The sequence below is a fragment of the Pseudomonas canadensis genome, assembly GCF_030980095.1.
Classification (GTDB): Bacteria; Pseudomonadota; Gammaproteobacteria; order Pseudomonadales; family Pseudomonadaceae; genus Aquipseudomonas; species Aquipseudomonas canadensis.
In genome coordinates, this window is the sequence record NZ_CP133298.1 from 2615739 (window position 1) to 2846424 (window position 230686).

Consider the following 230686-nt stretch of genomic DNA (forward strand, 5'->3'; position numbering starts at 1 on the left):
CACCGACCTTCCGTGTTTAAAGCGTGTGTTTTTCTCTTCGCCGCATCGGCTTCCCTCGCAAGCATCGTGCAGGCGGCGGACAGCAAGCTCGATGATGTGCTCAAGCGTGGGCACTTGATCGTGGGTACAGGCAGTACCAATGCGCCGTGGCACTTCCAGGGAGCGGATGGCAAGTTGCAAGGGTTTGATATCGACATCGGCCGCATAGTGGCCAAGGGCTTGTTCAATGACCCAAGCAAGGTCGAGTTCGTGGTGCAGTCGTCTGACGCCCGGATTCCCAACCTGCTGACCGACAAGGTCGACATGAGTTGCCAGTTCATTACCGTCACCGCCAGCCGTGCCCAGCAGGTCGCGTTCACCCTGCCGTACTACCGCGAAGGCGTGGGCCTGCTGCTGCCGAACAACAGCAAGTACAAAGAGATTGAAGACCTGCAGGCTGGCGGCGACGGCGTCACCGTGGCTGTGCTGCAAAACGTGTATGCCGAAGAGCTGGTGCACCAGGCGTTGCCCAAGGCCAAGGTCGACCAATACGACAGCGTCGACCTGATGTATCAGGCCGTGAACTCCGGTCGCGCCGATGCCGCCGCCACCGACCAGTCCTCGGTCAAATACCTGATGGTGCAGAACCCAGGCCGCTACCGCAGCCCGACGTACGCCTGGAGCCCGCAGACCTATGCGTGCGCCGTCAAGCGTGGCGACCAGGACTGGCTGAACTTCGTCAACACCGCGCTGCATGAAGCCATGACCGGCGTGGAGTTCCCGACCTACAAGGCCTCGTTCAAGCAATGGTTCGGTGTCGACCTGCCGGAACCCGCGATCGGCTTCCCGGTTGAGTTCAAGTAAATCGAAAACCTGGGGCGTCGCTGACGGCGCCCCAATCAGGTACTGCTGACCATGAATTATCAGTTGAACTTTGCCGCCGTGTGGCGCGACTTCCCCAGCTTGCTGGCAGGGCTCGGCCTGGGCCTTGAGCTGGCGCTGCTGTCGATCGCCATCGGCTGTGTGATCGGCCTGATGATGGCGTTTGCCATGCTCTCCAAGCACCGTGCGTTGCGGATCTTCGCCTCGGTGTACGTGACGGTGGTGCGCAATACGCCGATCCTTGTGTTGATCCTGTTGATCTACTTTGCGTTGCCCAGTCTCGGGATCCGTCTGGACAAGATCCCGTCGTTCATCATCACCTTGTCGCTGTACGCGGGTGCCTACTTGACCGAAGTGTTCCGCGCCGGGCTGTTGAACATTCCCAAGGGCCTGCGGGAAGCCGGGTTGGCTATCGGCCTGGGCGAATGGCGTATCCGCGCCTACATCACCGTACCGGTGATGCTGCGCAATGTGCTGCCCGCGCTGTCGAACAATTTCATTTCGCTGTTCAAGGACACCTCGCTCGCCGCCGCTATCGCGGTGCCGGAGCTGACCTATTACGCCCGCAAGATCAACGTCGAAAGCTACCGGGTGATTGAAACCTGGATGGTCACGACGGCGCTCTACGTGGCTGCCTGTTACCTCATTGCCATGCTGCTCCGTTACCTGGAACAGCGTCTGGCGATCCGTCGTTAAGCGAGGTTTCCATGTACGAATCCCCCAGCTGGCTGCATGAGTTGTGGATCGCCCGGGATACCCTCTGGGCGGGCTTTCAAGCCAGTGTTTATGTGTCTGCGTTGGCGATTATCTTTGGCACCCTGATCGGCATTGTCGCCGGGTTGATCCTGACCTACGGCAAGTTCTGGATGCGTGCACCGTTTCGTCTGTATGTCGACCTGATCCGTGGCACGCCGGTGTTCGTGCTGGTGCTGGCGTGTTTCTACATGCTGCCGGCGCTCGGTTGGCAGATCACCGCGTTCCAGGCCGGTGCGGTCGGGTTGACGCTGTTCTGCGGTTCTCACGTCTCCGAGATCGTGCGCGGCGCGCTGCAAGCCATTCCCCGTGGGCAACTGGAAGCGGGCAAGGCCATCGGCCTGACGTTCTACCAGTCCCTGGGCTATGTGTTGCTGCCCCAGGCGCTGCGCCAGATTTTGCCAACCTGGGTCAATTCCTCCACGGAAATCGTCAAGGCCTCCACCTTGCTCTCGGTGATCGGCGTGGCCGAGTTGCTGCTCAGTACCCAGCAAGTGATCGCGCGCACCTTCATGACCCTGGAGTTCTACCTGTTCGCAGGCTTTATGTTCTTTGTCATCAACTACGCCATCGAGTTATTCGGGCGCTACATTGAAAAGCGGGTGGCCTTGCCATGAACCAACCTCACACCAACCAACCGCTGCTGAACATCCGTGGCCTGCGTAAGCAATACGGCCAGGTGGAAGTGCTCAAGGGCGTTGACCTGTCCATGCAGCGCGGCAACGTGGTGACCTTGATCGGCTCCAGCGGCTCGGGCAAGACCACACTGTTGCGTTGCGTCAACCTGCTGGAAGAGTTCCAGGGCGGCCAAATCACCTTGGATGGCGAGTCCATCGGTTACAGCGAAATCGCCGGCAAGCGCGTGCGCCACCCTGAGCGCGTCATTGCGCAGCACCGTGCGATGACGGGCATGGCGTTCCAGCAATTCAACCTTTTCCCCCATTTGACTGCGTTGCAGAACGTTACCCTCGGCTTGCTCAAGGTCAAGAAAATGGGCAAGGACGAAGCCGTTGCGCTGGCGGAAAAATGGCTGGACCGCGTAGGACTTCTAGAGCGTCGCAACCACTTCCCCGGCCAACTGTCCGGCGGCCAGCAACAGCGTGTGGCGATTGCCCGCGCCATTGCCATGAACCCCAGCCTGATGCTGTTCGACGAAGTCACCTCGGCCCTCGACCCCGAGTTGGTGGGCGAAGTGCTCAGCGTGATCAAGGGTCTGGCGGAGGAGGGCATGACCATGTTGCTGGTCACCCACGAAATGCGCTTTGCCTATGAAGTCTCGGACAAGATCGTTTTCATGAACCAGGGCCGCATTGAAGAACAGGGCACCTCGAAGGACATCTTCGAACGCCCGCAATCGCCGCGCCTGGCGGAATTTCTCAAGAACATTCGTTTTTAATCAGGAGCCTTTTTTATGAGCATTACTCGTTACGGTGCCGGTAGCACAGCCGGCGGTGGCCAACCTCGTCCGTTCGCCCGTGCGGTGGAAGCCGATGGTTGGTTGTACGTCTCAGGCCAGGTGCCTGCGGTGGACGGCGAAATCATCACTGGGGGCATCATCGAACAGACCCGTCAGACCATGCGCAACGTGGTGGCGATCCTCGAAGAAGCGGGTTACGAGTTGAAGGATGTCGTGCGCGTCGGCGTGTGGCTGGAAGACCCGCGGGACTTCTGGAGCTTCAACAAAGTGTTCGGCGAATACTTCACCCCGGAACACGCTCCGGCGCGGGCCTGCGTGCAGGCCAATATGATGGTCGATTGCAAGGTCGAGATCGATTGCGTGGCGTACAAGAAAAAAGGCTAAATTGCCCGCCGCTTTCTCTCTAGGAGCGAGCTTGCTCGCGAAGATCGTCAACGATGACGCGCGTAGTCTGGATGAATGCGTTGTCCTTGGGTTTTTCGCGAGCAAGCTCGCTCCTACAGGGGCCTCAACCAACTTGGGACAGATGATTGCCATGACCGAAGACACCATCAAACGCCGCGCCAAAGGCCTGGACCGTGCATTCGATATCCTCGATTTCCTCAAGGAAATCGGCCAGCCCCTGCGCCCGAATGATATTGCCAGCGGCATCGGCAGCCCCAAGTCCACTGTCTACGAACTGGTTGCGTCGCTGCTTGAGCGGCGCATCCTGGAAACGGTGGGCAAGGACGGTCACGTCTACCTCGGCCGCCAGCTGTATTTTCTCGGCCAGGCGCACCTGCGCCATTTCGACCTGACCCGCGAGGCCGATCACGCCTTGCAGGAAATCGTCAGCCAGACCCACGAAACCGCGCAGATGTGCCTGCTCAACGGGCGCAAATACACGGTGGCGCTGATGCGTGAAGGCGAGCGGCATTTCCGTATCTCCTCGGACATTGGCGAAAACGCGCCGATCCCGTGGACCGCTTCCGGGCGCCTGTTGCTGGGGCACTTGAGCGACCAGCAGATCATCGACCTGATCGATCACGACGACTTCATCCTGCCGGACGGTCAGCGCCTGCCGCTGGAGACCTTCCTGGCGCAAATCCGTCAGGCCACCCTCGATGGCTTCTTCTCCTTCGACAGCGTGGCCGACACCTTTACCCACTGCTTTGCCGCCCCGGTGCGGGACGCGCAAGGCATCAGCATCGCGACGCTGTGTATCGTCGCCCCACGCGCCGATGCCACAAAAAACTACAACGACTATCGCCGGGTGTTGATCGACAGCGCCAACAACCTGGCCCGGCGTATCAACGAATAGGAGTTTTCCATGTCTGCCATCAATGCCGTTGAAAAGGGCGCCGCCGCCGTCGGGGCCCACCTGGTCCGTGACGTCAGCCTGCCCGCTCTGGTACTGCACCGTGACGCCCTGGAACACAACATCCGCTGGATGCAGGACTTCGTCAGCAAGAGCGGCGCCGAGCTGGCGCCCCATGGCAAGACCAGCATGATGCCGGCGCTGTTTCAGCGCCAGATCGAAGCGGGTGCCTGGGGGATTACACTGGCCAACGCGGTGCAGACTCGCGCCGCTTATGCCGGTGGCGTGCGTCGCGTGCTGATGGCCAACCAACTGGTGGGCGCGCCGAACATGGCGTTGATCGCTGACCTGTTGGCCGACACGGACTTCGACTTCCACTGCATGGTCGATCACCCGGACAACGTTGCTGACTTGGGTCTGTTCTTCGCCGCCCGTGGCCTGCGCCTGAACGTGATGATCGAATATGGCGTGGTCGGCGGCCGTTGCGGATGCCGCAGCGAGCAGGAAGTGCGTGACCTGGCCAAGGCGATCAAGGCCCAGCCGGCCCTGGCCCTCACCGGTATCGAAGGCTACGAAGGCGTGATCCATGGCGAGCATGCGATCAGCGGCATTCGCGCCTTCGCCGCCAGCCTGGTGCGCCTGGCCGTGGACCTGCAGAACAACGGTTCTTTCGACCTGCCCAAGCCCATCGTCACGGCGTCGGGTTCGGCCTGGTACGACCTGATTGCCGAGTCGTTTGAAGAACAGAACGCTGCTGGCCGCTTCCTCAGCGTATTGCGCCCCGGCAGCTACGTGGCCCATGACCACGGTATCTACAAAGAGGCGCAGTGCTGCGTGCTCGACCGTCGCAGCGACCTCAGTGAAGGCCTGCGCCCGGCCCTGGAAGTCTGGGCCCATGTGCAATCGTTGCCCGAGCCGGGTTTTGCGGTGATCGCCCTGGGCAAGCGCGACGTGGCCTACGACGCTGGTTTGCCGGTGCCACTCAAACGCTACAAGGCCGGAATTTTGCCGGCGCAAGGTGATGACGTGGGCGAGTGCAAGGTCACGGCGGTGATGGACCAACATGCGTTCATGAGCGTGGCGCCGGGGGTTGAATTGCGTATTGGCGACATCATTTCCTTTGGCACATCCCACCCTTGTTTGACGTTTGACAAGTGGCAAGTCGGCTGCCTGGTGGATGAGCAGTTGCAGGTGATCGAGAGTTTGCATACCTGCTTCTAGACCGCGTCGCTCCCTTCGCGAGCAAGCCCGCTCCCACACTTGAAATGCATTCCAAATGTGGGAGCGGGCTTGCTCGCGAAGGGGCCATCAGCCCCAACCGAGATAATCGCCATGACCACCCAACCCCGCATCGCCCTCATCGGCGAATGCATGATCGAACTGCAACACCGCGCTGACGGCAGCCTGCACCAGAGCTTCGGTGGCGACACCTTGAACGCGGCGGTGTACCTGCGCCGCGAACTGGGCGCTACCGGCCATGTCGACTACGTCACGGCCCTGGGCGATGACAGCTTCAGCGATGCCATGTGTCAGCAATGGGCGCAGGAAGGCCTGGGCCTGGGCATGGTCCAGCGCTTGCCTGGACGTTTGCCGGGTTTGTACTGCATCCAGACCGACGCCAATGGCGAACGCAAATTTCTCTACTGGCGCAACGAAGCCGCTGTGCGTGACTGTTTCACCACGCCCGCCGCCGAGCCGATCCTGGCCGCTTTGCCGGACTACGACGTGGTGTATTTCAGCGGCATCACCCTGGCGGTGTTGGGTGACATCGGCCGTGAGCGTTTGCTGCAAACCTTGGTCGAGACCCGTCGGCGAGGGGGCAAGGTGGTGTTCGACAACAACTATCGGCCGCGTCTTTGGGCCAGTGTTGAAGCGGCCCGCACGGCGTATCACCGTGTCTTGGCCGAGGTGGATATCGCCTTGTTGACCGAAGATGACGAGCGTGCGTTGTTTGGTTATGCCGACAGTGAACAAGTGTTCGCGGCGTATCCGGGGATTGAAGAGGTGGTGCTTAAGCGTGGGGCGGATGAATGCCTGATTCGTTGCAAGGGCGAGCGCTTTGCCGTGCCGGCGCTGAAGGTGGAAAAGGTGGTGGATACGACAGCGGCGGGGGATTCGTTCAGTGCGGCGTATTTGGCCAGCCGGCTCAAGGGTTGCTCGCCGGAGGAAGCTGCGCTGGCCGGGCATCGGCTGGCCAGTCGGGTCATCCAAGTACCCGGCGCACTTATTCCCCAAGCCTGACACCGCCTCTGTAGCAGCCGGCTTGCCGGCTCCTACAGAGGGGTGTTGATCAATCGCGGTAGAACACCTGCACCAGGTGATACCCGAACTTGCTCTTGATCGGCCCGTGAACCACCTTCACCGGCTTCTTGAAGATCACCGCATCAATCGCCCCCACCATTTGCCCTGGCCGCACTTCACCCAGATCGCCGCCGCGCTTGCCGGACGGGCAAGTGGAGTACTTCTTGGCCAGCACATCAAAGGCTTCGCCCTTGGCGATGCGCTGCTTGAGTTGTTCGGCTTCTTCGCTGGTTTTCACCAGGATATGACGGGCTTGGGCTTTCATTGATCTCTACCAGGTACGTGCAACGGCGCGCGATTATGCCTGAACTCATTCAACCACGCTGATCATGCTGCGGATTTTCGTGGCCAGCAGGTCGATGGAAAACGGCTTGGCCACCATGTCCATGCCGTCCTCCAGAAAGCCCTGGCGCTCAGCGGCTTTTTCCGCGTAACCGGTCATGAACAATACGCGCAGTCCAGGGCGGTGTTGGCGTGCGATCTCTGCCAGTTGCCGGCCGTTCATGCCCGGCAGTCCGACATCGGTGACCAGTAAGTCCACACGCAAATCCGACTCCAGCAGCGGCAGTGCCGCCCGTGCATCCGCCGCCTGGTGGGCGGTGTAGCCCAGTTCATCGAGCACATTGACCACCAGCATGCGCACCGCCGGGTCGTCTTCGACCACCACCACGGCTTCACCGGCCAGGGCCACCGGGGCTTCACCGAGGCTGGCGGGCAAACTGCTTTCCAGTGCAGTGCCATACAGGCGCGGCAGGTACAGACGCACGCAGGTGCCCTGGCCCGGTTCGCTATGAATGGTCACGTGGCCGCCGGACTGTTGGGCAAAGCCATAGATCATCGACAGCCCCAGGCCGGTGCCTTGGCCGATGGGCTTGGTGGTGAAAAAGGGATCGAAAGCCTTGGCCAGAATCTTCGGTGCCATGCCGGTGCCGTTGTCGCACACACCGAGCATCACGTAGTCGCCAGCCTTGACCGGTTCAAGGGTGGCGATGTCGGTGCCGTCCAGGTAGCTATTGGCGGTTTCTATCAGGATTTCACCGCCGTCGGGCATGGCGTCGCGGGCGTTGATCACCAAGTTGAGCAGAGCGTTTTCCAGTTGGCTGGCGTCGGTGTTCACCGGCCAGATGTCGTGGCCCAGTTGTACCTTGAGCGCGATGTGCGCGCCTTTGGTGCGCCGGAACAAGTCTTCCAGCGAGGCGACCAACTGGTTCGGATCCAGCGGGCGCCGGTCCAGCGACTGTCGGCGCGAGAACGCCAGCAAACGGTGGGTGAGGGCGGCGGCGCGATGGGCTGAGGACACCGCCGCGTCAGTAAAACGACCGATCTCGTCACTGCGCCCGGCAGCGATATAACGCTGCATCAGGTCCAGGCTGCCGATGATGCCAGTGAGCATATTGTTGAAGTCGTGGGCAATGCCGCCGGTGAGCTGGCCGACGGCCTCCATCTTCTGCGCATGGCGCAGTGCATCTTCGGCGCGCTCGCGCTCGTACATCTCGTTTTGCAGGCGCTGGTTGGCTTCGGCCAGGGCTTGGGTGCGTTGGGCTACGCGTTCTTCAAGGTTTTCGTTGAGGTGACGCAGGGCTTCTTCGGTGAGTTTGCGTTCAGTCTCATCGATCACAAAAATGTAGAAACCATTCACCGAGCCGTCAGTGCTGAAGCGCGGCAGGTACTTCATCAAGGCGTGGCGTGGGCGGCCGTCGTGGTGCGGAGTAATGGTCATGAAGCTGCACGCCTTGCCCTTGAGCGCGGCGGCGATCTTGTCTTCACGTCCGGCATACACCTCGTCGCCGAGTACTTCGCGGATGGTCTTGCCGTACAGCTCCTGGGGCGTCATGCCGTACCACTCCAGGTACGCGCTGTTGTTCAGGCGAAAGCGCTGTTCATGGTCGACGTAACCGATCAGCACCGGCATGGCGTTGATGATCAGCTGCAACTCGGTCTGGCTCTGGCACAGGGCCTGTTCGGTGTGTTTGCGCTCGGTCAGGTCTAGCGCGGCCCCGAGGAACCGTGTCGGCCGACCTTGATGATCCTTGTAGCAGCGGCCACGGGCGAACACCCAGCGTATCTGGCCATCGGCCTGCAACAGGCGGTATTCCTCGGCGTACTCGGTGCCGAAGGTGATGCAGTGCTTGATACTGCGCGCCACCATGCCACGGTCTTCAGGGTGTACCCCGTGCAGGTAGTCGCTGATCGGCAACAGGCGCGCATCGCTGGGGTTGACGCCGTGCAGGTAGGCGAAATGCGCGTCGGCGATAAAGCGGTCTTCACCGATATCCCAATCCCAGGTGCCTACCGCGTCGGTGGCGGCCAGGGCCAACTGCAAGCGTTGCTCGGTGTTGTGCTGGGCTCTGCGGCGTTCGTTGGTTTCGATGGCGGTGACGAGGATGCCGGCCACTCGGGTGCTTTCATCGCGGATCGGGCTGTAGGTCAGGTCCAGCCAGATTTCCGTGTCGCGATTGTTGCGCTGCAGCACGAAACGCTGCTCGCTGAAGGTGCGCACCTGGCCGCTGAGTACGGCGTCATAGATCGGCGCGGTAAAGCCTTCCAGCTCCGGCCAGGTCTGATGCGTCGGCTGCCCCATTGCTTCAGGATGTTTGTTGCCGGCCAACTGGGCGAAGCCGTCGTTGTAGAGTTGCGTGAGTTGGTCGCCCCACAGCAGGAGCATCGGCATCGGCGAGTGGACGACGATATCCACGGCGGTGCGCAGGCTTTGCGGCCAACCACTGGTCTCACCGAGCGGGCTTTGCGCCCAGTCCAGCCGCGCAATCAATGCGGCGGCTTCGCTACCGGTGGATGTTCCAATCATGAAAAAGCCCTGAGCGTAACGCTTTGAAAGATGACAACACCCATTATCCCGTGACTTGGGAATGGCTGACTACCCCCGAAAAATAGCATGCATTAGGGGTTTGTCTTCAAATGAGTGCGTCAGGGCTGAAGCCTTTCATCCTCGGGCGAGTTCAGGGCGGTCGCGGAACTGCTCCAGCGCCTTCGGGTTGGCCAGGGCGTCGGTATTCTTCACCGGCTCACCGTGCACCACATTGCGCACCGCCAATTCGACAATCTTGCCGCTGATGGTGCGGGGGATATCGGTGACAGCGAGGATCTTCGCCGGCACATGGCGCGGTGTGGTGTTGGCGCGAATCACCTGGCGGATCTGCTGCTCCAGCGCGTCGTCCAATTCCACACCGTCGTTGAGGCGTACGAACAGCACCACGCGCACGTCGTCCTGCCAGCGTTGGCCGATGGCCAAGCTTTCCTGCACTTGTGGGACTTTTTCCACTTGGCGGTAAATCTCGGCCGTGCCAATCCGCACACCGCCGGGGTTGAGCACCGCGTCGGAGCGCCCGTGGATCAGCAGGCTGCCGTTGGGGCGCTGTTCGGCGTAGTCCCCTTGGGCCCAGACGCCGGGAAACTGGCTGAAATACGAAGCGAGCAGTTTCTTGCGCTCCGGATCGTTCCATAGCCCGATGGGCATGGCCGGGAAATGCCGGGTGCACACTAGCTCGCCTTTTTCGCCGACCAGCGGCTGGCCCTGTTCATCCCACACCTCGATGGCCATCGCCAGGCTCTTGCACTGCATTTCACCGCGACGCACCGGCAGCACCGGGTTGCCGATCACAAAGCAGGAGACGATATCGGTGCCACCGGACATGGACGACAGGCACAGCTCGCCCTTGATCTCGCGGTACACGTAGTCGTAACTCTGGGGCGATAGTGGCGAACCGGTCGAAATCAAGCCTTTGAGACTGCTCAACTTGTGGCTCAGGCGCGGTTGCAAGCCGGCCTTTTCCAAGGTGGCGAGAAACTTGGGACTGGTGCCGAACACGCTGATCTTCTCGGCATCAATCAGGTCGATCAGCCGCTCGGGGCCTGGATGAAACGGCGAACCGTCATACAGCACCGCCGTGGCGCCGATGGCCAGGACCGACACCAGCCAGTTCCACATCATCCAGCCGCAGGTGGTGTAGTAGAACAGGCAGTCCTCGCGGGACAGGTCGGCATGCAGGCCGTGTTCCTTGAGGTGGGTGAGCAGCACGCCGCCGGTGCCGTGGATGATGCACTTGGGGACGCCGGTGGTGCCACTGGAATAGAGGATATACAGCGGATGATCGAATGGCACCGCGACGAATTCAGGCTCGCCGCCGGGCTGATAGAAGTCTTGCCACAGCGCGACGCGGGCGTGGGTCTGATAGTCCTCGATCCTTGCTTGGGGGCGTGCGTACGGCACGATGATCAACTGCTCCAGGGACGGCAGGCGTTCGAGGATTTCATTGAGCTTGGCGGTCTGGTCGATATCGTTGCCGGCATAACGATATCCGGCGCAGGTGATCAGCACCTTGGGCTCGATCTGGCCGAACCGGTCTATCACACCCTGGGTGCCGAAGTCCGGCGATGAGCACGACCAGATTGCGCCGAGGCTGGTGGTGGCAAGCATGCCCACCAGGGTCTGCCAGGTATTGGGCATACACGCCGCGACGCGATCACCCTGGACCACGCCGGCCGCCCGTAGGCTGTTTTGCAGGCCGGCGACATGGGCGGCCAGTTCGGCGTAGGTCAATTGCTCGCGCTGGCCGTCTTCACTGAGGGCGACCACGGCGAGGTGATCGTCGCGGCGGCGCAACAGGTGCTCGGCAAAGTTCAGGGTCGCGCCGGGAAACCATTGGGCGCTGGGCATTTCGGTGTCTTCGATCAGCACCGCGGTGGGCGGGCTGCGAAACTGCACGTCGAAGTACGTCACGATCGCCCGCCAGAAATCCGCGCGCTGGTCGATGCTCCACTGGTGAAGCGCCGGGTAGTCGCTGAGCTGCACGCTGTAGCGTTCGTTGATGTAGCGCCGGAACTGGTCTATCCGCGTGTGGGCGATGCGTTCCGGGGAGGGTTGCCAGAGGATCTCGGACATAGTGGGCCTCTTGTTATTGTGCCAGCCAGCCGCCGTCGATATTCCACGCCGCGCCGCGCACCTGGCTGCCGGCTTCGCTGCACAAGAACAGCACCAGCTCGCCCAATTGCGGCGGCGTGACAAACTCCAGGGACGGCTGCTTCTCCGCCAGCAGATCATGCTGCGCCTGCTGCGGGTCCACGCCGGTGGCCGCGCGATCGTCGATCTGTTTTTGCACCAGCGGCGTCAGCACCCAGCCGGGGCAGATGGCGTTGCAGGTGACGTTACTGGTAGCGGTTTCCAGGCCGACGACCTTGGTCAAACCAATCACGCCGTGCTTGGCTGCCACATACGCGGCCTTGCCCACCGAACCGACCTGGCCATGCACCGAGGCGATATTGACGATACGCCCCCAGCCCTTGGCTTTCATGCCCGGCAAGCTCAAGCGTGTGCTGTGGAACACCGACGACAGGTTGATCGCAATGATCGAGTCCCAGCGCTCCGCCGGGAAGTCTTCCACCGCCGCCACATGTTGGATGCCGGCGTTGTTCACCAGGATATCCACGCCGCCGAATTCATGCTCGGCGTAGGCGATCATGTCGGCGATCTGCGCCGGGTCGCTGACGTCGGCCGGATGATGGCCGACCTTGCCGCCGAAAGCCTGAACCTGGGCGATCACCGCGCTGGCGTCGCCGAAGCCGTTGAGGATCAGGTTGGCGCCGGCCTTGGCCAGGCTCAGTGCAATCCCTAAGCCGATGCCGCTGGTGGAGCCGGTGACCAGGGCGGTCTTGCCGTTCAATGTCGTCATGAAAACCTCACACAATGCCGGTGGCGTAGAAAGTACCGATCACCACGAACACCGCGAGGGTCTTGATAATCGTGATGCCGAAAATGTCCTTGTAGGCTTCGCGGTGCGTCAGGCCAGTGACCGCCAGCAGCGTGATCACCGCGCCGTTGTGGGGCAGGGTGTCCATGCCGCCGCTGGCCATGGCCGCGACGCGGTGCAGCACTTCAAGGGGGATATTGGCCGCATGGGCCGCCGAAATAAAGCTCTCGGACATGGCCGCCAGGGCGATGCTCATGCCGCCCGACGCGGAGCCGGTGATGCCGGCCAGCAGGGTCACGGTGATCGCTTCGTTGACCAGCGGGTTGGGGATGCCCTTGAGCCAGTCCGCCAGCACCAGAAAGCCTGGCAGCGAGGCGATCACGGCACCAAAGCCGTATTCGGACGCGGTGTTCATTGCCGCCAGCAACGCGCCGCTGACCGCGCTCTTGCTGCCTTCGGCGAGCTTGCTTTTGATTGCCGAGAAGCCGAACACCAACACCACGATAATCCCCACCAGCAATGCCGCCTGCACCGCCCAGATCGCGGTGAGCTTGGCGATTTCGGTGGTTACCGGGGTAGTCATGCCTGGCAGAGCAAGGCTGTGGGTCTTGCCGTACCACTGCGGGATCCAGTGCGTGAACAACAGGTTCATCACACCCACCAGGATCAGTGGTGACAGCGCGATCCACGGGTTGGGCAGTGTCAGGTTATCGGCGGTTTCCGGCTCGTTGCGCAGTTCGGTACCGTAGCCTTCACCGGCCCGTTGCGCCTTGTTGCGTTGGCGCGCCAGGTACAGCATGCCGGCGCAAAACACGAAGATCGTGCCGATCAGGCCCAGCCACGGCGCCGCCCAGGCGGTGGTATTGAAAAAGGTGCTGGGGATGATGTTCTGGATCTGTGGCGTACCGGGCAGCGCGTCCATGGTGAACGAGAACGCGCCGAGGGCGATGGTTGCCGGGATCAGGCGTTTCGGGATATTGCTCTGGCGGAACATCTCCGCCGCGAACGGGTACACCGCAAACACCACCACGAACAGCGACACGCCGCCGTAGGTGAGCAGGGCGCAGACCAGCACGATCACGAGCATCGCCTGACGCGTGCCGAGCAGACCGATCGCGGCGGCGACAATGGAGCGCGAAAATCCCGACAGCTCGATCAGCTTGCCGAACACCGCTCCGAGCAGGAACACCGGGAAATACAGTTTGATAAAACCGACCATCTTCTCCATGAACACCCCGGTAAAGGCGGGTGCGACGGCGGACGGATCGGTAAGCAATACAGCGCCGAGCGCGGCGATGGGGGCAAACAGGATAACGCTATAGCCACGGTAGGCAGCCAGCATCAGCAACGCGAGCGCTGCCAGGGCAATGATCACACTCATGGTGTGTCTCCATCGGATTGTTATTTTTGTGGGGTGAGGCTTTGGAGGAGGGCTATAGCGAGATATGTGCCAAATTCATAACTTATTGATATTTATAAAATTTCTATAAATTTGTAGCGGCATTCTTGACTGTTGTCTCTATTTTGAGACGGACAGGGATCAAATGTGGGAGCTGGCTTGCCTGCGATAGCGGTGTGTCAGTCAACAATTGTCCAGCTGAACCACCGCTATCGCAGGCAAGCCAGCTCCCACAGCAGATTATCTTCATATTGAGATTGTTGTCTCTTTAGTGAGACTGAGCGAGACCTAACGCCACCATTTTCTTGTACAACGTCGACCTCCCGAGCCCCAACCGTTTGGCCGCTTCCACCACATTCCCCTCACAGGCCCGCAATGCCGTGCCGATCACCTGCCGATCAAACCGCTCCCGCGCTGCGCTGAAGCTTTCTCCCTCAACCGCCGCTACCGCGCTGCCACGCTCCACCGGCGTAAAGGTGCCGATCGCCGCCCGGATCTCCCCGGCATTCAGCACCAGGTCATCACTCAGCAGCGCCGCGCGCTCCAATACGTTGCGCAGCTCACGGATGTTCCCCGGCCACGCATGCTGCGCCAGCAGCGCCAAGGCTTCACGGTCCAGCTCATGCTGGCTGCGCAACTCCTCAAGAATCGCCTCGCTCAACGCCGGAATGTCCTCCAGCCGCTCACGCAATGGCGGCACCTGGATCGGCAGCACGTTCAGCCGGTAATACAGGTCGGCGCGGAACTCGCCCCGTTTGATCGCCGCCTCCAGGTCCATTGACGTGGCCGCGATCACCCGCACATCGCTGTGCAGCATTTCATTGGAGCCGACCGGCTCGAATTCCTTTTCCTGCAACACCCGCAGCAATTTGCTTTGCAACGGCAGGGGCATGTCGCCGATTTCATCGAGGAACAACGTGCCGCCCTGGGCAATCTGGAATTTGCCCGGACGGCCCTTGCGGTCGGCGCCGGTAAACGCACCCGGCGCGGTGCCGAAGAACTCGGCTTCCAGCAGGTCAGCGGGAATCGCTGCACTGTTGATACTGACAAATGCCTTGTGCGCACGGCTTGAGGCGCCGTGAATTGCCTGGGCGAGCAATTCCTTGCCGGTGCCAGTCTCGCCTAGCAGTAACACCGGCGATTCGGCGCTGGCACTGCGTCGCGCACGGCGTTTGACTTCGAGGCTGGCGGCGCTGGTGCCGATAAAGTGCGCGAAGTTGTATTTGCTCTGGCGCGAACGCAGCAAGGAGCGCGTCGAGGCCAGTTCCTGCTGCATGCTCAAGTAACGCTCAATCAACGGGGACAGGTTGCGCAGTTCATCGAACAGCGCAAAACCAATCGCGCCGATCACCGCGCCTGCGTCGTTGTGGATCGGCAAACGCATCACCACCAACGGGCCTTTGGGCGTGTCCTGGATATCCAGCAGGATCGGCTGGTCGTTGCGCACCACCTGGCGTAACAGACTGTTGGAGATTACCTGTTCACACGGCTGGCCGATGGCTTCGTCGGCGCTCTTGAGGCCGAAACGCTTGGCGTAGCGCTCGTTCATCCACACGATATTGGCGTCGCGGTCGACAATCACCGTGCCTTCGCTGGACTGCTCGATGATCTCGAACAGCGACTGGATGGCCAGGCCACGCACCTGCTGATAGTCCTTGAGGTTATCGGTGATGTTCATGTTTAGGCTACCAACACAAATTGGACATGGAGTCGCGATCCTTGTGGGAGCGGGCTTGCTCGCGAAGGCGGCGTGTCAGCAAGCATATCCGGCACTGATACACCGCTTTCGCGAGCAAGCCCGCTCCCACAGAGGGCGTGTTTACAAGGGAATATGCGCCGCTGCCAGCAGCTCTTTGGTGTACGGATGTTGCGGTGCATCGAACACCTCATGGCTGGCGCCGCGCTCCACCACCTGGCCGTCCTTGATCACGATCATGTCATGGGCCATGGCGCGCACCACGGCCAGGTCATGGCTGATAAACAGGTAAGTCAGGCCGTACTTGTCTTGCAGCTCGCGCAGCAACGCCACCACTTGCTTTTGTACCGTGCGGTCGAGCGCCGAGGTCGGTTCGTCGAGCAGCATCAGTGCCGGCTTGAGTACCAAGGCGCGGGCGATGGCGATGCGTTGGCGCTGGCCGCCGGAGAATTCATGGGGGTAACGGTGGCGGCTGGCAGGGTCGAGGCCCACATCCTTGAGCACCTGGATCACCTGCGCATCGCGGTCGGCCAGGCTGCACGGCGCGTGCACTTCCAGGCCTTCGCTGATGATCTGCTCCACGGTCATGCGTGGGCTGAGGCTGCCGTAGGGGTCCTGGAACACCACCTGCATCTGCTTGCGCCATGGGCGCATCTGCTGGTTATTCAGCGGGTCGAGGGCTTCGCCCTGGAAGCGGATGCTGCCGGTGGAGTCCAGCAGCCGCAGGATCGCCTGGCCCAGGGTGGATTTGCCCGAGCCGGACTCGCCGACAATCCCCAGGGTCTTGCCGCGTTGCACGCTGAGGCTGATGCCGTCTACAGCACGCAGGTAGGTCTTGCGCCGGAACAACCCGCCGCCGAGGGGGAACTGCACGGTCAGGTCGTCCACCTGCAAAACGGTTTCGCGTTCGTCACTGCACAGCGCATCACCGTCCGGTTCGGCGTCCAGCAGCAGGCGGCTATACGGGTGTTGCGGCGCATTGAACAGGCTCTGGCAGTCGGCCTGCTCGACAATCTCGCCTGCGCGCATCACGCACACGCGCTGGGCGATGCTGCGCACCAGATTGAGGTCGTGGCTGATCAGCAGCAGCGACATGCCCAAGCGTTGTTGCAGGGACTTGAGCAGCAACAGGATCTTGCGCTGCACGGTCACGTCCAGCGCGGTGGTGGGTTCGTCGGCGATCAGCAGTTCCGGCTCGCAGGCCAGGGCCATGGCGATCATTACGCGCTGGCGTTGCCCGCCGGACAGTTGATGAGGATAGGCCTTGAGCCGCTCCTGGGGTTTCTGGATGCCCACCAGGTCAAGCAATTCCAGGATGCGCGCCTGGGCTGCCTTGCCACCCAGGCCCTTGTGCAACAGCAGGGTTTCGCCGATCTGCTTTTCGATGCTGTGCAACGGGTTCAGGGAGGTCATCGGCTCCTGGAAGATCATCGCAATGCGGTTGCCGCGTAACTTCTGCAGGGTCGCCGCCGATGCGCCGATCAATTCCTGGCCGCGGTACCGGATAGAACCGGTGGTTTCAGTGCCGGCTTCGGGCAGCAGTTGCAGGATCGAGTGGGCAGTCACCGACTTGCCCGAGCCCGACTCGCCCACCAGCGCCAGGCACTCGCCGGGGCGAACGTCCAGGCTCAGGTTGCGCACCACGGTCTGGCCGCTGAAGGCGACGCTGAGGTCGCGGATTTCGATCAGGTTCATAGGCGGTCACTCATGAGCGTGGGTCGAAGGCATCACGCAATGCCTCGCCGATAAACACCAGCAGCGACAGGATCAGCGCCAGTGTGAAGAACGCCGTCAGGCCCAGCCAGGGCGCTTGCAGGTTCTGCTTGCCCTGGGCGATCAACTCGCCCAGGGAGGCGCTGCCTGCCGGCATGCCGAAACCGAGGAAATCCAGGGCGCTCAGGGTAGAAATCGCGCCGGTCAGGATGAACGGCAGGTAACTCAAGGTGGCCGTCATGGCGTTGGGCAGGATATGCCGGCGAATGATCTTGCCGTCACCCAACCCCAAGGCCCGTGCTGCCTTGACGTATTCCAGGTTACGCCCGCGCAGGAACTCGGCGCGCACCACGTCCACCAGGGCCAGCCAGGAAAACAGCGCCATGATCCCCAGCAACCACCAGAAATTCGGTTCGACAAAACCGGACAGGATGATCAGCAGGTACAGCACCGGTAGCCCGGACCACACCTCCAGCACGCGCTGGCCAATCAAATCCACCCAGCCGCCGTAATAGCCCTGCAATGCGCCGGCCGCAATACCGATGGCGGCGCTGATCGCGGTGAGCGCCAGGGCAAACAGGATCGACACCCGCGCACCAAAGATCACCCGCGCCAACACATCCCGCGACTGGTCGTCAGTGCCCAGCCAGTTCACCGCCGAGGGCGGGCTGGGGGCAGGGCGGGTCAGTTCGTAGTTGGGCGTGTCGTCGCTGAACGGGATCGGCGGGAACAGCATCCAGCCGCCGTCCTGCTCAATCAGCTTTTTCACGTAGTCACTGCGATAGTCGGCCTGGAACGGCAGCTGGCCGCCGAACTGTTGCTCGGTGTACCGCTTGAACACCGGGAAATACAGTTCGTTCTTGAAACTCAACACCAGGGGCTTGTCATTGGCGATCAACTCACCGCCGAGGGTCAGGATAAACAGGCCGATAAACAGCCACAGCGACCACCAGCCGCGTCGGTTTTTCTTGAAACGCTCGAAACGGCGGCGCGCCACGGGAGACAGGTTAAGCATCAGGCGTTCCTCGCGGCGAAGTCGATACGCGGGTCCACCAGGGTGTAGCAGAGGTCACCGATGAGTTTTATCAAGAGGCCGAACAACGTGAAGATGAACAACGAACCGAACACCACCGGGTAATCGCGGGAGACGGCGGCTTCGTAGCTCATGCGGCCGAGGCCATCGAGGGAGAAGATCACCTCGATCAGCAGGGAGCCGGCGAAGAACACGGCGATGAACGCCTGGGGAATCCCCGAGATCACCAGCAACATGGCGTTGCGAAATACGTGGCCGTACAACACGCGCCTTTCGCTCAGGCCCTTGGCGCGCGCGGTCACTACGTACTGGCGCGTGATTTCATTGAGGAATGAGTTTTTGGTGAGGATGGTCAGCGTGGCGAACCCACCGATGACCAACGAGGTAACTGGCAACACCAGGTGCCAGAAATAATCGGCAATCTTGCCCACGGTACTCAGCTCTTCGAAGTTCTCCGATACCAGCCCGCGCACAGGGAACCAGTTCAGCGACGTACCGCCGGCAAACACCACGATCAGGAACATCGCAAACAGGAACGCCGGCATCGCATAGCCGATGACGATCGCGGTGCTGCTCCACACATCGAAGCTGCTGCCATGGCGCACCGCCTTGCGAATCCCCAGGGGGATCGACACCAGGTAGGTGATCAGCGTAGCCCAGAGGCCGAGGGAGATGGTGACGGGCATTTTTTCCAGGATCAGATCGATCACCGTCTTGCCGCGAAAGAAACTGTTACCAAAGTCCAACTGCGCGTAGCTCTTGAGCATCAGCCACAGGCGTTCCGGCGCAGGCTTGTCGAAGCCGTACTGTTTTTCGATGTCCGCGATCAACTTCGGGTCCAGCCCACGGCTGGCGCGGGAACCGCCGCTGATGCCTTCGCCGGACGAGCCGCCGACGCCACCGCCGCCAATGCCTTGCAAGTGGGCGATGGCCTGTTCCACCGGGCCGCCGGGGGCCGCTTGTACGATCACGAAATTCACCAGCAGGATGATCACCAGCGTCGGGATGATCAGCAGCAGGCGCCGCACGATATAGGCAAACATCAGCGCGCCCCTCCGCGTTTTTTCAGCTCAGCGTTCATTTGTTCGTTGGTCAGTGGGGTGGGGCTGATTTCCCACCAGGTTTCCAGGGCTTCGTCGTTTTTCGCCTCGATGGCCGGGCGGCCGAAGCGGTTCCACCACGCGGCGGACGTGCCGGGCGGGTAGTAATTGGGGATCCACAGGTAATTCCATTGCAGCACCCGGTCCAGCGCGTGGGCGTAGGTGAGCATCTGCGCTTGGGTGTCGGCCTTGACCAGACCCTTGATCAGGCTGTCGACGGCCGGGTCCTTGAGCACCATGTAGTTGTTGGCGCCGGGGTCAAAGGCGGCGGCCGAGCCGAAGTAGTTGTACAGCTCCATGCCGGGCGACGTGGTGACCGGGAAGCCGGTGACGATCATGTCGTAGTCCCGTGCCATTACCCGGTTCACATACTGGGAGGAGTCGATGCGGCGGATATTCAGAGTGATGCCGATCTGCGCCAGGTTGCGTTTGTACGGCAGCAACAGGCGCTCCAGGCCGCTTTGCGCGTTGAGGAAGGTAAATTCCAGCGGCTCGCCCTCGGCGTTCACCAGTTTGTCGCCGTCCGGTTTCCAGCCGGCTTCCTCCAGCAAGGCCAGGGCCTGCAACTGCTTGTCGCGGATCATGCCGCTGCCGTCGGTGACCGGCGCCTTGAATACCTGGGTGAACACCTCGTCGGGCACCTGGCCGCGCAAGGGCTCAAGAATCGCCAGTTCTTCTGGGGTCGGCGGCTGGCTGGCCGCCAGCGGGCTGTTGGAGAAGAAGCTCTGCTGGCGGATGTACATGTTGCGCATCATCTGCCGGTTGGCCCATTCGAAGTCCCACAGCATCGCCAGGGCCTGGCGCACGCGGCGGTCCTTGAACATCGGTTTTTGCACATTGAACACATAACCCTGCGCCGGTTGCGGCATTTCCTTGGCCAAGTGCGCGCGTTGCAGGCGGCCATCATCCAGGGCCGGGCCGTTGTAGCCGATGGAGTAACCGGTGGCGGAAAACTCGCGGTTGAAATCGTAGGCACCACCGCGCAATACCTGGCGGGCCACTTCGGTGTCGCCGAAATACTCCAGGCTCAGGTGATCAAAGTTGTACAGGCCACGGCTGACGGGCAAGTCCTTGCCCCACCAGTTTGGGTCGCGGGTAAAGGTGATGGTGCTGCCGGAGTCGATCTTGCTGACTTTATAGGGGCCGCTGCCGAGAGGCGCTTCATAGCCGCCGCCGTTGGCGAAGTCGCGGGTCTTCCACCAGTGTTCCGGGAAGACCGGCAGGGTGGCGATGTCCAGGGGCAGGGTGCGGTTTTCATTGCTGGAGAAATCAAAGCGTACCTGACGTTCGCCTTCGACTTCGACGTGCTTGACGTCGGCAAACAGGGTGCGAAAGCGCAGGCTGCCTTGGGTCATCAGCAGGTCGAAGCTGTAGCGCACGTCTTCGGCGGTGATGGGTTTACCGTCCGCAAAACGTGCCTTGGGATTGAGGAAAAAACGCAGCGACAGGCCGTCATCGGCGCGCTCCATTTTTTCGGCCACCAGGCCGTAAACGGTGTAGGGCTCGTCCAGGGAGCGCTGGGCCAGGGGCGCGTACAGCCAGCCGTCGACCTGGGAAACCCCGATGCCTTTGTCGATATAGGGCAACACGTGGTCAAAGCGCCCGATCTCGATGGCCGAACGGCGCAGGCTACCGCCCTTGGGGGCATTCGGGTTGGCGTAGTCGAAATGGGTAAAGCCGGCGGGGTACTTGGCCGGTTCGCCGTACACGGTCAGGTACGGTTGCGGTGCCGCGATCACGGCCGTGCTGGCCAGCAGCAGGGCCAGGGTTGAACTAAAAATGTAGGAAAAAGCCAATCGCATTGTCAGCCTTGAACGCCGTGTGAAGTATAAAAGGGATTTGTACGCTAACGGCATCAGCGTCGCCAGTCATCACATGCACAACGGCCCACCTGAAGGCGGGCCGTTGTTTAGAGCATCAGCGCAGACTGGATCAGTCCTGGCGGCTGGTGACTTCCAGCAGGTGGTAGCCGAACTGGGTTTTTACCGGGCCTTGTACGGTGTTGACCGGGGCGCTGAATACGACAGTGTCGAATTCCTTGACCATCTGGCCTGGACCGAACGAACCCAGGTTGCCGCCGTCGCGGCTGGACGGGCAGCTGGAGTTGGCTTTGGCGATTTCTGCGAAATCGGCGCCGCCTTCGATTTGGGCCTTGAGTTCGTTGCACTTGTCTTCAGTGGAAACGAGGATGTGACGGGCGGTGGCTTTGGCCATGGGGAGTAACTCCTTGAATGAAAAGGGTGAGCCTACCGGATTCAGGCGGTTATTTCTTGGCAAAGTTCCGTTGGGGTGGTTGGTGGTGGTGTACATATCCGTTGCTGCGGTGATGGCTGGTATTGGTTCCGCCCTTACGGCGGGTCACTTTTGAAAAGAGCCCAAAAGTAACCAAAAGGCTCTTGCCCCAACACTCGGCACCTCGCCTAGGCTCGGTGTGCCCTCACTCCGGCTTGAATCCGTGGGCCGCCGCGATGGGCCATCCTTGGCCCAGCGCGGCTAACCCGGCGTCCTGCCGGGTTACCCACGGATTCAAGCCTGCGTTCGGCCAGCGTGTTTGACGGGGCGCCTCAGATCAAGATCAAGAGCGACTCGCTTCGCATCGTGGATACGCAGTCCCATGTAGGAGCCGGGGGGACGCCTAGTTCTTGCCGGCGAAAAACGTGAGAACGCCGCGTTTTGTCTGGTTCCCCGCGTCATCGTTAACGACCATCGCCGGCAAGCCGGCTCCTACAGGACCGCGTTTAGCAGCCATCATCCAACCAACGGATATTCACCCAGCAAAAGCTAAACCCCAGGCACCAAAAACGCCGCCTCCAACAACTGCCGCGTATACCCATGCTGCGGCGCGGCAAAAATCCCCGCCGCATCCCCCTGTTCTACCACCTGGCCATGTTTCACCACCATCAACTGATGGCTCAACGCCTTGACCACCGCCAAATCATGGCTGATAAACAGATAGGTCAAGTTGTACTTGGCCTGCAAACTGCGCAACAACTCCACCACTTGCCGCTGCACCGTGCGATCCAGCGCCGATGTCGGTTCATCCAGCAAAATCAGGCGCGGCTTGAGCACCAACGCCCGGGCAATGGCAATGCGCTGACGCTGCCCACCCGAGAACTCATGGGGGTACCGATGCCGCGACTCCGGATCCAACCCAACTTCCTTGAGCGCCGCAATAATCGCCGCTTCCTGCTCCAATGGCGTCCCCATCTTATGGATACGCAACCCCTCGCCAACGATCTCACTGACACACATCCGCGGGCTCAAGCTGCCAAACGGGTCCTGGAACACCACCTGCATCTCCCGACGCAACGGACGCACCTGTTGCTGGCTGAGCTTATCCAATTGCTGCCCTTCAAAACGAATGCCGCCCTTGCTCGCGATCAACCGCAGAATCGCCAGGCCCAGGGTCGATTTGCCCGAGCCGCTTTCGCCAACGATTCCCAGGGTCTGCCCCTGGGGCAGGCTGAAGTTGATGCCGTCCACCGCCTTGACGTAATCGACGGTATTGCGCAAAAAGCCCTTCTTGATCGGGAACCACACTTTCAAGTCATCGACTTCCAGCAACGGAGGGCCGACTTCGTTGCCGGCCGGTCCGCCGCTGGGCTCCGCCGCCAGCAGTTCCTGGGTATACGGATGCTGGGGCGATTGGAACAGCGTTTCACAGTCGGCCTGCTCGACGATGCAACCCTTTTGCATCACGCACACGCGGTGGGCGATGCGCCGCACCAGGTTCAAGTCATGGCTGATCAGCAGCAGGGCCATGCCCAGCCGCGCCTGCAATTCCTTGAGCAGTTCGAGGATCTTCAACTGCACGGTCACATCGAGGGCCGTGGTCGGCTCATCGGCGATCAGCAACTCCGGCTCATTCGCCAGGGCCATGGCGATCATCACCCGTTGGCGCTGGCCTCCGGACAGCTCATGGGGAAGGGCCTTGAGGCGTTTGTGCGGTTCGGGAATGCCCACCAGGTCCAGCAACTCCAGGGTCCGCTGGGTGGCGACCTTGCCTTGCAAACCCTTGTGCAGGCCGAGTACTTCGTTGATCTGCTTCTCGATGGAGTGCAGCGGGTTCAACGAGGTCATCGGCTCCTGGAAGATCATCGCAATGCGGTTGCCGCGAATGTGGCGGATGGTTTTTTCTTTCAGCGTGAGCAGGTCCTGCCCGGCATAGTTGATGGTGCCGGAGGGGTGCCGCGCCAGTGGGTAGGGCAGCAGGCGCAGGATCGAGTGGGCGGTCACCGATTTGCCTGAGCCGCTTTCACCCACCAGAGCGATGGTCTCGCCACGTTTGATGTCGAAGCTGACGTTGTTCACCACGCGGTGGTGATGGTCGCCCGTGACGAACTCGACGGAGAGGTCGCGGATTTCGATCAGATTGTCCTGATTCATCTCATTTCCTCGGGTCGAAGGCATCGCGAGCGGACTCGCCGATAAACACCAGCAAACTCAACATGATCGCCAGCACGGCAAAGGCACTCATGCCCAGCCACGGCGCTTGCAGGTTGGATTTGCCTTGGGCCACCAGTTCACCCAGCGACGGCGAACCGGCCGGCAAGCCAAAACCGAGGAAGTCCAGGGCGGTGAGGGTGCCGATGGCGCCGGTGAGAATGAACGGCATGAAGGTCATGGTCGACACCATCGCGTTGGGCAGGATATGCCGGAACATGATCGCGCCATTCTGCATGCCCAAGGCCCTGGCGGCGCGCACGTATTCCAGGTTGCGCCCGCGCAGGAACTCGGCGCGCACTACGTCCACCAGGCTCATCCACGAAAACAGCAGCATGATGCCGAGCAGCCACCAGAAGTTGGGCTGCACGAAACTGGCGAGGATGATCAGCAGGTACAGCACCGGCAAGCCGGACCAGATCTCCAGGAAGCGCTGCCCGGCCAAATCCACCCAGCCGCCGTAGAAGCCCTGCAAGGCCCCGGCGATCACGCCGATGATCGAGCTGAGCACTGTCAGCGTCAGGGCAAACAGCACCGACACACGGAAGCCGTAGATGACCCGCGCCAGTACGTCGCGGCCTTGGTCGTCGGTGCCCAGCAGGTTGACGCTGGAAGGCGGCGCGGGCGCCGGCACTTTCAGGTCGTAGTTGATGCTCTGGTAGCTGAACGGAATAGGCGCCCACAACGTCCAGGCATCCTTGGCCTTGAGCAGTTCCTGGATGTAGGGGCTCTTGTAGTTGGCCTCCAGCGGGAATTCACCGCCAAAGGTGGTCTCCGGGTAGCGCTTGAGCGCGGGGAAGTACCAGCCGCCGTCGTAGTGCACGGCCAGCGGTTTGTCATTGGCGATCAGCTCGGCGCCCAGGCTCAGCACGAACAGGATCAGAAACAGCCACAGCGACCACCAGCCACGTTTGTTGGCCTTGAACCGTTCGAACCGGCGGCGATTGAGGGGGGATAGATTCATCTCAATGCTCCCGGCTGGCAAAGTCGATGCGCGGATCGACCAGGGTGTAGGTGAGGTCGCCGATCAGTTTCACGATCAGCCCCAGCAGGGTGAAGATAAACAGCGTGCCAAACACCACCGGGTAGTCGCGGTTGATCGCCGCTTCAAAACTCATCAGGCCCAGGCCGTCGAGGGAGAAGATCACCTCCACCAACAAGGAACCGGTGAAGAAGATCCCGATGAACGCCGAAGGGAAACCGGCGATCACCAGCAACATCGCGTTGCGGAACACATGGCCGTACAGCACGCGGTGGTTGGTCAGGCCCTTGGCTTTGGCGGTGACCACGTACTGCTTGTTGATCTCGTCGAGAAAGCTGTTCTTGGTCAGCAGGGTCATGGTGGCAAAGTTGCCGATCACCAGGGCCGTGATGGGCAGCGCCAGGTGCCAGAAGTAATCGAGGATCTTGCCGCCCCAGCTCAGTTCGTCGAAGTTGTTCGACGTGAGCCCGCGCAAGGGGAACCAGTCCAGGTAACTGCCACCGGCAAACACCACGATCAGCAGGATTGCAAACAGGAACGCCGGGATCGCATAGCCGACGATGATCGCCGAACTGGTCCACACATCAAAATGGCTGCCGTGCCGCGTGGCTTTGGCGATCCCCAGGGGGATCGACACCAGGTACATGATCAGCGTGCTCCATAACCCGAGGGAAATGGACACCGGCATCTTCTCCTTGATCAAGTCGATGACCTTGGCGTCACGGAAGAAGCTGTCGCCAAAGTCCAGCTGGGCGTAGTTCTTGACCATGATCCACAAGCGTTCCGGCGCCGATTTGTCGAAGCCGTACATCTTCTCGATTTCCTTGATCAGCGCCGGGTCCAGGCCCTGGGCGCCGCGGTAGCTGCTGGAGCCGGCCACCGACACTTCGGAACCGCCACCGGCAATGCGGCTGGTGGCGCCCTCGAAGCCTTCAAGCTTGGCGATCATTTGCTCCACCGGACCACCGGGAGCGGCCTGGATGATGACGAAGTTGATCAGTAGGATCCCGAACAACGTGGGGATGATCAGCAATAGGCGGCGAAAGATATAGGCCAGCATTTAATCGCCTCCGCTCGCCGGATCGGCGCTGGTGTCTGGGTCTGAGGTGACGGCGGGTTTTACGTCAGGCTTGGTCCACCAGGTGGCGGTGCCGACGTCGTAGCGCGGCGGGACTTTGGGGTGGCCCAAGTGATCCCAATACGCCACGCGGAACGTCTTGATGTGCCAGTTCGGGATCACGTAGTAGCCGAACTGCAACACGCGGTCCAGGGCTTTGGCATGCGCCACCAGGCTTTTGCGCGAGTCGGCGTCGATCAGCTCTTCCACCAGTTGGTCGATGGCCGGGTCCTTGAGACCCATGTAGTTGCGGCTGCCGGGTTTGTCGGCGCTGGAGGACTTCCAGAACTCGCGCTGCTCATTACCCGGCGAAGTGGACTGCGGAAAGCTGCCCACCAGCATGTCGAAATCCCGCGAGCGAATACGATTGATGAATTGTGAGACGTCGACCCGACGGATCACCAGGTCGATGCCCAGGTCGGCCAGGTTGCGCTTGAACGGCAGCAGGATGCGCTCGAACTCGGTCTGCGCCAGCAGGAACTCGATCTTCACCGGTTTGCCGGTGGTGTCGACCATCTTGTCATCGACGATGCGCCAGCCGGCTTCTTGCAGCAGTTGGTAGGCCTCGCGCTGCTGGGTGCGGATCATGCCGCTGCCGTCGGTCTTGGACGGTTCGAAGGCCTGGGTGAAGACCTCGGGCGGGATTTTGTCGCGCAGCGGTTCGAGGATCGCCAGTTCATCCGGGCCAGGCAGGCCGGTGGCGGCCATCTCCGAGTTTTCAAAGTAGCTGCGGGTGCGGGTATAGGCGCCGTTGAACAGCTGCTTGTTGCTCCACTCGAAATCCAGCAACAGGCTGATGGCCTTGCGCACACGTACGTCCTGGAACATCGGCTTGCGCATGTTGAACACGAAGCCCTGCATGCCGGTGGGGTTGCCGTTGGGGATTTCTTCCTTGATCAGGCGACCCTGGGCCACCGCCGGGATGTTGTAGGCGTTGGCCCAGTTCTTGGCGCTGAATTCCAGCCAGTAGTCGAACTGCCCGGCCTTGAGGGCTTCCAGCGAGACAGTGCTGTCGCGGTAGTAGTCGGTGATGCGGTTATCGAAGTTATAGAAACCCTTGGCGACCGGCAGGTCCTTCGCCCAGTAATCCTTGACCCGCTCGTAGCGGATCATACGCCCGGCCTTGACCTCGGCGACCTTGTACGGCCCGCTGCCCAGCGGGACTTCGAGGTTGCCCTTGGCAAACTCACGGGTCGCCCACCAATGCTTGGGCAATACCGGCAGTTGTCCGAGGATCAGCGGTAATTCGCGGTTGTTGGTGCGCTTGAACTTGAACAGCACCTTCAGCGGGTCTTCGGCGATCACTTCGTCGACGTCGGCGTAGTAGGTGCGGTAGATCGGCGAGCCTTCCTTGATCAGTTCCTGGAAGGTGAACACCACGTCTTCGGCACGGATCGGGTGGCCGTCATGGAAGCGGGCTTCCGGGCGCAGGTAGAAGCGCACCCAACTGTTGTCCGGGGCTTTTTCGATCTTGCCGGCGACCAGGCCGTATTCGGTGATGGGCTCGTCCAGGCTTTGCATGGCCAGGGTGTCGTAGATCAAACCGAGGTTATCGGCCGGCACGCCTTTGCTGATGTAGGGGTTGAGGCTGTCGAAGCCGCCCATGGCCGACTCGCGGAAGGTGCCGCCCTTGGGCGCATCCGGGTTGACGTAGTCGAAGTGCTTGAAGTCGGCGGGGTATTTCGGTGGTTCGTTGTAGAGCGTCAACGCATGTTGCGGGGCGGCTTGGGCCGCGGTGCACAGCAGCAGGCCGCCGAGCAGTGCAGTACGCAAATACATCATTGGGCTTTCTCCGAAGCTTTCAGCCACCACGCGCTCAGGCCCAGGCTATAGGGCGGCGTGGTGACAAAGGCGAACCGGTTGCGGTACGCCAAGCGATGATAGTTGAGGTACCAGTTGGGAATACTGTAGTGCTGCCACAGCAGCACCCGGTCCAGGGCACGGCCGGCGGCCAGTTGCTCCTCGCGGGTCTTGGCGGCCAGCAGTTGTTCCAGCAGGTGATCGACAATCGGGTTGGCAATGCCTGCATAGTTCTTGCTGCCCTTGATCGCGGCCTGGCTGGAGTGGAAGTACTGCCACTGCTCAAGGCCCGGGCTCAAGGTCTGGTTGAGGGTGATCAGGATCATGTCAAAGTCGAATTGATCCAGGCGCTGCTTGTACTGGGCGCGGTCGACGGTGCGCAGGCGCGCGTCGATACCGACGCTGATCAGGTTCTCGACATAGGGCTGCAGGATGCGCTCCAGGTTCGGGTTGACCAGCAGGATCTCGAAGCGTAGCGGTTGGCCGTCCTTGTTGAGCAGGCGTTGGCCGGAGAGTTTCCAGCCGGCGTCCCCGAGCAAGGCCAGGGCGCGGCGCATGGTTTCGCGGGGGATACCGCGCCCGTCGGTCTGGGGCAGGCTGAACGGTTGGGTAAACAGGTTGGCCGGCAATTGCTCGCGGTAGGGCGAGAGCATCAGCCATTCATGGCCGGTGGGTACGCCGGTGGCAGAGAATTCGCTGTTGGGGTAATAGCTCAAGGTGCGTTTGTAGGCGCTGCTGAACAGGGTGCGGTTGGTCCATTCGAAGTCGAACATCAGCCCCAGGGCTTCGCGCACTTTGGTTTGGCTGAAGGTCGGCCGCCGGCTGTTCATGAACAAGCCCTGGCTTTGGGTCGGGATCTGGTGGGCAATCTGCGCCTTGATCACGTCTCCCCGGTTCACCGCCGGGAAGTTGTAGCCATTTGCCCAGTTTTTCGCCTGATGCTCGATATAGATATCGAATTCGCCGGCCTTGAAGGCTTCGAAGGCCACGTCGCTGTCACGATAGAACTCCACTTCGACCTTGTCGTAGTTATAGAAGCCCTGGTTGACCGGCAGGTCCTTGCCCCAATAGTCCTTGACCCGCTCGAACACCAGTTGCCGGCCAGGCGTGACCTTGCTGATGCGGTACGGCCCGCTGCCCAAAGGCGGTTCGAAGGTGGTGGCCTTGAAATCGCGGTTTTTCCAATAGTGCTGGGGCAATACCGGCAATTCGCCCAGGCGCAGGATCAGCAACGGATTGCCGGCGCGCTTGAACACAAAGCGGATGCGGTGCCGGTTGAGGATATCCACCCGCGCCACTTCCTGCAGGTTGGTGCGGTACTGCGGGTGGCCTTCGGTCAGCAGGGTGCGATAGGAAAACGCCACGTCGTAGGCGGTGATCGGCTTGCCATCGTGGAAGCGCGCTTCCGGGTGCAGGTTGAACACCACCCAACTGCGGTCCTCGCTGTACTCCACCGACTGGGCGATCAGCCCATAACTGGAGGTGGGCTCATCGCCGGAGGGTGCGTACAGGCCGGTTCCCACCATCAACGGCTCGTTCAACTCGTTGACGCCGTATTGCAGGAAATTAGGTGTGGAAACCGGGCTGGAGCCCTTGAAGGTATAGGGGTTGAGCGTATCGAAGGTGCCAAAGGCCATGACCCGCAATGTCCCGCCTTTCGGCGCTGCAGGGTTTACCCAATCGAAGTGGGTGAATTTGGCCGGGTACTTGAGGCTGCCGAACTGCGTATAACCGTGACTCTCGGTAATCGCCGCGTTCGCACCAAAGCTCAAGGCCAGACTTATTAGTAGAAGGAGGGGACGCTTCAAGTCAGGGATCCGATCCAGGCGGCTTGCGCTTTATGATCGGTACAGTAACAGCTTGTTCCGGTTGGAAAAAGCCGGTCGGCTGACGGAGATTCCATGTGGCGCTGGCTTGCGTGGTGAGCGGGCTTGCTGTGGTGAGCGGGCTTGCCCCGCGCTGGGTTGCGCAGCAGCCCCGTTGGCTATACGCATTGTTCCAGACAAAACGCATTGCATGGTTTTAGGGCTGCTGCGCAGCCCAGCGCGGGGCAAGCCCGCTCACCACAAAGCCCGCTCACACAAACAAGCTTTGTTTGTTAGTCAGCGTGGCCCGGAAACTACCAGCATCTGCCCCGGCTTCAGCGCCTGGCCAGTGCGCGGGTTCCAACGCTTGAGATGTTGCATCTCAACGTTGAAGCGCTTGGCGACGATGTACAGCGAATCACCCTTCTTGACCTTGTACTGCACCGGCTTCTTGCTGCTGGCCACGATTTTGCGCGTGTCCTGCATCACCAGGGTCTGGCCGACCTTGAGGGCCTGGCCGTTGAGCTTGTTCCAGCGCTGCAGGTCATGCACATCGACTTTGTTGGCCTTGGCGATCAGCGTCAGGTTGTCGCCACTGCGCACCTTGTAGCTGCGGGTACGCCCGGCAACCCGAGCGGTCTCGACTTCGTCGAACACCTGCTTTTTCGGACGCATCGCCAGCAATTCTTCAGGCTTCATCGTCGAAAGGGTGCTGGTGAGCAGTTGCGCCTTGGAGCTCGGCACCAGCAGATGCTGCGGGCCATCCAGGGTGGTGCGCTGCTTCAGCGCGGGGTTGAGCTGGAACAGTTCGTCTTCGTCGATCTCGGCCAGCGCGGCAACCCGTGACAGGTCCATGCTTTGCTTGACTTCAACCACTTCGAAATACGGCGTGTTGGCAATCGGGTTCAGGTTGACGCCATAGGCCTCGGGCGCCAGCACCACTTGGGACAGCGCCAGGAACTTGGGCACGTAGTCCTTGGTTTCCTGGGGCAGGGGCAGGTTCCAGTAGTCGGTCGGCAGGCCGAGCTTCTCGTTGCGCTCGATCGCCCGGCTCACCGTGCCTTCGCCTGCGTTGTAGGCGGCAAGGGCCAGCAGCCAGTCACCGTTGAACATGTCGTGCAAACGGGTCAGGTAGTCAAGGGCGGCGGTGGTGGAGGCGGTGATGTCGCGACGGCCATCATAGGCGCGGGTCTGGCGCAGGTTGAAGTAGCGCCCGGTGGAGGGGATGAACTGCCACAAGCCGACTGCATCGCTGCGCGAATAGGCCATTGGGTTGTAGGCGCTTTCAATCACTGGCAGCAGCGCCAGCTCCAGGGGCATGTTGCGTTCTTCAAGGCGTTCGACGATGTAATGAATGTAGAGGCTGCCGCGTTCGCCGGCGTTCTCAAGGAAGGAAGGGTTGCTGGCGAACCACAGTCGCTGTTGCTCGATACGTGGGTTGACGCCTACACCATCCTGCAATTGAAAGCCCCGTCGCATACGTTCCCAAACATCCTGGGGCACTTCGGGAGCCGGCTTTTCCGAAAGCCAGATGACGGGTTTCTGTTTGATCTTGGCGCTGAGGTTTGGCTTGGGTTGCACGGTGGATTGTGCGGTGAAATTGCTTGATTGGCAGCCCGCCAGCGTAGCGGACACAGCCACCGCCACAGCTTGAGCCAGGCGGGTCAATGCGTCTGAATGGTTGGATTTACGAATAGATGACGACATTGGCTGGAAGTAAGTTCCGGGCAAAAATGTCGGGCGATTCTAGAAACCCGTTTGGTTCCGGTCAACCATTCAGAAATTACGTATCAGATTGCATCCCGTTAGAACTTATCTTTCCAAGCCCTCAAGCTAGCAAACACCTCGGCCCCAGAGCGGTTGTCGCGGCCATTCCGTTCGTCCGCTTTTTGTTTAACGGATGTTTCAGAGGTGCGCAGAAAGGGGTTGGTGCGCTTTTCCAGGGCCAGGTTGGAAGGCAGCGTGATCTCGCCACGTTCGCGCAATTGGCGGACGTTTTCCACCCGTTCGGCGATATCGGCGTTATCCGGTTCGACGGCCTGGGCAAACTTGAGGTTGCTTTGTGTGTATTCGTGGGTGCAGTACACCAAGGTGTCGGCGGGGAGTGCGGCCAAGCGCTCAAGTGAGGTGTGCATCTGTTCCGGCGTGCCTTCGAACAGGCGCCCGCAGCCGGCGGCGAACAGGGTGTCGCCACAGAACAGCACGCCCTGATGATAAAAGGCGATATGGCCCAGGGTGTGGCCAGGCACGGTATAAATGTCGAAGTCCCAGCCGAGCACCGTGATACGGTCGTTATCGTTCAAGGCTACGTCCCGCGCCGGGATCTTTTCGTTGGCCGGGCCGAAGACCTTGGCGTCAGTCACCCGTTTGAGTTGTTCGACGCCGCCGACATGGTCGTGGTGGTGGTGAGTGATCAGGATGTCGCTCAGGACCCACTCAGGGTTTAGCTTGAGCCAGGCCAGCACCGGCGCGGCATCGCCGGGGTCGACCACGGCGCAGCGCTGGGTGCTCGGGTCTTGTAACAACCAGATGTAGTTATCGGTGAAGGCGGGCAGGGCACTGATCTGTATCATTCTTCGATTCGCCAAGCTGAACACATTGGTGCATCTTAGAACGTCTAGGCGAGTTGGAGAATGCAATGACTGATAAAGCGTTCGCCCAGGCCGATCCTGAGTGGCTGGCCCTGATCAGCGCAGCCCGTGAATGGCTGTCCGGTCCGATCGGGCAATTTCTGCTGGACGAAGAACGGCGCATGCTCGACGACGAGTTGGGCCGGTTCTTTGGCGGCTACCTGGTGCATTACGGTCCTTCGGCCGAAACGCCGCCGTGTGCGCCCCAGGTGCAGCGTAATGTGCGCCTGGGTGCTCCGTTGCCGGGGGTGGAGATTGTCTGCGAGGAACAGGCCTGGCCGTTGAGCGAGCACGCCGCCGATGTCGTGGTGTTGCAGCATGGCCTGGATTTCTGCCTGTCGCCCCACGGCTTGCTGCGCGAAGCGGCGAGCAGCGTCCGTCCGGGTGGCCATTTGCTGATTGTCGGGATCAACCCCTGGAGCAGTTGGGGCTTGCGCCATGTGTTCGCCCACGACGCCTTGCGCCAGGCGCGTTGCATCTCGCCGCAACGGGTGGGGGACTGGCTGAACCTGCTGGGCTTCGCGCTGGAGAAACGTCGCTTCGGGTGCTATCGTCCGCCGCTTGCGTCGACCAAGTGGCAAGCCCGTCTGGCCGGCTGGGAGCGCCGCGCAGGTGCCTGGCAATTGTCGGGTGGCGGCTTCTATCTGCTGGTGGCGCGCAAGATCGTGGTCGGGTTGCGGCCAGTGCAACAGGTGCGCCGCGAGCCGATGGGCAAGTTGGTGCCGATGCCGATGGCCAAGGTCAACCGCAAGCAAAGCGACGCATGACCCTCTTTTTGAATGAATACCGAGCAACCGATGACCGATAGCGTAGAACTCTTCACCGATGGCGCCTGCAAGGGCAACCCCGGCCCTGGTGGCTGGGGCGCGTTGCTGGTGTGCAAAGGCGTGGAGAAAGAGTTGTGGGGCGGCGAACCCAATACCACCAACAACCGCATGGAGCTGATGGGCGCCATTCGCGGCCTCGAAGAACTCAAGCGCCGCTGCAACGTGCTGCTGGTGACCGACTCGCAATACGTGATGAAGGGCATCAACGAGTGGATGGTCAATTGGAAGAAGCGCGGCTGGAAGACGGCGGCCAAGGAACCGGTGAAGAATGCCGACCTGTGGCAACTGCTCGATGAGCAATGCAATCGCCATGACATCACCTGGAAGTGGGTGCGCGGTCACATCGGCCACCCAGGCAACGAGCGCGCCGACCAGTTGGCCAACCGTGGCGTGGACGAAGTGCGCGGCTACAAGCAGAGCTGATGCCGACTCACGTGTTAATATCGCGACCCTTGAATCACACTACACCGTTGAGAGCTGAACCCTGATGGCCATCCGATCTGTTGTACTCGATACCGAAACCACCGGCATGCCGGTGACCGACGGCCACCGGATCATTGAAATCGGCTGTGTCGAATTGATGGGTCGCCGCCTCACCGGGCGTCACTTCCACGTCTACCTGCAACCGGACCGCGACAGTGACGAGGGTGCGATTGGCGTCCACGGCATCACCGACGAATTCCTCAAGGGCAAGCCGCGTTTCGCTGAAGTTGCCGATGAGTTCTTCGAATTCATTAACGGTGCGCAGCTGATCATCCATAACGCGGCGTTCGACGTCGGCTTCATCAACAACGAATTTGCCCTGATGGGGCAGACCGATCGTGCAGACATTTCCCAGCACTGCTCGATCCTCGACACCTTGATGATGGCCCGTGAGCGTCACCCCGGCCAACGCAACAGCCTCGATGCGTTGTGCAAGCGTTATGGCGTCGACAACTCCGGCCGTGAACTTCACGGCGCCTTGCTCGACTCCGAGATTCTTGCCGACGTCTACCTGACCATGACTGGCGGGCAGACCAGCCTGTCTCTGGCCGGTAACGCCTCCGATGGCAGCGGTTCGGCGGAAGGCTCGGGCAACCGTCCTTCGGAAATCCGCCGGTTGCCGGCGGATCGCAAACCGACCCCGATTATTCGCGCCAGTGAGCAGGACCTGGCCGAGCACGCGGCGCGGCTGGAAGCGATTGCCAAGTCGGCGGGTGCTCCGGCGTTGTGGACCCAACTGACCCAGCAATAACCCACCCTCCCTGTAGGAGCCGGCTTGCCGGCGATGGGCCCTTGAACCCTGCGATAGTTTCGAGGCCGCCATCGCCGGCAAGCCGGCTCCTACAAGGGGTGTGTTGCCTGTTCGAAATCTTCATTCGCCACATCCGCTTCCAGCTTCTACCCTTGAGTGCATAGCCCTCAGGACTACAAGCGCTGATGTACAAAGACCTGAAGTTCCCTGTCCTTATCGTGCACCGCGACATCAAGGCCGACACCGTTGCCGGTGACCGGGTCCGAGGCATCGCCCGAGAGCTGGAACAAGAGGGTTTCAGTATTTTTTCCGCAATGGATTACGCCGAAGGACGACTGGTGGCTTCTACCCATCATGGCCTGGCGTGCATGCTGATCGCCGCCGAAGGGGCTGGTGAAAATACCCACCTGCTGCAAAATATGGTCGAGCTGATCCGCCTGGCGCGGCTGCGGGCGCCCAATTTGCCGATCTTTGCGTTGGGCGAGCAAGTCACCCTGGAAAACGCACCGGCTGACGCCATGAGTGAACTCAACCAGCTGCGCGGCATTCTCTATCTGTTCGAAGACACCGTGCCGTTTCTCGCGCGGCAAGTCGCGCGTGCGGCGCGCACTTACCTGGATGGCCTGTTGCCGCCATTCTTCAAGGCGCTGGTGCAGCACACCGCTGACTCCAACTACTCCTGGCACACCCCGGGCCACGGCGGTGGCGTGGCCTACCGCAAGAGCCCGGTGGGGCAGGCGTTTCATCAGTTCTTCGGGGAAAACACCCTGCGCTCGGACCTGTCGGTATCAGTGCCTGAACTCGGCTCGTTGCTGGACCACACCGGCCCGTTGGCCGAAGCCGAGGCCCGCGCTGCGCGCAACTTTGGCGCTGACCACACCTTCTTTGTGATCAACGGCACCTCCACCGCGAACAAGATCGTCTGGCATTCCATGGTCGGGCGTGATGACCTGGTGCTGGTGGACCGCAATTGCCACAAGTCGGTGCTGCACTCGATCATCATGACCGGCGCCATCCCGCTGTACCTGTGCCCCGAACGCAACGAACTCGGGATTATCGGCCCGATTCCCTTGAGCGAATTCAGCCCCGAATCCATCCGCGCCAAGATCGACGCCAGCCCGCTCACCCATGGCCGCCCGCCGAAAGTGAAACTGGCCGTGGTCACCAACTCCACCTACGACGGCCTGTGCTACAACGCCGAGCTGATCAAGCAGCAACTGGGCAACAGCGTCGAGGTGTTGCATTTTGACGAGGCTTGGTACGCCTATGCCGCGTTTCATGAGTTCTTCTCCGGGCGCTACGGGATGGGTACTTCGCGTACGCCAGACAGCCCGCTGGTGTTCACCACCCACTCGACCCATAAGCTGCTGGCGGCCTTCAGCCAGGCCTCGATGATCCATGTGCAGGACGGCGGCGCACGCCAGCTGGACCGTGACCGTTTCAACGAAGCCTTCATGATGCACATCTCCACCTCGCCGCAATACAGCATCATTGCCTCGCTGGATGTGGCGTCGGCGATGATGGAAGGTCCGGCCGGGCGTTCGCTGTTGCAGGAAATGTTCGACGAGGCGCTGAGTTTCCGCCGTGCCCTGGCCAACCTGCGCCAGCACATTGCTGAAGAGGATTGGTGGTTTTCGATCTGGCAGCCGCCATCAGTAGCGGGAATCGACCGCGTCGTCACCGCAGATTGGCTGTTGCACCCTGAGGATGATTGGCATGGCTTCGGCGACGTAGCCGAAGACTATGTGTTGCTGGACCCGATCAAAGTCACGCTGGTGATGCCCGGCCTCAATGCCGGCGGAGCCCTCAGCGATTGCGGAATTCCCGCAGCGGTCGTCAGCAAATTCCTCTGGGAGCGTGGCCTGGTGGTGGAAAAAACCGGGCTGTATTCCTTCCTTGTGTTGTTCTCCATGGGCATCACCAAGGGCAAATGGAGTACCTTGCTCACCGAGCTGCTGGAATTCAAGCGCAGTTACGACGCCAATGTCAGCCTGGCCAGTTGCCTGCCTTCGGTGTTTGCACAAGGGCCGGCGCGTTACCAAGGGCTGGGTTTGCGCGACCTGTGCAACCAACTGCACGGCTGTTACCGCAGCAATGCCACGGCCAAACACCTCAAGCGCATGTACACCGTCTTGCCGGAAATCGCGATGAAACCGGCGGACGCCTATGACCAATTGGTGAGGGGCGAAGTGGAGGCGGTTTCCATTGACGCCTTGCAAGGCCGCGTCGCAGCGGTAATGCTGGTGCCTTATCCGCCTGGCATCCCATTGATCATGCCGGGCGAGCGCTTTACCGAGTCGACGCGCTCGATCATCGATTACCTGGCGTTTGCCCGGACGTTCGATAGCAGTTTCCCCGGTTTTGTCGCCGATGTTCATGGGTTGCAACACGAAGATGACGGCAGTGGTCGTTGTTACACCGTCGATTGCATCAAGGGTTAAGGATGGTTATGCAAGCTGTAATGAACCCGAAGTATCCGGGGCTCAGTGTAAGGGTCGCCGACGAAGGCTTTGATGCCTACGTGTGGGGCAATGATTTCAGCTTTGAGGTCAGTGCCTACGGTGAGCCGCAGATGGGCAAGCGGGTCGATCAATGGCCCGTGGAACGCATCTTGCCGTACCGCAAGTGCTATGGCATCGACCCCGAAGAGTTCGCCAGTTTCCGCGATGCGCCCGACAGCGCGATCTTCATGGCCTACCTGGATGATCGCCCGGTGGGGCATATTGTGGTCAGCACCAACTGGAACGGTTTTGCCCATGTCGATGAGCTGGCGGTGGCCTTGCCTGCGCGGCGTCACGGGGTGGCGAAGGCGTTGCTGGATGTGGCGCAGTTCTGGAGTCGCAAAAAGAATCTGCCGGGCATGATGCTGGAAACCCAGAACAACAACCTCGGCGCCTGCCGTTTGTACGAGCGTTGCGGTTACGTGATGGGTGGGGTCGACCACCTGCGCTATCGCGGCATCGACCCGCAGACCCACGAAGTGGCGATATTCTGGTATCGGCTGTTCAAAAGCGAAGTCGACAAGACTTAACCCGCCAGCAGGCCCTCGGCCTTCTGCGTCACGATCTCCAGCAGCGCATTCAGCGCCGGCGAGGACGTGCCGTCCTTGAGGGTCAGCGCGTATAGGCTGACCATGATCGGCGGCGACACGGGGCACGCATCCAGCCCCGCCTCCCGTGCGCCAAAGGCGGTGAAGGGGTCAACCACCGCCAGGCCTTCTCCGGCTTCCACCATGCTGCGCATCATTTGGTAGGTCTGTACGCGCGTCTGTACCACCGGCAGCGGGCGCAGGGCCTGCAGCTTGGCATCCAGCAGGCGGCTGAGCGGGTCCTGGCCTTCCAGGCCGATCATCGATTGCCCGGCCAGGTCCTGTAGCGCGATGTATTTCTGTTTGGGCTTGAGCCAGCCATGGGGGGCGAGCAACTGCAGTTTGCCTTGGGCCAGTACCGTGCTGTGGATTTGCGGGTGTTCCGGGTCATGCAGGCTCAAACCCACATCGGCTTCGTGCAGCAGCAGGCTCCTGACAATTTCTCGGGTCGGTTGGCTCGACAGGTTACACGGTGTGTCCTGAAAGCGTCGGCGCAACGCTGCAATGCTTTGCGGTAGCAGTTGACTGGCCAAGGGCGGCGTGCAGAGGGCGCGCAGAGTGGGGGCCTGATGGTGTTTCAAACGGCTGGCCAGACGTTGCACCGGCTCCAGCGCTTCATAGACGTGGGCGATTTCGGCTTGCAGTTCCAGGGTTTCCCGGGTGGCCTGCAAACGTCCACGCACACTGGCGAACAGCATGAAGCCAAGCTGCTGCTCGGCGTCCTTGAGCGCCGCTTCCACTTCGCCCACGGAAAGTTGCAACCACTCGGCGGCCAAGCCTGGGTGTCCGGTCTGCAAGATGGCCTGAATCACTTCGATATGACGTAAACGCATCGCCGGAGTCTATGTGCAGCGGGCCGGGTATTCAATAGAATGGCTGCGCTGATCATCAACGACCACAGCCGGCTACCGGCATTAACAACAAAAACAGGTCTGGTCTCATATGCCTTTACCCTCGATATGCCTCGGGGTAACGGTCAAGCAACTGCTGGTCCTGGTGACCGTCGGCTGTGTGGCTGCTTATCTCTTCGACACTCAAAGCGAAACTCCGCCGGAAAACCTGGCACTTGAAGCCTTTATCCGTTCCCAGGAGCAGGTAGTGGAGCAGGTGGGCTCGGTGCTGGGCATGGAGTTGGTCAGGCAGGTGGTCGCGCATCCCGGCTACAACTCCGCAGGCTACCAGCGTTCGCTGTATGCCGTTGACGGCGAGAGGGGGCGGCTGATGGTGACGCTGAAGAAGGTGCAGGGAGAGCAGAGCATTGAGGTCACGGAGATCCGTCGTCCGTGATCACCCCAGCCCAGTCAATGCCGTCAATGGCCAGGACTGAGCAGGTGGATAGGGCGAGATCTTATGAAGCGAGGGTGGTTTGCGATTCGCGCACAAGAATGGTGCCCGATTGGATCAATTTGAATTCGTCGCCTTCCAGTTTCTCTACACGGTCGCCAATGGCCAGCTTGTAGGTGGTGGTAGGTGCCGAGCCAGCCAGGTCGCCTTGCGCCGGGTTGGATTCCTGGAACTCATGCACCGAATACACGCGTCCTTCTGCGTCTCTGGCATGAAACTGTCCGACTAATACTGCTGCCATCTGTTTAGAACCTCTGGAGATAAACACTCGATTTGCGGTTCTGTAGACCGTCATGGAGCGGGGTAGTTTACTTACGGAATAAAAATACTATTCGCTGATATTTTCAGATGCTTCCTACGTGTCGCAGTGCCAGGCAAACGCCCGCAGGAATATCAAAACCTTCTGGTGAACACGCCGCGAAGACTCTATAACTACAAGCTCCTTTAGTCAGACGTCGGGAAACCCCAATGAGCAAGGTCTACACCGTCGCCGTCGTGGTCGGCAGCTTGAGAAAAGACTCGATCAACCGCAAGGTCGCACTGGCACTGGCCGAACTGGCCCCTGCCAACCTGAAGTTGAACATTGTGGAAATTGGCGATTTGCCGCTCTACAACGAAGATATTGACGGGGCCACACCGCCGGCAGCCTACAGTACTTTCCGCAAACAAGTGAGCTCATCCGACGCGGTGTTGTTCGTGACCCCGGAATACAACCGCTCCGTGCCCGCCCCGCTGAAGAACGCCATCGACGTCGGTTCGCGCCCTTACGGCCAGAGCGCCTGGAGTGGCAAGCCGGGCGCGATCATCAGTGTGTCGCCGGGTGCGATTGGTGGGTTTGGCGCCAACCATCATCTGCGCCAGTCGCTGGTGTTCCTTGATGTGTGGTGTATGCAGCAGCCAGAAGCTTACCTGGGGGGCGCGGGCAACGTGTTTGACGACGCCGGCAAGGTGTCGGAAAAGACCAAGCCGTTCCTGCAGGCGTTTATCGATGCCTACGGTAAATGGGTGGAAAAACAGCACGCTTGATTTGCAACGAGATCAAATTGTGGGAGCGGGCTTGCTCGCGAAAGCGGAGCGTCAGTCGATGTATTTATCAACTGACAGCTTGCATTCGCGAGCAAGCCCGCTCCCACATTGGGTTCAGCGCAACCAGTTGGTACGCGCCAGTTCGATCACTTCATCGCCACGGCCACTCATCACCGCCTTGAGCATATACAGGCTGAAACCCTTGGCCTGTTCCAGCTTGATGGTCGGCGGCATCACCAACTCCTGGGTCGCGGTGACCACGTCCACCAGCACCGGGCCGTCATGGGCGAGGGCGCGGCGCAGGGCCGGTTCCAGATCTTCGGACTGCTCCACGCGAATGCCGAGGATGCCCATGGCGTTGGACATGGCGGCGAAATCCGGGTTTTTCAGCTCGGTACCGGCATCCAGATAGCCCGCAGCTTTCATTTCCATGGCAACGAATCCCAAGGAAGAGTTATCGAACACGATGACTTTCACCGGCAGTTTCAACTGCGCCAAGGAGATGAAATCCCCCATCAGCATGGCGAAACCACCGTCACCCGACATCGAGATCACCTGCCGATCCGGAAAGGCTGCCTGGGCACCAATGGCTTGGGGCATGGCATTGGCCATCGAGCCGTGGTTGAACGAACCGATCAGCCGGCGCTTGCCATTCATCTTCAAATAGCGCGCAGCCCACACGGTGGGCGAGCCGACATCGGCGGTGAAGATCGCATCGTCATCCGCCAATTCACTGAGCAGGCGTGCGACGTATTGCGGGTGAATCGGTCGATTGGCTTTCGAGGGTTGAGCGAGGTCGTCCAGCCCTTGGCGGGCTTTCTCGTAGTGCTTCAGGGAGGTTTCGAGAAAGCTGCGATCGGTCTTACGCGTCAGGCGCGGCAGCAGGGCGCCGATGGTTTCGCTGACATCCGCGGCAATACCCAGGTCCAGTGTGGCGCGGCGGCCGAGCGCCTGCGGATTGCGGTCGACCTGAATGATCTTGGCGTCAGTGGGGTAGAACTGGCGATAGGGGAAGTCGGTGCCGAGCATGATCAAGGTGTCGCAGTCGAGCATGGCATGGTAGCCGGAGCTGAAGCCGATCAGGCCGGTCATGCCTACGTCGAACGGGTTGTCCCATTCCACATGCTCTTTACCGCGCAGTGCATGCACCACGGGAGCGCCGAGGGCGTCGGCCAAGGCCACCACTTGATCATGGGCGCCGGCACAGCCGCTGCCGCACAGCAGGGTGGTTTTCTGGCTGCTTTCCAGGATCTCGGTGAGGCGTTGCAGGTCCTGTTCCGCCGGCAGCGTACGTGGCGCATGCAAGGCTGGCCAAGGCTTTAGCTTGTCTTCCACTTCCAACAGCGACACATCGCCCGGAATCACCACCACCGCGACGCCCCGATTGAGGATCGCCGAACGCATGGCGCGGTGCAGCACATGGGGCATCTGCTCGGGGTTAGTCACCAGTTCGATAAAGTGGCTGCATTCCTTGAACAGTTCCTGCGGATGGGTTTCCTGAAAGTAGTTCAGGCCGATCTCCGACGACGGGATCTGCGCGGCAATCGCCAGCACCGGCACATGGTTGCGATGACAGTCGAACAGGCCATTGATCAAGTGCAGGTTGCCCGGCCCGCAACTGCCGGCGCATACGGTCAATTCGCCGGTGGCCGCCGCTTCGGCGCCAGCGGCAAAGGCAGCCACTTCCTCGTGGCGCACATGCATCCATTCGATGCTGTCCATGGTGCGCAGGGCGTCGGTGAGGCCGTTCAGGCTGTCGCCGGTCAGGCCCCAGATGCGCTTGATGCCCGCCTGTTCAAGGGTGGTCGCCAATTGCTGGGCCAGGTTGATTTTCGCCATGAAGAACTCCAATCGTCAGTGAGGTTAAAAACTGCTGATCAATAGGGGACAGTTCGATCACGGCGGATGTTCATCCTTTAATGTGAAGATTGCGTCATGGCTGCGCGGTACTGCCGGGTGCGTCGCGCCAGAAACCATTGGTCGCGCACCAACGCCATGCACGGCGCAACATTGGCTTTGGGCAAATGGCCGCGGCTGAGGCGGCGCATCTGGTAGCGCACCACGGCGAGGATGGCGAGGGATGCCAGGGGTTTGCGCTTCCAGTCCATGGGTTTGAGTTGCGGGTTGGGGTCGCGGCCTTCGCGCCAGTGCTGGATCAGTTGCGGCTCCAGCGTCAGGGCCGTGGCGATCCCGGCCATGGCGACGCCGCTGTCCAGCACCTGTTGCACGATGGGCAGGCGGCGAATGCCGCCGGTGACCATCACCGGCATCTTGGCGATGGTCGCCAGTTGGCTGGCGAACTCCAGGAAGTACGCCTCACGTGCCAGGGTGCGACCGTCACGTGCTTCACCTTGCATGGCCGGCGCTTCGTAACTGCCACCGGATAACTCCAGCAGGTCGATGGGCAACGGGTTGAGCATTTCGACCACGGCGCGTGCGTCGGCTTCTGCAAAGCCGCCCCGTTGGAAGTCGGCAGAGTTTAGTTTGACGGCGACACAAAACGACGGGCTGACGTTAGCGCGCACTGCACGAATCACTTCCAGCAACAGCCGCGCGCGGTTCTCCAGGGAACCGCCCCAGCGGTCGGTGCGCTGGTTGCTCAGCGGTGAAAGGAACTGGCTGAGCAAGTAGCCATGGGCACCGTGGATCTGCACGCCGGTAAACCCGACTTGCTCGGCCAGGCGTGCGCTGGTGGCGAAGCGCTGGATCACGTCCTGGATGTCGTCTTCGGTCATGGCCTTGGGCGTGGCAAACATCTTCGAGAAACCGCCCAGGTCGAGCGCCACGGCGGACGGTGCAATGGCCTGCTGGCGCAGGTTGGCCGGCGTCTGGCGACCTGGGTGGCTGAGTTGTACCCAGAAGTGCACGCCGTTGTCGCGCGCCACGTCGGCCCACTCGCGAAAGCTCGCCAGGTGCTGCTCATCCTCAAGCGCCACGCCGCCGGGGCCGGTCATGGCGCGGCGGTCGACCATCACGTTGCCGGTGATCAACAAGCCGGGCACGCCCTGCGCCCAGGCCTTGTACAACTGCTTCAATTCGCGCGACGGCGCCTGATTGCCATCGGCCATATTTTCTTCCATCGCGGCCTTGGCGATGCGGTTGGAGAGGACTTGACCATTGGGCAATTGCAGGGCTTCAAAGGGTGACATGGGTTGACTCCTGAGCGGGGGAGGCCTCAGGCTAAGCTTAAAGTTAACTTTAATGTCAAGCAGGGGCGGTGATGAATATTGGTGAGCTGGCAAAGCAGAGTGGGTTAGCGGCTTCACGGATCCGCTTTTATGAGGCCGAGGGGCTGATCAGCCAGGTGGGGCGCCAGGCCAATGGTTACCGACGATATGCGCCGGAGGCGCTGCAAACCCTGCAACTGATCCAGAGCGCGCAACAGGCAGGCTTTACCTTGCAGGAACTCAAGGCACTGATGCCGGCGCCGGGCGAGCACAAGCGCGAAGAGTTGATCGTGGCATTGGAGCGCAAGGTCGCGCAGATCGAAGAGATGCAAGCGCAACTGGCCCATAGCAAGGCGCAATTGCTGGGAGTGATTGAAGCGGTACGGGCGCAGCCGGAAGGTGTGCCCTGCAGCGTAGGGCAGAAGCAGGTATTAGGATTGATCAGCGAGAACCTGTAGGGGCGAGCTTGCTCGCGAAGACCTCACAGGCAACACGTTCATCCAGGACTCACGCGTTATCGTTGACGATCTTCGCGGGCACGCCCGCTCCTACAGTAGTTTATTGGCGACGACGGAACAGCGGCAGCGGTTCATCCGTGGCGGCCTGGTACGTCACCGAGAAGTCCTTGAGGCTTTCCAGCGCTTCGTACGGGTCTTTGTCGGCGCGCAGGGCGAAGGCATCGAACCCGCAGCGGCGCAGGTAGAACAACTGGTCGCGCAGCACGTCACCAATCGCGCGCAGCTCGCCTTTGTAACCGTAACGGTCACGTAGCAGGCGTGCGTTGGAGTAGTTGCGGCCGTCGGTGAAGGCCGGGAAGTTCAGGGCGATGACCTGGAAGTGCTCCACGTCGTCACCGATCTCTTCGGCTTCTTCATCGGCGTCCAGCCACACGCCCAGGCCGCCGTCGCGGGCCTTGAGGGCGTGGCCGTGTTCGCGCCACAGGGCCAACGGCACGATCAGGTCGTCGCAGTTGGAGATGCCGTCGAAGCTCGCGTCCTTGGGCAGCAGGTGCCAGGTTTCATCGAGGACTTCGTTGTTCTTAATGATTCGCTGCATAGACGCGCTCCTTGAACAGGTCGATGCCGATGCGCTGGTAGGTGTCGATGAAACGCTCATCTTCGGTGCGCTGTTCGATGTAGACGTCGATCAGCTTGCCGATCACCTCAGGCATGGCTTCCTGGGCGAAGGATGGGCCGAGGATCTTGCCCAGGCTCGCATCGCGGCTGGCGCTGCCACCCAGGGACACTTGGTAGAATTCTTCGCCTTTCTTGTCCACGCCCAGGATGCCGATGTGGCCGACGTGGTGGTGACCACAGGCGTTCATGCAACCGGAGATGTTCAAGTCCAGCTCGCCGATGTCGAACAGGTAATCCAGGTCGTCGAAACGGCGCTGGATCGATTCGGCAATCGGGATCGACTTGGCGTTGGCCAGGGAGCAGAAATCGCCGCCCGGGCAGCAGATGATGTCGGTCAGCAGGCCGATGTTCGGCGTGGCGAATCCGCCTTCGCGCAACTCGCCCCACAGGGTGAACAGTTGGCTCTGCTCAACGTCCGCGAGAATGATGTTCTGCTCGTGGGAGGTGCGCAGTTGACCAAAGCTGTAGCGCTCGGCCAGGTCGGCCACGGCGTCCAGTTGCTTGTCGGTGATATCGCCCGGTGCAACCCCGGTAGGTTTCAGCGACAAGGTTACGGCCACGTAGCCCGGCTTTTTGTGCGCCAGGGTGTTGCGGCCACGCCAGCGCGCGAAGCCTGGATGCTCTTGGTCAAGTGCTGCGAGCTCGGCGTCCTGATTGCTCAGGGCCTTGTACTCAGGGTCGACGAAGTGTTTGGCGACGCGGTGCACTTCGGCTTCGGTCAGGGTGGTCTGGCCGCCGCGCAGGTGTTCCATCTCGGCGTCGACTTTCTGGGCGAACACCTCAGGGGTCAGCGCCTTGACCAGGATCTTGATCCGGGCCTTGTACTTGTTATCACGACGGCCATAGCGGTTGTAAACCCGCAGGATCGCGTCGAGGTAGCTCAACAGGTCCTGCCACGGCAGGAACTCGTTGATAAAGGCGCCGACGACCGGGGTACGGCCGAGGCCGCCACCTACCAATACGCGGAAGCCCAGTTCGCCGGCTTCGTTGTGCACCGGTTCCAGGCCGATATCGTGCACTTCGATGGCCGCACGGTCCGAGGTCGAGCCATTGATGGCGATCTTGAACTTGCGTGGCAGGTAGGCGAATTCGGGGTGGAAGGTGGTCCACTGACGGACGATTTCGCACCAGGGGCGTGGGTCGATCAGTTCGTCGGCGGCAACACCGGCGAATTGGTCGGTGGTCACGTTGCGCAGGCAGTTACCGCTGGTCTGAATGGCGTGCATCTGCACGGTTGCCAGTTCAGCCAGGATGTCCGGCACATCTTCCAGCGCCGGCCAGTTGAACTGTACGTTCTGGCGGGTACTGATGTGGGCATAGCCTTTGTCGAAGTCGCGGGCAATCTTGGCCATCATGCGCGTCTGGCGCGACGTCAGTTGGCCATAGGGCACGGCCACTCGCAGCATCGGCGCAAAGCGCTGAACATAAAGGCCATTTTGCAGGCGCAGAGGGCGGAACTCTTCTTCGCTCAGTTCACCTGCTAGGTAGCGTCGGGTCTGATCACGGAACTGCTTGACGCGGTCCTCGATGATGCGCTGATCGTATTCGTCGTATACGTACATATAGGTCCTGTTCTCGGCAAATCTGCGCGCACGGCCGCGCACTCCCAACGGAGCCGGCGCACGATACCAGTTTGCGTTTATGCGCAAAAGTGATGTTTGAGTATATGCAAATAACCAAAATGACTAATGAGAACGGTTATCGCGATACCCACATTTGTCATGCGGGCAATCGTCGACTTTACTGTGATCGTGTCTGAACGTTATCACCTATAAAACCGACAAGAGGCGATGCGATGAGCAATTCGACAAAAGCCCGTAAACCCGACAGTACCGTGGACGCCTGGGCCATTCTGTTCTTGATAATCCTGGTGGTTGGGACTGCCGTGTTCTGGGTCAGCCACCAGTAGTCATCGATACGGACCCCTGTAGGCGCTGGCTTGCCAGCGATTGCCTCACCTCGGTTGTCAGCCACACCGCAGTGATGCAATCGCTGGCAAGCCCGCTCCTACAGTCAGGTTGGGTTTACACGCCAGCCAGGTGCAGCACCAGTTGCACGATGCCAAACAGCGTCAGCGCGAACACCGCTGTAAACAAAACCCCCAGGATCACAAAGTGGCTGGGCTTGCCGTGGGTGAAATCCCGCGCGCGGTTCTTGCCGCTTTGCACGCCAAACGCGGCGGCCATGACGCTGTGGAGCATCTGCCAGAAGGTCGGTGGCTTTTGATCGTCCATGGGTCCCTCGACACCAGGTGTGTGAGGGACAGCATAGACAATCCAGCGACGCTTAGTTGTCGTAACCCAGGTTCGGCGCCAGCCAGCGCTCGGTCACGCTCAGGTCCTGGCCTTTGCGCGCGGTGTAGCTCGCCACCTGGTCCTTGTCGACCTTGCCCACGGCGAAATACTGCGCCTGCGGGTGGGCGAAATACCAGCCGCTGACCGCTGCCGCCGGGAACATCGCGTAGTGTTCGGTGAGGAACACGCCGCTGCGCCCCGCTTCCATCTCGCGTGCCTCGGGGTCGAGCAGTTGGAACAAGGTGCCTTTCTCGGTGTGATCCGGACATGCCGGGTAGCCGGGGGCAGGGCGGATGCCGCTGTACTGCTCCTTGATCAGCGCTTCGTTGTCCAGTTGCTCGTCCTTGGCGTAACCCCAGTAGTCTTTACGCACTTGCTGGTGCAGCCATTCGGCGCAGGCTTCGGCCAGGCGGTCGGCCAGGGCCTTGACCATGATCGAGTTGTAGTCGTCGCCCGCGTCCTGATAGGCCTTGGCGACCTCTTCGGCGCCGATGCCAGCGGTGGTGATGAAACCGCCGATGTAGTCGGTCACGCCGCTGTCCTTGGGCGCCACGAAGTCGGCCAGGGAGAAGTTCGGCTTGCCGTCGGTCTTGATGATCTGCTGGCGCAAGTGGTGCAGTTTGGCGATCGGCTGGCCGTCTTCGCCGTAGACTTCCAGGTCATCGTCCTGCACCTGGTTGGTCGGCCAGAAACCGAACACCGCACGGGCGCTGATGAGTTTTTCGTCGATCAGCTTCTTGAGCATTTCCTGGGCGTCGGCGTACAGCGAAGTCGCCGCTTCACCGACGACTTCATCAGTCAGAATGCGTGGGAATTTGCCCGCCAGGTCCCAGGAAATGAAGAACGGCGTCCAGTCGATGTATTCGGCCAGTACGTTGAGGTCGATATTGTCCAGGACCTTGGCGCCGGTGAAGGTCGGCACTACCGGCGTGTAGGTGCTCCAGTCGAACTGCGGCTTCTTGGCGATGGCCGCCGGGTAGCTCAGGCGTTCGGTGCGGGCGCTGCGGTTTGCGGTGCGCTCACGCACTTCCACGTATTCCTCGCGGGTACGCTGCACGAAGCCGGCTTTCAGCTCCTTGGACAGCAACTGAGTCGCCACACCGACTGCACGCGAGGCGTCGGTGACATACACCACGGCATCGTTGCTGTACTTGGGCTCGATCTTCACCGCCGTATGCGCCTTGGACGTGGTAGCACCGCCGATCATCAGCGGCAGGTGGAAGTCCTGGCGCTGCATCTCGCGAGCCACGTGCACCATCTCATCCAGGGACGGCGTGATCAGGCCGGACAGCCCGATGATGTCGCACTTCTGCTCCTTGGCCACCTGCAGGATCTTCTCCGCCGGCACCATCACGCCGAGGTCGACAATGTCATAGCCGTTGCAACCCAGCACCACGCCGACGATGTTCTTGCCGATGTCGTGCACGTCGCCTTTCACCGTCGCCATCAGGATCTTGCCCTTGGCTTCCGGCTTGTCGCCTTTTTCCAGCTCGATAAACGGGATCAAGTGGGCCACGGCCTGCTTCATGACGCGGGCGGATTTCACCACCTGGGGCAGGAACATTTTGCCCGCGCCGAACAGGTCGCCGACGATGTTCATGCCAGACATCAGCGGGCCTTCGATCACTTCGATCGGGCGTGCAAACGACAGCCGCGATTCTTCGGTATCTTCAACAATATGCGTGGTGATGCCCTTGACCAGAGCGTGTTCCAGGCGCTTGTTCACGTCCCAGCCACGCCATTCCTCGGTTTCGGCCTCTTTTACGCTGCCGTCGCCCTTGTACTTGTCAGCGATGGCGAGGAGGGCGTCGGTGCCGTCCGGCGTGCGGTTGAGTACCACGTCTTCAACGGCGTCGCGCAACTCGGCCGGGATCTGGTCGTAGATCTCCAACTGGCCAGCGTTGACGATGCCCATGGTCAGACCGTTGCGGATCGCATACAGCAGGAACACCGAGTGGATCGCCTCACGCACCGGGTTGTTGCCACGGAACGAGAACGACACGTTGGACACGCCGCCGGAGGTCAGCGCGTACGGCAGTTCGTCACGAATGTAGGCACAGGCGTTGATGAAGTCGACAGCGTAGTTGTTGTGCTCTTCGATACCGGTGGCGACCGCGAAGATGTTCGGGTCGAAGATGATGTCTTCCGGCGGAAAGCCGACTTCATTGACCAGGATGTCGTAGGAGCGTTTGCAGATTTCTTTCTTGCGCGCTTCGGTGTCGGCCTGGCCGGCTTCGTCGAACGCCATCACCACCACGGCGGCGCCATAGCGCTTGCACAGCTTGGCGTGGTGAATGAACTGCTCCACACCTTCCTTCATGCTGATGGAGTTGACGATGCCCTTGCCCTGGATGCACTTGAGGCCAGCTTCGATCACGTCCCACTTGGAGGAGTCGATCATGATCGGCACGCGGGAGATGTCCGGCTCGCCGGCAATCAGATTGAGGAAGGTCACCATGGCCTTCTTCGAATCGAGCATGCCCTCGTCCATATTGATGTCGATCACCTGGGCGCCGGCTTCCACCTGCTGCAAGGCGACTTCCAGGGCCTCGGTGTAGTTGTCCTCGCGGATCAGGCGGGCGAACTTGGCCGAGCCGGTGATGTTGGTGCGCTCACCGACGTTGACGAACAACGAGCTGCGATCGATGGTGAAGGGTTCCAGGCCCGACAGGCGGCAAGCCTTCGGGATATCCGGGATCTGGCGCGGTGCGTAACCGGCCACGGCCTTGGCGATAGCCTCGATGTGGCCCGGCGTGGTGCCGCAGCAACCGCCGACAATGTTGAGGAAGCCGCTCTGGGCAAACTCTTCGATGACCTTGGCGGTTTGTGACGGCAACTCATCGTATTCACCGAATTCGTTGGGCAGGCCGGCGTTCGGGTGCGCAGAAACGTGGGTGTTGGCCTTGTTCGACAACTCTTCCAGGTACGGACGCAGCTCGCTGGCGCCCAGGGCGCAGTTGAGGCCCACGGAAATCGGCTTGGCGTGGGCCACGGAGTTCCAGAACGCTTCGGTGGTCTGGCCCGACAGCGTACGGCCGGAGGCGTCGGTGATGGTGCCGGAGATCATGATCGGCAGTTCGATGTTCAACGCTTCGAACACACCTTGCACGGCAAAGATCGCGGCCTTGGCGTTGAGGGTGTCGAAGATGGTCTCGATCAGGATCAGGTCGGCACCGCCTTCGATCAGGCCTTGGGTGGCCTCGGTGTAGTTTTCCACCAGTTCATCGAAGGTCACGTTGCGGTAGCCGGGGTTGTTCACGTCGGGCGACAGCGAGCAGGTGCGGCTGGTCGGGCCGAGCACGCCGGCGACGAAACGCGGCTTGGCCGGGTTTTCGGCGGTCTTGGCGTCGGCAATCTTGCGCGCCAGGCGTGCGCCTTCTACGTTCAGTTCATAGGCCAGTTCTTCCATGCCGTAGTCGGCCATGGAGATGCGCGTGGCGTTGAAGGTGTTGGTTTCGAGGATGTCGGCGCCAGCATCCAGGTAGGCTTTTTCGATGCCACCGATGACGTCGGGCCGGGTGAGCACCAGCAGGTCGTTGTTACCCTTGACGTCGCTTGGCCAATCGGCGAAGCGTTTGCCACGGTAGTCATTTTCCTCAAGCTTGTAGCTCTGGATCATCGTGCCCATACCGCCGTCGAGGATCAGGATACGTTCCTTGAGGGCTTGATGAAGGGCTTGCAGACGAACGCTACGATCGGACATGGGACTACTCTGGTCAGGCATTTCGGAGGGCGTGAATCATAACAAACCTGTGCCGATTTAGAGCATGCGCAGTTTTTGCATGAATATCGTTCATGTTGGAAGGGGGCGTGGCCCGGTAGAATCACCGGCAAATTTTCAGCGTACGTATTGAATCGGGACCGGATACATGTCACTTCGCCTCATCACCAGTGCTGCCCTGGCACTGGTCGCCTGCATTGCGCAGGCCGACGGACCCGCCCCGGCGATTTCGTACACCCGCGACATTCAACCGATCTTCACCGAGAAATGCGTGGCTTGCCATGCCTGCTATGACTCCGCCTGCCAACTGAACCTGGGCAGTGCCGAAGGCGTAGCGCGAGGTGCGAGCAAAGTACCGGTCTACGATGGCGAGCGCAGCCAGGCGACGCCGACCACTCGGCTGTTCTATGACGCTTTCGGCAAGCAGGCCTGGCAGCAGAAGGGCTTTTACTCAGTATTGGATGCGCAGGGCAGCCAGGCTGCGCTGATGGCGCGCATGCTGGAGTTGGGTCATAACGCACCGCTGCAACCCAACGCCAAGCTGCCCGAAGAGATCGTACTGGGCCTGAACCGACAAAACATGTGCGCCATGCCCGGCGAGTTCACTGCCTACGCGGGTGCCCATCCCAAGGAAGGTATGCCGCTGGCGGTCACCGGCCTGACGGACCAGCAGTATCAGACCTTGCAACGCTGGCTCGCGTCCGGCGCGCCTATCGATGAACAAGGCTTGGCACCCAGCGCCAAGGAAGCACTGCAGGTACAGCAGTGGGAAAACCTGCTCAACCAGCCCGGGGCCAGGGAGAGCCTGGTAGCGCGCTGGTTGTTCGAGCATTTGTTCCTCGCCCATCTCTACTTCGAAAACGGCGAGCCGGGGCATTTCTTCCAGTGGGTGCGCTCGCGTACGCCGAGCGGGCAGCCGATTGACCTGATCGCAACTCGCCGCCCGAACGATGACCCAGGCACCCAGGTTTACTACCGCCTGTGGCCGGTGCAGGGCGTGATCGTGCATAAAACCCACATCACGTACCCGCTCAGCGCCGAGAAAATGGCCCGCATCAAAGCGCTGTTCTACGCCGGCAACTGGCAGGTCAACGCCTTGCCTGGCTACGGACCGGGCCGTCGCGCCAACCCCTTCGAAACCTTCGAGGCGATTCCAGCCAAGGCGCGTTACCAGTTCATGCTGGACAACGCCGAGTATTTCGTACGCACCTTTATTCGTGGGCCCGTGTGCCGTGGGCAGATCGCCACGGACGTGATCCGCGACAATTTCTGGACCCTGTTCCAGGACCCGGACCATGACCTCTACATCACCGATGCCCGTTATCGCGGCCAGGCCACGCCGTTGCTGGCCATGCCGGGGCAGAACGATGACGTAGGCAGTGTGCTGAGCCTGTGGCTCGCTTACCGTGACAAGCGTAATCAATACGAAGCGCTGCGCCGTGACAACTATGCGGACGTTCCCGCGCCAAGCTGGTCGTCGCTGTGGGCCGGGAATGACAACGCCTTGCTGAGCATTTTTCGCCACTTCGACAGTGCCTCGGTGACCAAGGGCTTGATTGGTGAAGTGCCGCAGACGATGTGGCTGTTTGACTATCCGTTGCTGGAGCGCACCTATTATCAGTTGGCGGTGAATTTTGATGTGTTCGGCAATGTGTCGCACCAAGCCCAGACCCGCTTGTACTTCGACCTGATCCGCAACGGCGCCGAGCAGAACTTCCTGCGCCTGATGCCTGCAGACTCCCGCGAAGACTTCCTCGATGACTGGTATCAAAACAGTGGCAAGCTCAAGTTGTGGATGGACTATGAGGCGATTGATGACGACAAGCCCACCGGCTTGCATCTGAGCGAAAACGATCCGAAGCGCGACTTTGCCAACCAGTTGCTCACGCGTTATGGCGATCTGAATGCCAGCCCGGACCCGATCAACCGCTGCACTGGCGCCTATTGCTCCCGTGATGGTATCGACCCGGCGTTGCAGGATGCCGAGCAAGCGCTGAGCCGCCTGACCTCACGCCCGGCCGCCGGGCTCAAGGTTATCGATCTATTGCCTGAAGCGACGATGCTGCGGGTTGAGACTGCCAGCGGTAAGCGTGTGGTCTACAGCATGTTGCGCAATCGTGCTCACAGTAATGTGGCGTTTCTGTTGGGTGAGGCTTATCGCTATCAGCCGGGCCTGGACACAGTGACCATCTATCCGGGTGTGTTGAGCAGCTATCCGAACTTTATGTTCAATATTCCGGCGCAGGACGTGCCGGAGTTTGTGGCTGAAATGGAGCGGGCCAAGGATGCCAAGCGGTTTGAGAAGATTGTGGATCGTTGGGGTGTGCGGCGTAGTCATCCGCTGTTTTGGCAGTATTTCCATGATTTGTCGGAGTACATTCGAGAGACAACGCCGGTTGAGGAGGGGGTGTTGGATATGAATCGGTATGAGAATTTGTGAGGGTTTTTTGGAGTGAATATCCGTTATTTGGGTGATGGCGGCTTATGGTTCCGCTCTTACAGCGGGTCACTTTTTGAAGAGCGCAAAAAGTAACCAAAAACGCTCCGCCCCAACACTCGGCACCTCGCCTAGGCTCGGTGTGCCCTCACTCCGGCTTGAATCCGTGGGTAACCCGGCGTCCCCCCCCGGCTCCTACAGGACCGCGTTTGCCTTTGCTTTACACCACTCAAGCCGGCTGTCAGGCCGCTGTGCTTTTGCTTTTGATTTTGATCTTAGGCGCCCCGTTAAACACGCTGGCCGGAATTCGGCAGGGATTTGGGGGGTAAACCGGCAGGGATGCTGGTTTAGCCGCCCCGCGCCATGGATGGCGCGTGGCGGCGGCCCCCCAAATCACTGTCGGATTACGGGCATACCGAGCCTAGGCGAGGTACCGAGTGTTGGGGCAAGAGCCCTTTGGTTACTTTGGGGCTTTTCCAAAGTGACCCGCCGTAAGGGCGGAACCATACGCGGCCGTTACCCAAATAACGGATATGTACATCCCCCCCCGCAAACAAACCTATCCCGACAAAAACACTAGGACTTTGTACCTGCGTAATAATTTGGCGTAAACTGCCGGCAAGCCTGTGAGGAGTTTCCATGACTGCCATAACCATTACCGACGCCGCCCACGATTACCTGGCTGACCTGCTGTCCAAGCAGAACACCCCGGGTATCGGCATTCGCGTCTTTATCACCCAGCCCGGCACCCAATACGCCGAAACTTGCATCGCCTACTGCAAGCCTGGTGAAGAAAAACCTGAAGACACCGCCCTGGGGCTGAAAAGCTTCACTGCCTACATCGACGCCTTCAGCGAAGCCTTCCTCGACGACGCCGTGGTCGACTACGCCACCGACCGCATGGGCGGCCAGTTGACCATCAAAGCGCCAAACGCCAAGGTGCCCAACGTCAACGCCGACAGCCCGGTGAACGAGCGTATCAACTACTACCTGCAGACCGAAATCAACCCAGGCCTGGCCAGCCACGGCGGCCAGGTCAGCTTGATCGACGTGGTCGATGACGGCATTGCGGTGCTCAAGTTCGGTGGCGGCTGCCAAGGCTGCGGCCAAGCGGACGTGACCCTGCGCGAAGGCATCGAGCGCACCTTGCTGGAGCGAATTCCAGAACTCAAGGGCGTGCGTGACGTGACCGATCACACGCAGAAAGAAAACGCCTACTACTGAGTAAGGCGTTCACTGCGAAAAAAAAACGGCGCCCCGTGAGCGCCGTTTTTTTATTCTTTAAAATCAGTGGTTTGTGATAGCCATCTGTCAAAGAGGATTAACTTTTGAGCCGGGCTTGTCCACTCTCACATGGTTCACCATATTTATTCAGTTAAAACAGTGAGTTATGTTCTTAAGTTAATTTTGTTTGTTATGGGCGATAAAGGTGCGCATGGCCTGCCCGGTACAGCGATGACTCACTGAAACTGTCACTGGCCAGCACCCGGCCCACGACAATCAGCGCCGTGCGTCGAAAGCCCTTGGCCGCCACTTTCTCGGCAATGTCGCTCAGCGTTCCTATCGCCCAATCCTGATCCGGCCAGGTAGCCCGGTGCACCACGGCAATCGGGCAATCCGCGCCGTAGTGTGGCAGCAGTTCAGCGACGATCTTCTCCAGGTGATTGACCCCCAGGTGAATCGCCATGGTGGTGCCATGCCGCGTCAGGCTGTCGAAGTCCTCGCCGGCCGGCATGCTGGTCTTGTCGGCATAGCGGGTCAGGATCACGCTCTGGGCGATGTCAGGCAGGGTCAGCTCCGCCTCCAGCAAGGCTGCGCAGGCAGCCACGGCGGTGACGCCGGGGATGATCTGGAAGGGAATGCCCAACTCCCGTAGGTGGCGGATCTGTTCACCAATGGCGCCATACAGGCTTGGGTCGCCGGAATGGACGCGCGCCACATCCTGGCCCTTCTCGTGGGCGGCTTTGATCAGATCAATGATCTGCTCCAGGTGCAATTCGGCGCTGTTGGCCACAGTTTCCGCTTGATGACCTTCCAGTACCGCGGCCGGCACCAACGAGCCCGCATAAATAATCACCGGGCAACTTCGGATCAGCCGCTGGCCTTTGACGGTGATTAATTCCGGGTCGCCGGGGCCTGCGCCGATGAAGTAGACGGTCATGGGGAAATCCTGATGAAAAACGGGCGAGCATGAAGAATGCTCATGATCGGGAGGGGCGATTATCGGGTTTTCAGCCGGCGCACGCCAATGCAAAGGTGGCCTGGGCGGTTTTTTTGCTGGTGATCAACAGGCGGGCAGGGCCGCCGGCGAGGTGCTCGGCAAGGGCCAAGGCGGCACTTTCCGCGATGCCATAGCAGCCGGTGTGGGCGAAGGCGATCTCGGATTTGTGGCTCAGGCGATCTTCAAAGGTCGTCAGCTGCTCGGCGCTGAAACAGTGCAGCGGCAGGTTCAGCGTTTCGGCCAATGCGAGTATTCCCGGCTCGTCTTTTTTCAAATCAATACTGGCCAGCGCAGTAATCTTATCGCGCTCGATGCTGCCCTCGGCGAGGGCAGTATTAAACAGGCCCAGCAGGGTATGAACGTCACAACCCCGCTGGCACCCCAGGCCGACCACCAGGATCATGCCGAGTATTGATCATCACGGTTGCGGCGGAACAACCAGGCGCTGATCAGCCCCAAGGCCAGCCAGAAGGCGACATTGGTCAACTGTGAAGCGATCTTGAACTGCGCTTCCAGGGCCTCCGGGGCCAGCATCGAATGCACTTCCGGCTGTGGTGCGCCGATCACGTGCGGTACGGCGAGGATCGCTGCACCCAGTACTTTCAGCAGCCAGTTGCGACCAAACACGATCAAGGCGATGCCGGCAGCGGTAGACGCCGCAGTGCCGATCCACCAGGTCTGGCGCAGCGCCAGGTCGGCGGCGGCAGTGCCCGGCAGCTCAGGCGGCAGGCCCATCGTCGGTGCCAGCACGAAAGTTGCGTAACCGGCCAAACCCCACAGCAGCCCTTGGGCGGTGCGGGTTGGCGCACGCAGCGTGTAGAGACCGGCCAGCATCAGCGCAAAACCGACGGCGACCACCAGGTTGCCGCCCGTGGTGGACAGCACGCGCTGCCAGCCGTCTTCCGGCTCCCAAGCTTCGGCGTCATGGGTATGGGCGGCAGCACCTTCGGCGTGTTCGTGGGCCACTTCGGTAGCCGCCGGCGCTTTTTCAAAGGTTTCCGCCTGCAGAATCAGCGGGGCGACCCAAAAGCTTTGCAGCAGAGTCAGCAGCAGGGCGGCCGCCAGGCCGGTGAAACCTGCGGTTTGCGCGATACGCTTGATCATGTCGGCAGGTCTCAGTGGCACGGGAACGCGGCGCTGTGGCGGGTATCGTGGGCGGCGTTGTGTACGGCCTCGATGTGCGAGAAACCGGCGAAATACACCAGGCACGCGCCGAGGATCGACGCGCCGATGGCGGCGGTCAAGCGTTGGCTCAGGGTCGAGGTGCTGCTGGCGGAGTGCGAGGTGCTGCTGATGATCGACATGGCGCGTCCCTTTCAGGTGTCAGGGTGAAACGAGCGCATGAAAACCCCGCGAGCCGGGCACGCAGGGTTTAAACAGCGCCCGCCCACCGCGGGTTTGTTATCTGATTTTTTCGGGCCGGTCTCCGGGCTTGCGAGGGGCATTGCGCCTATTAAGCGTCGCCTTCCCATGCCTTGGAGGCACAGTGGATCTGACACTTCGCTCGCTTACCGTTGCGGGGGCAGCACCGGACTGGTCATATCGCTATGACGCACCGGTTTCCCGTTTCACCCTGTGAGGGGCACCCGAAACAAGATGTGTAGGAGAGCATGGGGGTGGGAGGGGAGTCAATTGGGTTGTTGGGGGCATATCCATTGTTTAGGTAACGGCGGCTTATGGTTCCGCTCTTACAGCGGGTCACTTTTGGAAAGGCCCAAAAGTAACCAAAAGGCCTTCGCCCCAACACTCGGCACCTCGCCTAGGCTCGGTGTGCCCTCACTCCGGCTTGAATCCGTGGGCCGCCGCGATGGGCCATCCTTGGCCCAGCGCGGCTAACCCGGCGTCCTGCCGGGTTACCCACGGATTCAAGCCTGCGTTCGGCCAGCGTGTTTAACGGGGCGCCTCAGATCAAGATCAAGAGCGACTCGCTTCGCATCGTAGATACGCGGTCCCTGTAGGAGCCGGCTTGCCGGCGAAAAACGTGATACCGCCGCGTTTTGTCTGATTCCCCGCGTCATCGTTGAAGACCATCGCCGGCAAGCCGGCTCCTACAGGACCGCGTTTGATTTTGCTTTTGCTTCACACCACTCAAGCCGGCTGTCAGGCCGCTGTGCTCTTGCTTTTGATTTTGATCTTAGGCGCCCCGTCAAACACGCTGGCCGGAATTCGGCAGGGATTTGGGGGGTAAACCGGCAGGGATGCCGGTTTAGCCGCCCCGCGCCATGGATGGCGCGTGGCGGCGGCCCCCCAAATCACTGTCGGATTACGGGCACACCGAGCGTGAGCGAGGTGCCGAGTGTTGGGGCAAGAGCCCTTTGGTTACTTTGGGGCTTTTCCAAAGTGACCCGCCGTAAGGGCGGAACCAATACCCGCCATCACCCAAATAACGGATATGTACACCAACACCAACCCAAACCCCATCATTGACCATCCCCCAAGCACTGCGTAGCCTTGCACCCTCGAGGTTCTTCGGCCCAGGCCGAAGCTAAGAAGGGAACGCGGTCCAAGCCGCGGCTGCCCCCGCAACTGTAAAGGGTTCAGCTGACTGCCACGCCACTGCCGAAAGGCGGGAAGGCGCAGCCAGCGCCGGTCGCAAGACCCGCAAGCCCCAAGCCAGGAGACCTGCCTCGCAACCGATTTTCTACTTCAACCGGGCGGGGTGATCCGGTGACGAAATCCGCTGCTGCGCACCGTCGCAGGGCCTATCGTCCCGTATGCCCGCCCCCAAGGGCATCCGATGAAAACACTGGCCAAACTCCCCGTCACCATCGTTACCGGCTTCCTCGGCTCAGGCAAAACCACCTTGCTGCGCCACATGCTCGACAACGCCCAGGGCCGTCGCATTGCCGTGATCGTCAACGAATTCGGCGAGCTGGGTATCGACGGTGAAATCCTCAAGCAGTGCTCCATCGGCTGCACCGAAGAAGAAGCCAACGGCCGCGTCTACGAGCTGGCCAACGGCTGCCTGTGCTGCACCGTGCAGGAAGAGTTCTTCCCAGTGATGCGCGAATTGGTGGCCCGCCGCGGGGACCTCGACCACATTCTCATCGAAACCTCCGGCCTGGCCCTGCCAAAACCGCTGGTCCAAGCCTTCCAATGGCCGGAAATCCGCAGCGCCTGCACCGTTGACGCGGTGATCACCGTGGTCGACAGCCCGGCTGTGGCCGCCGGCACCTTCGCCGCCTTTCCGGACCAAGTGGATGCGCAGCGCAAGCTCGACCCGAACCTGGACCACGAATCACCCCTGCACGAGCTGTTCGCCGACCAACTGGCCAGCGCTGACCTGGTAATCCTCAACAAGACCGACCTGATCAGCCCTGAAGACCTGGCCCGCGTGCGCCTTGAAGTCGCGGAAGAACTGCCACCTGCGGTGAAGATCATCGAGGCCAGCAGCGGTCGCCTGCCGCTGGACGTGCTGATCGGCCTGGGTGCCGGCTCCGAAGAACACATCGACGGTCGCCACAGCCATCACGATCATCATCACGAAGGTGAAGACGATCACGATCACGACGCCTTCGATTCCATCTCCATCGACCTGCCGCAAGCCGACGAAGCGCTGCTGCTCGACGCCCTGACCCAGTTGGTGGTGCAACACGGCATCCTGCGTGTAAAAGGCTTCGCCGCAATCCCGAACAAGCCGATGCGCCTGCTGATCCAGGGCGTGGGCACGCGTTTCGACAAGCACTTCGACCGTGCCTGGAGCGCTGACGAGCCGCGTATTACGCGCCTGGTGCTGATCGGTCAGGACCTCGATGCGGCCGGCCTTGAAGCGCAACTGCGCGCCGCCCTCAGCGTTTAACCCATGCACCTGCTCAGGACCCAGCCCGGTGGTTTCGTCTCGGACGACAATATTGCCGACCTTGGCCAGACCCCCGCTGACCTGGTGATCCTGTGCAGCGGCGATTCCAGCCTGGCGCTGCTGGCCGAGGCGGCGCAGCAGTTACCCGACGATTACCCCAGCTTTCGCCTGGCCAACCCGATGCAGGTGCAGAACCACGCCTCGGTCGACCTCTACGTCGATGAAGTGCTGCGCCACGCCAAGGTCATCCTGATCTCGCTGCATGGCGGTATCGGTTATTGGCGTTACGGCATCGAGCGCCTGGTGGAGTTGGCCGAAAGGGGCGTGCAGCTGATCCTGGTGCCGGGGGATGATCGCCCGGACCCGGAACTCAGCGGGTTGAGCACCGTCGGCGCCGAAGCGCGTGATCGCCTCTGGCACTTCCTGCGCCAGGGCGGCCTAGGCAATGCGCTGGATTTTTATCGCTGCCTGGCCAGTGCCTACCTGGGCCGTGACTACGCCTGGGCGGAGCCGCAGACCCTGCCGCGCACGGCGATTTATCATCCGCGCCACGCTAACGCCCGCCTGAATGATTGGCAGGCCGACTGGAATGCCGAGTGGCCGGTGGCGGCGGTGCTGTTCTACCGCTCCCATTTGCAGGCGGCCAATACCGGCTTTATCGATGTGTTCTGCCAGCGCTTGCAAGCGGCGGGCCTCAACCCGTTGCCGATGGCGGTGGCCAGTTTAAAAGAGCCCGGCTGCCTGGCGGTGGTCGAGGACCTGCTGGACGAGGTGGGCGCGGCGGTAATCCTCAACACCACCGGCTTCGCCCAATCCAGCCCGGAAGCGCCGCATTTGCGCCCGTTTCGCCGCAATATCCCGGTGATCCAGGCGATCTGCGCCCAGGACAACCAGCCCGGCTGGGAAGCCAGCGAGCAAGGCCTCGGCCCCCGGGACCTGGCGATGCACATTGCCCTGCCAGAGTTGGACGGACGCATCATCAGCCGGCCGATCAGCTTCAAGGACCTGGCCTGGCGCAGCGAACGCAGCCAGTCGGATGTGGTGTGCTATCGAGCGGCGCCGGAACGCATGGATTTTGTCGCAGAATTGGCGCGACGCTGGGTCGAACTGGCGCGGGTGCCGAATGCCGACAAACGCATTGCGCTGATCCTTGCCAACTACCCGACCCGCGATGGGCGTATCGGCAATGGTGTCGGCCTGGATACGCCGGCGGCGGCGCTGAATATCCTGCGTGCGTTGCACGTCGAAGGCTATCCGGTGCCGGATGCACTGCCGGAAAGCGGCACGGCACTGATCCACGATTTGCTCGGCGGCATCACTAACGACCTGGACAGCCTCGACCTTCGCCCCTGTCATCAAAGCCTGGGCCTGGATGACTACGAGGCGATGTTCAGCCGCTTGCCCGAGGCCAATCGCCAGGCGGTGCTGGCGCGCTGGGGCACGCCCCATAACGATCCGATGTTCCGCGATGGCCGCATGATGATCGCCGGGCTGCGCCTGGGCCTGACCTTTGTCGGTATCCAACCGGCGCGGGGTTATCAGGTGGACGCCAGCGCGGTTTACCATGATCCGGACCTGGTGCCGCCCCACGGCTACCTGGCGTTCTATTTCTGGCTGCGCCACACCTATGGCGCCCATGGCGTGATTCATGTGGGCAAGCACGGCAACCTTGAATGGTTGCCGGGCAAGGGTGTCGGCCTGTCGGAAAGCTGCTGGCCCGATGCGCTGTTGGGGCCGCTGCCGAATATCTACCCGTTTATCGTCAACGATCCGGGCGAGGGCGCCCAGGCCAAGCGACGTACCCAGGCGGTGATCATCGATCACCTGATGCCGCCGCTGACCCGTGCTGAAACCTACGGCCCGCTGCGTAACCTTGAACTGCTGGCGGACGAGTATTACGAAGCGCAACTGCTTGATCCGCGCCGGGCCCTGGAGTTGCAGAAAGACATCCTCAAACTGGTGCGCGAAACCCGCATCGACCAAGAACTTGAGCTGGAGAGCGACGCTGACGCTGCCGTGTGGTTGCCGCGCCTGGACACTTACCTGTGCGACTTGAAGGAGTCGCAGATCCGCGATGGCCTGCACATCTTTGGTGAGTCGCCCGCAGGCCGCTTGCGTATCGACACGCTGCTGGCCTTGTTGCGTATCCCGCGTGGCGATGGGCGTGGCCCACAGTCGAGCCTGCTGCGTGTATTGGCCAAGGCTTTCGACTTGGGCTTTGATCCGTTGGACTGTGCCCTGGCCGAACCTTGGACGGGGCGCCGACCTCTGGTATTGCAGAAGATCGACGCGCAATTGTGGCGCACCGCTGGCGATACCCGCGAACGCCTGGAGCTTTATGCCGCACGGCTGATCGAGCAGGCGCTCGAAGGCCCGCTTGAACAGTTGGAAGAGCCCGGTTGGGAAGAGGTGAAGGCGGTTATCGAAAGCCTGCGCATCGTAGTGGCGCCGCGCCTTGACGCCTGTGGTCCCGCGGAAATGCGCGGATTGCTGGATGCCCTCAGCGGCCGGTTTGTACCGGCGGGCCCGAGTGGTGCACCGAGTCGCGGGCGTTTGGATGTGTTGCCAACGGGGCGCAACTTCTTCACCGTCGACGTGCGCAACCTGCCGACCACCACGGCCTGGCGCATCGGCTTCCAATCCGCCAACCTGATTCTTGAGCGGCATTTACAGGACCACGGCGACCACCTGCGCCAGCTCGGCCTGTCGGTGTGGGGCACTGCCACCATGCGCACCGGCGGCGACGATATCGCCCAGGCCATGGCACTGATGGGCGTGCGCCCGGTGTGGGCGACCGGCAGCCAGCGGGTGGACGATTTCGAGATCCTGCCGATCAGCCTGTTGGATCGCCCGCGCGTAGACGTGACCTTGCGTGTGTCGGGTTTTTTCCGCGATGCCTTCGCCAATTTGATCCGCCTGTTCGACGCCGCGGTGCAGGCCGTGGCGGCGCTGGATGAGCCGGACGACATGAACCCGCTGGCCGCCAAGGTGCGTAGTGAGCGTGAGGCGCTGCTCATGTCGGGCCTGGACGAAGAGGCGGCGGCGAAACAAGCCGGTTGGCGCATCTTCGGCGCCAAGCCCGGCGCCTATGGCGCGGGCGTGCAGGGCGCGGTCGACGGTCGCCTGTGGCAAAGTCGTGAAGACCTGGCCGAGGTTTACTTGAACTGGGGCGGCTACGCCTATGGCGGTTCCGACGAAGGCACCGCCGCCCGCGCGCAGTTTGCCCAGCGTTTGAGCCAGGTGCAGGCGGTGTTGCAAAACCAGGACAACCGCGAGCACGACTTGCTTGATTCCAACGATTACTACCAATTCCACGGCGGCATGCTCGCCGCCGTGGAAACCCTGAGCGGCGACAAGGCGGCCAGCTATCATGGCGACCACAGCCAGCCCGACCTGCCTAAGATCCGCACCCTGAAGGAAGAGCTGAACCGGGTGATCCGTTCCCGCGCCGCCAACCCCAAGTGGATCGAAGGCGTGAAGCGCCATGGCTATAAAGGTGCCTTCGAGATGGCGGCAACCGTGGATAACCTGTTCGCCTTCGACGCCACCACGGCGCTGATTGACGATCACCAATATGCCCTGTTGGCCGATGCTTATTTGCTCGACCCCGACACCCGCGCCTTTGTGCAGCAACACAACCCCGATGCGCTGCGTGACATGACCGAGCGCATGCTCGAAGCGCAGCAGCGTGGCATGTGGCAGGAACCGGGGGCGTACCGCGAGGCGTTGGAAAACTTGTTGCTGGATATCGAAGAGGATGGCTGAAGGCAAGCTTGTTGTGGTGAGCGGGCTTGCCCGCGCTGGGCTGCGAAGCGGCCCCAAAACCGGACACCGCATTTTGCCAGGAAGAATCCGCTTAGCTTTATTGGGGCTGCTACACAGCCCAGCGCGGGGCAAGCCCGCTCACTACAGTGAGGTTGCTTGTGCCGCAGAATTTGAAGAGGGATCGTATGACTGATATTCCCCATTTCCCGCTGTCCGCCGTAGTCGGCGCCGATGACCTGAAACTGGCGCTGTGCCTGACCGCCATCGACCCGAAGATCGGCGGTGTGCTGATCGAAGGCCCGCGCGGCATGGCCAAGTCGACTTTGGCGCGTGGTTTGGCGGACCTGCTGGCCAGTGGTCAATTCGTGACTTTGCCCCTGGGCGCGACTGAAGAGCGCCTTGTCGGCACGCTGGACCTGGATGCTGCATTGGGCGAGGGCCGGGCGCAGTTTTCGCCCGGCGTATTGGCCAAGGCGGATGGCGGCGTGCTGTACGTCGATGAAGTCAACCTGCTGCCCGATCATTTGGTGGATTTGCTGCTGGACGTGGCCGCCAGCGGCACCAATCTGATCGAGCGCGACGGCATTTCCCATCGCCATTCGGCGCGGTTTGTGCTGATCGGCACCATGAACCCGGAGGAGGGCGAGTTGCGTCCGCAACTGCTCGACCGTTTCGGTTTCAACGTGGCGTTGAGCGGGCAGACCTTGCCGGCCGAGCGTGGGCAGATTATTCGTCGGCGCCTGGATTTCGACAGCGACCCGGCGGCGTTCTGCGCGCAATGGAAAGCGTCGCAGGCGGCCTTGCGCGAACGCTGCACTCAGGCGCGGGCACAGTTGGATACTATCGCGCTGGACGACGAGGCGCTGGCAAGGATCACTGAACGGTGCTTCGCGGCGGGCGTCGACGGTTTGCGTGCGGACTTGGTCTGGTTGCGCGGCGCTCGGGCCCATGCCGCCTGGCGTGGCGCCAGTGCGATAGCCGAGGAAGATATCGAAGCGGTGGCCGAGTTTGCCCTGCGCCATCGTCGCCAGGAACAAGCCCCATCGTCCAACCCGCCAAGTGAAGGGCAGTCGCCCAAATCTTCCGACGCTTCGCCAGGCCAAGGCCAGTGGGGCGACATGCCCGCTCCGGCCCTGCCCACGGGGGCGCGCCGGGAAGTCCCCACCTGGCCAAAAAAGTCCTAGGCATTCGCCCCCGACCTGACACGGGGGCGGATGCCCGCCCCAAGGCAGGGCGACTGGACAGCGGCAGGTACGGTAAGGCGCGCAGCGCGAAACAAGGCTCGATCAACTGGCCGGGTACCTTGCTCAGTGGTCGCCCGCAAACCCGTGAAGATTTGCGCTTTCACCTGCGCAGCCGTTCGGCCCATGAGCTGTGGCTGGTGATCGTCGATGCGTCGGCATCCACCCGGCGGCACCGTGCGCTTACCGATGCCAAGGGTTTGTTGGCGCAATTGTTTGATGACGCCTACCGCCAGCGGGCGCGGATGGCGTTGTTGACGGCCAGCGGGCACTCGCCTAAATGGCAGGTACAGGGGTTGAAGGCGGCGAAGGGCTTGGCGGACTGGCTGGATCAATTGGGCGCGGGCGGTGGTACGCCGTTGCTCGCGGCGTTGACCGAGGCCGGGGCGTGGTTGACGCTGCGCCGCAAGCGGTATCCGGCTGAACAACAGCGGCTGCTGGTGATCACTGACGGGCGACTCAAGGACATCGCCGGGTTGCCGTTGCTGGAGTGTCCGGGGGTGTTGGTGGATATCGAGCGCGGGCCGATCAGGTTGGGTCGGGCTCGGGAGTTGGCGGTGGGGTTGCAGCTGGACTATCGGCATATTGACGATTAGCCATTGCCCGGCACGTTGGGCCAAAGGTCCGCCACCAGGAACAACCGCTCGGCTTCTTCCCAATCCTGATCGACTTGAACCATCCGCACCAGCAATTGTGCAGGCGCCATGGGATCCAGCTGCGCCAGCCAGCCCCTCATCTGTTCTTCACTCCAGACTTCATCCGCCGGGTAATGCGCCGGCGCCAACCACGCATGCCTGGGCAGGGGCTGCCAGCGGCCGGGCGGACTTTGGCTGACAAACGCTGGCCAATCACGCTGATGCAACCAGCGCCCACGTAAATGCTGTGGATGGGCACCCATGGGGGCTTGGGCCTCGCCAGGCCAGGGGTACAACAGATAGCCGCCCAGCCACAAATGCGCATCGAAATGCTGGATATCCAGCGCCGCCAGCGCCTCTCGGCTTTCCGCCCGCTTAGAAATCGGCAGCTGATGCTGGGCCAGATGCGCCAGCTTGCGGTCCAGCCGGTCGTGGCAGCCCGGCCCCAACCATTGATCCGTGTCCTGGCCATTGCCGTCCTGCGGGCCGAGATAGAGTTTGATCGCCAGTTCCAGGTGATGCACGCCGTCACGGTCGCGCAGCAGCATGTCCAGCTCGCCGAGGGTATGCCCGGCCCGGCGGATTGGCAGATTGGCGGCCAACAATTCCACGCCCGGCGCATGCTGTACGGCGAACTGCCACAGGCGCTCGTAATACAGGCCCAGGCGCCGGGTGCGTGACTGGTTCAGCCACTGCTGCAAGGCGCTGCTGTCCTGATCGAGCTGGCGCAGCCAGTGCTCCAGCAGATGAGGCGCTTGCACCCAATCGCTGCCGGTCAGCGGATGGCGTTGCGGCCACGGCGTTTGCGCCAGCATCGGCGGGGCGAGCATCACCCACGCCAGGTCGCGCACTTCGGGGTGGCGCAGCTGGCGGGGCAGGTTGTGCAGATCCGGGAACACAGTCATGGTCCGAGCATAGCCTTTTAAGTGCCGGGCAGGTGGCTGAGAACCATTGTCATCAAGGCTTCACGGCGACAAAGGATTTTGCCTGGGGCGGCCTTTCGCCCATAATCCTTCTTTTTGCCACACCCCACATCCCGCAGGAGCCCCATGGAGCAATTTCGCAATATCGGCATTATCGGTCGCCTGGGCAGTACCCAGGTGTTGGACACCGTCCGCCGGCTGAAAAAATTCCTGCTGGACCGCCACCTGCATGTGATCCTCGAAGACACCATCGCCGAAATCCTTCCTGGCCACGGCCTGCAGACCTCATCACGCAAGATGCTCGGTGAAGTGTGTGACATGGTGATTGTGGTCGGCGGCGACGGCAGCCTGCTCGGCGCAGCCCGAGCCTTGGCGCGGCATAACGTGCCGGTGCTGGGGATCAACCGTGGCAGCCTGGGTTTTCTCACCGATATCCGCCCGGATGAGCTGGAAGTCGAAGTGGCCAAGGTGCTCGACGGCCATTACCTGGTGGAGAACCGCTTCCTGCTGCAAGCCGAAGTGCGCCGCCACGGCGAAGCCATCGGCCAGGGCGACGCCCTGAATGACGTGGTGCTGCACCCCGGCAAGTCCACGCGTATGATCGAGTTCGAACTCTATATCGACGGCCAGTTCGTGTGCAGCCAGAAGGCTGACGGCCTGATTGTAGCCACGCCCACCGGCTCCACCGCCTATGCGTTGTCGGCGGGTGGCCCGATCATGCATCCCAAGCTGGATGCCATTGTGATCGTGCCGATGTACCCCCATATGTTGTCGAGCAGGCCGATTGTGGTCGACGGCAACAGTGAGCTGAAAATCGTGGTGTCCAAAGACATGCAAATCTACCCGCAGGTGTCGTGTGACGGGCAGAACCATTTCACCTGCGCCCCCGGTGACACTATCACCGTGAGCAAAAAGGCACAGAAGTTGCGGTTGATCCACCCGCTGGACCACAACTACTACGAAGTGTGCCGCACCAAGCTGGGCTGGGGCAGCCGCTTGGGGGGTGGAGGCGACTGATGCTCGATCCCGCGCGTAGCTACGACCTGATTGGTGACGTGCACGGTTGCGCTCATACCCTTGAGCACTTGCTCGACCAGTTGGGCTATCACAAGATCGGCGGTGTTTGGCGGCACCCATCGCGCATGGCGGTGTTCCTCGGCGATATCATCGACCGTGGCCCACGCATCCGCGAGGCGTTGCACATCGTCCACGACATGACCGAAGCCGGCCAGGCGCTGTGCATCATGGGTAACCATGAGTTCAACGCACTGGGCTGGACCACGCCCGCGCCGCCCGGCAGTGGCAAACAGTTTGTGCGCGAGCACAACCCACGGCATGCGCGGTTGATCCACGAGACACTGGCGCAATTCGAACACCACCCGGCCGACTGGCACGACTTCCTCGGCTGGTTCTATGACATGCCGCTGTTTGTCGATGCCGGGCGCTTTCGCGTAGTGCATGCCTGCTGGGATGACGGCTTTATCGATCCGCTGCGCGCCACTTTCCCGGACGGCTGCATCGACCAGCATTTCCTGCAGGCCGCCGCCGTGCCGGGCAGTTTTGCCTGCAACGCCTTCGACCGACTGTTGCGCGGCACTGATATGCGCCTGCCGGATGGCCTCACGCTGACCGGTGGCGATGGCCTGACGCGCTCGTTCTTCCGCACCAAGTTCTGGGAGGACGATCCCAAGACCTACGGCGACATCGTGTTCCAGCCCGACGCCTTGCCGGAGCCAGTGGCGCGTACGCCCTTGTCGTCCACCGAAAAGAATTCCCTGCTGCGCTACGGCATCGACGAACCGTTGTTGTTCGTCGGGCACTACTGGCGCAGCGGCAAACCAGCGCCGATCCGCGAGAACCTGGCGTGCCTGGACTACAGCGCCGTGCTGTACGGCAAGCTGGTGGCTTATCGCCTGGATCAGGAAACCCGCCTGGATCCGAGTAAATTCGTATGGGTCGACGTAGAGCGCCCCGAGGTTATCAAATGAGTGCTGTGGCGGTATTACGCCTGCCCTTGAGCGTCGACCTGGGCGGCTTTGTCCTGTTGCTGCAACGCATGCAAGTGCCCCATCGTGTCAGCGAAGAGGCGGGTGAGCAGGTGTTGTGGGTGCCGGAAACCATCAGTGACGACGTGCGTGTGCTGTATCAACGCTTTCCTGCGGGTGACCCGGACCAGCAACTGGATATTCCCGAGCAGGCGCCGATCAAGCGCCCTGGGTTTCTCCAGCAGCTGCGGCACAGCCCGTTAACCGCGTTGGTGCTGCTGGCAAGTATCATTGTGGGCGCCGTGACCTTGCTCGGTGAAAACCTGCAAGTCATGAGTTGGCTGACGTTCCTGCAGTTCCGCATCGTCGGCGAATACATCCAGTTCACACCGCTGGCCGACAGCCTGGCGGCGGGGCAGTGGTGGCGCCTGGTCACGCCGATGCTGATCCACTTCGGTATCCTGCACTTGGCCATGAACGGCATGTGGTACTGGGAACTGGGCCGGCGCATCGAAGCGCGCCAGGGCAGCATTAACTTGCTGGGCCTGACGCTGTTGTTCAGCCTGGTGTCGAACTACGCTCAATACGTTTTTGGCGGCCCTGGCCTGTTCGGTGGGTTGTCCGGTGTGCTGTACGGCCTGCTCGGGCATTGCTGGATTTTTCAATTACTGTCGCCTAATCCGTCCTATCGCCTGCCCCGTGGGGTGCTGGTGATGATGCTGGTGTGGCTGCTGCTCTGCCTGTCGGGGCTGGTCTCGATGATCGGTTTCGGCGAAATCGCCAATGCTGCCCATGTCGGCGGCCTGGTTATCGGTTGCCTGACGGGTTTGCTGGGTGGGCTGTACAGCCGCCGCAAAGCCTCTCTTTGATAAGGAAGAGCCTTATGTCCTCTTTTGCTGAAATGATCGAAAACATCACCCCGGACATCTACGAGAGCCTCAAGCTTGCCGTGGAAATCGGCAAGTGGTCCGATGGCCGCAAGCTCACTGCCGAACAGCGCGAGCTGTCCCTGCAAGCGGTGATCGCCTGGGAAATCCAGAACCTGCCGGAAGACCAGCGCACCGGTTACATGGGCCCGCAGGAATGCGCATCCAAGTCCGCGCCAGTACCGAATATTCTGTTCAAGTCGGATGCGATCCATTGATTGAAATTGGTCGCGGTGCAGTCAGCAAGATGTCGGCGCAACTCGGTGAGCCGACCGTTCAATACGCGTTTCGACTGGGTGATGTCGAGGTGCCGGTCAACCCGTTGATTGGTACACACGTACGCCTGGAATACCTCGGTGCCATCCATTGCAGCCATTGCGGCCGCAAGACCAAGACCAGCTTCAGCCAGGGTTACTGCTACCCGTGCATGACCAAGCTGGCCCAGTGTGACCTGTGCATCATGAGCCCCGAGCGTTGCCATTACGACGCCGGCACCTGCCGCGATCCGGGCTGGGGTGAAAAGTTCTGTATGACCGACCATGTGGTGTACCTGGCGAATTCGTCGGGGATCAAGGTCGGCATCACCCGCGCCACCCAGTTGCCGACGCGCTGGCTGGACCAGGGCGCGAGTCAGGCGCTGCCGATCATGCGCGTGGCGACCCGCCAGCAATCCGGCTTCGTCGAGGACCTGTTCCGCAGTCAGGTAGCCGATAAAACCAACTGGCGCGCGCTGCTCAAAGGCGACGCCCAAGCCGTCGACCTCAAGCAGGTGCGCGATGAGCTGTTCGCCTCCTGCGCCGAAGGCTTGCTCGGTTTGCAGGAACGCTTTGGCCTGCAGGCCATCCAACCGGTAACCGACATCGAACCGATCGAAATCCGCTACCCGGTCGAGCAGTATCCGACCAAGATCGTCAGCTTCAACCTGGACAAGAATCCGATTGCCGAAGGCACGCTGCTGGGGATCAAAGGCCAATACCTGATCTTCGACACCGGCGTTATCAACATTCGTAAGTACACGGCCTACCAGCTCGCCGTGCATCAGTAGAAGGATGCCACCCATGCGCACCGAACAACCGAAGATGATCTACCTGAAGGACTATCAGGCGCCGGACTACCTGATCGAAGAAACGCACCTGACCTTCGAGTTGTTCGAGGACCACAGTCTGGTCCACGCGCAACTGGTGATGCGCCGCAACCCTGAGCGCGGCGCGGGCTTGCCGCCATTGGTGCTGGACGGCCAGCAACTGGAGCTGCTGAGCGTGAACCTTGCCGATCAGGAATTGACGGCAGATGACTACCAACTGACCGACAGCCACCTGACGGTACAGCCGAAGAGTGCGACCTTTACCTTGGATACCACGGTAAAAATCCACCCGGAAACCAACACCGCCCTGGAAGGCCTGTACAAGTCCGGCAGCATGTTCTGCACCCAGTGCGAAGCTGAAGGCTTCCGCAAGATCACCTATTACCTCGACCGCCCGGACGTGATGAGCACCTTCACCACCACGGTGATCGCCGAGCAGCATCGCTACCCGATCCTGTTGTCCAACGGCAACCCGATTGCCAGCGGCCCCGGTGAAGACGGTCGCCACTGGGCGACCTGGGAAGACCCGTTCAAGAAGCCGGCGTACCTGTTTGCCCTGGTGGCGGGTGACTTGTGGTGTGTCGAAGACACCTTCACCACCATGACCAACCGCGAGGTCGCGCTGCGCATCTACGTCGAGCCGGAAAACATCGACAAGTGCCAGCACGCCATGACCAGCCTGAAAAAATCCATGCGTTGGGACGAAGAAACCTACGGTCGCGAGTACGACCTCGACATCTTCATGATCGTGGCGGTGAACGACTTCAACATGGGCGCCATGGAAAACAAGGGCCTCAACATCTTCAACTCCAGTGCCGTGCTGGCCCGCGCCGAAACCGCTACCGACGCCGCGCACCAGCGGGTTGAGGCGATCGTCGCTCACGAATACTTCCACAACTGGTCGGGCAACCGCGTGACCTGCCGCGACTGGTTCCAGCTGTCGCTCAAGGAAGGCTTCACCGTTTACCGTGACTCGCAATTTTCCGCCGACATGAACTCGGCCACGGTCAAACGCATCCAGGACGTGGCGTACCTGCGTACCCACCAGTTCGCCGAAGATGCCGGCCCGATGGCCCACGCGGTGCGTCCGGACAGCTTTATCGAGATTTCCAACTTCTACACCCTGACCGTGTACGAAAAGGGCTCGGAAGTCGTGGGCATGATTCACACGTTGCTCGGTGCCGAAGGCTTCCGCAAAGGCAGTGACCTGTACTTCGAACGCCACGACGGCCAGGCCGTGACCTGTGATGACTTCATCAAGGCCATGGAAGACGCGAACGGCGCTGATCTGACGCAGTTCAAGCGCTGGTACAGCCAGGCTGGTACGCCCCGTCTGGCGGTGAGCGAGTCCTACGACGCGACGGCAAAAACCTACAGCCTGACCTTCCGCCAGAGCTGCCCGGAAACCCCGGACAAGGTGGAAAAACTGCCGTTCGTGATCCCGGTGGAACTGGGCTTGCTGGACGGGAAGGGCGCCGCTATCGCCTTGCGCCTGGCCGGGGAAGCGGCTGTCGGTGCCACGTCTCGCGTGATCTCGGTGACTGAAGCCGAGCAGACCTTTACCTTCATTGATATCCCCGAGCAGCCACTGCCTTCGCTGCTGCGCGGTTTCTCGGCACCGGTGAAATTGAGCTTCCCGTACAACCGCGATCAACTGATGTTCCTGATGCAGCACGACAGCGATGGTTTCAATCGCTGGGATGCCGGTCAGCAGTTGTCGGTGCAGGTGTTGCAGGAACTCATCGCCCAGCATCAGCAGGGCCAGGCGTTGCACATGGATCAGCGTTTGATCACCGCGCTGCGCAGCGTGTTGAGCGACGAACGCTTGGACCAGGCGATGGTGGCGGAGATGCTGTCGTTGCCGGGTGAAGCCTATCTTACGGAAATCAGCGAGGTTGCGGATGTGGATGCCATCCACGCTGCCCGTGAGTTTGCTCGCAAACAACTGTCGGAGAATCTGCACGAAGCACTGTGGTTGCGCTATCAGGCCAATCGCGAGCTGTCCAAGCAGACGCCTTATGTGGCTGCGGCCGAGCACTTTGCCCGTCGCGCGTTGCAGAACATCGCGCTTTCGTACCTGATGCTCAGTGGCAAGCCGCAAGTGCTGGCGGCGACCATCGAACAGTTCGACACCGCCGACAACATGACCGAGCGCCTGACCGCGCTGGCGGTGCTGGTGAATTCGCCGTTCGACGCCGAAAAGGCCAAGGCCCTGGCGGTATTTGCCGAGAACTTCAAGGACAACCCGCTGGTCATGGACCAGTGGTTCAGCGTACAGGCTGGCAGCACCTTGCCGGGCGGGCTGGAGCGCGTGAAGGCGTTGATGGAGCACCCGGCGTTCACGATGAAGAACCCGAACAAGGTGCGTGCGTTGATTGGCGCCTTTGCCGGGCAGAACTTGATCAACTTCCACGCGGCGGACGGTTCGGGCTATCGCTTCCTGGCGGATCTGGTGATCGAGCTGAATGGCTTCAACCCACAGATCGCTTCGCGCCAATTGGCACCGTTGACCCGCTGGCGCAAATACGACAGCGCGCGCCAGGCACTGATGAAGGCGGAGTTGGAGCGCATTCGGGCGTCGGGTGAGCTGTCGAGCGATGTGTTCGAGGTGGTCAGCAAGAGCCTGGCTTAAGCGGGATCGCTGAATAAAAAACGGCCTGTTCGACAGGCCGTTTTTTTTGCCTCAGATAACCGGCGGGCGAGGGGTGTCCAGGCCGATATCGATGGGGAAACGCTCGGCGATGATGCCGTGCGGCACACCCAGCGGTATAGCGCTGGCGTTGTCGAGACGGGTGACTTGCTCGGTTGACAACTGCACATTCAATGCGCCTAAGGTGCTGTCCAGTTGGGCGCGTGTGCGCGAACCCAGGATCGGGATCAGTGCGGTGGTGGAGCGGCGAGCCTTTTCCCGTAGCCAGGCGATGGCAACGTGGGTTGGGGAGGCATCCACTTCGGCGGCGACCGCCAGCAGAGTGTCCAGCACGGCGGTTTCGCGGGCGCTGTGCTCGGCGTGCACCAGGATACCGAGCTTGTTGGCGCGGTTGTCGTCCTGGGTGTTGCGGTACTTGCCGGTCAGGAAGCCACCGCCGAGGGGCGACCACAGTGTGGCAGCCAGGCCCAGGGCTTCGGCCATCGGCAGCAGTTCACGGTCGGCGGTGCGCTCGACCAGGCTGTATTCCACCTGGATGCCGATGATCGGCGCGAAGTTGCGCACTTCAGCCAGCAGGTCGGCACGGGCGATGCGCCAGGCGGGGAAGTTGGAAAGGCCGGCGTAGTGGATCTTTCCAGCGCGAACCAGGTCATCGAGGCCGCGCAGGATCTCTTCCATGGGCGTGACGTTGTCGCTCATGTGCGCCCAGAGCAGGTCGATGCGGTCGGTATTCAAGCGCTTGAGGCTTTCTTCCACTGAGCGGACCAGATTCTTGCGGTTGTTGCCGAGCCGGATCGTGCCTTCATCGGACGGTTGGCTGCGCAGTGTGTATTTGCTGGCGACCACCAGGTTGTCACGCTCGGAGGCGATGAATTCCCCCAGTAGCTTTTCCGACTGGCCGAACTGGTAGCCGTTGGCGGTATCCAGGAAATTGCCACCGGCTTCGAGGTAACCATCGAAAATCTGTTTGGACTCATCACGCTCGGCACCATGGCCCCAGCCCGTGCCGAAATTGGCAGTACCCAACGCCAGTTCAGATACCTGCAGGCCGCTGCGGCGGCCAAAGACTTTATTGCGCATACAAGGACTCCTGAGGCAGTGATTTTCTTACATGTTTAGCAACATGTATTTAATATGATCGCGATAATTTATTCGGTCAAGGGCCTTTTTTACTGCTGACGTTTTCTGACAGGGGGCTCTGCTAAGCTGCGGCACTTTTCCTTTTTTGGCGGGGCTTCCCGTGTCGCGTACCACTCGTCTATTGACGTTGCTCCAGGCCTTGCGGGGCAAGAAACGCCCGGTGACTGCTGCCGTGCTGGCAGCACAGTTGGAAGTGTCCGAGCGCACGCTTTACCGTGATATTGCGGAATTAACAGCGCTGGGTGCGCCGATTTTCGGCGAGGCAGGGGTTGGGTATGTGTTGCGCAGCGGGTTGTTTCTGCCGCCCTTGATGCTGAACGCCGAGGAAACCGAAGCCATTGTGCTTGGCTTGCGCTACGTGGATCAGCGCGGTGATGACGTGCTCAGCCGCGCCGCCGCCAACGCCCTGGCAAAAATCGCCGACGTGCTCGACCCAGCCGCTCAGGAAGCCCTGCGCAACCCCACGGTGTTGCCCGGTCCGCCGGGTTTCGGTTACCCGGAGAACCGTGTGCCGTTGAACGTGTTTCGCGAGGCCATTCGCAACCAGGCCAAGTTGCATATCGATTACGCGGACGCCAGCCAGACCCAAAGCGAACGCCTGATCTGGCCCCTGGCCCTGGGGTTCCTGAATGAAGTGCGGGTGATCGTCGCTTGGTGTGAGCTGCGTGGCGCGTATCGCACCTTTCGTACCGACCGTGTGGCGAGTGCCGAGGCCCATGGCGAGCGTTATCCGGGGCGGCGCAGTGACTGGCTGCGCGGCTGGCGCAAGCTGATGGAGCAGAATGAGTCCGGGCCATTCACTCCTGACAAAAACTGACACAACCCTGGCTTAGCATGGCGTCATAAATCACCAAGAAAGGAGCTGTGCCATGTCTATTCCTGAGTTGGCGCCGGCCATCGTGGCCTATCTCGAAGCCGCCAATGCCCGTGACACTTCGGCTGTCGCCCACTGTTTTGCCGATGACGCCAATGTGTTCGACGAGGGGCAGCATCAAGTCGGTACCGCCGCCATCGCGCGCTGGATGGAAGACACCGCGCGCCGCTACCAGCCGCGGGTCGAAGTGCTCAAGGTGCAACACCGCACGGGTAAGGTGCTGGTCAGCAATGTGGTGTCCGGCAATTTTCCCGGAAGCCCCTTGGAGTTGCGCTACACCTTTCGCTTGAACGAGCAGGGCAAGATTTCACGGCTGGATATTTCCCTGTAGGTCATACTGGCGAGCATGACTTTCGACTCGCCCCTCGCTGCCTACCAACACGCCATCGCTCAACAAGGCTTCGTGGCCGACGACGCCCAGCGTCGCGCGGTGGAAGCATTGCAAGCCTGCCATGAAGCCTTGCACCACGGTCGTGCGCCCAGCATGGGCGTCTATCTGTGGGGGCCGGTGGGCCGTGGCAAAACCTGGCTGATGGATCAGTTCTATCAAAGCCTGCAGGTGCCTGCGCGCCGCCAGCATTTTCATCACTTCATGGGCTGGGTGCATCAACGCCTGTTTCAACTGACCGGCACGCAGGATCCTTTGCAGGCGCTTGCGCGGGAATTGAGCCGTGAGGTACGGGTGCTGTGCTTTGACGAGCTATTCGTCAATGACATTGGTGACGCAATCATCCTGGGGCGTTTGTTTCAGGTGATGTTCGAGGAAGGCGTGGTGATGGTCTGCACCTCCAACCAACCGCCAGACCAGCTTTATGCCGATGGCTTCAACCGCGAGCGGTTCCTACCGGGGATTGCGGCGATACAACAGCATATGCAAGTGATTGCGGTGGATGGGGGAGAGGACCACCGTCTGCATCCGGGTATCGGTATCCAACGCTATTGGGTCAATCAGCCCTGCGCGTTGGCCGGTGTGTTCAAGCAATTGGCCGAAGGCCAGCCAGTGCGCAGTGGGCCTGTCGCAGTGGGACATCGCTCCATTGTCGCGGTGCAATCCAGTGATACCGTGCTGTGGTGTCGTTATGCGGATCTGTGCGAGCAGCCCTTGGCAGCCATGGATTTCATGCTGATCTGCGATCGCTTCAAGGCGATCCTGCTGGACGAAGTGCCTAACCTCAGCGCACAAAAACGCCCCGGCCGGATTGCCCGGGGCACCGAAGACGGCGCACAGCGCGTGGCGGCGGGTGATCGCGAATTGCCCCAATTGTCGGTGCACGATGACAGCGTGCGGCGGTTTATCGCGCTGGTGGACGAGTGCTACGACCGTAAAGTGCCGCTGTTCATCGAGGCGCAGGTCCCGCTCGATTGCCTCTATACCGAGGGTTACCTGGAGTTCCCCTTCCGTCGTACTTTGAGCCGCCTGCAAGAAATGCAATTGCAGCGTTTTGCCTGAGGCGTGTGCGACGAAACCCCTGGAATGGGCAGTCCCGCCTTTTCTAGCGGCATAATTTCAGCGTTTTCAAACGCCTATTGGCAGTTAATCTCCTTCAGTTGGCGGTGCTTCCACGCTTACAATCATGCCCTTAGAGGGAACCGAATCCCTTGTTGCCGTTATCGAGGAAGGAAATGGACACCCCTGACATCCTGGTGCTGCAAGCCAGCTACACCAATGCCGTGCATGCCGAAGCCATTGCGCTGTTACTCAATCATTACGCCAAGGATCCCATGGGGGGCGGGCACAGCCTGGATCCGGATTTGCTGGCGCAGTTGCCAGCAGAATTGGCCAAGCGTGCGCATGCGTTCAGCGTATTGGCGTTTGTGAGCGGAGAGCCGGCCGGGCTGGTGAATTGTTTTGAAGGATTTTCCACATTTGCCTGCCGTCCGCTGGTCAACGTCCACGACGTGGTGGTAAAGGACACGTTTCGGGGGCTTGGGCTCAGCCAGAAAATGTTGCAGAAAGTCGAGGAGATTGCCCGTCAGCGCGGCTGCTGCAAAATCACCCTGGAGGTGCTGGAAGGCAATGCGGTGGCTCAGTCGGCCTATCGCAAGTTCGGTTTTGATGATTTGATATTTGATCCAACCCACGGACGCATGTTGTTCTGGAGCAAACCGCTTTAATAAATAACAGGCAAAAAAAGGGCGCCATTAATTAAATGGCGCCAAGTTCACCTTAGCCATAGGAGCAGGATGGTAAAGGGCAGTGCGGTTAAATCAGTTGAATCAAGTGTTCGGTTGTTGCTCAGCGGTGGATTGACCGGCCGCCTCTTTCTTCACGTTCTTCCCATCAGCCTGCGCGGTTTGTTCAGCCGTGCCGTGAGTCTTTTGCTGCATGAACGTGAAGTTGTTGTAGAACTCCTTCGAACGCTCGGAACCGCCTTCGGCAAAGGCTGCGGCGGAGGTCAGGGTCATCAGGCTGGCAAGCACCAGAGTGGAGAGTTTCATGGCAATATTCCCATTAAGAGTGATCGGTATCCGCTCTGTCCTTGATCAGATTCATGGGGCGAGTTTGGCGTGAGTTTATTAAGTAGGAATTAACGCGAAAAAACCCCGAAGTTAACAATTTCGTTAACTTCGGGTTAAAAAGCCTTACAGCTTCCAGTCCAATGCCAGCGTGATCGAACGCGGGTCGCCCCAATACACGCCGTTATAGAAACCGACGCGTTCGTAATATTTTTTATCAAATAGATTGTTGACGTTAAGTGATGCCGAAACATGTTCGTCGAACTGGTAGCGCGACATCAGGTTGACCACGGTGTAGGCCTGCTGGGTGATCTTGGTCGCAGTGGTGATGAGGTCACCGTCCTGATTGCGGCCACCCGTTGGACGCCCGGCAAATGCGTAGAAGTCGCTTTGCCAATTGACTGCGCCTCCCACCGTCAACCCGCGCCATTCACCGGGCAAGCGATAGGCTGTCGACATCTTCAGCAGGTTCATCGGCTGATCGGTGTTGTTTCGTTGCTTATCGCCGTTGAGCGAGTGGGTGTAGGTGTAGCCTGCGGTAAGATTCCAGTCGGGCATCACTTCGCCTGACACCTCGACCTCAAAGCCCTGGACCTTGTTGCCTTTGCCACCGGACTTGTAGAACTGCTCGCGGGTGACCGGGTCGGGTGGGGCGGCATTGTCGAGTTCGGCGACGTTATCCTGGGTGCTCCAAAAGTACGCGGCGGCCAAGTTCAATCGCTCGTTCAGCAGGCTGCCCTTGAGGCCGATTTCGTAGTTGCTGCCCACCACCGGTTCCAGGTATTTCTTGCTGGCGTCGCGTTCGTCCTGCGGGTTGAAAATATCGGTGTAGCTGGCATACACCGTGTATTGCGGCGTCAGGTCGTAGAGTAGCCCGGCGTAGGGCGTCCACATGTCGTTGTGGGTCTGGCGGGTTTTGGGTTGGGGGATGCGCTGGTAATTGGCGTCGTAGTCAACAGGGGTACTTTCGATTTCCCAACTGCCATACCGGCTGCCCAATATCGCGTGCAGCTTGTCGGTCAGGCTCAGTCGAGTGGCCAGGTACCCGGCTTTTTGTTGTTTGCTTGAGTGTGGACCCTTGAGCCCGGTGGTCCGGTCCGGGAACTTAACGATACCGCCCATGTGTTGCCAGTCAGGGATGGTTTCGTAGCCTTCGGGTGTGCTGTAACGCTGGTAGGGCGATGAATCCCTCTGCTCCGACTCCCCATACCCGACCATCAATTCATGCTCGCGGCCCAGTAGTGTGTAGGCGCCAGCGAGGTTGAAGTCCACGGCATCCATCTTCGATGTGCCGACCATCTGGTTGGTCCAGGCGGTCATGCCGCTGCCGTCCGGATTCGGGAAACCCGCGCCGCCGTAATAGACCTTGCCATCAGTATCGCTTTGTCGGTGGGTGTAGGCGGCTTTCAGGCGCCAGTCCTCGGACAGTTTGTGATCGAGCGAGGCAAAGGTGGTCTTGTCCTTCAGCGGCCAGGAACTCCAGTCAGTGGCCATATTGGCGGAGCGCGACAAGCGAGCCTTGCCGCCAGCGCTGTTCCAATAGGGCAGTGTGCCCCATGAGGTGCCCTGCACATGTTTGTTCTGATAGTCGAAGCCTACGGCGACCACGGTATCGTCTGTCAGGTCGGCCTCGAGAATGCCGTAGCCGACTTCCCTTTGCAGGGCGTAATTATCGCGAAAGGATTGGCTGTCGCGGTAAGCCATCACCGTGCGTCCGCGCAGGCGTCCGTCAAATGCCAGCGGGCCGCCCACATCCAGATAGCTGTAGTAGTTGTCATGGCTGGCACCGCTCACGCCGGTCTTGGCTTGCCACTGTGACGTCGGGCGCTTGCGGATCATGTTGACCGTGGCCGAGGGATCGCCCGCACCCGTGGTCAGGCCGGTCGCACCGCGCACCACTTCGATACGGTCGTAGATGATGGTGTCGGAGTCGGACTTCATGCGCCCAAAGGTATTGAGCATGCCATCCACCTGGAAATTGTTGATGGAGTAGCCGCGCGACGAGTAGCCGGCGCGGTCCGAATCCAGGTGTTGGACCGTCACCCCGGTGGTCTGGCGCAGAGCATCGGTGAGTGTATTGAGATTGAAATCATCCATCTGCTGGCGAGTGATCACCGAGATCGATTGCGGGGTGTCCTTGACCGACAGGTTCAACCGGGTGGCGGTGCTCATGGAGCTGGTGGTGTAGGCCCCGGTGTGCTCGGTGGTGGCACCCAGGCCTTCAGCGGTGATGCTGGTGGCGCCGAGTTCGAGGGCTTTGTTTTCGGGGTCGGTTTCAGCCAGTAGATCCGGGCTCACGACCACACTGAAGAGGCCGAGGGTGAACGTCATGGAACGGGTGAAGGGCGCGAACATCGCGGAAGACTCCTTGTCGTCTTTGCAGCCTTCTCAGTAAGAGAAGGCCTTGGCTCAAAGACGAAAGGAGGCGAGGAACTTTAGGGCTAAACGAGAATGATTGTTATCTTTCTGTTACAAGGGCTCTTGAAGTACCACTTCGGTGGTGTTCTTTTTCGGTTTGATCAGGCTGAAGTCGATCAGGCCTTTCTGTTGACGCTCGTAGGGGTTGCCGATCATCAAGGGGCGAGGCTTGAAGCTGTCGCTGACCAGGCTCTTGCTACGGTCCCACTCATCAAAACTCAGGCCCGCCAGGTCGGCCCAGGTGTGGATCAGTTGGGAGCTGCTGTACGGGCGCTGCAGGTCGCCGGCAAAACTCCAATCGTGGGTTTCGCGCCATTTGGGGGAGGCATAGGCCATGAACGGGATGGTGTACATCGGCGCCGTCGGCTTGCCTTCGTTGCGTCCCAAGGTGCTGTGGCCGGCGGAGTCGAAGACGTCTTCGCCATGGTCCGACAGGTACAACAGGAAACCATTGGGGTCGGTCTTGGCGTAGTCCTTGATCAGGCTAGACACCACAAAGTCGTTGTACAGCACCGCATTGTCGTAGCTGTTGTAGGTCGGCAACTGCGCATCGCTGACGCCTTCAGGTACGCCTTGGCGATCAGTGAATTTGTCGAAGGTCGGCGGATAGCGGTACTGGTAGCTCATGTGAGTGCCCAAGAGGTGCACCACGATGAACTTGCGTTCGGTGGGATCAGCCAGCGCCTTGGAGAAGGGGGCAAGCACGTCACCGTCGTACTGGCGTGCGTTCTGGTTGCGGTTGTTGTTCAGGTACACCTGCTCGTCGGCCTGTTCGGAAAAGGTCGTGAGCATGGTGTTGCGTTTGGTCATGGTCTGCTGGTTGGTGATCCAGTAGGTCTTGTAGCCGGCCTGCTTCATCACGCTGACAATCGACGGGGTCTTGAGGTACAGATCCGGATTTTCTTCGTCGGCGAAGGTCAGCACCTGTTGCAACGCTTCGATGGTGTAGGGGCGTGGAGTGATGACGTTGTCGAACACAGCCAGTTGGTCGCGCAGCTTGTCCAGTTCGGGCGTGGTGTTGCGCGGGTAGCCGTAGAGGCTCATGCGCTGGCGGTTGGTGGATTCGCCGATCACCAATACCAATGTAGATGGCTGGCCGGCCATGCTGTCCTTGAGGTTTTTCAGGGGCGGGATCTGGCTGGCACTGGTGAGCATGCCTTGCATGTTGTCCAGTTGTTCGGTGTAGCGGCGATAGGCAACAATCATCTGCCATGGCACAGCAGGCTCGATGCGGGTTTCGAAACGATCGATGGCCTGTTCCATGTTGTCGCTGGTGGCGATCTGCTTGACCAGCGGATAACCCACCACAGCCAGCACGATGGCCGCCGCAGCCAGCATCGACTGACCGCGAGGCAGATAGACCGGGCGCAAACGGGTCCAGAGGAATACAGCGAAGGCGGTGTGAGCGATGAACGCCAGCACGATCCACCAGGCAAAATACTGAGTGGCGTATTCACCGGCTTCCGAGATGTTCGACTCGAACATGATGAAGATGACGCTTTGGGAAAATTCCTGCTGGTAGATGAAGAAATAACCCAGGCTGGCCATGGAACACGCCCACAATACGACGCCGATCAGCGCGGCGAGCAGGCGTGTACGGCGCGGGAACAGCAACATGGGCGCCAGCCACAGGGCGCTCATGAAGAAGGCTTGGCGAAAGCCACTGAAACCGGAGGTCCCGGTCAGTTGGATCAGCAGTTGGGTAATACCCGAGAAGTACCAGAAGAACAGAAACAGCCAACCAAGACCGGCCCAATCAAAGCCTTTCGCAGACGTAGTGCTGCGTTTGAACATCGCCATCCAGCGCTCCAACCCGATAATTTTTCAGTTGACGCGCAGAGGTGCACGCAACAGAGGCCGCCCTTGCATGGGGCGGCCCTTCGGGCGGGAGTATCGGGAGGTGCATGTGAAAACTTTGTGAGATTTTCGTAGCCGTTATCTTACAAAGTGATGACCGGGCTTAGCAGAGGGCAGGCTGGGCGCTGGAAGGCTGGTCCAACTGAGCCTGGATGATATGCGAACGCAGGCGCAGGACTTCCTGCTGCAACTGTTCGCGTTCGTCTTTCAACTGGCGCAACTCGTCGCGTCGGATGGAGACGTAGAGGGTCTGTGGAGGACGGGTCATCTGTGCAGTGCTCATTGCTTACCTCGCAAATAGCCGGTGTGTCGCGGTGTGCCAGAACGCTTGAGTCGAGGTTCTCGGCAGCAGTCAGGGTAATTCTGAATTCTTTTTGCGAGCAATGGAACTTTTTTATTTTTGATGGTCGTGTGACTTTTTGTACCGTGATGCTCAATTGATGGCTACTTTTTTGTCATGAAACTACAGGGATCCGCTCTGGACTAACCCTCATTAGCCTCATTGCGCTATAAACTATGCACACATTTTTTTAGTAGTTAGGAGCATCAGCACATGCAACTGGGGATTATCGGACTAGGCCGCATGGGCGGGAATATTGCACGGCGCCTGATGCTCAATGGGCATACCACCGTTGTTTACGACCGTAACGAAGCCTTTGTAAAAGGCCTGAGCGAAGAGGGGGCCACCGGCGTTGCCGACCTCAAGGCCCTGGTGGCCGGGCTGCAAAAGCCGCGCACCGTGTGGGTGATGCTGCCAGCCGGCGCACCGACCGAAGACACCATCAATGAATTGAGCACGCTGCTGGAAGACGGTGACGCAATCATCGACGGCGGCAACACCAACTATAAGGACGACGTCCGCCGGGCCAAGGCCCTGGCGGAAAAAGGCCTGCACTATGTCGATGTCGGCACCTCCGGCGGCGTCTGGGGCTTGGAGCGTGGCTACTGCATGATGATCGGTGGCGACGCCGAGACCGTGCAGCGCCTCGACCCGATCTTCAAGAGCCTGGCCCCGGGTCTGGGCAACATCCCGCGTACCAAGGACCGTTCAGACAGCGCTGACCCGCGCGCCGAGCAGGGCTATATCCATGCCGGTCCTGCGGGTTCCGGGCATTTCGTCAAGATGATCCACAACGGCATCGAGTACGGGATGATGCAGGCGTTTGCCGAAGGTTTTGACATCCTCAAGACCAAGAACTCGGAGAACCTGCCGGAAGACCAGCGCTTCGACCTGAATGTGGCCGATATCGCTGAAGTCTGGCGCCGTGGCAGCGTGGTTTCGTCCTGGCTGCTCGACCTGACCGCGGATGCCCTGGCGACCGATCCGAAACTCGATGGTTACTCGGGTTCCGTGGCCGACAGTGGCGAAGGCCGCTGGACCATCGAAGCCGCCATGGAACAAGCCGTGCCGGTGCCAGTACTGTCTACCTCGCTGTTCGCACGCTTCCGCTCGCGCCAGCAAAGCACCTACGGCGACAAAATGCTCTCAGCCATGCGCTTCGGCTTTGGCGGCCACGTGGAGACTTCCAAAAAATGACCGCCAACGGCAAGAAACCCAAGGCCGAACCTGCTCCGCCCACCACACTGTTTCTGTTTGGTGCCCATGGTGATCTTGTCAAGCGCCTGCTCATGCCGGCGCTGTACAACCTCAGCCGGGATGGCCTTCTGGGCGATGGCCTGCGCATTGTCGGCGTTGATCACAACGCCATCAGTGATGCCGACTTCGCCAAGAAGCTCGAAGACTTCATCCGCACCGAAGCGGCGAGCAAGGTCAAGGGCAATGGCGAAAACGCCCTGGACCCGCAGTTGTGGGCGCAATTGGCCAAAGGCATCAGCTACGTCGAGGGCGACTTCCTCGACGACAGCACCTATGCGGACATCGGCAAGAAAATCGCCGACAGTGGCACCGGCAACGCCGTGTTCTACCTGGCCACTGCGCCGCGCTTCTTCAGTGACGTAGTGCAGCGCCTGGGCAGTGCCGGCCTGCTGACGGAAACCGACGACAGCTTCCGTCGCGTGGTCATCGAGAAGCCCTTCGGCTCAGACCTGGCTACCGCCGAGGCGCTGAATGCCAGCCTGCTCAAGGTGATGAGCGAGAAGCAGATCTATCGCATCGACCATTACCTGGGCAAGGAAACGGTACAGAACATCCTGATCAGCCGTTTCTCCAACGTGCTGTTCGAAGCCTTCTGGAACAATCATTACATCGACCACGTGCAAATCACCGCCGCTGAAACCGTCGGCGTTGAAACCCGTGGCAACTTCTTCGAGAAGACCGGCACCCTGCGCGACATGGTGCCCAATCACCTGTTCCAGTTGCTGGCGATGGTGGCGATGGAGCCGCCCGCTGCCTTTGGCGCCGATGCCGTACGCGGTGAAAAGGCCAAGGTTATTGGTGCGGTGCGCCCCTGGTCCCTCGAAGATGCGCGGGCCAACTCGGTACGCGGGCAGTACACCGCCGGTGAAATCGGCGGCAAGCAACTGCCGGGTTACCGCGAAGAAGCCAACGTAGCGCCCGACAGCAGCACCGAAACCTTCGTCGCCCTCAAGGTGATGATCGACAACTGGCGCTGGGTCGGTGTGCCGTTCTACCTGCGCACCGGCAAGCGTATGAGTGTGCGTGACACCGAGATCGTCATCTGCTTCAAGCCTGCCCCGTACGCGCAATTTCGCGATACCGAAGTGGATGAGCTAAAGCCCACCTACCTGAAAATCCAGATCCAGCCTAATGAAGGCATGTGGTTTGACCTGTTGGCGAAAAAGCCTGGGCCGACCCTGGACATGGCCAATATCCAGTTGGGTTTTGCCTACAAGGACTTCTTCGAAATGCAGCCATCGACGGGGTATGAAACCCTGATCTACGACTGCATGACCGGCGACCAGACCTTGTTCCAGCGTGCGGACAACATCGAGAACGGCTGGCGTGCGGTGCAGCCATTCCTGGATGCATGGAAGGAAGACGACGGAATCCAGGCCTATAAGGCCGGTGAAGATGGTCCGGCTGCCGCCGACGCCTTGCTGGCCCGTGACGGCCGTACCTGGCATAGCCTCGGATGAGTGACGCGGCGATTCATCCCGTCCGTTTTATTCTCAGTGATGTGGACGGCACCTTGCTGCATCCGGATCACAGGCTTAGCCAGCGCACCATCGATGCTGTTCGTGCATTGCGTGAGGCGGGGGTGTTTTTCAGCCTGGCCAGTGGGCGGCCGCCCAAGGCCATGCTGCATCTGATCGAGACATTTGGTATTGATGTCCCGGTGGCAGGCTTTAATGGCGGCACCTTGATCAACCCGGACGGCAGCATTCTGGTTGCCCATCATCTGCCGGCTGAAGCGGCGCTGGTCACGCTGGCGCTGTTTTCAGCAGAGCCGGATGTGGAAGTCTGGGTGTTTGCCGACGGTGACTGGCTGCGCCGCGACCCGCCAGGGCCGATGATGAAGCGCGAAGCCGATGGCTTGGGCTATGGGCCGATTGTGGTAGAGAGTTTCGAACCCTACCTGGACCGTGTGGACAAAATCGTCGCGGCCAGCAACAACACGCAATTGCTGGTGGAGCTGGAAGCGCAGCTGCAGCCTAAGGTGCAGGGGCTGGCTCAGGTATCGCGTTCGCAACCGGTTTACCTGGACGTGACGGCGATGCTGGCCAACAAGGGCGAGGCCTTGAAGACCTTGGCGGCGCACCTTGGCGTTCCCATGGAACAAACGGCAGCTATCGGTGATGGCGGCAATGACCCGGCCATGTTTCATGTCGCCGGGTTGTCGATTGCCATGGGCCAGGCGGAAGAAGCCGTCAAGCGCCAGGCCAGCGTGGTAACGGGCAGTAATGTCGATGACGGCGCGGCAGAAGCAATCGAGCGGTTTATTCTGGCCGCTCAATAAGCTTTACGCGGACTAACACTGAACTTGCGCTTATCTAAACCGATAAGCGCAAGTTACAGTGCCGGATTACTTTGGCATCGCCCAGGATTGCAACTGGTAGCCACTTTTATCGAGTTCGGCGCGGGCCTGCAACAGCAGGTCTTCCAGTTGTGCCGGGTCGGTATAAGCGCTCGAAGACAGTTGTTTGCTGCCGATACGATTGTTGGTGCGGTCGATGACGCTCAGGCTGAGGGCGCCATTGCCGTCATGCCAGGCCACGCACTGAAAGGGCTGGAAGGCACGGTCTGCGATCAAAAGAGCTTCGTTGATGCGGAGCGGGGCGTTCATGTGGGGTTCTCTCTCATTGCCCATTCAAGTGAGTGCCGGCGGTTGGGCTGACCGTGCGGCGGGTTACTTGTACTGATGCACGATGGCGGGGTACGGGTCACATGTTAGAGCAACTATTTTCGATGTTTAGTGATTAATGTCATGTAAGCGGCTGTTTTGAAAGCTGAATGAAAGTTTCGGTGTCGCGTAACTTTTTTGCGTAAACACGCACAGATTGCTTTTTGCCGAGGCTTATAGCGAAACGGTACAAGGTCGGCGTCAAGACCTTGCTAGTGTTAGCGCCGGGCGTCACAAACCGTTGTTTCTAAATAACTTTAACAATTTTGACGCCAAGGAATAGTCATGGTCGTTACACCTGTGCAGCGTCGCTTGCTCGTGGTCGACCCCTGTGACGACTGCCATGGGCTATTGCCTGGTTTGCGCACCGCCGGGTGGGAGGTGGACAGCTGTACGCTGGAGGCCGTGGGCGACCGATCCTGCGATGTCGGGCTGCTGCGCCTGCAGCCCTACCACCTGGAGCGTCCGGAAGCGGTCAAGGAACTGATCGGCCGCAGCGGCACTGAATGGATCGCCGTACTCAGCCAGGACGTGCTCCGCCTGCAGAACGTGGGTGACTTCGTCTGCGAATGGTTTTTCGATTTCCACACCTTGCCCTTCGATGTGGCCCGTGTGCAGGTCACCCTGGGCCGCGCGTTCGGCATGGCACGCCTGCGGGGCAAGGGCCATATGCCGGTGGATGAGCCCGAGCACGAGTTGCTGGGGGACAGTCGACCGATCCGCGAACTGCGCAAGTTATTGTCCAAGCTTGCACCCACTGAATCTCCGGTGTTGATCCGCGGCGACAGCGGTACCGGCAAAGAATTGGTGGCCAAGACCCTGCATCGTCAATCCCAGCGTCACGCCAAGCCGTTTGTGGCGATCAATTGCGGGGCGATTCCTGAACACTTGATCCAATCGGAATTGTTCGGGCATGAAAAGGGCGCATTTACCGGCGCCCATCAGCGTAAGGTCGGGCGTATCGAGGCCGCCAACGGTGGCACGTTGTTCCTCGATGAAATCGGCGATTTACCGATGGAATTGCAGGCCAATCTGCTGCGGTTTCTGCAGGAGAAACAAATTGAACGCGTCGGCGGCAGCCAACCGATTCCCGTGGATGTGCGGGTATTGGCGGCCACTCACGTCGACCTGGAGGCAGCGGTAGAGAAGGGCACCTTTCGCGAAGATCTGTACTACCGCCTCAATGTCCTGCAAGTGGTCACGGCGCCGTTGCGTGATCGCCATGGCGACGTGGCGATGCTGGCCAATCACTTCTCACGTTTCTACAGCCAGGAGACCGGCCGCCGCCCGCGCAGCTTCAGCGCCGATGCGCTGGTGGCAATGGGTGAACACGCCTGGCCGGGTAACGTCCGCGAGCTGGCCAACCGCGTCCGTCGCGGCCTGGTGCTGGCCGAAGGGCGCCAGATAGAAGCCGTTGATCTGGGATTGCACGGCCAACAGGCAATTTCGCCGCCGATGGCTACACTGGAAGACTATAAACACCGCGCCGAGCGCCAGGCGCTGTGCGACGTGCTCAACCGGCACAGCGACAACCTGAGTGTTGCCGCGCGCGTGCTCGGGGTTTCCCGGCCCACGTTCTACCGGTTGCTGCACAAACACCAGATCCGCTAGGGCGGGTAAACCGAAAAGCCCCGCAACGACCCTTATCGTTGCGGGGCTTTTCCTTTTGCTGCCGGCAATTGTGATCTTGAGGCCGCCATCGCCGGCAGGCCGGCGATGGGGCCCTCAATCACACCGCTAGAAGTAGTAAGGGAATTTCAGGCTAAACGTAAAGTCCGGCGCATCATCCGTCATCCCGATCGCCAGGTTCGGCACAATCGTCAGATTATCCGACGCCGCAATCGTCATGCCCACGTTGAAGTAACCGGCGTTGGCATCGCTGGACACCACCGACTGCCAGTCCCCGCCATTGGGCTTGAGCTTGCTTTTACGCTGGATCAGGTCGGAGACCGAAAACGACATACTCATCTTCTCGTTCAGCGCAAAGGCCACGCCGACACCCAGTTGGAAGCTGTCACCCAGGCTGACTTTGCCGCCGACTTTCTGGTTGACGTCACTGCTGATGTCGTCGAACGACTCTTCGAAGTTGTGGGTGTAGGAGAACGAGCCAAACAGCACGGCGGGGTCGAAGGTCTTGACCAGCGAGATCCCCGGCGTGATCGACCAGACTCCATTACCCGTCGGCAGGTTTTCAGGCACGTACAGGTTGTCGTTGGCGGTTGAGCGCACCAGCTTGATGCCGAACGGTTCTTTGCCCGTCGGCGCCTTGACGCGCACCGACACCACAGCATCCGGCAGGGTGGGGGTTTCGTCGAGGAACTTGTAGGCCACACCGAAGTTGACGTCGCCGATGGTCGGGTCGCGGCTCACCGACTCTTCCGAGGTGGCGTTGGCGTTGTTACCCGCACCGCCGGACTGGTAAGTCGATTCGCGGTACACCACCGGCACGTTCACGTCGAACTGCCAGCGGTTGTCGACGTTGTAGCGACCGGTCAGGTCAAGCGTCCAGTTATCCGCCTTGATTCGATCCAGGTTGATATTGCCGAGGAAGATCGAGTCCAGCGCCAGGAAACCGTTGAGCGTGAGCTGGCGTGCATCGTAGCGCGCGTAGGTAATACCGGTTTCAAAGCTGAACTTGCCGTTGCCAAAGAAACCGCTGGCTTCGTTGTAGAGGTTGCTCACGCTCTGCGCCGGCGCCGAATCATCCTTCAGCGACTGGCCGTAAGAACTGCCGCCGCCGCCCGCACCACCGGATGCCGCTGCCGCGCCAGTACCGGCGACGGTGGCGCCGCTGGCTTTCTGGAAGTCCGCTGGGGATTTGGCCAGGCGTTTCGGTGGTGGGGCCGCCGGTTGATCTTCCACCTGACGCACCCGTTGCTCCAATACTGCCAAGGCTTTTTGCTGCACTTCGTAACGCTGCTTGAGTTCCAGAAGCTCCTGTTTGAGAGTCTCGATATCGGCGTCCGGCGCAGCATACAGAACGGATGCGGGCAAGAGCGTACTTAAACAGACCACCGCACGTAGTGATAACGATCGATGCATGAAATAAGCCGTCCTTTTCTAATGCGTAAGTGTCGAGGGTCAGCGTAGTTCAATAACCGAGAGTGCGTAGGCCTTTGAGTTGATCCAGATTGCAATTCAATGCCGGGTTGTTCAGCCCGTTATTCATCACCACATTGAGTTGCGTCATGTTGCTGACGAAGTTTCTGTCACCCGTCAATACGGTGCCTTGCAGCACCTGGCCGCCGCCAATCTGCTGGAGGCTATTGCCTTGGTTGTGGTTGCCCTGGATCGCCATCTGCAAGCCGCCATTGTTGGCCGACACACTCACCCGGCCTGCGGCGCTGTCACCGGTGACGGTGCCGCCGGCAACCAGCACTTTTCCGGATTGCACAGCGTTGGAGGGCGCGAAGCCGTTCTCGGTGACGTTAATGCCGACATTGTTGTAGGCGGTGTTGCCGTCGCCGGCAGCGCGCACGCTTTGGGTCACGCCTGTGCCGGTGCCCAGGCCGTCGCCTCCGCTGACGTTACCGGTGCCAGTGTTCGGAGGGGTGCCCGTACCTGTCGAACCGGTGGTCTGCACGTAAAATTGAGGGGTGATGGTGGAGGAGTCGACTTGCATGCTGGCCTTGCCGGTAATGGTGTCACCCACGGCATTGGTCCAGGTGCTGCTCATGACAATACCGAAGCTGATAATCCGCCCCGGCATCACATAACGACCGCGCAGCTCGGCCATTTCCGAGTCCTTGAGTTCGATCGGCTTGAATGCCGATGAAGCATAAGCGGGCATTGAGGCTGCCAGACACAAGACCGTCAGCCAACGGGAAGTGTTCATCTTTTGCTCCTGGAGCGTCCTGCCCCTTATTGCGCTTCTTAGAAGAAGTCGCTCTGGATGAAACCGAAGTCCATCAGCTCGGCATCGCCTACGGGCCTGAACTCATTCAACTGGTTCTTGGCGGTCAGCGGCATGGGTGGGTCGAGCAGGGCGTTGGCCTTGTCGTAACCTTCACCCAGCACGGCGAAGACGATGCCATTCCAACCTTTAATGAAGTCGTCATGTGAGTAGCGCTTGTGGCCCAGTACCGGGTCGCCGATATAGACCCAATCCTTGTCCGCGCGCTGAAGTACCACGAAATGCTTGTAGCCACGAATCTCCAGCAACACCACCACAGGGATCTTCACGGTAGCCAGCGTGTCTGGCCCGATCTTGTAGCCCCGGGCACGCATGCCGATGCTTTCGAGGTAGCGCTTCATGTCCAGCATGGAGAAGCCCTGGGTACGTACCAGGTCCTGGTCTGCATTGACCAGCATGCCTTTGATCACGTGGTCTTCGTCGACATCCAGCCAATAACCCTGGCGCAGAATGGTGGCGAGTGCCGCAGCACCGCAGCTGAAATCGGTTTTCTGTTCCACCAGGTTCGCGAACCGGCGTTCACGGATACTCTCGACCTTCTTGAAGATGACTGCACCGCCAGGCATGGCGGAGATCGCCATGGTGCCTGCCCAGGTCGGGCCGGTGAGCAGCATCAAGAGGGTGAGGGTCGCGAGGCGCATGATCGTCTGACCTGATGGACACTGAAATAAAAAGGGCCTTGTTGCCAAGGCCCCGTTGGATCAGAAGCGCACGCCGCTGCTGCAGACGCTGCAACCTTGGCCTACCGAGAGGCTGTTGCTGGCTTGGTTGCCTGCACCAGATTGCAGGTTCACACCGATGTTGCCGGAGTTGTTGTTGATCGAGTTGTCAGCACTGGCGTTGTTCGAAACGTATTGAGGTTTGCCGCCATGATGGCCGTACCCGGTGGCAGCGGTGTTGAGGTAGTTGTTGGCGAGCGAGTTTTGCTCGGTGTTGGCAGCCGCTGCGATGTTTTTGCCATCAGCGGTGGTGATTGCCAGGTTGTTTTTGCCTTGGTTGCCTTGACCGGCCTGGCCGTTGTAACCCACGTTGCCGGAGTTACGATTAACGGAGTTATCCAGGGAGGCGTTGTTTTGCGTGCCTTTGTTGACGAAGTTGTTCAGACCGCTGTTTTGATTCACATCGACTACGGCAAACACGGTCAAGAAGTCGCCTTTAGCGCTGGAGATGGCGCCAGAGTTGTCCGCCTGGTTACCACTGCCGGATTGAATGTTTACACCGACGTTACCGCTGTTGCTGTTGACCGAGTTATCAGCTGAGCTGTTATTTTCGGTTTTGGTATCGTCGAATTTGTTGCCGGCGCTGTTTTGCACATCCGTAACCACGGAGGCAACCACACCGGTTGGTTGAGGCGCAGGGTGCCAGCCACCTGCTTGAGCAGCAGCAGCCATGAGTGCGGCGAGAGCGAAAACCATTGGTTTCAGGGCCATTTGAGGTTTCATGGTGTTTCTCCTTGCTTCTAATTAGTTGGTTAAGTGTTGGTACGGTCTAACTAGTGCTACCAAGCGGTTACTTGATAGTGATGCCCAGGGTGTTAGCCACTCGGTTCCCCACCCCGGCACTCTGGTTCACCTGAATCACTCCTCGGCTGCCGGTGAAGGCCTGGTCGCTTGTCACGACCTGGCGGCTGCCAGTGGTGGGGGTGAGCCCTGAGTCGGTTGCCAGCGTCGTCGTGTTCTGTTGCAACAGGACGCTGTCGTCGATGCTTTGCGGGCCAGGGTTGACGCTGATCCGCACGGCATTGACTAATTGGTTGTTGGCCCCGGCGGACTGGTTGATGCCCAACATGCCGTTGCCATTGCTGAAAGAAGTGCCCTCGATCGCCGCGTTGGCGTTCAGGGAAGGGTCGACGTTGCCGTCCATCCTTTGGATATTGCTGGTGGTGGCCTGGCCGCCGAGCGCGACGGCGCGGTTGTTGGCGGTTTGCTGCTGATTGCCCGCGGCCTGGTTGACCATCAGGTTGCCGCGGTAGTCTTTACCGCTGTTGTTGATCACTGCGGTGTTGTCCGCCATTACCGCGGTGCTGCCCAGCAGGGCCAACAGGAGAAGGGGACGGTTCATTATTTGCCCCCCATCATGCTGCCGATGTTGTTGAGGGGCGCAAGGCCACGCTGGATCGAGTCGCTGATCTGACCGCCCATGCTGCCGCTGCCACCCGAGCGGCTGGCGGCTGCGCCAGCGCCCAGGGTGGACATACTGTTTTGTGTGGCACTCAAGCCGGTGAGGTTGCCGTTGGGCTGCATGGCCCGAGTGATGCCCAAGCCGCTATTGATGTTTCCGAAGTCACGGTCACTCAACTCGCCCGACAGGGCGCCAATGATTTCTCGGCTGGGATTGGCATTGGCGGTCTGGGGATAAGGGTCGGGGCCAAAGGAGGCTCGGCCATACATGTGGCCTTGTACGTCTCGGCCCGTCACGATCACGCCGTCACCCGCCAGGGCTGGAACACTGATGCTGGCGCTGAGTACGCAGCTGATCAGCAGTACCTGCATCGAACCTTGAGTGAGTGTCATCACGGCGGCATTCCTTATTCTTCGCGCTGACCCTAAACAGCGCTGTAAGGGATAGAGCAGAAGCCGTGCCGCTTTTTATTTTGTTTTGTTATTCAAGGTGTTGAAGATATTGATGGGCAAAGTGATCGCAACGCTGTTTCAGGCATGAAACAGCACCCCAGCCATTCGCACCTCTCCAGGCACTGCGCAAACGCTTCACTCGGTTGTATCAGCGCTGTAACACCACCGATGACGAAACGATGAATGCGCTACGCATGGGCGCCTCAGGGCAGGGGGGTGTTAAAAAAACGGACACTTCAGGCGTGGCGAAGCCCACAGCTGTGGGCAGCGGCTCAGCCTTTCGGCGTTTTACGCGGGATGGCGTTGAGTACGGGGTTGCCGTCCTGGTTCTGGGTCAGGTAGACCGGCAAAACCTTGGGCAGGGAGGGCACGAGGTTGTTGACCTCGTTGATGTTGTAGATGCCGCCGATGCGAATCGTGCCGGTGTTGGCGTCGGCCAGCATCACCGGTTTGCTCAGGTAGCGGTTGATCAGCGGCAACGCGTCGGCCAGGGCCAGGTTGTCGAGGATCAGCTTGCCTTGGCGCCAGGCCAGCGCGGTGTCGTTCGGCGTGATCGCCCTTACGCGTGGCGTGGCATCGCCTTGTTGGTAGTTGGCCTGCATGCCGGGGGTGAGCGGCACGCTGCCATGCACCTTGTCGCTGGATATCTGCACCGAGCCTTCGAGCAGCATCACGCGCACCTGGTCTTCATACTTCCACACGTTGAACTGAGTGCCCGTCACCCGCACCTGGCCTTCGCCAGCGTGCACGATAAAGGGGTGGGCGCTGTCATGGCTGACTTTGAAGAACGCTTCACCTTTTTTCAGCGTGATACGGCGCTGGTCCTTGTAGTTGCTGTAGACCAGTTCGGTGCCCAGGTTCAGCTCCACCTGGCTGCCATCACCCAAGGTGATCTGGCGCAGACCATTGGCGGCATCGTAGCGTTCATAGGAACTGGGCAGCCAGCCGGCTTCCCACCCGGTAAAGGCTGCCAAGGGTAGGACGGCCAGGCAGATCGCCGCTGCCATGGCGTAGGTGCGTAAGCGGCTGCGGGGTTTGAACGGCACCACGACCGGCGTGGGTTCGTTGCGGGGGAGGTGGTCGGCAACGTCCCAGATCTCCAGCATCGCCGCGTATTCAAAGGCATGCAGCGGGTGGGAGTCGTGCCATTGTGCAAAAGCCTGACGTTCACCCGTGGTGCAATCACCCGCGTGCAGGCGCATGCACCAATGCGCGGCAGCGTCGGTGATGGCGTCGTATTCGGCTTCTGAAAGGGACTTTTCGGTCATTGACTCATCCTGATTTCCCACATTCTAACCTCCGCACGCGGGTGGCGAGAACAGCCGTCATGGCGATTGCACATCAATTGGAACTTATTCTCGTTTGAGAGCACCTAAAAAACTCAGGACATTCCCACGATGGAGAACGAAAATGCTGAAGAAAACCTTAGTCGCGTTGTGTGCAACCACCGCTCTGCTCAGTGCTGGCGCCGCCCTGGCTGATAAACCGGGCGCGGGCTGGATTACCATTGAAAAGGCCATCGAAGTCGCCAAGACCAAGGCGGGCTACGTGGAAGTCTACGCTGCCGAAGCCGACGACAATGGCTATTGGGAAGTCAAAGGGCGCAAGTCCGATGGCACGGTCTATGAAGCGCGCATTGATGGCGCATCGGGCAATATCCTGCGCGATCAGAAAGACTGACGCTGCCTGCCGGGAGCCCGCTCGGGCTCCCTGCTCCCATGCGTTGCCGTGACATTCAAGGTGCGCCCTGTGCAGGGTCGAGTACGCGGCCCATTTCACAAATAAGCCTGGCAATGGAGTCGGCGTTGCGAAGAATCGTGTCGATGCGCTTGTCGGGTGATGCGGCATCCAAAAACGCATCACGGGCCGCGTCGACAGTCGGGCGGGATGTAATTTCCTTGACGGCTTTGAAGGTGCGGTCCTCCGAGCTGTCGGAGTCCATGCTCTCCCATATACCTAGGAAAGAATTCCAGCGTGAGAACAGCCGATGACGTGGCGTACCCAATGACAATGCGTCGCGTTGGACACCCTGCAACCAGTTTTGTGCTGCCCTGCCTTTAGCCGTCAGGGTTTCGATCAGGTCCGCAAACGGCAGCCGGGCTTCTGTGCTCGCGATGTCTTCGGCGCGCCCGTAGATATGGGCGAATTCGTGAATCAGTGTGGCTGCTCGCGCATGGCCGTCAATGTCGAACGCTTCAGTCAACAGGTTCGCATACTCCTCCAGTTGTTGATCAAAGAACAACTCAGTAAAAAACACCTGTTTTGTCCTGTCGCTGGCGATGGTGAACGCAATCACCTTCTGGTTGGGATCACCGCTCGAGCCGACTACGAAACGTGAGGTGTCCCACCCGTCAAGGTCGGGATCTACCAAGGCTTTGCACAGAGGGATGAGGGTGTTTCGCACCTTTTGCAGAATGCCGTCATCCACACTGTTGACGTCAAACATCTGCTTCAGGAACCCCTCCAAGCGAGTGCCGGGAGTCAGGTGTCGCAGTTGCACCAGGTTATGCATCGCACGGAATGCATAAGTTCGCGCGATATCGAGTGCTTCGATAATCTGCCGGGCCTTGGTTGGGTAAAGCTGACGAATCTCGTCCATGCCGGTGGCGTCGATGTTCATTACCGTCTTGGCGGTGTGCCGGGTGACATAATAATTGCCCAGCCGCGAGAGCGCTTTGCCGTACTGCAGCGTGTGGCTCTGTGGGGCCAACACCAGCTGTTTTTGGACAGTACTGGACACCAGGGGGCCGTCGTTGCTGGCAATCCGCAGCTGTTTGGCTTGCTCGATTGGATAGACCTTGCCCTCCACGGCTCCATAAAGCGTCTTGCCGTCGGCAGTGGCGTAGAGGCCTGTGCCTGGTCGCTTTTGCAAGTCTTTCAAAGATACCTGGCTGGCTTCCAGAGATTGCAGGCGAGTGCGTCTGGGGTCGGTTACGTCGATGTCCCAAGCGGTCGGCGCAACGGCGGTGTCGGAGGGGGGCAGGTCGCTTTCGTGCACCTCCTTGTACGCCGGGGGAGAAGGTTTGGGCACGGGTGTGCGAATCAGTCGCTCCAGCCCCGCCATCGTCGCAATACCGAAAATGAACGAACGCAATGCATCCCGCCAATGATGCTGTTGCAGGGCCTGGGCAGAGTCTTTGAACAGTCTATAGCTCTGCCAGATCAGAACCGGTATCCGCAGTTTCCCCGGCAAGAATTGCGCGGCGATCTGCACGCCGCTGCTCAAGAGACTTTTGATCGTGTTCCAGCGGCTCTGCTCGTCGGGGGCTTGCTGAGCTTTAAGCATTTGCCCCATCACCACCTGGTTGTCCTGATAAAACTGCTTGAAGGCGTGGCCTTTGATCGGTTGATTGGCCAAGGTGATTTCGGAGGTGGTACCTGCGGTGCTGGCCAGTAGATTTTTATATTTCGCCTTGTCAGCAACCGGTAGATGGGCAGTGATCCAGTCTTGCAGTTTGCCAGGTACATTCAGATGGCTGAGAAACTGCGCAAGGTTTTCAAACTCTATGAAGCACTGGCCTGGGTAGTAAGGCGCGTAGAGAATCAACGGCCCAGTGGCGCCTGCGCTGATCACGTAAAGCCCAAGCGCCTTGACGATGCTCGCGCCTGGTGTGGCGATCATCTCAAGGGGACGAATGGTCGCATTGGCACCTGCGATCGTGGCCCGTGCGATGGCGTCTGGCATGTCGACGACCTGCCGAATCAGGTTGTAGCCAGTCTCCGATAGCCGCTCTTGCAGTTTCAGTGCATGGGCGTGTTGCAACAGTTGCCAGGGTAATTGCTGGATGAAGCGCAGTTCACGCTCCAGTGCGCCTGGTTGGTTGGGGGCCAGTTTCTCTTTCAGGTAGTCGTGAGCGACCTGGGCGATGTTCAATTTGAGCAAGAGTTGCCGGATCGTCGATTCGGTCAGTCGCGTTGCGCCAGCCTCCACGATAAAGGAACTTACCTGCTCGTTGATGTGAGCCAGGGCGTAGTCGATAAGGTTCTGTCGTGGACCGCCCAAGGCGAGCCGTGGCGTGATAAAGACGTCTTGCGGGTCAACGGAATAACCCACCAGCATGTCGCTCAGCTTGTCGTGAGCCTGCTGGCGTAGCGATAAAAACTCATACAGATAGTCTTTTTCATCCTGGGTATTGAGGCGATATTGCTCAAGTAGCTCAGCATGGTGCTGCTGTTCAGCAGGGCTTGCCATGCCCAGCCAGGCGGGTAGCGAGCGTTGTGCGACAAAATGATGGGCGAGCTGTGCAACCCCTCCAAGGACAGGGCTAGGCATCACCGCCATAAGCTTCAATAGTGCTTTGCCCGTGGGTTTCTGTGCCAGCCAATGGGCCCGTTGGGCGATGTAGTGGTCGATCCAGGACTGCTGGCGGTTTTCGCTGATCGGTTCGGTGATCAGCCAGAATGCCCCCAGGGTGTAGTTGGTATGCGGCTGGCGTAGACGCGGATCAAGATTTTCCAACAGTGCCAAGCATGCGGTGGGGTCTTTCAGGCGCTCCTCAAGTTGCTGTTCTGCCACGGCTGGAGACACGAAGGTTTCCAGGCCCCAGGCCGGCGTCCAGAGAATCGCGTGGCCGGAATGGTGGTGATCCAGTCCGCCGCGCTCGGTGATCATCAAGCAATTGGCCAGGTTGTGACGCTGTTCTTCTTCATCGCGTTGGACGGTGATGCGATAGACATCCGGGATAAACCCTTCCAGGTCCTCCCGTCGACGACGGTCAGGGTTGAAGGGGTCAAACACGGCTTGAATGATGGCGTCGTCCCGGGCGTCCAGTGTCTTGTTGAGGCGTCGCAGGTGGGCCTGGTTGCGCATCGCGCTGGACATCATGGTCCCCATCTGCGGCAGCACGTCCTGGAGGTGTTTGCGGGGGATGTCGTAGATGTCATGCTCTTTGTAATGAGCCAACACTTGATTGACGATCTGATTGAGCGTTTTGACGTCCACGTGAGACAGTTCTTGCCCATAGGCAGTGTGGTCTGGCTTGTAAACGCCGTAATGCCGGGTTTCAGGCACCGGGCCAACCCCTTCGGCCAGACGCTCGAGGAAGTGATCCTCCAGGCTTTGGCTTTCCAGTGGTGCCACGATAGGGTAGGGGGCCGCCTCTTCGGTGTAGCGATTGATGAACACCCGCACCGGGTCGAGTGCCTGTCGTTCGTGACTTGCCAAGGCATCGGCCAGCGGGGTCATGATGGACGGCAATGGTTTGATCAGATTTTCCAGCGCGAGTGGGATATCAATTAGCTGTTTATGCAGTTGCTCCGCTCGTTTAGCGGCGACCGAAATGGGCCGCAGAGGGTCAGCCAACACTGAGTGGGTGGTCCAGCGGTGTGCAGTGTCCAGCGTCAAGAGCTTGTCATCGACCATGAAGCGCACATCCATGGCGTGATCCAGCAGTGCCGAGAGGTTGATATCGCCATGTTCACGGCGGAATTGGCCGAGGACGTAGATCAGGTTCTGTCGTTGTTTGTCGATGATGCCCTCCATCAGGTGTTCAAACACGTTGCCGACAATGAGGTTGCCGCTCACCGACGGTTGGGTAAAACCGATAAACAACAGGCGCTCCTCCAGTGATAGGAAGTTGTAGGCATCCTCTTCGTAGGCGGGCGCCTTGACCACAGCCTTCAAGGCCTTGATCAAGTCATCGTGATCGGCCAGTACCTGCAACCCCTTGGGCGGCGAGTAAAACAAGGTATGCGCATTGGCGATCATCACCGAACTGGTTAGCTCAACGAAATGAGTCGGATGCTCCCAGAACCGCACCGTCTCGAAGCGTAATCCGTCACTGGCTTGAGTGCGCGGCGCGCCGTTTGGTCGATAGAGCGCGGCTAGTTGATCGGCTTGTTCAGGCGTAATGATTTCACTCTGGCGCTTGAGCAATAGATCGACTCGGGCCTTGTGCGCCATGGTTTGCGCCAGGAATGTGCGACGCGAGGCACCGTTTGGTAGCTCGGTGTTCCAGAACGTCTCAAGGGCATTTTGCAAGAACGACGATAATTGTTCTGATGCCTGTTTAAGGCCGTCTTCCCAGCCTGCTGCGTTGTTGGAGGCGGTGGTGGATTGGGGATGGAAGAACTCGCGGGTTTGCCCTACCGGCCAGGCTTGCTGACGGTAAAGCATCAAGAGCGCTTCGCTGATCGACAGCGAATTGACCCATTGCCGTGGTTCCCGTTCGGTGGGCGGCAATTTGAAAAAATTGACTTGGGTCCGGTTGGGGTCAAGCCTGGGGAAGAGTGGGTAAAACACGGATCTAAGCAGCGCTTGTAGCATTGTGTCGAGGTTGGGCAATTTCACCAGCTCGGCGAGCACGGCTTGCAGGTTGAGCGTTTGTTGATGGTTCAGGGATTTTTTCTGTTCGTCGAATACATCGCCCTCAATATCCACGGGTGTCAGCACCAGGGGGGGGCCCAGCTTCAATCCCGAACGTATACCCAGAGCAATGAACTGCAAGAGCTCATCGGCTTTGGCCGGCGTTTTGAGGCGTTCAGTCAGCGCGCTGAGTAATAGTGCTCGACCGTCGAATTTTTCCAGTCCGCCATACGGCGTGTAGAGGAAGGCGCTGGTGTAGGTGCCGGTTGAACTCATCATGAAACTGCCGACCAGCTCCAGGGCCGCCGGGCTGTTTTTATTCAGCCAGAGCGATTGGGCGATCATGGGCGGAGTCTGCTTGCGCCGCACCTCATTGCTGCTCAAAGGCAGATTGCGCAGAAAACTCCTGTCGTTGGCATTGATGCCGAAGTGGCGTTCGCGTTCGCGTTCCTTCCAGCCACTGCGCAGGACTTCAGGAAAAAAATAGGGTGGTTGTACCTGACTCATTGGATAGACCCTCAAGGGCAAGGGGGCGGTGAGAACAGCCCCTCCGGGAAGTAGTGAGCCTAGAGTCGTGATACCAGGGTTCGGCAGTAGATATGTCTGACACGCCGGGCTGCGTGTCGTGGTCGACAGTCACGCGCGAAACACTGTTTAATCGTCACTGCCGATTGTTCGTACGCAGTGCCCCTTCCAATAATTAAACGGGAGCTACCGATGTCTGCATCGCCTTTGGATCACGACGTTTCAACCACGCACCTGAGCTACGAGACATTGACGCTACTGTTACAGCGCATCCTTCTGCGGCACGGCGCGTCTGAATCGGTGGCTCAGGTACTGGCCGAGAACTGCGCCAGCGCCGAGCGTGACGGGGCCCATAGTCACGGGGTGTTTCGCGTGCCTGGCTATGTGTCGACGTTGAACAGTGGTTGGGTCAACGGCAAGGCAGTGCCCATCGTTGAAGACGTTGCCAGCGGCTTTGTTCGGGTAGACGCGGCGAATGGTTTTGCCCAACCGGCGCTGGCTGCAGCCCGCTCACTGCTGGTCGACAAGGCGCGCAGTGCCGGCATTGCGCTGCTGGCGATTCATAACTCCCATCACTTCGCCGCGTTGTGGCCGGACGTCGAGCCCTTTGCCGAAGAAGGCCTGGTGGCATTGAGCGTGGTCAATAGCATGACCTGTGTGGTGCCCCATGGCGCCGACCGGCCGTTGTTCGGCACCAACCCGATCGCGTTCGCTGCGCCACGGGCGGACGGTCCACCCATTGTGTTTGACCTCGCCACCAGCGCCATCGCCCACGGCGACGTGCAGATTGCCGCACGCAAAGGCGAGCGCCTGCCACCGGGCATGGGCGTCGACAGCCTGGGACAGCCGACCCAGGACCCCAAGGCCATTCTTGAAGGCGGGGCGCTATTGCCGTTTGGCGGGCACAAGGGCTCGGCGCTGTCGATGATGGTCGAGTTGCTGGCGGCGGCGTTGACGGGCGGTAACTTTTCGTTCGAGTTCAATTGGTCGGAGCATCCGGGGGCACGTACGCCCTGGACCGGCCAGTTGGTGATTGTGATCGACCCGAGCAAAACCGCCGGGCAAAGCTTTGCCGAGCGCAGCCAGGAACTGGTGCGGCAGATGCATGCAGCGGGGTTGCGGCGGTTGCCGGGGGATCGACGTCATCGCACGCGCGCGAAGTCCCAGCAGACAGGTATTGAAATGGACACGAAAGATCTTAGGCAGTTGCAGGCACTGGCGGAAGGTTAAACGGGGCTGCGCCTGTTGCGCAGCCCCGATTGTTTCAGTTGCGACGGCCGAGCAGCAGGCCTACGACCAGGCCGAAACCGGCAGAAATCGCCACGGTCTGCCATGGGTGGCCACCGATGTAGGTTTCGGTGGCATCGACCACAGGCTTGCTGCGCTCGCGCACATTGGACACCGAGTCCAACGCTTGCTTGAGTTTGATGGCGACCTGCTCGCGCAGGGTTTCACCTTCCTCGCCGACCAGGGAGGCGCTGCTCTTGAGCAGTTTGTCCGATTCTTCGATCAGCGCGGTGAGTTCGCTGAAGGCTTGGTCCTTGATTTGGTCTTCGACGGCTTGGGCAGCAGTTTTGCGGGCCATTGTGTGACTCCTTGCGAGTGAATGTGACAGTGAACAATGGAGTATCGGGCGTTGGCAAAAGTTGCAGTTTTTTTGCCGACCGGCCGTTTCGAGCAAAATCCGGATCAGGAAAATTCGACCTACAGTGTAAGATGTCGCCTATTTGTGCAGCAGGTAAATCAACATGAGCTTCAATCTGGCCAACAAGACCCTCGCCGAACGTGCCGAGCTGGAAGATGAAAAGTCCCGCCTCTATGACCTGTGGCAAACCAACCTGGGCAAGGCCAAGGGCGAAGCGGCCCGCTTGTTCGGTGAGCGCGCCAAGCGCAAGGGCAAGTGGGCCGAGTGGGTGCGCGCCGAACTCGACGGCATGTCGCCGCCGGAGTTTTCCAACATGGTACGCAGTGAGGTCAACAAGTTGATGGCGGCGGCTAAGTAAAGCTCGCCACAATCGCTTCACGCACTTTCAGCAGCAGCGGATCGAGCTGCGCTTGGGTGCGCCAGCCCAACTCCACCGGGTAGCGCGGCAGGGCCAGTGGGCAAGCCAGCACCCGCAACCCGGTCATCGCGCCGATGGCCTCGGCGGCGTGACCGGGAATGGTCGCCACCGCTTGGCTGCCCTTGAGCAGAAAAGGTAGCGCCGCGAAGTGGCTGGTGGACGCACACACTTGTCGGCTCAGCCCTTGCGCCGCTAAACCCTCATCGGTAATCCCTATGAATCCGCCTGACGACACCAGCACGTGCTCGCGAGTGACGAACTCCTCCAGGCTGATGCTGGCCTGATCCGAATCCACCAGGCAGCGGTAATCGCCTTCTCCCAATACTTGGCGACTTAACCGGCCCTGGGCAAAGCCACCGGCTGTGATCGCAAGATCCAAGGTGCGGTCGAGCAGGGCGCCTGCGACGATCTGGCTATGGGTCTGGCGGAAAATCACCCGTAGTTTCGGTGCGCGCCGGGCGATCTCATCCATCAGCCTGCGGCCGTAGGCAATCTCGAAATCATCCGACAGCCCCAGCACTACGGAGCGCCCCTGATACTGCTGATTGAGCGGGTCGACCATGGCCAGGCTCTGCCGACAGCGATCCAGTGCTTCACTGATCAGCGGTTTCAACTGGTTGGCCCTCAAGGTCGGTGCCAGGCCACGCCCGGTGCGCACGAACAATTGATCGCCATACACCTCGCGCAAGCGCCGCAACCCCGCGCTGATGGCCGACTGCGTCACGCCCAGGCGCAAGGCCGCGCGGCTGGCGCTGGATTCGTCGTGCAGGGCTTCAAAGGTTTTCAGCAGGTTCAGATCGACCTGGGCGATATTGATTTGGCTCATATCATTCAGCACTGAGGTGGGCTTTATTCATGATCGAGGCTGGCGGGAGAATGGGCAACCCCCATTACCTGGAGTGAACACGATGCCTGTTTCTACTGTGGCGGCCCTGCAAATCGGTTCCCTGCCTGATGGCAAGGGCGAAACCCTGGCGCAGATCCTCGGTTATGAAGACGAGATCCTGCGCAGCGGAGCGCAACTGGTGGTAATGCCCGAGGCGTTGCTGGGTGGCTATCCCAAAGGTGAGAGGTTTGGTACGCAGTTGGGGTATCGCCTGCCGGAGGGGCGCGAAGCCTTCGCGCGCTACTTTGCCAATGCTATCGATGTGCCGGGCCCTGAAACGCAGGCATTGGCCGGACTGTCGGCGCGCACGGGCGCTAGCCTTGTTCTTGGCGTGATCGAGCGCAGCGGTAGCACGCTGTATTGCACCGTGCTGTATTTCGAGCCGGCGGGTGGGCTGGTGGCCAAGCATCGCAAGCTTATGCCCACTGGTACAGAACGGCTGATCTGGGGCAAGGGCGACGGCTCGACCCTGCCGGTGATCGATACGGCAGTGGGGCGTGTCGGCGGCGCGGTGTGCTGGGAAAACATGATGCCGTTGCTGCGTACGGCAATGTATGGCAAGGGCGTGGAGGTCTGGTGTGCGCCGACGGTAGATGAGCGCGAGATGTGGCAGGTGAGCATGCGCCATGTGGCCCATGAGGGGCGCTGCTTTGTGGTGAGCGCGTGCCAGGTACAGGCGTCGCCGGCAGCGCTGGGGATTGAGGTCGCCAATTGGCCTGCCGAACGCCCGTTGATTGCGGGGGGCAGCGTGATTGTCGGGCCCATGGGCGACATTCTGGCGGGACCGTTGCTGGGAGAAGCCGGGCTGCTGACGGCGCAAATCAATACCGATGAATTGGTGCGCGCGCGGTATGACTATGACGTGGTGGGCCACTACGCCCGGCCGGATGTATTCGAGTTGGTGGTGGATGAGCGCGCCAAGCCAGGCGTGCGCTACATCACCGACTAAAACACGATAGCCCCTGTAGGAGCCGGCTTGCCGGCGATAGCGTCGGTTCAGCCAGCCAATGCAGTGACTGATACACCGTTATCGCCGGCAAGCCGGCTCCTACAGAGGATGTGATGCCAGCCATTCTTCACGGGTCATTTCCCAGATGTCCCGTGGGAAAGTGCCTGCTACAAACGCTCCTTCATCCGTCCTGATCAAGCGCATCCCCGTGCGTTCTGAAATCCGCCGCGACCCCAGGTTGGGCGCAGCCTTGGGCACACGCATCAATGGCCGCTTGAGCACGCCGAACCAGTAATCGGTGACTGCGGCACTGGCTTCGGTCATCAGTCCCTGGCCCTGCCATTGCCGGCCCAGCCAAAACCCACGGTTGTCGTCCTCGGTATCCGTCAGGCAGATATTGCCGATCAGCGCGTCAGGCGCGCTTTTCAAACGGATCGACCAGTGCCATTCCTCGCCCCGTGCCATGGCCGGCAAGGCCACATGTTCAAGGAAGCTGTGCGCACCGTCGGCGGGGTAAGGCCAGGGCACCTCGGCGGTGAGATAGCGCACGACTTCCCAGTGGGGAAAAAGCTGCTGGATGACCTCGGCATCGTCCAGGGTCAGTGGGCGCAAGATCAAGCGTTCGGTGTAAAGCGTCGGTTGCATGGCGTTTACCAGGTGGCCGTATTCGGCAGGTCCAGTGTGCCACGGTCAACAAAGCGCATCGTGCCAAACAGCCCACCCGCCAGTTTGCCCCGCAGCACATAAGGCAGGTTGTTCAAACTCTGTGTTTGGCTCAGGCCCAGGGTTTGACGCAACACCGAAAACGCCGAAACACTTACCGGCACCATCAGCACGGTCTCGGAAAAGCGTGGGATGGAGCCGCGTTGATCACTCACACCTGACGCCAGCGGCCGGCCATTGACCTCCAGGTCCAGGGCCACGCCGTTGTAGTCGATCGCGGTTTCATTGGGGTTCTGCACCCGCAGCTTCACGGCGAAGCGCACTTCCAGGTCCTGACTCTGCAGGGGCTCGATGCCCACCACATTGATGTTCACCGGGTCACGGTTGGGGAACAGCGCGCAGGCGCTCAGGGTCAGCAGCAACAGCGATAGAACCATGAGCTTGCGCATATAAAAGTGCTCCTATTTCGTGACGTCCGGATCCTGCATCACTTTGAGGGTCGAAGACTCTGGATCAAATTCATCTTCTTCCAGCTCTATGAACTCTTCCGGCAGGAAAATGTTCAGCAGGATTGCACAGAAAGCCCCCACGGTGATCGGCGACTCGAAGATGTTGTGCAGCGCCTTGGGCAGGTCGCGCAACACTTCCGGCACGGCGGCCACGCCCAGGCCCATGCCCAGGGAAATCGCCACGATCAGCACATTGCGGCGGTGCAGCCCGGCTTCGGCGAGGATCTTGATGCCCGCCACGGCCACGGTGCCGAACATGATCAGGGTCGCGCCGCCCAGTACCGGCTTGGGCATCAGTTGCAGCACTGCGCCGATCATCGGGAACAGCCCCAGCAGCACCAGCAGACCGGCGATGAAGTACGCCACATAGCGGCTGGCCACGCCGGTCAACTGAATCACCCCGTTGTTTTGGGCGAAAGTCACCATCGGCAGGCTGTTGAAGGTGGCTGCCATCGCCGAGTTGAGGCCGTCGGCCAACAGGCCCGATTTGATGCGCTTGATGTACAGCGGGCCCTTGACCGGCTGCTGGGAAATCATCGAATTGGCGGTCAGGTCACCGGCCGCTTCCAGGGGCGAAATCAGGAAGATCACCGCCACCGGAATAAACGCCACCCAGTCGAACGAGAAACCGTATTTGAACGGCACCGGCACGCTGATCAAGGGCACCTGGGGCAATGCGGCCATGTCCACGCGTCCCATCAGCCAGGCCACGACAAAACCCAGGGTCAGGCCGATCACGATGGAGCCCAGGCGCAGGAACGGGTTGTTGAAGCGGTTGAGCACCACGATGGTCAGCAGTACCAGCGCTGCCAGGCCCATGTTGCTGGCGGCGCCGAGGTCGCTGGCGCCGAAACCGCCGGCCATGTCGGTGACCGCCACTTTGATCAGCGACAAACCCATCAAGGTAATGATGGTGCCCGTGACCACCGGGGTGATCAGTTTGCGCAGCTTGCCGATGAACTGGCTCAGCACCACCTCGATAAACGCGGCGAAAAAGCAAATGCCAAAGATCGTCGAGAGAATCTCATCGGTGCCGCCGCCCCGCGCCTTGACCATGAAGCCCGCGCTGAGAATTACGCTGATAAAGGAAAAGCTGGTGCCCTGAAGGCACAACAGCCCGGAACCGATCGGGCCAAACTTGCGCGCCTGCACAAAGGTGCCGAGCCCCGACACAAACAGCGCCATGCTTACCAGATACGGCACTTCGCTTTCCAGGCCCAGCACGCCACCGACGATCAGCGTGGGGGTGATGATCCCGACGAAACTCGCCAGCACGTGCTGCAACGCGGCAAAAATCGCCGCGGTGAAGTGTGGGCGGTCTTCCAGGCCGTAGATCAGGTCGGATTTATAGCGCGGGCGGGGGGCTTGAGCGTCAGACAAAATACGGGCTCGGGTCAGAAAATGGAGGCGCAGGATGCCAGAAAGCGCCGGTCGTCAGAAGTGTAAAAAAATATTTATGAATGACCTGCGGGAAACCCCAGGCCCTGCCGATACCGAGGATAGGCCCACATACCAACGACAACAGTGGTGACCACAGGTCGGAACGGCGCGTTGACGCCGACTGATCGTTTCGCGGCAGGGACGCTTGCAAACACTACTTCTGAGAGCACTCCCTATGTCCCTGCGCCAGTTGAACATTGCCCCTCGAGCGTTCCTCGGTTTTGCATTCATTGCGTTGTTAGTGGTTTTACTGGGGGTGTTTGCGGTCAACCGCATGGCACAGATTCGCCAATCCTCAGTGGAAATGACCGCGACCCAACTGCCCAGCGTGACCTCGCTGGGCATCATCACCGAGAACGTACTACGCCTGCGCATCCTGTCGTTCCGCGTGCTGGTCAACCGCGAGCCGGCCAGCCTGCAAGAGGCTGAAACCCGCATGGGCGTGCTCGCCGACAAGGTCAAGACGGCCCAAGCCAGCTACACAGCTCTACCTGCCGGCCCGAAAGAAGCCGCGCTGTACAAAACCTTCGTGGTCACGCTGGACAACTACTTCAAGGCACAGGCCGACATGCTCGCGCTGTCCAAGCAGGGCAAAGTGGATGAGATGCGCGCACTGATCAACAGCCGCATCAAGGACGGCACCGACCAGATGGGCGAGCAACTGAACAAGCTCATCGCTATCAACGCGGCCGATGCCAAGACCGCTGACGCTGAAGCCGGGCAGAGTTATGACGGCGCCATCACGGGCGTCATTGCAGTTTCCGTGGCTGCCGCATTGCTCACCGTGCTGCTGGCGTGGTTGTTGACCCGCAGCATTGTCACGCCGCTGCGCAAAGCTGTGGAGGTTGCCGAAACCATCGCCGGTGGCAACCTGAGTAAAGCCATCGAAGATGACGGCAAGGACGAACCGGCGCGCTTGCTCGGCGCCTTGGCGGCCATGCAGGCCAACCTGCGCCAGACCATCCAGCAGATCGCCGGCTCGGCCACTCAGCTTGCCTCGGCAGCGGAAGAGTTGAGCGCGGTCACTGAAGAAGCCTCCAAAGGCTTGCAGCAACAGAACAATGAAATCGATCAGGCGGCCACGGCGGTCAACGAGATGACGGCGGCGGTGGAAGAAGTGGCGCGCAACGCAGTGTCCACCTCCGAAGCGTCCAGCCAGTCCAACCAGGCTGCCCGTGAAGGGCGCGACCGTGTGGTGGAAACTGTCGGCGCGATCCAGACCATGACCCAAGACGTACAAAACACCGCCGCGATGATTGAAGGCCTGGCCACCCAAGGCCGCGACATCGGCAAAGTGCTGGACGTGATCCGCGCGATTGCCGAGCAGACCAACCTGTTGGCGCTGAACGCAGCCATTGAAGCGGCCCGTGCCGGTGAAGCCGGACGTGGCTTTGCCGTGGTGGCAGACGAAGTGCGAGCGCTGGCCCATCGCACCGCGCAGTCGACCCAGGAAATCGAGAAAATGGTCGCCGGCATCCAGAACGGCACCGGTGAAGCCGTGCAATCGATGCAGCAAAGCAACCAGCGCACCCAGGACACCCTGGAAATGGCCCGCGCCGCCGGTGTGGCCCTGGAACAGATCACCCAATCCATCAGCCTGATCAACGAACGCAACCTGGTGATCGCCAGCGCGTCGGAAGAGCAGGCTCAAGTGTCCCGCGAAGTGGACCGCAACCTGGTGAACATCCGTGACCTGGCGACCCAGTCGGCGGCCGGTGCCAACCAGACCAGTGCGGCCAGCCACGAACTGTCGCGCCTGGCGGTGGACTTGAATGGGATGGTGGCGCGTTTCGTTATCTGACCTGAAATGAGGTCAACATGTGGGAGCGGGCTTGCTCGCCAATGCAGTGGATCAGTCAAGAAGTCTACCGACTGACACACCGCATTCGCGAGCAAGCCCGCTCCCACATTGGTTTTGTGGCGTGTAAGGAATCAGCGGTTCCAGGCGTTGGCATTCACCAGGTTTTTTGGTCGCTCGCCTGCCAACGCCTGCAACAGATTATCCACCGCACATTTGGCCATGGCCTCCCGCGTTTCATGGGTGGCCGAGCCGATATGCGGTGTCGCCACCACATTGTTCAAGCGCAACAACGGCGAGCCGTGATCCAGCGGCTCCTTTTCAAACACATCCAAACCCGCCGCCCGAATGGTGCGCTGCTGCAACGCTTCCACCAGCGCCGCTTCATCCACCACCTTGCCCCGCGAAATATTGATGAAGATCGTCTCCGGGCCCATGAGCGCAAATTGTTCTGCGCCAATCAACTTCTCGGTTTCGGCGGTAAGTGGCAAGGTCAGGCAAACAAAGTCGGCCTGTTGCAGCAAGTCATTCAAGCTGCGGTACTGCGCGCCGAAACGTGCCTCCACCGCCGGCTTGGGCGAATGGCTGTGGTAGATCACCGGCATACCAAAACCAAAATGCCCACGCTGGGCCAAGGCTTCACCGATGCGGCCCATGCCGATGATGCCCAGGGTCTTGCCATGCACATCGCTGCCGAAATGCGCTGGGCCGATGTTTTTGTTCCATTGACCGGCGCGCACCATGTCGGCCAATTCGACCACACGCCGGGCGGTGGCGAGGATCAGCGCAAAACCGGTGTCGGCGGTGGTTTCGGTGAGCACGTCGGGGGTGTTGCTGAGCAGGATGCCGCGCCCAGTCAGGTAGTCGATGTCGTAGTTGTCGACGCCGACCGAGACGCTGGCCACGGCCTCCAGCTGCGGCGCCAGATCAAGCAGCTTGGCATCCAGGCGCAGGCTGGCGCCGAGCAGGCCGTGGGCGCCGGGCAGGGCGTCGCGCAGCTTGGCCAGGCCAGTGTCATCGAGCGCTTCGACCAGCGTGACCTCGGCCTGTTCATGCAGGCGGGCCATCAGTGGCGCGGAGAGTTTTTTGTACAACACGACAGACTTTTTCATGCGGCTTTTACCTTCAATTCAGGATTGGGCGCCGGCGTGCGGTCACTCGCGCCGGGCTTGAGAAAAATTGTCAGTACCACCGACAGCAGCAACGCGCCGCTCATCAGCAGGTACGAAGCGCCGGGCGAACCGGTGCTGCTATTGAGATAGCCCACCAGGTACGAGCCGCCGAATGAACCCAGGGCCCCCATGCTGTTGATCAGCGCCATGGCACCCCCGGCGACATTGGCCGGCAGGATCTCCGGGACAATCGCGAAAAACGGACCGTACGGCGCGTACATGCAGGCCCCGGCAATCACCAGCAAGGTGTAGGACCACCAGAAGTGTTCGGCGCCGAGCACGTAGGACGCGTAGAAAGCAATCGAGGCAATCAGCAGCGGCGGCCATACGAAACGCTTGCGCTTTTGCAGCTTGTCCGAGCCCCACGACACCACCAGCATGCCAATCACCGCCGCCAAATAAGGCAGCGCCGACAGCCAGCCGGCCTCGACCATGTCCATCTGCAAACCCTGCTTGAGGATCGACGGCAGCCACAGCACAAAGCCGTACACGCCAATGCTCCAGCAGAAAAATTGCAGGGCCAGGATGATCACTTTGGGCGAACGGAACGCCTCAGCGTAGTTCTTCACCGCCTTAATCCCGACTTGCTCGGCGGCCAGCGCGGTTTCCAGGTCCTGTTTCTCAGCGTCGCTCAGCCACTTGGCATCCTTTGGACGCTCATCGGCCAGCTTCCACCAGATAAAGGCCCACAGCACGGCCGGCAGGCCTTCGATGATAAACATCCAGCGCCAGCTGAAATGCTGCACCAGATAGCCCGATACCACCGACATCCACAGCATGGTCACTGGGTTGCCGAGGATCAGGAAGGTATTGGCGCGCGAGCGTTCGGCACGGGTAAACCAGTGGCACAGGTACACCAGCATCGCCGGCATCACGGCGGCTTCGACCACGCCGAGCATGAAGCGAATCACGATCAGCATGTAGGCGTTGGACACCACGCCGGTAAGGGTGGCGAGGCCGCCCCACAGGATCAGGCTGACGAAGATCAGCTTCTTGACACTGCGTTTCTGCGCGTAGATCGCCCCCGGCACCTGGAAGAAAAAGTAGCCAAGGAAAAACAGCGCGCCCAGCAATGACGACATGCCGGGAGTGATCATCAGGTCCTCGGCCATCCCGGAGGCGGCGGCGAAGCCGTAGTTGGCGCGGTCCAGGTAGGCCAGGCTGTAGGTGATAAAAACGATGGGCATGATGTACCACCAGCGGCGGGTGGCGAGCTTCACGGTTTGCATGGGGTTGCTCCTGAGCTTGTTGTAGTTGTGGCAACAGGTAGTGGGTTAGGCAACGGATCGGATCGGTAACTCTGAACGGATGGGCAGGCCTTCCATATCGCCACGGCTTTGCACGGCGCGACTGCCGATCCAGTTACCGCGCTGTACCGCCTCGGGGAAGCTGAGGTTTTCCAGCAGGGCGCTGATCATGCCCACGGCAAAACCGTCGCCGGCACCGACCGTATCCACGACTTTTTCCACCCGCACGGCGGCGACAAAGCCCTGGTCCATCTGGGTGCGGTAGTAGGCGCCATCCGGGCCGAGCTTGATCGCCACGGCTTCGGCGCCCTGGTCGAGGTAGAACGCGGCGATGTCGGCCGGGTCATCGAAACCGGTGAGCAGGCGGCCTTCGCCCAAGCCTGGAAAGACCCAGTCGGCCAGGCCGGCGAGTGCGTTGATTTCGCGGATCATTGTCTGTTGGCTGGCCCACAACGACGGGCGCAGGTTGGGGTCGAACGACACGCTGCGCCCGGCCTTGCGCATCTGGGTCATCAGCTCGACGGACAACTCGCGCGTCGCCTCGGACAATGCGGGCGGAATGCCGGTGGCATGCAGATGGCGGGCTTGCAGCAGGGCAGGGCTGATGGCGGCGATAGACAACTGACTGGCCGCCGAACCCTTGCGGAAGTACTCCACCTGGGGATCATCGCCCGCTTCTTCACGAGACTTGAATTGAAAACCGGTGGGGTGTGCCGGATCGACCGCCACATGCCGGCAATCCAGGCCCTCCTGGGTCAAGGTGTCGACCACAAAGCGCCCGAGCGAATCATTGCCCACTCGGCTCAGCCAGGCGACGTTGAAACCCAGGCGCGACAAGCCGATGGCGACATTGCTGTCGGCACCCGCGATCCGTTTATGGAACTGAGCCACCTGGGCCAAATCGCCGGTCTGTTCGGCGACAAACATCGCCATGGTTTCACCAAACGAGAGGATATCGATCTCAGACATGCGCATGCTCCGAACGAGGTTGGCCCAGCAGGGTGAGGGTGGCGACCTGCTGCGCAGTGACCGCGACCAGGTCATCGCCTTGCAGCGGGAATTCCACGGCCCGGTTAATACCTGGAGTCATGTGCTTGAGCAGTTGTTCCCACAGATGCAGGTCGGTGGCGCCAGGCGGCAGGGCGACCAGCTTGCCGTCGGCACGCCGCGCCACCGCCTTGCAGTGCAGGTAATCCACATGCCGGCCCAGCAGGCGCGCGGCGGTGAGGGCGGATTGGTCTTGCCACTGCCAGTTGCCGATGTCGAAGGTCATCTTAACCGGCAGGCCCAGGCGTTCCACTTCGGTGAAAAAGCGCTGCATGGGTTCGATGCGGCCACCGTGCAGGGTCTGGTCGTTCTCTACCAGCAGGCGGACCGGGTGGCGGTTGAGCAGGGCGTGCAGGCTTTCCAGGTCGTTGGTGTCGGTGAAGTAGCCGAGGGAGACTTTCAGCCAGCGTGAGCCAAATGCCTGCGCCCGATCCAGGGTGGCCGCGAGTTCGGCATTCGCTTGGGCACAGCCGGCGACCCACAGTTCCAAAGGCGATGAGAACACCGACTTCAAATGCTGTTGCGCTGCTGCCTGGGCCAGTTCGGTGGGCTGTTCGTCCGTTAAAAGCTCTTCGCGCCATTCGATGCACTGGGCGCCGGCGGCGGCGAGGACTTCGACGAAACTAAGCTGGCCCTGCTGACGTACCAGCTCGGCGCCGTAGCTGGAAAGGCTGATGGAGACGGGGTATTTATGCATTGTTGTTTACCTCTGAAACCGGTTTCATTTTTATACGTAAACCAACATCTGTAGGAGCCGGCTTGCCGGCGATAGCGTCCTTGGAATGGACGCTTGCCTCAAGAACCCCATCGCCGGCAAGCCGGCTCCTACAAGGGGGTTGTGGAGCCTCGGATGATCAGTTGGGGCAGGAAGTCCAGGGTGCGTGTCGGCTCGGTATCGCCGCGCAAGCGCTTGAGCAGGCAGTCGAATGCGCTGGCGCCGATGGCTTCGGTGGGCTGGGCGAGGGCGGTGATGCCCGTGCCTACCAGCGGATACCACTCCAGGTCATCCAGGGCGATCAGGCCGATGTCGTCGAACAAGTTGCAACCAAGGGTTTTCAGTGCGCGGGTGCAGGCCAACGCCGCGACACCGTTGGCGCAGAACAGCGCCTTGGGGCCAGGTTTTGCGAGAAAGGTTTCCAGGTGTTTTTGCAGCGTTTCATCCAACGCCAACACAGCGCCGGTCAATGCCGGGCGGCTAGCGATTTCAGCCTTGAAACTGTTCAGGCGCTCCAGGCGCGAACTGGTGCCATCGGTGGCTTCACTCACCATTAGCACATCGCGATAACCCTGCTGCTCCAGGTGCTCCACCGCCATACGCACCGCCGCCGGGTTGTCCAGGCCGACGAGGTCGCTGTGCAGCGGTTCGACCTTGCGGTCCACCAGTACCAAGGGCATTTCCCGTTGCAGTTCCAGCAGTTGGTCAAGGTGATGGCCGAGGGTGTTCACGATCAACCCTTCGATGTTGTACGAACGCAGCGCTGCCAAGTGCTGGCGTTCTTGCTCGTCATCGCGGTCGGTGTTGCACACCACCAGGCTGTAGCCGTGTTGACGGCAAGCGGTTTCGACACCGTGCATCACGGCAATGGAATAGGGGTTGCGGATATCGGCCACCAACATGCCGATCAGGCGCGTGCGCCCACGTTTCAGGCCACGGGCCATCTGGTTGGGTCGGTAGCCGAGTTGTTCGATGGCTTGCTCGATGCGCAGGGCAATGCCATCGGAGAGCAGGGCGCGGTCGTCGCCGATAAAGCGCGACACGCTGGCCTTGGACACGCCGGCGTGTTGGGCCACGTCGAGCATGGTCACGCGGCTGCGTTGGGCGGCGGAAAATGAGGTCACGGTAGAGCCTTTCTTATTGGAATTCGGATTGCACTGAAACCGGTTTCAGAAGACACCAGCCATTGCTTGCAGTCAAGAGGAAATTCGCAGGATGACACCGTGTTCAGGTTGATGAGTCCGACGGGTGGCAATTGCACCTGTTAGTTCTGACAGTATCCGGGCGGGCGTTTCGGGTGTTCAATCGGCTTCAAGTTAACGGCATTACCGCATTAAGCGTGTTGGATGTTGGGTCCATAGGAGGGCGGCATGAGCAAGCCAAAATCGATAAAATCAAAGCCCAAAAAATCACAGGCGGGTAAGGGTGCTGCTGGTTCTGAGGCCGTCCTGGCTTTTGATGGCCCGCAGGTGGTTCGCGCGCTGCCAGATGGATTAGTGCCTGCGCAGTACTATTTCAACGATCTGGAGTGCGAAATCGTTACTCCATGGACCTTTCTGCCCGAAGCTGGCGAGACTCATTACGTCGTACCCGTATGGGATGACCACAGCGCCGCACCCGTCGACGTGCTACCGGCCTTGCGACTGGATGGCCCACTCACCGCTGGGGACTTTCCTTATCCATTTGAAATTCCCCAGGCTTTCCTGCTGAGAAGTGCGATTGTCGATCTCTCTTTTCGAATCCATCTCGACTCGCCAACCTCACCAAATTTCGATATTTCTGAGCCCACATTGCTCAGAATAGACCGCGATGCGCCTGGGGTGGGAGGGCCGCTGCTACCCGCCATTTTTCCGGTTGATCCGATCACTGACGCTTACTTGGGCATGACGCCACTGGTGCCCATGGAAGTTCCCGGGGGTTATCTGGGACGTGAGATTGGTGATGAAATACTGATGTATTTTTCGGATATGAACACATTACCGACCGGTGCTCCCGCTGTGGTTTCCCCGCCGCTGATCAGTGCTACTGGGCAAATATTCGTGAATGTCCCCAATACGGTGTTCCAGAATTTCCCGGGTGCTGCTTTTATTTTTTGCTTCTACCGGCTGCGCGATCGCGCCGGTAATCTCAACCCAGAGTTTTCCCTGGTAGCGCAGGCCGCGCTGCGAGTGGGGCTGCCCGCCCCGACTTATATGCGGCCGCGCTTTCCGCAGGCTGACTCCGAACCGCTAGCGAACCCGAACAGATTTATGACGTGCGCCTGCACACCCAAAATCTGGTTCGGCGTCGAAATTCGCATTGACCCGAATACAGGCCCGGGCACGGGTATCCAACACGGGGACTTGGTCGTGATGCACTTTCAGGGATACGGCCAGGCCCCCGATGTGAATCCACTTCCTGACATCGTCGATACACAAAGTCACATTTGGGACGGGGTGGCAGACGCCTTGGGTTACTCCTTCTGGATTCTCGATGTAGAACGTTTGATCCGCCCGCTCAAGGAAAATGCGGGGGGGGAGGCGAATTACAGGGTGTACAGGGGGGGGGGATTGATTGGCCGGTCTGCCTCCCGGTTCGCACGGTTTGACCGCGTAGTGTCGTCGGCGCCACCCACTCGCTATTGCTGGATTGACGGCAATGCGCCTGAGCCCTGACCCCGGGGCGCACACGCACAGCCTCCTGTGTGTTTAGCGCTATCGGGGCACCGAGGCGGATTTCATTGCAAGCATTTAGTGTTTTGGCTATGCCGCATATGAAGCGGTAGGGAGAGGTATTGCCGGGAAATGAGTTCGTTGGCACTTGAGGTCGGAGGTCGAACGCAGCCCGGCGGATGAGTGGTTTTTTGTAAGAAACCTATATTGGACGAACGTGGAGATCATCAAAAATGAGCAGCAATCCGAATATGCCACTGACCCCCCGGGCAGCCCCAGCCGCTCCCACAATTGTGGGGGCATTGGATGATGCCACCGGGACGATTTTGGCCCGTAATGCGACGGCCGACCTCACTGTACGATGCAAAACGGGCGACATTTCAGATTACGATGATTTTATCCAAGTCGAAATGGCGGACGATTCGCAACCGTTAAAGGTCTGGGTTCCTGTGACATCGCCGATGCAAATGAGTACGGACCCTACTTTCCCTATCCCTGTTAGGTTCAATATCACCGTACGCGCGCCAGCAGGTGGTTTCCGGCATGGTTTCTATCTGCTACGTAGCGTTCAATACCTCAACCTCGGTGGTGTACCGGCAGCGACGGGAGAACCCTCGGACCCTGGTAATTTTACCGTTGACCTGCTTTCGCCCTATTCCGATGCCACCTTTCGTGATCAGCCCGGTGCAGTAGGATGGCCCGCAACGCTTCCCGTAGGTGCGGTGATCGACAACGCATATTTGGTCATGTATGGCGGGGTGGAGTTCGTTATTCCTGATAACACCTTCGTGCCTCCCCCAGGCAGGTGGCAGGCTGGTGACTTCATTACCTTCTACTGGAGCCCGGTGATGTTCCCGCGCCCAGCGGACATCGTCAGCCCCCCCGGTGGGATTCCAATGCTGCCGACAGGCAATACGTTTTTCCTACCGGCAGCAATGATTGATTTGAGTGGGGACTACTACGCGTTCTACACCCTCACAGACCGGGCGGGTAACGTCAGTCGCCCTTCGTTCGTCGAAACTCGGCGCGTTGCCTTGATCGACGATCCGGAACGCAAAGCCCCGCATTTACCGCTGGCACCTGTACCCGATCTTGGTGAAACAGACAACTTGATTGATATCAAGGATTACCTGCTTAACCCTGAAGTATGGGTCAGGACGTATAACAATCACGCCCCCTTGCTTGATCGGCTGGAAGTGAATATTGGTGGCCGGGGTTACAACGGTCTGGGAATGCCATTCACAACGTTCCCGCAGAAATTCGGTAATTTGCAGGCTGAATTCCGTGCCGCTTATACCCAGGCCATTGGGCCACAGCCGACGACCGTACAGTATCGGATTTCCCGCAATGGTACTTCTTTCCCTTCGTTCATTCACACGTTCATGCTCGATTTGTCGGTAGGCGGTCCCGTGAACCCTGGTGAGCCGGGTTCACCCAACCCCAACCTTAACCAGGCCCACGTATTCGGTGCTGGCTCGACCACTCCGGACGTATTGCTGCCTGCCCATGCTAATCAACAGGTACGCGTGGACATCGCACCGTGGACCGTTGCAGAGTTGCCGCATTCGGGACAGTCGATCATCTTCCTCTGGGAGGATGAGCGGGTCGGACCGTTCCCTGTCAGCGCGACGGCCAATCCGATCTCGTTCTTTATTGACTGGGACGTAGTCGCCCGTCATGGCAACGACATGAAGACCATCAAGTATCTGGTCCTCGACCCGGCGACAACCAACGAAAACGAGTCGCCACCCACCACGGTCGATGTGCAGGGCGCCGTCGTCGTGGAGTTGGCGAAAGCACAGTATGTGGTTACGACTGCGGGTCGTTGGTTCTGTTCGGACTTGGAGACTCGGACGCCCGGCACTCCGCCCGTGCTGTTTGGTAAGGTTCATGTGCCAGGCGATACACGCATGGCCGTCGGTATGCCACTGACATTGACGTTGATCCTTCACAATACCTACGCCGACCTGCCAGCCGGGCCGTTCACGTTGACGCTTACTCACCCGAGCTTGAGCCAAGCCGACATCGACAACGGGATCACGTTCGAAATTGACTACCAGCCTTACCTGGCTCAGGCCCCGAGGGGGACGTGCGCGGCGACCTATGAGACGGTTTTGAGCAATGGAGTGACCGGCTATGGTGAGCAATCGGATATACGTAGCACGCTGGCGAACACCCACTACTTCTGCGATGGGACCAATATTCCCTCACCTTGATCAAGCCTGAAAAGAATAGGGGAGCGCAGCTCCCCTTTTTTGTTTTGCGCAAGTATTTCCCCCTGCCCTGACCGCTGCCGGTTCACTCGCCTTAATAAGATAAATCCTACATAGATTGGGATGCTTTATCCGTACTCTCTGCGCCGCACAGGTAAGGCTCCATTCCTTGGGAACGAGCCAAACCGTTTTCATCGGCTCTAACCCCAGAGAGTGAACGACCATGCACGTACCAGCCCACTTCAAGCTCAAGCCCCTGAGCGCGATTATCAAAGTCCCGACCATGACCCTGCTTATGTTTGCAGCGGTTCATGGGGCTGCCCACGCCGATCATTTGATTGGCGAACAAAAGACCATTGACGCCAGTGAAACGTCCAAAGACTGGCAACTGGATCATAAGTCCGAACTGACCCTTAATGGCGCCGCTGCACAGAGTATCCTGGTCAATGATTCGGCGTTGATCGTGAACGCCGGCAGTCGAGTGAATGATATCCGCGCTACGCAAGGCTCGACTGTCAGTCTCACTGGTGCACATGTGGAGTCGAGCAACCCGTCGTTTGGCGCCGTACGCCTGGATGACAGCACCGCAACCATCACCGGCAGCACCCTGATCAGCCATACCAATTTTGGCTTGCAGGCGTTCCAGAGTGCCGGTTCGCTTAAGGGTGGGGTTGCTGAAGTGTTCAGCAGTGTCATCAAAGGCGCTACTGCCGGTGCGCTTGCGCAAGGCAACAGCGAGCTGCATTTCAACCAAAATACCTGGGTTGAAGGCACCGGTGCCGACAGTGCCGGCGTTCGACTGGACAGCGGCGCACTCGTAACCGCCAGCCAAAGTACATTGATCGGTGGCAAGAACGGTGTACTCATGACGAACCTGTTGAACAGCGCTGAAACCGGCAAGCTGGTGCTGGACAACTCGCATGTCGAAGGTCGCACGGGTTCCGCGATTCTTGTAGAAGGCAGGCCGGGTCGTGTTCCGACGGTCGACATCGACGTACGCAATGGTTCGACCTTGACCGGTGGTAACGGCACGCTGTTGGAGGTGAACGGTGGCGCGACCGCCAATATGAATGTCGATAACAGTTGGTTGAACGGCAATGTGATTGTCGAGGATGGCAGTACCGCGCATTTGAGCCTGCAGAACAATGCCGGCCTTACCGGCCAGTTGAAAAATGTCACCAGCCTGAACGTGGGCGATGCATCGTTTTGGGAGTTGACCGGCGACAGCCAGGTGGGCGCCTTGAACCTGGCTGGTGGCACGGTGAAGTTTGGTGCCACTGATGCGTTTTATCAGTTGGACCTGGACACCCTGGAAGGCAACGGCACCTTTGTCATGGGCACCGATTTTGCCCGTGGTATCACGGACTTTCTTAACATCGAAGGTGAGGCCAAGGGCAATCACAGCCTGTTGCTCGCTGCCAGCGGTGCGGAGCCGGTCAACCCCGAAGACATTCGCATCGTGCACACCGGTGGCGGCGACGCCCATTTCTCCCTGGTGGGCGATGTGGTCGACGTAGGTGCCTACTCTTACAGCTTGAAAAAGGAAGGGACCGACTGGTTCCTTGACCCGAACAATCGCGTAATCAGCCCTGGCACGCGTTCGGTAATGGCGCTGTTCAATACTGCACCTACCGTGTGGTACGGCGAGGCAACTTCACTGCGTACCCGTATGGGTGAATTGCGCTTCGAACCGGGCCAGTCGGGTCTGTGGATACGCGGTTATGGCAACAAATACAAAGTGTCTGACAGCACGGGCGTAGGCTACGACCAGACTCAACAGGGCTTTACCCTGGGCGCCGACATGCCGCTGGCCGATAGCCAGTGGTTGGTGGGTGTGATGGCCGGTCACAGCACATCTGACCTGAACCTCAAACGCGGTACGTCCGGTAACGTGAAAAGCTACTACCTGGGCGCTTATGCCACCTGGCTGGACGAGGAGAGTGGCCTGTATTTCGATGCGGTCGCCAAGGTCAACCGGTTCCACAACGAGTCCAAGGTCGGTTTGAGCGATGGCACCACGTCGAAAGGCAAGTACAACAACACCGGTGGTGGTTTGTCGGCTGAGTTCGGTCGCAACATCAAGCTCGATGACGGCTTCTTTGTTGAGCCGTATGCCCAGGTGTCGACCGTGGTGATCCAGGGTGCCAATTACAACCTGGACAATGGCCTGCAAGCCAAGGGTGAGCGCACTCGCTCGATCATGGCCAAGGCCGGTGCAACGGTTGGGCGTGATATCCAACTCGACAGTGGCAGCGTGGTCCAGCCCTACCTGCGGGCGGCAATGGTGCACGAGTTTGCCAACAACAATAAGGTGTCGGTGAACAACAATGTATTCAACAACGACCTATCTGGCTCGCGTGCCGAGTTCGGTGCGGGGGTAGCGGTGAAGCTGTCGAAGAACCTGCAACTGCATGCTGACCTTGAACACAGCAGCGGCGGCAAAGTTGAACAGCCTTGGGGTGCCAACGTGGGTGTTCGTTACACCTGGTAAATCCCGATTAGGAAAAAGCCCGTATCGCTAGATACGGGCTTTTTTTTGTTTGCTGGTTCAGGTGCGAATGTCGAAGTTAATGATCAAGTCGTGTTTCTGTCCGTTCGGGTCGGTATCGGTGCGAGCAACGGCGGCGCCTTGTACCTTGATAAGCTGCGGGGAGATTTGTTGAATAGACAAGGTGCCGTTAACGCCGCGAACAGCATAGGATTCGGTCGCTGTCTTGACCGATAGCCAGATTCTGGTGGAGGTGAATTCAGTATCCTCCAAAATGAACGTCGTGCCGGCCGGCGTGTGATCCGCAAACTCAATGTCGATTTCCCGCACTGTATCCTGGCCCACGGTGTTGCGCCCGGTAATACGCAGAATGCGTTGGGAGGGGTCATTCACAATAGTGATGGTTTGGATGTCGATGTCCTGGCCATCCAGGAACACAGAGAAGGTTCCCGCTGCCTCAAGTGCCCAGGGGATCAATACGCTCTGTTGGTGGGAATTCAGCGTTGCAGTTTGTGCTGGCATGATTGTGTCTCCATCTTTGATGAATAGGTCAAAACACTGAACGGTGCCTGGCTTTATCGACAACTGTCCTCGAATCAGCCAACGTACCTAGGTTTCAATTAGACGCGTTTTCTTGAATAAATCTACTGTCAGATATGACAGTTCAATAGGTCGGTTCTTTATTTCTTTTAGGCTTAAGCAAGTGCTCAGCACGAGAGGGTATCGCTTAGCCGAAAAGCCCTGCCGCAATATTGATCGAGAATCCCAGGATCGCTGTATTGAACAGAAACCCGATCAACGACTGCCCCAGCACCACCTTGCGCATGCTTCGCGTGGCCACACCTACATCCGAAGTCTGCACCGCCACGCCGATGGTGAACGAGAAATACAGGAAGTCCCAGTAGTTGGGCGTCGTCAGGCCCTCGGCAAAACGCAGCGCCGGCTCCTTGCCGTCCCAGGTGTAATAAAGACGCGCGTAATGCACGCTGAAGATCACTCCGATCAGCAACCACGAACCGATGACCGTCAGCCCGGTGAAACCGTAGTGCAGCAGGCGTTCCGAGGTGGCCAGGTCTTTGCTGCCCACCAGTTCGAAGGTGATGGTCGCCAGGCTGGCGAGGGCGGCGATGCACACCGTGAACAGCACCAGGCCGGCATTTTCATCTTCGATCTCGGCGATGCGTTTGACGTCTTCGGCTTTGGCGCGGCGGGTCAGCCAGAGCATCAGCACCAGGTAGGTCCAAACCCCGGCGTTCCAACCTATGAGGATTTTGCTGATGAGGCTGTCGGCCGGCGCCAGGATGCCCAAGGTAATCCCGAACACGGCAGCAGCGGAGAGGCGAGGGTGGGTGCGGGCGAGGAAGGGCATGGAGGCTCACAGGCAGTTGTATGTGAACACCATAACCCTTGTAGGAGCTGGCTTGCCAGCGATCGCATCGACTCGGTGTGTCTGAAAGCCCGAGGTGTCTGCATCGCTGGCAAGCCAGCTCCTACAGGGGGGCGTTGATCAGTCTGTTTTGTGGCGTTTACGCACCAACTTCATCACGACCACAAAGAACACCGGCACAAACACCACCGCCAGCGTTGCCGTGATCATGCCGCCAATCACCCCCGTGCCAATCGCTTGCTGGCTGGCGGAACTGGCGCCCGTGGCAATCGCCAACGGCACCACGCCGAGGATGAACGCCAGGGACGTCATGATGATCGGTCGCAGACGCAAGCGTGCGGCTTTCAAGGTGGCGGTGACTAGGTCTTCACCCTGGTCATACAGGTCCTTGGCGAACTCGATGATCAGGATCGCGTTCTTCGCCGACAGGCCGATGATGGTGATCAGGCCGACCTTGAAGAACACATCGTTGGGCATGCCACGTAAGCCCACCGCGACGACCGCGCCGAGCACACCGAGCGGCACCACCAGCAACACCGAGGTCGGGATCGACCAGCTTTCATACAGCGCCGCCAGGCACAGAAACACGATCAGCAGCGACAAGCCCAACAGCAAGGGTGCTTGAGCGCCGGACAGGCGTTCCTGCAACGACAAACCGGTCCACTCCTGGCCCAAACCTGCCGGCAACTGGCTGACCAGGCGCTGGATCTCCTCCATCGCCTCACCAGTGCTGTGTCCCGGTGCCGCTTCGCCGGAAATCGCGATGGCCGGGTAGCCGTTATAGCGCGTCAGCTGGGTCGGGCCCTGGGTCCATTTGGCTTCGACAAAGGACGACAGCGGCACCATCTTGCCAGCGTTGTTGCGCACGTTGATTTTCATCAAGTCCGCCACCTGGCTGCGTTGGTCGCCCTCGGCCTGCACCACCACCCGCTGCATGCGGCCCTGGTTGGGAAAGTCGTTGATATAGGCCGAACCGATGGCCGAGGACAGCACGTTGCCCACGTCCGCAAAGGACACGCCCAGTGCGTTGGCCTGCTTGCGGTCCACTTCCAGCTGCACTTGCGGTGCTTCGGCCAGGGCGCTTTCGCGCACGTTGGCCAGGATCGGGCTTTTCTCGGCGGCGGCCAGCAATTCAGTACGTGCCGCCATCAGTGCGGCATGGCCGACGCCACCCCGGTCTTGCAGGCGGAACTCGAAGCCGCTGGACGTGCCCAGGCCGTCCACCGGCGGCGGCAGGATCGCGTAGGCAACCGCGTCCTTGAGCTCGCTGAAGGCCATGTTGGCGCGGTCGGCAATCGACGAGGCCGAATCATCGCTGCTGCGTTGCGACCAATCCTTGAGCGTGGTAAACGCCAGCGCGGCGTTCTGCCCTGAACCGGAGAAACTGAAGCCCATGATCATGGTGGTGTCGCCCACCCCAGGTTCCTCGGCGTTGTGCGCTTCGATCTGCTCGGCCACGTGCACCGTGCGGTTCTTGCTCGCACCCGGTGGCAACTGGATGTCGGTGATGGTGTAGCCCTGGTCTTCCACCGGCAGGAAGGAGGAGGGCAGGCGGCTGAACATCCAGCCCAGGCCCACCAGCAGCACCAGGTAGATCAACAGGTAACGCCCGCTGCGCTTGAGGGCATACGCCACCCAGCCTTCATAGCGGTCGGTGAGGCTTTCAAAGCGCTGGTTGAACCAGCCAAAGAAACCGCCCTTGGCATGGTGTTCGCCTTTGGCGATCGGCTTGAGCAAGGTGGCGCACAGGGCCGGGGTCAAGGTCAGGGCGAGGAATGCCGAGAACAGGATCGAGGTGGCCATCGACAACGAGAACTGCTGGTAGATAACCCCCACGGAACCGGCCATGAACGCCATCGGCAGGAACACCGCCACCAGCACCAGGGTAATGCCGATGATGGCCCCGGTGATCTGGCCCATGGCTTTTTTCGTCGCTTCCTTGGGCGACAGACCCTCGGTGGCCATGATGCGTTCGACGTTCTCCACCACCACAATGGCGTCGTCCACCAGGATGCCGATGGCCAGTACCATGCCGAACATGGTCAGTACGTTGATCGAGAAGCCCAGCAACAGCATGGTGGCAAAAGTGCCCATCAGGGCAATCGGCACCACCAGCGTCGGGATCAAGGTGTAGCGCACGTTCTGCAGGAACAGGAACATCACCGCAAACACCAGTGCCATCGCTTCGAGCAGGGTGTAGACCACCTTGGTGATCGAGACCTTGACGAACGGCGAGGTGTCATACGGGATCTTGTACTCCACGTTGGCCGGGAAGTAGCGCGACAGCTCGTCCATCTTTGCCCGCACCAGGGTGGCGGTGCTCAGCGCATTGGCGCCGGGCGACAACTGCACGCTGACGGCGGTGGACGGCTTGCCGTTCAGGCGGGTGGAGAACTGGTATTCCTGGCTGCCGACTTCCACCCGCGCCACATCGCCGATGCGCACGGTCGAGCCGTCGGGGTTGGCCTTGAGCACGATGTCGGCAAATTCGGCTGGCGTTGAAAGCTGGCCCTTGACCAGGATCGCGGCGGTGATTTCCTGGGTGTTGGTGCCCGGCAAATCACCGATGCTGCCCGCCGAGACCTGGGCGTTCTGCGCGCTGATCGCGGCATTCACGTCGGCCGGCGTCAGGTTGAAGCCGATCAATTTCTGCGGGTCGATCCAGATGCGCATGGCGCGCTCGGCACCATACAGCTGAGCTTTGCCCACACCGTCGAGACGCTTGAGTTCGTTCATCACGTTGCGCGCCAGGTAATCACTCAGCGCCACGTCATCGAGCTTGCCGTCGTTGGAGGTGAGGGTCACCAGCAGCAGGAAACCGGCGGAGACTTTCTCCACCTGCAAGCCTTGCTGGGTCACCGCTTGCGGCAGGCGCGGCTCGACCGCTTTGAGGCGGTTCTGCACGTCCACCTGGGCCATTTCCGGGTTGGTGCCCGGCTGGAAGGTGGCGGTGATGGTGGCCGAACCCAGGCTGCTCTGGGACTCGAAATACAGCAGGTGATCGGCGCCGTTGAGCTCCTGCTCGATCAGGCTCACCACGCTTTCATCCAGGGTCTGCGCCGACGCACCGGGGTACACCGCATAGATCTCGACTTTCGGCGGAGCCACGTTGGGGTACTGCGCCACCGGCAATTGCGGGATTGCCAGCAGGCCGGCCAGCAGGATAAACAGGGCGACCACCCAGGCGAAGATCGGGCGGTCAATAAAGAACTGCGGCATGGCGGGTTATTCCTTTACGAGCGGGCTGTCGTCCACTTCAACTTTTTCACCGGGGCGCGCGTGTTGCAGGCCTTCGACGATGATGCGGTCACCGGGCTTGAGGCCACTGCTGACGATCCAGCGGTCATTGATCACTGCACCCAGTTCCACCGGCTGCTGGCTCACGGTCTGCTCGGCGTCCAGCAGCAACACCATCGGGATACCGGCGCTGTCACGGGTGATGGCGCGTTGCGGCACGCTGATACCTTGCTTGTCGACAGCCTGTTCCAGGCGCACACGCACAAAACTGCCGGGCAGCAAGTCAAGGTCCGGGTTGGGGAACTCGCTGCGCAGGATGATCTGCCCGGTGCCGGGGTCGACGCTGATCTCGGCGAACAGTAACTTGCCCGGCAGCGGGTAGAGGCTGCCGTCGTCCTCGATCAGCGTGGCCTTGGCCTGGTCCTGGCCGACCTGCTTCAAACTGCCGGCACGGAAGGCGCGGCGCAGGTCGTTCAGCTCGCGGGTGGACTGGGTCAGGTCGGCGTGGATCGGGTCCAGTTGCTGGATAAGCGCCAGCGGCGTGGCCTCGTTCTGGCCGACCAGTGCGCCTTCGGTGACCAATGCGCGACCAATGCGACCGGAAATCGGCGCAGTCACGGTGGCGTAGCCCAGGTTCAAGCGGGCGCGTTCGACGGCGGCCTTGTTGGCGGCGACTTCGGCGTTGGTCTGGCGCACGGCGGCGCGGGCGTTATCGTAGTCCTGGCCGCTGATGGCATTGCCTTCCACCAATTGGCTGTAGCGCTGTTCCTGCAGGCGCGCCTTGAAGGCATCGGCCTCGGCCTTGCTCAGGTTGGCCTGGGCGCTGTCGAGGTCGGCCTTCAACGGCGCGGGGTCGATGCGAAACAGCACGTCGCCCTGTTTCACGTCATGGCCTTCCTTGAACACCCGTTGCATCACCACGCCTGCGACCCGTGCACGCACTTCGGCGATGCGCGGTGCGGCAATACGCCCGCTCAATTCGCTGGTAATGGCCAGGGGCTTTGCTTCAAGGGTTTCGACGCGCACTTTGGCCAGGGGCATTTGCGGCGCTTCGGCGGCGGAGTCGCCACATGCGCTCAGGGCCAGGGTGAGGGCCAGCAGGCAAAATGGCGCAAACAGATTCTTCGACATGCTCTTATCCCAATATTGACTGGCGCATCCTAAAGTCACCTGCGCCGTGGTGCTGTGAAGCTGTGTAGCTCGTCTGTGAAGAAATGTAAGGTGCGACCCATAGTCGGCAGAGGGCGTATATCCTTGCACAATCCTGCAAACACTGGAGATCAAATGTGGGAGCGGGCTTGCTCGCGAAGGCGGCGTATCAGCCAACAAATCTGTTAACTGAACCACCGCTTTCGCGAGCAAGCCCGCTCCCACATTGGATTTATGTACGACCATGTATTTTTTGGAAACACCTTAATGCCCAACATCCTCCTGGTGGAAGACGACGCCGCACTCTCCGAGCTGATTGCCAGCTACCTGGAACGCAATGGCTACCACGTCAGCGTGCTCAGCCGTGGTGACCACGTCCGTGAACGCGCGCGCCTGAACCCGCCAGACCTGGTGATCCTCGACTTGATGCTGCCAGGCCTCGACGGCCTGCAAGTCTGCCGCCTGCTACGCGCCGACTCGGCAGGGCTGCCGATCCTGATGCTCACCGCCCGCGATGACAGCCACGACCAGGTGCTGGGCCTGGAAATGGGCGCCGACGACTACGTGACCAAACCCTGTGAGCCACGGGTATTGCTGGCGCGGGTGCGTACGTTGTTAAGGCGCAGCAGTCTGTCCGAACCCCAGGTGGCCAATGATCAGATCATCATGGGCAACCTGTGCATCGACCTGTCGGAGCGCACGGTGACCTGGCGCGAGCAGCCGGTGGAGTTGTCCAGCGGCGAATATAACCTGTTGGTGGTGCTCGCCCGGCATGCCGGCGAAGTCCTCAGCCGTGACCAGATCCTGCAACGCCTGCGCGGTATTGAGTTCAATGGCACCGACCGCTCGGTGGACGTGGCCATCTCCAAGCTGCGCCGCAAGTTCGACGACAATGCCGGTGAAGCGCGCAAGATCAAGACGGTGTGGGGCAAGGGCTACCTCTTCAGCCGTTCCGAGTGGGAATGCTGAGCCATGTTCAGAGTACTGCTGCGGCTCTACCTGATCACCATCGTCACCTACAGTCTGGCGATCTACCTGATTCCCTCGCTGGTGATCCAGCTGTTCGAACACCGCTACATGAACTACAACATCGAGCAGACCCGCGGCCAGCAGAAACTGATCGTCAAGCAATACCTGCGGGCGCCGGTAGAGCGCTGGTCACAGGTGACCGAGCAACTGGGGCGCGATTTTGCACCGCTGAAAGTGCAATTACTGCTGCGCCAGGACGCCAGTTACACCCCGGCGGAAGAACAACTGCTGGAGCAGGGCAAGTCGGTCGTGCGCTTGGGGGAGTGGGGCTGGATGACCGAAATCAGCTCGCCGGTCAACGAGCAGTTCGCAGTCAAGCTGACCATACCGCCCGATCCACTCGACATGAACGTACTGTACTGGGCGATCAATGTGTTGATCGTGGCTGCGTTACTGGCCTGTCTGCTGATGTGGCTGCGCCCCCACTGGCGTGATCTGGAACGCCTGAAAAACACCGCAGCCCAATTAGGCAAGGGCAATCTGAGCGAACGCACACACATTCCCCCAAGCTCCAACATCGGCAGCCTGGCCACGGTGTTCGACACCATGGCCGACGACATCGAACACCTGCTCAACCAGCAACGCGACCTGCTCAATGCGGTCTCTCACGAACTGCGCACGCCGCTGACGCGCCTGGATTTCGGCCTGGCCCTGGCATTGTCCGAAGACTTGCCCGAAGCCAGTCGCGAACGTCTGCAAAGCCTGGTGGCGCATATCCGCGAGCTGGATGAGCTGGTGCTGGAGTTGCTGTCCTACAGCCGCCTGCAAAACCCGGCGCAGTTGCCGGAGCGGGTCGAAGTGGTCCTCGATGAATTCATCGACAGCGTGCTCGGCAGCGTCGATGACGAATTGGAAAACCCCGAGATCGTCATCGACGTGGCGCTCGACTGCGCCGTCGAGCGCTTCAGCCTCGACCCACGCCTCACCGCCCGCGCGTTGCAGAACCTGTTGCGCAATGCCACGCGTTACTGCGACAAGCGTATCCAGGTCGGCGTGAAGGTGTGTGCCAAGGGCTGTGAAATCTGGGTGGACGACGACGGGATCGGCATCCCTGTGGACCAGCGCGAGCGCATCTTCGAACCGTTCTACCGCCTGGACCGCAGCCGCGACCGCGCCACGGGTGGTTTCGGCCTGGGCCTGGCCATCAGCCGGCGCGCCCTGGAAGCGCAGGGCGGCAGCCTGACGGCGTTGGCTTCACCGCTGGGTGGTGCGCGGTTTCGCGTGTGGTTGCCCACCGTCGCCTGATCAGAGCACCTTCACCGCGCGGCCGATCGCCTGAATCGGCCCAGTGGGCTTACCGGTCGGCGAGCCACGCGGGTCTTCCAGGGTCAGTTCGAACAGCTGGTTTTGCGTGAGCGGCGGCAGCTTGTCCAGCGGCACCGACAGCGTCTGGCCCGGTTTGACCAGGCCGAGGGACACTGGCCCTTGCCAGCCGTCGCCCTTGGTCCAGAACTGCAGGGCCTTGTCGGACGGCACTTCCATCACGCCCAACGGGATCAGCTGAATCTGCTGATCATGACTGGCCTGGATCACCCAGCCCGGTGCCTGGCTTTGCGGCGCGACCAGCACGACCACGAAGCTTGGGTCGGCAGTGGGCGGGCGGGTCAGTAGCAACCCGGCCAGTACCAGCGTGGTCAAAAGCCCGGCACCGGCCAGGCCGCGCCACACGGCCAGCAGGTCCCACCAGTGCGTGCGGGCAGTGGCGATGTTACGTTCGATACGCCGCCACAGCTCAGAGGAGGGCGGTACGGGTTCCGCCAAGGCGGTCAGCGGCAACAGGCGTTGCTCCCAGGCGTCCACTGCAGCGCGTAGTTCGGCATCGTGCTTGAGGCGTTGTTCGACGTCGGCGCGTTGTTCGCCGGGCAAGGTGCCCAGCACGTATTCGCTGGCCAGTTCGTCCAGTGGGTCGTTCATGCCATGCACTCCCGCAGCGCGGCGAGGCTACGTTTGATCCAGGCCTTGACGGTCCCCAACGGGGTGTCGAGTTTCTGGGCGATTTCACTGTGGGAATAACCGTCGACATAGGCATGCAGGATGCACGTGCGACGGGCCGGGTCGAGTTGCTCCAGGCAGGTGTGGACCTGTCCCGAGCGCGCGCTGAATTCAAAGGTTTCGGTTGCGGCGACTTGCTCGTGTTCGTCGCCCAAAGGCACTTCGCGGTAATGGTTACGCACCACGTTGAGCGCCAGGTGCCGGGTCACGCTGAACACCCAGCCACGGGCCGAGCCGCGACTGGGGTCAAAACTACTGGCGCCTCGCCAGATCTTGATAAACGCATCATGCACGATATCTTCGGCCAGGGATTTGTCCCTGGCGATGCGCAACGCCACGCCGAGCAGATGGCTGCTTTCCTGCTCATACAGCTGGCGCAAGGCGCGTTGATCGCCACGGGCGCAAGCCTGCAGACAGGCTTCGTAATCAAACACGGATGGCTACCCCCCAATGATCGGCATGGGGGGCAGCGTAGACGACTTTACTCAGTTGGCCGCCCAGAAAATGTAATCCGCCTGGTACTTCACCACTTCCTGCTTGCCTTTGTTGGCTGCGGTGCACTCGCTGCTCGGCGCCACGCCGCCCTTGAGGGCCACGCGCTGGATGTAACTCACGCCGCTCATCGCGCCTTTGCCTTCAGCGGGGTTGGCCTTGACCAATTGATACGGCAAGTTGCCCGCGCCCGAGGGGGCCACGGCCAATTGGGTGCCGGTGATTTTCGAACCGTCCTTGGCCTGCCAGGTGGCCGGCGGGCCGAAGTAAGTGCCGACTTGCTTGCCGCTGCGGTCATTCAACACGGCCTTGGGCCCGACGAAGGTCCACTCGGTCTGGCCGACGGCGTTGGCTTTGTCGCGGCACTCGTAGGTGATTTCGCCGACGCCGGTGGTTTCCATCGCCACCTTATGGCCGTCCGGCACCTTGATGCTGTCGGGCAAGCCGGTCTGGGCGAACGCTGCGGGGGTGGCAGCGAGCAGGGCGGTGAGGCAGAACAGTGCTTTAGCGTTCATGGGTACTTCTCCATTTCAGTCAAACAGCGGGGGTTCTGAAAGGACTACCCAGGGCCTGCGCGATTGGATGCAGCGATTAGAAAATAAAGGTGAGAGGGCGCACACTGTGTCCCCGCTTTACCCGAGGAGAGATTGGCAATGACTGGTGTTCACACGTCTGCTCAACAGGGTTTTTCGACCCAGGCCGTCACCTACGCCCAAGGTCGGCCGGATTATCCAAGACAACTTACGGGCTGGCTCGCCGACACACTGCACATCGACACGCTGTCCAGTGTGATCGACCTGGGCGCCGGCACTGGCAAATTCACCCGCTTGCTCAGCACCCTGGCGCCGACCTTGATTGCCGTCGAGCCGGTGGCGGCGATGGGCGCGCAGTTGACCAAGCTGCTGCCCGATGTGCGCCTGGTCAATGGCACGGCTGAATCCATCCCGCTGCCGGCCGCCAGCGCTGACGCGGTGGTGTGTGCCCAGGCGTTCCACTGGTTCTCCACCGAGGCCGCGCTGGCGGAAATCCATCGCGTGCTCAAGCCCGGCGGCCGACTGGGCCTGGTGTGGAATGTGCGGGATGAGTCGGTGGATTGGGTCGCCGCCATCACTGACATCATTACTCCGTACGAGGGGGATACGCCGCGTTTTCATACGGGGCGTTGGCGTGAGGCCTTCACTGGCAAGTATTTTTCCGAGCCTGAAATGACCTGTTTTCCCTACAGTCATGTGGGCAGTCCTCAGGAGGTGATCATGGATCGCTTTCTCTCCGTGAGCTTTATTGCTGCGCTGCCGGAGGCGTCCAAGGCTGTGGTGGCCGCGCAATTGCAGGCACTGATCGACACGCATCCTTCACTGAAGGGGCGCGACACCGTGGCGTTTCCGTATCAAACCCAAGCGTATGTCTGTCATCGACTGAGCTAAAAGGCATAAAGTCAGATCATATTGATATAAGTCGTTATAAGAAAAATCGCTATCCTGCGGCCAGAAATTTATAAGGCCGCAGGTAGCTGGAATGGATGTGGGTAATTTTGGTTTTGTGGTGGCGGGCCTGATCGTTGGTTTTATCGTGGGCATGACCGGTGTGGGTGGGGGGTCGCTGATGACCCCGATCCTGTTGTGGTTCGGTATCAACCCGGCCACCGCCGTGGGCACTGACCTGTTGTATGCCGCCATCACCAAATCCGGTGGCGTGCTGGTGCACAGCAAGAACAAGAATATCGACTGGACCATTACTGGCTGGCTGACCCTGGGCAGCGTGCCTGCGGTGCTGTTGACCTTGTGGTTTCTGGCCAGCCTGCATACTGATCCCAGTGTGATGAATGCGGTGATCAAGCAGGCGCTTGGGGTGGTGTTGTTGCTGACTGCATTGGCGATTCTGTTCAAGAAGAGCCTGTTGGGGTTTGCCCAGCGGCATGCGGGAGACAGCTATCACATGAGTCCGCGCAATTTGAATGCGCTGACGGTGGTGACGGGGGCGATCCTCGGAACCATGGTGGCGCTGACGTCCATTGGTGCGGGTGCGTTGGGGACGGTGGCGTTGTTTATTTTGTATCCGTTTCTGGCGACGCGGCGGTTGGTGGGGACTGAGATTGCGCATGCTGTGCCGTTGACCCTGGTGGCGGGGTTGGGGCATGCCAGCATGGGGAATATGGACTGGCATTTGTTGGGGTTTTTGTTGATGGGGTCGTTGCCGGGGATCTATGTGGGTAGCCATATGACGGGCAAACTGCCTGATGGCGTGTTGCGGCCTTGCTTGGCGGTTATGTTGATGGCCATTGGTTATAAGTTGGCGTTTTGATTTGTGCATATCCGTTGTTTGGGTGATGGCTGGTATTGGTTCCGCCCTTACGGCGGGTCACTTTTGGAAAAGAGCCCCAAAAGTAACCAAAAGGGCTCTTGCCCCAACACTCGGCACCTCGCTTAGGCTCGGTGTGCCCTCACTCCGGCTTGAATCCGTGGGCCGCCGCGATGGGCCATCCTTGGCCCAGCGCGGCTAACCCGGCGTCCTGCCGGGTTACCCACGGATTCAAGCCTGCGTTCGGCCAGCGTGTTTAACGGGGCGCCTCAGATCAAGATCAAGAGCGACTCGCTTCGCATCGTGGATACGCGGACTTGTAGGAGCCGGGGGGACGCCTAGTTCTTGCCGGCGAAAAACGTGAGACCGCCGCGTTTTGTCTGGTTCCCCGCGTCATCGTTGAAGACCATCGCCGGCAAGCCGGCTCCTACAGTGGACTGCGTTGCCCTTTGCCTTTGCTCTACACCACTCAAGCCGGCTGTCAGGCCGCAGTGCTTTTGCTTTTGATTTTGATCTTAGCCGCCCCGCGCCATGGATGGCGCGGGGCGGCGGCCCCCCAAATAACTGTCGGATTACGGGCACACCGAGCCTAGGCGAGGTGCCGAGTGTTGGGGCAAGAGCGTTTTGGTTACTTTTGACTGGGCCGGCATTCCGGCTTTTCAAAAGTGAGCCGCCGTAAGGGCGGAACCCATAGCAGCCGTTACCGCAGCAACGGATATACCCTCAAAACCCAGGCTCAACCCCGCCCATTCCCAATCTGCCAAACAAACGGTGGCTCCACCCCATTAACCACCCAATCCCCCACAATCCGAGCCTTATAAATCACCGGATTATGCGACGACACCGTCCGCGCATTCCGCCAATGCCGATCCAGCGCCTTACCCTGCCGCACATCCGAAGCCCCCAGTGCATTAAACAACTCACTGGTAGCCCGCTGAATCAACCCCGACACCACCACCTGCGCCGTAGCCGACTCAATCTCTGCAGCCACATTGGCTATACGCTCAGCAGCATCATCCCCCCCAAACCGCGCCAAATACGCCCGTTGCGCCGGCAGCGTCGCCCTCAGCGCACTCGCCTCAGCGGCATACACCAGCGCCGCCACTTCCCCGACCACCTGTTGAACCTGCGCATCCTGGCTCACATGCGCCGCATTGCCATGGCTGTAGATGCGCTTACGGCTGCGCACCTGATGCGCCACATCGCGCAAGGCCGCACGCCCAATCCCCGCCAAACTGGCGAGCAACACCAACTGATAGAACGCCGTCTGGTATTTAAACCGGCTGGCAAAGTCGATGACGTTTTCCGCATCCACCACCGCGTCGGTAAAGCGCGACGTGCCGCTGCCGGTGGTGCGCTGGCCAAAGCCGTCCCAGTCATCGCTGTGTACCACCCCAGGCTGACGGGCGCGGGTGGCGGCGATCACATCACCACCGGTGTCGCTGCGTTGGGCATACACATCAATCCAGTCGGCAAAGATGCTGCCAGTGCTGTAGAACTTCTCTCCGTTGAGCTTCCAGCCATCGCCGTCAGGGCTGACCTGGGTGACCACATCGCCGATCGCCACGTTGCCAATCTCGGTCCAGGCGCAGCCGACGATATCGCCGTCCACGAACCGCTTGAACCACAGATCCCGGCCGGCACTGGGCGGGGCGTTCAGACGATCTTCAGCAAATGCAAAGTGCCCTCGCAGGGCCTGGGGTACGTTGGAATCGGCTTCGGCCAATTCGATCAGCAGTTCAAACAGCTGCGGCAGGGAAGCACCGCCGCCGCCATATTCCACCGGCACGCGTACTGCGCCAAAGCCTGCTTCCTTGAGCCACTGGATCGGTTCATGGGGCAGGGTGCGCGACTGTTCGCGTTCTACAGCGCCGTCGGCGATGCGTTGGAAGATCGGGCGAAAGCGCGCGGCCAAGGTCGAATAGTCGACGCCAGTGGACAGCGGGTTGATGACGTGTTGTTCGGTCATGGGCAAGGTTCCTGGGCAGTGATCAATGCAGGGGAGATTGCATACTCCGTGCCGGGTATCGGCGCCCGTATTTACGGGCCAAAGCGCTCAGCCACTGTTGCCCTGGCAACAGCTGATCGACAAACCCGTACACTCTGCGACATCGACGCCGGCACGCAGTATTGCGCGCAACGCCCCTGGCCCGGGCGTTTTCACGGCCTGGCACGCTTGCTGCTCAAGCCCTGGGTACATCCCCTTTGTGCGAGGAAACGCGAGATGAGTCAGCAAGCCGTGAAATTTGCCTACTGGGTGCCCAACGTCAGTGGTGGGTTAGTGGTCAGTAAGATCGAACAACGTACCCACTGGGGCATCGACTACAACCGCAAACTGGCGCAACTGGCGGAGGCCGCCGGCTTCGAATACGGCCTCACCCAGATCCGCTTCACCGCGGGCTACGGTGCCGAAAACCAGCATGAGTCCGTGGCATTCAGCCATGCGCTGCTGGCCGCGACCACCACGCTCAAGGTGATCGCCGCGATCCTGCCAGGCCCCTGGCAACCGGCGTTGGCGGCCAAGCAACTGGCGACTATCGACCAGCTCACCAACGGCCGTATCGCAGTGAATATCGTCAGCGGCTGGTTCAAGGGCGAGTTCCAGGCCATCGGCGAACACTGGCTGGAGCACGATGAGCGTTATCGCCGTTCCGAAGAGTTCATCCGCGCCCTCAAAGGCATCTGGACCCAGGATGAATTCACCTTCAAGGGCGACTTCTACCGCTTCAACAACTACACCCTCAAGCCCAAGCCACTGGGCCAACCGGAGGTGTTCCAGGGCGGCAGCTCGCGGGCCGCGCGGGACATGGCGGCGCGGGTGTCGGACTGGTACTTCACCAACGGCAACACCCCGGAAGGCATCAAGGCCCAGGTCGATGACATTCGCGCGAAAGCGGCGGCGAACAACCATTCGGTCAAAGTCGGCGTCAACGCCTTCGTGATCGCCCGCGACACCGAGGAAGAAGCCCGCGCCGTGCTCGCGGAGATCATCGACAAGGCCGACCCGGAGGCGGTGAATGCCTTTGGCGATGCAGCGAAGCAAGCGGGCAAGGCATCGCCGGAAGGCGAGGGCAACTGGGCCAAGTCCAGCTTTGAAGACCTGGTGCAGTACAACGATGGCTTCAAGACCAACCTGATCGGCACGCCCCAACAGATTGCCGAGCGCATCGTCGCGCTCAAGGCGGTGGGGGTGGACCTGGTGCTGGCGGGGTTCCTGCACTTCCAGGAAGAAGTCGAGTACTTCGGCAAGCGTGTGTTGCCACTGGTGCGCGAGCTGGAAGCCAAGACCACTGTAGGAGCGAGCTTGCTCGCGAAAAACGTCAACGATGACGCGAGACTCCTGGTTTAACGCGGCGTCTGGTGGATCTTCGCGAGCAAGCTCGCTCCTACAGGATGCTGAGTCTGGACAAGGTCTTTTCTAACCGAAGGGCGGCGGTGTGGTCTTCGTAATAGGCGTCGATCAGGGCAAAGCGCCGATAACCGTTGCGCTCATAAAGGCTGAGAGCGTCGGGGTTGTCGGTGCGTACTTCCAGGCGTAGGCGCGTGCAACCCTGTGCCACGGCGAAAGCTTCAACGCGGCTCAGCAACTGTTTGCCCAGCCCCGTGCCACGCGCAGGTTCGGTAACGGCGATGGAATACAGACGCGCCAACGAGGTGCCACGGCGCAACAGCACCAGCGCATAACCGAGCAATTGCCCGTCATTGTCCGCCACCAGCAACTGGCCATGGGCGCGGCTGACCATCCACTGGAAACTTCGCTGTGACAGCCGGTCAGTGGTGAAGCAGTGCTGTTCCAGTGCCACTAATCCGGGCACATCCAAGAGGGTTGCAACGCGAAAGCAAAGAGCCATATGACCGCCGTAAAAGTTGCGTAACGAAACGGGACTTCTCTAAAAGATCGTGCTTAATAGAAAAGGTCGAGTTCTCTAAAGCGGATCAAATATTATGTCGGCGGTACAAGGTCATTGGCGTGAAGTATCCGAGCAAACCCTCGCGGCGACAATAACTAATAAAAGTTATTTTTCCGCACCACCGAAAGCTAGCAGTCAAGTCGTGATCATTGTCGAGCGCAAGGAAGATTGGGCCTCCTACTTTCCCAGCGAAGACATCGTCACCGCCCAGGAATACCTGGAACAGACCCGTGAAAACGAGAGTGGCAAGCGCGTACAGGTGATCAACCTGTGCCGCAGCTACAAGTACCTGGGGCACGGTTATTACTGCTCGCTGCTGGCCGAAGCCCGCGGGCACAAGGTGATTCCGTCGGTGCGCACCATCAGCGAACTGACGAAGAAGTCGCTGTACGGCCTGGCCTTGGACGACCTGGATAAAACCCTCGATAAAGCCTTGAGTCATCATCTTTACAGCAATACCGAAGGCTTTACCCTGACACTTTATTTTGGTCGGACCAATATAGAGCCGTTGCAAGATTTGGCCCGTCAGTTGTTTGAAGCCTTTCCGTGCCCGATCTTGTTAGTTGATTTTAAAAAGAATAACGGTTGGCACATTGAAGGCGTTAAATCGGGCGTGCTGCACAAGTTGCGCGACGATCAGGAAGATCAATTCGCCCACGCGCTGGACAACTTCAGCCGCAAGATCTGGCGCCAGCCGCGTTCACGTCGCCTGGCCCGTTATGACCTGGCCATCCTGCACGACCCTCAAGAGCAATTGCCGCCTTCCAATGCCAAGGCCCTGGATAATTTCATCCGCGTTGGCAAGGGCCTGGGCATCGATGTGGAGCTGATCGAGCGCAAGGACTATTCGCGCCTGGCCGAATACGACGCCTTGCTGATCCGCGAGACCACCAGCGTCGATAACCACACCTACCGCTTCGCCAAGAAAGCCGAAAGCGAAGGCCTGGTGGTGATGGACGACCCGGCGTCAATCCTGCGCTGCACCAACAAGGTCTACCTCACCGACCTGCTCAACAGTCACCAACTGGGCATGCCCGCCACCGAAATCCTCTACAAGGAGCGACCGGAAGACTTCGAACGGGTCGGCGAGCGCCTGGGGTTCCCGCTGGTGCTGAAGATCCCCGACGGCTGTTTCTCCCGCGGCGTGATCAAGGTCGAAAGCCAGGAAGCCTTGCTCAAGGCTACTGCCGAGTTGTTCGAACATTCGGTGCTGTTGCTGGCCCAGGAGTTCTTCTACACCGAGTACGACTGGCGCATCGGCATCCTTAATCGCAAGCCGATCTTTGCCTGCCAGTACTTCATGTCCAAGGGCCACTGGCAGATCTACAACCACAAGGCCATCGGCCAGGACATCAACGGTGAATGCCGTACCCTGGCGGTCCATGAAGCGCCCAAGGCGGTGGTGGAGCTGGCCGTGAAGACCGCGAACCTGATCGGCGATGGCCTCTACGGCGTCGACCTCAAGCAGTCCGGCGACAAGGTGGTGGTGATCGAAGTCAACGACAACCCCAACCTGGACGCAGGTATCGAAGATACCTATTTGCAGGACGATCTGTATGGGCTGGTGCTGGAGGAGTTTGTGCGGCGCCTGGAGTTGAAGCGTCAGGGCCAGGTCTGGTGACCCGGCGATGATCCAGCGTTTTCAACTGACCGATGGCAAGTTGCAGAGTGGGGAAAGTGATGATGCCCCGATCCAGTTGTTCAACAACCCTGACCTTGCCGAGCGCGAGTGGCTGCGCGACCACCACAAGCTCGACGAGCATGCCCTGGCCTCGGCGCTGGACCCCGATGAGGTCTCGCGCATCGAGTTTCACCCGGACAATCTGTTCCTGATCTGGAAACGCCCGGAAAACTACTCCGGTGGCGGCAACCTGGTGTTCGAGGTGTCGTCCTGCGGCCTGCTGTTTTCGCCTGGCCGCCTGCTGGTGATCGCCACCGACGAAACCCCGCTGACCGGCCTCGGCAAGCGCCGCCCGTTACACACGCCGCTGGATGTATTGCTCGACTTGTTGCTCAACAACATTCACCACTACCTGGGCCACCTCAAGGTGATCAAGCTGGTCGCACGGGAATTGCAGCAGCAGTTCAATGCGTCCATGAGCAACCACCACCTGATGCAGATGTTCAGCCTCAGCGAAAGCCTGATCTATTACATCAACGCGCTGCACAGCAACGGCGCGGTGCTGTCGCGGCTGCGCAATCATGCAGAAAAGGAACACTTCAGTGCGCAAATACTCGCGCTGATCGACGACCTGATCATCGAGAACCACCAGTGCTACAAACAGGCGGAGATCTATTCCAACGTGTTCTCCGGGCTGATCGACGCCCGCGGCAACCTGATGAACAACAGCATGAACAACCTGCTGCGCAAGCTCACGCTGATCAACGTGGTGTTCCTGCCGCTGAACCTGATTGCGAGCATTGGCGGCATGTCGGAGTTCAGCATGATGACGGCGGGGACGCCGTGGTGGGTGTCGTATCCGTTGTTTCTGGCGGCGATGGGGCTTGGGGCGGGCTTGATGGTGTTGGGACTCAAGCGAATAGCCGGGGGCGCCAATGTCGTGTGAACACCGGTCCTTGTAGGAGCTGGCTTGCCGGCGATGCAGGAAACGCGGTGTTTCAGGCGATGCCATCGCCGGCAAGCCGGCTCCTACAGGGGTGCGTCGTTCAGGCGCTGGGTTGCAAGGTCAAGACCTCGAACCCATCCGCCGTCACCGCCACGGTATGTTCCCACTGCGCCGACAGGCTGTTGTCCTTGGTCACCACCGTCCAGCCATCCTTGAGGCTGCGTACTTTCGAGCTGCCCTGGTTGAGCATCGGCTCCACGGTAAACACCATGCCTTCACGCAGTTCCAACCCGGTGCCGGGACGGCCAAAGTGCAGGACCTGTGGTTCTTCATGCATCTGTCGGCCAATGCCGTGGCCGCAATACTCGCGGACCACGCTGTAGCCGTTGGCTTGCGCATGGCTCTGGATAGCGTGGCCAATATCGCCCAGGCGCGCGCCGGGCTTGACCTGGCGGATGCCGGCCCACATTGCTTCGAAAGTCATCTCCACCAGGCGCCGGGCCTTGGGGGCGACGGTGCCGATCATGTACATCTTGCTGGAATCGGCGATGTAGCCGCCTTTTTCCAAGGTGATGTCGATGTTGATGATGTCGCCGTCCTTGAGGATGTCCTTGGCGCTGGGCATGCCGTGGCACACCACCTCGTTGATCGAGGTGTTGATGGAGAAGGGGTAGTCGTATTGCCCCAGGCTGGCGGGGCGGGCCTTGAGGTCGTTGCGGATGAAGGCTTCGACGGCGGCGTCCAGCTCCAGGGTGGAGCGGCCAACGGCGACAAACCCGTCAAGCATGGTAAAGACCTGGGCCAGCAGGCGCCCGGATTCACGCATCACGGCCAGTTGGGCGGCAGTCTTGATCATCAACTGCGCCCCCGGATCAGGTCGGGTTTGTCCAGCAACAGTTTGTTGATCAATTCATTGTAGGGCAGGTGAGGATTGAGCTCGGCGAGCAGGCCGATCTTGATCCAGAATTCGGCCTGGGCGTTGATGGAACGGTCCATCGCAGCGCTGGCCAGGCGCAGTTGTTCGTGCAGTTGGTCGGTGATCTTGACGATGCCCATGGGGTTCACTGTGCTAGGTTGATATACAAAGCGTATACGTTTCGTATGTTCCAAGTAAACCTTTTGTTGACTTGTCCGGCCGGGGACGGTTAATTTCGTGGCATGACCTTTCAACCTTTTCGCAGCCAGCCAAGCATTATTACCGCCATTCCTCATTTGGCGGGATAGCGCACGGCTGTACCCAAACCCGCCCTAGAGGCGGGTTTTGTTTTTCCGTCTCCTGGGCCTTGAACAAAAAGCCAGGAAACACCTATGAGCACCTGCACCGCCGACTCGGCACTCCTTGAGCATTACGTAAAAAAGATCCTCGCCGCGCCGGTCTACGACCTGGCAGTGCGCACGCCGTTGCAACCCGCACCCGCATTGTCAGCGTTGCTGGGCAACCAGGTGCTGCTCAAGCGCGAAGACTTGCAGCCAACGTTTTCCTTCAAGATTCGGGGCGCCTACAACAAACTGGTGCAGTTGAGCGACGAGCAAAAGGCGCGCGGCGTGGTCACCGCATCGGCTGGCAACCATGCCCAGGGCGTGGCGCTGGCAGCAAGGGAGTTGGGGATCCAGGCGCGGATCGTCATGCCCAGCACTACGCCGGAGTTGAAGGTGCTCGGCGTACGTTCCCGTGGCGCTGAAGCCGTGCTGCATGGCGAGAGTTTCCCCTTTGCCCTGGCCCACGCGCTGCAACTGGCTGAGTCATCCGGTTGCACCTTTGTCTCGCCCTTCGACGACCCGGATGTGATCGCCGGTCAGGGCACTGTAGCCATGGAAATTCTGCGTCAGCAACAGGGCCCGTTGGATGCGATCTTCGTACCGGTAGGCGGTGGTGGACTGATTGCCGGGGTTGCCGCCTACGTCAAATACCTACGGCCCGAGGTGCGCATCATCGGCGTCGAGCCCGAGGGTTCAAGCTGTCTGTTGGCAGCGCTGCGTGCCGGCGAAAGGGTGCTGCTGCCCAGTGTCGACGGGTTTGCCGACGGCACGGCGGTAGCGCAGGTAGGGGCCTACGGGTTTGAAATCTGCCGGGATTGGGTGGATGACGTTATCACGGTCACCAACGACGAACTGTGCAGCGCCATCAAGCTGATCTACGACGACACGCGCTCAATCACCGAGCCTTCTGGCGCGTTGGCAGTGGCGGGCGTGCGCAAGTACGTCGCCCATCATGGCCTGCGCAAACAGACCTTGGTGGCGATCAATTCCGGAGCGAACATCAACTTCGATAGTTTGCGACATGTTGCCGAAAGGGTCGCCGCACAGGCCTGCAATGAATTTTGAGTCCAGAGTTAAACGTTTAATCGCTGAGGTTCGACGAAGATTCAAACCGCAGACTTTTACTTATATATCTCGGCATGTGGCTTATGAGGAAAAGTTACAACGAAGGCCGATTTTGCCGAGTAGGCTTGGGTGTTACAAGCGTCTTCCAGGGCCGGCAAGGCGCGGCGGGCATGAGCTCGTCGGATACACAACAATCTGTTGGCAGTCTCAGAAAAGGAGAGGTTGACCATGCTTTCGGAATTAGAACTTCGCAGCATTATTGAAGGAAGTTTCCTGCCTAAACGGTGCGAATGCACCAAAGCCGAAGATGCTTCGCTGACGATCAAGGTTTACGACGACCGTGACCGTGACCGGGTCGATTTGGAAGTCAAAGGGATCAACGCGGACAAACTCGACAGCAGTCGAGCGATTTGCAACCTGATCGCCGGGTTGCGTGAGGACCTCAAACACGCACATACCCCCATCCTGCAACGCGTAGGAGGGCGCGCTTACTGAAAATGCTTGACGCTTGACCTGTGGGCCTGGTGATTGCCAGGCCCAATGCTGTTCAGGCCTGTCGATCAGTTCTGGAAATCGCAGGCTTCGGACATCTTCCGGTAGCTGACATCTTCCACTTTCCCGGCCTTGTCCAGGAACTTGATATCGGCCTTGATGACTTTGCAGTCATTGGTCGGGGTTTCGTTCATGGCCAATACCTTGGCGATATCCATCGGCATGCCGTACTGGTAAGGCACGGTTTTGACGGCGTTTGTCTGATCGTCAGCCTGGGCCAGGCCTGACACTGCTGCCAGTGCCAGGGTGCCGCCGAGCATAAACGTGCGCAGTTTCATGGTGGTTCTCCGCAAGTGGGTACAGCTTCACTCTCGACTCGCGGGATTAACCATCGATTAATGTTTGCCTGGCTGACAAAACCTTCATCTTTACCAACTCATCCGCACCCCGGCATTACCGCTGACACCCTCCATCGCGTTGCCGTCCAGGTTGGTGTTGTAGTCTGCGGCCAGGTAGACGCTCACCGAAGGCGACAGCCGAGCAACCGCGCCCACACCCACATCCGCCGTGGATGACTTGTGATCGCTCTTGATGCGGTCCACATCATCGTAGGTCACCGTGTCGCTGCCACCGAAGGTGCGCCAGGCATTGGCCCGAAGATAAGGTTCGACAGGCGTGTTATTCACCAGGTAGCGGCCCTTGAGGCGGGCGCCGAGGCGGCCGGTCCAGTAATCCTGGGAGTCGAATGACACCCTGGAAATACCGTCGTTCTGGCTGTCCAGGTCGATCGTCTGGCGGATTACCTGGACCTGCGGTTCCACGACCCAATGCTCGGAAACGGCAATCGGGTAGCCGGCTTCGGCGGACAGCGCCAGGGCATGGCCCTTGGTGTCCATCTTTATGCCCCGCTCGGACTTGTTGTCGCCCTTCAGGCGCGTGCCCATCGCAACCAGATCCACATACCCGCCGGTCGGATCGGTGAGCGTCCAGTAGGCACCGAAGTTATCGCCATCGAGTTTGACCCGCCCGGAGCGATTGTTCTGCCAGCCCATCGAGAATCCTTTCACGTCCCCGCTCAGGCGACTCTGGCCGATAAACAGCCCGAAGCGCTGGATCTGCCCGCCGCTGGTTTCGGATGCATACAGGTCATGACCGACCTGATAGCCCTTGACCGAGCCGTCGAAGCTTGGCGCCACGGTGCCCGACCAGTGCTTGTTGAAGTCGCTGCCATAGGCACGCCCCCAGCCAGCCGGTACCGCGCCGGTTTCGGTCAGCAGGCTTTGCTCGCCTTGGCGATCATGAAAGGTGCCCAGCGCTTGCAGGGTCATCAACTGTGCGGCGGGCACCACCACCGAATACTCCGGCACTTCCAAGCGGTACAGCGGGATGGGCTCGGCACCGGCAATGGCGGTCGGCAGCGCCGGGTTGCTCGCGGCGGATTCCGGCGAGTTGCCTGCTGCAACCTGGCTGGGCGGCGGGGCGGGGGGCTCGACCGGCGCGACGGGTTGCGAGGTCGGCGGTTCCACCGGCGGCTCGTCGGAGTCGACCACCGGCGGTGTCGCTGGAATCGGCGGTACGGGCACCACCACCGGTGGTGTCGGTGGCACGGGTGGCACCGCCGGCGGTTGCACGGCAACCACCGACGAGCGCAGGTACCAGTTGTTTTCGGTACCGGCCGTCACGCCGCCCTTGAACAGCAAATATTCATAGGCCCCGGCCGAGACCGAGCTCTTCAACGAGAAGGCATCGGTGCTGCTCACCGCGCCGTTGAGCGCCTGCACCACCTCGATCCCGTTATTGCGGGTAAAGCCCCCGACGCCGCCGAGGTTGCTCACCGCCAATTCGGTATGACCGCTCAGCGTGCCACCGGATACCACCAGCTTGTCCGTCGCGGAGTTTTCATCGCCCAGCACGGTTTGCAGCCACAACTGGCCGTTATTGCCCACGTAGTTGCCATGCACCGTCAGCGCATCGTTGGCGGTGGCGCTGCCGGTGGTCATGTCGATCTTGCCGGCATTGTTCAGCGTCGCCAGTTGGCCGGCGAGATAGGGCCGCACGCTGCCTTGGGTCACGGCCAGCGTACTGCTGCCGTCAATGTTGAAGGTGCCGGTATTGCTCGCGCTGTCACCCAGGAAAAAATCTCCCGCCAGGTCGAAGCGCGAACTGTTGTTGAGATTGACCGTCTCCCAGCCGATGTAGCGGGACGCCGTGCTGGACGTCGTGCTGTCGAAGGTCAGTTGATCGTTGCCCAGGCCGCCGTCGATGGAGGGCGTGGCAGCCAGCAGGCTTTCGCTGAGGCCGCGCAGCAGCGCGGTGTCGTTGCCATCGCCCATCAGCACCGCCGATTTGATCTGGCCGGCATTGAGCCAGTTGAACGTGTCATTGCCGACGCTGGCACGGATCTCGCCATTGATCACGCCGCCGCTGACCGTGATGCTGTCGTCGCCGCCGCTGGTGCTGATATTGCCACCAATGCTGCCGCCCGAGACGATGATCGTATCGGTATCGAAACCGGTGACCAGGTTGCCCAGGATTGCGCCGCCAGACATGTCATAGAGGTTCTTGTCGAGCTTCATGTCGACCCGACCGATGGTGCCACCGGTTTGCTTCGACACGTCGCCGTCCACGACCTCGCCGACGATGATGCCGCCAGTCATCAGGAAGGTGTCACGGCCGTCACCCTGTGCCAAGGATTGGATCTGCCCTCCGGTCATGATGAAATCATCGCTGCCGGCGCCTTGCTGTAAAGCACCGGTGATCTGGCCGGAGTCGATCCGCACGGCGTCTGTCCCCGGACCGAAGATGACGCTGCCGTTGATGATGCCGCTGCTACCTTCAGGCAGGGTCAGGCGGTTATTGCCAAGGAGATCGGTCAGGCCGGCACTGGTGCCGCTGTCGCAAATAAATGTGTCGTTGCCCGGGCCGGGCGTGAGTGTGCAGGCAGCGTAGGATTGTGGTGGTGTGGTGTACTGCAGTGAGAGGAGGCCGACAGCTAAAACGGCGCGGGTTGAAAAACCGTTGCTCTTTTGCATGGGTCTGTCCTGCATGTGTTGTAATTACTGCTCCTGTTGTGGGTTTAGCACAGTTTTCCCACATGGCAATTTTTATATAAACGCGCGCAGGCCACGGAATACGTGGCCTGCGTGGTGGCACATTGGTCATGTTGCTGCCGGGTTCAGCTCACCTGGTGGCGGTAAGGCAGGTCCGGACCGGTCTTGGTGCAGGTCAACGCCGCAGCACGGATTGCAAAACCCAGCATGGCGTCGATTTGCCCACGGGTGAGCTGTTGCAGGCCCTCTACCGAGTCACGCTGCTGCTCGGTCAACCAGGCAATCAACGCGGCCTGGAAGGTATCACCCGCCCCCACGGTATCGGCCATTACCACCTTGACTGCCGGCGCCGACCAGTGGCCATGCTGTCGGCTGAACACACTGGCGCCGTCGCCACCACGGGTGAGGAACACCAACTGGCAACGATGCTGCAGCCAGCCCTGCAGCACGCTTTCCGGCGACTGATCGGGGTAGAGCAAGTGCAGGTCTTCGTCGCTGACTTTGATCAGGTCGGCGTGTTTGACCAACTCGCCTACGCGGTCGCGCCACAGCTGGATATCCGGCTGCGGGTTGAGCCGCACGTTGGGGTCGAGGCTGATCAGGCGCTTGCCGCTTTCGCGCTTGACCAGGCTCAGCAAGGTGTCGCCGATCGGTTGCACCACCAGCGAGAACGAGCCGATATGCAGGCCACGGATGTCATCGCCCAGCTCGGGCAGATGGCTGACGTCCAGCAGTCGGTCGGCGCAGCCTTCGCCACGGAAGTTGTACTGCGGTGAGCCATTGGCGCCCACGGCGACCATCGACAAGGTGGTCGGCGCGGCGAATTCCACCAGGAACCGCTCGCTGACGCCCTCATCCTTGAGCACCTGCAATAAGCGGCGGCCAAGGAAGTCGGTGGACAAGCCGCCGAACAAACCCGCCTCGATACCCAGGCGGCGCAAGCCTACCGCGACATTGAACGGCGAACCGCCCGCAATCGCCTTGTAATTGACTTTGGAAGCCTGCCCGCTGGCGTCTTCCTCGCTGAAAAAATCAAACAGCGCTTCACCACACACCAGATACATAGTCGTTCGCTCTTAAAGGGTTGCCACAAGCTGCTGGTAGCGCTCGTAGGCTTGTTGATACGCACTGACACTGGCCGCTACCGGCAGAGTACGGCTGGCCGGGTCGACGCTCACACATTTGTCGCACAGGCTGGCCAGTGGCTCGCCGGACTGGCTCCACGCCGCCTGGATCGCCGCGCCCAGGGCGGCGGCTTCACTTTGTTCGGTGCAGACCACTTCGGTGTTCATGATATCGGCGACCATCTGCCGCCAGACCGGGCTTTTCGAACCGCCGCCGATCAAGCGGATGCTCTGGCTTTGCAGGCCGGTCTGGCGCAGCAGGTCCAGGCCGTAGCGCAGGCCGAAGGTGGTGCCTTCGACCACCGCGCGGCACAGGTTGGCGCGGGTCAGGTTGGTCATGGTCAAGCCGTGCAGGCTGCCGGTGGCGTGGGGCAGGGCGGGCACGCGTTCGCCGTTGAGAAACGGCAGCATGCTCACGCCGTCGGCGCCGATGGGCGCTTGCTCGACCAGGGCGTTGAACGCGGTCAGGTACAGGTCGAACAGCTCGCGGATCACCCCAGTGGCGTTGGTCAGGTTCATGGTGCAGATCAACGGCAGCCAGCCGCCGCTGGATGAACAGAAGGTGGCCACCGAGGCTTGCGGGCTGACGCTGGGTTGGTCGGCAAAGGCATACACGGTGCCCGACGAGCCGAGGCTCATGGTGATCACGCCAGGGGCAATGTTGCCAGTGCCGATGGCGCCCATCATGTTGTCGCCACCGCCGCTGGAGACGATGGCGTTGGGGTTGATGCCCAGGCGTTCGGCAATCGCCGGAAGAATCGTGCCGACGCTTTGATCGGCCTCGATCAGTTGTGGCAAGGCGTTTTCAAGGCGTCCGCTCGGGTCGATGTGCTTGAGCAGCGCCACATCCCATTCGCGGGTGCGCACGTTGAAGTAGCCGGTGCCCGACGCATCACCATACTCGGCGGCGGCGCGGCCGGTGAGCCAGTAATTGAGGTAATCATGGGGCAGCAGGATATGCGCGATGCGCGCAAAGATGTCCGGGTGCTGCTCGCGGGTCCACAACAGCTTGGACACGGTGTAGCCCGGTGCAATCGCCACGCCGAGACGTTCCAGGGAACCGCGTTCACCACCCAGGTGCTGCAAGAGTCGGTCGTTTTCCGGCGCGGTCTCGGTGTCGCACCAGAGTTTCGCCGGGCGCAGTACCTGGCCTTGGTTATCCAGCAGCACCAAACCATGTTGCTGGCCGGAAACGCCGATGCCGAGGATGTCCTGGCCGTCCACGCCTGCCTGTTGCAGGGCGCGATGGGTGGCTTCGGTAAAGGCGTCCAGCCATTCCTGGGTATGCTGCTCGCGACGGCCATTGGCGCCGCTGATCAGGGTGTGGGCCGCCGCGCCGAGGCCCAGTACCTTGCCGCTGGAGGCGTCGAGGACGATGGCCTTGGTACCTTGGGTGCCGCAGTCGATTCCGAGAAACAGGTTTTGCTGGGTCATGATGGGGTGCTCAGCAGTCTTATTTTTTGGAGTGTTAACCCGATCAAAAAGTGGGAGCGGGCTTGCTCGCGAATGCGGTGTTTCAGTCGATACATTTGTCTCTGACAGACCGCATTCGCGAGCAAGCCCGCTCCCACAGTGTTAATTCGGTTTCTTCAGGAGGTTTTGCAGGGTTGCGGTGACTCCATTGTCACGCAGGCTTGCATAGCACCGCTCGAACGCTGCCACAAACTCAGGCGAATTGGGAATAGCCTTGCCAAAAATCTCTTCCACCCCCAGCAGCCGTTTGCTGATCAACGCCTCATCACTCACCAGCCCCTGGCAAAACTCCGCACGCGGATCGGGAATCTTGTAGTTCACGCCATTCTCGTCCACACCCTTGAGGTACAGCGCCCACGCCGCTACTACCAGCGCCGCACGCTCAGTCTCGCGGCCATCGGCAATCAGGCGATTGATGGTCGGTACGGTGAATTTGGGAAACTTCGATGAGCCATCCGAGCACACGCGCTCCAGTTGGTCGGCAATCGCCTGGTTGGAGAAGCGATCCACCAGCGTCTGCTTGTAGTCCGTCAGGTCGATGCCCGGCACTGGCGCCAGGTTTGGCGTGACGTCCAAGTCCATGTAGGCGCGCATGTAGGCGACAAACACCGGGTCGTTCATGGTCTCGTGCACAAACCGATAACCCTTGAGAAACCCCAGGTAGGTCAGTGCCAGGTGGCTGCCGTTGAGCAGGCCGATCTTCATTTCTTCATACGGCGTGACGTCATCGGTGAACTGCACGCCGACCGTTTCCCAGGCCGGGCGACCGTTGACGAACTTGTCCTCCAGCACCCATTGCACAAAAGGTTCGCACACCACCGGCCAGGCATCGTCAATGCCGTGGTCATCATGCAATTGCAGGCGGTGCGCGGTGCTGGTCATCGGTGTGATGCGGTCGACCATGGCGTTCGGAAAGCTCACGTTGGCCTTGATCCAGTCGTGCAGCTCGGCATTGTGCAAGGCAGCGAAGGCCAGCAGTGCCTTGCGCGTCACGGCGCCGTTATGTGGCAGGTTATCGCAGGACATTACGGTAAACGCCGGTGTGCCCGCAGCGCGACGCTGGGTCAGGGCGGCGCAGATGAAGCCGAACACGGTCTTTGGCGCACGCGGGTGCGCCAGATCATGCTGGATCTGCGGCAGGTGAGCCATGAATTCACCGTTGCTGTCGTCGATGCAGTAGCCGCCTTCGGTGATGGTCAACGAGACGATACGGATCGCCGGGTCAGCCAGCTTGTCGATCAGCGCCTGGGCGCCGTCTTCGGCGAGCAACATGTCACTGATCGAGCCGATCACACGCACTTCGGTGTCGTCGGTATCGCCCAGCTCATACAAGGTGAACAAGTAGTCCTGGCCGGCCAGGTCGTCGCGGGCCTTGCGGTCTTCGGCCCGCAGGCCGACGCCGCAGATGCTCCAGTCCAGGCCGATGCCGGTGTTCATCAGCGCGTCGGTGTAATACGCCTGATGCGCGCGATGGAAACCGCCGACGCCAATATGGGCGATGCCCTGCGTGGTACTGGCAATCGCGTAGGCCGGCAGTTTCACATGCGGCGCTAACTGGGTGAGGTTCTGTTTATTCAGTTTCATCAGCAAAGTCTCGCGAATTCAGGCGGCGGCGCGCAGTGGGCGGGCCACGGCTACACCGTCGGTGTCGAACAGGTGGCAGTGCGCCGGGTCCAGGTGCAGGTGCAGCGTCTCGCCGTACTGGCTGGCCATGTCGCCGCGAATCCGCATGGTCAGGGGCTCGCCGTTGGCGGTGATGACGTGGCAGAAAGTGTCGCTGCCCAGGCGCTCGCCGACGTCGGCGGTGACGGTCAGGGTGGTTTGGCCCGGGGAAGCAATTTCCAGATGTTCCGGACGAATGCCCAGGGTCACTGCACTGCCCACGCTCAAGGTGGCGCCACTCAGCGGCAGGTTGATCAACGTGCCAGCGTCCAACTGCACTTCGCAGCGTTGGCTTTCAACACGGGTGACCTTGCCTTTGAGGAAACCCATCTTCGGCGTGCCGAGGAAACCCGCCACAAACAGGTTGGCCGGCTGGTGGTACAACTCCAGCGGCGAACCGACCTGCTCGATACGGCCACTGTTCAGCACCACCACCTTGTCGGCCAGGGTCATGGCTTCAACCTGGTCGTGGGTTACGTAGATCATGGTCGCTTGCAGCTCTTTATGCAGGCGCGCCAGTTCCAGGCGCATCTGTACGCGCAGGGCGGCGTCGAGGTTGGACAGCGGTTCGTCGAACAGGAAGATCTTCGGGTTACGCACAATCGCGCGGCCGATGGCCACACGCTGACGCTGGCCGCCGGACAGCTGCTTGGGCTTGCGCTCCAGCAGCGGGCCCAGCTCCAGGATGCGCGCCGCTTCGCTGACCTTGCTCTCCACCAGCTTCTTGTCGACACCGGCCAGGTCCAGGGCAAACGACATGTTCTTGCGCACACTCATGTGCGGGTACAGCGCGTAGGTCTGGAACACCATCGCCAGGTCACGCTTGGCCGGGGTCACTTCGGTGATATCGCGGCCGTCCAGTTCGATGGTGCCTTCGCTGACCTCTTCCAGGCCGGCGATCAGGCGCAGCAGGGTGGACTTACCGCAGCCCGACGGGCCGACGAAGACCACGAATTCCTTGTCGTTCACTTCAAGGTCGATGCCCTTGATGATGGAAAAGCCTTCGAAGCCTTTTTGCAGATTCTTGATTTTCAGGTTGGCCATGATGAGCCTCCGCTAGGAATTATTATTTAACGGCGCCAAAGGACAAACCGCGCACCAGCTGTTTCTGACTGATCCAGCCAAAGATCAGGATCGGCGCGCAGGCCAAGGTCGACACGGCGGACAATTTGGCCCAGAACAAGCCTTCGGGGCTGGAGTAGGAGGCGATCAACGCGGTCAACGGCGCAGCGGCGGAAGAGGTCAGATTCAGCGACCAGAACGCCTCGTTCCAGCACAGGATCAGCGACAGCAACACGGTAGACGCCAGGCCGCCCTTGGCAATCGGCAACAGTACGCGGACCATCTCTTGCCACAGGGTCGCGCCATCCAGGCGCGCGGCTTCGAGGATGTCCTTGGGGATGTCCTTGAAGTAGGTGTAAACCATCCACACCACAATCGGCAGGTTGATCAGGGTGTAGATGATGATCAGCGCAATGCGCGTATCCAGCAGGCCAAAGCTCTTGGCCAACAGGTAGATCGGCATCAGTACGCCCACCGGCGGCAGCATCTTGGTGGACAGCATCCACAGCAACGTGCCTTTGGTGCGCTGGGTTTCGTAGAACGCCATGGAGTAGGCCGCTGGCACCGAGATCAGTAGGCAAAGCGCCGTTGCGCTGAAGGAAATCAGTACCGAGTTCCACGCGTAGCTGAAGTAATTGCTGCGCTCGTTGATGTGCAGGTAATTCTCCAGCGTCGGCGTGAAGATGAACTGCGGCGGCGTGGCGAACGCGTCGATTTCGGTCTTGAAGCTGGTCAGCACCATCCAGAAGATCGGGAAGAAGATCAGGATCGCGATGGCCCAGGCCAATGTGCCGAGCAACAGGCTTTGCAGGCGGCGGGATTGTTGAAGCGTCATGGCGCGGCCCTCAAGGCTTGTCAGTCAGGTTTTTGCCGATCATCCGCACCAGGATGATCGCCGCGATATTGGCGATGACCACGGCAATCAAGCCGCCGGCCGACGCCATGCCCACGTCGAACTGCACCAGCGCCTGGTTGTAGATCAGGTAGGCGAGGTTGGTCGAGGCGTAGCCGGGGCCACCGTTGGTGGTGGTGAAGATTTCAGCGAACACCGAGAGCAGGAAGATCGTCTCGATCATCACCACCACGGCAATCGGGCGGGCCAGGTGGGGCAGGGTCAGGTGCCAGAAAATCGCGATGGCGCCGGCACCGTCCAGGCGCGCGGCTTCCTTTTGTTCCTGGTCGAGGGACTGCATGGCGGTCATCAGCAGCAGAATCGCGAAGGGCAGCCACTGCCACGACACAATGATGATGATCGACAGCAACGGGTAGTGCGCCAGCCAGTCCACGGGTTCTGCGCCGAAGAACTTCCACACGGCGGCGAGAATCCCCGAGACCGGGTGGAAAATCAGGTTCTTCCAGATCAGCGCGCCCACAGTGGGCATGATGAAGAACGGCGAAATCAACAACACTCGCACCAAGCCACGGCCGAAGAACTCACTGGCCTCCAGCAGGGCGCTGATCAGCACACCGAACACCACGCTGATCAGCAACACGCTGCCCACCAGCAACAAGGTATTGGTGGCGCCGGGCAGGAAGCCCGAATCGGTGATGAAGTAGGTGAAGTTCTCCAACCCCACGAATTGGTTTTCGCCGGGGTAGAGCAGGTTGTAGCGGATCAGCGAAAAGTACAGGGTCATGCCCAGCGGCACGATCATCCACAGCAGCAGCAAGGCCACCGAGGGGCTGACAAGGAACCAGCCGGGGTTGGCCAGGCGGTTTTTGGCGGGTGTATTCATGGTAATCAAGACCGATTAGAGGCAGGTGCGCAAAACCCCTGTAGGAGCGAGCTTGCTCGCGAAGGCATTCCAGGCCCAGTGCGGCTTCGGATGTACCTTTTTCGCGAGCAAGCTCGCTCCTACAGGTCAGGGAGGTTACTTGGGATAACCGGCCCGCTTCATTTCACGCTCGGTGGTGGTCTGCGCGGCGGTCAATGCAGCATCCACTGTCTGCTGACCCGTCAGCGCGCCCGAGAAGAACTTGCCGACCTGCGTCCCGATCGCCTGGAACTCAGGAATGGTCACCAACTGGATACCGATATACGGCACCGGCTTGAGCGTCGGTTTGGTCGGGTCTGCGACTTTCAGCGATTCGAGGGTCACCTTGGCAAACGGCGCGGCCTTCATGTACTCGTCGCTGTAGGTTGATTTGCGCGTGCCTGGCGGCACGTTGGCAACACCGTCGGTCTTGGCGACCAAGGCGCCGTATTCTTTAGAGGTCGCCCAGCTGGTGAACACCTTGGCGGCGTCCTTGGCCTTGGAGCTGGTAGGGATCGCCAGGCTCCAGGAGTACAGCCATGAAGTGCCTTTGTCGGTCTTCTCGTGCGGGGCAAAGGTAAAGCCGACATGCTCAGCCACTTTGCTTTGGGTCTTGTCGGTGACGAATGAGCCCGCCACGCTGGCGTCGACCCAGATTGCGCACTTGCCGCTGTTGAACAGCGCCAGGTTTTCGTTGAAACCGTTGCTGGAAGCACCCGGCGGGCCGGATTTCTTCATGTTGTCGACGTAGAAGTTCAGCGCGTCTTTCCATTCTGGACCGTTGAATTCCGGCTGCCACTTCTCATCGAACCAGCGCGCACCGTAGCCGTTGGCCAGGGTGGTGATCAGCGCCATGTTCTCGCCCCAACCGGCTTTGCCGCGCAGGCACAGGCCGTATTGCTCTTTGGTCTTGTCGGTGAGTTTACTGGCGAATTCGCCGATCTGGGTCCAGGTCGGGTGTTCGGGCATGGTCAGCCCGGCGTCCTTGAACAGGTCGGTGCGGTAATAGGTGATCGAGCTTTCGGCGTAGAAGGGCAGGGCGTACAGCGAGCCCTTGACGGACAAACCGTCACGCACCGAAGGGAATACATCATCGAGGTCGTAGGACGCCGGCAGGTCCTTCATCGGTTCCAGCCAACCTTTGGCACCCCACAGTGCAGCTTCGTACATGCCGATGGTCAACACGTCGAACTGCCCGCCCTGTGTGGCAATGTCGGTGGTGAGGCGTTGGCGCAGCACGTTTTCTTCGAGCACCACCCAGTTCAGCTTGATCTCCGGATGCTCGGTCTCGAAGGTTTTCGAGAGCTTCTGCATACGGATCATGTCGCTGTTGTTGACGGTGGCAATGGTCAGGGTCTGCGCGCCAAGGCTGACGGCGCTGAGGGTCATGCAGGTCATCATGCAGGTAGAGACAAGCAGGGCTTTTGCTGTGAACTTCATCGCGCACTCCATTTCCGCGCCCACGGGGCTACAGAAGGACAGTTATTGTTGTTGTGTCTTCCCACAGGGAGTCAGGAAGAGTGTGCGTTGATTACAGCCTTCTAATTGCGCTGTGACAAATCCTTGGGAACACTGGGACTGATACTTTTTTGCACTGTCTTTGGGGGTGGCTGAAACTTTTCACTGCCCGGCCTGGGCGAAAATCGCTGCACTGCAACTGCGTGCGTTTTTCGCCCGGCGCAGCAGGGGTTTAGGGGTTGATATAACCGTGAGGATACGGCGTCTTCGGTTTCGTGATAAGGGCACCCATCCAGTCTTTGTCCAGTGGGCTTATGGTCTTGTTGCCGTCCACTATTTTTATGCCATCACGCTCCCATTGCGTCATGACCGCTTTCAATTTTTGCGTGTACTCACGAGCGGGGCTGGCAATGCCTGCCCACGGGTCGACAACCCAGGCATCCGTCCACTCAGGTTCCGAGAAGTCGACCGTTGCTGCAGGTAGCCCGGAGGGGCCGCCCACCACAGTGAATGCGTGAGCATCTGAGGCTGCCCATTCGTAGGCATTGCCACCACTCTTTTTGATGATGTCCCTCGAAAGCAGGGCCATTTCTCCGCAATTGCCGGCGCCGGCTTTCAAAATCATGTCAGAGCGATTCCGCGCACTGCTGGGAATGCTTCGACGCAACCATTCGACGGTCTGGCTGGCTGCGTCTGCTCGTGCAATATCCGATGCTGAGCGTATCCGGTTGCCTGGGCCTAGCCCGGTGGCCGTCATGGAACGGGTTACCGTGTCTTTTACCTGCTGCGCCAGGAGTGTGTTTTGCTGCTCGGCTGTTAACGTCGAGAAGTTCGCAGGCGTTGTCAGAGCGGTTACTTGATTTGGCTTCAGGGCGATATTCGCCTTCCCAATCGCTTCGCTACGTTGCAACTGATAGAGCACCTCGCGCTGCTGCTCCTTCGTCATGTTTTTAACGAAAGCACCTAACTCGTCGACATCTTTTTTCTGGTAACCCGAACGTTTCAACTCTGCCAGCGCCGAGTCCAGTTTGGGCAGGGCGATGAATTCGGCATCCAGTGGTGTTCTGGCCACGCCTTGGCGGGTGCTGAATTTATTCCGATAGCCATTTACGAGTGATAGGTCGTTGGGTGTGGTTTTAAAGAATGTGAGTTCACCGGATGCCGTGGTATTCAGTTTCGCGTAATAAAACTGCGCGGTGTCCGCCTCGATCACCAGGTACTTTTCGGTGTCACCAAGCGTTCGACCGTTAACGATGACCGCGCGAACTTCGCGCTTGTCGTCACTGATATCGCTGATGCTGTTGAGCTTGATAACACGCGTTTCCTGGTTCAGTGCTTCGTTGGTTTGCCCAACGTAAAGGCCAAACTGTGGATCATGTTTGATGCTGCCGGTTATCAGCGATTTGTAGGTGATGGGCTTGTTGTCCAGCGTCGGGTGAAGTTGAGGCCCTGTTTCGCTTTCAATCACTTGGTAGCGGCGTCGTTCGAAGACGACAAATTGATCCTTTCTGAAAAGCTTCGACGGTGAGGGGAACAAGCGCACATGCTCAAGTGCTTGTAGCTCCTGAGTCAATTCGTTGGGAGTGTTCCCAATGATTTTGGAGAAGCACGCATCATTGGCACCGCGTTTGGCTCTGCCGCCAACGGACGGTGCCTCACAGATCGCTTCGACCTTATCCAAGGGCTTAAAGTGGTCGGCCGACTCCAGGTCGGTGAGCACATTGGGATTTCGGGCATCGTAACGGTAGACCTTGCCCTCATTGACCAGGTCGAAGCCATGGGCGCGAGGCAGGGAATATGCATCGGCGGCCAGGGGCTTTTCAGTTACCAGGGCTTGAGTGCCGCTTGAGAAAGTCTCTTGGCGCAGGGGGGCTGATGTATCCGAGATAAAACCCTCCAGGGCGGGGCCATAAGCCGTCTGTGTCTTGGCGTCGTAGGCGTACCATTTACCGTCCTGCAATACTGTGGTGACCTTGACTTGGTTCTGGATGTCGGAACGTATGACTCTGCCGTCGGCCATGTCTGCCGTGTACTCTGCAATGCGGCTATCCTGCATGCGGCTCAATGAGTTGATCGAATTCGAGGTGCTGGCGGCGCTTACATCCTTGAGTGCAATGCTTTCGGCTTCTTCTGCTCCGAACTTCTCGACAAACTTGTCGGAAACCTTGGCAGTGGCCCACGCAACACCTGTTTTTGCTAGCGTCCATATTTTCCCAGCGCCTTCAGTGGCCACGTAGAGCGCGATATCAATGAGTAGATCACCCGCCGCTTTGACGTATTCACCGTGGTAAATATCTTCAAGGCTGCTGCCGCCTGGAAGGGCACGTAAAAGACCTTTGAAGAAGTCGCTGGGTTCTACTCCCTGTTCAACTGCATTGTGCAACCCACGGTGGGTAGCGACGAAGGTACTTTTGCGCAGGTAGGCCGTGTCAACCAGCACCTTGGCGAGGTCCTCCATCCTCTCGCCGTCGTAAACGGAGGACGTGTCACTTGCAGGGCGTTCAAGGAAGAGCCTTTCACGCAACTCAGGGCGTTTGTCGTCGTCAGCACGCTCGATGAGGATGAATTGCTCGCTTTCCCTCAATACAACATCGGAGGTGACACCCTGTTTGGGCTCTGTCCCGTTTTTGAGCGCGTCCATGTCGATAACAAGGCTGACTTTTTTGTCTAGCGGCGTTAATGGATCAATGTCGGGGATTTTGACGATTTGCCCAGTTGCCGGATAGACCGCGAAATCCCTCCTCACGCCTTCGTAGACGGAGGTTATGATGATGCCACCGGCGGCACCTTCCACTTGCAGAAGTTCCACCGCGCCAAAGTTAAGGCTATTGCGCTCTCCCAGCGGCAACTTGCTGAGCATATCTTTGAACAGGGAAATCGTACTGGCCCTGCGCTGGGTGAAGTCTGGTTGGATGGCTTTGTCGAATTGCTCGTTGATATCCGGCAACTCATGTGCCTTTTTGCGCAGGTCTTCGAAGTTCAGACCTGGTTGGTGTGTACGCCAACTTTCACCCAGGCGGCCAGCCTCATAGACCTCGACGATGCTTGCGTGAATGCCGGAAAAGAGCCCGCCCGCAACCTTTTCCCATAGGACCGGGCGCTCAAAATCGATGGCTGAGCCAAATTTCTCTTTCAGTGCCGCCAGGGCCATGGCCCTTCTGCTTGGTGGTTCGAAGGTTCGCAGGTAACGCTTGGCTTGCGAGGTCTCCTTGATCTGCGTATTGAGTTTTTCCTGGCTGTCGTTCAGTTGTTCGAGGCTGTATTCGTCGTTGTCATTTTTCACAAGATGGTTATTGATGACTGCCCAATCAATCACCGGGTTCAGTTGGGCGATGGCGTGTAAGCGGTTTTCATCTGCTGAAATGGGCTTGATCTTATGAAAGTCCATGACCTGCTGGTAAGTCATGTTTGCGCTGGCACCGGCACCTAGCAGTTCGATTAGATTCACCGCCGTTGAAAAGCTGAGCCATTCCGTGGAGCCGAGCGTCAGCGTCGAGGGTAAGTCTTTTACCAACAGATGTGGCGCAGCGCCTGACATTAACAAGCGTGTGACTGCCGGGAGGAGGTTTGCCGGGATCTCCTTGGTTTTGGCCAAATTTTGGCTGAACCACTCATGCATCTTGTCGGCGCCGTAGCCCCATCTCCCAGACCACATGAAGTCGAAACCTGCGACGATATTGCGCTGGGTGCCGGCCGTTGGATCAAGCTCCAACACAACGGCGGTCAATAGCCATTGCTTAAGGCTGGTTGGGGTGGCAGCGCCCGTCATTGCGGTTTGCAGGTTCGCGGCGAGTTCTTGGGCGATGTCACTGGCGAGGAGCTGTTGCAGTGCTTGATCAGGGTCGCTGCTCAGGTGGGAAACGCCGGAACTCAAGAAACTGAGAAGGGTGCCGTGGTTGCCAATAGCCGTTTTGACAAACCTACCTACGGCGTCGCGTTGCTCGGCACTCAACGGTAGGTCCGTGGACAAGAAGCCCCATTGGTTGCCTAAGGGAGGTGCCTGCGGGATCTCGGTTTGCAACGCCAGCAGCAAGTTATCGACCTGTGCGGCCCACGTCGCGCCGTACCAGCCGTGGTCTGACAGAAACTTCTGGAGTGTCGTGGTGCCCTTGGGCTGGTGGCTGGAGTCCGGATCCACCGTAAAGCCGGTTGTGGCGTCGTTATCAACATTCCCGGATTTAAGCTGATGGATCAGCGCATACCTATCATTGCTGTCGCCTAACGCGGTTTTGCGCTGGTTCAGCCAGCTCACGATTTTTCGTGGGTTTTCAGGTGGCGTTGGAAACTCCAATGTTCGGCCCATCAGCTCCGTGTGTCGCGTGAACGCCTCGCTGCCGTAGTCGGTACTGATGGAATAGAAATTGGCCACCCACTCAAAGGATGCGCTGCTGTCGTTGGCCTGAGCCAGCGTGATCGGTTTTCCGTGTGCGGTGAATGCCTCGGCAGCGGTCAACACTGGCGTGAGCACGTCAAAATGCGCTTCCGGGTATTTTTTCGTGAAGTCAGTGGCGGTAAAACGCTGCTCAACACCACCGACCTTGCCGATCAGCGCGCGGTCCGTTGGGTCAAAGCGCAAGGCGCTCAGGTCAATGCCCTGTTTCGCGGCCCACTCGGTAAAACCGCTGCTCTTCAGGGCTTTGTCCAAGTAAGCCCGCCATTGTCCGAACAGGCTGTTGGCCGGGATCGGTGCAATCTTTTTTGATGCAGGAGGGGTCGGGTCGCTCTTGAGCTCAAGCATCACGCGATGTGTAGTGCCGACCAGTTCGGCTTCGGCACGTGCCAAGGTGTCTTCTGGCGTGTCGGGGCCTGGTGCCGCGTTTACGGGCGGTGCGGGGGTGGTCTGTGGCACGTTGGCCTTGGCTGCTGCCGCCAGGGTTTCAAGCGGCGTAAGGTGCAGTGGTTTTCCAGTGAGTTGCACTATGACAGCCTGCTGCGCCGCGCGTACGCTCAGCGAGCGGGCATCGTCAGTGGGCGTGCCGACCAATGCCTTGAAGCCGTCGACTTGAGTGATTTTGGCACTTCTGCGCAGACTCGCTTCGTGCACTCTTCGCTCCCAGCCAGGCTTAGGGAAGTCATTTCGAGGCAGTCCTTCTTCCGCGTAAAAACGGAGCACTTCTGAAACCTCTGCAGAGCGTGCGCTGGGGTAATACACGTAGTCGCCTGAGCCTGTCGCCATACGTTCTACCGCAGGCTGTACTTGCGGCCAGACGTCGGACCAACCGGAGAGGCCGTTCAAAACGAAGGTGGTGTCGACGCCATTGACTTTGCCTATCAAGGTTCCGTCCTCCGAAAAGATCCGGACGCTCGACACGTCAAGGTTTTGTTCCTTTGCGAACGCCGTAAAGGCAACGCCGTTCAGCGCCTCCTTGAGGTTGTTACGTACGAGGTTGAAGGTCGAGTACTCGGGCAGTTCTTCAATCGTGAACCCTGACAACGTGCCAATCGCTTGGCTGCTCAGGCGGGCCAGGGCCTGATCGGCGTCCTTGATTTTTTGTGCCGCCGACGCGGGCGCGAAATCTGCCAGTAGTCGGTTCAACCGGGAAGGTGGCAGGTTTGCAAGCTGTTGTTTGGCGTCCTTTTGGCGCTCCTGGACTGGGACGTATCGAGCCGCGTAGTAGCTGTCGGTATTACTTATCGAACTGAAGTTTCTCTCTCTCATCAGCCGATCAATCGCCATTAGCGTGTCGTCACTGTTGAAGCGGTTGTTGCGCTCCAGATAAAAGCCTGCGACGTCCTCCGCTGGTGCGTGCCCTCGGTCGCGGAACGTGATGTCCCCGCGCATTTTGTTCGACGCGGTCAAAACGGCAGATGAAGCGTTCGCCCATTCGGGATCTTGTGTCAAAGAGAGGCTGAAGGTTTGAGTGTGTATCCGCCCAGTCAGGTCTCCATTGGCCTTGATGACAAGACTTGAAATATCAATACCTTTGGTTTGGGCAAAGGTCTTGAAAGGCTCCGCTTCGAGTGCGTCAGCCAGTTCGTTCCAGGCAAGCCCGAACGTTGAGCTGGGCGGGATGGCAATTGGGGCTGCACTAGCGAGGCTGTATGGGGTCGCATTCACCCGAATGCGGATCAGATGATTGGCGAAGTTAATCGCCAGTTGGCTGTCGCTGTCTTCAACCAAGGCATTGGCGAACTGCTGGACCGCAGTGTCGCCTGCGTTTTGCGCAGGGGCGGCATTTCCCAGTTCTCGGCGCACTCGAGAAAAACCATGGGCTTTGTTAGGCATGGCGCGTGACGGGTTTTGGAGTATTTCGTCAATAAGCTGGGTGTAAGTTTTTTGCGGATTGAGCGCGCTTGGCTGGTTCAGCAGCCGCTCGACTTCATTGTGCAGCACTGCTTCGTCTGTGAGTGACTTACCGGTGCCTTGTACCAACTGACTGATCTGTTCGGCCAGACTTGGCTGCTCTTCTGTCACCGTGTAGCTGAGCAGATCAAGGAGCCGCTGCGGCGCGTGTTTGGGCATATTTTCGGCGTATTCGGGTTGCGAGCGCTCCATTTGCCCGTTTTGACGTGCCTGAAAAAGTCCGACGACTTTGGCGGCCGCCGGGTTCTCAGGTGCCGCCTGCAGGCTTTGTCTTGTAGGTTCCGTGGGCGTAACAGAGGTGGTTAAGCGAGAGCGGTGAACTCTGGTCATTGGTCGAGCGCCTTATGCCTGCATGTGAAAAATACGCCACCCAACGAATAAAAAAGAAGCGTTGGGAGTGTTCACTCTGTGGCTTGGCTATTTACAAGGTTCCATTGCGTGAAGGCAGCGATCTAAAGGCCTGATCTGTAGCCGTTTGCTTGTGTCGTAAGATGCTGGCCGCGGTTTTCTTCGGTGAGCCGTTGCACTGCCAGGCGCCGGTAGTGGGAGGGTGTCATGCCCTTGAGTTGCTGAAAGCGCCGGTTGAAGTTGGAGATGTTATTGAAGCCCGATTCGAAGCACACATCGGTCACAGCCTTGTCGCCGTCGGCCAGCAACTCGCAGGACTTGCTGATGCGCAGCCGATTGACGAATTCGATAAACGTGCGTCCGGTGGCCTGTTTGAATACCCGCGAAAAGTACGTGGGCTTCATCCCCAGATACTCCGCCACTTCTTCAAGTGGCAACTCGCGCGCGTAGTGGGCAAAGATATAGTCCACTGCGCGGTTGGTACGGTCGATGCTGTGTTCATCGGCCAGTTGCGGCGTGGTCACTCCGGAGAGCAATTGGTAGTCCTCACACGCACTCAACACGTCCAGCAGGATAAAGAAGTGCCCCAGGCGCGCCATGCCCTGTGTGTCCTCGATGCGCTGCATCAAGGTCATGGCCTGGGCGATGGTTTTTTTGCAGCGGAATTCGATGCCGTACTGCGCGCGCTCCAGCAGCGGCGCCAGGGTCTTGAGTTCGGCGAAGATGTGGCTGCCTTGCTCGAACAGCTCATCAGTGAAATTCACCAGCATGTCACGCTTGGGCACCACCTCGTTTTCCTCCACCTGGCTGATCCAGTTGTGGGGCAGGTTGGGACCCGTGAGAAACAGGCTTTCCGGGTAAAAGTTGCCGATGTAGTCGCCGATGAACACCTTGCCGGAGCTGGCCACGATCAGGTGCAGCTCATATTCTTTGTGGAAGTGCCAGCGCACCAGCGGGCAGGGGAAACCGTGCTGGCGATAGATGATGGACAGGCCGTTGTGGTCGTCCATCAGTTCGTAGGAAGGGTCGGTGATACGCGTTGCTCGGGTCATGCTGCCGTCGCTTTATTGTGGTTGCTGCGTAGGATAATGCCCCGTCGCGCGCGCCCTCGCCAGCGCTGGTGTTTATAAGGGGCGGTTTTTCGCCTCGATCCACTGGGACATGTACTGCGTACTTTTATGGGCGTGGTGGCGCAGCATGCTGCCAGTGAAGTTGTCCCGGCGGTGGGCAGCCAGGTTGCCGCGACAGTGTTCCAGGCACGCCACCAACGCCGGCCCGTGGGTGGCCGCGTTGTAGCGGCGTGCCAGCAATCGGCGGCCGTCTTCCTGGGCCTGGGTCCAACGTTCACGATCCTGATACAGCGCCACGGCGGCGGCGGCCAGGGCGGGGGCGCTGTGTTCGATCATGCCAGGCCACGGCTGATCATCACCCATGGCTTCGGCGCCGATGGGCGTGGTGATGTTCGGTGTGCCGCAGAGCATCGCGTCCGCCAGTTTGCCCTTGATGCCGGCGCCGAAGCGCAGGGGCGCCAGGCAGATACGCGCGGCGGTCATGACTTGCAGGGCATCTTCGGCCCAATTCATCACATGAAAACCCTGCGCCGGGTTGTGCAATGCCGTGGCCTTGGGCGGGGTATAGGACCCGTAGATATGCAGCTGCGCGCCGGGCAATTGCTGGCGAATCAGCGGCCACAGGCTGTTTTTCATCCATAACACCGCATCCCAGTTGGGCGCGTGGCGGAAGTTGCCGATGCTGAGGAAGTGCGCACGGTCTTCAAACGGCACGAAGGGCTCGGTCGGTGGCTGCAACATCAGCGGGCACCAGTGGAGCAGGGCGGCGGGTACCTTGAATTGCTCGGTGAGCAGTTGCGCTTCCACGTCCGAGATCATCAGGCTGATGTCACAGCGGTAGATCGCTGCAATTTCGCGCTTGGCGATGTCCGTATCGGCCATCAGCTGGAATTCATCGTCCAGCGCTGGCGCGAACAGGGCGCTGAAATCCTCGCTGTGGGGATGGGCTTTTAGGTGATCCTTCAGTCGCTGCTGGCGCGCGTCGCGCAGACTCTGCAGGTCACAGGTTTCCAGCACCCGCAGGGCATCGGGACAGTGCTTCTCGACACGCCAGCCGAACTGCTCCTCCATCATGAAACGGTCGAACAGCACGATATCCGGCGCCAGTTCGCGGACAAAATCATCGAAGCTGCTGTTATTGAGTTCTATGGCACATTCGGCGATGCCCAGTGCAGTCAAATCGGCCTTGTGTTCGCCAATAGTGGCGGGGCTACTGAAGGTGATATCCCAACCTTGCGTAAGAAAACTCTCAAGAATTTGCATCATATGCCCGCCTGCGGCCGAGGAACGGGGTTCCGGCCAGACGTATCCAATGACCAGGACTTTGGTGGCAGGGGCATTCATCGACATCGTTTTCCTTGAGGGGCAGGGCGCAAAGCGCGCAATTAAACCATAACCGACGACATGACAATTTATGTTTGGCGGTAGGTAGCGAACGTACTTTGTGGTTAACTTCGGCCTCTCGAATTCGTTAAACCCAAATCAGCATAAGGATTCCGTTCATGGCTCAAGTCACCCTTCGTGGTAACCCTGTCCAGGTTGAAGGCGAATTGCCGAAAACCGGCACCCAAGCCCCTGATTTCACCCTGACTGCCGGCGATCTGTCGGACGCGACCCTGGCGACCTTCGCCGGCAAGCGCAAAGTGCTGAACATCTTCCCAAGCGTTGACACCCCGACCTGCGCGACCTCGGTTCGCAAGTTTAATGCCCAGGCCAACGAGTTGAACAACGCCGTTGTATTGTGCATCTCCACCGACCTGCCATTCGCCCAAGCGCGTTTCTGCGGCTCCGAAGGTCTGGAAAACGTGAAGAACCTGTCCGACTTCCGTGATTCGGATTTCGCAGTGGACTACGGTGTTTCGATTGCTGATGGCCCGCTCAGAGGCCTGACCGCACGCGCCGTTGTCGTGCTGGACGAAAATGACAATGTGCTGCACAGCGAACTGGTCAGCGAAATCGGCCAAGAGCCAAACTACGAAGCAGCCCTGGCTGTTTTGAAGTAACTGTTTCGGTACGTTACTGTCGTTTTGCAGTAACACGCTTGATGCATGATTGCGGCCTGGCCTAGTCCAGGCCGTTTTTATTGGTAGCTCAGATGCTTAGCGAAACGGCCGATGAACTAAGGTCAGAAGTTAAAAGTTGTAAGCCCAAGGTAAATAGCCGGTAAAGGCGCTTTTCTAAATGCGCCCCAGTGCTTATCTTTCAGCCTCCCAAAGAAGAAGCTCTCGCGCCCAATGGTTGATCACTCCATGCAATCCTCCCCCCGTAAGTCCCGCCGCTGGCTGTTCGGCCTGCTTGTGCTGCTGGTTATCGCCGGCCTGTGCTGGAAGTTCTGGCCCGCCAGCCACAAGGATGCCGCCGCGCAGGCGCCAGCCGGACGTGCCGGCAAGTCGGGGATGATGCGCCCGGGTTTCGGTGGCTCTACCGGTCCGGTGCCAGTGCGCGTGGCGCCTGCGGTACTGGGCGAATTCCCGGTGTACTACAAGGCCTTGGGCACCGTCACCGCGCTCAACACCATCAATGTGCGCAGCCGGGTGGGCGGTGAGTTGGTAAAGATCGCCTTTGAAGAAGGCCAGATGGTCAAGGCCGGTGACCTGCTCGCCGAGATCGACCCGCGCAGTTACCAGAACGCCTTGCTCCAGGCTCAGGGTACGCTGATGCAGAACCAGGCCCAGTTGAAAAACGCCCAGGTCGACGTGCAGCGTTACCGCGACCTGTACGCCCAGGACAGTATCGCCAAGCAGACCCTGGACACCGCCGAAGCGCTGGTCCTGCAATACCAGGGCACGGTCAAGACCAACCAGGGTGCGGTGGATGACGCCAAGCTCAACCTCGAATTCACCAAGATCCGAGCGCCGATCAGTGGCCGCGTCGGCCTGCGCCAGGTGGACGTCGGCAACCTGGTGGCAGCCAACGACACCACGTTCCTCGCCGTGATTACCCAGATCCAGCCAATCAGCGTGGCCTTCACCCTGCCGGAAAATACCCTGGAAACCGTACTCACCCGCTACCACGCCGGCAACAAGCTGCCCGTGGAAGCCTGGGACCGTGGCGACGTGAAGCAACAGGCGACCGGCGTGCTGCAGAGCCTGGACAACCAGATCGACGTCACCACTGGCACCCTGAAATTCAAGGCGCGTTTCGATAACAAGGACCAGGCGCTGTTCCCCAACCAGTTCGTCAATGTGCACCTGCTGGCCGATACCCTGCACAACGTGGTGCTGGCGCCGTCGGCGGCGATCCAGTTCGGCAACACCGGCACTTTTGTCTACGTGCTGGACGGTGACAAGAAGGTCAAGGTGCAGCCCCTGGTGGTTGGTGACACAGATGGCGACAACACCGTGATCAAAGAAGGCCTCAAGGCCGGCGATCGCGTGGTGCTGGAAGGCACCGACCGCTTGAAGGACGGCAGTGAAATCGAGGTGGTCAACGACAGCAGCGAAGTGCCGACCACCCCGACCGAGCACTTGCAAGGCAAACCCGCGGCGAAAGGGGAGACCGGCACCACTGCCGGCAAGGCGCAAAAGGTCGGTTCATGAACCTGTCGCGGCTGTTTATCCTTCGCCCGGTCGCCACCACGCTGAGCATGCTGGCCATTGTGTTGGCCGGCATCATTTCGTATCGCTTGCTGCCGGTGTCGGCCTTGCCCCAGGTGGATTACCCGACGATCCGCGTGATGACCCTTTACCCCGGCGCCAGCCCCGACGTGATGACCAGTGCGGTCACCGCGCCGCTGGAACGCCAGTTCGGGCAAATGCCCGGCCTTACGCAGATGGCCTCCACCAGCTCCGGCGGTGCGTCGGTGCTGACCCTGCGTTTCAACCTTGACATCAACATGGATGTCGCCGAGCAGCAGGTGCAGGCCGCGATCAACGCCGCGACCAACCTGTTGCCCAAGGACCTGCCGGCGCCGCCGGTGTACAACAAGGTCAACCCGGCGGATACCCCGGTACTGACCTTGGCAATCACCTCCAAGACCATGCTGCTGCCCAAACTCAATGACCTGGTCGACACGCGCATGGCGCAGAAAATCGCGCAGATCAGCGGCGTCGGCATGGTCAGCATCGCAGGCGGCCAACGCCAGGCCGTGCGCATCAAGGTCAACCCCGAGGCCCTGGCGGCCAATGGCTTGAACCTGTCGGACGTGCGTACCCTGATTGCCGCGTCCAACGTCAACCAGCCCAAGGGTAATTTCGACGGCCCTACCCGCGTGTCGATGCTCGACGCCAACGACCAATTGGTCTCGCCCCAGCAATACGCCGAACTGATCCTGGCCTACAATAATGGCGCGCCGCTGCGCCTGAAAGACGTGGCCCAGATCGTCGACGGCGCCGAAAACGAACGCCTTGCCGCCTGGGCCAACGAAAACCAGGCTGTGCTGCTGAATATCCAGCGCCAGCCGGGGGCCAACGTGATCGAGGTGGTGGACCGCATCAAGGCGCTGTTACCGAGCATCACTGACAACCTGCCGGCCGGCCTCGACGTGACGGTACTCACCGACCGTACCCAGACCATCCGCGCCTCGGTCAAAGACGTGCAGCACGAATTGCTCATCGCCATTGCCCTGGTGGTGATGGTGACGTTCCTGTTCCTGCGCCGGGTCAGCGCCACGATCATTCCCTCCATAGCCGTGCCGCTGTCCCTGGTGGGCACCTTTGGCGTGATGTACTTGGCGGGGTTCTCCATCAATAACCTCACGCTCATGGCGCTGACCATTGCCACCGGGTTTGTGGTGGACGATGCCATCGTGATGCTGGAGAACATCTCCCGTTATATCGAGGAAGGCGAAACCCCGCTGGCCGCCGCGCTCAAGGGCGCCAAGCAGATCGGCTTCACCTTGATTTCCCTGACCCTGTCGCTGATCGCCGTACTGATCCCGCTGCTGTTCATGGCAGACGTGGTCGGGCGCCTGTTCCGCGAATTCGCCATCACCCTGGCGGTGGCGATCCTGATTTCCCTGGTGGTGTCCCTGACCCTCACGCCGATGATGTGCGCACGCTTGCTCAAGCGTGAGCCCAAGGAGGAAGAGCAAAGCCGCTTCTACAAGGCCAGCGGCGCCTGGATCGATTGGTTGATCGCGCGTTATGGCAGCATGCTGCAGTGGGTGCTCAAGCATCAGCCGCTGACCCTGTTGGTGGCCATCGCGACCCTGGGCCTGACCGTGTTCCTGTATCTGATCGTGCCCAAGGGTTTCTTCCCGGTGCAGGACACCGGCGTGATCCAGGGCATTTCGGAAGCGCCACAGTCGATTTCATTTGCCGCCATGAGCCAGCGCCAGCAGGACCTGGCGAAGATCATCCTCGCCGATCCCGCTGTGGAAAGCCTGTCTTCCTATATTGGTGTGGACGGCGATAACGCCACCCTCAACAGCGGGCGCCTGCTGATCAACCTCAAGGCCCACGGCCAGCGCGACCTGAGCGCGGCCCAGGTGATTACCCGTTTGCAGCCGGAAATCGACAAGCTGGTGGGTATCCGCCTGTTCATGCAGCCGGTGCAGGATTTGACCATCGAAGACCGCGTGAGCCGCACCCAGTACCAATTCAGCATGTCCTCGCCGGACGCTGAGTTGCTGGCACTGTGGAGTGACAAACTGGTCCACGCGTTGAGCCAGTTGCCCGAACTCACTGACGTCGCCAGCGACCTGCAGGACAAGGGCTTGCAGGTGTACCTGGTGATCGACCGCGACGCGGCTTCGCGCCTGGGCGTCAGCGTATCGACCATTACCGACGCGTTGTATGACGCCTTCGGCCAGCGGCAGATCTCCACCATCTACACCCAGGCCAGCCAGTACCGCGTGGTGTTGCAGGCCCAGTCCGGCGAAACCCTCGGCCCGGATGCGCTGAACCAGATCCACGTGAAAACCACCGACGGCGGCCAGGTGCGCCTGTCCAGCCTGGCCCGTGTGGAACAGCGCCAGGCGCAATTGGCGATTGCGCATATCGGCCAGTTCCCGGCAGTGATGATGTCGTTCAACCTGGCCCCCGGCGTTGCGCTGGGCAAAGGCGTGGAGCTGATCAACCAGACCCAGAAAGACATCGGCATGCCGGTGGGTGTGCAGACTCAGTTCCAGGGCGCGGCCCAGGCCTTCGAAGCCTCGCTGTCGAGCACTTTGCTGCTGATCCTGGCGGCGGTGGTCACCATGTACATCGTGCTGGGTGTGCTCTACGAGAGCTATATCCACCCGATCACCATTCTCTCGACCTTGCCGTCGGCGGCGGTGGGGGCCTTGCTGGCGTTGCTGCTCAGCGGCAATGACCTGGGCATGATCGCGATCATCGGCATCATCTTGCTGATCGGTATCGTCAAGAAGAACGCGATCATGATGATCGACTTCGCCCTCGACGCCGAACGCAACCAGGGCCTTGACCCGCAGACCGCGATCTACCAGGCGGCGCTGCTGCGCTTCCGGCCGATCCTGATGACCACGCTGGCCGCATTGTTCGGCGCGGTGCCGTTGATGCTCTCCACCGGTTCCGGTGCGGAATTGCGTCAGCCGCTGGGGCTGGTGATGGTGGGTGGCCTGCTGGTGAGCCAGGTGCTCACCCTGTTCACCACGCCGGTGATCTACCTGTATTTCGACCGCCTCGGCCGCCGCTGGCGCAAAGAGCCGCAAAGCCTGGAGCCGGTTGAGTCATGAACCTGTCCGGACCCTTCATCCGCCGGCCGGTCGCGACCATGCTGCTGAGCCTGGCGATCCTGTTGCTGGGCGGCGTGAGCTTCAACCTGTTGCCGGTGTCACCGCTGCCGCAGATCGACTTCCCGGTGATCGTGGTGTCGGCCAGCTTGCCCGGTGCCAGCCCCGAGGTGATGGCGTCTACGGTGGCGACGCCGCTGGAGCGCTCGTTCGGCGCGATTGCCGGCATCACCACCATGAGCAGTTCGTCGAGCCAGGGTTCTACGCGGGTGATCCTGGCGTTCGACTCCGACCGCGATATCAACGGCGCGGCGCGGGAAGTGCAGGCGGCGATCAATGCCTCGCGCAATCTGCTGCCCAGCGGTATGCGCAGCATGCCCACGTACAAGAAGATCAACCCGTCCCAGGCGCCGATCATGGTGCTGTCGCTGACCTCGGATGTGTTGCAAAAGGGCCAACTGTACGACCTGGCCTCGACCATTCTGTCGCAGAGCCTGTCCCAGGTGCCTGGCGTTGGGGAAGTGCAGATCGGCGGCAGTTCCTTGCCAGCGGTGCGCATCGAACTCGAACCCAAGGCCCTCGACCAGTACGGCGTGGCCCTCGACGATGTGCGCAACACCATCGCCAACGCTAATCAGCGCCGGCCCAAGGGTTCCCTGGAAGACAGCCAGCGCAACTGGCAGATCCAGGCCAATGACCAGTTGGAAAAGGCCAAGGACTACGAGCCGCTGCTGATCCGCTACCAGAACGGCGCGGCCCTGCGCCTGGGCGACGTGGCCAAGATCAGTGACGGCGTGGAAGACCGCTACAACAGCGGTTTCTTCAACAACGAACCGGCGGTGCTGCTGGTGATCAACCGCCAGTCTGGCGCCAACATCATCGAGACGGTCCGGCAGATCAAGGCACAGTTACCGGCGTTGCAGGCGGTGCTGCCGTCCAGCGTCAAGCTGAGCCTGGCCATGGACCGCTCGCCGGTGATCACCGCGACCTTGCACGAAGCCGAGATGACCTTGCTCATCGCCGTGGGCCTGGTGATCCTGGTGGTGTACCTGTTCCTCGGTAACTTCCGCGCCTCGCTGATCCCCACCCTGGCGGTGCCGGTCTCACTGGTGGGCACTTTTGCGGTGATGTACCTGTACGGGTTCTCGCTGAACAACTTCTCGTTGATGGCGTTGATCCTGGCCACCGGTTTGGTGGTGGACGATGCCATCGTGGTGCTGGAGAACATTTCGCGGCATATCGACGAAGGCGTGCCGCCAATGAAGGCGGCGTACCTGGGAGCCCAGGAAGTCGGCTTTACCTTGCTGTCGATGAACGTGTCGCTGGTGGCGGTGTTCCTCTCCATCCTGTTCATGGGTGGGATTGTCACCAACCTGTTCCGCGAGTTTTCCATCACCCTGTCGGCGGCGATCATTGTGTCGCTGATTGTCTCGCTGACCCTCACCCCGATGCTCTGCGCGCGTTGGCTCAAGCCCCATGTCAAAACCCAGATGACCGGTCTGCAGCGCTGGAGCCAGAAGATCAACGACCGCATGGTCGCCGGCTACGCCACCAGTCTGGACTGGGTGTTGCGCCATCGTCGCCTGACCCTGCTCAGCCTGTTGCTGACCATCGGCATGAACGTGGCGCTGTACGTGGTGGTGCCAAAAACCTTTATGCCGCAGCAGGACACTGGCCAGTTGATCGGTTTTGTACGCGGTGACGACGGCCTGTCGTTCAGTGTGATGCAGCCGAAAATGGAAACCTTCCGCAAGGCGGTGCTCAAGGACCCGGCGGTGCTCAGCGTGGCCGGCTTCATCGGCGGCAACAACGGCACCAACAATGCGGTGATGCTGGTGCGCCTGAAGCCCATCAGCGAGCGCAAGATTTCCGCCCAGGCGGTGATCGAGCGCCTGCGCAAGGAGGTGCCGCTGGTGCCGGGCGGGCGGTTGTTCCTGATGGCCGACCAGGACCTGCAATTCGGCGGCAGCCGCGACCAGACCAGCGCGCAGTATTCCTACATCCTGCAAAGCGGCGACCTGGCGGCATTGCGCCTTTGGTATCCGAAAGTAGTCGCCGCCTTGCGCGAGTTGCCCGAACTGACCGCCATCGACGCCCGTGAAGGCCGGGGCGCGGCGCAGGTCACGCTGATTGTCGACCGCGACCAGGCCAAGCGCCTGGGCATCGACATGAATATGGTCACGGCGGTGCTCAACAACGCCTACAGCCAGCGGCAGATTTCCACCATCTATGACAGCCTCAACCAGTACCAGGTGGTGATGGAGGTCAATCCCAAATATGCCCAGGACCCGATCACGCTCAACCAGATGCAGGTGATTACCTCCACGGGCGCACGGGTGCCGCTGTCGACCATTGCCCATTATGAGAACAGCCTGGCCGACGACCGCGTCAGCCACGAAGGCCAGTTCGCCTCGGAGAACATCGCGTTCGACATGGCCCCCGGCGTGACGGTGGAGCAGGGCACCGCCGCTATCGAACGGGCGATTGCCAAGGTCGGCTTGCCCGAAGACGTGATCGCCAAGATGGCCGGTACCGCCGATGCCTTTGCAGCCACGCAGAAGGGCCAGCCGTTCATGATCCTCGGCGCGCTGGTGGCGGTGTACCTGGTGCTGGGCATTCTGTATGAAAGCTATATTCACCCGCTGACCATCCTCTCGACCTTGCCGTCGGCCGGTGTCGGCGCGATGCTCGCGATCTACCTGACCGGGGGCGAATTCAGTCTGATTTCCTTGCTGGGGCTGTTCCTGCTGATCGGCGTGGTGAAGAAAAACGCGATCCTGATGATCGACCTGGCCTTGCAGTTGGAACGCCACGATGGCATGAACCCGCTGGAATCAATCCGCAGCGCCTGCCTGTTGCGTTTGCGCCCGATCCTGATGACCACTCTGGCAGCCATCCTCGGCGCCTTGCCGTTGCTGCTGGGGGCGGGCGATGGTGCGGAAATGCGCCGTCCGTTGGGCCTGACGATTATCGGCGGCCTGGTGTTCAGCCAGGTCCTGACCCTTTACACCACCCCGGTGGTCTACCTCTATCTCGACCGCGCGCGCCATCGCTTCAACAAATGGCGCGGCGTGCGTACCGATGCTGCCCTGGACACTGCGCTATGACCGATTCAACTCACGCCAATGCACCACGTCCGCGCGATTCAACGACTCCCGGCGTACCGCATTCCCCTGTAGGAGCCGGCTTGCCGGCGATAAACGCCCAGGCACCACGTACCTCCCGGTTGGGCGCGTTATCGTTGGCGACCTTCGCGAGCAAGCTCGCACCTACGGTGGGGTTGGCGTTGTTGCTCAGCGCCTGCGCCGTTGGCCCGGACTACCACCGGCCAGAGGTCATCGAGCCGGCGCAATTCAAGGAAGCCCAAGGCTGGCGCCAAGCCACCCCAAGCGACTCCCTGGCCCGTGGCGCCTGGTGGGAACTGTACGGCGACCGTCAGCTCAACGACCTGGTAGTACGCCTGAACACGTCCAACCAAACCGTAGCCCAGGCCGAAGCACGCTTCCGCCAGGCCCAGGCCCTGGTGCGCAGCTCCCGGGGCGCGTTTTACCCGACTGTCGACCTGAGCGTCGGGAAAACCCGCGCCAGCCAGGGCACCGGCAGCAGCAACGCGAGCCTGAGCAGCTCCAGCAGCGGCATCCGCGACACCCTCAATGCCCAGTTGGGCGTGAGCTGGGAAGCGGACATCTGGGGCAAATTGCGCCGTGGCCTGGAAGCCAATGAAGCCAGCGCCGAAGCCAGCTCGGCGGATTTGGCGGCGATGCGCCTGAGCCAACAATCGGAACTGGTGCAAAGCTACCTGCAACTGCGCGTCATGGATGAACAGACGCGGTTGCTGCAAGCCACGCTGGAGACCTATCAGCGCTCCCTGCAAATGACCGAAAACCAATACCGTGCCGGGGTTTCCGGCAAGGACGCGGTGGCCCAGGCACAAACCCAGCTCAAGACCACCCAGGCCAGCCTGATCGACCTGATCTGGCAGCGCGCCCAGCTGGAAAATGCGATTGCAGTGTTGATCGGCGAAGCGCCGGCCAACTTCAACCTGGCGGTGAGCAAGGACATCCCGGCACTGCCGCAGATTCCAGTGAGCCTGCCATCGCAACTGCTGGAGCGCCGCCCGGACATCGCCTCGGCCGAACGCTCGGTGATTGCCGCCAACGCCAACATCGGCGTGGCCAAGGCCGCCTACTACCCGGACCTGAGCCTTAGCCTGGCCGGTGGTTACTCCAGCAGCACCTACGCCGACTGGATCAGCCTGCCGAACCGCTTCTGGTCGGTGGGGCCAAAACTGGCCATGACGTTGTTTGACGGTGGCCAACGGTCAGCGGAAGTCGACCGCACCATCGCCAGCTACGACGAGACTGTCGCCAAGTACCGCCAGACCGTGCTGGATGGTTTCCGTGAAGTGGAAAACTACATGGTGCAGCTCAAGGTGCTGGAAGACGAGGCGGTGGTCAGCAATGAAGCACTGGACGCCGCCCGTGAATCGTTACGTCTGACCCAGAACCAATACAAGGCGGGGCTGATTGCCTACCTGGATGTGGTCACCACGCAAGCCACAGCCCTGAGCAACGAACGCACGGTATTGACGTTGCTGCAGACACGCCTGGTGGCCAGTGTGCAATTGATCGCGGCATTGGGCGGTGGCTGGGACGGGCAGACGCCGATTGCCGAGAAAGACTGACTCTGCAACGCCGGTCATCTGTAGAAGCCGGCTTGCCGGCTTCTACAGGGGGGGTGAAGGTCGACCTCCGCGCAGTGCAAAGGCGCGGTCGTCGAGGGTATTTTGAGCCAGTAGATTGGCGTCAAAATGCCACTAATGGCCCTCTGATAATTAATCAACTGCTCAAGAATTATTCTCGCTACAATCGCCCGCTTTGCCACCTGGCACGGGCGTCTCAGGCCCGCTGCGCACGAGAAGTCCCATGCTCATCGGTAGTTATTCACCCTCACTGGTCGTGATCTCACTGTTCGTTGCGATCCTGGCTTCCTACACCGCACTGGATCTCTCCGGTCGCATCGCTACCGCCAAAGGTCGTACCGTTTATCTATGGATAGCCGGCGGCGCCATGGCGATGGGTGTGGGGGTGTGGTCGATGCATTTCATCGGCATGCTGGCGCTGCGCTTGCCGTTTGCCCTGGGCTTCGATTTGGGCATCACCGCGCTGTCGTTGTTGATCGCGGTGTTGTCGAGCGGCTTTGCCTTGTGGTTGATCAGCCAGCCGCGTTTGCCTGCCTGGCAACTGGGGTTTGGCGCGCTGGTCATGGGCACCGGCATCGCGTGCATGCATTACACCGGCATGGCCGCGATGCGCATGACCCCAGGCATCGACTATGACCCCACCTTGTTTGGCGCGTCGTTGCTGATCGCCGTGGTCGCGTCTGGCGCGGCACTGTGGATCGCCCACAATTTGCGCCGTAACACACCGTACGTGCGGCTTTTACGAGGTGGCGCAGCGGTGGTAATGGGCTTTGCCATCGTCGGCATGCATTACACCGGCATGGCCGCGGCTCGTTTCGCCGATGACAGTTTCTGCGGTGCCGCGCTGAACGGCCTGAGCGGCAAGGGCCTGGATAACCTGGTGCTGGTCACGACCCTGGCGGTGCTGGCCATCGCCTTGCTCACCTCGCTGCTCGACGCCCGCCTGGAAGCCCGCACCGCCGTGCTGGCCGATTCCCTGACCCAAGCCAACCAGGAACTGACCCACCTGGCCCTGCACGACATGCTCACTGGCCTGCCGAATCGCACGTTGCTGGCCGATCGCATTCAACAGGCCATGCAAGCGGTGAAAGAGCAGGGCGGTTGCTTTGCGCTGATGTTTATCGACCTCGACGGCTTCAAGCCGGTCAACGATGCCTTTGGTCATCATATGGGTGACCAATTGTTGCGTGAAGTCGGCCTGCGCCTGCGCGAAGACTTGCGCAGCCAGGACACCTTGGCGCGCATCGGCGGCGATGAGTTTGTGTTGCTGGTGCAACTGAGCCAGCCGGACGATGCCCTTGGTCTTGCCGAACGCCAGGTGATCTTGATCAACCGCGCCTTCCAGGTGGCCGAGCATGAGCTCAAGATCTCTGCCAGCGTCGGCATCGCAATGTTCCCGGGTAACGGTAGCAACCCTCAGGAATTGCTGATGAACGCCGACGCCGCGATGTACCACGCCAAAGGCATGGGCAAGAACGGCTACAGCTTCTTTGACGTGTCGATGAACAACAACGCACGCAAGCAATTGCAGCTGTTGCAGGACTTGCGCAATGCGGTGGAACAGGAGCAATTGCGCCTGTACTACCAACCCAAGTTCGACGCGGTCAGCGGCATCCCGGTCGGCGCCGAAGCCTTGCTACGCTGGGAACACCCGCAGCAGGGGTTGCTGCTACCGGCGACGTTTATCGAACTGGCGGAAAAGACCGGCTTGATCATTCCGATTGGGGAGTGGGTGCTCAACGAAGCCTGCCGTCAAATGAGTCTGTGGTACGTTCAGGGCTACGAACATTGGCGCATCGCCGTGAACCTGTCGGCCTTGCAGTTCTGCCACGCCGGGTTGGTCAAGAGCGTGGCGGCGGCCCTTGAGCGGCACCAATTGCCGGCCAACAGCCTGACCCTGGAAATCACTGAAACCACGGCCATGAGCGACGCCGACGCGAGCATGACGGTGTTGCAGCAGCTGTCGGACATGGGCGTCGACTTGTCCATCGATGACTTCGGTACCGGTTATTCCAGCCTGATGTACCTCAAGCGCCTGCCGGCCAACGAACTGAAGATCGACCGAGGCTTTGTGCGCGACCTGGAACACGACAGCGACGACGCCGCCATCGTCTCGGCCATCGTCGCCCTTGGCCAGGCCCTAGGGTTACGGATTGTTGCCGAGGGTGTCGAGACGGATGTGCAGCAGAATTTCCTGACACGGCTTGGGTGTAATTCCCTGCAGGGTTACCTGCTGGGCCACCCGTTGCCAGCAGAGGGCTTCATGGCAGATATCCAACGCGCCGAAGAAGCCGTTGCGCCTGACAAAAGCCGCGCGTGACAGGTATTCTTGGATCCAACCCTAAACATCAGGTTGAATCAGGAGACCGCACGCATGGACAAAGTCGTCATCATCACCGGGGGCAGTCGTGGGATTGGCGCTGAGACGGCCTTGCTGGCCGCTCGCCAGGGCTATCGCATCTGCATCAACTACCAGTCCGACGAAGAGGCGGCCCACCGCGTACTCGAACAAGTGCGTGCGCTGGGCGCCCAAGCCATTGCCGTGCGGGCAGATGTGAGCATCGAGGATGAAGTGATCGCGTTGTACCACCGTGTAGACGCCGAGCTGGGCCGTGTGACCGCACTGGTCAACAATGCGGGCACGGTGGGGCACAAGTCCCGCGTTGACGAGATGTCCGAGTTCCGCATCCTGAAAATCATGAAGACCAACGTGCTCGGCCCGATCCTGTGCGCCAAGCATGCGGTGCTGCGCATGTCGCCCAAGCATGGCGGGCAGGGCGGCAGTATCGTCAACGTGTCGTCGGTGGCGGCTCGCTTGGGTTCGCCAGGTGAATATGTCGACTACGCAGCTTCCAAAGGTGCACTCGACACCTTCACCCTCGGTTTGTCAAAAGAGGTGGCGGGTGAGGGCATTCGCGTCAATGCCGTGCGCCCTGGCTATATATTCACCGACTTTCATGCCCTGAGCGGTGATCCGGAGAGGGTCAGCAAGCTTGAGTCCGGTATTCCCATGGCCCGGGGTGGGCGCCCGGATGAAGTGGCCGAGGCGATCATCTGGTTACTGTCGGACAAGGCTTCCTACGCCACTGGCACATTCCTCGATCTGGGCGGCGGTCGCTAGACGTCGGTTCAGGTGCGCAGATGGCGCAGCACTGGGTAACCCTCGTCGGAAAACGCCTTGAGTAGGCTGGCTTCCGAGTTATCCAGCCGGCTGTAGCCGTTGCTGGCGAAACCGTCGATTTTCCCGTTGCGGCTGTGGCTGCCGTTCAAGTAACGGTCGTCGAGGTTGTCGATAAAACGCAAGACTTTATCCAGGTCGTAGATCGCGTTCGCCCGGACCTCTGGGTTGGCGCTGTCCCAATCACCCACGTTTCGTTTCAAATCATCGATCAGGAGGTAATTGTCACGGTTGTCCAGGAAGCTTTTCAACACGGGGCTTTGTTCGATGATCCTGTCGGCCGAGCGATGGTCGCCGACAGGGCGGCCCATGGGGCCGTTCATCTCGCGCACTTGTTTCTGTTCGTCTGCACGCATGTAGTTTGGGGGTACCGGAAGCGGTGTGAGGTAGGAAGCGCTCGCTGTTAGCATGGGAAAACTCCAGGTTGAGAACAGGAAAAAGTTTCCTTGTGTGGCCTCCTGATGGATTCGGTTCCGATTCAAAACGAACGCACGATTCTTCCCAGTGTTTCCATGGCTTTCTCCGACGCCTCGTTCCACGGGCTGCCGTAATTCAAGCGAATGCAGTTCCTGAAGCGCTGGGTCGCCGAGAAGATCGGCCCCGGCGCGATGCTGATGCCCTGCGCCAACGCCATCTGGAACAACTTCAACGAATCCGTCTGCTCCGGCAGCTCCAGCCACAGGAAATACCCGCCGGCCGGTTGGCTGACCCGGGTCTGTGCCGGGAAATAGCGGGCGATCGCGGCCAGCATGGCGCTTTGTTGTTCTTCCAGAGCATAGCGCAGTTTGCGCAGGTGCCGGTCATAACCGCCGTGCTGCAAGTAATCGGCAATCGCCGCCTGGGCCGGCATTGACGGACAGAGCGAGGTCATCAGCTTCAGCCGCTCAACCTTCTGCGCAAAGCGGCCGGCTGCCACCCAGCCTACGCGATAGCCCGGGGCCAGGCTTTTGGCGAAGGAGCCGCAATGCATCACCAAGCCTTCGGTATCGAACGCCTTGGCGGGTTTCGGCGCATGTTGGCCGTAATAGAGTTCGGCGTACACATCGTCTTCGATCAAGGGCACCTGATGGCCGCGCAACAGTTCCACCAGGGCCTGTTTCTTGGCTTCCGGCAGGGTCGCGCCCATGGGGTTCTGGAAACTGGTCATGGTCCAGCAGGCCTTGATCGAGTAGCGCTCAAGGCTTTGCGCGAGAGCGTTGAGGTCGATGCCGTCGCGCGGGTGCACCGGAATTTCCACTGCCTTGAGTTTCAAACGCTCCAGCACTTGCAGGCACGCGTAGAACGCCGGGGCTTCGATGGCCACTAGGTCACCCGGTTCGGTGACCGCCTGCAGGCACAGGTTCAAGGCCTCCAAAGCGCCGTTGGTGATCAGCAGTTCTTCCATCGGTAGCATCAGGCCGCTGACCATGTAGCGCAGGGCAATCTGCCGGCGTAGTTGCGGGTTGCCCGGCGACATGTCGGTGACCACCAGTCGCGGGTCCATTTCGCGGCTGGCGCTGGCCAGGGAGCGTGCCAGGCGCGGCAGCGGAAACAGCATGGGGCTGGGAAACGCCGAGCCGAACGGTACGGTGTTCGGGTCTTTGATCGAGTCGAGTACCGAGAACACCAGTTCGCTCACATCCACTTCGGTGGACTCATGCACCTGCTCGCTCACCACCGGCTCGGAAAATGGGCTGGGCGCATGGGTATTGACGAAGTAACCGGAGCGCGGTCGCGCGCGGATCAGGCCTCGGCGCTCCAGCAGGTAATAGGCCTGGAACACCGTGGACGGGCTGACGCCGTAGGTCTGGCTGGCGTAGCGCACCGACGGCACCCGCTGGCCGGGGCCAAGTACGCCGGAGCGAATCAGTTCTGCAATGTCGTCGGCGAATTTTTCGTAGCGTTTCATGGGGGCCTTAACAGTTTTTTCAGACTTGGCAGCGATTAAAATGTGGGAGCGAGCAAGCCCGCTCCCACATTTTAATCTCCACATATTCAGACAGATTTCAGCGGTTCAGCGGCGCCACGAAGCGGCTATCAGCGGCGCTGTAGATCCACGGCTCATCCACATCCGTGACCTTGAAACGCAAGGTCTGCGAACTGCTCGCCGGTTTATCCGCCAGCAATACCACCGACACCGGCACATCGGTGATTTCCCCAGGCGCAAGGCTGATCTCGCTCTTGCCTTGCAACTGGAAGCCGTCGGCGTCCACCAGTTCCAGGCGATAGTCCTGGCGCTGCTGGGTCTTGTTGATCACCTTGAGGCTGTAGATGTTCTCGATCAGACCCTGGGCATTTTCACGGAACATGCCACGGTCCTTGGTCACGTCCAGCGACACCATCGGCCGCTCTACCAACGCCACTACCAACGCAGCAATCATCACCAACAGCACGGCACTGTAGCCGATCAGGCGCGGCCTTAGCAGGTGCGTCTTGCCGCCTTGGAGTTGATGTTCGCTGGTGTAGCTCACCAGGCCACGCGGGTAGCCCATCTTGTCCATGATCGAATCGCAGGCGTCGATGCACGCCGCGCAGCCAATGCACTCCATTTGCAGGCCGTCGCGGATGTCGATGCCGGTGGGGCAGACCTGCACGCACAACTGGCAGTCGATGCAGTCGCCCAGGCCGACGTCGGCAGGTTTGACTTCACGTTTGCGCGGGCCACGGCTTTCGCCGCGCGCCACGTCGTAGGAAATGGTCAGGGTGTCTTTGTCGAACATCACGCTCTGGAACCGCGCATACGGGCACATGTGCATGCACACCGCTTCGCGCAGCCAACCGGCGTTGATGTAGGTGGCGCCGGTAAAGAACAGTACCCAGAACAGGCTGACGCCGCCCATCTGCCAGGTCAGCAGTTCGGTCGCCAGAGGGCGGATCGGCGTGAAATAACCGACAAACGTCAGGCCGGTCAGCACGCTGATCCCCAGCCACAAAGTGTGCTTGGCCGAGCGTCGCGCCAGCTTGTTCAGGCTCCAGGGCGCGGCGTGCAGCTTGATACGCTGGTTGCGTTCGCCTTCGGTGACTTTTTCGCACCACATGAACAGCCAGGTAAACGAGCTTTGCGGGCAGGTGTAGCCGCACCACACGCGGCCGGCAAACACGGTGATCGCAAACAGGCCGAAGGCGCAGATGATCAACAGTGCCGACAACAGGATGAAATCCTGCGGCCAGAAAGTCGCGCCAAAGATATGGAATTTGCTTTCAGCCAGGTCCCACAGCACCGCCTGCCGATCGTCCCAGTTCAGCCATACCGTGCCGAAAAACGCCAGGAACAGGAAGGCTGCACCGCTCACGCGCAAGGTACGGAACAGGCCGGTGAAACTGCGGGTATGAATCAGGTTGTCGCTGGATTTGGCCTTCACCTTCTTTGGGTGTGTGGGCTCAAAAATTTCCACGGTTGGGATGTGTTCGCTCATGGTCGTTCGCTCATCAGCCTCCATCAGGCGGATGAACTATGCGCGTGACGCTGTTTGCATAACAGACTCAGCTACGGTGATAAAAAGCGGATCAGATGGGGCGGGGGAACAGCAGTGCGACAATGTGCTGCACCCCATGGCGCCAGGGGTGCAGCGTTATTTCGACGGCGCTTACACAGATCAATTAAATCAGCGAACCAGGTTCTTCGACCTTCACATGCTGACGCCCATCGTGGGCACCCGCCACTGTCAGGGCGTCCGCCTCGGCCTCAGTGATATAGATCCGTTCGGCGGCCAGTTCCACGTAGGACATCGACTTGTCGAGGTCAGTAACAATATTGACCCGGGTCGCTGGCACGCTCTGTTCCTGGCCATTGTCATCAAGCGTGAAGTAGCACAGTTGGTTTTCGATACGAATGGGCATGCCGTTCTCCTTATCTGTGGGCGATATAAGGTTAGGGCCCAGCGATGTGTGGGGGGTCCAGGCAACTGACTGGCGGTCGCTGCTGTCCATCCATTACCAATAATGACAAAGGACAGCATCCATGGACGCCTGGTGGCATGAAGTGTGGCAAACCCTGCAAGCCGAGTTCGCCGACATCGGCGACGCCAAGCAACTCACCCAGATCACCGTGCGCCTGCTGATCGCCGCCATCCTGGGCGGCATCCTCGGCTTTGAGCGAGAGAGCAAGGGCAAGGCTGCCGGGGTGCGCACCCATATGCTGGTGGCGTTGGGCGCTGCATTGTTCGTGATGGTGCCGCAAATGTCCGGCAATCAGGCGGATGCCATGAGCCGGGTGGTGCAGGGGGTGATTGCGGGGATCGGCTTTCTGGGCGCCGGTACGATCATCAAGGGCAAGGATGATGAAGAAGGCCACGTCAAAGGCCTGACCACCGCTGCCGGGTTGTGGATGACCGCTGCGATTGGGGTCTCAGCCGGGTTGGGCCGGGAATCGACAGCGGTGCTGAGTACCTTGCTGGCATTGGCGGTGTTCAGCGTCATGCCAAAAATCGTCAAGCGTTTCGAGAAGGACTGACAATCACGGGCGGCATGGTCGTCGGCGGTTCCTCTACCGGTGGCGGCTCATTTTCGGGCGGTTCTTTTTCCGGAATCGGTTCCGGTTGGGTCGGCGGCAGCGTGGGTTTGTCGATATTCGGGTCCGGCGTTTCCGCTGGGATCGGGATATTCATCGGTGTGGCCTCCTTTGTGCTTTGCTCTATCGGTGGACAGCCGCCGGGGCGAATTGATTCCCCGCTCAATGGCAGTACATCCAGCTGAACTTTTATCGCGGGCCCGGGCTCGGACCTATGACGGCCTTGCTCAGGGAGAGCAGCGTCGTATCAGAATTCGGATCAAGCAATGAGCGTCCATAGGGCGTAAGGGGAAGATGCTCGATGACTGCTGAAACACTGACTCCAGATGAATCCTTGTTACCGTTGTCCCAGGCCTTGTTGCTGCCCAGGATCGCCATCGAAAGCACCACCCCCGTGATTGACGGCGGCGAATTCGCCGTAAAAGCCGTGGTGGGCCAGCGCGTCAATGTCACCAGCAAAGTCTTCGCCGACGGCCATGACAAGCTCGCTGTCCTCATCCGCTGGCGCCCGCTGCAGGACGAAAGCTGGCACAGCGTGGTCATGACCGACGTGGGCAACAACGGCTGGGAGGGCGCGTTTACCGTGGCCCAGCAAGGCCCTCACGAATACTGCATCGAAGCCTGGATCGATACCTTCGCCAGCTTTTGCTACGAGTTGCGCAAAAAACATGAGGCCGGCGTGCCGGTCAGCCTGGAGTTGCAGGAAGGCCGCAGCCTGGTGTTGCAGGCCGCCGAGCGCAGTGACAATGAGCTACGTGACCGTCTGATGCTGTTGCACCACGAACTCTCCGGCCTGCTGGAAACCGAGCAGGTTGCGCAGTTCCTGCACGAAGACAGTGCGCACCTGATGACCCAGGCCGATCATCGCGCCTATCTGAGCATCAGCACGGTGTACCCCATCGATGTGGAGCGCGAAGCGGCGCTCTTTGCCAGTTGGTACGAGCTGTTCCCGCGCTCGATCACCGACGATCCCGCGCGCCACGGCACCTTTAATGACGTGCACTCGCGCCTGTCGATGATCCATGACATGGGTTTTGACGTGCTGTATTTCCCGCCAATTCATCCCATCGGCCGCAGCCACCGCAAAGGCAAGAACAATTCCCTGACCGCCGGCCCGGAGGATCCGGGCAGCCCCTATGCCATCGGCAGCGAAGACGGCGGCCATGAGGCGATTCATCCGCAACTGGGCAGCCGCGACGACTTTCGCCGCCTGGTCCAGGCGGCCGCCGAGCATGGTCTGGAAATCGCCTTGGACTTCGCCATCCAGTGCTCCCAGGACCATCCATGGCTCAAGGAGCATCCGGGCTGGTTCAATTGGCGCCCTGACGGCACGATCAAATACGCGGAGAACCCGCCGAAGAAGTACCAAGACATCGTCAATGTCGACTTCTACGCCGCGGACGCAATCCCAAGCCTGTGGACCGAGCTGCGCGACATCGTCGTGGGCTGGGTGGAAGAGGGCGTGAAGACCTTTCGCGTCGACAACCCCCACACCAAGCCGCTGCCGTTCTGGCAATGGCTGATCAGCGATGTGCGCGCCAAGCACCCCGAGGTGATATTCCTTGCCGAGGCATTCACCACGCCGGCGATGATGGCGCGCCTGGGCAAGGTCGGCTATTCCCAGAGCTACACCTATTTCACCTGGCGCAATACCAAGGCCGAATTGAGCGAATACCTGACGCAGTTGAATGAGTCGCCGTGGCGCGAATGCTACCGGCCGAATTTCTTCGTGAATACGCCGGACATCAACCCGGCCTTCCTGCACGAATCCGGCCGTCCCGGCTTTTTGATCCGTGCCGCGCTGGCCACCATGGGTTCAGGCCTGTGGGGCATGTATTCCGGCTTCGAACTCTGCGAAGCGGCCCCGGTGCCGGGCAAAGAAGAATACCTGGACTCGGAGAAATACGAGATTCGTCCACGGGACTTCACCGCGCCCGGCAACATCATTGCCGAAATCGCCCAGCTCAACCGTATCCGTCGGCAGAACCCGGCCTTGCAGACGCATCTGGGGCTCAAGCTCTACAACGCCTGGAACGACAATATCCTGTATTTCGGCAAGCGCAGCGAGGATGGCAGCAACTTCATTCTGGTTGCAGTGAACCTTGATCCCTTTAATGCCCAGGAAGCCCATTTCGAGCTGCCACTGTGGGAGTTGGGCCTGCCGGACGACGCCCAGAGCCAGGGCGAAGACTTGATGAACGGCCATCGCTGGACGTGGTATGGCAAAAGCCAGTGGATGCGGCTGGAGCCGCAGATGCCGTTTGGGATCTGGCGTATTACCACTTCTTGAAACCGGACCTGTAGGAGCCGGCTTGCCGGCGATAAGGCCCCTGGCATCGCTGCATGGCTCAAGTACGCCATCGCCGGCAAGCCGGCTCCTACAGCGACCGCGTTTCTCCCGTTCGAATATTCCAGGAGTTTCCAATGGCGAAGAAGCCCAACGCTGCCACCTTCATCAAAGACCCGCTCTGGTACAAGGACGCGGTGATCTACCAGGTTCATGTCAAATCCTATTTCGACTCCAATAACGACGGTATCGGTGATTTCCCGGGCCTGATCGCCAAGCTCGACTACATCGCCGACCTGGGCGTTAACACCATCTGGCTGCTGCCGTTCTACCCCTCGCCACGTCGCGACGATGGTTATGACATTGCCGAATACCGTGGTGTGCACAGCGACTACGGGACCATGGCCGACGCCAAGCGCTTCATCGCCGAAGCGCACAAGCGCGGGCTGCGGGTGATCACCGAATTGGTGATCAACCACACCTCCGACCAGCACCCCTGGTTCCAACGCGCGCGCAAGGCCAAGCCAGGCTCGGCGGCGCGGGACTTCTATGTGTGGTCGGATGACGACCAGAAATACGACGGCACCCGCATCATCTTCCTCGACACCGAGAAGTCGAACTGGACCTGGGACCCGGTCGCCGGCCAATACTTCTGGCACCGCTTCTATTCCCACCAGCCCGACCTCAACTTTGACAACCCCCAGGTGATGAAAGCTGTGTTGTCGGTGATGCGTTACTGGCTGGACATGGGCATCGACGGCCTGCGCCTCGACGCCATCCCGTATCTGATCGAGCGTGATGGCACCAACAACGAAAACCTGCCTGAGACTCACGACGTGCTCAAGCAGATCCGCGCCGAAATCGATGCCCATTACCCCGACCGCATGCTGCTGGCCGAAGCCAACCAGTGGCCGGAAGACACCCAACTCTACTTTGGTGACAAGAAGGGCGATGACGGCGACGAATGTCACATGGCCTTCCACTTCCCGCTGATGCCGCGCATGTACATGGCCCTGGCCCAGGAAGATCGCTTCCCGATCACCGACATCCTGCGCCAGACCCCGGAGATTCCCGCCAACTGCCAATGGGCGATTTTCCTGCGCAACCACGATGAACTGACCCTGGAAATGGTCACCGACAAAGAGCGCGATTACCTGTGGAACTACTACGCCGCCGACCGGCGCGCGCGCATCAATCTCGGCATTCGCCGCCGTCTGGCGCCGCTGATGGAGCGTGATCGCCGGCGTGTCGAGCTGCTCAACAGCCTGCTCTTGTCGATGCCTGGCACGCCGACCCTGTATTACGGCGATGAAATCGGCATGGGCGATAACATCTACCTCGGCGACCGCGATGGCGTGCGTACGCCGATGCAATGGTCCATCGACCGCAACGGCGGCTTCTCCCGTGCCGACCCGGCCAGCCTGGTGTTACCGCCGATCATGGACCCGCAATACGGCTATCAGTCGGTGAATGTCGAGACCCAGGCCCAGGACCCGCATTCGTTGCTGAACTGGACCCGGCGCATGCTGGCGGTGCGCAAACAATCCAAGGCGTTCGGCCGTGGCAGCCTGAAAATGCTCTCGCCGAGCAACCGCCGCATCCTGGCCTATACCCGTGAGTTCACCGGTGAAGACGGGCGCAACGAGATCATCCTCTGCGTGGCCAACGTGTCGCGCAGTGCCCAGGCGGCCGAGTTGGACCTGTCGGCGTTTGCGGGCATGGTGCCGGTGGAGATGCTCGGCGGTAATGCCTTCCCGCCCATCGGCCAGCTGAATTTCCTGCTGACCCTGGCGCCTTACGGCTTTTATTGGTTTGTGCTGGCGCCGGAAAACCAGATGCCCAGTTGGCATGTGGAACCGGCCCAGAGCATGCCTGACTTCACCACGCTGGTATTGAAAAAGCGCATGGAAGAATTGCTCGAAGAACCTTGCCGCGCCTCCCTGGAACAGACCGCACTGCCGGCCTGGTTGCCCAAGCGCCGCTGGTTCGCGGGCAAGGACACGGCCATCGACAGCGTGCGCATTGCCTACGGTGTGCGCTTTGGCGACCCGCAGCACCCGGTCTTGCTCAGCGAACTGGAAGTGACAGCCGGTGGCCAGGTCAGCCGTTATCAGTTGCCGTTTGGCTTCCTCGGTGAAGACCAGTTCACCAGCGCCTTGCCGCAGCAATTGGCCTTGGCCCGTGTACGTCGGGTGCGCCAGGTGGGCTTGGTAACGGATGCCTTCAGCCTTGAGCACTTTATCCGCGCGGTCATTCAAGGTTTGCAGGCCGGTACTGTGCTCGATACCGGCGACGGCGAGCTGCGCTTCACCGCCACGCCGCACCTGGCCAAACTGCAACTGACAGATGCGGCCGAGGTGCGCTATTTGTCCGCCGAGCAGTCCAATAGCTCCGTCGTGGTGGGTGAAAGCCTCGTGCTCAAGCTGATCCGCAAAGTCGCCTCCGGCGTGCACCCGGAACTGGAAATGAGCGCCTACCTGACCGAAGCCGGCTACCCGAATATCTCGCCGCTACTGGGCTCGATGATTCGCCACGACGCCGAAGGCCAGGACAACCTGCTGATGATTGCCCAAGGCTACCTGAGCAATCAGGGTGACGCCTGGAGCTGGACCCAGAACAACCTGGAACGGGCTATCCGCGACGAACTGGCCGAAGCCATCTCCGAGCAGGAACAGCACTACAACGCCCTCGGCGAGCTCGCGGATTTTGCCGGGTTGCTCGGCCAACGCCTGGGTGAAATGCACCTGGTGCTCGGCGCGAAAACCAGCAACAAGGACTTCAAGCCCGAAGCCACCACGGCCAAGGACACCCAGGCCTGGGCGAAAGATGTCGGCGCGCAGTTGGACCGCGCGTTGCAACTGCTCAAACTTCATCAAAGCCAGTTGAACCCCACGGATCAAGCGCTGGTCAGTGAATTGCTGGCGCAGAAAAAAGCCATTGCCAGCCATGTGCAGGCCTTGGCGAAAGCCACGGCCGGCGGGTTGCGTATTCGGGTTCACGGTGATTTGCACCTGGGCCAAGTGCTGGTGGTGAAGGGCGATGCCTACCTGATCGATTTCGAAGGCGAGCCGGCGCGGCCATTGCATGAACGACGCGGCAAGCACAGCCCGTATAAAGATGTGAGCGGCGTGTTGCGCTCCTTCGACTACGCGGCAGCCATGGCCTTGAATGTACAAGGGGTGGACCATTCGCCCGAAGCGGACCAGGCCCGCAAACGCGTGACTGACCGTTACCTCAAAGAAGCACGCCAGGCCTTTATCCAGGCTTATCAGTCCGCTACGTCTACACTGGCGCATGACTGGCAGGATGCCAAAGGGCAGGACGCAGCGCTGACATTGTTCAGCCTGGAGAAGGCCGCGTATGAAGTGGCCTACGAAGCGGAAAACCGCCCGACCTGGTTGCCGGTGCCCTTGCAAGGGTTGCACGGACTGTTGAGCGGGCTTGCACCTATATCGAAAACTGCACGCGGTGGGGAGACGTCATGAGCTTTACAAATAAAGAACCGCTGCAACCGAAGTTGACTGCATTGCCGGCGTCCAAGGACGTCGAAGCGCTGGTACGCGCCGAGCACCATGACCCGTTCTCGATTCTCGGGCCACACGATGATGAGCACGGCGGCCAGTTTATCCGCGCGTTCCTGCCGGAGGCCTTGAGCGTCCAGGTGCTGGCGCGCGACAGCGGCGAGCCGATCGGCAGCCTGGACGCGAGCCAGGTCCCGGGGTTGTTTGTCGGGCAGTTCAAGACCCGGCAGCCGTACCTGTTGAAAATCCAGTGGGCCGGCGGTGAACAGATCACCGAAGACCCTTACAGCTTCCAACAACTGTTGCTCGGTGAAATGGACCTGTACCTGTTCGCTGAAGGCAATCACCGCGATCTCGGCAGTTGCCTGGGGGCCCAGGTGACCAGCGTCGATGGCATTGAGGGTGTGCGCTTCGCCGTGTGGGCACCGAATGCGCGGCGGGTCTCGGTGGTGGGCGACTTCAATATCTGGGACGGTCGCCGGCATCCGATGCGCCTGCGCCATCCTTCCGGCGTGTGGGAGATCTTTATCCCACGTCTGCAACCGGGTGCGGCCTACAAGTACGAAGTACTCGGCGCCAATGGGATCCTGCCGCTCAAGGCCGATCCCGTGGCGTTGGCCACTCAACTGCCGCCCGACACGGCTTCGAAGGTTGCCGAGCCCTTGCAGGTGGACTGGCAGGACCACGAATGGATGCAATCGCGAGTCGAGAAGCAGAAGACTACTGCACCGCTGTCGATCTATGAGTTGCACGTGGGTTCCTGGCAGGTCGAGCTGGACGAGGCGGGCGAAGTGGCACGCCAGTACAACTGGCGCGAATTGGCTGAGCGCCTGATTCCCTATGTGCAGCAGTTGGGCTTCACCCATATTGAGCTGATGCCGATCATGGAGCACCCCTTCGGCGGCTCCTGGGGCTACCAGGCCTTGTCACAGTTCGCACCGACGGCACGCTTCGGTTCGCCGCAGGATTTCGCCTATTTCGTCAACGCCCTGCATCAGGCCGATATCGGCGTGATCCTTGACTGGGTGCCGGCGCATTTCCCCACCGACACCCACGGCCTGGCGCAATTCGACGGCACGGCGCTGTACGAATATGCCAACCCGCTGGAAGGGTTCCATCAGGATTGGGACACGCTGATCTACAATCTAGGCCGCACCGAAGTGCATGGCTTCATGTTGGCGTCGGCGTTGCATTGGCTCAAACACTTCCATATCGACGGCCTGCGCGTGGACGCCGTGGCTTCGATGCTCTACCGCGACTACTCACGTAAAGCCGGCGAATGGGTGCCGAATCGCCATGGCGGTCGTGAAAACCTGGAAGCCATCGACTTCCTGCGTCACCTCAACGATGTGGTCGCTATCGAGGCACCCGGTGCCCTGGTAATCGCCGAGGAATCCACCGCCTGGCCCGGCGTCAGCCAGCCCACACAGCAAGGCGGCCTGGGCTTCAACTACAAATGGAACATGGGCTGGATGCACGATTCCCTACATTACATCCAGCAGGACCCGGTGTACCGCGCCCACCATCACAACGAGCTGAGCTTTGGCCTGGTGTATGCCTGGTCCGAACGTTTCATCCTGCCGATCTCCCATGATGAAGTGGTGCACGGCAAGCATTCGCTGATCGACAAGATGCCTGGCGACCGTTGGCAGAAGTTCGCCAACTTGCGCGCTTACCTGGCGTTCATGTGGATGCACCCCGGCAAAAAGCTGTTGTTCATGGGCTGCGAATTCGGCCAATGGCGCGAGTGGAATCATGATCAGCAATTGGATTGGTACCTGCTGCAGTACGCCGAACACAAAGGCGTGCAGAAGCTGGTGGGCGACCTCAATCGCCTGTACCGCGAGGAGCCGGCCCTGCATGAGCAGGACGACGCGCCTCAAGGCTTCCAGTGGCTGATCGGTGACGACGCGATCAACAGCGTCTACGCCTGGCTGCGCTGGAGCAAGGACGGCAAGCCGGTGTTGGTGGTGGCCAACTTCACCCCGGTGCCACGCGAGGGTTACGCCGTCGGCGTGCCGTTTGGTGGGCGCTGGAGTGAAGTGATCAATAGTGACGCGGACATGTACGCAGGCTCCAATTACGGTAATGGGGGCGAGGTGTTTACCCAGGATGAACCCAAGCACGGGCAGCCGGTGTCACTGTCGTTGAATCTGCCGCCACTGGGCGTGCTGATTCTGCGGCCAGAATCGCTTTAAAGGCTCTAGCGTGCTGGATTCTGTTGTCCGCACTACTGGCAGGGTGCCACAATGACGCCTTTGTCGTGGCAGTCGAATCAGGCGAAACTCATGAATGGCCTTGGGCGTGGGCAGGACCAGGATTGCTTTATAGAGGAGCAGGTGCGGACCGACCGTTTGCACCAGCTGTTCCGGCAGTCATTTGCTGCGATTTTCGGCAGTTACCTGGCCGCGGTGATGCTGTGCTGGTTGTGCTGGGATCGGTTTGACCATCAGGTCATCCTGGTCTGGCTGGCGGTATTGGCGGTGACTTCCCTGGTTCGTATCCAGATGTTCATGGAGTGGTTTCGCTGTCCCAATGCCGAGCGTACGCCGGACCGTTGGGAGCGCCGTTACTGGGTTACGCTGATGCTGTCTGCCGCAACCTGGGGAATCGGTGCGTTGGCGGTCATGCCCACCGATGATCGATTGTCCCAGGTGCTGGTGATGCTGTTTACGGTGGGCATGTCGGTCAGCGCCGTGTCCTGTTACTCGGCTTATCGCTACATGACCTTGGCCTCCATGGCTGTGGTGCTATTGCCGTGCACCGTGTGGCTGCTGTTCCAACCATCCTCGATGCAAGTGGGCATCGCCATTGCGGTGCTGGTGTTCTCCACCTTTGTGGTCAGCGCCACGCGCAAGCTGTCGGATGCCTTGGAAAAGGCCTTTCGCCTGACCCGTCAGATGGAGCGTGCCCACAACATCTCCACCCGCGCCGCACAGACCGACGAACTCACCGGCCTGATGAACCGTCGTGCCTTTTTCGAACGTGCCCAGGTCTTGTACGCACAATGCCGTCACAATCAACAGCCATTGTGTGCATTGATGATGGACATGGACCACTTCAAGGAAATCAACGATACCTACGGCCACCAGGCCGGTGACCAGGTGCTACGCCAGATTGGTGGGGTGATCAGTGCCTCGTTCCGCCAGGCCGACGTGTACGGGCGCCTGGGCGGCGAGGAATTTGCGGTGTTGCTGCCCAATACGTCGCTGGAAACCGCGCGGGACATTGCCGAGCAGTTGATCAAGGCCATCTCAGGCCTGGCCTCCGAGCCGGTGCATGGCCTGAGCGCCAGCCTCGGCGTGGCCTCCACCCATACTCAGGACCAAGACCTGCACGGCCTGATGAACACAGCCGACAAGGCGCTGTATCGTGCCAAGGCCCAGGGGCGTAATCAGGTGGCGGTGGCCGAGTAGGGCGCTGAATGGTGGTTTTGGTTGTGCTGTGGTTGTGGTGAGCTGGCTTCTGTGGTGAGCGGGCTTGTCCCGCGCTGGGCTGCGAAGCAGCCCCAACAAGATCACCGCATTTTTTTCAGACACACCTTGGCGTTTGGTTTTAGGGCCGCTTCGCAGCCCAGCGCGGGACAAGCCCGCGCACCACCGGACAGCTCTTAGGACATCGCCTTGGCAAGCGCCCGGGCAACCTGGTCGGCGGAGTAGGGCTTGGGCAGGAACTCGAACCCTTCATAACCACTTTCGGCCAGTTCCTCGCTGTAGCCGGAGGTGAGCACCACCGGTAAATCCGGGCGCCGTTGGCGCAATACTTTAGCCATCGCTACGCCCGTCATGCCGGGCATCACCACATCCGAAAAAATCCCATCGAACGCCAGGGCGTCCGCGCCGGCCAATGCGAGCGCCTGCTCCGCATCGGTGGCCCAGGTGGTCTGGTAACCCAGGTCCTGCAGGATCTGGTTGGCGAAGCGCCCCACTTCGAGGTTGTCTTCCACGATCAGGATATGGCGCAGCGTTATGTCCTGGCCCGGCAGGGGGGCCTGCAGGCTTTGCTCGTGTGATATCACCTGCGCCGCCACCTCTGGCAGGTACAGGGTAAACTGCGTGCCCTGGCCCGGATGGCTCGCCACATCGACGTTGCCGCCGGACTGCTTGGCAAAGCCGAACACCTGGGACAACCCCAGGCCAGTGCCTTTGCCGACGGCCTTGGTGGTGAAGAACGGTTCGAAAATGCGTTCCAGCGTCTCGCCGGGAATGCCGCTGCCGGTGTCGGCCAGGGCGATGCTCACAAAGGGTTGGCGGCTTTCCTCGTCGCCACGGATGCGCGGCATGGTGTCCACCGTGGCCACGCGCAAGGTGAGGGTGCCTTGCCCGTCCATGGCGTCTCGTGCATTCAGGGCGATATTGATCAACGCGGTTTCAAACTGGCTGGCGTCGACACGTACGTGGCAAGGACGCTCGGGCAATTGCACCTGCACATGGATACGTGCGCCGGTGACGCTTTCGAGCATTTCGCCGATGTTCTTGACCCGCAGACCTACATCGAAGACTTCCGGGTTGAGTGGCTGGCGTCGGGCGAAAGCGAGCAGTTGGCTGGTGAGTTTGCTGGCGCGCTCGACGGTGTCGGAAACGGCGCTCATATAGCGTTGGCGCCGTTCCTCGGACAAGCCCGGTTGGCGCAGGAAGTCCACCGACGAGCGGATGATGGTCAGCAAGTTGTTGAAGTCATGGGCCACGCCGCCGGTCAATTGGCCGATGGCTTCCAGCTTCTGGGACTGGTGCAACGCTGCTTCCGCCTGGGTGAGGGCTAGGGTGCGCTCGTGCACCCGTTGTTCCAGGGTGGCATTCAGCTCGGTGAACGCCGCCAGGCCCTCGCGTACGGCGGCGTCGGCGCGCACCCGCTCGATATGCGCCCAGGAACGCTCGGTGACTTCCCCGACCAGCGCCAGGTCGTAGGGCGCCCAGACGCGTGCTGTCTTGTGGTGCACTGCCATCAACGCGGTCAGGCGGCCGTCCTTGATCAGTGGGAAGCATACGGTCGCCAGTGCGCCCAGGGCTTGGTAGCTGGCGGCTACCTCCGGCGGAAATTCGACGCGGTTGTCCTGCACCACCAGCGGTTCTCCGGCACGCAGTTGCTGCACGGCCCGCGCGCCGAACGACGCCAGGCTGTAGCGCCCGACGATGCTCGGCGAGCCGGGTGCCGCCCAGTTGCCGCGAATGGTAAAGCCGTCTTCATCGGCGTCCATGTCGGCATAGGCGCAATTGGAGACGTGCAGGTGCTCGGCCAACAGGCGCGTGGTGGTGGACATGATGCTTTCGGCGTCGGTGGCATTGGCCACGGCACTGCCCACGGCGTCCAACACCGCCAGGCGGCGGTTGAGGAACACGGTGGCGGTGGTTTCGGTGACGGTATCCAGCATCCCGACAACCTTGCCATCTGGGTCGCGGATGGGGCTGTAGCAAAAGGTGAAATAGGCTTGTTCAAGGCCAGCGCCGCGCTCGATCAGCAGGGGGAAATTTTCGATATAGGTGGCATGCCCCTCAAACGCCGCATTGGCGATGGGACTCACGTCGGCCCAGACTTCATGCCACACCTCACTGAATGGACGACCGAGTGCAAAAGGTTTGTCGCCAAGGATCGGAATGAACGCGTCGTTGTACAACGTGGTCAGGTGAGGCCCCCAAATGATTGATTGTGGGAAGCTCGACGCAAGACACAGCGCCACGGTGGTCTTGAGCACATCCGGCCACTGCTCCAGTGGTCCCAGGGGTGTGCTCGCCCAATCGTATTGGCGAACCTGCTCAGCCATGTCGCTGCTGCTTTGCAGCCAATTCATCATTGCGATAACACCTTGTCTGCCACGGTCTGTTCACTGCCTGGAAGGGACGGCCCAACAAGCAACAGACCGGAATGCCCGCTGGCAGTTCAGCGGGATTATCGCGGTGATAGCAATTTGATGCACTGTCCGTTTGAGGGGATGTGCAGGTGGGCCTACTGGGCGCCAAAAACCCCCGTCCAGTAAATCCCCGCATCACTTTTCGGGTCCATGGCATAGGCCGCACCCAACTCACGAAATTGCGGGTTCATCAGGTTGGCGCAATGGCCCGGACTGGCGAGCCAACCGTCGACAACCTTGCGTGGTGTGTCCAGGCCGGCGGCGATGTTTTCGCCGATGTTCTTCGCAATGTACCCAGCCAGTTCAGCGCGGTCGCCGGGCGTGCGGCCGTCGTGGTCGAGGTGATCGAAGAAATTGCCGTTGGCCATGTTGCGCGTGTGGCTGTTGGCGGCGCCGGCCAGGTCGTCATTCCAGGACAACGGCGTGGTAGCCGTGAACGCCTGGGTGCCGCACTGGCGTGGTTGTGAGCGCGCGGTGTTGATCAGGTTGAGCAGTTGCTTGCCTTCGGTCTGCCAATCGCCCAGGCCACTGGTGAGCAGCGGGCGGGCGAGCACGATGCGCCAGTCCTGGCCGCTGTTGCTCACGCCGATATCGACAAATTGCGGGTCCAGCACCACGCGGCAGAAGCTTTCGCGCACCGCCTTCATGGCTGCCTGGGCATCCTTGGGCCCCGACAGGCTGATGGCCTGCACATTGACCATCGGGTACGCCGCCCGCGCCAGCGCCTGCTGCAGGTCGCCCACGTTGGTGGCCGGCAGCACCAGCCGGGTGTCGCTGGCCAATGGCGGCAGTTCCTGGGAACCCTGGTCGCCGCAGCGTTGCACCTGGCTGCGGTATTGGTTGATCTGTTGTACCAACTGACTTTCTTCATTCGCCATCGCGCTGGCGCAGAACACCGTAGTGGCGGCCAGCGTCGTAAGACCCATCATCAATGACAGAACGCGCATGGACGTTACCCTTGAGCTTGAAAGTGCCCATGATGCGCGATGTAACCCGGTCTGGTGCAACGCCTTTTTTGTTTTTTTGCCTCAATGGGTGTTCTGCAGGGGGGTGAAGGCACTGAATCGGCGCCATGCCATCACCCATGCCAGCAGGATCAAGGCCAGTGCGACGCCGAACGTTGCATGCATGCCATAGGCCACGGATTGGGGGAGCGCACGGGTGACATCCGGGCTGGCCCAGGCGAACACCGCGCCCAGCGCCCAGGCGCCGACAATCAGCCCGAGGTTGCGTGACAGGTTCAACAGGCCCGAGACCGTGCCACGCCGCGCGGCCTCCACGTCGCTCATCACAGCGGTGTTGTTGGCGGCCTGAAACAGGCTGTAACCCGTGGTCAGGATCACCAATGCGCTCAGGTAGGAGAACAGACCCGAAGTGCAGGACAACAGCAGCGCGCCACAGGCCATCAGGCCCAGGCCGGCCAATGTCATGCGCGGGCTGCCAAGGCGGTCGGTGAGCCTGCCGGCGGGGACGCCGCTGATGGCCGCGACACAGGGCCCGACCGCCATGGCCAGGCCCATCCATTCGGGATCGAGTCCCAGGCCTCGGGACAGATAGAACGGTCCAACCACAAACGTGGCCATGATCACGGCGGCGACCAGGGCACTCATGGCCAGGCCGGTGAGCAGCGACGCATCTTTTAATGATGCCCGGAAACTTGAGCCATCGCGGGATGCCACGCGGGGCCGGTCAATCGGCAGATAGCGGTAGCCAAGGGCGACGGCCACCCCTCCCAATGGCATGCCTATCAGGAAAATCGCCCGCCAGCCCCACATACTCAGTAACACACCGCCAACACTGGGGCCCATTGCAGTGCCGACGGCGGACATCGTGCCCAGCAAACCCATCACGCGGCCGGTACGCTCCTTGGAAACAGTGTCTGCGACCATGCCCAGGGCCATCGCCATCATCATGGCTGCGCCGAGGCCTTGCAGTACGCGTGCTGCAACCAGCCACGCAAGGGACGGCGCCAAGCCGCACAACCCGCACGCCACGGCGAACAGCAGCAACCCGGCAAGCAACAATCGCCGCCGACCGAACCGGTCTCCCAGGCGTCCGGCACTCACAATCACCGCCGTGATCGCCAACAGGTAAGCCAGCACCACCCACTGCACCGCGTGGAAAGAGGCATCAAACGCCCGCGTCAGGCTGGGCAGGCCGACATTGGCGATGCTGGTGCCCAGCGAGGCCAGCAACATGGACAGGCACAGGCTGATGAGGCTGCCGCGTGAACGGGTAGACATGGCAAATCCTTGAGTAATGGCAACTGTCACAAATCTACGGCGTCGCCTAACATGGCGGAAGACGCATGGATTGCAGTTAATAGATGCATACAACGCCTTATAAGGAACGCGGATGCCCGATCTCAATCTGCTGATCACCTTGGATGTGCTGCTCGCCGAAGGCAGTGTCGCGGCTGCGGCCAAACGCCTGCGCCTGAGCCCTTCGGCCATGAGCCGCGCCCTGGCCCGATTGCGCGAGACCACCGGCGACCCTTTGCTGGTACGCGCCGGTCGCGGCCTGGTGCCCACGCCCAGGGCGGTGGCGTTGCGTGAGCAGGTAAGCCGCTTGGTGCAAGAGGCCAATGCCGTGCTGCGTCCCGTGCAATCCCTGGACATGGCCCAGGTGGCGCGTACGTTCACCCTGCGCACCAGCGAAGAGTTCGTCGAAAATTTCGGCCCGGCATTGCTGGCGCGTATCGCTGAGCACGCGCCCGGTGTGCGCCTGCGCTTCATCAACAAAACCGACAAGGACAGCACCTTGCTGCGCGAGGGGCGCGTCGACCTGGAAACCGGCGTGGTCGACCCAACCGCCAGCCCGGAAGTGCTGACCCAGGCGCTGTTTCGCGATCGCTTGGTGGGTGTGGTACGCAGTGGCCATCCTCTCAGCCGAGGTGACGTCAGCGTTGAACGTTACGCCGCAGGCCGGCACGTCTACGTCTCCCGACGCGGTCAGGACCGCGGCCAGATCGACGACATGCTCGAAGCCCAAGGCCTCACGCGACAGATCAATACCGTCGTCGCCGGTTTTGCCACAGCCATCGCTCTAGCCCGCGACACCGACCTGATCGCCAGCGTGCCGGAACGCTATACCGCCCACCAACGCGAGGGCTTGTGCAGCTTTGCATTGCCGCTGGCGTTGCCCACCTTCACCGTGTCGATGCTCTGGCACCCCAGGCTGGACGCTGACCTGGCCCATCGCTGGTTGCGCGGATGTTTGCGTGAGGTGTGCGGGCTGCAACAGGTACAATCGCCGCTGCCTTGACGCTAAACCCAGGAATTTGCATGTTCAGCCTTACCCGCTACACCACACCGTGCCCCGAGCCCATCAATGCTCAGATCCTGCAGATGGTGGTGGACAACCTCACCGACATCAGCAGCGTGGCGCTGCCGCCGAGCAACCTGCTGTACAACATCTACCAGTACGCCATTGGCTTTGAGGTGCACCTGTACCTGGAAGCGTTGAACGGTGCCAAAGGCATTGCCGTCGAATTGGTGGTGGCGATGGAAGAGGAAAAGCTGATCGGCTTTTGCCTGTACCTGCCGGTGAAGGATGACCCAGAAGCCTGCGGTATCGCGTTTATGGCCGTGCAGGTTGGCCACCGGCGCCAGGGTGTGGCACGCGCAATGATGGGTGATGTGCTGAGCCGATATCCCCATGCGGAGCTGGCGTGCTCAGTGGAAAAAGTGCCGGCGTTCGAGGGCATGGGTTTTCAAGTGCGCGGCGCGCGGGGCACCCAGGTGCTGATGAACACACGGGACTACGGCACGGACGGCTTGATGGGCGTGCTGGATGTGGCGGCGATCTACAGCTCATTGGAGGTGCGGCAGATTCATACCTATCTGCTGCAAAAACATGGCAAGCGCGCCATGGTGGATGCCGAGAAACAGCGGGATCGGCATCTTGATCAACTGGCGCACAAGGTGCAGGTGTTTATACAGAATCGGGGCTGAAGCACACGCCGTACTCAGGTAAACACCCGTCGCGCTGGTTTATTCCTCATCCGTCAAAAATCATTTAATCGCGGCCGCGATTGACCATCGCCAGAATGGTTGCCAACAACTCCTGCTGCGCCTCTTCGCGGCTGATCTCACCGCTGGCCGCCGCCTGGGACAGCGCCTCCGCCGCCCCCAACATGCCGCGCAGTCCCGCCTGGGATATGCGGCCAAAGGGCGACAGCGCGTCACGGCATTTATCGAGGAAGATCGCCTCGTACTGGCGCTTGAGGGCTTCCAGTTCCGGCGAACTGCTGAGGGCCGCAATCACCCCTGGGATTTCCCGACCCTGCAACAGCACGCAATCCACATAGGACGCGGCGATCACCCAGGCACGGTCGTCAAGGGTTGCGTTGCTGGCTGCGATGGCGCTGGCAAAGACCTGGTCCTGACGCGCATCGAAATCTTCATACAACGCGGCCAGCAACCCGGCGCGGGTGACGAAATGGTCATAGACCACCGGTTTGGTCACCCCCGCCAACTCCGCCAGGCGGCCGAGTGTGAGGGCTTCGGTGCCTTCATCGCGCACCAGTTGCCAGGCCACGTCCAGCAGTTGGCGCAGGCGATCTTCACGAGACAGGCGACGACGAGGAGCGGGGGACGCTGTGCTTGACATGCTTATATACCAAAAGTAACTTACTAAACGTAACTTAAGCCCAGCGTAACCTCTCACGAAGTCAATGTCATGCACGCACTCATCGTTGTTGCTCACCACGACCCGCAATCCCTCACCCACAGCGTGGCCGCCCAGGTCGCCGCCGGCCTTGCTGCGTCGGGCCACACCTTCGAAATGGCCGACATCGCCGCCGAAGGGTTCGACCCGCGCTATAACGCAGCCGACCATCGGGTACACCGTATGCGCGCCACGCCACCGGCGGACGTACTGGCTGAACAAGCCCGCATCGACCGCGCCGATGCGCTGGTGCTGGCATTCCCGATCTACTGGTGGTCCATGCCGGGCCTGCTCAAAGGCTGGATCGACCGCGTGTTCATCAACGGTTGGGCGATCGATTACGGTCCCGATACGCCGGTGGTGAAGAAATTGCGCCACTTGCAGGTACACCTGCTGGCCTTGGGCGCTGCCGACGACGGCGCGTTTGATCGGCACGGCTACGCCAAGGCCATGCGCACGCAAATTGACTACGGGATCTTCGATTACTGCGGCGCGCAGGTGGTCACATCAGCGCTGTTGCTGGATTCGGAAAGCGGCGGGGCGCAGGCGCATCTGGAGACGGCCCGGGCCTTGGGCGAGGGACTGTTTGAGACCGAGACAGTCGCCGATTGATTCAACCTTCGCGAAACAAATCGTGGGCGTCGAGCAGGCGGTAAGCGATTTCCGGCTGATTCTCCAGGCCTCGACGGATCGCGGCCGGGATCGATTGGCGGGTCTTGCGGCACAGGCCCGGTAGCTCGTCGATAACGATCTGGATGCCACGCATGCTCTTGACCTCGGTGTGACCCGGCGCGATATGCACGCGGATGCCCAATTGCTGGTACATCAGCTGTTGCATGCGTTCCAGGTCTTGCAGGCTCTTGAGGTGTTCAAGGCGGTCGAGCAGTTTCTTTTCTTCCTGGCGCGTCAGGTTAAGGATACGCAGGTCGGCGCCCGGCGCTTGCAGCAGCTCTTCGCGGTCGCAGACGCAGGCGCCGGGTGGGCAGGGTTGGCGGATTGTCATGTGCAGTGCCTCCCCATTCCGACGCCGAGCCCTCAGTAGCTCAACTGAACCCCAAGACTGCCCAGGGCCTTCCAGTAATCAGGATAGGTCTTGGCGACGCAGTCCGGGTCCTGGATGCGAATCCCCGAGACCTTCAACCCGGCCAGGGCAAAGCACATGGCGATGCGGTGGTCGGCGTGGGTGTCGATCAGCGCGTTGCAGGCGGTGCCGGCCAGGGCGGGGTCGCTGGCTACCAGCAGGTCGTCGCCTTCGATGGTCGCCAGGCCAGGGCGGATCTCGTTGAGGCCGTCATGCAGCGCCTGTACGCGGTCGCATTCCTTGACCCGCAGGTTGGCCAGTTCAGTGAAACGCACGGGTGTGTTGTTGAACGCCGCGAGCACTGCCAGGGTGGGGATGGCGTCTTGCATTTGCGAACCGACCACCGTGGCCTGCATGTTCGGGAACTGCGCGATCACGGCCTGGGCCTTGGCGTCCGGCTGGGTGAAATCCTGCGCGGCCACGCCGATGTCGATGCGGCCACCGGTCAACACTTCAGCGGCCCACAGGTAGGTGGCGGCAGAGGCGTCGGGTTCGATCAGGTAGTCGTGGGCGGTATAGCCGGTCGGGGCCACACGCCAGGTGGTGTCGTCGACTGCTTCGACTTTGGCACCGAAGGCGCGCATGCAGTCCAGGGTCAGGTCCACGTAGCCACGGGCACCGATGTCCTTGCCGGTCAGCGCCACTTCAATCGGCGCTTCGCCACAGGCCGCGAGCATCAGCAAGGCTGACACGTACTGGCTGGAAAGGCCGCCGTCGATCTCGAAACGCTTGGCTTTGATCTTGCCGACGCCGTGCACGGTGACGGGTGGGCAATCGGTGGGGCTGTCGACCTGGATGCCGTTCTGGCCGAGGGTTGCCAGCAGCGGGCCGATCGGGCGTTTTTGCATGTAGTCGTCGCCGTCCAGCACCACGATGCCTTCCACGGTGGCCGCGGCGGCAGTGAGGAAGCGCATGGCGGTGCCGGCGTTGCCGAGGAACAGTGGCTGTGGCGGCAGTTGCAGTTTGCCTTGGCCGGTGACGACGAAGGTGGTGTCGTCGGGTTCGTCGATGGTCACGCCCATTTGGCGCAGGGCTACGGACATGTGGCGGGTGTCGTCGCTCTTGAGTGCGCCGCTGAGGCGGCTGGTGCCTTTGGCCAGTGCGGCGAGCAGGAGGGCGCGGTTGGTAATGGATTTGGAGCCGGGGGGCGCGACCTTGCCATTGAGGGGGACGTTGGGCGGGGTGACGGTCACGGTTTTCTGCGAACTCAAGGTACAGGGCTCCTGATTCAAGGCACGGACGGCGGGCGGAGTTGAATAATCGGGTATAGATGTGGTGCTTGTCGAGCTTGGGGTCATGGGCGCTGATATTTACTGGGTGTATATCGTTCCAACTGTGGGAGCCGGCTTGCCTGCGATGGCGTTTGTTCGGTGTACATATCCGTTATTTGGGTAGCGGCGGCTTAGGGTTCCGCCCTTACGGCGGCTCACTTTTGAACAGCGCAAAAGTAAGCAAAACGCTCTTGCCCCAACACTCGGCACCTCGCTTAGGCTCGGTGTGCCGTAACGAAGGCTTGAATCCGTGGGCCGCCGCGATGGGCCATCCTTGGCCCAGCGCGGCTAACCCGGCGTCCTGCCGGGTTACCCACGGATTCAAGCCTGCGTTCGGCCAGCGTGTTTGACGGGGCGCCTCAGATCAAGATCAAGAGCGACTCGCTTCGCATCGTGGATACGCGTTCCTTGTAGGAGCCGGCTTGCCGGCGATGCAGGCGCCTCGGTCCCTGCAGGCTGTTATCGCTTCGCCAACCAGTAATCATGCAGTGCGCGCGCTGCCGGTTCGATTTCGCCGACGCGTTGCTGGTGTGCTTGCACATCGAGGTCGGCCGGGAGTTCGAAGTTGTCTTGTTCGGCGCACCAGGAGATTTTTTCCAGCCGTGCAGCCTGTTCTGCCGGCAGTTCCGGCCAGTTGCCGATGGCGGCGCCGCGGATGTAGCCAAAGCACCATTCTTCGGCAAGGGTCACGGTGTGGCCTTGGTGTTCGGTTTCGTCGAAGCGGGCGTTGAAGCCGGCGGCGTCGGTCGCCAGTTGTGCGGCCAGGGTGTTGAGGTGGCGCACGCACAGTTCGAGGAAGCTTTGCGCTTCGTCCATGTTGTCCCATTCCGGGTTCTGGCCGCCCCAGATCGCGGGGAACCACTCGGCCACGTCCACCTGGGCTGGGCTGGAGACCAGCGCGGTGAAGTAGCCGTCGAGTTCGGCCAGGTTCAGCACCGAGTGGTCGTCACCGTACTTGAGCAGGGTGTTTTCGATGAATTCGAATTCGGCGGCGGTGAGGGGTTGGGCGTGCATGGGGCATATCCTTTAAACGTCGAGCGCCGCGAATGGGGCGGCTTAAAGCGCGAAGGATGGCGTGTGTGCCGGGTTTTATCCAGCCTTTTGCAGCGTTTTTACCCGCGCCATTGGCACAGCTTGCTCACACACATCGAACCCACCACGGCCAGGATGATCGGCACCAGGAAGTCGTGGTCGATGCGAGTGAACTCCGCCACCAGCACAATCGCAGTCAACGGCATGTTCATGCTGGCGGCCAGGAAGGCAGCGGCGCCGATGATTGCGAATGCGCCCAGGGGCACGCCGGGCCAGACCAGGCTCCAGGCGCCGCCGAGGATGATTGCCAGTAAGGCGCCATTGGCCAGGCCTGGGGTGAGCAAGCCGCCTTCGGCGCCGGCGCGCAGGCTGCTGGTGGTGATCAGTACTTTGACCACCAGCAACAACGCCGCCAGGCCTATCGTCAGTTCATTGTCGAAACCCAGCTGCGCCGGGCCTTTGCCATTGCCGAGGATTTGCGGCAACAGCATCGCCAAACCGCCGATCAGGGTGAAGTTGATCAATGACAGCACCGGCAGGCGCCAGCCCCTGGCGGCATTCGCCCGCGCCTCGCCGGTGAGCCGCGTGAAAGCGTACGCCGCCACGCCGAAGATCGGGCCGCAGACCACCGCCCAGGCAATCAGGGCAGGGTTCAACACGAAGTGCGGGACTGCATATTGCGATTGCGCACCCAACCCGATCCACGCCACCGAGGCTGCAATCGCTGAAGTCGCCAACGCAATCACCGCCGCCGGCCAACTGAACGCGCCCACCAGCACTTCCAGCACGAACACCGCGCCACCCAGCGGTACGTTGTACACCGCGGCCAACCCGGCTCCGGCACCGCAGGCGACGATCAGGCGATGCATCTGCGGGTCGAGTCCAGCGCGCAGGGACAACCAGGTGGCGGCCAACGCCCCGACTTCCCGCGGCGCCACTTCACGGCCGAGGGGCGAACCCAGGGCCACGCTGATGATCTGCAGCAAGGCGTGGGCGAGGGTGGTCTTGGGTGGCATGATCGGCATCTTCTCCGACACCGCTTGCTTGATGCTCACCAGCGGCCTGCCGTAACGATAAATCGCCCACCAGCCCAATCCCGCCACCAGGCCGCACGCCACCAGCACCAGCAGCCGCCGCTCAGGCGGCGCCGCCGTCACGCCCAGCAGGAAGGTTTCATGGCTGACCAGGCTGTCAAGGCTATAACCGTAGGCCAGGTGCTGGATACCATGCAGCAGCAACGCCAGCAACATCCCGCCCCATCCGGCACCGATGCCGGTCAGCACGACCACCAGGGCGAGAATCAAGGATGAGCGAAACGGGGTCGGCATAGGCAGCTCCAGGCAATGGCCCTGATTGTATAGCCGATAAATCGGATGCCCTGGATGAAATGTATTGGCGCTGCATGAACCGCACGCCCACAACATTCCATTACCTTTGCCCGTCCCGTTTTTGGCCGATGTGCCGTCACGTTCCGTTGTTATAGTTCGGGCCTTATCACTCGCCAGTCAGGGATCACTGCCATGTCCGAATACCAAGCTTTCGTCGTCGAACTCACCGGCAACGTTGCCCATGTGCAGATCAACCGCCCGGAAAAGATCAACGCGATGAACGCGGCGTTCTGGACCGAAATCATCGACATTTTCCAGTGGGTCGAAGACACCGACGCCGTGCGCGCCGTGGTGCTGAGTGGTGCCGGGAAGCATTTCTCTTCCGGCATCGACCTGATGATGCTGGCCTCGGTGGCCAATGAATTCGGTAAGGACGTGGGCCGCAACGCACGCTTGCTGCGCCGCAAGATCCTTGAGCTGCAAGCCTCGTTCAATGCGGTCGACAACTGTCGCAAGCCGGTGTTGGCGGCGATCCAGGGTTACTGCATCGGTGGTGCAATCGACCTGATCAGCGCCTGTGACATGCGCTACGCCGCCGAAGGCGCGCAATTCTCCATCAAGGAAATCGACATCGGCATGGCCGCTGACGTCGGCACCCTGCAGCGCCTGCCGCGTATCATCGGCGATGGGATGCTCCGTGAGCTGGCCTACACCGGCCGCCAGTTCGGCGCCGAGGAAGCGCGCAGCATCGGCCTGGTCAATCGCGTCTATCCCGATCAGGACAGCCTGTTGGCCGGGGTAATGGAGATTGCCCATGAAATCGCCGCCAAGTCGCCGATTGCCGTGGCCGGCACCAAGGCCATGATCAGCTACATGCGTGACCATACAGTCAATGACGGCTTGGAATACGTTGCCACCTGGAACTCGGCTATGTTGCAATCCAACGACCTGCGCGTGGCCATCGCGGCCCACATGAGTAAGCAGAAACCCGAATTCGTGGATTGACTGACATGACCCCAGGCTGGATTACCACAACGCTGCTGGACAACGACACCCCTGGCGGCTGGGCCGTCGCCCGCAGCCGCGACGGCTTTTTGCATGACACCAACGGCCCGTTGTTCCCCCGGGAATGGCTCAAGCGCCAGGACCTGTCGGTGTTTGCCGAGCACGGCATTGGCCACCTTGACGGCGAGCCGGTGTACCTGCTGGAACTCAATGCACCTGCTGAAGTGACGGGTTGCAGTTGGCAGGGGTTGCGCGGTTTCATGCTGCAAGGCGATCACACCCTTTACAAGGTGCTGGGCTACGCAGCGCAGATCGGCACTTGGGCGCGGGAACACCGGTTTTGTGGGAGTTGCGGCCAGGCCATGGTCCAGGTACCACGAGAGCGCGCGATGTACTGCCGGGCCTGTGACCTGCGCAGCTACCCGCGTATCTCGCCGAGCATGATCGTGTTGGTGACCCGTGGTGACGAGATCCTGCTGGCGCGTTCGCCACGCTTTGTCACGGGGGTGTACAGCACGTTGGCGGGGTTTGCCGAACCGGGTGAGTCGGCCGAAGACTGCCTGATCCGCGAAGTGCGCGAGGAAGTGCAGGTGGAGGTCAAGAACATCCAGTACATGGGTAGCCAGTGCTGGCCGTTCCCCCATTCGATGATGCTGGGCTTTCATGCCGAGTACGCCGGGGGCGATATCGTGCCCCAGGCTGATGAGATCGAAGACGCGCAGTGGTTCAACATCCACGACTTGCCGCCGTTGCCGGCGTCACGTTCGATTGCGCGTTACTTGATCGACCTGTATTTGGCCCGCCGACTAGGTCACGCTGAACCAGTGCTGCCAGGCTAGGCGCACCGTCAGGCCGAGGACCACGGTGATGAACACCGGGCGAATGAATTTGGCGCCGCCGCTGATCGCGCTGCGTGCGCCAAAGAATGCGCCACACATCACCGACACGCCCATGGCCAGACCGACGATCCAGTCCACCGAACCATTGATGATGAACACCGTCAGCGCCCCCGCGTTGCTGACGAAGTTCATGCTGCGCGCCACACCGCTGGCTTTCACCAGGTCGATGGGGTGCAACAGCATCGTGCTCACGGTCCAGAACGCCCCGGTGCCGGGGCCGGCCACGCCATCGTAGAAGCCCAGGCCGAAGCCCTGGGTGGATTGCCATTTCTTCTTGATCGGTGCATCGGCGTCCACTGGCGCCTTGGGCGTGCCGCCGAACAACAGGTACACGCCACAGGCGAACACGATCACCGGCAGCATCTTGTTCAGGGTTTCAGCCGGCAGGTAGTGGGCGACCACGGCGCCGGTCAGCGCACCGATCAGCGTGCCGACAATGGCATGCACCCACTGGCGCGGATGGAACAGCTTGCGCCGATAGAAGGTGAAACTGGCGGTGGCCGAACCGAAGGTGGAACTGAGCTTGTTGGTGCCCAGTACCAGATGCGGCGGCATGCCGGCGGTGAGCAGGGCGGGCGTGGTGAGCAAGCCCCCGCCGCCGGCGATGGCATCGATGAAGCCGGCGATAAAAGCGACCGCCGCCAGGATGGCGAGGGTGGTGAGGTCTACGCTGAGTTCGAAGGGCATGGGTTGGGCTTATTATTGGCAGGGCGCTAAGCGAAAGGCCGCCATCTTACTCGCGGGGAGTCTGCAAATCCAAATGTGGGAGGGGGCTTGCCCCCGATGGCAGTGCTCCAGCTGACTCATCTTTAGCTGACCCACCGCTATCGGGGGCAAGCCCCCTTCCACATTTGAAGAGTGTTCACCGGGTCATTTGTGTGTTCCCAGCCACTCCAGTGCCGTGCGCCAGATACAAATCCCCAGGAAATACGCCGACATCACCGACCACAAGCCAAACGTCCACGGGTTGGTGTTCGGGTAATCCATCACCATCAAGAAGCTGCACAGCAACCAGATCGTGGTTACTGCAATATTGATCGGCATGAACCGCTTCACCCGGAACGGGTGCAGGAATTTCATCGGCGTCACGGTCAGCAGGGCCAGGCCGATCACGGTGAGCAAGGTGACCCAGGCTTCCGGCTGGATGATATAGACGCACAAGGCCACCACATTCCACGCGGCGGGGAAGCCGACGAAGTAGTTGTCCTTGCTCTTCATATTGACGTTGCAAAAGCAGAACAGCGACGACACCAGGATCACCGACACGGTAAACAGGTGGGTAAAGTCCGGCAGGTCGATATAGCGATAGATAAACAGGGCGGGGATAAACACGTAGGTGAGGTAATCGATCACCAGGTCCAACACCGAGCCGTCGAAGCTCGGCAGTACCGTGCTCACATTCACTCGTCGCGCCAGTGAGCCATCAACCCCGTCCACTACCAGCGCCAGGCCCAGCCACAGCAGGCAGGCCTTGGGTGAGTTTTCCAGCAGCGCCAGGGTGGCCAGGAAGGCCAATACCACACCGGTGGCGGTAAAGCCGTGGGCGCCCCAGGCTTTGAGTCTGGCTACATGCAGGGTCGATATCACGGGCGGTTCTCCAAAAGGTGAAACAGGGCAGCCGACGACGTGACGCCGTCGAGTCTGGCCGGGGAATGCAGGTATCGACCGGGAAGGGGGTAAGAAGGTTCACCACCCCGGTGTATCACTTAGCGTAGCAAGCGTAAGACATTTCGGCATCAGCCCTGGCGGAATACCAACGCCTTTAAGCCACTTTGCGCATCAATATCAGGAAATTCCGGCGGGTTTTGCAACCGCTCGACAAAACGCAGGCCCGGTGCTTCGCGGGTGACGCCGTCGATAAGGAAGTCTTCACCGAAGGCCGGGTCGTTCATGCACGCCAGTACGGTGCCCTGTGGCGTGAGCAGATCCGGCAGGCGGCGCAGTACGCGCTGGTAGTCCTTGGTCAACAGGAAGCTGCCTTTCTGAAACGACGGCGGATCGATGATCACCAAGTCGTAGGGGCCGTTGTTTGTGACCTTGGCCCAGGACTTGAACAGGTCGTGGCCCAGGAAGCTGACGTTGCTCAGGTCATGACCATTCAGGCGATGGTTGTCGCGGCCACGGCTCAGGGCGCCACGGGCCATGTCGAGGTTCACCACGTGGTCGGCGCCACCTTCGATGGCCGCCACCGAGAAGCCACAGGTGTAGGCAAACAGGTTGAGCACGCGCTGGCCCTTGGCCTGCTCACGCACCCAGTTGCGGCCGTAGCGCATGTCGAGGAACAGCCCGCTATTCTGTTTTTTACCCAGGTCGATCAGGTAGCGCAGGCCACCTTCGGTGATGGTCAACTCGTCGACAGGGTTGCCCGACAGCCATTCGGTGGTGCTTTGCGGCAGGTAACGGTGTTGCAGCGCGATGGTGTAGGTGCCGAACTCGGTTTGCAGCAGGTGCTTCAAGGCTTCCAGTTGTGCCGCGTCCGGTTCTTTGAACAACGCCACCAGCAGCACGCCTTGCAACCAGTCCACCGTCAGTTGCTCAAGGCCCGGCCAGCAACGGCCACGGCCATGGAACAGGCGGCGAGTTTCAGCCGGTGGGGTCGCCAGGGCGGTGAGCAGGTGGGTGTGCAGGGTGGCGAGTGCGTCTGGGGTCATCGTTAAACGTCGGTCGTTGAGCGGGCGGCATTTTAAACACAATTGCGGGCTTTCGTCCTGCTTGAGCATAACGTGCTGCCAGAAGCAAAATTGGCAGTGATTCATGCTCAAAATTCAACGTCGAGCGCCTGATAACAGGCAAAAAATCCTCCAGCACCGACATAAACTGGAAAAAAAGCCCGGAGGTGCCCATGAACGGTTTCACGAATGCGGTGATTGATCAGCAAGAGTTGGATGAGTGGCGCGACGCCCTGGCGTCCCTGGTCACGCACGCCGGCCCGGCGCGGGCTCGGCAGATCCTCGACTTGCTGGCGCAGGATGCCAGTGCGCCGCATATCGATTGGAAACCGCACCACGGCACGGCCTACATCAATAGCATCAGCGTCGAGCAGCAACCGGCATTTCCCGGCGACCTCGCTACCGAAGAACGTCTGGCCTCGCTGGTGCGCTGGAACGCGTTGGCCATGGTGGTGCGGGCCAACCAGGCCTACGGCGAGCTGGGTGGCCATATCGCCAGTTACGCCAGCGCGGCGGACTTGTTCGAAGTCGGCTTCAACCACTTTTTTCGCGCCCGTAACGAGGGCTTCGGCGGCGATCTGGTGTTCTATCAGCCGCATTCCGCGCCAGGCATCTATGCACGCGCGTTCCTTGAAGGGCGTTTGAGCGAAGACGACTTGGCGCACTATCGCCAGGAAATAGGTGGGCCCGCGCAGGGCGCACGCGGCCTGTCCAGCTACCCGCACCCGTGGCTGATGCCCGACTTCTGGCAGTTCCCCACCGGTTCCATGGGCATCGGCCCCATCAGTTCAATCTTCCAGGCGCGCTTCATGCGCTACTTGCAGCACCGCAACTTGCAGGACACCACCGACCGTCACGTCTGGGGCGTCTTCGGCGACGGCGAGATGGACGAGCCGGAAAGCATGTCGGCCCTGACCCTGGCCGCTCGCGAAGGCCTGGACAACCTGACCTGGGTGGTCAACTGCAACCTGCAACGCCTCGACGGGCCGGTGCGCGGCAACGGGCGCATCATCGATGAGCTGGAGGCCTTGTTTGCCGGCGCCGGCTGGAACGTGATCAAGTTGGTGTGGGGCTCGGACTGGGATGCGTTACTGGCCAAGGACGCTGACGGTTCGCTGGTCAACATTTTGTCCAACACGGTTGACGGTCAATTTCAGACTTTCGCCGCCAAGGATGGCGCCTACAACCGCGAACACTTCTTCGGCCAGAGCGAGTCCCTGGCCCGGCTGGTCGAGGGCATGAGCGATGAGCAGATCGACCGCCTCAAGCGCGGCGGCCACGACATGGTGAAGATCCACGCCGCCTACCACGCCGCACGGCGGGTCAAAGGCAAACCCACGGTGATCCTGGCCCAGACCAAAAAGGGCTTTGGCATGGGCGAGGCCGGGCAGGGCAAGATGACCACCCACCAGCAGAAGAAGTTGGACCGCGATGCGTTGATCGCCTTCCGCAATCGCTTCCAATTGCCGCTGACCGATGAACAGACCGAATCCCTGAGCTTTTTCAAACCGGCCGAGGACAGCCTGGAGTTGCGCTATCTGCACCAGCGTCGCACGGCGTTGGGCGGCTACGTGCCTAGTCGCGGCCAGGTCGCCGCCCCGGTCAGCGTGCCGGCCGTATCGGGTTATGCCGCCTTCGCCACGGCTGCCGACGGCAAGGAAATGTCCACCACCATGGCCTTCGTGCGCATGTTGACCAACCTGCTCAAGGACAAGGCGCTGGGGCCGCGCATCGTGCCTATCGTGGCAGATGAAGCGCGCACGTTCGGCATGGCCAACCTGTTCAAGCAGATTGGCATTTATTCCAGTGTCGGCCAGCGCTACGAACCGGAAGACATCGGCTCGATCCTCAGCTACCGCGAAGCCACCGACGGGCAGATCCTGGAGGAGGGCATCAGTGAAGCCAGCGCCATCAGTTCCTGGGTTGCGGCGGCCACCAGCTATTCGGTGCATGGCCTGCGCATGTTGCCGTTCTACATCTATTACTCGATGTTCGGCTTCCAGCGCGTCGGCGACCTGATCTGGGCCGCCGCTGACCAACGTGCCCGTGGCTTCCTGCTCGGCGCCACCGCCGGACGCACCACCCTGGGTGGCGAGGGCTTGCAGCACCAGGACGGCAGCAGCCACCTCACCGCTGCCACCGTGCCCAACTGCCGCGCCTACGACCCGGCGTTCGCCGGGGAATTCGCGGTGATCCTCGACCACGGCATGCGCCAGATGCTCGAACACGATGTGGACGAGTTCTACTACGTGACCCTGATGAACGAAAACTACCCGCAGCCCAGCCTGCCGGAAGGGGTTGAAGCGGCGATCATCAAAGGCATGTACCGCCTGCAAGGCGCCGCCGATGCCCAGGTGCGCCTGCTCGGGGCTGGCACGCTGGTACGCGAGGCGCAAGCGGCGGCACAGTTGCTGGCGGATGATTGGCAGGTGACGAGCGACGTGTTCAGCGTCACCAGTTTCAGCGAGCTGGCGCGGGATGCGCGGGAGGTTGAACGCTGGAACCGCTTGCATCCGCAGGCCGTTGCGCGGATCAGCCATGTGAATGAATGCTTGCCCAAAGGCGTGCCGGTGATTGCGGTGACTGACTATGTGCGGGCAGTACCGCAGATGATTGGCGCTTACCTGGATTCCAGCTACACCGTGCTGGGTACCGACGGCTTTGGGCGCAGTGATACACGGGCGGCGCTGCGGGATTTCTTTGAGGTGGACCGCCACCACATTGTGCTGGCGGCGCTGACGGCGTTGGTGGAGCAGGGGCGTCTGGAGGCGCGGGTGTGCCAGGAGGCGATTGAGCGTTATGACCTGCAGGCCGAACGCGCAGCCTCCTGGAATTGCTGAGTTAAAAACTGGCTATCAGTGGAGGCCCAAAAGCCTCCCTGATAAACCCCGGGGCGATATACCGCTCGTAATGCGCCTCGGACAGCAGGAAAAACTCCCGGTCAATCGCATCCCGCAGATCCGCCAGGCTGCGCTCGCGAAACTCCGGCAGCAACGCCAGCCCATACGCGTCCAGCTTGGAAATCACTCGCGCACCCCGGGCAATCAGCTGATACGCCCAGCAATAGGCCGACTGGTGCGGCATGAAGCGGATCTTGCGCGACTCAAGCTGCTGGCGCAGCAGGTGCGCATCAAACACCTCCAACTTGCTGGCCATGACCTGTACCAGCAATTGCTCCAGGCGCAGCCAAACCGCCTGTTTCTCGTCGGCGTTGTAGCCGTTCCACTGGATCACTTCATGGTGGTAACGCTTGCAGCCCCGGCAGACCAGGTCCCCGTAAACGGTGGAACACAGGCCGACGCAGGGGGTCTTGATGGTTTGATTGGGCATAAAAACTATTTAACGGGTATCAACACCAAACCTGTAGGAGCCGGCTTGCCGGCGAAGGCGCCCGCATGATCGCCATCGCCGGCAAGCCAGCTCCTACACGTTAGTCCCAGCTCAGCGCGCCGCCGGTCTGATACTCGATCACACGGGTTTCGAAGAAGTTCTTCTCTTTCTTCAAGTCCATGATTTCGCTCATCCACGGGAACGGGTTAGTCGTCCCCGGATACTCTTCTTTCAGACCAATCTGCGACAGACGACGGTTGGCGATGAACTTGAGGTAGTCCTCCATCATCGCCGCGTTCATGCCCAGCACACCGCGTGGCATGGTGTCGCGCGCGTATTCGATCTCCAGCTGAGTCCCTTGCAGGATCATCTGGGTCGCTTCTTCCTTCATCTCGGCATCCCACAGGTGTGGGTTTTCGATTTTGATCTGGTTGATCACGTCGATACCGAAGTTCAGGTGCATCGACTCGTCACGCAGGATGTACTGGAACTGCTCGGCCACGCCGGTCATTTTGTTGCGACGGCCCATGGACAGGATCTGGGTGAAGCCGCAATAGAAGAAGATGCCTTCCAGCACGCAGTAGTAGGCGACCAGGTTGCGCAGCAGCTCTTTGTCGGTCTCGACGGTGCCGGTTTCGAACTTCGGATCGGAGATCGAACGGGTGTACTTCAGGCCCCAGGCGGCTTTTTTAGCGACCGATGGAATCTCGTGGTACATGTTGAAGATCTCGCCTTCATCCATGGCCAACGATTCGATGCAGTACTGGTAGGCGTGGGTGTGGATCGCTTCTTCGAAGGCCTGGCGCAGGATGTACTGGCGGCACTCCGGGTTGGTGATCAGGCGGTACACGGCCAGCACCAGGTTGTTGGCAACCAGGGAGTCGGCGGTGGAGAAGAAGCCCAGGTTGCGCATGACGATGCGACGTTCGTCGTCGGTCAGGCCTTCAGGGTTTTTCCACAGCGCGATGTCGGCGGTCATGTTGACCTCTTGCGGCATCCAGTGGTTGGCGCAGCCGTCGAGGTACTTCTGCCAGGCCCAGTCGTACTTGAAGGGTACGAGCTGGTTGAGGTCGGCGCGGCAGTTGATCATGCGCTTTTCGTCAACGGCGACACGGGCGGCGGAGCCTTCCAGCTCGGCGAGGCCTTCGGCGACGTCGAGTTTGTCGAGGGCGGCCTTGGCGCGGATGATCGCGGCGGAGTCGTTGGCGGTCACGTTACGGGCTTCCAGCGCGGCGGCGGCGCCGGCACCGTCGAGGCGGTCCATGTTGGCTTCGCTGGCGTGGCCGGCGTTGGCGCCCTTGATCACCGCTGCACCGGTGTCTTCGTTGTCGACTTCATCCCAACTCAGCATTGAAATTCTCCTTCCTGGTCTGTTCTGACGGCGGGCGATTGCTGATCACCCTGCCTGTAAAAATGAGGGGGCCAACGCCAGGCCAAAGGCGGTCGATGTTCAATCTAGCGTAGCCGCGAAAATGCAAGGTCGCACACTATGTAGTGGTGTTTTCTTGTGTGCGGCACACTATATGGGGTTCGTTTGAGCCGGTCAACGCGAGGCAAAGATCCATTTTGTCGCACTGGCAGGGCTCGGAAAGGCTCAAGGCTACGGTTTTGGCGGGGTCAGCCTTCAGTCGGTGAGCCTGACGAAGGCTGAAAAAATATCGGACTTGACGATTCGCTCACGCTCTCTTCAATTGGGGCCAGATATTTGCAAATAAGGGTTGGTTGAATGTGATGCATATGGCATCAGCGGTAACCGGGTCATTCATCAGGGTCAGCACCGGCCTTCTGGAGTCGAAAACCACACTTTTGTGAGTCAACGGTTCTGCTTCTGACGTGGAGGGGAATTGCCCGTAAGTGATTGTCTGATAGACATCCAACGCCTCGGTCAAACATGTCATGGGTTCGACCGTGCTGTCGTTGCGCACGGCTGCAATACGACTGAGGCTCAGATCCTTAAATTTCAGCGTCAAGGTGCAGCTATCGATATTCAGGGCGAGCGATCCGTCGAAGACGATCACCTCCAGAAACTCAGACCCGATCGGCTTGAGGGTGAGTATCAAGCGCTTCAGATAGAGGGTATCTCCGTCACGCTGAGTAAACATCTGGCAAAGTCGATTATTCAGGTAAGCGGGGGGAAGATCGTCTTGCGTCCAGCCATACAGGCCGGGGAAAAAGGAAAGGGTAAACAGCCCGCCGGTTGATTGCCTGGCAAATTCTGAGTGCGGGCTCATGTATTCGACACTAGCGTTGGCAATGATCAATAAGGCGTTGGCGACGGCGGTGCACACGTGTTTCTCAAGCTCGCACTCAAAGCATGGCAATGTCTTGGCGATCTGTTCGGTGCTCAGCCTGTTCATGACCTGCAGCAAGGCATGACGCCCTGAACCGATCACTAGGGCTTTGCCAAAACTGCCATTTCTGCATTCCGTTTGCCAATCGGGATGCCCCGCGTGGTGGATATGGCCCTCTCGCAGGTCCACTACGATAAAGCTCGCCGCCAGGCCATCATTGATGGCGTCCTGGACGATGTTCTTGTGCCGTTTCAGCGAATAACTATCGTCGTATTCCGCTGCCTGCTGCACCTTGGTGAAAATCAGTTGGGCGTGACCCACCGCCCCTGCATACAGCATATGCACGTCAAGTGGCGACTCCCAGACCTTGCTTGCCATCCCTGCCGGGTAAGTGCTTCCATCCGCTGCGGGGCGCGCTTCCTGGCCGGTCAAGGGCGTGGTGGGCGATGCTTCGGGCACATGGTTGGAGCTGATTAGATTGTCGGTGATGGCGATCGGGAACGTTTCACCGAATAACAGAGCGGCGACGGTCATGCATTTCACTCCTGTCGAAAAGGGCATGGGCATCCAGTAACCGGCTATCTTCTCAGAACTGAGGGCCCGTGCAACCTCTGCGGGCCGCATCTGGGTTACCAGCCGCGCAGGCGCTCCCATACCTGCACGCCACCGCCTTCCAGCAGTACGTGGTAGCTGCCGAACTGGGTGCCGGTGGCGCATGCATGGTTGGGCAGGATGCGCAGGCGTTTGCCCAGCGGGAATTGTGTGACCACATCCACGTCGCGGCCTTGGAACTGCGCCACGCCATGCTCCTGATTGGCGCTGCTTAACAGCAGTCCCTCAATCGGCTCACCGTGTTCATCACAGACCTGCCCGTAACCAAAATCCTGCTGCTGGGATTGAGTGCCGCGATCCCGGCTCATTGCCATCCAACCGGCATCGGTGATGATCCAGCCTTTTTCCGGCTGATGGCCGATCACGGTAGTCAGCACGCTCAAGGCCAGTTCATCGATACGGCACACGCCGATGTTGTGCATCACCAGATCGAAGAAGGCATAGACCCCGGCGCGCAGCTCAGTCACACCTTCCAGGTTGAGCGCCGACAACGCAGTGGGTGTCGAGCCTACGCTGACCTGCGCGCAAGGCATCCCGGCGGCACGAATTCGTTCGGCCGCTTCCACACAGCGCGCACGTTCTTGCTCCGCGATGGCTTGCAGCGCTTCAGGCGTGTCCAGGCCGTAGCTTTCACCTGCATGGGTCAACACACCGCTGAGGCTGTCGCCAAGCAAGCGGGCGATGTCCAGCAGCAGCGGGTCCTGCGGCTTAACCCCGGAACGATGGCCGTCGCAGTCGATCTCGATCATCACCGCAAAGCGTTCGCCATGCTCCCGGCCAAAATCAACAATGGCCTGGGCGCCGGCCAGGCTGTCGGTGATCAGCGTCAAGGCGCAACCCCGACGACGCAACGCCAGGGCCTGGGGCAATTTGTGCGGCGCCATGGCTACGGCGTAGAGGATGTCGGCGATGCCCAAGTCGAAAAAATACTCGGCTTCCTTCAAGGTCGAAACCGTGATGCCACGCGCGCCCGCAGTCATCTGTGCAGCCACCACTTCAGCGCACTTGTGGGTTTTGACATGGGGGCGCAACTGCACACCCAGGCTGTTGGCGCGCTGTTGCATGCGCTGGATATTGCGTTGCATTTTCTCGGTATCGATCAGTGCTGCTGGCGTGTCCAAAGTTGCAACTCCACTAGAGGGGACGGCGCTGAAATTGACGCCCTGTCCAGGACTGGATATGTTGTCTTGCATGAAAAACACCTCTCCCAACGATACTCACCTGATCAGCCAACTCGAACAGATTGCCGAAGGCTTGAGCAAGACCTTCAGCCCGTTCTGCGAAGTGGTGCTGCACGACTTGCGCGACCCGCAGCACTCGATCCTGGCCATCCATAACAACCTGTCCGGACGCGCGTCGGGAGACCCGACCACCGAGTTGGGCCTGGCGCGGATTGCCGACCCGGACTACCCGCAAGTCATCGCCAACTACCAGAATCAGTTCAGCGACGGCCGCCAGGTCAAAAGCACCTCGATCGGCATCAAGGGTGCGAGCGGCGAGTACGTCGCGGCCTTGTGCATGAACGTCGACCTCTCATTGTTCCGTGGCTTGCAGGGCATGCTGGAACAGTTCTGTTCGGTCAGCGGCGACAAGCTCATCGAATCCCTGGACCCTTCCGGCGCCGATGTCATCCGTGCGCGTATCGACCAGTTCGCCGCCCGCCTGGCCACCACCCCGCGTGCGCTGAAAACGGCAGACCGGCGTGTGCTGATGCAGGAGCTCAAAGACTCGGGCTGCCTGGATATTCGCCGGGCCATGGAAACCGTGGCTTCCCACTTGGGCGTGTCGCGCGCGGCGGTCTACACCTACGCCAAGTAGCGCGCCACGGCTTCAATCTCCACGAGGTAACCGTGATGCAACTCGGGCACCGGCACCACCGCGCGGGCAGGACGGTGGTCGCCCAGCGCGGCGGCGTAAACGCTATCGAACGCCGGCCAGTGTTCGACGCCGGCCACGTACACCGTGACTTTGACCAGATCCTCTGGAGCCGCGCCGGCCGCTTTCAAGATCTCCAGCAGATTGTTCAGGGTTATCCGCGCCTGTTCGGCAAACGACGCCGACAGGTTATGCTGCCCATCCGGGCTGACCGGCAATTGCCCGGAGATGTACAGCGTGTCCCCATGGCGGACGGCTTGCGCGTAATGGCCTGCGGGTCTGGCCGCATTCGCTGTCTGGATGATCTTCATGAGGCCTCGCTGAGCAGCGCGGCATACTTCTGGATGTCGACGTTGCCACCGGTGACGATAATGCCCACGCGCTGACCCTTGAACCGGTCACCCTCATTGAGCAATGCCGCCAGCCCCAGGCAGCCGGTAGGCTCGACCACCAATTTCATGCGCTGCATGAAGAACTTCATCGCTCCAACCAGCTCGGCATCCGTCACGGTGAGGATGTCGTTCACCCTGTCGCGGATGATCGGGAAGGTGTAGTCGCCCAAGTTCTGGGTCTGCGCACCATCGGCAATGGTTGCCGGGGTGTCGATATGCACGATGCTGCCGCTGCGAAATGAGCGCTGGCCGTCATTGCCGGCTTCGGGCTCGACGCCATACAGCAGGCAGTCAGGCGCCAGGGCGCGGGTGCTCAGTGCGGTACCCGAGAGCATTCCGCCGCCGCCAAGGCCGACGAACAACGCATCCAGCGGGCCGGTGGATTCCAGCAACTCCTTGGCGGCCGTGCCTTGTCCGGCAAGGATGTGCGGGTGGTCATAGGGCGGGATCAGGGTCAGGCCGTGTTCAGTCGCCAGGTCACGGCCGATCTGCTCGCGGTCTTCGGTGAAGCGGTCATACAGCACCACGCGGGCGCCATATTCGCGGGTGGCCGCGACCTTGGCGGCAGGCGCATCGGTGGGCATCACGATGGTCGCCGGTATGCCCAGCAACTGCGCCGCCAGGGCAATCCCCTGGGCGTGGTTGCCGGAGGAAAACGCCACCACACCGGCCTTGCGCTGCTGATCATCGAAGCGCGACAACGCGTTGAAGGCGCCGCGAAACTTGAAGGAACCCGCCCTTTGCAGGTTTTCACACTTGATGAATACCTGGGCACCGGTCAGCGCGTCGAGGGTGCGCGACGTGAATACCGGCGTGGTGTGGGCAATGCCTTCCAGGCGTTGGGCAGCGTCGATGACGTCGTGGTAAGTGGGCGATGGCATGGGCGGACCTCGTTATCGTGTCTGGATAAAATATCCACATCAAGACAAGTTGTAAAGGTCTGCCTGGGTTCAGTGACCCACCAGTTCCTCCAGCAATTGCTCCTTATAGCCTTGCAGTTTCGGGGAGGCGCGGTCCCGAGGGTGAGGCAGCTCAACCCGGATCTCATGCTTGATCCGCCCGGGGTGGGCGTCCATCACAATCACCCGGTCACCGAGGTACAGCGCCTCCTCGATGTCGTGGGTGACCATGATCACCGTGCAGCGCTGCTGCACCCAGATGCGCTGCAGTTCCCGTTGCAGGTGCACGCGGGTCAGGGCGTCCAGCGCTCCCAGCGGCTCATCCAGTAGCAACACCTTGGGCTTGTTGATCAGCGCCCGGGCAATGGCGGCGCGTTGCGCCATGCCGCCGGACAGTTGGTGGGGGTAAGCATTTTCAAAGCCGGCGAGGTTGACCAGTGCGATGTGTTCGGCCACCAAGCGGTCCTTCTCGGCCTGAGGCAGCTTGTGGTTTTTCAGGGCCAGGGCAATGTTCTGGCTGACAGTCATCCACGGGAACAGACGATGGTCCTGGAACACGATACCGCGTTCCAGGCTGGTAGCCGCAATGCGTTGGCCGTCCAGCAGGATGTCACCGTTGTATTCGGCTTCCAGCCCGACGATCAACCGCAGCAGGGTGGATTTGCCACAGCCGCTGGCGCCGACAATGCTGACGAATTCGCCAGGGCGCACATCCAGCTGGATATTTTGCAGAACGGGCAGGTCGCGGCCTTCAATCTGGTAAGCCTTGTTCAGGCCACGGATCTGCAGGGCGCCGGTGTGCACATGAGCGGGGTGAGCGATTGCATTCATAGCAGGGCCTTTCAACGGAGGTTGCGCCAGCGCAGCAGGTGGCGGCTCAAACGGGTGAACAACAGGGTCATCAGGTAGCCGAGCAAGCCGATACACAGCACGCTCAGCACGATCACTTCCATGCGCGAGCCAGCTTCGGCGTTCATCATCAGGTTGCCCAGGCCTGCCCCTGAGGACAGAAACAACTCGCTGCCGATCGCTGTGACCCAGGCAAACGCCAGGGCATGCAGCACACCCGTGGCGATGCTCGGCAACGCCGCTGGCAGCAGCACTTGGGTGAATTGCTGCACGGGCGTCAGCACCAGCACCTGGCCGACTTCGCGGTAACGCCGCTCCACATGGCTGAAGCCCTGGTAGGTGTTAAGCACCATCGGGTAAAACGCGGCGAGGCTGACGATCAGCACCTTGGAGAACTCGCCGTTGCCGAACCACATGGCGATGAGCGGGATCCAGCCGAGCATCGGCACCTGGCGGATCGAATGGAACAGCGGGCCGATCAGGCGGTTGGCCACGCTGGACAGCGCCATCATCACCCCCAGCGTCACGCCGAACAGAATGCCCAGCACCAGGCCGCTGCTGGTGCGCGCCAGGCTGGCGAGCAGGTTGACCAGCAGTTCGCCGTTGCCGAGCATTTCCAGCAACGCTGTGCCAATCGCCGACAACGGCACAAACGCATAGGCGCCTGCGGCGTCCTGGCGTGAGGCGTATTCCCAGGCGAGCACCAACAGCAGCGGCAGCAACAGCCCCCGGGATTTTTTCAAGAGAGGCAACATGGATGGGCTCCTAGCGGGTCTGCCAACGGAAGAGGTGTTGTTCGATACGTCGCAAGCCGTAGTCAAGGGCAAAACCGATCACCCCCGTGACCACCACGCCAACCATCACCACATCAATACGCAGCATCTGCCGAGCCATTTCGATCATCTGGCCGAGGCCGCTGTCGGCCGCGAGCAGTTCGGTGGCTACCAGCACCACCCAGGCGCGGGTCAGGCTGATGCGAAAGCCGGTGATGATCGGCGGCGCCGCCGCGGGCAGAGCGACCAGGTGCACAAAGGTCGGCCAGCGCAGGCGGTATACGTCGGCCACCTCGAAGTAACTGCGCGGAATGCCACGCACGCCTTCGCCGGCCGCCAGGGCCACGGGGAAAAAGGCGGTCTTGGCGACAATGATGATCTTGAAGGTTTCGTCGATACCGAACAGCAGCACGAACATCGGGATCAAGGCGATGCTGGGGATCTGGCGCAAGGTGTGGAACAGCGGCCCGCAATACACTTCTACGTTCTTCGACGTGGCCATCAGCACGCCGAATGCCAGGCCGCACAGTGAGCCGATGCCAAAGCCGAGACCGAGGCGCGACAGGCTGTTGCCCAAGTGCTCGAGTAGTTCACCACTGGCGAGCAGCTCTTCAAAGGTTTGCAACACCTGGGCCGGAGGCACCAGCAGGTTGCGCGGGAAGATACCGAGATGGGCCACCAGCGCCCAGGTGGCGAGCAGGGCGAGGGGCGAGATAAGCCAGGAGAGTTGTCGAAGGAGGCGCATGGCAGGTCTTAATTGGGCTAAGTACCTGGCAGCTATCGCAAGACATGTGCCACAAACCGTAGGAGCCCGGCTTGCCGGCGATGAGCCCTTGAGACGGGTGCATAAACAGAGGACGCCATCGCCGGCAAGCCGGGCTCCTACAGGGGGGAATCGCAGAAATGGTGAATGGGTGCTGCTACAGCAGCACCCATTCAGCAATCCCCTCAGAAGTCGTAGCTCACACTGGTGTAGTAGAACGCGCCCTGGGCACCCTCCGGGCTGGTGATCGAGTACTTCGGCACGCCATACAGTTGCGCGCCATCGGCCTTGTCCGGGTGGGTGTCGAACAGGTTGATCGCGCCCACTGAGACCTTCACGCCTTTGTAGAAGGTGTACGACACGTCCAGGTCGGTCACCCATTGCGGGCTGTAGGTCTGGTCCAGGTTGGGGTTGGTGGCGTTGAGGCTTTTCCATTCGCCATAGCGGCGCTGGGCCACAGTGACGGCCCAGCTTTCATACAGCCAGTTGGCGCTCAGGGTCAGCTTGGAGTCCGGCGTACCGTCTTCAATCAGGCCCTGGGTATTGCGCCCGACGATCTGCGAGCCCTTGATGTTGCCCACATCGCGCAGGCCGGTGATGGTCGTATTGTTCTTGGCAAACCCGCTGCTTAGGTTCAAGCGGCCCCAGCGTTGCAAGTCCCATTGGTAGTTGCCGGTCAGCTCGATCCCATCGGTGCGGGTGTCGGCGACGTTGGTGTAGAACGCCGCGCTCTGGATATTGGCGTAGGGCGTGCCGGCGAAGATCGGCGTGACCACGCTCGCGGGCAACTGGTCAGAGAGGGTGATGCGGTTGTCGATGTTGATGCGATAGGCGTCCACCGTCACCGAGGCGTGTTCCAGGGGGCGCCAGACCAGGCCGAGGGAGTAGTTGGTCGACTCTTCCGGCTTGAGCGCCTTGCCGCCGAGTGCCTGGGCTTCCGGGCTGTTGGCGCGCAACGTGCGCTGTTGCACTTCGACGTAATTGCCACTGCCCGGCGGCTGTTCCACCACCTGCACACTGAACGACGACATGCCGCTCTGCACCAGTGACGGCGCGCGATAGCCCGTGCTGGCGGTGGCCCGCGCGGCGATCTGCGGGGTGAAGTCATAGCGCAGCGAGAGCTTGCCGTTGGTGGTGTCGCCAAAGTCCGAGTAATGCTCAGTGCGCACCGCCACCCCGGCCTGGAACTTCTCGGTGATCTGGCCTTCGACGTCGATATACGCGCCCAGCACTTTGCGGTCCAAGGACGCCGCATCCACTTGGGTGATGCCCGAGTAATAACCGGGAACGCGTCGCCCGGTGATCGGGTCGACCGTGTTGAACAGCGGTCCGTTCTGCCAGCCGGCAGCTTCACCCGCGCTCAACTGATAGTTCTCCTTGCGCCAAGCCAGGCCGGCCGACACGGTCAGCGGCTTGAACAACAGGTCGGTGGGGAAGTCGCGCAGCCAGTCCAGGGTCAGGCTGGTCTGGTCGTTTTCGCGCTTGCCGGTGTAGATACTCGACGGGCTGCTGGCGCCGTAGCTGGGGTTGATCGCGTTGCTGTCGTTGGACTTGAGGGTGTTGTTGCCATGGTTCAACGCCAGGTCGAATTTGCCCAGTTGATCATTCTCGAAGCGCAAACCGCCGGTAACGGCGTAGTCCTCGAGCCCGTAGCGGGTGATCGGCAAGCGTCCGTCCGGATAACGTGCCAATGCATTGCTGCCGTAGTTGTTGCGCAGGGTCGTGGGCGGGTCGAAGAAGCCTTCGGCGTCGGTATTCTTGTGGGCGTAGGTGGCAAACCCGTAGGCCGTCAGCCCCTCGCCAATGCCGATTTCGCTGTTGGCCACGACGTTGTATTGGTCCGAGACATTGCCCGAGCCCCAGCGCCAGGTGCGGTAGCGGTTGTTCTGCTCGCGCGGCGTGTTCACGCTGGTGTCGCCGGGGTAAAAGATCCGGTTGTCAGGGTTGGTGTCGCTGGCCGGGTCCTGGCTGCCGGCATCGAAACTGAGGGTGAGGAAACCGTCGTTGGGCAGGGCGAAACCTTTCCAGCCGCTGAGTTTGCGCTGGATGCCATCGCCTTTGTCATAGCCGCCGAAGCGGTAGCCGAGGTTACCGCCGTCGTCGTTTTCCTTGAGCACAATGTTGATCACCCCGGCGATGGCGTCGGAGCCGTATTGCGCGGCAGCGCCGTCACGCAGGATCTCCACGCGCTGGATCGCACTGAGTGGGATCAGGCTCAAATCCACTGCCGCCGCGCCACGGCCATTTACCAGGCTCTGGCGGGTGATGTTGGCGCTGCTGTGCCGACGTTTGCCGTTGACCAGCACCAGCACCTGGTCCGAGGCCAGCCCGCGCAATGAGGCGCCCTGGGCGATGGATCCGGAGAATGCCCCCTGAGGCGACTGCGGGAAATTGAACGAAGGCGACAGGGCGGTGAGGGCGCCGGACAGGTCGGTGGCCCCGGTCTGTTGCAATTGCTCGCCAGACAGCACATCTACCGGCGCCGCGCTTTGCAGGGCGGTCAAGTCGCTGCGGCGGGTGCCGAGTACCACCACGGTGTCCAGGTGATCTTTTTTTGCAGTGGGCTGGCTGTCGTCTGCCGCAAAGACAGGCACGGCAAGGCTGCCCATGACCAGCGCAATGGCGCCGGCCAACGGAGTGCGTTGGAACATAACTAGGTCCTTTCAGAAAACCACCAAGCGAGTTGGCGTCCGGATGGGCGATGTATGGCTACAGTGCCTCATCGCCGGCAAGCCGGACGCCTACAGTGGGTGGTGGTGGGAATTGGAGGTTAGAAGCGGCTGGTCACGCTCAGGCCCACGGTGCGCGGGTCGCCATAGGTGATCACGTATTGGCCCAGGCCACCGTTCGGCCGGCCATGGACTTGGTAGCGGCGGTCGGTGAGGTTATTGACGAAACCGGTAACGCTGAGTTTTTCGTCCGGGCTGTACCAGGTCAGGCGACTGTTGGCCAAGGTGTAGTGCGGCTGGCTGAGGTCTTTGTCGGCGCTGCTCTGGCGGTCGGCAAGGAAGTATTCCTTGTCGCGAAAGCTAACGTCCGCACCGGCCACCAGCTTGCCGCCGATTTCCAACGGGATGGTGTAGTCGCCACCCAGGGACACCACGTTGCGCGGCGAACGCACGAAGCTGTTGCCACTGTAGTCACCGGTAACTGTACCGGTGTTGGGGTTGGTGTTCTTGAAGTCGGTGTATTCGGTGTCGAGGAATGAGATGGCCGCGCGCAGGTGCAGGTAGTCGGTGGGTTGACCCTCCAGCTCCAGCTCAGCACCTTTGACCTTGCCCTTGGCGCCGTTGGTCAACGCCGTGGTCAGCACGCCGTTGTTGACCGTGAGCAGGTTCACTTGAATGTCCGAGTAGTCGTAATAGAAGATGTTCGCGTTAGCCGTCAGGCGGTGGTTGAACCACTCCGACTTGACGCCGAACTCATAGGCATCGAGTTGTTCCGGGTCCACCGTGGTCAGTTGCGAGAGGCTAGTGGACAAGCCGGTGTTGAACCCGCCGGACCGGAAGCCGTGGGCGTAGCGGAAGAACACACGCACGTTGTCGTTGATGCGGTATTCCGGCGTCAGGTCGTAGGTCCAGGCTTCCCAGGTCTTGTTTTCCTGGCGATTGCCGTTGCTGCCGGCGGCGGCCAGCGGAATCAGCGGGCCGTTGGCGGTGGCGCGGGTGAGCTGGGTGAGGCTGAGGTCGATGTCTTTCTTTTCCTGGGTCCAGCGCAGGCCACCGGTGACGCTGAAATTGTCGGTGAAGTCGTAGGTCAGGTTGCCAAACAGCGCGTAACTGTCGGTCTTGTGGTCGTAGCTCAGGTTTCGCAAATCCGTGGCGCCGTTGATCTGGTTCGAGCCGGTGCCGTTCGGTGTCGGGCCTGGCTGGATGAAGCGCCCGGCCGTGCTGTCCAGGTCCTCATGGAAATAGTGCGCACCCGCCAGCCAACGCAGGGTTTCCTGTTGGGGCGAGGCCAGGCGGATTTCCTGGGAGTACTGGGTGTATTTGTTGTCGGCGGTGGAGGTGCCGTTGACTTCATAGGGCGTGTAATCGCCATCGCTGCTGGACTGGCCGCGAATGTAGTCATAGGCGCTGATCGACGTCAGCGTGTAATCGCCCAGGTGCCAATTGAGCGTCAGCGACGTGCCGTCGTGGTCCAGCTTGGAATCGTCCTTCACGTTGAGCGCGATATTGCGCCCCAGCGGGCGTTGATAGCCCACGTTGTAATAACGCCCCAGGGTCAACGCACCGTTGGCACCGTCGCCTTTGAATTCGCGGCTGTGGATCTTCCACAGCGCATCCAGGTCGTCGTTGAGCTGGGCGAAGAATTGCAGGCGCACGGCCTTTTTGTTGACGTCGCCGTAGGTGTGATCGTCCACCAGGTTCTTCTGGAATCCGTCGCGCTCTTCGGAGTACAGCGAGATCCGCGCGGCGAGTTTTTCATCGACCAGCGCACCGCCCAACGCGCCGCTGAGGATGCGTTCGTTCTTGCTGCCAAAGCCGATCGTGCCGAAACCGTCGGTGTCGAAGGTCGGCTTCTTGGAAATGATATTCACCGCGCCGGCCGTGGTGTTCTTGCCATACAGCGTGCCCTGCGGCCCGCGCAGGATTTCTATACGCTCCAGGTCCCACAGCGGACTGCCGCCGGCAATCGGCGCGTTCAGGTACACATCATCGGCGTAGATGCCCACCGGGTACACGGTGGCCGCCCCGGTATCGCCGGTGCCCAGGCCACGGATGTACCAGCGCGGGCGGCCGTCACCGTCCGGGTTTTTGGCCGACGCGTTGGGAATGAAGGTGGTGATGTCGCCCATGTTGCGTACGCCGTCGGCGACGATGTTGGTGCCCTGGACTGCCGACACCGCCACCGGAACCTCTTGCAGGGTTTGCTCGCGGTGTTGTGCGGTGACGGTGACAGTCTTGAGTGATGGCTCGGTTTTGCTGGTGTCGTCTTCGGCGGCATGGGCGCCACCGGCAACCAGCAAAGCGAGCCACAGGCCCTTGGTGATTGGATTGATTTTATGCATGGCAGTCTCCCCCGGAAAATGTGTCATTGAAGGGGGTAGAGCAGAGATCGTGCCAATAGGATTTCAGGGTGGATGCATGTATGTAACTTATTGAATATAAACGCTTAAAAATTATTTGAAGGTGAAGTTTTGCAGGCAGATGAGAGCCTTGGAAAAGGCCTGTGGAACAATCAGCAGAAAGTGCTTGGAGGGTGCTGCTGGAGCAGCAATGGAGGTGTTGCCTAGCCAACATTGTAGGCGCCCGGCTTGCGGGCGATGGCGTCGTGGAGATCGCCATCGCCGGCAAGCCGGGCTCCTACAAGGGTGATGTGTGATGCCAGGATTAGACGGCGACGCGGGAGGTGGAACCGATGACTTTTTCCAACACGCTGAAGTCGATCCAGTCGCGCACATCAAAGCGCTTTGGAATGAAGTTCCAGCGAAACAGGAAATCGGTGAAATCCTGCAGCGCCTCGATCGAGCGCGAGTCGAGCGTCGTGCGCAAGCGCCGGTGGGCATCCTCGCCATACGCCGCCGTGACCCAGTACTCACTGGTATTGAGTTCCTTGGCGAGAAAGCGCCGGGTTTCCTCCGGGTTGGCCCAGGCCCATTGCTCAGTGCGCAGCACCGTGTCGACGATCTTCACACTGGCGTCGAAATGCTCCGTCAGCAGGTGCGTATCCACCGTGAGCGTACGTGGCGTGCCGTTGTTGGAGCGGATCAGCGGGTCCGGATGGGAACCCGTGTCGACCACTACATGCAGCCCGAACTCATTGGCCAGGTGCACGGCGTGGGCGCCCTTGAGGAAGATCGCGTCGATATCGCCGCGCAGCAGGCCGATCAGTTCGTTGTTGCGGCGGCTGAAGCGGCTGACGCCCAGGCTGACTTCCGGGCCGTAGACATACGAGGTCTGGTTATCGCTGTAGGTGCCGCCGTAAGGGTAGTCCACCAATTCCACGTCCGACACGTTCAGGCCTTCGAGCTTGAGCGCGTTTTCCAGGCCGCGCAGGGCCTGGGCGCGGGTGAAATCGATCTGCACGTTGGCCCATTTTGGCAGGCCGAAGCGCCGGTTTTTCAGGTCGCGAACGCTCTTCACACCGCTCTCGGCGGTGGTCAGGATCAATTGCACTTCATCACTCCACGACAAGCCCAGCACACGGGTTTGCACGCCGCTGGCGTAGGCCCAGATCGCCGGGATGTTACCGCCGTGGCGTACCGAGTTCTGCAGGTGATGGTCATAGTGGGCTTCGCGTACTTCGCGCTCGGTGGATTCGCGCAGCGATTGGATGTTGGTGCCATAGGGCAGGAAGGCTTCGGCCAGTCGCCCGGACTGCACCGCAATGCCCAGCCCGGTGGGGACGGGGCTGTGGGTGTACCAGAGAGTATCGAGTGGTTTGCTCATAAAATTCTTCGTTCAAATCCATGAAGCCTGGCGGCTCAGCCTGCCAGCGCGGTGTTGCCATTGAGCAACGCATTCAACGGCCGTGCATCGATCCATTCACGCACATCAAAGCTTTGCGCAATAAAGCGCCAGCGGTGCAGGAAGCGGGTGAAGTCCTGTAGGGCGGCGATGGCTTGCTCATCCAGTTCAGTACGCAGGCGCAGGTGCGCGTCGTCGCCGTAGGCGGCCGTGACCCAGTACTCGCTGCTGTTGGTTTCACGGGCCAGGTAACGGCGGGTGTCTTCTGGATGAGTGTGAGCCCATTGTTCGGCACGCAGCACCGAGTCGAGAATGCCGGTGGCCACGTCGAAATGCTGGTCGAGCAGGTTCAGGTCCACCGCCAGGGTGCGCGGCGTGCCGTTGTTGCTACGGATCAGTGGGTCGGGATGGGAACCGGTGTCGATCACCGTGTGCAGACCGAAATCATGGGCGTGCTGTGCGGCGCTGGCGCCCTTGAGGAAGATCGCATCGACTTCGCCTCGCAGCAGTCCGATCAGCTCCAGGTTGCGCTGGCTGGCCCGAGTCGTCACGGGCGTGCCTGCCACATTCTGCACGGCACTGTCGCTGAAGGTACCGCCATAGCTGAAGTTGACGAGCTTCACATCGCCGACCTTGAGGCCTTCCAGCGACAACGCGTTTTCCAGCCCGCGCAGGGCTTGGGCACGGGTGAAATCAATCTGCGCGCCGGCCCAGTCCGGCAGGCCAAAGGTGCGGCCCTTGAGGTCCTTGACGGTCTTGATGCCGCTGTCCGAGCGAGTCAGGATCAACTGCACTTCATCCGCCCAGGACAAACCGATCACGCGGGTTTCGCGGCCTTGGGCACGCGCCCAGATGGCCGGGATATTGCCGCCGTGGCGTACAGAGTTTTGCAGGGTGTGGTCGAAGTGCGACTCGCGCACTGCCTTGTCATTCGATTCGCGCAAGGACTGCACCTCAGTGCCGAGGGCACCGACCGTGTCTTGCAGCCAGCCTTTTTGCACCGCAATGCCCAGGCCGGTGGGGACGGGGCAACGGGTGTACCAGAGGGTGTCGAGAGGTTGTGCCATCAAGGAGTCTCCCCAGCAGTCAGGCGCTGGCTTTCAAGGGTTGGATTGCCGGGCGTTGGTGCACCAAGGGCAAGACTTCCTGGCCGATGCGCAGGGCTTCTTCCAGGTGCGGGTTGCCGGCGAGGATAAAGGTCGAGAAGCCGGCGTCGCGGTATTCCACCAGGCGCTCGGCGATGTTTTCGTGGCTGCCCACCAGGCCAACGGTCGGCCCCGGCTTGGCCTTGGCAAAACCGGCCCACAGGTTGGGGCCGATGATCAGGTCTTCAAAGCGATCGACGTTTTGGTGGTAGGCGGTTTGCCGCGCGGCGCCCACCGAATCCGAACCGCTGGTAAAACCCTTGGCGACCGCACTGGTCTTGCCTTCGAGCTTGTCGAACTGACGGCGCAGGTCTTTCCAGGCCAGCTCTTCGGTCTCGCGGGCGAACAGGTCCACTCGCAAACCGAAACGCACGGTACGGCCCTGTTTGTCGGCCAACTCACGTACCCGGTCGATATGTGGCTTGAGCTTGTCGATCGGTTCGGCCCAGTTGAGGTACACGTCGGCATGCTTGGCGGCCACATCCAGTGCCGCGTCGGAGAACCCGGAGAAATACACCCCAGGCTTGCGCTCGTTATGCAGGCCGGCCGGCAGGGCGCCGTTTTCCAGTTGGTAGATATCGCCGTCGTAGGAGAATTTTTCGTTTTCCCAGAGGCCCTGGATGATGTCGAGGAACTCGCCGGTGCGCTTGTAGCGCAGGTCGTGTTCGAGGAAGTCGCCGTTGGCGCGTTGGCTGGCGGGGTTGCCGCCGGTGATGATGTTCCATTCCAGGCGGCCGCGACTGAGGTTCTGCAGGATCGCGGCCTGCTGGGCGGCGTAGGCGGGCAGGGTCCAGGTGGCCTGGAAGGCGATCAGGAACTTGATGCGCCGGGTTTCACGGGCCAGTGCGGCGGCGGCGATCCAGGGCTCGGGGCCGGTGGGCAACAGGGCGCCTTCGAAGCCGGCGAGTTCGGCGGCCTTGGCGACTTGGGCGATGTAGTCGATGTAGGTGAAGTCGTCGGGTTCGCCGTTGGGCAGGCGGCCTGGGGCGATATGGCCGGGACGGTAATTGGGGTTGCCGCGGTTGTGCTTGTCGGTGGTGAGTTGCGGGCCGTCGGTGCCCAGTGGCAGACGCCAGAAAAATTCAGTGCTCATGGGTGCTCCTGATTTGAGTCGTGCGGGGTGCTTGGACCTGATGGTGGGGATGTGTGCAACGGGCATGCCATGGGGGTTGGGGGTAATGGTTTCGGGGGGGCTGGGGTGTGTTTTTTTTGGGGGTGCTGCTGTGGCAGCAGTCTTGCAGCAGTGGGTGTTGGGGGGGCAGCAGGTGGGGGGTGGGGTGGGGTTGGGGACATATCCGTTGCTGCGGTAACGGCTGCTTATGGTTCCGCCCTTACGGCGGCTCACTTTTGGAAAGACCCAAAAGTAAGCAAAAGGTCTTCGCCCCAACACTCGGCACCTCGCCTAGGCTCGGTGTGCCCTCACTCCGGCTTGAATCCGTGGGCCGCCGCGATGGGCCATCCTTGGCCCAGCGCGGCTAACCCGGCGTCCTGCCGGGTTACCCACGGATTCAAGCCTGCGTTCGGCCAGCGTGTTTGACGGGGCGCCTCAGATCAAGATCAAGAGCGACTCGCTTCGCATCGTAGATACGCGGACTTGTAGGAGCCGGCTTGCCGGCGAAAAACGTGAGAACGCCGCGTTTTGTCTGATTCCCCGCGTCATCGTTGAAGACCATCGCCGGCAAGAACTAGGCGTCCCCCCGGCTCCTACAGGACCGCGTTTGCTTTTGCCTTTGCTCCACACCACTCAAGCCGGCTGTCAGGCCGCTGTGCTCTTGCTTTTGATTTTGATCTTAGGCGCCCCGTCAAACACGCTGGCCGGAATTCGGCAGGGATTTGGGGGGTAAACCGGCAGGGATGCCGGTTTAGCCGCCCCGCGCCATGGATGGCGCGTGGCGGCGGCCCCCCAAATCACTGTCGGATTACGGGCATACCGAGCCTAGGCGAGGTACCGAGTGTTGGGGCAAGAGCCCTTTGCTTACTTTGGGGCTTTTCCAAAGTGAGCCGCTGTAAGAGCGGAACCATAGGTGGCCGTTACCCAAATAATGGATATGCCCCCAACCCATCACCTACAACAAAAGCGCCCCAACCTCACGGCTTTCGACACCACGCAAATACGTCTGATACAACGCAGCGTACGCGCCACCCCGCGCGATAAGAGCCGTATGCGGCCCCAACTCCACCACCTGCCCATGCCTCACCACCGCAATCCGGTCCGCATCACGAATCGTCGCCAGTCGATGCGCAATGATGATCGCCGTACGCCCCTCACACAGCCGCCGCAACGCCCGCTGAATCCGCCGCTCCGTATGAATATCCACTGCCGACGTCGCCTCATCCAGCACCAACACCGCAGGATCCGCCAAGTAAGCGCGAACCAGACACACCAGCTGCCGTTGACCGTGGCTCAAGTGCGCCCCCAGAGGGCCAACTTCAGTGTGGTACTGATGAGGCAGACGCTCCAACACTTCGTCGGCACCCAACTCACGGGCGGCAGCGATCAGCGTACTGTCGTCGGCCCGGGGCGCGGCCAGGCGCAGGTTGTCGAGGATGCTGCCACTGAACAGCACATTGTCCTGCAACACCACGCCAACGTGACGGCGCAAGGTGTGCTGGGCCAGATCGCGTACGTCAATGGCGTCCAGCCGCACGGTGCCACTCTGCGCTTCGTAAAACCGCGTCAGCAACTGCACCAGCGTGCTTTTTCCGTGTCCGGAGGGGCCGACAATCGCCAGCACTTCACCGGCCGGTATATGCAGGTCCAGGCCCGTGATCACGGGCGCCTGCCCGTAGCTGAAGCCCACGTTGTCAAAATGCACTTCGCCGCGCGCATGCTCCAACGGCTGGGGCCTCTCACGGTCTACGATCAGCGGCGTGGTATCCAGCAGCAGGAAAATCCGCTGGGCCGAGGCCGAGCCGGTCGCGTAGCGTTCAAACAGGTCCGACAGCTCCTGCAAGGGCCCGAGGAACAAAAACACATAGAACAGACTTTCCGCGACCTGGCCGACACTCACATCACCCGCCGCCAATCCATACGCGCCCACCAACAGCAGCACCGCAATACCCGCCGAGCTGAGCAGCGCGGTGAACGGTGCAAACCATGACGAACGCACGCTGCCGCGAATCAATGCCAGGTTAAAGTCATCCAGCAAACCCCGATAACGCCGCAGGTTCGGTGCTTCCTGGGCGCATTGCTGCAACAGGCGCGCGCCGCTGACGCTTTCCACCAGGTGCGCGGTAAAGCGGCTGCGGTTCTCCGCAACCGTGGCCCAGTTACGCTGGGAAATGCGTTTGAAGCTCCACGTAGCGAGCACCAGCAACGGCACCGTCGCCACCAGGCTCAAGAAGAATCGTGGGTCGATGCGCCACAGCATCAGCGAGGCCAGGCCACAGCGCAGCACCGCGCCCAGCAGTTCCGGTGGGCCCTGGATCACCAAGGGTTCGAGGGCGTCGACGTCGCGGTCGACCCGGGAAATGATGCGCCCTGCACGGGTCTGGTCGAAGTAGCTCACGCTCAGGCTTTGCACATGGGCGAACACCTTCACGCGCAAGGCATTCAACACCCGGATCGCGGCGCTTCCGGCAATGAACTGCGAGACCCCGGCCAGCAGGAAGCGCGCCAGCCAACTGGCCGCCAAGCCCAGCCCCAGCCATACCACCAGACGCTCGTCCAGCAGCCAGTGGTCGTCCTGTTGAATCAGCCCGCGATCCAGCAGTTCGCGCACGAACCACGGCCGTAGGAAAACGGTGAACACCAGCAGGATTTCGATGCTGATCACCGCCAGGATCTGCCGGCGGATGGGCCTCAGTAAAGGCAGCAAGCGCTTGAACATGCCGCGATCCAGGGCTTTTTTGGCCAGCATTTCTTCGATTTCGATGTCGCTCAAGGCTTTGCCTGGCAGCGGGTTAGCCATGGTCGATCCCCAGCAAGTCGCGGTAGTACGGATTGGATGATTGCAGGTCGGCGTGCGGGCCTTCGGCGCAGATCTTGCCGTTGTCGAGCACCAACACGCGGTCCGCCAGTAGGATGGTCGAGAGCTTGCTGGAGATCACCAACACCGTGGTGCCATGCAGTTGCCGCAGGTTGTGCAGCACCTGGCGCTCGCTGATGGCATCAAGCGCGCTGGTGGCGTCGTCCAGGCATAGGATGTCCGGTTTGCCCAGCAGCGCGCGGGCCAGGCATAACCTTTGGCGCTGACCGCCGGATAGCGTCACGCCGCGATCGCCCAACGGGGTTTCCAGGCCGAGGGGCAGGCGCTGCAACACGTCTGAAGCGGCGGCGAGCCGTAGCGCCTCGCGCAGTTCCTCGTCGGTGGCAGCGGGCGCGCTGAGGCGCAGATTGGCGGCCAGGGTACCGGCGAACAGAAAGCTTTCCTGGGGCACCACGTGCACACGCTTGCGCAGCGGGCCCAGTTGCAGCTCGCGGATGTCTTGCCAGCCGGCGCTGTCTGAACCCAGCAGCAGACGCCCGGCGGTGACGTCACTCAAGCGCGGCAGCAGGCCCGCCAGCAGGCTTTTGCCGGTGCCGGTGGCGCCGACCAAGGCGACGATTTCACCGGGCTGCAAGGTCAGTGAGCAGTCGTGAAGGATGTCACGGCCACCGCCTGGCGCCGTCACGCTGACCTGTTCCAGCTTGAGCCCCAGGGGACCGGCGGGCAGGGTGGCAGTACCGTTGCGGATCTCGGCCGGGGCGTCGAGCAATTGCCAGATTCGCTCGGCGCTGGCGCGGGCATCGGCGAAGGTCTGCATGACCCGGCCGATGCCCTCGATACGAAACACCAGGGTGATGGCGATCAGCAGTGAGGTCACCAGTTCGCCAATCCCCAATTGCCCGGCTGCGACCAAGTGCGCGCCGTACACCAGGATCCACACATGCCCCAATGCAACGACCGCCTGCGGCAGCGGGATGCGTGAGCTGGAATAGGCCAGTGCCTGGCGGGCCAATGCAGCGAACACCGCGACCTGATCGGAAAACCCTTGGATACGTGGCTGTTCAAGAGCAAATGACTTGATCACGCGCACGCCGCCAATGCCTTCGCTCAGGTCCTGGTTGACCCGGTCATAGGCGCTGCCTACGGCGCGGTCCAGGCTTACCAACCGTTCGGTCTGGCGCACGAAAATCCACAACCCGGTGACCGTCAACAGCAGCGGCACCAGCCCCAGCAACGGGTGGTACCAGCTCAAGAGGCCCACCGTGGCGAGCACCACCAGCGGGGTTTCTACCAACTGGCGCCAGAAGGTGATCAGCGCATCGCGCACCTTGTCCGCGTCGCGGGTGGTCCGGGTGATCATCTCGCCCATGACGTGCTGCCAGTGATAGCCCAGGTGCAGGCTTTGCACCTGGGCCAGAATGCGTTCGCGCAGGCGCGTCAGCAGTGCCTGGCTGATCACCAGCGAAAGCACGCTGGCGATGTATTGCAGCACACCGCGCCCAAGCGCCACGGCGAGCATCAGCCCCAGCCAATACCAGCCAAGGCTCGCGTCCAGGCTACCGTCGGCGTTATGGACCACGGCGCGGCCGGCGCTGACATCATTCACCGCATGCCCGATCAGCCATTGTTGCCAGACCAGCCCCAAGTTGATGGCCATGTACAGCGCAGCCACCAGGGTGAATCGCCAGGGCATTTCCCGGTAGATCGCCAGGCTGCGTAGAAGAGGGTGTTGTTCGATCATGAAAAGCTCATCAGGCAAAAACAGGAAAGGGCCGCGCACGGCCCGAATGGCTTATTTTCGGGTGGCGCCCTGGGTTTCCTTGGCATTCAGGATCGCGGTGTATTCGCCTGGGTCCACACCGTTGAGGTAGTAGTTACCCACATGGTGCAAGCGCCAGCGGATCGGGTCGTGGGTGGTGTGCACGCGGGCGTTGCGCCAGAAGCGATCCAGGTTCCACTTGCTCAGCGAGGAACTGGCGCCTAGCAGCGAGAAGATATCGCTGGAGATCTTCAGCGAAGCGCTGTCGGAATGCGCGCGGGCGGTGGCCACCGAGAGGATCAACTCATCCTGCAGTTCCTTGTTCTCCGGATTCAGTTCATGCAGGTCGAACACCCGCGCCGCATCACGCAACAGGGATTCAGCCGCTCGCAGGGCCACCGCGTATTCGCCGATCTGCTTGATGATATGCGGCTCTTCATTGGCGTGTTCGACGCCGCTTTCCACCCACGGCCGGGCGTTGTGCTTGAGATAGTCGACTGCCGCGGCCAGGGCGCCGGCGGCGATGCCGGTGTCGATAGCGGCGTGGAGGATCTGCGGGAAGGTCAGCCCTGTGCGTTTCATCGGGCCTTTGCGACGTGACACGTAGTCTTCGTCCAGCACGATGTTGTCGAACTTCACCGTGCCGCTGACCGAGTTCTTCTGGCCGAAGGCTTCCCAGTCATCCACCAGCGTGAGTCCCGGTGCATTGCGGTTGAGTAGCACGCCGGCGCCGCCGTCATCGGAGGCGGCCGTGAGCGAGATCCATTCGGCCAGATAGGAGCCCGTGGAGTAGAACTTGCTGCCATTGAGCACCAGCGCGCCATCTTCGCGGCGGTCGACGCGGGTCTTGAGCGCGAATTTGTTCTTGCCGCCCACCTCGGCCAGCGCATTGCCGAAGCGTTTGCCTGCCAGCACGTCACTGACCAGGCGATCACGCACCGCCTCCGGGTAGCCGGTGAAAACCCCGCGCAGCATCACGTTGTGGATCTGCAGCAGTTGCCCGACGCCGCCATCGGCCACCGAGATGATGCGCACGGTTTCAACGATGGTTTGCACCGAAGCGCCGAGCCCGCCAAAGGCCTTGGGCACGCCGATGGCGGTGATGCCGCTTTCGGACAGCAGTTGCGCCTGGCGCCAGGGCAGTTGGCCGTTCTGCTGGCTGTCGGCAGCGATGGCGGCGATTTCCACCGCGATGTCCTTGGCGGCAGCAATGGCCTCGGCTTCGCTATGCAGTTGGCGAACGGGCGCCTGTTCAAATGTAGTCATGCATTCATCCTTCTGGTTTGGTTCGCATCCTGTAGGAGCCCGGCTTGCCGGCGATGGTGTTTTCAAGAACGCCATCGCCGGCAAGCCGGGCTCCTACAAGGGGGTGCGGTGTTGGAATGGGCTTGAGCAAGTTCCAAGCCAATGTGAAAAGCCATGCTGTACAGGGGCTGCGCAGGCTGGGGTGCTGCTGGAGAAGCAGCTCGAGCAAGTGGCTGCTGGCGCAGCAACAGTGCTGTTGGCAGGTCAGCAGTCGCCTGCTCCAGCAAGCACCAATACCCCCGCAAACCGGGGCTCACGCCGATTGGCACGGCCTCTGCAATACCTCCCTCCACTGACTTGCCCAACTCAATGGAGCTGCCCATGACCCTTTCCGCTGTCCTGCCCACGCCTGAGCTTGAGCAGATCTGGTTCACCCGCTGCCCGGTGCCCACTGCGTCCGGCATCGCCTACAAACTGGGGTGGTTGACCGAAGAGTTCGCCCCGGATGGCCTGCCGGTGTCCACGTTGCAGGAGGCTCGCCAACTGGGTCGCCACCATTACGATCATGATCTGCCGGGGCTGTTTCGCGAAGGCGGCAATGTCCCCGCATTGGCAGCACGTGCTGCAGGTGCGCCAAGCCGATTGATCGGCCTGACCTGGATCGAGGAGTGGCAGACCATTCTGGTCCGTCCGGACTCCGGCATCACCCGGCCCGAAAGCCTGAAAGGCAAGCGCCTGGCCCTGCCGGCCTGGGGCGACAGTCGCCCCGGCAGCATCGCTCGAGCCATGACCCTGCACGGCTACAAGGGTGCATTGAGCCTTGCCGGCCTGGGGTTTGATGACGTGGAGCTGGTGGAAGTGGCGTTGCACGACCAAGAGCAAGCGCCGGACCCGCAACAAGGGCTTCAGCGCCTGTGGTCGGGCCTGGATTACCTGGTGCGCGGCGAGGTGGACGCGGTCTACGTCAAGGGCGCTTCGGCGGCCGATGCGGCGCGCCGGTTGGGCCTGGTGGTGGGGATCGACCTGGATCTGATCGCCGAACCGCGTTATCGCATCAACAACGGCACGCCTCGGCCAATCACCGTGCACCAGAGCTTGCTGGACAACCACTTTGACCTGGTGGTGCGTTTCCTTGCGCAAACCCTCAGCGCGGCAGATTGGGCGGCGAACCATCGCGACAGCCTCAACGCGATTCTCGAAGAGGAAACCCGCGCCGGCAGTGCCGGAGTCGCCGAAGCCTATCGCGGCGATTTCCACACCACCCTGGCGCCGGATCTGTCGGCACTGCGCCTGGAATTCCTCACCACCCAAAAAGACTTTCTCTACCTGCACGGCTTCCTGGAACGCGATTTTTCTATCGTCGACTGGGTCGATCCGCGCCCTCTGCAAGCTGCCCATGAACTGTTGGCCAAGCGCCGCGCCTGAAACCGGAGAACTCACATGACTGCCATTGCCCACGCTCAACCGATCAGCCTCGAACTGCAGGCCTTTGTCGACAAAGTGCTGCTGGAGGCCGAGGAGGCTTTCACCGTATTCCGTGAAACCAACACCATCACTGCCAATGGCACCGTCGGTTTTATCGAGCGCGTGCCCGGCCAGGAACTGCTGGTGTCGGTGAACTACGGCGGCCCGTGGAACTACCGTAAACCGCTGCAAGCCACCGTCACCGACTTTGCCGGCAATGTGATCCTCGGCAAGGGCAAAGGTGGCCTGGGGCGCTACACCAAGCTGTTCCAGCAACACCCGGACGTGACCACCGTGTCCCACGTGCATTCGCCGTACCTGGGGGCCTGGGCCCAGACCCACCGCACATTGCCGTTCCATTACGTTCCGGTCCAGCGCTATCAATTGGCCCGTGAACTGCCGGTGTACATCGACCGTCGCCAGCAGGAAGTGGAC

At 60.7% G+C, this 230686-nt stretch carries 183 protein-coding genes, 2 pseudogenes and 2 riboswitches (2 of these 187 only partly in view); of the genes and pseudogenes, 74 read left to right on the forward strand and 111 right to left on the reverse strand.

Annotated features, from left to right (window positions below; all coding sequences use genetic code 11):
- The 8 genes from RB216_RS12020 to RB216_RS12055 all read left to right on the forward strand — a co-directional run.
- On the forward strand, nucleotides 1–843 hold the 3' portion of the coding sequence (locus tag RB216_RS12020) for a transporter substrate-binding protein (protein WP_028616419.1). It extends 6 nt beyond the left edge of the window; the window shows 843 of its 849 coding nt (coding positions 7–849); the start codon falls outside the window, past its left edge; the stop codon is at nucleotides 841–843.
- Nucleotides 844–894: 51 nt separating this feature from the next.
- A complete protein-coding gene (locus RB216_RS12025; protein ID WP_028616418.1) occupies nucleotides 895–1557 on the forward strand; it encodes an amino acid ABC transporter permease in 663 nt (220 codons plus the stop codon).
- Between the two features lie 11 nt (nucleotides 1558–1568).
- Nucleotides 1569–2231 (forward strand): amino acid ABC transporter permease, encoded by a 663-nt coding sequence (locus tag RB216_RS12030; RefSeq protein ID WP_016976586.1) that lies wholly within the window; start codon nucleotides 1569–1571, stop codon nucleotides 2229–2231.
- The gene (locus tag RB216_RS12035) at nucleotides 2228–3010 is read left to right on the forward strand and encodes an amino acid ABC transporter ATP-binding protein (protein ID WP_016976585.1); all 783 of its coding nucleotides are present in this window, start codon (nucleotides 2228–2230) and stop codon (nucleotides 3008–3010) included. The genes RB216_RS12030 and RB216_RS12035 overlap by 4 nt, the downstream gene beginning before the upstream one ends.
- A gap of 15 nt (nucleotides 3011–3025) precedes the next feature.
- The gene (locus RB216_RS12040; protein WP_010210958.1) at nucleotides 3026–3415 is read left to right on the forward strand and encodes a RidA family protein; all 390 of its coding nucleotides are present in this window, start codon (nucleotides 3026–3028) and stop codon (nucleotides 3413–3415) included.
- Between the two features lie 151 nt (nucleotides 3416–3566).
- On the forward strand, nucleotides 3567–4331 hold the full coding sequence (locus RB216_RS12045; RefSeq protein ID WP_016976583.1) for an IclR family transcriptional regulator: 765 nt from the start codon (nucleotides 3567–3569) through the stop codon (nucleotides 4329–4331).
- A gap of 9 nt (nucleotides 4332–4340) precedes the next feature.
- The gene (locus tag RB216_RS12050; protein WP_028616417.1) at nucleotides 4341–5549 is read left to right on the forward strand and encodes an amino acid deaminase; all 1209 of its coding nucleotides are present in this window, start codon (nucleotides 4341–4343) and stop codon (nucleotides 5547–5549) included.
- 111 nt (nucleotides 5550–5660) lie between these two features.
- The gene (locus RB216_RS12055) at nucleotides 5661–6569 is read left to right on the forward strand and encodes a sugar kinase (RefSeq protein WP_308908738.1); all 909 of its coding nucleotides are present in this window, start codon (nucleotides 5661–5663) and stop codon (nucleotides 6567–6569) included.
- A 49-nt stretch (nucleotides 6570–6618) separates the two neighbouring features.
- Here the strand turns inward: RB216_RS12055 and RB216_RS12060 are convergent, their stop codons facing one another.
- From RB216_RS12060 to gloB, 18 genes are all read right to left on the reverse strand, one after another.
- On the reverse strand, nucleotides 6619–6894 hold the full coding sequence (locus tag RB216_RS12060) for a peptidylprolyl isomerase (protein WP_003174397.1): 276 nt from the start codon (nucleotides 6892–6894) through the stop codon (nucleotides 6619–6621).
- A gap of 45 nt (nucleotides 6895–6939) precedes the next feature.
- On the reverse strand, nucleotides 6940–9435 hold the full coding sequence (locus RB216_RS12065; protein ID WP_308908739.1) for a PAS domain-containing protein: 2496 nt from the start codon (nucleotides 9433–9435) through the stop codon (nucleotides 6940–6942).
- Nucleotides 9436–9570: 135 nt separating this feature from the next.
- Nucleotides 9571–11529: an acetoacetate--CoA ligase gene (locus RB216_RS12070; protein WP_308908740.1), complete on the reverse strand. Its 1959-nt coding sequence runs from the start codon at nucleotides 11527–11529 to the stop codon at nucleotides 9571–9573.
- Between the two features lie 13 nt (nucleotides 11530–11542).
- Nucleotides 11543–12316: a 3-hydroxybutyrate dehydrogenase gene (locus RB216_RS12075; protein ID WP_028616413.1), complete on the reverse strand. Its 774-nt coding sequence runs from the start codon at nucleotides 12314–12316 to the stop codon at nucleotides 11543–11545.
- 7 nt (nucleotides 12317–12323) lie between these two features.
- Nucleotides 12324–13715: a GntP family permease gene (locus RB216_RS12080; RefSeq protein WP_308908741.1), complete on the reverse strand. Its 1392-nt coding sequence runs from the start codon at nucleotides 13713–13715 to the stop codon at nucleotides 12324–12326.
- A gap of 286 nt (nucleotides 13716–14001) precedes the next feature.
- The gene (locus RB216_RS12085) at nucleotides 14002–15411 is read right to left on the reverse strand and encodes a sigma-54 interaction domain-containing protein (protein ID WP_308908742.1); all 1410 of its coding nucleotides are present in this window, start codon (nucleotides 15409–15411) and stop codon (nucleotides 14002–14004) included.
- Nucleotides 15412–15552: 141 nt separating this feature from the next.
- Entirely contained in the window at nucleotides 15553–17124 is a 1572-nt protein-coding gene (locus RB216_RS12090; protein WP_068938042.1) for an ABC transporter ATP-binding protein, read from the reverse strand.
- Nucleotides 17125–17134: 10 nt separating this feature from the next.
- A complete protein-coding gene (locus RB216_RS12095; protein ID WP_028616409.1) occupies nucleotides 17135–18157 on the reverse strand; it encodes an ABC transporter permease in 1023 nt (340 codons plus the stop codon).
- Entirely contained in the window at nucleotides 18157–19218 is a 1062-nt protein-coding gene (locus RB216_RS12100) for a microcin C ABC transporter permease YejB (RefSeq protein WP_016976573.1), read from the reverse strand. Before RB216_RS12100 ends, RB216_RS12095 begins: the two co-directional genes overlap by 1 nt.
- A complete protein-coding gene (locus RB216_RS12105; protein WP_028616408.1) occupies nucleotides 19218–21077 on the reverse strand; it encodes an extracellular solute-binding protein in 1860 nt (619 codons plus the stop codon). The genes RB216_RS12100 and RB216_RS12105 overlap by 1 nt, the downstream gene beginning before the upstream one ends.
- Nucleotides 21078–21207: 130 nt before the next feature.
- Nucleotides 21208–21489 carry a peptidylprolyl isomerase gene (locus tag RB216_RS12110; protein ID WP_010210937.1) on the reverse strand — a complete coding sequence of 94 codons (282 nt, stop codon included), beginning with the start codon at nucleotides 21487–21489 and terminating at the stop codon, nucleotides 21208–21210.
- A gap of 567 nt (nucleotides 21490–22056) precedes the next feature.
- Nucleotides 22057–23661, reverse strand: a complete 1605-nt coding sequence (locus RB216_RS12120) for an ABC transporter ATP-binding protein (protein ID WP_028616406.1) — start codon at nucleotides 23659–23661, stop codon at nucleotides 22057–22059.
- Between the two features lies 1 nt (nucleotide 23662).
- On the reverse strand, nucleotides 23663–24682 hold the full coding sequence (locus tag RB216_RS12125) for an ABC transporter permease (protein ID WP_012723835.1): 1020 nt from the start codon (nucleotides 24680–24682) through the stop codon (nucleotides 23663–23665).
- Nucleotide 24683: 1 nt separating this feature from the next.
- Complete coding sequence (locus tag RB216_RS12130) at nucleotides 24684–25760, reverse strand: microcin C ABC transporter permease YejB (protein WP_016979726.1); 1077 nt, start codon at nucleotides 25758–25760, stop codon at nucleotides 24684–24686.
- Entirely contained in the window at nucleotides 25761–27599 is a 1839-nt protein-coding gene (locus RB216_RS12135; RefSeq protein ID WP_308908743.1) for an extracellular solute-binding protein, read from the reverse strand. It lies immediately after the preceding gene.
- Entirely contained in the window at nucleotides 27596–29425 is a 1830-nt protein-coding gene (locus tag RB216_RS12140) for an extracellular solute-binding protein (protein WP_308908744.1), read from the reverse strand. The genes RB216_RS12135 and RB216_RS12140 overlap by 4 nt, the downstream gene beginning before the upstream one ends.
- Nucleotides 29426–29719: 294 nt before the next feature.
- Nucleotides 29720–31129 carry a transglycosylase SLT domain-containing protein gene (locus tag RB216_RS12145; RefSeq protein ID WP_308908745.1) on the reverse strand — a complete coding sequence of 470 codons (1410 nt, stop codon included), beginning with the start codon at nucleotides 31127–31129 and terminating at the stop codon, nucleotides 29720–29722.
- Nucleotides 31130–31227: 98 nt separating this feature from the next.
- On the reverse strand, nucleotides 31228–31995 hold the full coding sequence (gloB, locus tag RB216_RS12150; RefSeq protein ID WP_068938047.1) for a hydroxyacylglutathione hydrolase: 768 nt from the start codon (nucleotides 31993–31995) through the stop codon (nucleotides 31228–31230).
- A 65-nt stretch (nucleotides 31996–32060) separates the two neighbouring features.
- Here gloB and RB216_RS12155 point away from each other — a divergent pair, with 65 nt between their 5' ends.
- The 5 genes from RB216_RS12155 (at nucleotide 32061) to RB216_RS12175 (ending at nucleotide 37144) form a co-directional block, all read left to right on the forward strand.
- The gene (locus tag RB216_RS12155; RefSeq protein ID WP_028616402.1) at nucleotides 32061–32819 is read left to right on the forward strand and encodes a methyltransferase domain-containing protein; all 759 of its coding nucleotides are present in this window, start codon (nucleotides 32061–32063) and stop codon (nucleotides 32817–32819) included.
- Nucleotides 32820–32849: 30 nt separating this feature from the next.
- Entirely contained in the window at nucleotides 32850–33302 is a 453-nt protein-coding gene (gene rnhA, locus RB216_RS12160) for a ribonuclease HI (protein ID WP_010210917.1), read from the forward strand.
- A 70-nt stretch (nucleotides 33303–33372) separates the two neighbouring features.
- Complete coding sequence (gene dnaQ / locus RB216_RS12165) at nucleotides 33373–34113, forward strand: DNA polymerase III subunit epsilon (RefSeq protein ID WP_162834923.1); 741 nt, start codon at nucleotides 33373–33375, stop codon at nucleotides 34111–34113.
- Nucleotides 34114–34298: 185 nt separating this feature from the next.
- Complete coding sequence (ldcA, locus tag RB216_RS12170; RefSeq protein ID WP_028616400.1) at nucleotides 34299–36554, forward strand: Orn/Lys/Arg family decarboxylase; 2256 nt, start codon at nucleotides 34299–34301, stop codon at nucleotides 36552–36554.
- An 8-nt stretch (nucleotides 36555–36562) separates the two neighbouring features.
- On the forward strand, nucleotides 36563–37144 hold the full coding sequence (locus RB216_RS12175) for a GNAT family N-acetyltransferase (protein ID WP_073860002.1): 582 nt from the start codon (nucleotides 36563–36565) through the stop codon (nucleotides 37142–37144).
- Here the strand turns inward: RB216_RS12175 and RB216_RS12180 are convergent.
- On the reverse strand, nucleotides 37141–38034 hold the full coding sequence (locus tag RB216_RS12180; RefSeq protein WP_236320442.1) for a LysR substrate-binding domain-containing protein: 894 nt from the start codon (nucleotides 38032–38034) through the stop codon (nucleotides 37141–37143). The genes RB216_RS12175 and RB216_RS12180 overlap by 4 nt on opposite strands.
- A 109-nt stretch (nucleotides 38035–38143) precedes the next feature.
- On the opposite strand from RB216_RS12180, the gene RB216_RS12185 reads away from it, so the two are divergent.
- On the forward strand, nucleotides 38144–38488 hold the full coding sequence (locus RB216_RS12185) for a hypothetical protein (protein ID WP_028616397.1): 345 nt from the start codon (nucleotides 38144–38146) through the stop codon (nucleotides 38486–38488).
- Between the two features lie 61 nt (nucleotides 38489–38549).
- On the opposite strand, the gene RB216_RS12190 is transcribed toward RB216_RS12185, so the two are convergent.
- Complete coding sequence (locus RB216_RS12190) at nucleotides 38550–38786, reverse strand: hypothetical protein (protein ID WP_016979714.1); 237 nt, start codon at nucleotides 38784–38786, stop codon at nucleotides 38550–38552.
- Nucleotides 38787–39013: 227 nt separating this feature from the next.
- Between RB216_RS12190 and RB216_RS12195 the strand changes: the two genes are divergently transcribed.
- Nucleotides 39014–39571 carry an NADPH-dependent FMN reductase gene (locus RB216_RS12195; protein ID WP_122685308.1) on the forward strand — a complete coding sequence of 186 codons (558 nt, stop codon included), beginning with the start codon at nucleotides 39014–39016 and terminating at the stop codon, nucleotides 39569–39571.
- 114 nt (nucleotides 39572–39685) lie between these two features.
- Here RB216_RS12195 and poxB read toward each other — a convergent pair whose 3' ends face one another.
- Nucleotides 39686–41410, reverse strand: a complete 1725-nt coding sequence (gene poxB / locus RB216_RS12200) for a ubiquinone-dependent pyruvate dehydrogenase (protein WP_033902264.1) — start codon at nucleotides 41408–41410, stop codon at nucleotides 39686–39688.
- 77 nt (nucleotides 41411–41487) lie between these two features.
- The gene (locus tag RB216_RS12205) at nucleotides 41488–42720 is read right to left on the reverse strand and encodes an NADH:flavin oxidoreductase/NADH oxidase family protein (protein WP_308908746.1); all 1233 of its coding nucleotides are present in this window, start codon (nucleotides 42718–42720) and stop codon (nucleotides 41488–41490) included.
- Between the two features lie 71 nt (nucleotides 42721–42791).
- Here RB216_RS12205 and RB216_RS12210 point away from each other — a divergent pair, with 71 nt between their 5' ends.
- Nucleotides 42792–43196, forward strand: coding sequence for a MerR family transcriptional regulator (locus RB216_RS12210; protein WP_308908747.1), 405 nt, complete (start codon nucleotides 42792–42794; stop codon nucleotides 43194–43196).
- Between the two features lie 100 nt (nucleotides 43197–43296).
- On the opposite strand, the gene RB216_RS12215 is transcribed toward RB216_RS12210, so the two are convergent.
- The 4 genes from RB216_RS12215 to metH all read right to left on the reverse strand — a co-directional run bounded on the left by RB216_RS12215 (nucleotide 43297) and on the right by metH (nucleotide 49871).
- Nucleotides 43297–43794 carry a DUF934 domain-containing protein gene (locus tag RB216_RS12215; RefSeq protein ID WP_028616392.1) on the reverse strand — a complete coding sequence of 166 codons (498 nt, stop codon included), beginning with the start codon at nucleotides 43792–43794 and terminating at the stop codon, nucleotides 43297–43299.
- Nucleotides 43778–45436 carry a nitrite/sulfite reductase gene (locus RB216_RS12220; protein ID WP_016979706.1) on the reverse strand — a complete coding sequence of 553 codons (1659 nt, stop codon included), beginning with the start codon at nucleotides 45434–45436 and terminating at the stop codon, nucleotides 43778–43780. The genes RB216_RS12215 and RB216_RS12220 overlap by 17 nt, the downstream gene beginning before the upstream one ends.
- 462 nt (nucleotides 45437–45898) lie before the next feature.
- Complete coding sequence (locus tag RB216_RS12225) at nucleotides 45899–46108, reverse strand: DUF2970 domain-containing protein (RefSeq protein ID WP_028616391.1); 210 nt, start codon at nucleotides 46106–46108, stop codon at nucleotides 45899–45901.
- Between the two features lie 52 nt (nucleotides 46109–46160).
- Complete coding sequence (gene metH, locus RB216_RS12230) at nucleotides 46161–49871, reverse strand: methionine synthase (RefSeq protein ID WP_068937938.1); 3711 nt, start codon at nucleotides 49869–49871, stop codon at nucleotides 46161–46163.
- A 166-nt stretch (nucleotides 49872–50037) separates the two neighbouring features.
- Between metH and RB216_RS12235 the strand changes: the two genes are divergently transcribed.
- Complete coding sequence (locus RB216_RS12235) at nucleotides 50038–52329, forward strand: fatty acid cis/trans isomerase (protein ID WP_028616390.1); 2292 nt, start codon at nucleotides 50038–50040, stop codon at nucleotides 52327–52329.
- 636 nt (nucleotides 52330–52965) lie between these two features.
- The gene (nfuA, locus tag RB216_RS12240; RefSeq protein ID WP_003190728.1) at nucleotides 52966–53550 is read left to right on the forward strand and encodes a Fe-S biogenesis protein NfuA; all 585 of its coding nucleotides are present in this window, start codon (nucleotides 52966–52968) and stop codon (nucleotides 53548–53550) included.
- A gap of 190 nt (nucleotides 53551–53740) precedes the next feature.
- Here the strand turns inward: nfuA and cobM are convergent, their stop codons facing one another.
- The 4 genes from cobM to RB216_RS12260 form a co-directional block, all read right to left on the reverse strand.
- Nucleotides 53741–54487, reverse strand: coding sequence for a precorrin-4 C(11)-methyltransferase (gene cobM / locus RB216_RS12245; protein WP_308908748.1), 747 nt, complete (start codon nucleotides 54485–54487; stop codon nucleotides 53741–53743).
- Between the two features lie 70 nt (nucleotides 54488–54557).
- The gene (locus RB216_RS12250) at nucleotides 54558–54950 is read right to left on the reverse strand and encodes a cobalamin biosynthesis protein (RefSeq protein ID WP_308908749.1); all 393 of its coding nucleotides are present in this window, start codon (nucleotides 54948–54950) and stop codon (nucleotides 54558–54560) included.
- Complete coding sequence (locus tag RB216_RS12255) at nucleotides 54947–55651, reverse strand: CbtA family protein (protein ID WP_305384960.1); 705 nt, start codon at nucleotides 55649–55651, stop codon at nucleotides 54947–54949. The genes RB216_RS12250 and RB216_RS12255 overlap by 4 nt, the downstream gene beginning before the upstream one ends.
- Before the next feature lie 11 nt (nucleotides 55652–55662).
- The gene (locus RB216_RS12260) at nucleotides 55663–55851 is read right to left on the reverse strand and encodes a CbtB domain-containing protein (RefSeq protein WP_012723860.1); all 189 of its coding nucleotides are present in this window, start codon (nucleotides 55849–55851) and stop codon (nucleotides 55663–55665) included.
- A gap of 96 nt (nucleotides 55852–55947) precedes the next feature.
- Nucleotides 55948–56152: riboswitch (cobalamin riboswitch) on the reverse strand.
- An 840-nt stretch (nucleotides 56153–56992) separates the two neighbouring features.
- A riboswitch (cobalamin riboswitch) is annotated at nucleotides 56993–57191 on the forward strand.
- Nucleotides 57192–57284: 93 nt separating this feature from the next.
- Here RB216_RS12260 and cobW point away from each other — a divergent pair.
- The 4 genes from cobW to RB216_RS12280 all read left to right on the forward strand — a co-directional run bounded on the left by cobW (nucleotide 57285) and on the right by RB216_RS12280 (nucleotide 63948).
- Nucleotides 57285–58346: a cobalamin biosynthesis protein CobW gene (gene cobW / locus RB216_RS12265; protein ID WP_028615878.1), complete on the forward strand. Its 1062-nt coding sequence runs from the start codon at nucleotides 57285–57287 to the stop codon at nucleotides 58344–58346.
- A gap of 3 nt (nucleotides 58347–58349) precedes the next feature.
- Complete coding sequence (gene cobN, locus RB216_RS12270) at nucleotides 58350–62111, forward strand: cobaltochelatase subunit CobN (RefSeq protein WP_236321092.1); 3762 nt, start codon at nucleotides 58350–58352, stop codon at nucleotides 62109–62111.
- 185 nt (nucleotides 62112–62296) lie between these two features.
- Nucleotides 62297–63295: a magnesium chelatase ATPase subunit I gene (locus RB216_RS12275; protein WP_068937933.1), complete on the forward strand. Its 999-nt coding sequence runs from the start codon at nucleotides 62297–62299 to the stop codon at nucleotides 63293–63295.
- A gap of 53 nt (nucleotides 63296–63348) precedes the next feature.
- On the forward strand, nucleotides 63349–63948 hold the full coding sequence (locus RB216_RS12280) for a vWA domain-containing protein (RefSeq protein WP_236321095.1): 600 nt from the start codon (nucleotides 63349–63351) through the stop codon (nucleotides 63946–63948).
- Here the strand turns inward: RB216_RS12280 and RB216_RS12285 are convergent.
- Entirely contained in the window at nucleotides 63945–64892 is a 948-nt protein-coding gene (locus RB216_RS12285; protein WP_308908750.1) for a DUF1853 family protein, read from the reverse strand. The two genes, RB216_RS12280 and RB216_RS12285, sit on opposite strands and share 4 nt — an antisense overlap.
- A 144-nt stretch (nucleotides 64893–65036) precedes the next feature.
- On the opposite strand from RB216_RS12285, the gene RB216_RS12290 reads away from it, so the two are divergent.
- The 6 genes from RB216_RS12290 to pepN are packed head-to-tail and all read left to right on the forward strand — an operon-like array spanning nucleotide 65037 to nucleotide 71537.
- Nucleotides 65037–65927 (forward strand): NAD(+) kinase, encoded by an 891-nt coding sequence (locus RB216_RS12290; protein ID WP_038845279.1) that lies wholly within the window; start codon nucleotides 65037–65039, stop codon nucleotides 65925–65927.
- The gene (locus tag RB216_RS12295; RefSeq protein WP_372514805.1) at nucleotides 65924–66898 is read left to right on the forward strand and encodes a metallophosphoesterase; all 975 of its coding nucleotides are present in this window, start codon (nucleotides 65924–65926) and stop codon (nucleotides 66896–66898) included. Before RB216_RS12290 ends, RB216_RS12295 begins: the two co-directional genes overlap by 4 nt.
- On the forward strand, nucleotides 66895–67764 hold the full coding sequence (locus tag RB216_RS12300; RefSeq protein WP_308908752.1) for a rhomboid family intramembrane serine protease: 870 nt from the start codon (nucleotides 66895–66897) through the stop codon (nucleotides 67762–67764). The genes RB216_RS12295 and RB216_RS12300 overlap by 4 nt, the downstream gene beginning before the upstream one ends.
- A gap of 14 nt (nucleotides 67765–67778) precedes the next feature.
- A complete protein-coding gene (locus RB216_RS12305; protein ID WP_016972751.1) occupies nucleotides 67779–68039 on the forward strand; it encodes a YeaC family protein in 261 nt (86 codons plus the stop codon).
- Nucleotides 68036–68866: a DUF2797 domain-containing protein gene (locus RB216_RS12310; protein ID WP_308908753.1), complete on the forward strand. Its 831-nt coding sequence runs from the start codon at nucleotides 68036–68038 to the stop codon at nucleotides 68864–68866. The genes RB216_RS12305 and RB216_RS12310 overlap by 4 nt, the downstream gene beginning before the upstream one ends.
- A 13-nt stretch (nucleotides 68867–68879) precedes the next feature.
- Nucleotides 68880–71537, forward strand: coding sequence for an aminopeptidase N (gene pepN / locus RB216_RS12315; protein WP_308908754.1), 2658 nt, complete (start codon nucleotides 68880–68882; stop codon nucleotides 71535–71537).
- 51 nt (nucleotides 71538–71588) lie between these two features.
- On the opposite strand, the gene RB216_RS12320 is transcribed toward pepN, so the two are convergent.
- Nucleotides 71589–72635 (reverse strand): aldo/keto reductase, encoded by a 1047-nt coding sequence (locus tag RB216_RS12320; RefSeq protein WP_308908755.1) that lies wholly within the window; start codon nucleotides 72633–72635, stop codon nucleotides 71589–71591.
- A 160-nt stretch (nucleotides 72636–72795) separates the two neighbouring features.
- Here RB216_RS12320 and RB216_RS12325 point away from each other — a divergent pair, with 160 nt between their 5' ends.
- From RB216_RS12325 to RB216_RS12340, 4 genes are all read left to right on the forward strand, one after another.
- Nucleotides 72796–73512, forward strand: a complete 717-nt coding sequence (locus tag RB216_RS12325; RefSeq protein WP_028615888.1) for a helix-turn-helix transcriptional regulator — start codon at nucleotides 72796–72798, stop codon at nucleotides 73510–73512.
- Nucleotides 73513–73564: 52 nt separating this feature from the next.
- Nucleotides 73565–73900: a nuclear transport factor 2 family protein gene (locus RB216_RS12330; protein ID WP_016979423.1), complete on the forward strand. Its 336-nt coding sequence runs from the start codon at nucleotides 73565–73567 to the stop codon at nucleotides 73898–73900.
- A 15-nt stretch (nucleotides 73901–73915) separates the two neighbouring features.
- Nucleotides 73916–75019, forward strand: a complete 1104-nt coding sequence (zapE, locus tag RB216_RS12335) for a cell division protein ZapE (protein WP_308908756.1) — start codon at nucleotides 73916–73918, stop codon at nucleotides 75017–75019.
- A 173-nt stretch (nucleotides 75020–75192) separates the two neighbouring features.
- Nucleotides 75193–75684 (forward strand): GNAT family N-acetyltransferase, encoded by a 492-nt coding sequence (locus RB216_RS12340; protein WP_122685326.1) that lies wholly within the window; start codon nucleotides 75193–75195, stop codon nucleotides 75682–75684.
- Between the two features lie 102 nt (nucleotides 75685–75786).
- On the opposite strand, the gene RB216_RS12345 is transcribed toward RB216_RS12340, so the two are convergent.
- From RB216_RS12345 to RB216_RS12360, 4 genes are all read right to left on the reverse strand, one after another.
- On the reverse strand, nucleotides 75787–76008 hold the full coding sequence (locus RB216_RS12345; RefSeq protein WP_095015915.1) for a hypothetical protein: 222 nt from the start codon (nucleotides 76006–76008) through the stop codon (nucleotides 75787–75789).
- A 144-nt stretch (nucleotides 76009–76152) separates the two neighbouring features.
- Complete coding sequence (locus tag RB216_RS12350) at nucleotides 76153–78381, reverse strand: TonB-dependent siderophore receptor (protein ID WP_308908757.1); 2229 nt, start codon at nucleotides 78379–78381, stop codon at nucleotides 76153–76155.
- 114 nt (nucleotides 78382–78495) lie between these two features.
- The gene (locus RB216_RS12355) at nucleotides 78496–80244 is read right to left on the reverse strand and encodes a phosphoethanolamine transferase CptA (RefSeq protein WP_068937925.1); all 1749 of its coding nucleotides are present in this window, start codon (nucleotides 80242–80244) and stop codon (nucleotides 78496–78498) included.
- Between the two features lie 160 nt (nucleotides 80245–80404).
- Nucleotides 80405–80584 (reverse strand): DUF6026 family protein, encoded by a 180-nt coding sequence (locus tag RB216_RS12360; protein WP_205032473.1) that lies wholly within the window; start codon nucleotides 80582–80584, stop codon nucleotides 80405–80407.
- A 270-nt stretch (nucleotides 80585–80854) separates the two neighbouring features.
- Here RB216_RS12360 and gnd point away from each other — a divergent pair, with 270 nt between their 5' ends.
- From gnd to RB216_RS12375, 3 genes are read left to right on the forward strand one after another with little or no spacing between them, the layout of a single operon-like run.
- Nucleotides 80855–81838 (forward strand): phosphogluconate dehydrogenase (NAD(+)-dependent, decarboxylating), encoded by a 984-nt coding sequence (gene gnd, locus RB216_RS12365; RefSeq protein ID WP_021491799.1) that lies wholly within the window; start codon nucleotides 80855–80857, stop codon nucleotides 81836–81838.
- Nucleotides 81835–83358 (forward strand): glucose-6-phosphate dehydrogenase, encoded by a 1524-nt coding sequence (gene zwf, locus RB216_RS12370; protein ID WP_028615894.1) that lies wholly within the window; start codon nucleotides 81835–81837, stop codon nucleotides 83356–83358. Before gnd ends, zwf begins: the two co-directional genes overlap by 4 nt.
- The gene (locus tag RB216_RS12375) at nucleotides 83355–84179 is read left to right on the forward strand and encodes an HAD family hydrolase (RefSeq protein ID WP_308908758.1); all 825 of its coding nucleotides are present in this window, start codon (nucleotides 83355–83357) and stop codon (nucleotides 84177–84179) included. Before zwf ends, RB216_RS12375 begins: the two co-directional genes overlap by 4 nt.
- Nucleotides 84180–84245: 66 nt before the next feature.
- On the opposite strand, the gene RB216_RS12380 is transcribed toward RB216_RS12375, so the two are convergent.
- A complete protein-coding gene (locus RB216_RS12380) occupies nucleotides 84246–84506 on the reverse strand; it encodes a hypothetical protein (protein ID WP_033897462.1) in 261 nt (86 codons plus the stop codon).
- 342 nt (nucleotides 84507–84848) lie between these two features.
- On the opposite strand from RB216_RS12380, the gene RB216_RS12385 reads away from it, so the two are divergent.
- Nucleotides 84849–86174: a sigma-54 dependent transcriptional regulator gene (locus RB216_RS12385; protein WP_122685332.1), complete on the forward strand. Its 1326-nt coding sequence runs from the start codon at nucleotides 84849–84851 to the stop codon at nucleotides 86172–86174.
- Between the two features lie 126 nt (nucleotides 86175–86300).
- On the opposite strand, the gene fapF is transcribed toward RB216_RS12385, so the two are convergent.
- From fapF to RB216_RS12420, 7 genes are all read right to left on the reverse strand, one after another.
- Nucleotides 86301–87605 carry a fibril amyloid transporter FapF gene (fapF, locus tag RB216_RS12390; protein ID WP_028615898.1) on the reverse strand — a complete coding sequence of 435 codons (1305 nt, stop codon included), beginning with the start codon at nucleotides 87603–87605 and terminating at the stop codon, nucleotides 86301–86303.
- Between the two features lie 49 nt (nucleotides 87606–87654).
- Entirely contained in the window at nucleotides 87655–88398 is a 744-nt protein-coding gene (gene fapE, locus RB216_RS12395) for a fibril amyloid subunit FapE (protein WP_236321059.1), read from the reverse strand.
- Nucleotides 88399–88436: 38 nt separating this feature from the next.
- Nucleotides 88437–89117, reverse strand: a complete 681-nt coding sequence (gene fapD / locus RB216_RS12400) for a fibril amyloid maturation endopeptidase FapD (RefSeq protein WP_028615900.1) — start codon at nucleotides 89115–89117, stop codon at nucleotides 88437–88439.
- Between the two features lie 60 nt (nucleotides 89118–89177).
- Complete coding sequence (gene fapC, locus RB216_RS12405; RefSeq protein WP_028615901.1) at nucleotides 89178–89918, reverse strand: amyloid-like fimbrin subunit FapC; 741 nt, start codon at nucleotides 89916–89918, stop codon at nucleotides 89178–89180.
- Nucleotides 89919–89985: 67 nt separating this feature from the next.
- Entirely contained in the window at nucleotides 89986–90537 is a 552-nt protein-coding gene (gene fapB / locus RB216_RS12410) for a fibril amyloid subunit FapB (protein WP_028615902.1), read from the reverse strand.
- Nucleotides 90537–90992 carry a fibril amyloid chaperone protein FapA gene (fapA, locus tag RB216_RS12415; RefSeq protein WP_028615903.1) on the reverse strand — a complete coding sequence of 152 codons (456 nt, stop codon included), beginning with the start codon at nucleotides 90990–90992 and terminating at the stop codon, nucleotides 90537–90539. The genes fapB and fapA overlap by 1 nt, the downstream gene beginning before the upstream one ends.
- Nucleotides 90993–91321: 329 nt before the next feature.
- A complete protein-coding gene (locus RB216_RS12420; protein WP_308908759.1) occupies nucleotides 91322–92317 on the reverse strand; it encodes a FecR family protein in 996 nt (331 codons plus the stop codon).
- Nucleotides 92318–92459: 142 nt separating this feature from the next.
- Here RB216_RS12420 and RB216_RS12425 point away from each other — a divergent pair, with 142 nt between their 5' ends.
- A complete protein-coding gene (locus tag RB216_RS12425; protein WP_016979404.1) occupies nucleotides 92460–92729 on the forward strand; it encodes a PepSY domain-containing protein in 270 nt (89 codons plus the stop codon).
- A 55-nt stretch (nucleotides 92730–92784) separates the two neighbouring features.
- On the opposite strand, the gene RB216_RS12430 is transcribed toward RB216_RS12425, so the two are convergent.
- A complete protein-coding gene (locus tag RB216_RS12430) occupies nucleotides 92785–97860 on the reverse strand; it encodes a dermonecrotic toxin domain-containing protein (protein WP_308908760.1) in 5076 nt (1691 codons plus the stop codon).
- 210 nt (nucleotides 97861–98070) lie between these two features.
- Here RB216_RS12430 and RB216_RS12435 point away from each other — a divergent pair, with 210 nt between their 5' ends.
- On the forward strand, nucleotides 98071–99108 hold the full coding sequence (locus tag RB216_RS12435) for an Ldh family oxidoreductase (RefSeq protein WP_028615906.1): 1038 nt from the start codon (nucleotides 98071–98073) through the stop codon (nucleotides 99106–99108).
- A 34-nt stretch (nucleotides 99109–99142) separates the two neighbouring features.
- Here the strand turns inward: RB216_RS12435 and RB216_RS12440 are convergent, their stop codons facing one another.
- Nucleotides 99143–99463 carry an ElaB/YgaM/YqjD family protein gene (locus RB216_RS12440; protein ID WP_016979401.1) on the reverse strand — a complete coding sequence of 107 codons (321 nt, stop codon included), beginning with the start codon at nucleotides 99461–99463 and terminating at the stop codon, nucleotides 99143–99145.
- Between the two features lie 163 nt (nucleotides 99464–99626).
- On the opposite strand from RB216_RS12440, the gene RB216_RS12445 reads away from it, so the two are divergent.
- Nucleotides 99627–99881 (forward strand): hypothetical protein, encoded by a 255-nt coding sequence (locus RB216_RS12445; RefSeq protein ID WP_003190904.1) that lies wholly within the window; start codon nucleotides 99627–99629, stop codon nucleotides 99879–99881.
- Here the strand turns inward: RB216_RS12445 and RB216_RS12450 are convergent.
- On the reverse strand, nucleotides 99874–100767 hold the full coding sequence (locus tag RB216_RS12450; protein WP_028615907.1) for a LysR family transcriptional regulator: 894 nt from the start codon (nucleotides 100765–100767) through the stop codon (nucleotides 99874–99876). The genes RB216_RS12445 and RB216_RS12450 overlap by 8 nt on opposite strands.
- Nucleotides 100768–100849: 82 nt before the next feature.
- On the opposite strand from RB216_RS12450, the gene RB216_RS12455 reads away from it, so the two are divergent.
- Nucleotides 100850–101776 (forward strand): carbon-nitrogen hydrolase family protein, encoded by a 927-nt coding sequence (locus RB216_RS12455; protein ID WP_305384989.1) that lies wholly within the window; start codon nucleotides 100850–100852, stop codon nucleotides 101774–101776.
- A 99-nt stretch (nucleotides 101777–101875) separates the two neighbouring features.
- Here RB216_RS12455 and RB216_RS12460 read toward each other — a convergent pair whose 3' ends face one another.
- The 3 genes from RB216_RS12460 to RB216_RS12470 are packed head-to-tail and all read right to left on the reverse strand — an operon-like array spanning nucleotide 101876 to nucleotide 104328.
- A complete protein-coding gene (locus RB216_RS12460; RefSeq protein ID WP_028615909.1) occupies nucleotides 101876–102421 on the reverse strand; it encodes a GNAT family N-acetyltransferase in 546 nt (181 codons plus the stop codon).
- Nucleotides 102422–102426: 5 nt separating this feature from the next.
- Nucleotides 102427–102888 (reverse strand): LEA/WHy family protein, encoded by a 462-nt coding sequence (locus tag RB216_RS12465; RefSeq protein WP_016979398.1) that lies wholly within the window; start codon nucleotides 102886–102888, stop codon nucleotides 102427–102429.
- Between the two features lie 12 nt (nucleotides 102889–102900).
- Nucleotides 102901–104328, reverse strand: coding sequence for a nucleobase:cation symporter-2 family protein (locus tag RB216_RS12470; protein WP_028615910.1), 1428 nt, complete (start codon nucleotides 104326–104328; stop codon nucleotides 102901–102903).
- A gap of 235 nt (nucleotides 104329–104563) precedes the next feature.
- On the opposite strand from RB216_RS12470, the gene RB216_RS12475 reads away from it, so the two are divergent.
- Nucleotides 104564–106189 (forward strand): methyl-accepting chemotaxis protein, encoded by a 1626-nt coding sequence (locus RB216_RS12475; protein ID WP_308908761.1) that lies wholly within the window; start codon nucleotides 104564–104566, stop codon nucleotides 106187–106189.
- Between the two features lie 131 nt (nucleotides 106190–106320).
- Here RB216_RS12475 and RB216_RS12480 read toward each other — a convergent pair whose 3' ends face one another.
- The 5 genes from RB216_RS12480 to RB216_RS12500 all read right to left on the reverse strand — a co-directional run bounded on the left by RB216_RS12480 (nucleotide 106321) and on the right by RB216_RS12500 (nucleotide 111491).
- Nucleotides 106321–107298 carry a 2-hydroxyacid dehydrogenase gene (locus RB216_RS12480; protein ID WP_028615912.1) on the reverse strand — a complete coding sequence of 326 codons (978 nt, stop codon included), beginning with the start codon at nucleotides 107296–107298 and terminating at the stop codon, nucleotides 106321–106323.
- Entirely contained in the window at nucleotides 107295–108587 is a 1293-nt protein-coding gene (locus tag RB216_RS12485; protein WP_308908762.1) for an MFS transporter, read from the reverse strand. Before RB216_RS12485 ends, RB216_RS12480 begins: the two co-directional genes overlap by 4 nt.
- Nucleotides 108588–108632: 45 nt before the next feature.
- Nucleotides 108633–109574, reverse strand: coding sequence for a sugar kinase (locus RB216_RS12490; RefSeq protein ID WP_308908763.1), 942 nt, complete (start codon nucleotides 109572–109574; stop codon nucleotides 108633–108635).
- Entirely contained in the window at nucleotides 109567–110349 is a 783-nt protein-coding gene (locus RB216_RS12495; protein WP_305384993.1) for a sugar phosphate isomerase/epimerase family protein, read from the reverse strand. Before RB216_RS12495 ends, RB216_RS12490 begins: the two co-directional genes overlap by 8 nt.
- Before the next feature lie 128 nt (nucleotides 110350–110477).
- Nucleotides 110478–111491, reverse strand: coding sequence for a LacI family DNA-binding transcriptional regulator (locus RB216_RS12500; RefSeq protein ID WP_308908764.1), 1014 nt, complete (start codon nucleotides 111489–111491; stop codon nucleotides 110478–110480).
- Between the two features lie 246 nt (nucleotides 111492–111737).
- Here RB216_RS12500 and RB216_RS12505 point away from each other — a divergent pair, with 246 nt between their 5' ends.
- The 3 genes from RB216_RS12505 (at nucleotide 111738) to RB216_RS12515 (ending at nucleotide 117722) form a co-directional block, all read left to right on the forward strand.
- Nucleotides 111738–113021, forward strand: a complete 1284-nt coding sequence (locus RB216_RS12505; RefSeq protein ID WP_308908765.1) for a hypothetical protein — start codon at nucleotides 111738–111740, stop codon at nucleotides 113019–113021.
- Nucleotides 113022–113251: 230 nt separating this feature from the next.
- Nucleotides 113252–115234, forward strand: a complete 1983-nt coding sequence (locus tag RB216_RS12510) for a hypothetical protein (protein ID WP_308908766.1) — start codon at nucleotides 113252–113254, stop codon at nucleotides 115232–115234.
- 220 nt (nucleotides 115235–115454) lie between these two features.
- Nucleotides 115455–117722, forward strand: a complete 2268-nt coding sequence (locus RB216_RS12515) for an autotransporter outer membrane beta-barrel domain-containing protein (RefSeq protein WP_308908767.1) — start codon at nucleotides 115455–115457, stop codon at nucleotides 117720–117722.
- 57 nt (nucleotides 117723–117779) lie between these two features.
- Here the strand turns inward: RB216_RS12515 and RB216_RS12520 are convergent, their stop codons facing one another.
- The 4 genes from RB216_RS12520 to RB216_RS12535 form a co-directional block, all read right to left on the reverse strand.
- Nucleotides 117780–118241, reverse strand: coding sequence for a hypothetical protein (locus RB216_RS12520; RefSeq protein WP_028615920.1), 462 nt, complete (start codon nucleotides 118239–118241; stop codon nucleotides 117780–117782).
- Between the two features lie 205 nt (nucleotides 118242–118446).
- Nucleotides 118447–119088, reverse strand: coding sequence for a DUF1345 domain-containing protein (locus tag RB216_RS12525; protein WP_028615921.1), 642 nt, complete (start codon nucleotides 119086–119088; stop codon nucleotides 118447–118449).
- Between the two features lie 138 nt (nucleotides 119089–119226).
- Nucleotides 119227–122325: a multidrug efflux RND transporter permease subunit gene (locus RB216_RS12530; protein ID WP_028615922.1), complete on the reverse strand. Its 3099-nt coding sequence runs from the start codon at nucleotides 122323–122325 to the stop codon at nucleotides 119227–119229.
- A gap of 6 nt (nucleotides 122326–122331) precedes the next feature.
- Entirely contained in the window at nucleotides 122332–123474 is a 1143-nt protein-coding gene (locus RB216_RS12535) for an efflux RND transporter periplasmic adaptor subunit (protein ID WP_308908768.1), read from the reverse strand.
- A gap of 285 nt (nucleotides 123475–123759) precedes the next feature.
- Here RB216_RS12535 and RB216_RS12540 point away from each other — a divergent pair, with 285 nt between their 5' ends.
- Nucleotides 123760–124461 (forward strand): response regulator, encoded by a 702-nt coding sequence (locus RB216_RS12540; RefSeq protein WP_010210801.1) that lies wholly within the window; start codon nucleotides 123760–123762, stop codon nucleotides 124459–124461.
- A gap of 3 nt (nucleotides 124462–124464) precedes the next feature.
- On the forward strand, nucleotides 124465–125766 hold the full coding sequence (locus RB216_RS12545; protein ID WP_028615923.1) for an ATP-binding protein: 1302 nt from the start codon (nucleotides 124465–124467) through the stop codon (nucleotides 125764–125766).
- Here RB216_RS12545 and RB216_RS12550 read toward each other — a convergent pair whose 3' ends face one another.
- Genes RB216_RS12550 through RB216_RS12560 form a run of 3 tightly spaced genes read right to left on the reverse strand, consistent with a single transcriptional unit; the run spans nucleotide 125767 to nucleotide 127520 of the window.
- Entirely contained in the window at nucleotides 125767–126435 is a 669-nt protein-coding gene (locus RB216_RS12550) for an anti-sigma factor (protein ID WP_028615924.1), read from the reverse strand.
- Complete coding sequence (locus RB216_RS12555; RefSeq protein WP_028615925.1) at nucleotides 126432–126947, reverse strand: sigma-70 family RNA polymerase sigma factor; 516 nt, start codon at nucleotides 126945–126947, stop codon at nucleotides 126432–126434. Before RB216_RS12555 ends, RB216_RS12550 begins: the two co-directional genes overlap by 4 nt.
- 51 nt (nucleotides 126948–126998) lie before the next feature.
- Nucleotides 126999–127520, reverse strand: a complete 522-nt coding sequence (locus tag RB216_RS12560) for a DUF3455 domain-containing protein (RefSeq protein WP_028615926.1) — start codon at nucleotides 127518–127520, stop codon at nucleotides 126999–127001.
- 138 nt (nucleotides 127521–127658) lie between these two features.
- Here RB216_RS12560 and RB216_RS12565 point away from each other — a divergent pair, with 138 nt between their 5' ends.
- Together RB216_RS12565 and RB216_RS12570 are read left to right on the forward strand one after the other, a co-directional pair.
- A complete protein-coding gene (locus RB216_RS12565; protein ID WP_308908769.1) occupies nucleotides 127659–128429 on the forward strand; it encodes a class I SAM-dependent methyltransferase in 771 nt (256 codons plus the stop codon).
- A gap of 91 nt (nucleotides 128430–128520) precedes the next feature.
- Entirely contained in the window at nucleotides 128521–129306 is a 786-nt protein-coding gene (locus RB216_RS12570; protein WP_016979380.1) for a sulfite exporter TauE/SafE family protein, read from the forward strand.
- Between the two features lie 733 nt (nucleotides 129307–130039).
- Here RB216_RS12570 and RB216_RS12575 read toward each other — a convergent pair.
- Nucleotides 130040–131272: an acyl-CoA dehydrogenase family protein gene (locus tag RB216_RS12575; RefSeq protein WP_028615928.1), complete on the reverse strand. Its 1233-nt coding sequence runs from the start codon at nucleotides 131270–131272 to the stop codon at nucleotides 130040–130042.
- Between the two features lie 255 nt (nucleotides 131273–131527).
- Between RB216_RS12575 and sfnG the strand changes: the two genes are divergently transcribed.
- Nucleotides 131528–132652 (forward strand): dimethylsulfone monooxygenase SfnG, encoded by a 1125-nt coding sequence (gene sfnG, locus RB216_RS12580; RefSeq protein ID WP_028615929.1) that lies wholly within the window; start codon nucleotides 131528–131530, stop codon nucleotides 132650–132652.
- Between the two features lie 58 nt (nucleotides 132653–132710).
- Here the strand turns inward: sfnG and RB216_RS12585 are convergent.
- A pseudogene (locus RB216_RS12585) lies at nucleotides 132711–133154 on the reverse strand (GNAT family N-acetyltransferase); the annotation flags it as partial.
- A gap of 94 nt (nucleotides 133155–133248) precedes the next feature.
- Here RB216_RS12585 and RB216_RS12590 point away from each other — a divergent pair.
- A complete protein-coding gene (locus RB216_RS12590; protein WP_308908770.1) occupies nucleotides 133249–134835 on the forward strand; it encodes a RimK family ATP-grasp domain-containing protein in 1587 nt (528 codons plus the stop codon).
- A 7-nt stretch (nucleotides 134836–134842) separates the two neighbouring features.
- Nucleotides 134843–135781 carry a magnesium transporter CorA family protein gene (locus RB216_RS12595; RefSeq protein ID WP_308908771.1) on the forward strand — a complete coding sequence of 313 codons (939 nt, stop codon included), beginning with the start codon at nucleotides 134843–134845 and terminating at the stop codon, nucleotides 135779–135781.
- Between the two features lie 100 nt (nucleotides 135782–135881).
- Here RB216_RS12595 and map read toward each other — a convergent pair whose 3' ends face one another.
- Both map and RB216_RS12605 read right to left on the reverse strand, forming a co-directional pair.
- On the reverse strand, nucleotides 135882–136637 hold the full coding sequence (gene map / locus RB216_RS12600; protein ID WP_028615932.1) for a type I methionyl aminopeptidase: 756 nt from the start codon (nucleotides 136635–136637) through the stop codon (nucleotides 135882–135884).
- Nucleotides 136637–136837 carry a ParD-like family protein gene (locus tag RB216_RS12605; protein ID WP_003190946.1) on the reverse strand — a complete coding sequence of 67 codons (201 nt, stop codon included), beginning with the start codon at nucleotides 136835–136837 and terminating at the stop codon, nucleotides 136637–136639. The genes map and RB216_RS12605 overlap by 1 nt, the downstream gene beginning before the upstream one ends.
- Nucleotides 136838–137089: 252 nt before the next feature.
- Here RB216_RS12605 and ilvA point away from each other — a divergent pair.
- Nucleotides 137090–138076 (forward strand): annotated as a pseudogene (ilvA, locus tag RB216_RS12610) (threonine ammonia-lyase, biosynthetic); the annotation flags it as partial.
- Between the two features lie 258 nt (nucleotides 138077–138334).
- Nucleotides 138335–138601 (forward strand): DUF1652 domain-containing protein, encoded by a 267-nt coding sequence (locus RB216_RS12615; protein ID WP_028615933.1) that lies wholly within the window; start codon nucleotides 138335–138337, stop codon nucleotides 138599–138601.
- A 65-nt stretch (nucleotides 138602–138666) separates the two neighbouring features.
- On the opposite strand, the gene RB216_RS12620 is transcribed toward RB216_RS12615, so the two are convergent.
- From RB216_RS12620 to RB216_RS12675, 12 genes are all read right to left on the reverse strand, one after another.
- Nucleotides 138667–138936 (reverse strand): DUF2790 domain-containing protein, encoded by a 270-nt coding sequence (locus RB216_RS12620; protein ID WP_028615934.1) that lies wholly within the window; start codon nucleotides 138934–138936, stop codon nucleotides 138667–138669.
- A gap of 90 nt (nucleotides 138937–139026) precedes the next feature.
- Complete coding sequence (locus RB216_RS12625; protein WP_308908773.1) at nucleotides 139027–141630, reverse strand: autotransporter family protein; 2604 nt, start codon at nucleotides 141628–141630, stop codon at nucleotides 139027–139029.
- A 143-nt stretch (nucleotides 141631–141773) separates the two neighbouring features.
- Nucleotides 141774–142712: a carbohydrate kinase family protein gene (locus RB216_RS12630; protein WP_028615936.1), complete on the reverse strand. Its 939-nt coding sequence runs from the start codon at nucleotides 142710–142712 to the stop codon at nucleotides 141774–141776.
- Nucleotides 142713–142724: 12 nt separating this feature from the next.
- Nucleotides 142725–144206: a xylulokinase gene (xylB, locus tag RB216_RS12635; protein WP_308908774.1), complete on the reverse strand. Its 1482-nt coding sequence runs from the start codon at nucleotides 144204–144206 to the stop codon at nucleotides 142725–142727.
- A 141-nt stretch (nucleotides 144207–144347) separates the two neighbouring features.
- On the reverse strand, nucleotides 144348–145829 hold the full coding sequence (locus RB216_RS12640) for a mannitol dehydrogenase family protein (RefSeq protein ID WP_028615938.1): 1482 nt from the start codon (nucleotides 145827–145829) through the stop codon (nucleotides 144348–144350).
- Nucleotides 145830–145847: 18 nt separating this feature from the next.
- Nucleotides 145848–146951, reverse strand: a complete 1104-nt coding sequence (locus RB216_RS12645) for an ABC transporter ATP-binding protein (protein ID WP_028615939.1) — start codon at nucleotides 146949–146951, stop codon at nucleotides 145848–145850.
- Nucleotides 146952–146973: 22 nt separating this feature from the next.
- Complete coding sequence (locus tag RB216_RS12650) at nucleotides 146974–147804, reverse strand: carbohydrate ABC transporter permease (RefSeq protein ID WP_003173672.1); 831 nt, start codon at nucleotides 147802–147804, stop codon at nucleotides 146974–146976.
- Nucleotides 147805–147814: 10 nt separating this feature from the next.
- Complete coding sequence (locus tag RB216_RS12655) at nucleotides 147815–148705, reverse strand: carbohydrate ABC transporter permease (protein WP_032864136.1); 891 nt, start codon at nucleotides 148703–148705, stop codon at nucleotides 147815–147817.
- A 135-nt stretch (nucleotides 148706–148840) separates the two neighbouring features.
- Nucleotides 148841–150124 carry an ABC transporter substrate-binding protein gene (locus RB216_RS12660; RefSeq protein WP_372514806.1) on the reverse strand — a complete coding sequence of 428 codons (1284 nt, stop codon included), beginning with the start codon at nucleotides 150122–150124 and terminating at the stop codon, nucleotides 148841–148843.
- Between the two features lie 289 nt (nucleotides 150125–150413).
- Nucleotides 150414–156815: a hypothetical protein gene (locus RB216_RS12665; protein ID WP_308908775.1), complete on the reverse strand. Its 6402-nt coding sequence runs from the start codon at nucleotides 156813–156815 to the stop codon at nucleotides 150414–150416.
- Nucleotides 156816–156937: 122 nt separating this feature from the next.
- Nucleotides 156938–157885, reverse strand: coding sequence for an AraC family transcriptional regulator (locus RB216_RS12670; protein ID WP_068937896.1), 948 nt, complete (start codon nucleotides 157883–157885; stop codon nucleotides 156938–156940).
- A 72-nt stretch (nucleotides 157886–157957) separates the two neighbouring features.
- Nucleotides 157958–159247: a glycosyltransferase gene (locus RB216_RS12675; protein ID WP_068937895.1), complete on the reverse strand. Its 1290-nt coding sequence runs from the start codon at nucleotides 159245–159247 to the stop codon at nucleotides 157958–157960.
- 158 nt (nucleotides 159248–159405) lie between these two features.
- Between RB216_RS12675 and tpx the strand changes: the two genes are divergently transcribed.
- From tpx to RB216_RS12710, 7 genes are all read left to right on the forward strand, one after another.
- A complete protein-coding gene (gene tpx, locus RB216_RS12680) occupies nucleotides 159406–159906 on the forward strand; it encodes a thiol peroxidase (RefSeq protein ID WP_028615942.1) in 501 nt (166 codons plus the stop codon).
- A gap of 231 nt (nucleotides 159907–160137) precedes the next feature.
- The gene (locus tag RB216_RS12685; protein WP_308908776.1) at nucleotides 160138–161442 is read left to right on the forward strand and encodes an MdtA/MuxA family multidrug efflux RND transporter periplasmic adaptor subunit; all 1305 of its coding nucleotides are present in this window, start codon (nucleotides 160138–160140) and stop codon (nucleotides 161440–161442) included.
- A complete protein-coding gene (locus tag RB216_RS12690; RefSeq protein WP_308908777.1) occupies nucleotides 161439–164540 on the forward strand; it encodes an MdtB/MuxB family multidrug efflux RND transporter permease subunit in 3102 nt (1033 codons plus the stop codon). The genes RB216_RS12685 and RB216_RS12690 overlap by 4 nt, the downstream gene beginning before the upstream one ends.
- Nucleotides 164537–167644, forward strand: a complete 3108-nt coding sequence (locus tag RB216_RS12695) for an efflux RND transporter permease subunit (RefSeq protein WP_028615944.1) — start codon at nucleotides 164537–164539, stop codon at nucleotides 167642–167644. Before RB216_RS12690 ends, RB216_RS12695 begins: the two co-directional genes overlap by 4 nt.
- Nucleotides 167641–169221 carry an efflux transporter outer membrane subunit gene (locus tag RB216_RS12700; protein WP_122554762.1) on the forward strand — a complete coding sequence of 527 codons (1581 nt, stop codon included), beginning with the start codon at nucleotides 167641–167643 and terminating at the stop codon, nucleotides 169219–169221. The genes RB216_RS12695 and RB216_RS12700 overlap by 4 nt, the downstream gene beginning before the upstream one ends.
- A gap of 241 nt (nucleotides 169222–169462) precedes the next feature.
- Nucleotides 169463–171559, forward strand: a complete 2097-nt coding sequence (locus tag RB216_RS12705; protein WP_028615946.1) for a putative bifunctional diguanylate cyclase/phosphodiesterase — start codon at nucleotides 169463–169465, stop codon at nucleotides 171557–171559.
- A 54-nt stretch (nucleotides 171560–171613) separates the two neighbouring features.
- A complete protein-coding gene (locus tag RB216_RS12710; RefSeq protein WP_028615947.1) occupies nucleotides 171614–172360 on the forward strand; it encodes an SDR family oxidoreductase in 747 nt (248 codons plus the stop codon).
- Between the two features lie 8 nt (nucleotides 172361–172368).
- On the opposite strand, the gene RB216_RS12715 is transcribed toward RB216_RS12710, so the two are convergent.
- The 4 genes from RB216_RS12715 to RB216_RS12730 form a co-directional block, all read right to left on the reverse strand.
- Nucleotides 172369–172773 (reverse strand): hypothetical protein, encoded by a 405-nt coding sequence (locus tag RB216_RS12715; protein ID WP_028615948.1) that lies wholly within the window; start codon nucleotides 172771–172773, stop codon nucleotides 172369–172371.
- 122 nt (nucleotides 172774–172895) lie between these two features.
- Nucleotides 172896–174305, reverse strand: a complete 1410-nt coding sequence (gene mapR, locus RB216_RS12720; protein ID WP_308908778.1) for a GntR family transcriptional regulator MpaR — start codon at nucleotides 174303–174305, stop codon at nucleotides 172896–172898.
- A 97-nt stretch (nucleotides 174306–174402) separates the two neighbouring features.
- On the reverse strand, nucleotides 174403–175812 hold the full coding sequence (gene ccoG / locus RB216_RS12725; RefSeq protein ID WP_068937891.1) for a cytochrome c oxidase accessory protein CcoG: 1410 nt from the start codon (nucleotides 175810–175812) through the stop codon (nucleotides 174403–174405).
- A 184-nt stretch (nucleotides 175813–175996) separates the two neighbouring features.
- Entirely contained in the window at nucleotides 175997–176236 is a 240-nt protein-coding gene (locus tag RB216_RS12730) for a DUF3203 family protein (protein WP_028615951.1), read from the reverse strand.
- 121 nt (nucleotides 176237–176357) lie between these two features.
- Here RB216_RS12730 and RB216_RS12735 point away from each other — a divergent pair, with 121 nt between their 5' ends.
- Nucleotides 176358–176849, forward strand: a complete 492-nt coding sequence (locus RB216_RS12735) for an MgtC/SapB family protein (RefSeq protein WP_012723945.1) — start codon at nucleotides 176358–176360, stop codon at nucleotides 176847–176849.
- Here RB216_RS12735 and RB216_RS12740 read toward each other — a convergent pair.
- Nucleotides 176827–177003: a hypothetical protein gene (locus RB216_RS12740; protein WP_162834919.1), complete on the reverse strand. Its 177-nt coding sequence runs from the start codon at nucleotides 177001–177003 to the stop codon at nucleotides 176827–176829. The genes RB216_RS12735 and RB216_RS12740 overlap by 23 nt on opposite strands.
- Nucleotides 177004–177207: 204 nt before the next feature.
- Here RB216_RS12740 and RB216_RS12745 point away from each other — a divergent pair, with 204 nt between their 5' ends.
- The 4 genes from RB216_RS12745 to RB216_RS12760 all read left to right on the forward strand — a co-directional run bounded on the left by RB216_RS12745 (nucleotide 177208) and on the right by RB216_RS12760 (nucleotide 186130).
- Nucleotides 177208–179196, forward strand: a complete 1989-nt coding sequence (locus RB216_RS12745) for an alpha-1,4-glucan--maltose-1-phosphate maltosyltransferase (protein ID WP_308908779.1) — start codon at nucleotides 177208–177210, stop codon at nucleotides 179194–179196.
- 134 nt (nucleotides 179197–179330) lie between these two features.
- Complete coding sequence (gene treS, locus RB216_RS12750) at nucleotides 179331–182678, forward strand: maltose alpha-D-glucosyltransferase (protein ID WP_305385045.1); 3348 nt, start codon at nucleotides 179331–179333, stop codon at nucleotides 182676–182678.
- The gene (gene glgB / locus RB216_RS12755; protein ID WP_028615954.1) at nucleotides 182675–184912 is read left to right on the forward strand and encodes a 1,4-alpha-glucan branching protein GlgB; all 2238 of its coding nucleotides are present in this window, start codon (nucleotides 182675–182677) and stop codon (nucleotides 184910–184912) included. Before treS ends, glgB begins: the two co-directional genes overlap by 4 nt.
- Nucleotides 184913–184963: 51 nt before the next feature.
- Nucleotides 184964–186130, forward strand: coding sequence for a GGDEF domain-containing protein (locus RB216_RS12760; protein WP_028615955.1), 1167 nt, complete (start codon nucleotides 184964–184966; stop codon nucleotides 186128–186130).
- Nucleotides 186131–186324: 194 nt separating this feature from the next.
- Here RB216_RS12760 and RB216_RS12765 read toward each other — a convergent pair whose 3' ends face one another.
- The 3 genes from RB216_RS12765 to RB216_RS12775 form a co-directional block, all read right to left on the reverse strand.
- Nucleotides 186325–188505 (reverse strand): ATP-binding protein, encoded by a 2181-nt coding sequence (locus RB216_RS12765; RefSeq protein ID WP_308908780.1) that lies wholly within the window; start codon nucleotides 188503–188505, stop codon nucleotides 186325–186327.
- Between the two features lie 152 nt (nucleotides 188506–188657).
- Nucleotides 188658–189509, reverse strand: coding sequence for a CAP domain-containing protein (locus RB216_RS12770; RefSeq protein ID WP_028615957.1), 852 nt, complete (start codon nucleotides 189507–189509; stop codon nucleotides 188658–188660).
- Between the two features lie 81 nt (nucleotides 189510–189590).
- Nucleotides 189591–190805 carry an MFS transporter gene (locus tag RB216_RS12775; RefSeq protein WP_308908781.1) on the reverse strand — a complete coding sequence of 405 codons (1215 nt, stop codon included), beginning with the start codon at nucleotides 190803–190805 and terminating at the stop codon, nucleotides 189591–189593.
- 112 nt (nucleotides 190806–190917) lie between these two features.
- Between RB216_RS12775 and RB216_RS12780 the strand changes: the two genes are divergently transcribed.
- Nucleotides 190918–191826 (forward strand): LysR family transcriptional regulator, encoded by a 909-nt coding sequence (locus tag RB216_RS12780; RefSeq protein WP_068937885.1) that lies wholly within the window; start codon nucleotides 190918–190920, stop codon nucleotides 191824–191826.
- Between the two features lie 20 nt (nucleotides 191827–191846).
- Entirely contained in the window at nucleotides 191847–192515 is a 669-nt protein-coding gene (locus RB216_RS12785) for a GNAT family N-acetyltransferase (RefSeq protein ID WP_028615960.1), read from the forward strand.
- Nucleotides 192516–192579: 64 nt separating this feature from the next.
- Here RB216_RS12785 and RB216_RS12790 read toward each other — a convergent pair whose 3' ends face one another.
- The gene (locus RB216_RS12790) at nucleotides 192580–193173 is read right to left on the reverse strand and encodes a TetR/AcrR family transcriptional regulator (protein WP_028615961.1); all 594 of its coding nucleotides are present in this window, start codon (nucleotides 193171–193173) and stop codon (nucleotides 192580–192582) included.
- A gap of 69 nt (nucleotides 193174–193242) precedes the next feature.
- On the opposite strand from RB216_RS12790, the gene RB216_RS12795 reads away from it, so the two are divergent.
- Nucleotides 193243–193842, forward strand: a complete 600-nt coding sequence (locus tag RB216_RS12795) for an NAD(P)H-dependent oxidoreductase (RefSeq protein WP_028615962.1) — start codon at nucleotides 193243–193245, stop codon at nucleotides 193840–193842.
- A gap of 1 nt (nucleotide 193843) precedes the next feature.
- On the opposite strand, the gene RB216_RS12800 is transcribed toward RB216_RS12795, so the two are convergent.
- From RB216_RS12800 to RB216_RS12815, 4 genes are all read right to left on the reverse strand, one after another.
- Nucleotides 193844–194233, reverse strand: coding sequence for a hypothetical protein (locus RB216_RS12800; protein ID WP_028615963.1), 390 nt, complete (start codon nucleotides 194231–194233; stop codon nucleotides 193844–193846).
- Nucleotides 194234–194265: 32 nt separating this feature from the next.
- Nucleotides 194266–195522: a 3-phosphoshikimate 1-carboxyvinyltransferase gene (gene aroA, locus RB216_RS12805; RefSeq protein ID WP_122684118.1), complete on the reverse strand. Its 1257-nt coding sequence runs from the start codon at nucleotides 195520–195522 to the stop codon at nucleotides 194266–194268.
- 519 nt (nucleotides 195523–196041) lie between these two features.
- Nucleotides 196042–196596: a UPF0149 family protein gene (locus RB216_RS12810; protein ID WP_236321826.1), complete on the reverse strand. Its 555-nt coding sequence runs from the start codon at nucleotides 196594–196596 to the stop codon at nucleotides 196042–196044.
- Between the two features lie 98 nt (nucleotides 196597–196694).
- Nucleotides 196695–197942, reverse strand: coding sequence for a chloride channel protein (locus RB216_RS12815; protein WP_308908782.1), 1248 nt, complete (start codon nucleotides 197940–197942; stop codon nucleotides 196695–196697).
- Nucleotides 197943–198134: 192 nt separating this feature from the next.
- On the opposite strand from RB216_RS12815, the gene RB216_RS12820 reads away from it, so the two are divergent.
- The gene (locus tag RB216_RS12820; protein ID WP_028615967.1) at nucleotides 198135–198947 is read left to right on the forward strand and encodes a crotonase/enoyl-CoA hydratase family protein; all 813 of its coding nucleotides are present in this window, start codon (nucleotides 198135–198137) and stop codon (nucleotides 198945–198947) included.
- A gap of 5 nt (nucleotides 198948–198952) precedes the next feature.
- Nucleotides 198953–199786, forward strand: a complete 834-nt coding sequence (gene nudC, locus RB216_RS12825) for an NAD(+) diphosphatase (RefSeq protein WP_308908783.1) — start codon at nucleotides 198953–198955, stop codon at nucleotides 199784–199786.
- Here nudC and RB216_RS12830 read toward each other — a convergent pair.
- The 3 genes from RB216_RS12830 to RB216_RS12840 all read right to left on the reverse strand — a co-directional run bounded on the left by RB216_RS12830 (nucleotide 199754) and on the right by RB216_RS12840 (nucleotide 202497).
- Complete coding sequence (locus RB216_RS12830; RefSeq protein ID WP_028615969.1) at nucleotides 199754–200533, reverse strand: TSUP family transporter; 780 nt, start codon at nucleotides 200531–200533, stop codon at nucleotides 199754–199756. The two genes, nudC and RB216_RS12830, sit on opposite strands and share 33 nt — an antisense overlap.
- Nucleotides 200534–200716: 183 nt before the next feature.
- A complete protein-coding gene (pcsA, locus tag RB216_RS12835) occupies nucleotides 200717–201433 on the reverse strand; it encodes a phosphatidylcholine synthase (RefSeq protein WP_028615970.1) in 717 nt (238 codons plus the stop codon).
- 149 nt (nucleotides 201434–201582) lie between these two features.
- Complete coding sequence (locus RB216_RS12840; protein WP_068937939.1) at nucleotides 201583–202497, reverse strand: class I SAM-dependent methyltransferase; 915 nt, start codon at nucleotides 202495–202497, stop codon at nucleotides 201583–201585.
- A gap of 191 nt (nucleotides 202498–202688) precedes the next feature.
- Between RB216_RS12840 and mdeB the strand changes: the two genes are divergently transcribed.
- Nucleotides 202689–205355: an alpha-ketoglutarate dehydrogenase gene (gene mdeB / locus RB216_RS12845; RefSeq protein ID WP_308908784.1), complete on the forward strand. Its 2667-nt coding sequence runs from the start codon at nucleotides 202689–202691 to the stop codon at nucleotides 205353–205355.
- Between the two features lies 1 nt (nucleotide 205356).
- On the opposite strand, the gene RB216_RS12850 is transcribed toward mdeB, so the two are convergent.
- From RB216_RS12850 to RB216_RS12865, 4 genes are all read right to left on the reverse strand, one after another.
- The gene (locus RB216_RS12850; protein WP_068937878.1) at nucleotides 205357–205845 is read right to left on the reverse strand and encodes a DUF1289 domain-containing protein; all 489 of its coding nucleotides are present in this window, start codon (nucleotides 205843–205845) and stop codon (nucleotides 205357–205359) included.
- A 100-nt stretch (nucleotides 205846–205945) separates the two neighbouring features.
- Nucleotides 205946–207196: a ribonucleotide-diphosphate reductase subunit beta gene (locus RB216_RS12855; protein ID WP_005788524.1), complete on the reverse strand. Its 1251-nt coding sequence runs from the start codon at nucleotides 207194–207196 to the stop codon at nucleotides 205946–205948.
- Nucleotides 207197–207521: 325 nt separating this feature from the next.
- Nucleotides 207522–208670, reverse strand: coding sequence for a hypothetical protein (locus RB216_RS12860; protein ID WP_308908785.1), 1149 nt, complete (start codon nucleotides 208668–208670; stop codon nucleotides 207522–207524).
- A 95-nt stretch (nucleotides 208671–208765) separates the two neighbouring features.
- Nucleotides 208766–209869, reverse strand: a complete 1104-nt coding sequence (locus RB216_RS12865; RefSeq protein WP_308908786.1) for a DSD1 family PLP-dependent enzyme — start codon at nucleotides 209867–209869, stop codon at nucleotides 208766–208768.
- Nucleotides 209870–209939: 70 nt separating this feature from the next.
- On the opposite strand from RB216_RS12865, the gene RB216_RS12870 reads away from it, so the two are divergent.
- Nucleotides 209940–210566: a helix-turn-helix transcriptional regulator gene (locus tag RB216_RS12870; protein ID WP_308908787.1), complete on the forward strand. Its 627-nt coding sequence runs from the start codon at nucleotides 209940–209942 to the stop codon at nucleotides 210564–210566.
- On the opposite strand, the gene RB216_RS12875 is transcribed toward RB216_RS12870, so the two are convergent.
- From RB216_RS12875 to RB216_RS12935, 13 genes are all read right to left on the reverse strand, one after another.
- Nucleotides 210554–210934: a RidA family protein gene (locus RB216_RS12875; protein ID WP_028615979.1), complete on the reverse strand. Its 381-nt coding sequence runs from the start codon at nucleotides 210932–210934 to the stop codon at nucleotides 210554–210556. The genes RB216_RS12870 and RB216_RS12875 overlap by 13 nt on opposite strands.
- Nucleotides 210931–211896, reverse strand: a complete 966-nt coding sequence (locus RB216_RS12880) for a threo-3-hydroxy-L-aspartate ammonia-lyase (protein WP_308908788.1) — start codon at nucleotides 211894–211896, stop codon at nucleotides 210931–210933. Before RB216_RS12880 ends, RB216_RS12875 begins: the two co-directional genes overlap by 4 nt.
- Nucleotides 211897–211965: 69 nt before the next feature.
- Nucleotides 211966–212745, reverse strand: a complete 780-nt coding sequence (locus tag RB216_RS12885) for an ABC transporter ATP-binding protein (RefSeq protein ID WP_028615981.1) — start codon at nucleotides 212743–212745, stop codon at nucleotides 211966–211968.
- 11 nt (nucleotides 212746–212756) lie between these two features.
- Nucleotides 212757–213518, reverse strand: coding sequence for an ABC transporter permease (locus tag RB216_RS12890; protein WP_028615982.1), 762 nt, complete (start codon nucleotides 213516–213518; stop codon nucleotides 212757–212759).
- Nucleotides 213519–213528: 10 nt separating this feature from the next.
- Nucleotides 213529–214281 carry an ABC transporter permease gene (locus RB216_RS12895; protein ID WP_028615983.1) on the reverse strand — a complete coding sequence of 251 codons (753 nt, stop codon included), beginning with the start codon at nucleotides 214279–214281 and terminating at the stop codon, nucleotides 213529–213531.
- Nucleotides 214282–214484: 203 nt separating this feature from the next.
- Nucleotides 214485–216950 (reverse strand): TonB-dependent receptor plug domain-containing protein, encoded by a 2466-nt coding sequence (locus RB216_RS12900; protein ID WP_068931541.1) that lies wholly within the window; start codon nucleotides 216948–216950, stop codon nucleotides 214485–214487.
- A 119-nt stretch (nucleotides 216951–217069) separates the two neighbouring features.
- Nucleotides 217070–219310, reverse strand: a complete 2241-nt coding sequence (locus tag RB216_RS12905) for a TonB-dependent receptor (protein WP_308908789.1) — start codon at nucleotides 219308–219310, stop codon at nucleotides 217070–217072.
- Between the two features lie 322 nt (nucleotides 219311–219632).
- Nucleotides 219633–220691 carry an ABC transporter substrate-binding protein gene (locus RB216_RS12910; RefSeq protein ID WP_028615986.1) on the reverse strand — a complete coding sequence of 353 codons (1059 nt, stop codon included), beginning with the start codon at nucleotides 220689–220691 and terminating at the stop codon, nucleotides 219633–219635.
- A 35-nt stretch (nucleotides 220692–220726) separates the two neighbouring features.
- Nucleotides 220727–221776: an ABC transporter substrate-binding protein gene (locus tag RB216_RS12915; RefSeq protein WP_028615987.1), complete on the reverse strand. Its 1050-nt coding sequence runs from the start codon at nucleotides 221774–221776 to the stop codon at nucleotides 220727–220729.
- Nucleotides 221777–221795: 19 nt separating this feature from the next.
- The gene (locus RB216_RS12920; protein ID WP_028615988.1) at nucleotides 221796–222947 is read right to left on the reverse strand and encodes an LLM class flavin-dependent oxidoreductase; all 1152 of its coding nucleotides are present in this window, start codon (nucleotides 222945–222947) and stop codon (nucleotides 221796–221798) included.
- 973 nt (nucleotides 222948–223920) lie between these two features.
- On the reverse strand, nucleotides 223921–225765 hold the full coding sequence (locus tag RB216_RS12925; protein ID WP_308908790.1) for an ABC transporter ATP-binding protein: 1845 nt from the start codon (nucleotides 225763–225765) through the stop codon (nucleotides 223921–223923).
- Nucleotides 225758–227524: an ABC transporter ATP-binding protein gene (locus tag RB216_RS12930; RefSeq protein WP_308908791.1), complete on the reverse strand. Its 1767-nt coding sequence runs from the start codon at nucleotides 227522–227524 to the stop codon at nucleotides 225758–225760. Before RB216_RS12930 ends, RB216_RS12925 begins: the two co-directional genes overlap by 8 nt.
- A 51-nt stretch (nucleotides 227525–227575) precedes the next feature.
- Entirely contained in the window at nucleotides 227576–228808 is a 1233-nt protein-coding gene (locus RB216_RS12935; RefSeq protein WP_068933528.1) for an acyl-CoA dehydrogenase family protein, read from the reverse strand.
- Between the two features lie 360 nt (nucleotides 228809–229168).
- On the opposite strand from RB216_RS12935, the gene RB216_RS12940 reads away from it, so the two are divergent.
- Both RB216_RS12940 and RB216_RS12945 read left to right on the forward strand, forming a co-directional pair.
- The gene (locus tag RB216_RS12940) at nucleotides 229169–230212 is read left to right on the forward strand and encodes an ABC transporter substrate-binding protein (protein WP_308908792.1); all 1044 of its coding nucleotides are present in this window, start codon (nucleotides 229169–229171) and stop codon (nucleotides 230210–230212) included.
- Nucleotides 230213–230227: 15 nt separating this feature from the next.
- Nucleotides 230228–230686, forward strand: partial view of a class II aldolase/adducin family protein gene (locus RB216_RS12945; RefSeq protein WP_028615993.1) — the 5' portion only. The gene runs 273 nt beyond the window's last position; the window shows 459 of its 732 coding nt (coding positions 1–459); it begins with the start codon at nucleotides 230228–230230; its stop codon lies off the right edge, out of view.

What these genes read in the sequence shown, in the direction of transcription:
- RB216_RS12025 (WP_028616418.1), top strand. Translation starts at nt 895, where the DNA reads ATGAATTATCAGTTGAACTTTGCCGCCGTGTGGCGCGACTTCCCCAGC.
- RB216_RS12030 (WP_016976586.1), top strand. Translation starts at nt 1,569, where the DNA reads ATGTACGAATCCCCCAGCTGGCTGCATGAGTTGTGGATCGCCCGGGAT.
- RB216_RS12035 (WP_016976585.1), top strand. Translation starts at nt 2,228, where the DNA reads ATGAACCAACCTCACACCAACCAACCGCTGCTGAACATCCGTGGCCTG.
- RB216_RS12040 (WP_010210958.1), top strand. Translation starts at nt 3,026, where the DNA reads ATGAGCATTACTCGTTACGGTGCCGGTAGCACAGCCGGCGGTGGCCAA.
- RB216_RS12045 (WP_016976583.1), top strand. Translation starts at nt 3,567, where the DNA reads ATGACCGAAGACACCATCAAACGCCGCGCCAAAGGCCTGGACCGTGCA.
- RB216_RS12050 (WP_028616417.1), top strand. Translation starts at nt 4,341, where the DNA reads ATGTCTGCCATCAATGCCGTTGAAAAGGGCGCCGCCGCCGTCGGGGCC.
- RB216_RS12055 (WP_308908738.1), top strand. Translation starts at nt 5,661, where the DNA reads ATGACCACCCAACCCCGCATCGCCCTCATCGGCGAATGCATGATCGAA.
- RB216_RS12060 (WP_003174397.1), bottom strand. Translation starts at nt 6,894, where the DNA reads ATGAAAGCCCAAGCCCGTCATATCCTGGTGAAAACCAGCGAAGAAGCC.
- RB216_RS12065 (WP_308908739.1), bottom strand. Translation starts at nt 9,435, where the DNA reads ATGATTGGAACATCCACCGGTAGCGAAGCCGCCGCATTGATTGCGCGG.
- RB216_RS12070 (WP_308908740.1), bottom strand. Translation starts at nt 11,529, where the DNA reads ATGTCCGAGATCCTCTGGCAACCCTCCCCGGAACGCATCGCCCACACG.
- RB216_RS12075 (WP_028616413.1), bottom strand. Translation starts at nt 12,316, where the DNA reads ATGACGACATTGAACGGCAAGACCGCCCTGGTCACCGGCTCCACCAGC.
- RB216_RS12080 (WP_308908741.1), bottom strand. Translation starts at nt 13,715, where the DNA reads ATGAGTGTGATCATTGCCCTGGCAGCGCTCGCGTTGCTGATGCTGGCT.
- RB216_RS12085 (WP_308908742.1), bottom strand. Translation starts at nt 15,411, where the DNA reads ATGAACATCACCGATAACCTCAAGGACTATCAGCAGGTGCGTGGCCTG.
- RB216_RS12090 (WP_068938042.1), bottom strand. Translation starts at nt 17,124, where the DNA reads ATGAACCTGATCGAAATCCGCGACCTCAGCGTCGCCTTCAGCGGCCAG.
- RB216_RS12095 (WP_028616409.1), bottom strand. Translation starts at nt 18,157, where the DNA reads ATGCTTAACCTGTCTCCCGTGGCGCGCCGCCGTTTCGAGCGTTTCAAG.
- RB216_RS12100 (WP_016976573.1), bottom strand. Translation starts at nt 19,218, where the DNA reads ATGTTTGCCTATATCGTGCGGCGCCTGCTGCTGATCATCCCGACGCTG.
- RB216_RS12105 (WP_028616408.1), bottom strand. Translation starts at nt 21,077, where the DNA reads ATGCGATTGGCTTTTTCCTACATTTTTAGTTCAACCCTGGCCCTGCTG.
- RB216_RS12110 (WP_010210937.1), bottom strand. Translation starts at nt 21,489, where the DNA reads ATGGCCAAAGCCACCGCCCGTCACATCCTCGTTTCCACTGAAGACAAG.
- RB216_RS12120 (WP_028616406.1), bottom strand. Translation starts at nt 23,661, where the DNA reads ATGAATCAGGACAATCTGATCGAAATCCGCGACCTCTCCGTCGAGTTC.
- RB216_RS12125 (WP_012723835.1), bottom strand. Translation starts at nt 24,682, where the DNA reads ATGAATCTATCCCCCCTCAATCGCCGCCGGTTCGAACGGTTCAAGGCC.
- RB216_RS12130 (WP_016979726.1), bottom strand. Translation starts at nt 25,760, where the DNA reads ATGCTGGCCTATATCTTTCGCCGCCTATTGCTGATCATCCCCACGTTG.
- RB216_RS12135 (WP_308908743.1), bottom strand. Translation starts at nt 27,599, where the DNA reads ATGATGTATTTGCGTACTGCACTGCTCGGCGGCCTGCTGCTGTGCACC.
- RB216_RS12145 (WP_308908745.1), bottom strand. Translation starts at nt 31,129, where the DNA reads ATGTCGTCATCTATTCGTAAATCCAACCATTCAGACGCATTGACCCGC.
- gloB (WP_068938047.1), bottom strand. Translation starts at nt 31,995, where the DNA reads ATGATACAGATCAGTGCCCTGCCCGCCTTCACCGATAACTACATCTGG.
- RB216_RS12155 (WP_028616402.1), top strand. Translation starts at nt 32,061, where the DNA reads ATGACTGATAAAGCGTTCGCCCAGGCCGATCCTGAGTGGCTGGCCCTG.
- rnhA (WP_010210917.1), top strand. Translation starts at nt 32,850, where the DNA reads ATGACCGATAGCGTAGAACTCTTCACCGATGGCGCCTGCAAGGGCAAC.
- ldcA (WP_028616400.1), top strand. Translation starts at nt 34,299, where the DNA reads ATGTACAAAGACCTGAAGTTCCCTGTCCTTATCGTGCACCGCGACATC.
- RB216_RS12175 (WP_073860002.1), top strand. Translation starts at nt 36,563, where the DNA reads ATGCAAGCTGTAATGAACCCGAAGTATCCGGGGCTCAGTGTAAGGGTC.
- RB216_RS12180 (WP_236320442.1), bottom strand. Translation starts at nt 38,034, where the DNA reads ATGCGTTTACGTCATATCGAAGTGATTCAGGCCATCTTGCAGACCGGA.
- RB216_RS12185 (WP_028616397.1), top strand. Translation starts at nt 38,144, where the DNA reads ATGCCTTTACCCTCGATATGCCTCGGGGTAACGGTCAAGCAACTGCTG.
- RB216_RS12190 (WP_016979714.1), bottom strand. Translation starts at nt 38,786, where the DNA reads ATGGCAGCAGTATTAGTCGGACAGTTTCATGCCAGAGACGCAGAAGGA.
- RB216_RS12195 (WP_122685308.1), top strand. Translation starts at nt 39,014, where the DNA reads ATGAGCAAGGTCTACACCGTCGCCGTCGTGGTCGGCAGCTTGAGAAAA.
- poxB (WP_033902264.1), bottom strand. Translation starts at nt 41,410, where the DNA reads ATGGCGAAAATCAACCTGGCCCAGCAATTGGCGACCACCCTTGAACAG.
- RB216_RS12205 (WP_308908746.1), bottom strand. Translation starts at nt 42,720, where the DNA reads ATGTCACCCTTTGAAGCCCTGCAATTGCCCAATGGTCAAGTCCTCTCC.
- RB216_RS12210 (WP_308908747.1), top strand. Translation starts at nt 42,792, where the DNA reads ATGAATATTGGTGAGCTGGCAAAGCAGAGTGGGTTAGCGGCTTCACGG.
- RB216_RS12215 (WP_028616392.1), bottom strand. Translation starts at nt 43,794, where the DNA reads ATGCAGCGAATCATTAAGAACAACGAAGTCCTCGATGAAACCTGGCAC.
- RB216_RS12220 (WP_016979706.1), bottom strand. Translation starts at nt 45,436, where the DNA reads ATGTACGTATACGACGAATACGATCAGCGCATCATCGAGGACCGCGTC.
- RB216_RS12225 (WP_028616391.1), bottom strand. Translation starts at nt 46,108, where the DNA reads ATGGACGATCAAAAGCCACCGACCTTCTGGCAGATGCTCCACAGCGTC.
- metH (WP_068937938.1), bottom strand. Translation starts at nt 49,871, where the DNA reads ATGTCCGATCGTAGCGTTCGTCTGCAAGCCCTTCATCAAGCCCTCAAG.
- RB216_RS12235 (WP_028616390.1), top strand. Translation starts at nt 50,038, where the DNA reads ATGTCACTTCGCCTCATCACCAGTGCTGCCCTGGCACTGGTCGCCTGC.
- nfuA (WP_003190728.1), top strand. Translation starts at nt 52,966, where the DNA reads ATGACTGCCATAACCATTACCGACGCCGCCCACGATTACCTGGCTGAC.
- cobM (WP_308908748.1), bottom strand. Translation starts at nt 54,487, where the DNA reads ATGACCGTCTACTTCATCGGCGCAGGCCCCGGCGACCCGGAATTAATC.
- RB216_RS12250 (WP_308908749.1), bottom strand. Translation starts at nt 54,950, where the DNA reads ATGATCCTGGTGGTCGGCCTGGGGTGCCAGCGGGGTTGTGACGTTCAT.
- RB216_RS12255 (WP_305384960.1), bottom strand. Translation starts at nt 55,651, where the DNA reads ATGATCAAGCGTATCGCGCAAACCGCAGGTTTCACCGGCCTGGCGGCC.
- RB216_RS12260 (WP_012723860.1), bottom strand. Translation starts at nt 55,851, where the DNA reads ATGTCGATCATCAGCAGCACCTCGCACTCCGCCAGCAGCACCTCGACC.
- cobW (WP_028615878.1), top strand. Translation starts at nt 57,285, where the DNA reads ATGAAAACACTGGCCAAACTCCCCGTCACCATCGTTACCGGCTTCCTC.
- cobN (WP_236321092.1), top strand. Translation starts at nt 58,350, where the DNA reads ATGCACCTGCTCAGGACCCAGCCCGGTGGTTTCGTCTCGGACGACAAT.
- RB216_RS12275 (WP_068937933.1), top strand. Translation starts at nt 62,297, where the DNA reads ATGACTGATATTCCCCATTTCCCGCTGTCCGCCGTAGTCGGCGCCGAT.
- RB216_RS12285 (WP_308908750.1), bottom strand. Translation starts at nt 64,892, where the DNA reads ATGACTGTGTTCCCGGATCTGCACAACCTGCCCCGCCAGCTGCGCCAC.
- RB216_RS12290 (WP_038845279.1), top strand. Translation starts at nt 65,037, where the DNA reads ATGGAGCAATTTCGCAATATCGGCATTATCGGTCGCCTGGGCAGTACC.
- RB216_RS12300 (WP_308908752.1), top strand. Translation starts at nt 66,895, where the DNA reads ATGAGTGCTGTGGCGGTATTACGCCTGCCCTTGAGCGTCGACCTGGGC.
- RB216_RS12305 (WP_016972751.1), top strand. Translation starts at nt 67,779, where the DNA reads ATGTCCTCTTTTGCTGAAATGATCGAAAACATCACCCCGGACATCTAC.
- pepN (WP_308908754.1), top strand. Translation starts at nt 68,880, where the DNA reads ATGCGCACCGAACAACCGAAGATGATCTACCTGAAGGACTATCAGGCG.
- RB216_RS12320 (WP_308908755.1), bottom strand. Translation starts at nt 72,635, where the DNA reads ATGCGCAATAAAGTCTTTGGCCGCCGCAGCGGCCTGCAGGTATCTGAA.
- RB216_RS12330 (WP_016979423.1), top strand. Translation starts at nt 73,565, where the DNA reads ATGTCTATTCCTGAGTTGGCGCCGGCCATCGTGGCCTATCTCGAAGCC.
- zapE (WP_308908756.1), top strand. Translation starts at nt 73,916, where the DNA reads ATGACTTTCGACTCGCCCCTCGCTGCCTACCAACACGCCATCGCTCAA.
- RB216_RS12340 (WP_122685326.1), top strand. Translation starts at nt 75,193, where the DNA reads ATGGACACCCCTGACATCCTGGTGCTGCAAGCCAGCTACACCAATGCC.
- RB216_RS12345 (WP_095015915.1), bottom strand. Translation starts at nt 76,008, where the DNA reads ATGAAACTCTCCACTCTGGTGCTTGCCAGCCTGATGACCCTGACCTCC.
- RB216_RS12350 (WP_308908757.1), bottom strand. Translation starts at nt 78,381, where the DNA reads ATGTTCGCGCCCTTCACCCGTTCCATGACGTTCACCCTCGGCCTCTTC.
- RB216_RS12355 (WP_068937925.1), bottom strand. Translation starts at nt 80,244, where the DNA reads ATGGCGATGTTCAAACGCAGCACTACGTCTGCGAAAGGCTTTGATTGG.
- RB216_RS12360 (WP_205032473.1), bottom strand. Translation starts at nt 80,584, where the DNA reads ATGAGCACTGCACAGATGACCCGTCCTCCACAGACCCTCTACGTCTCC.
- gnd (WP_021491799.1), top strand. Translation starts at nt 80,855, where the DNA reads ATGCAACTGGGGATTATCGGACTAGGCCGCATGGGCGGGAATATTGCA.
- zwf (WP_028615894.1), top strand. Translation starts at nt 81,835, where the DNA reads ATGACCGCCAACGGCAAGAAACCCAAGGCCGAACCTGCTCCGCCCACC.
- RB216_RS12375 (WP_308908758.1), top strand. Translation starts at nt 83,355, where the DNA reads ATGAGTGACGCGGCGATTCATCCCGTCCGTTTTATTCTCAGTGATGTG.
- RB216_RS12380 (WP_033897462.1), bottom strand. Translation starts at nt 84,506, where the DNA reads ATGAACGCCCCGCTCCGCATCAACGAAGCTCTTTTGATCGCAGACCGT.
- RB216_RS12385 (WP_122685332.1), top strand. Translation starts at nt 84,849, where the DNA reads ATGGTCGTTACACCTGTGCAGCGTCGCTTGCTCGTGGTCGACCCCTGT.
- fapF (WP_028615898.1), bottom strand. Translation starts at nt 87,605, where the DNA reads ATGCATCGATCGTTATCACTACGTGCGGTGGTCTGTTTAAGTACGCTC.
- fapE (WP_236321059.1), bottom strand. Translation starts at nt 88,398, where the DNA reads ATGAACACTTCCCGTTGGCTGACGGTCTTGTGTCTGGCAGCCTCAATG.
- fapD (WP_028615900.1), bottom strand. Translation starts at nt 89,117, where the DNA reads ATGCGCCTCGCGACCCTCACCCTCTTGATGCTGCTCACCGGCCCGACC.
- fapC (WP_028615901.1), bottom strand. Translation starts at nt 89,918, where the DNA reads ATGAAACCTCAAATGGCCCTGAAACCAATGGTTTTCGCTCTCGCCGCA.
- fapB (WP_028615902.1), bottom strand. Translation starts at nt 90,537, where the DNA reads ATGAACCGTCCCCTTCTCCTGTTGGCCCTGCTGGGCAGCACCGCGGTA.
- RB216_RS12420 (WP_308908759.1), bottom strand. Translation starts at nt 92,317, where the DNA reads ATGACCGAAAAGTCCCTTTCAGAAGCCGAATACGACGCCATCACCGAC.
- RB216_RS12425 (WP_016979404.1), top strand. Translation starts at nt 92,460, where the DNA reads ATGCTGAAGAAAACCTTAGTCGCGTTGTGTGCAACCACCGCTCTGCTC.
- RB216_RS12430 (WP_308908760.1), bottom strand. Translation starts at nt 97,860, where the DNA reads ATGAGTCAGGTACAACCACCCTATTTTTTTCCTGAAGTCCTGCGCAGT.
- RB216_RS12435 (WP_028615906.1), top strand. Translation starts at nt 98,071, where the DNA reads ATGTCTGCATCGCCTTTGGATCACGACGTTTCAACCACGCACCTGAGC.
- RB216_RS12440 (WP_016979401.1), bottom strand. Translation starts at nt 99,463, where the DNA reads ATGGCCCGCAAAACTGCTGCCCAAGCCGTCGAAGACCAAATCAAGGAC.
- RB216_RS12445 (WP_003190904.1), top strand. Translation starts at nt 99,627, where the DNA reads ATGAGCTTCAATCTGGCCAACAAGACCCTCGCCGAACGTGCCGAGCTG.
- RB216_RS12450 (WP_028615907.1), bottom strand. Translation starts at nt 100,767, where the DNA reads ATGAGCCAAATCAATATCGCCCAGGTCGATCTGAACCTGCTGAAAACC.
- RB216_RS12455 (WP_305384989.1), top strand. Translation starts at nt 100,850, where the DNA reads ATGCCTGTTTCTACTGTGGCGGCCCTGCAAATCGGTTCCCTGCCTGAT.
- RB216_RS12460 (WP_028615909.1), bottom strand. Translation starts at nt 102,421, where the DNA reads ATGCAACCGACGCTTTACACCGAACGCTTGATCTTGCGCCCACTGACC.
- RB216_RS12465 (WP_016979398.1), bottom strand. Translation starts at nt 102,888, where the DNA reads ATGCGCAAGCTCATGGTTCTATCGCTGTTGCTGCTGACCCTGAGCGCC.
- RB216_RS12475 (WP_308908761.1), top strand. Translation starts at nt 104,564, where the DNA reads ATGTCCCTGCGCCAGTTGAACATTGCCCCTCGAGCGTTCCTCGGTTTT.
- RB216_RS12480 (WP_028615912.1), bottom strand. Translation starts at nt 107,298, where the DNA reads ATGAAAAAGTCTGTCGTGTTGTACAAAAAACTCTCCGCGCCACTGATG.
- RB216_RS12485 (WP_308908762.1), bottom strand. Translation starts at nt 108,587, where the DNA reads ATGCAAACCGTGAAGCTCGCCACCCGCCGCTGGTGGTACATCATGCCC.
- RB216_RS12490 (WP_308908763.1), bottom strand. Translation starts at nt 109,574, where the DNA reads ATGTCTGAGATCGATATCCTCTCGTTTGGTGAAACCATGGCGATGTTT.
- RB216_RS12495 (WP_305384993.1), bottom strand. Translation starts at nt 110,349, where the DNA reads ATGCATAAATACCCCGTCTCCATCAGCCTTTCCAGCTACGGCGCCGAG.
- RB216_RS12505 (WP_308908765.1), top strand. Translation starts at nt 111,738, where the DNA reads ATGAGCAAGCCAAAATCGATAAAATCAAAGCCCAAAAAATCACAGGCG.
- RB216_RS12510 (WP_308908766.1), top strand. Translation starts at nt 113,252, where the DNA reads ATGAGCAGCAATCCGAATATGCCACTGACCCCCCGGGCAGCCCCAGCC.
- RB216_RS12515 (WP_308908767.1), top strand. Translation starts at nt 115,455, where the DNA reads ATGCACGTACCAGCCCACTTCAAGCTCAAGCCCCTGAGCGCGATTATC.
- RB216_RS12520 (WP_028615920.1), bottom strand. Translation starts at nt 118,241, where the DNA reads ATGCCAGCACAAACTGCAACGCTGAATTCCCACCAACAGAGCGTATTG.
- RB216_RS12525 (WP_028615921.1), bottom strand. Translation starts at nt 119,088, where the DNA reads ATGCCCTTCCTCGCCCGCACCCACCCTCGCCTCTCCGCTGCTGCCGTG.
- RB216_RS12530 (WP_028615922.1), bottom strand. Translation starts at nt 122,325, where the DNA reads ATGCCGCAGTTCTTTATTGACCGCCCGATCTTCGCCTGGGTGGTCGCC.
- RB216_RS12535 (WP_308908768.1), bottom strand. Translation starts at nt 123,474, where the DNA reads ATGTCGAAGAATCTGTTTGCGCCATTTTGCCTGCTGGCCCTCACCCTG.
- RB216_RS12540 (WP_010210801.1), top strand. Translation starts at nt 123,760, where the DNA reads ATGCCCAACATCCTCCTGGTGGAAGACGACGCCGCACTCTCCGAGCTG.
- RB216_RS12545 (WP_028615923.1), top strand. Translation starts at nt 124,465, where the DNA reads ATGTTCAGAGTACTGCTGCGGCTCTACCTGATCACCATCGTCACCTAC.
- RB216_RS12550 (WP_028615924.1), bottom strand. Translation starts at nt 126,435, where the DNA reads ATGAACGACCCACTGGACGAACTGGCCAGCGAATACGTGCTGGGCACC.
- RB216_RS12560 (WP_028615926.1), bottom strand. Translation starts at nt 127,520, where the DNA reads ATGAACGCTAAAGCACTGTTCTGCCTCACCGCCCTGCTCGCTGCCACC.
- RB216_RS12565 (WP_308908769.1), top strand. Translation starts at nt 127,659, where the DNA reads ATGACTGGTGTTCACACGTCTGCTCAACAGGGTTTTTCGACCCAGGCC.
- RB216_RS12570 (WP_016979380.1), top strand. Translation starts at nt 128,521, where the DNA reads ATGGATGTGGGTAATTTTGGTTTTGTGGTGGCGGGCCTGATCGTTGGT.
- RB216_RS12575 (WP_028615928.1), bottom strand. Translation starts at nt 131,272, where the DNA reads ATGACCGAACAACACGTCATCAACCCGCTGTCCACTGGCGTCGACTAT.
- sfnG (WP_028615929.1), top strand. Translation starts at nt 131,528, where the DNA reads ATGAGTCAGCAAGCCGTGAAATTTGCCTACTGGGTGCCCAACGTCAGT.
- RB216_RS12590 (WP_308908770.1), top strand. Translation starts at nt 133,249, where the DNA reads ATGTCGGCGGTACAAGGTCATTGGCGTGAAGTATCCGAGCAAACCCTC.
- RB216_RS12595 (WP_308908771.1), top strand. Translation starts at nt 134,843, where the DNA reads ATGATCCAGCGTTTTCAACTGACCGATGGCAAGTTGCAGAGTGGGGAA.
- map (WP_028615932.1), bottom strand. Translation starts at nt 136,637, where the DNA reads ATGATCAAGACTGCCGCCCAACTGGCCGTGATGCGTGAATCCGGGCGC.
- RB216_RS12605 (WP_003190946.1), bottom strand. Translation starts at nt 136,837, where the DNA reads ATGGGCATCGTCAAGATCACCGACCAACTGCACGAACAACTGCGCCTG.
- RB216_RS12615 (WP_028615933.1), top strand. Translation starts at nt 138,335, where the DNA reads ATGCTTTCGGAATTAGAACTTCGCAGCATTATTGAAGGAAGTTTCCTG.
- RB216_RS12620 (WP_028615934.1), bottom strand. Translation starts at nt 138,936, where the DNA reads ATGAAACTGCGCACGTTTATGCTCGGCGGCACCCTGGCACTGGCAGCA.
- RB216_RS12625 (WP_308908773.1), bottom strand. Translation starts at nt 141,630, where the DNA reads ATGCAAAAGAGCAACGGTTTTTCAACCCGCGCCGTTTTAGCTGTCGGC.
- RB216_RS12630 (WP_028615936.1), bottom strand. Translation starts at nt 142,712, where the DNA reads ATGTATCTGGTGTGTGGTGAAGCGCTGTTTGATTTTTTCAGCGAGGAA.
- xylB (WP_308908774.1), bottom strand. Translation starts at nt 144,206, where the DNA reads ATGACCCAGCAAAACCTGTTTCTCGGAATCGACTGCGGCACCCAAGGT.
- RB216_RS12640 (WP_028615938.1), bottom strand. Translation starts at nt 145,829, where the DNA reads ATGAAACTGAATAAACAGAACCTCACCCAGTTAGCGCCGCATGTGAAA.
- RB216_RS12645 (WP_028615939.1), bottom strand. Translation starts at nt 146,951, where the DNA reads ATGGCCAACCTGAAAATCAAGAATCTGCAAAAAGGCTTCGAAGGCTTT.
- RB216_RS12650 (WP_003173672.1), bottom strand. Translation starts at nt 147,804, where the DNA reads ATGACGCTTCAACAATCCCGCCGCCTGCAAAGCCTGTTGCTCGGCACA.
- RB216_RS12655 (WP_032864136.1), bottom strand. Translation starts at nt 148,705, where the DNA reads ATGAATACACCCGCCAAAAACCGCCTGGCCAACCCCGGCTGGTTCCTT.
- RB216_RS12660 (WP_372514806.1), bottom strand. Translation starts at nt 150,124, where the DNA reads ATGATGACCTGCATGACCCTCAGCGCCGTCAGCCTTGGCGCGCAGACC.
- RB216_RS12665 (WP_308908775.1), bottom strand. Translation starts at nt 156,815, where the DNA reads ATGACCAGAGTTCACCGCTCTCGCTTAACCACCTCTGTTACGCCCACG.
- RB216_RS12670 (WP_068937896.1), bottom strand. Translation starts at nt 157,885, where the DNA reads ATGACCCGAGCAACGCGTATCACCGACCCTTCCTACGAACTGATGGAC.
- RB216_RS12675 (WP_068937895.1), bottom strand. Translation starts at nt 159,247, where the DNA reads ATGAATGCCCCTGCCACCAAAGTCCTGGTCATTGGATACGTCTGGCCG.
- tpx (WP_028615942.1), top strand. Translation starts at nt 159,406, where the DNA reads ATGGCTCAAGTCACCCTTCGTGGTAACCCTGTCCAGGTTGAAGGCGAA.
- RB216_RS12685 (WP_308908776.1), top strand. Translation starts at nt 160,138, where the DNA reads ATGGTTGATCACTCCATGCAATCCTCCCCCCGTAAGTCCCGCCGCTGG.
- RB216_RS12690 (WP_308908777.1), top strand. Translation starts at nt 161,439, where the DNA reads ATGAACCTGTCGCGGCTGTTTATCCTTCGCCCGGTCGCCACCACGCTG.
- RB216_RS12695 (WP_028615944.1), top strand. Translation starts at nt 164,537, where the DNA reads ATGAACCTGTCCGGACCCTTCATCCGCCGGCCGGTCGCGACCATGCTG.
- RB216_RS12700 (WP_122554762.1), top strand. Translation starts at nt 167,641, where the DNA reads ATGACCGATTCAACTCACGCCAATGCACCACGTCCGCGCGATTCAACG.
- RB216_RS12705 (WP_028615946.1), top strand. Translation starts at nt 169,463, where the DNA reads ATGCTCATCGGTAGTTATTCACCCTCACTGGTCGTGATCTCACTGTTC.
- RB216_RS12710 (WP_028615947.1), top strand. Translation starts at nt 171,614, where the DNA reads ATGGACAAAGTCGTCATCATCACCGGGGGCAGTCGTGGGATTGGCGCT.
- RB216_RS12715 (WP_028615948.1), bottom strand. Translation starts at nt 172,773, where the DNA reads ATGCGTGCAGACGAACAGAAACAAGTGCGCGAGATGAACGGCCCCATG.
- mapR (WP_308908778.1), bottom strand. Translation starts at nt 174,305, where the DNA reads ATGAAACGCTACGAAAAATTCGCCGACGACATTGCAGAACTGATTCGC.
- ccoG (WP_068937891.1), bottom strand. Translation starts at nt 175,812, where the DNA reads ATGAGCGAACACATCCCAACCGTGGAAATTTTTGAGCCCACACACCCA.
- RB216_RS12730 (WP_028615951.1), bottom strand. Translation starts at nt 176,236, where the DNA reads ATGCCCATTCGTATCGAAAACCAACTGTGCTACTTCACGCTTGATGAC.
- RB216_RS12735 (WP_012723945.1), top strand. Translation starts at nt 176,358, where the DNA reads ATGGACGCCTGGTGGCATGAAGTGTGGCAAACCCTGCAAGCCGAGTTC.
- RB216_RS12740 (WP_162834919.1), bottom strand. Translation starts at nt 177,003, where the DNA reads ATGAATATCCCGATCCCAGCGGAAACGCCGGACCCGAATATCGACAAA.
- RB216_RS12745 (WP_308908779.1), top strand. Translation starts at nt 177,208, where the DNA reads ATGACTGCTGAAACACTGACTCCAGATGAATCCTTGTTACCGTTGTCC.
- treS (WP_305385045.1), top strand. Translation starts at nt 179,331, where the DNA reads ATGGCGAAGAAGCCCAACGCTGCCACCTTCATCAAAGACCCGCTCTGG.
- glgB (WP_028615954.1), top strand. Translation starts at nt 182,675, where the DNA reads ATGAGCTTTACAAATAAAGAACCGCTGCAACCGAAGTTGACTGCATTG.
- RB216_RS12760 (WP_028615955.1), top strand. Translation starts at nt 184,964, where the DNA reads ATGACGCCTTTGTCGTGGCAGTCGAATCAGGCGAAACTCATGAATGGC.
- RB216_RS12765 (WP_308908780.1), bottom strand. Translation starts at nt 188,505, where the DNA reads ATGATGAATTGGCTGCAAAGCAGCAGCGACATGGCTGAGCAGGTTCGC.
- RB216_RS12770 (WP_028615957.1), bottom strand. Translation starts at nt 189,509, where the DNA reads ATGCGCGTTCTGTCATTGATGATGGGTCTTACGACGCTGGCCGCCACT.
- RB216_RS12775 (WP_308908781.1), bottom strand. Translation starts at nt 190,805, where the DNA reads ATGTCTACCCGTTCACGCGGCAGCCTCATCAGCCTGTGCCTGTCCATG.
- RB216_RS12780 (WP_068937885.1), top strand. Translation starts at nt 190,918, where the DNA reads ATGCCCGATCTCAATCTGCTGATCACCTTGGATGTGCTGCTCGCCGAA.
- RB216_RS12785 (WP_028615960.1), top strand. Translation starts at nt 191,847, where the DNA reads ATGTTCAGCCTTACCCGCTACACCACACCGTGCCCCGAGCCCATCAAT.
- RB216_RS12790 (WP_028615961.1), bottom strand. Translation starts at nt 193,173, where the DNA reads ATGTCAAGCACAGCGTCCCCCGCTCCTCGTCGTCGCCTGTCTCGTGAA.
- RB216_RS12795 (WP_028615962.1), top strand. Translation starts at nt 193,243, where the DNA reads ATGCACGCACTCATCGTTGTTGCTCACCACGACCCGCAATCCCTCACC.
- RB216_RS12800 (WP_028615963.1), bottom strand. Translation starts at nt 194,233, where the DNA reads ATGACAATCCGCCAACCCTGCCCACCCGGCGCCTGCGTCTGCGACCGC.
- RB216_RS12810 (WP_236321826.1), bottom strand. Translation starts at nt 196,596, where the DNA reads ATGCACGCCCAACCCCTCACCGCCGCCGAATTCGAATTCATCGAAAAC.
- RB216_RS12815 (WP_308908782.1), bottom strand. Translation starts at nt 197,942, where the DNA reads ATGCCGACCCCGTTTCGCTCATCCTTGATTCTCGCCCTGGTGGTCGTG.
- RB216_RS12820 (WP_028615967.1), top strand. Translation starts at nt 198,135, where the DNA reads ATGTCCGAATACCAAGCTTTCGTCGTCGAACTCACCGGCAACGTTGCC.
- nudC (WP_308908783.1), top strand. Translation starts at nt 198,953, where the DNA reads ATGACCCCAGGCTGGATTACCACAACGCTGCTGGACAACGACACCCCT.
- RB216_RS12830 (WP_028615969.1), bottom strand. Translation starts at nt 200,533, where the DNA reads ATGCCCTTCGAACTCAGCGTAGACCTCACCACCCTCGCCATCCTGGCG.
- RB216_RS12840 (WP_068937939.1), bottom strand. Translation starts at nt 202,497, where the DNA reads ATGACCCCAGACGCACTCGCCACCCTGCACACCCACCTGCTCACCGCC.
- mdeB (WP_308908784.1), top strand. Translation starts at nt 202,689, where the DNA reads ATGAACGGTTTCACGAATGCGGTGATTGATCAGCAAGAGTTGGATGAG.
- RB216_RS12850 (WP_068937878.1), bottom strand. Translation starts at nt 205,845, where the DNA reads ATGCCCAATCAAACCATCAAGACCCCCTGCGTCGGCCTGTGTTCCACC.
- RB216_RS12855 (WP_005788524.1), bottom strand. Translation starts at nt 207,196, where the DNA reads ATGCTGAGTTGGGATGAAGTCGACAACGAAGACACCGGTGCAGCGGTG.
- RB216_RS12860 (WP_308908785.1), bottom strand. Translation starts at nt 208,670, where the DNA reads ATGACCGTCGCCGCTCTGTTATTCGGTGAAACGTTCCCGATCGCCATC.
- RB216_RS12870 (WP_308908787.1), top strand. Translation starts at nt 209,940, where the DNA reads ATGAAAAACACCTCTCCCAACGATACTCACCTGATCAGCCAACTCGAA.
- RB216_RS12875 (WP_028615979.1), bottom strand. Translation starts at nt 210,934, where the DNA reads ATGAAGATCATCCAGACAGCGAATGCGGCCAGACCCGCAGGCCATTAC.
- RB216_RS12880 (WP_308908788.1), bottom strand. Translation starts at nt 211,896, where the DNA reads ATGCCATCGCCCACTTACCACGACGTCATCGACGCTGCCCAACGCCTG.
- RB216_RS12885 (WP_028615981.1), bottom strand. Translation starts at nt 212,745, where the DNA reads ATGAATGCAATCGCTCACCCCGCTCATGTGCACACCGGCGCCCTGCAG.
- RB216_RS12890 (WP_028615982.1), bottom strand. Translation starts at nt 213,518, where the DNA reads ATGTTGCCTCTCTTGAAAAAATCCCGGGGGCTGTTGCTGCCGCTGCTG.
- RB216_RS12895 (WP_028615983.1), bottom strand. Translation starts at nt 214,281, where the DNA reads ATGCGCCTCCTTCGACAACTCTCCTGGCTTATCTCGCCCCTCGCCCTG.
- RB216_RS12900 (WP_068931541.1), bottom strand. Translation starts at nt 216,950, where the DNA reads ATGTTCCAACGCACTCCGTTGGCCGGCGCCATTGCGCTGGTCATGGGC.
- RB216_RS12905 (WP_308908789.1), bottom strand. Translation starts at nt 219,310, where the DNA reads ATGCATAAAATCAATCCAATCACCAAGGGCCTGTGGCTCGCTTTGCTG.
- RB216_RS12910 (WP_028615986.1), bottom strand. Translation starts at nt 220,691, where the DNA reads ATGAGCAAACCACTCGATACTCTCTGGTACACCCACAGCCCCGTCCCC.
- RB216_RS12915 (WP_028615987.1), bottom strand. Translation starts at nt 221,776, where the DNA reads ATGGCACAACCTCTCGACACCCTCTGGTACACCCGTTGCCCCGTCCCC.
- RB216_RS12920 (WP_028615988.1), bottom strand. Translation starts at nt 222,947, where the DNA reads ATGAGCACTGAATTTTTCTGGCGTCTGCCACTGGGCACCGACGGCCCG.
- RB216_RS12925 (WP_308908790.1), bottom strand. Translation starts at nt 225,765, where the DNA reads ATGGCTAACCCGCTGCCAGGCAAAGCCTTGAGCGACATCGAAATCGAA.
- RB216_RS12930 (WP_308908791.1), bottom strand. Translation starts at nt 227,524, where the DNA reads ATGATCGAACAACACCCTCTTCTACGCAGCCTGGCGATCTACCGGGAA.
- RB216_RS12935 (WP_068933528.1), bottom strand. Translation starts at nt 228,808, where the DNA reads ATGACTACATTTGAACAGGCGCCCGTTCGCCAACTGCATAGCGAAGCC.
- RB216_RS12940 (WP_308908792.1), top strand. Translation starts at nt 229,169, where the DNA reads ATGACCCTTTCCGCTGTCCTGCCCACGCCTGAGCTTGAGCAGATCTGG.